This window comes from Undibacterium sp. FW305-107 (assembly GCF_058788535.1).
In genome coordinates, this window is sequence record NZ_JBYTAV010000006.1 from 113,953 (window position 1) to 341,779 (window position 227,827).

The following is a 227,827-nucleotide window of genomic DNA, read 5'->3' on the forward strand; positions in this document are numbered from 1 at the left end:
ACCGGTAAAGCCAAGGCAATACGCTTTGATACGCTGGAAAAAATTTGTGAGGTACTGGCATGTCAGCCTGGCGACATCCTTGCTTATACAGCCGACACAACTGATACAGAGACCTGAATCAATCTGACGCAGTGTCAGGGAATTTTCCAACATACCTGGCACGCGGACGTATGAGCTGGCCAGTTTCTACCTGCTCCATGGCATGAGCTATCCAGCCAGCTGTGCGACCCAGTGCAAACAGGATTTGCGCTGCACCAAGCGGCAATTGGCAGGCAATTTCCACGGCGACGAGACCGTAGTCTATGTTCAGTTTTTGACCTGTCAGGTCTTCTGCCATTTCTGCTATTGCAAACAATTTTGCATGTGTGCTTGTGTCCAGCATTTTCATTAACAGCGCACCACGCGGGTCACCTTCAGGATAGAGTGGATGACCAAAACCCGGCAGCCTCGGTGAAAAATGATGGCTGGCATCATGGCTTCGTAGCCGCTTTTCCAGAAAGCTGGCGATGTCATCGGATGGGTTGGCAATCGCGGCGCGCAGCATGCGGCTGACGCGCAGGCTTTCACCGCCATGCTTGGGGCCGGAGAGCGCAGCCAGCCCTGCCACCAAAGCCATGCCCATGTTCGCACCTGCAGAGGTAACGCAACGGACGGTAAATGTTGACACATTCAATTCATGATCAGCGCTGACAACCAGGGCTGCGCGCACCAGTTCTGTTTGTTCCTCATTCAACTGCCATGCTGCAGCAAGCTTTTGATGAAATGGGCGATAGTCGGGTGCTACACCCAATAGCGCCGCTGCCATCAGATGCATCCACAGCATCGCTCTTTGATGAGGATGGATGTCGGGTATTTGTTCAACGGATGTAGCCAGTGCGGGCAATATGCTGATGGCTCTTTCATACGGCGACAGATGTGCAGTCGGGTTCAGCAGTTTTGGCCATAGCGTAATCAATTCAGTCAGACAGGTTTGAGGAAGATCGGGACTTGCATTGCTATCCCACAAAATCCACGCAGCCTGTTCCAGCGTATGTGTGTCTGCCAGTTCAGCTACGGCATGTCCACGATAATACAGCTTGCCGTTTGTTACCTGGGTGATCCTGGATTCAAGTACCGGCACTCCCCAGTCTATCGCTGATTCAGCTGCTCCACCTGCCCGCTTGCTATCGGTATTGCGGGCCAGCAGGCGCAATACTTCTTCCTTTAAATAGCGTTTCGCTCTTTGTCCTTCGTATTGGTGCGATTGCAGCAAGCCACGACTGACGTAGGAATACAAGGTAGGCAGGCTGATGCCTAGCAACTCGGCAGCTTGTCTGGCAGTAAGAGTGTTATCCACGATTAATTTATATTGATAGGCAGAATCAAGATTGACCACAGGGTGATGCAGATTCTAGACTGCAAGCATACACATCAGACCAGATGTGCGCCAGTTTGATTTTACTTTGGAGAACATCATGTCGGCAGCAGCATTATTGGCATCCTTGTGGGAAATGGGCGGTGGCGAACCTGAGGCTTTGCAGCAGGTGACGTTCAGCGGTGATAGTGCGCAATTGCCATCGACATTCCCGGTTGGTGATGTGGCATCTGCCAGCATAGCCGTGCAAGCCCTGATGGCTGCACAACTATGGCAGGCACGCGGTGGCACCGTGCAAAAGGTCACGGTAGACAGACGCCATGCACTCGCCATGTTCAAGAGCGATCGTTACCTCAGCATCAATGGCAAACCTGCCGATGACCCATGGAGCAAGATAGCTGGTTATTACCAGGCGGGCGATGGCCGCTGGATACAATTGCATACCAATTTTCCGCATCATCGTGATGGTGTACTGGCGATCCTGGAATGTGCCGAAGACCGTGCCGCAGTCGCCAAAGCCATTGCTGGCTGGAAAGCGGCTGAGCTGGAACAGGTACTTGCTGATGCAGACATGTGTGCCGCCATGATACGCACAGAGCAGGAGTGGCAGGCTCATCCACAGGCAAAGGCTATTGCTGAATTGCCGCTATTTGAAGTCAGACGGATAGCAGATGGTCCCGTCATACCTATAGGTCAGCAAGGCGGGCAGCGTTCTCTGAATGGTGTGCGTGTACTGGATTTGTCGAGAGTGATTGCCGCTCCTGTAGGCGCACGCACACTGGCACAGCATGGTGCTGACGTATTGGCGATCAGCGCAGCACATCTGCCCAACATCATGCCGCTGGTGCTGGATACTGGCCGTGGTAAGCGTTCGGCACAACTGGATTTACGGAATGCTGATGGACGACAGCAATTGCATGAACTGATACGCGGTGCCGATGTCTTCTTGCAGGCATACCGACCTGGTTCGCTATCCCAATTAGGCTATTCTGCAGAAGACTTATGTGCATCGCAACCCGGCCTGATACACGTCAGCCTCTCGGCTTATGGTCATGTCGGCCCCTGGGCAAACCGGCGCGGTTTTGACAGCCTGGTGCAATCTGCCAGTGGCATTGCCGATGCAGAAGGACGGGCGGCTGGTGGTACTGCACCAGGCAAACTACCTTTCCAGGCACTCGATCATGCGACAGGTTATTTGCTGGCTTACGCGACCATGCTGGCTCTGCAAAAACGCGCTGTTGAAGGCGGCAGCTGGCAAGTCAGGGTGTCGCTGGCACAGACAGGGCGCTGGCTGCAAGCCATGCCGAGACGTGGTTTACATGAAGATGCGGCAGAGTTGCGTTCTGATGAAATCGCCAGTTTTTTGCAGGCATCAAAGTCAGGTTTTGGTGAGATGCAGGCGATTGCGCCAGTAGAAAAAATGAGTTTGACACCCGCACATTTTGCATTGCCAGCCCCGACACTTGGGCAACATGAACCAATTTGGTTATCAAGAGCCTGATCTTAAATTGCGCTCTGGTTCAGCCAGTCATTTAATGTGGCGATAAGGTCGGGTGCTTTTTCCAATGGCGACACATGACCGCAATCTTCGATGATATGCAGTCTGGCATGTGGTAATCCATGCGCCAGTTTCTCTGACTCTGCAAGGCTGCGCATCTGGTCATTTTTGCTGGCGACGACGAGGGAAGGACAAGCAATCTCAGCCAGTTCATGATGGCCATCGGCGCGCACGATGGACAGTTGCTGCAAGAAGACTTGCTTGCCCAGCGCCAGTGACATGGCCTGCAATTGTGCCAGCATGACAGCACCATCCTGACGCTCAGGATGCAGGGCGCGGCGCAGGGCTGTCATGGTCTGGCCCTTGTAGGGATAGTGTTCCAGCAGCTTGATTTGCTGGCGATTCTTGTTATCTTCATCTGCTGTGCTGGCGCGTGCTGAAGTGTTCAGCAAGACCAGGCCATTTATAGCTTTATCTCCCGTTTTGTTTTTTTGAAACGCGAGCCATGCCAGATGACGCGCCACATAACCACCCAGGGAGAAGCCGATGATGATGACATTCTCTGGCAATACTTGAAGCAGGCGTGCGGCCATATCCTCTATATTATTTCCCTGATTCAGATCGGCGAAATGCACCTGTCCCAGTTGCTCCAGTCCGGGCAGCATGAACTTCCATAAACTGGCATCACACATGAAGCCGGGGATGAGCAGGAACTGTCGTGCTGGTCTGGTATCAGCGAATGTGGATTCTGGCATGCGATTTAATGATGGGTGGTTTACTTCTTTTTGATGTTTTGCAAAAGACTGCTGACTTGCTGGCTCAGTGGGATGTCATGCTGGCGCAATAACTGCACATGCAGGACCAGGTTTTCCAGCACCAGCTTTGCTGCGACTGCCAGCAAGGTGACTTGTCTGTCTTCATTGCTGAAATTTTCCATTGCATCAGCCATGTCGCACAAATGCTGGGCAGTGATGGCGCGCAACTCATCTTCTTCGAAGGGCAGGTCAGCAAAATCTATCGGGTCTTCCTGCTCCACTTCCTTCATCAGTTCTTGCAGTTGTTCTGGTGTGATGGACATGTGCACCTCTGAAAATAGTGAACCTGACTTAATGCCATTTCCCTGTTCTCATTCTAGCCTGCTTTTGAGGTTGCTGAATACTGGCTTTATTTTTTGATCGAAAGACCAAAGACAACCAGTCCACCCAGTGCCAGCAATGCACCCAGCCAGCCGGTTGAAGTCCAGCCGTATCCCATCGTGATGACTGCGCCACCCAGCCAGGCACCGAGTGCATTGGCGACATTGAATGCAGAATGATTCAGGGCAGCAGCCAGGGTCTGTGCATCACCTGCCACATCCATTAAACGTATCTGTAAGGCAGGGCCTATGGCGACCAGGGTGCCTAGCAAAAATACCCAGACGATTGCTGATATTGTGTAGCTCATCGCGAAAGTAACACCACCTAAAACCACAGCATTCCACAGCAGCAGGACAGCAATAGAACGCAGCAGATTTTTGTCTGCCAGGCGCGCACCCAGCATGCTGCCGAACACCATGCCCACACCAAACAGTGACAGTATCAAAGGAATGACGCCAGCAGACATGTGGGTGACTTCAGTGAGTATGGGTTTGATGTAGCTGAACACGGCAAACATGCCACCAAATCCCACCGCACCTATGCCCAGTGTCAACCAGACCTGCTTGTTGGCCAGTGCATCCAGTTCACTTCTGGGGCTTGCGTTCTTATTTGCGTCTTTCATTGCGGGCACATCAGGCACAGCGAAATATACCGCCACGCCGCTGAGCATAGCCAGGGAGGCGACAAAAACATAAGCCGCCTGCCAGCCCCATGTTTGCCCCAGCCAGGTTGCGGCAGGTACGCCAAGCAGGGTAGAGCTGGTCAGGCCCAAAATGACTAGTCCCACCGCCGTGGCGCGTTTTTGTGGAGCCACCATATTGGCGGCGACCAGCGTGGCGACACCAAAGTAAGCACCGTGCGGCAGGCCAGCGATAAAGCGCACGATATTCAGCGACAGGAAGTCGGTAGTCAGCGTCCCGGCAAAATTTCCTGCTGCGAACAGCAATATGAGCGCGATCAGCAAAGTCCTGCGCGGCCAGCTGGCTGTCAACACGGTAAACATGGGGGCACCGATGACCACACCAAAGGCATAGGCGCTGACGACATGGCCAGCCTCTGGTATGGATACAGCAAGATCTTGTGCCACTTCTGGCAGCAAGCCCATCATGGCAAATTCACCTGTGCCTATCGCAAATGCACCGAGACCCAGCGCAGTGACGGCATATAAAAATTTGCGCTGGGTATTATCAGCAGCTTTGACATTTGCTGATGCTGTTGTGGTCGTCATTGCATTGGGCATGATGGGCAATCAGAGAGAAATTAATTGGCAACGGTAAAGCGCTTCTGGATATGCTTGGGCGTTTCCAGTTCATCTACGATAGCGACAGCCAGATCCTGCACAGAAATGCCCGCTGGTGCCTCACCAACGCCGGGCAGCAGATTGTCTGCACCAACCCGGTATTGGCCGCTGCGCTCACCAGGTGCCAGACCTATCGGTGGCGACAGGAAGCTCCATTCCAGTGTGTCTTCTTTCTTGATCAGATTCAGGGCTTCCCTGGCTGCCAGTGCGCCTTGTTTGTATTCGGCAGGGAATTCAGGTACATCCACCAGTTGCACGCCAGGTGCGACGAACAGGCTACCAGCACCACCAACCACCAGCAGACGTTTGACACCTGCCTGCTTGATGCCAGTAAAGATGGCTTGCGTACCCTGCAGGAACAGATCATGGATTTGCGCTTCGCCCCAGCCCGGGTTGTAGGCGCTGACCACGGCATCTTGTCCAGCCACGGCGTGTGCGACCTGTGCGGCATCCAGAACATCTGCCTTTACCACCGTAAGACCGGCTTGCGCTGCTACTTTGGATGGGTTACGTGCCAGCACGGTGACTTCATGTCCACGGCTTAGCAGTTCGGTCAATACGGGTGTGCCTACAAAACCGGTGCCGCCAATTAATGCGATTTTCATTTGAAACTCCTTTGTGAAGGTAATAGTGATTGTGCTTGGATTGTGAGATATAGTTTGAATGCTTAATGATTTCTTGAATAGACAGTAAAAATCACTAACACTGTGAAGCTGTACTAATAAATTGAAGGTTTATCTGGAGTGAAGATGGAACAGTACAAGCGCATGGCCTTATTCGCCGAGGTCGTCACGGCAGGCTCTCTGACAAGCGCTGCCCGCAAGCTGGGCATGACGCCATCTGCTGTCAGCCAGCATTTGCGGGCGCTGGAATCTGACCTTGGTTTATCCTTGTTGCATCGTTCAACGCGCAAACTGACGCTGACAGAAGCAGGTGCGCGTTATTTTGAGGGTTGTGCCGCCATGGTAGCTGCCGCCCGTTCTGCCGAGCAGGCGCTGGCCCGCCACAGGGATGAGCCGCAGGGTGAATTGCGCATCGCTGCACCCATAGGCTTTGGTGGCATGCTGGCGCAAGCCTTGGCGCCATTGCAAAAATATCCCAAGCTGAGTTTGTGCCTGCTGGTGGATGATGCCGTGGTTGACCTGATTGATGAGCGCATAGACATTGCGTTGCGGGTGGGTAATTTGCCTGACTCCAGCCTGGTGGCACGCAAACTGGGCAGTATGCCTGCCCAGCTATGTGCAGCACCGTCCTACCTGAATGAGCATGGCTGGCCGCAACATCCCCAGGATCTGGAGCACCATGTCTGGTTGGGTGGCGCTACTACGCGCGCCCTGCGCTTGACTGGGCCAGATAAGATCGTTACGGATGTGAAGGTGCCAGTCAGGGTAAGGGCAACTCAAGTCACGGCCCTGCATGCACTGTGTCTTGCAGGCTGGGGTATCAGTGTCGCGGTGAGTGAAGATGATCACAAAGCCCTGGCTAATGGCAACCTGGCTCCGGTCTTGCCTGACTGGAAGCTGCCAGATATGGTCTTGCATGCGATTACTCCGCGCCGTGACGAACAGCCGGCCAAGGTACGCCATGCTTTGGCTTTACTCGCAGATCATGTCGCCAATTATGTAGCCTGAAGAGTGCTGGGCTAAGTGATTCAGTGGAACGAAATGCGCTCCAGCAACTCAAAATCTGCACCAGCCTGATGTTCGACAAACAAGGAAATGCTGTTGATGATTAAGGGTTCTGATAAGTTGAAATACTGGATGGCGGCATCATGCAGGCTATCTGCAATTGCCCCTGCATCCAGTCTGTCAGTCAGCGTCATATGGAAGCGGAATTCTTCTGCTGTATAAGGGTAACCCCATTCCAGCAGCAAGTCGTTTTGGCGGGGGCTTAAGGGTACTTGCTGGCGACGTACCAGTTCAGCTTCACTCATGGCTGCGCGGAAATGATCAAAGTGGCTGACGCAGGCAAAGGCAAATTCGTTCAGTGCAGTCTGGTCACCAGTCGGGCGTAAGGCCAGGAATTTTCCCATCCATTGCACCTGTGGAGCCAGTATCTGGATATGGGTTTGCCGGGAGCAAAATTTTTGCAAGGCCAGACGCAAGTCAGCCTCAGTCTGGCCATCAACAAGCTGGAAAGGTGCTTTCAGGGTGGCATGAAAACCATAGCGGCGCGCATCGCTGGTCAGTTGCCCTTGCAAGCCTGCATCCAGCCCGGCAATGGCTGGCTGTGGCAGTAACTGGCCGCTGGCTGCATCGCGGCCAAGCCAGTTACTTCCTTGCTGCCACCATTCACCGTCAGGGGCGAAGTACAGGGCATATCTTGTCATGCCGATTTTTACCGCAGATTAGTCAGCAACCTGGTCCGTAGGGAAGCGCAAGGAATCCCTGAGCAAGAAGCCCATGGACATATTCATGTTGACGTTCTTTGGGGGTATTGGTTTGGTAAACCACTTTTCGTAAATACGGTAGATTTCATTCTCATGAATGAGCCTGAGCATCTCGTTATCGACGATTTTCTTGAAGCCGGGATCATCCTTGCGCATCATGATGGAGTAGGGCTCTATTGACAACGGGTCGCCGACGATGGCGAAAGATGCCGGTGACTTGGATTCTGCCCTCAGGCTGTACAGCAATACATCATCCATGGGGAAGGCATCTGCCTTGCCTTCTTCCACCATCTTGAATGAATCCTGGTCGCTGTTACCTTCTACCAGTTTGATGTTCAGTGAGCTGGTGTCATTCCTGTCATTGAGCAGTTTGACCGTAGTCGTGCTCTTGGTGGTGACAACAGTACGATTGCGCAGTTGTGGCCAGTTTTTGATACCGCTGTCTGCTTTGACCAGGGCGCGTACGCTGGAAAAGAAATGCGGGATGGTAAACGCAACTTTTTTGCGTCTTTCAGCATTATTGGTAGTGCTGCCGCATTCCAGGTCTATCTTGTCTTCCAGCAGGGCAGTGAAACGGGTGGTAGAGTCAACAGAATAAAACTGTATCTTCATGGCCGGCATCTTCAGTTCTTTTTTGATGGCATCTGCCACTTTCATACAGAGATCGACAGAGTAGCCGAGAGGCTGCTTGTTTTCGTCTGTGTAAGAAAATGGTGCAGTTTCACGGATACCTATCACCAGGGTCTGGGTTTTGCGTATTTTGCCTAAGGTATCGCCAGCTTGTGCCAGTAGAGGCAGGGCCAGGCACATCATGGCGGTCAAGCCACCAATTGCTTTTCGCATCATATTTTCCACCCGTTATTTTGTGATTAACATCGTGAGATCAGGCCTTTTTTACTAGTCGACTCTAACAGTCATGGTACAAGACAATGTATGAAATTGAAGCGCATCCGCTAAACAAGATTTAGTAAAAAAGGTAAAATTATATTGCGCAAATGTGATGTTTAAGCTAACAAGATATATTCTTGGCATGCGTTACTGGCAAGCTTGCCAGTATCTTTGCCTTGCTGGCTCATTGGCAAAATCATGCTAAGGTGGCGGTATCCACACAGCTTTTCATTGACATGAATTTCGCATCTGACTCCAGTTTAAATTCCAGGCCATTGTTAACAATACGCAACGTCCGCATTGTCAGCGCTGACAGTGTGTTTTCCGGTTCCATGGTCGTCACTCATGGCAAGATCAGCGACCTGGCTGATGGAGCAGCCGGGTTGGCAGGTGAAGACTGGCAGGGGGATTATTTACTGCCCGGCCTGGTTGAAGTGCATACCGATAATCTGGAAAAACACCTCATGCCGCGCCCCAAGGTGCACTGGCCAGTCATGCCAGCCATACTGGCACACGATGCGCAAATCGCTGCAGCTGGCATTACCACAGTGCTGGATGCGATAGCGGTGGGTGATATTGACCCTGATAGTGTGCGCATGCAAACCCTGAACCCTTGTGTCGCTGGCTTGCGCACTGCAGAACAGGCTGGTTTATTACGCGCCGAACATTTCCTGCATATGCGTCTGGAGTTGGCAGAGCCAGATCTGCTACACCTTTTCTCTCCCTTCCTGCAGGATGAGAGACTCAAGCTGGTATCGCTGATGGACCATACGCCTGGCCAGCGCCAGTGGACAGACCTGGCGCACTACCGCGTCTATGTCACAGGCAAGCGCGGCTGGAGTGAACAAAAAGTCGACAAGATGCTGGATATCTTGCTGGAACGCCAGCAACGTCATGTGGCGACAAACCGCCAGCTCGTCATACAACAATGCCAGCAACACGCGCATCCTATCCCGCTGGCTTCGCATGATGATACGACTGCAGAGCATGTGCATGAAGGCGTAGCTGATGGTGTCAGTATTTCTGAGTTTCCGACCAGCTTGCTGGCTGCGCAGATGGCGAGGCAGCAGGGTCTGGCCATCGTCATGGGCGCACCCAACCGCGTGCGCGGTGGCTCGCATTCTGGCAATGTCTCGGCCAGTGAACTGGCCAGGCATGATTTGCTGGACATCCTTTCTTCTGACTATGTGCCAGCGAGCCTGTTGCAGGCCGCCTTCATGTTGCAGGAAGATGGCTATGACTTGCCCAAGGCAATCGCCACCGTCAGCAAGGCACCGGCCCGGGCCTTGGGTTTGCATGACAGGGGTGAAATTGCAGTAGGCCTGAAGGCAGATTTTATCCGCGTGCGCATGCTCGACAAGTTGCCGGTAGTGATCGCAGCATGGCGCGATGGCAGGCAAATCGTCTGAGTTTATTTCTCCAGCACGGCCTGTATCGCACCAAGTGCCTCTAGTGCGCCCATGGCCAGCCCCACGTCCTGGGCATAGGGCACTTGCGGCTCACGCAGGTTGATGCGCAGCAGGTGACCACCGAAATGCGCATTCATGCGCTGGCTGAAATTGCGTACGCTGGGCACGGCAGTACCCGCTCCCAGTTCTATCACCAAAGGGCGGCGGACTTTGCTTAACCACTGCGCCTGACGTTCCGCCTGTTGCTGCTGTCTTTGAGAATTCCAGTCTGCATCATCAAACATCAGGATATTTGGCCTCGCCATGCCACCGCAATGCGGGCAGGTCGGCGCGCTATTCATGAGCTGGCAATTGATCTCATCGACTTCAGGCACGAAATGTTCTGCCTGCCAGATACTGTCACGACAAGGTAACAGGCACTGCAGATAATGGATGGAACCATGGCATTCATGGATCAGCGCAGGGTCTATACCCGCTTGCTGAAAATGCCCGTCTACATTGCTGGTATATACACTCAGGCCGTGGGTTTTGGATGTGCCCCATTGCCTGAGTATGTCAAAACCTGCATGTGGCTGGATTTTGCGGTAAAGCGCCAGCCTGTGCCCATAAAACCCCCATGCCTGCTTTGGGCGACGACGGAAAGCTGCCGGGTTGGCTATTTCATAAAATGGGATGGCTTCCTGCCCTAGCGCCGGATAGGCTTTCCAAAAGCCTTCGCTGCCACGAAAGTCAGGCAAACCAGAGTCCACGCCCATGCCTGCCCCAGCCGCAATCACCAGGCTGTCTGCCTGGTTGATGAGCTCTGCTGCCTGATGTATCAGATGGGCGGGATGCATGTTCAGCCCTTGGGGCGTCCTTAAATTAGTGGCAATGTTGTATGCGGGTCTGCATAACTGTGCCATTTATAATAATTTCAGGCAAGTCTGCTATAAAAATGTAAGTAAGCGTGAAAATCCCAGCCTGAACAGGCTAAGCTGATGCAAACTATTGCCAATAAATAATAATTTACATCCTGGAGACCAAGGTATGCGTACTATTTCTGCACTCATTGCCGGACTTTTTCTGACGCTGGCTTTACCCCTGACTTCCCATGCTGACGAAGCGCCTATACGCATAGGTATCATAGGTCCGTTTACCGGTAAGTCTTCCACCGATATGGGGGAGAGCATACGCGGGGGCGCCAGGGTATTTTTGCAAGACATCAACCAGATCGGTGGCGTCATGGGGCGGCGCATAGAACTGGTCGAACGTGACGACCAGGCCAAGCCCGAAGTCGGTGCAGCCATGGCAAAAGAACTGGTGGAAAAAGAAAAGGTCGTCGCTGTTATCGGCTTTGCCAATACCGGCGTGGTTTTGCAGGCCGCCAAGGTTTTCCAGGAAAGTAAAAAACCACTGATCATCAGTGCTGCCACCGGTGCTGCCGTGACCAAGCAATTCATGCCACCAGCTATCCCTGACAGTTATGTATTTCGTCTGGCCGGTAGCGATAATTTGCAGCCCTCAGTGATCCTGGCAGACGTCATCGACAAGCGCAAACTGACGCAAATCGCCATCCTGCATGATGAAAGTCCTTACGGCACTTATGGCAAGGAAAATTTGCTGGCTGAATTGCAGAACCGTAAACTCAATCCCGTCGCCGTCGAGAGTTTCAAAGTCGGCGATCAGGATATGACTGCGCAATTGAGCAAGGCCAAGCAGGCGGGTGCACAAGTGGTGATCCTGTATTGCCTGAGCTCAGAAGCCGCCATGGTTGCCAATGGCATGAGCAAGCTAAAATTCAATGTGCCACTGACAGGTTCCTGGACCTTGTCGCAACGCAGCTTTGCTGACCTCGCTGGTAATAATGCCGAAGGCGCGCGCATGCCTGTGACTTTCATAGAAAATGATGCAAGTAACCGCAGCAATGAATTCGTGCTCAACTACTTTCGCATAAATAATGTTAAATCCATTCCCTCGGCGGTGTCGGCAGCACAGACCTATGATGCCCTCAGAATGCTGACTTTGGCACTCATGCAGGCTAACACCACAGATGGTGAAAAGATCAAACTGGCGCTGGAAGACATGAAATATGACACCACATCCACCGTCATCTCACGCTATAAAAAACCCTTCTCAAAAACGGACCATGAGGCAGTAGCACGTAACATGCTTTTCATAGGAGAAATCAGGCGTGGCAAGGTCACTTATGCGTATAAGGAAGATGCCAATAACAGTCTGATCTTGCGCACCAAATAAGTCAGATTTCCTGTAATTTTTCTTCAAATATTGACTTCAAATTGATCTGTCTGTCCCACCCTTCATATGCAGGTGGGACGGATGGTTTTCAGCGCTGGGCTCCCCGTATTTTCTTTCTTCTTGGCAAGTAAAACGTAACCAAATTTAACTTCGATTTCATAGGCATTCAGCTATCCTGTTAACTTTAAGGCATGCTTGCGTGCGCTTGTTGAGGCCATGTTGTGGAGCGTTAGCCGCGGTTTTTTCCTCTGCACCCGGCATGCCATTCAAATGTATTTGCGACCTGTTTGCGAATTATTTTTGAATAAAAATTTGTCTGCCAAAAAAGATAAGAAAGGCCACTATGAGCAAAGAACAGATACGTCAGGTCCTGAAGGAGCATGGTAAATTTTCTGCCAACATTGATGTCCTGGCCGAAGATGCTGACTTGTATGAAGCTGGTATGACATCGCATGCGAGTGTCAATGTCATGCTGGCCCTGGAAGATGCTTTTGATCTGGAATTCCCAGACCGTATGCTGAAACGCAGCGTGTTTGAAAGCATCAATGCTATCCACGCAGCGATAGAAGAATTGACGGCATGATATGGATACCTCAGCTACTCCCTCTCCCATGATATTGGCAGCCAGCCTGGTTGCCAAAGAATTTGCCGCGCCCCATGCCAATGCAGTAGATCATGAAGCACGCTTCCCCATCGAAGCTGTGGCTGCGCTCAAGCGAGAGAAATTGCTGAGTGCCTATGTGCCTGTGGCGCTCGGTGGTGCCGGAGTGAGCCTGAGTGAACTGGTGGAAATCGTTGAAACACTGGCGCGTGAATGCGCATCAACAGCGATGATCTATGCCATGCACCAGATACAGGTGATCAGCATAGTCCGGCATGCCATGGATAATCCCTGGTATCAGAATTATTTGCGCGAACTGGTCGAACATCAATATCTGATTGCTTCGGTGACTTCTGAAGTTGGTGTCGGTGGTGAAATGCGCCGTAGTAATTGTGCAGTGGAAGTGAATGGACAGCGCTTCAAGCTGGTCAAGGATGCGACGACGATTTCTTATGGTGCACAGGCCGATGATTTACTGGTGACTGCCAGACGCAATCCCGATGCCGCGCACAGTGATCAGTCATTGATACTGGTGCGCAAGGCCGATTACACGCTGGAGCAAAAAGGTGGCTGGGACACCATGGGCATGCGTGGCACTTGCAGCCCTCCCTTCCTCATGACTTCTACTGGTGATGTGGCGCAGATCATTGATGTGCCATTTGGCGACATGTCGGCGCAAACCGTGGTGCCGGTATCGCATCTGCTCTGGGGTGGTTGCTGGATGGGATGTGCCGCAGCTGCTGTCAACAAAGCCAGGGCTTTTGTGCGTGGTCAGGCCCGTGCCAATCCAGGTGTTGTGCCACCAACAGCCCTGCGTCTGGCAGAACTGGTCAGCATGATGCAAAGCATGCGTACTTCGGTGCAAGCCTGCCTGACTGAATATGAAGCCTTGTCAGCAGCAGATGATGCTGCGGTCGGTACTCTGACTTCCATGGGCTATTCACTGAAGATGAATAACCTGAAGATAGATGCAACCCAGGCCCTGCCGCAAATCGTGACCAAGGCTTTATCCATCTGCGGCATCCTTGGCTATAAAAACGACAGCAAGTTCAGCATGAGCCGCCACCTTCGGGACGCACATTCAGCCGCCATCATGGTCGGCAATGACCGCATCCTGGCTACCAATGCCAATTTGCTGCTGGTACTTAAAGACGACTAGGAAGGACACCCATGTCTATCGATTTTTCTCCTGAGGGCCTGACCGACGATCTGGTCGCCGCCGGTCATATCATCCCCGTTGGCGTGCAGGGCATTTTTGGCCGTGGTCCGGTGTTTGAAGATGTGCTGCGTCGTTTTGATGACTATGTCAGCCGGGTGGCCGCCAATGATGGTGCGGTCAGAATGTCTTTCCCGCCTTGCCTGGACCGCAAGGTGCTGGAACGCAGCGAATACCTGGATTCTTTCCCGCAACTGGCCGGTACCATCTTCAGCTTCACTGGCAATGAAGCACAGCATAAAGAACTCATGGAAAACGTCCATGAAGGCCGCCCATGGACGCATCTGCAAACCATGACAGCAGTGTGTCTTACGCCTGCTGCCTGCTATCCGGTCTACCCCAGCTTCACTGGCACTGTTCCTGCCGAGGGACGTTTGGTGGATATGCAAAACTGGGTATTCAGGAATGAGCCTTCGCCAGAGCCTACCCGTATGCAATCTTTTCGCGTGCGTGAATTTGTCCGTGTCGGTACACCTGACATGGTAGTTGCCTGGCGCGATATCTGGTTACAGCGCGGCCTCGATATTTTAAAGTCCCTGGGTTTGCCTGCGCATTCAGACGTTGCTTCTGACCCTTTCTTTGGCCGCGGTGGCCGTATGCTGGCCGCCAACCAGCGTGAGCAGCAATTGAAGTTTGAAGTATTGGTGCCAGTGATATCCGAAGCCAAGCCGACGGCGGTTTGTTCCTTCAATTATCACCAGGATCATTTCGGCAAGCTGTTTGATATTTACCAGCAAAACGGTGAGCTGGCGCATACCGCCTGTCTGGGCTTTGGCCTGGAACGCATCGTCATGGCCTTGTTCAAGACGCATGGCATGCAGCCAGAGAACTGGCCTCAGACCACCCGCGACGTATTGTGGTCATGAGTCTGCACGCGTTAAAGCCGATTATTGCCAGCGACTATCTGCCGCATACCCTGCATGGCGCTGACCGCGCCTGGGCAGAAACCAATTGCTACATCGATGTCTGGATAGAAGTCTTGCATGCGCAAGGCTTGAACCCGCTGGCATGCCTGCCGATGGTCTTTGCCAATGATTTTGACGGTGACCAGTGGACTTTCTACAAGCCACCGCATGAAGACTTGTTTGTCCTGTATGGCATCGATGTGCAAGAACTTAATGTCTGGCGTGGCCTGCTCAGCAATGCCACAGTCCAGCTTGGGCGCGGCCGCCTGGTGCTGACCGAAACAGATTCATTTTACCTGCCCGATACGGCAGGCACAGACTACCGCACGAATCACGTCAAGACCACGATAGCCATACAGGAAATCGACCTTGAGCAGCGCAAGCTAGGTTACTTCCATAACAGCAGCTACCATGAATTGCGGGGCGAAGATTTTCTCGAGACCTTCAGGATAGGCAAGCCGCACGACCCTGGCTTCATGCCCCTGTTTGCCGAGTTCGTGCGCCTCGATCATGTGCAGAAAAAAACAGATGCAGAACTGGCGGCGATCTCTCTGCCGCTCTTGCGCAAATACCTGGACAGACGCCCGCGCAGTAATCCTGTCAGTCTGTTCCTGCCGGTATTTGTTCGCGATGTAGAGCAATTGAAAGAAGAGGGTATGGCGGCCTATCATGCCTATGCCTTTGCCTGCCTGCGTCAACTGGGCGCAGGCTTTAGCCTGGGTGCGCATTATCTGCGCTGGCTGCAACAGCATCAGGTCTTGCAGTTTGAGCAGGCAGCGGCAGAATTTGATGCTATTTCCGAAGTCACTAAAACCCTGTTGCTGAAAACCGCCAGAGCCGTCATGGGGAAAAAGCCTGTAGATCTGGCACCGCTGGTGGAACAACTGGCCAAGCACTGGCAGCAAGGCATGGCAGCGCTTGATAACAGCCTGGCTGGGCGGTGAGTGCATCCATGACAGACCGGATACTCATTCCTCTGACTGCTGATTGGCGAGCTGTACAAGTGGCTGGCGGCAGTGCGATTTTGCCTTCTGGCTTGTCCTCTGGATTACTCGCGCAAATTCCAGCGCAAGTGCCAGGCACCATCGCCAGCGCACTACGTGCGGCTGGGCAGTTTGAATATGGCAAAGACAATTTCGATGAGGCCGATGTCTGGTATTTCTGTGAACTGGATTTGCCTGACAATGCTGCCCGCCTTCATTTCGAAGGTCTGGCGACGCATGCTGAAGTTTACTGGAATGACAGCCTCATCTTGCGCAGCGAGAACATGTTTATCGCACACAGCCTTGACCTGGCTGCGCTTGCCATCAATGGCAAGGGACGCTTGAGCCTGCGCTTCCTGGCGATGAACACACAACTGGCGCAACGCCGCCCGCGCCCGCGCTGGAAAACCCGTCTGGTCGAGCAACAGCAATTGCGCTGGATGCGTACCAGTTTATTGGGCCGCATGCCGGGCTGGTCACCACCGGTAGCCCCGGTTGGGCCTTATAGACCCGTCATGCTGGAATTACAAAGCCAATTCCGCATCATCGCTAAAAACATCAGTGGCAAACTTGATGGTGCTGATGGCGTGCTGGAAGTTGAATTGACGATACAGAGCCTGCAAGCCATCTCTTCCTGTTCCATCAGAATTGGCGAGTACGATTTCGTACTGAATTGGCAAAGCCTGGGTGAAAACCAATACCGTGTTCTTGGCCTCTGCCGCATCGCAGAAGTCAAAAAATGGTGGCCGCATACGCATGGTGATGCAGCACTGTATATGCTGGAATTGCATATCGCGTCTGCCGGGCATACGCAGACTATTGATCTTGGTCATACTGGTTTCCGTCAGATACGGGTGGATCAGAGTGACGGCGATTTCAATTTGCATGTGAATGATGTTCCCGTATTCTGTCGTGGTGCCTGCTGGACGCCAGCGGATGCAATTTCATTGCAAAATGAAGCCGCCGACCTGCGCCAGATGCTGACACTGGCGCGCGATGCTGGCATGAACATGCTGCGTGTGATTGGCACCATGGTGTATGAGACCACGGAGTTTTATCAGCTATGTGATGAGCTTGGTATTCTGGTCTGGCAAGATTGCATGTTTGCAAATATGGATTACCCTGTGAATGATGGCGCATTTGCCGCCAGTATCACGACAGAAGTGCTGCAATTCTTGCAGCGTACACAGCACTCTCCGTGCATTGCCGTTGTTTGCGGCAATAGCGAAGTGGAACAACAGGCTGCCATGTTGGGTCAGCCGGCAGAACTCTGGCGTAATGATTTTTTTGGACATACCCTGCCCGGACTTTGCCAGCAATACAGACCTGACATACAGTATTGGCCCTCCAGCCCCAGCGGCGGCATCATGCCTTTCCAGCTCGATAATGGTGTTGCCCATTATTTTGGTGTCGGTGCTTATCTGCGACCACTCGACGATGCTCGCCGCAGCGCCATACGCTTTACCTCGGAATGTCTGGGTTTCTCGAATATGCCCGACGATGACCTTATCGACTGCATGCTCAAGAATGGCGAAACACCAGGCCCGCATCCAGCGTGGAAACTGGGCGTACCGCGTGACAATGGCACCGGCTGGGATTTTGAAGACGTGCGTGATCATTATATGACGGAGCTGTATAGAGTAAATCCTGCCAGCCTGCGTTATGCTGACCGTGAACATTACCTGTCACTGGCACGCACGACGACTGGTGAAGTCATGGCGAAAACGATCGCTGAATGGCGGCGTGCTGGCTCTGCCTGCCATGGTGCACTGATCTGGTTCTGGCGGGATCTGCGGCCAGGCGCAGGCTGGGGCATTCTTGACGCGCATGGCAAACCCAAGGCGGTCTATTATTATCTGAAGCGTACCATGGCGGCGCTGACCGTGTTCATCACCGACGAAGGCTTGAATGGCCTGGCTCTGCATGTCATCAATGACGGGCCACAGGCATTTGATGGTGAACTGGAACTGAATCTCTACCGTCATGCAGAAACCCGTGTTGCGCATGGCCGTATTGCCGTGCAAGTAGCCGCACACACGGCAATCAAAGTGCAGGACTATGCGCTTTTACCGCATTTCATTGATACCAGTTATGCCTATCGATTCGGGCCAGCCGGGCATGATGTAGTGCAGGCCGTTTTGTATAGTCCAGGGCAGGCACAGGTCATTGCCACAGATTTTCATTTCCCGCTTGGTCATCAATTTGATCAGCAGGCGGATGTGGGTTTGCGTGCACAGTGCAGCCAGGATGCTGATGGTAATCACCTGCTGCATCTGAGTACGCAAAAGCTGGCGCAGGCTGTTTCCATACAAATTCCCGGCCTGCTGCCTGAAGATAATTATTTTCATATGGCACCCGGCAGCAGCAGGCAAGTACGACTGTCCGTCATACATGAGAAGTCCATCAGATCTGGCCATGTGCAGGCACAAAATGCGCAGGGCAGTGTCAGGGCGACGGTGGAAAGCAGCACAGCAACTAGCGTAGTAACTAGCGTAGTAACTTAGCGGGGCAGATTTGGCAGCACAACAGTACCCAAGCAAAGATATTCTGTACACACCGCAAGCCTTCTGGTTTGGCGATACGGCCAGCCCCATGCTGGGCTGGTATCACCCTGCGCGCATCCGTGATGCCGGGGGCAGCCGTCGCTGCGGCGTGGTGCTCTGCCCACCCTTTGGCCATGAATACATGGTCTCGTATCTGGCCTATAAGCATCTGGCCACGTATCTGGCAAAAGCCGGCTTTGATGTCTGTTTTTTTGACTATAACAATACGGGTGATGCTGCCGATGTCACCGAAGTTGCCGGAACTGACAAGGACAGAGTCGCCCTGTGGCAAACAAATATACGTCAGGCTGCAACACAATTACGCCTGATGGCCGACGTAGAGCATATTGCCCTGTTCGGCTTGCGCCTGGGTGCTTTGCTGGCAGGCACAGTGGCAGCCAGCATTGATGCCAAAGCCCTCATGTTGATGGCACCTGTCATATCAGGGCGTGCCTATGCCCGTGAAATGCTGGTCTTGCGCAGTATGAGTTCCCTGCAAAAAGAAGTCGATCCTGATCAGACTATCGATCCCAATCATCAGGCGACCGATGACGAATTGACCGGTTATGAATTTACCGCTGCCACCCGTAGCAGTCTGGGCAAGCTGGATTTAAGCAAGCTACCTGCACCTGCCATGCCCGTCTTTTTGCAGCAGCGTGATGACATCACAGGGCAGGAAGCAAAGCTGGTGCAAGCCTGGCATCATCATGATCATGCGCTGCAATTATCAGACTTGCCCGGCTATGCCGCCATGATGCGTGAAGATGCACATGACACGCAGGTACCGACGGCAATCTGGCAAGAAATGCAGTCCTGGCTGGCGCGCTATTTCCCTTTGCGAGAAGTAAGCAGCAAGGATGTGCCGGTGACGAATGATATTGCCAGCCTGCGCATTGCCAATACGATAGTGGAAGAAGAATTGGTCGAATTTGAAGGCATGACAGGCATCGTCAGCCATCAGACCGGCGCAAATGTGTTTGCCTTGCCAACTGTGGTCTTGTGTAATATCGGCGCCAATCACAGGGTAGGTAATCATCGTTTATATGTAACACTGGCACGTAGCCTGGCCAGCCAGGGGTTTTATGTTTTGCGCTTTGATAAGTCGGGCATAGGCTATAGCAGGACGACACCAGAGGATAAAGAAAACGATGTACATGCGGCATCCAGCGTGGATGACCTGAGTAGCGCCATGTATTTCATGCAGGGTAAATACCATAGCCCCTCCTTTGTATTGACTGGTCTGTGTTCCGGTGCCTACATGGCATATTTAAGTGCGCTCAGGGATGAACGCGTCAGCGCCCTGGTCTTGATGAATCAGCTGACGTATCGCTGGCGGGCAGGCGATACCATAGAGGCCCGAAAAAAAGCCACGATCAAATCCACCCATTATTACGTGCATGCACTGACTAAAGGTGATACCTGGATGCGCGTGCTCAAGGGGCAGGTGGATTTTCGTCAGATAGGGGGCAATTTATTCCGCCGCATAGGCAAGCGCCTGCGCACGCAATGGCAATCGTTAAGCACCCACCTGATGCATAATAATTTTTTCCTCGGACAGGTGGCTCGTAATTTCAAGAACCTGGAAGCGCGTGGCACGGAACTGGTACTGATCTATGAAGCCAGTGATACAGCAGTTGATGTCATGACAGAACAATTTGGCAGGCATGCGAAATTGTTAGGGCAAAGCGAAAGGATATGCCTGAAATTCTTTAATGGAGCGGATCATACTTTTACGCCACGCTGGTCGCAGTTGGCGCTGGTAGATTTCATCGGCAAACATCTACTGCATCGCTTCAGCCATCGTCAGCCAGGGCAGATGCCTGTCATCACGGCACCTCTTGCCCATCTTCAGCATTTTGACGCCGTTGCTAATGCAGCTAGTGCAGTCAATGTAGCTAAGCCTGTTTCTGCAGACGTGGCAAAATAAAACGCCAGACCACGATCAGTTCAAATATTTCAACAACGATCAGGGCCAGGATCGCTCCCTGTGCCCCCATACGCGGGATGCTGAAAGCAGTAATCAGCAACACCATGCTGAGAGTCACGCTACCGAGGAAAAACATTTGTTTGTAAGCGCCACCACTGGATAACCAGGAGGTGCCTACCCAGCGGGCAGCATTGATGGCGAAATACGCCCCCCACATCATGACCAGGGGATCAAGCCCACTGTACTTGGCGCTGATGACATGGCTTTCCAGCCATGGCAGGGCAAGCAAGAGCAGGGCGACATAGGCCAGCACCACCAGTTCTATGCCAGCAATGGAAAACAGGGTCAGGCGCTTGAGCCCGTGCCAGTCTTTTTTTGCCATCAGGCGACTGGCTTCTGGCCTGGCCACCCTGGACCAGGCGGCCACTGCCAGCGGTATCGGCATGAGCATCAGGCGCGAGGCATTCAAATCGGCAATCGCTGCGACCCCCAGCCAGGCTCCGGACAGATACACATAGCTGTAGTTCGACAGCCAGCCGACGATCACCCCTGACACTGCCCAGCGCCCGTGACCGGCGATGGTTTCCTGATGGGCGTTGATGGCCTGGCGGATTTCTTCTTCAGCGTGGGCTTCAACGTCGGTGGAAGTATGTGTCAGAAAATGCTGGCGGCTGGCCAGTGTACACAGGAAGGAGGAGGCTGCCAGCAGCACAAATACAGTCACCAGATCGAAATGCTTGCTGAAATACAGGTAGGCCAGGCCGATGGCGACCAGGCTTACATATAAAATGTCTTGCCGCAGTACCGAAATGATGTCGGACTGGATGAAGCCGACGGTACGGCCATATTCGCGTATGCCATTGCCAAACAGATAGGTGGCAAAAACGGCACCCAGTATCCAGCTTTTGTTGCTGTAATGCGTCGCCGCTGGCACAAACTCTACAATCACGAAAGCCAGTGAGCCCATCGCCAGGGTCCAGACTACTTGCTTGTACCAGTAATGACGCAGCAGGGATTTGCGGGTATCTCCTTGTACTGAGGGGGCAACCGTAGTCAGTGGCCCGGCTATCCAGGAATCGACGATCAGGCCGACCAGCAGACCACCGGCGTACAATTGTCCATACAGGCCATAGTCATCTTTTGCCACCAGATTCATGAGCAAAATGCCAATGACAAAATTCAGGGCACTTAGCATGCCCTGGTCTATGACCGATAATATGGAAGAAGAAAGAAATTTTTTATAAAAACTCATGAGCTTGCACGAGATGGACCTGGCTTATGATGCGGGATTGCGAAGCAGAGACAAATCTTGTCCCAGCATATTTTGCTATAGAAACATAACATCAAGACTGACTGATACACAAAGTATTTCATTCTTTTACAATGGCTTTACCTTCATTTTCAATTATTTATGAATAATTTAACCACTAAAGACAGGGCACTGGTGCTTTTCAGCGGCGGTCAGGATTCTGCCACTTGTCTGGCCTGGGCGCTATCCCGTTATGCCCATGTAGAGACTATAGGCTTTGATTATGGTCAGCGCCATGCCATAGAACTCAGCGTCAGACCTGTGCTGATAGAAAAAATGCGCCAGTTCTCACCCGAATGGCAAACCCGCCTGGGTGAAGACCATATGATAGATCTGGGCTTGATTTCCCAGCTTTCACATACGGCGATGACAGAAGATATTGCCATAGAAATGCAAGAGAATGGCTTGCCGAATACTTTTGTCCCTGGCCGCAATCTGATGTTCATGATGACAGCAGCCACGCTGGCCTATCGCCGTGGTTTGAATGTGCTGGTTGGCGGCATGTGTGAAACCGACTTTTCCGGTTACCCCGATTGCCGCGATGACACCATGAAAGCCTTGCAGGTAGCGCTGAATCTGGGCATGAACACCCGCCTCAAGCTGGAAACTCCACTGATGTGGATCAACAAGGCGCAAACCTGGCAACTGGCAGAACAGCTGGGCGGCTCAGCCCTGGTTGATCTGATACGTGAAGACACGCACACCTGTTATCTGGGGCAGCGTGGTGACATGCATCCCTGGGGCCATGGCTGTGGTACTTGCCCGGCCTGTGCCTTGCGCGCGCGCGGTTATGAATATTACCGCAGCGGTAACTTTGACTTGTAAGCTTGCTGTTAACTTATGGGATTAGAATAGCAGCACACACCATGAATGAAGTTCATCAATGCTGATCGCCGTCATTACAGACTTACATGCCAATCGTGAAGCCCTTGAGGCTTGCCTGGCGCATGCAGAAAAGCATAACGTGACTCGTTATGCTTTTCTGGGCGACCTGGTTGGTTACGGTGCGGATCCCCGCTGGGTACTGGATAAAGTGATGGACTATGTCAGGCAGGGGGCCTGGGCCCTGATAGGCAACCATGACGCCGGTTTGTTGCAGGGAGATCGTCAGGGCATGAACCCGACTGCCAGAAAAGTGGTGGACTGGACGCGTGCCCAAATAACTGCAGAGCAACTCGACTTCATTGCCAAACTGCCTTACCGCATAGAGTGGGAAGACATGCTGTTCGTCCATGCCAATGCCTGGGCACCTGAGAAATGGGAATATATAGATGGCGTCATGGAAGCCACGCGCAGCATGCATGCGACCAAGGCCAATATTACCTTTTGCGGACATGTGCACATGCCGAGTTTGTTCCACATCAGCCTGACTGGCAAGACCGGTGAATTTACCCCGGCACCTGAGGAGGGCATACCGCTGAGCAGGCAAAGGCGCTGGCTGGTCATACCTGGCTCAGCCGGTCAGCCACGCGATGGCAATCCGGCTGCCTGTTATGCGACTTTTGATACCGAAGACCAGGAGCTGACTTACTACCGCGTTCCCTACGATACCGAAAAAGCCTGCCAGAAAATTATTGCTGCCGGCTTGCCGCCAGCTTTGGGACACAGGCTGCTACATGGGAATTAGCCAGGGATACAGATGAGTGGCCCCGGACATCACAAGCTGCAAAGCGGCATGGAATTCGACGGCTATCGCCTCGAAGAGAAATTGCATACCGGTGGCATGGCTGCCTTGTGGCACGTGACAGATTTGCGTGACCGTCACCCCCTCCATCTGTTAACCGATGATGGCAGCCCGCCCGCATTGATTATGAAAGTGCCGCTGCTGTATTCAACAGATGATCCTACCGCCATCGTTGCTTTTGAAGTCGAGCAAATGATCATGCCCAAGCTCAGGGGCAGGCATGTGCCACGTTACTTCGGCGCCGGTGATTTTGATGCCCAGCCGTATATCGTCATGGAGCAAATCGCTGGTGCATCCTTGCGCAGCCGTTTTGAAGAAGCGCCTTTGCCAGTGACAGAGGTGGTGGATATTGGTATCAAGGTGGCGCATGCCTTGCAGGACCTGCACAAGCAGCATGTCATCCATCTCGACCTCAAACCCAGCAATATCATGTTCCGCGCCGACGGTACGGCAGTACTGATTGATTTTGGTTTGTCGCGGCATGACAGATTGCCGGATTTGCTGGATGAAGAATTCCGCCTGCCCATGGGCACCGGCCCCTATATTTCACCCGAGCAGGTAATGGGTGTACGCAATGAACCGCGCAGTGATTTGTTTTCGCTGGGCGTATTGTTATATCACCTGGCCACCGGGCAGCGGCCTTTTGGTCACCCTACTTCAGTCGCTGGTTTAAAAAAACGACTATACCGTGACCCCATACCGCCGTGCAGCCATCGCAGTGATTTACCGACATGGTTGCAGGAGATTATCTTGCGTTGCCTGGAAGTCGAACCAAGGAACCGCTTTGATACTGCAGCACAACTGGCTTTTTTATTGCAACATCCCGATCAATTGCAATTGACGGCGCGGGCAGACAAGCAGGTGCAGGATGGCTATCTGTCCGTACTCAAACGTCGTTTCCAGATTAATGCTGCTGAACCAGCTTTATCACAGAGTCTCTCCGATAAATTGTCCAGAGCCCCGATCATCGTCGCTGCGCTGGATTTGAACGGTGGTTCAGAAGCGCTGGCAGAAAGCCTGCGCAATATCACCAGGCGCATGTTGCAGACCGAACCAGGTGCGCGCCTGGCTTGCCTGACCATACGCAAGGTCAGCCGCATAGGCATGGATGAGAGTCTGATACAGCAGGGTGAAAACATCCATGTCAAGCAACTGGTTGACCTCAAGCATTGGGCCAGGCCTTTGAACCTGAATCCCGACAAGATCACTTTCCATGTGCTGGAAGCATCCGACCCGGCTACTGCCATTATCGACTATGCCCACAATAATCGTGTAGATCACATCATCATCGGTTCGCGCGGCAGTTCAGCCTTGCGCCGCTATCTGGGCAGTGTGTCCGCACAAGTCGTGGCCGAGGCCGAATGTACGGTGACAGTCGTGAAAGCGCACGACAAGTAGTGGCCTAACTATGTTGTCATGTCTTATTTTTTCAGGCTTTCCAAAACCTGATCAACAAAATCACCATCGGCATCGCTGAACTTCAGGCGCACCGGATACCATTCCAGACCGGGGGCCAGCCATAAATCCAATTGCTGGTCCTTGGAGTCGGCTGGTGGTGCCTTGCTGACGTGGATGGCGACCATATCGCCCATGGGGGTCTTGATATTTTCCGGCCCCAGCACCTTGAATGTCCATGGGTCGGCATCCCTGCGGCCGGCGACCAGCATCTTCCATTCCGAACCAGCCTTGAAAGCTTCACCAGCGGCACGGGCGATGGCGATCAGCTGCCAGCTGGCGCTGGTCCTGTCCTGCTCGCCGCCTTTCAGTACATAGGTTTCAGTGGAAGCGCTGAAACGCAGAGTTTTGCTGTCACGCTCAAAGCTGGTCGTGGTAGCGGGTTTGCGAAAGCGTTTTTCGACAAATTTGTCGGGTGCCAGGCCATAGTCATCGATATTACCGTGGCTGCTGGCATCCAGGATTTTGCCCACCAGCATGGCATGGGTTTCTGTGATGATGCTGTATTTCTGGTCAGCAGTCTGCCATTTGACCGAGGCTGAACCACTCAGTGGCAAGCCGCTTTGTTTGGCCTTGATGCTGTATTGCAGCTCCACCGGTGGCGGCAGCCTGGTCGCATATTTGACCGCAGCTTCATGTCCTTGTGCCATGGTCTGAGCATTCAGGCCCAATGCCGATAGCATGAGGGCGAACACGGTAATAGACTTGCGCATGATTATCTTTCCATATTGGTGACACTGACGATTTTGGTGGCAGTCTGTGTGGTCACAGCACCATTACTTTCAGTATTGCGTATTTGTATCGGGTACCAGTACTGATCCGGTGCCAGCCAGATTTCGAGTTTGGAATTGTAAGAACCTGGCAGGGGTGGCCGCACTACATGCCAGGCCATGATCTTGCCCGCCTTGGTTTCCACTTCTTCGTAGGCAGTCACGATAAAAACAAAGGTGGAGACATCGCGCTCCTCTGCCACTTGCAGGCGGATTTCGCGTCCTGCCTGGAATTTTTCAGGATCAGCATAGCCTATACCAGCCAGTTGCATGATGAAGCTGGCCTTGTCCTGAACACCATCTTTCACTTCCGCCGTCTTGTTGGAAGAGGAAAAACTCACGGACTTATTGGCATGGTCAAAGTGCGTTGCGGTCTCGCTGCGGTTACGTCGCTTTTCTGAACTGGTCGCCGGTGTAATGCCATATACATCAATCAGGCCTTCGCTACGCATCTGATACAGGTTGACAGAAGTCAGTAACAAATCCAGGGATGCTTCCACACTCATCTTGTAGCGGCCAGTCTTGAATTCCCAGTTGATTTCGCCATCGCCGTAAACAGGGCTGCGGTTCGGTTCTGTGCGCACAATGCGCATGCTGATTTTGCCTGTCTGTGGCGCACGTACGGGGTAGGTTTGTGGCCCTTCAGTATTTGTGCTGTCTTTGTTGACCTGACCACTGGCGTCTTCTGCTTTGACTTCGGGCTTGGTCTCTGCTGGCAGGGCAGGCGTATTGTCCTTTACTTCCACGGGTGCGTCTGCGCTTGGTACGGGGGCAGGCTCAGGTTCCGCTGCTGGTAAAGGCGTTGCGGCTTTTTTTACTGTAGCAAGCGGTTCTGCTTCAGGTGCCGCTACCGGGCCAGGCCTGGCACTGCTGCTGGCGGTTGTTGGTTCGGCCTGGTCAGGGATGTCCTTGAATTGTACGGCAATAGGGTTTTCCTGCAGTCTTGGCTTGTCCGGCATGACATCCCCGCCCAGGCCATACAAGACGAACAGATGTAACAATACCGCCAGCGTCAAAAACAGCATATTCTGGCGTGTGATTAAATTGGTATCAAATTGAGGGGCAGTAGCGTTCATCCTGCTAGTGTAAACGCAGTCGATAAGTTTTGGATGACCAGACTGATTTTACCAGGGAGTAAAATAGCAATTTTTGCAGCAGCTTGCTGTTTGCAGGATGTAGTGGACATGACAGGATAGCTTTGATGCCGGCGACAATAACAAGATTCATGAAACGATATCTCCCCGTTTTGCTGGGACTATGCATGCTGGGCAGCACCCACGCGGCTTCACCTGGTAGCGCCGCAACGCCAATCCGCATAGGCATGATAGATGGGTTGAGCGGGGCTTTCAGCAATGCTGGCGAAGCGGTGCAGAGAAACCTGCAAATTGCCATAGAAAGGGTAAATGCCCGTGGTGGCGTGCGCCTGCCTGACAGCAGTCATCCCCTGCAATTAAGTAGTTTTGATAATAAACAGGGCGTGGAAGATTCCTTGATCGCGCTGAAGCACCTGACAGACCAGCATATTCCCTTTGTCGTACAAGGCAATAGCTCGGCCGTTGCCCTGGCACTGGTCGATGCCATCAACAAGCACAATCAACGCGCACCGGATAATCGCGTACTCTTCCTCAACTATTCCGCGGTTGACCCGGCACTGACCAATGAAAAATGCAGTTACTGGCATTTCCGTTTCGATGCCCATGCCGACATGCGCATGCATGCGCTGACCGAAGTCATCAGGGCGGACAGCCGCGCCAAAAAGATTTATCTGATAGGCCAGGACTATAGCTTTGGCCGCCAGGTCAATAAATCGGCGCGCACCATGCTAGCAGAAAAAAGACCGGATATCGCCATCGTCGGTGAAGACCTGCATCCCATAGGCAAGATCAAGGACTTTGCTCCTTATATGGCGAAGATCAAGGCCAGCGGTGCAGATGCAGTCATTACTGGCAACTGGGGTAACGATCTGAGCCTGCTGGTCAAGGCAGCCAAGGATGCTGGCATGACGACCAAGTTCTATACTTTCTATGGCAATGGCCTGGGGGCACCGGCGGCACTCGGTGATGCAGGCCTGGGCAGGGTACGCGCTGTGGCTGAGTGGCATCCCAATGCCGGTGGTGCTGACAGTGATGCGTTTTACCAGCAATTCCGTCAGCGTTATCCTGATCCGCGCGATGATTATGTGCATCTGCGCATGCAAATCATGGTGGAGATGCTGGTTACTGCCATAGAAAAAGCCAGAACCACCGAAGCCGCAGCAGTTGCCCGTGCGATGGAAGGTGCGCAATACAAGAATACCTTCCATGATGCCCTCATGCGGGCAGAAGACCATCAACTGATACAGCCGCTGTACGTTTCGGTCATGCAAAAGAAGGGCGAGAGTGGCGTGCGTTTTGATAACGAAGGTAGTGGCTATGGTTTTAAAACTGAGCGTTATTTCGATGCGCGATTGACGGCCTTGCCCGGCTCATGCAAGATGCTTAAATTGAAATAATCTGTAACCCTGAAAATACTAAGGAAGAATCGTATGAGTAATCCGTTTTCTGGTTCTGAGATCCCCGGCATGAATGCCATGGGCGATACCCTGTCTTTCGTCAAAAAACTCTGGGGCAATATGCAAGTGCCCGGCATGGTGGCACCGCCGATGTCGGTGGATGAGCTGGACAAGAAAATTCAGGATTTGAAGACGGTAGAATCCTGGTTGACCGTCAACATGAATATGCTGCGTGGAACCATACAGGCCCTGGAAGTGCAGCGTGCGACCCTGGCTGCCCTGCAATCCCTGGGTGAAAGTTTTGCCCAGCATGCGCAGCAGGCCGGTGCTATGGCAGAGCAGGCGGTTTCCGCTACAACTGCAGCTACAGCGGCAACCCAAGCCAGCAGTAATGCTGATTGGCCCATGCATCCAAATACAGCCAAGGCAAAGGTCGCCGAGCCCGATCCCGATGAGGAAGTTGATGAGGATAGTGCAGACATGCCACCGGAAGCAGGCGCACCTGTGACAGATGCTGAAGCTCAGGTAGAAGAGACAACTCAATCTGCTCAGTCTGCCGCTGCTTCATCCACTGCAGAAGCAACAGATACCAGTACGCCTTTTGTCAATCCTGCCGCCTGGTGGGGGCTGTTGCAGGAACAATTCAAGCAAGCTGTCAGCAAGGCCATGGAGGGTGAGCAAACAGGCGGCACCACGACAGAAGCAGCGCCTGCAAAGAAGGCTGGCAGTAAAAGCACGGCAGCCAAGACGGTGAAAGCCGCTTCAGGTACAAGTGCTAAAGCCAAACCTGCCAGCAAGGCAGGGGGGGCAAGTAAATCAGCTGCAAGGCCTACTGCAAAAGCAGCAGCAAAACCCAAAGCTGCTGCCAAGCCAGTAGCGAAGACCGGCAAAACGGCAAAAACCAGGTAAAGCCAAGATTGTCTGCAGAATTCTCTGGCCTGAAATATCATGCAGGAGAGGGGCTTGCAGATTCTTGATAGGAAAAAAAATGGCACCCGCAGGTGCCATTCATTTTTTTAGTATCCAGCCTGTGCGGTCGGACATTTAGCCTTGTTGGCCGGTTTTATCTCTACCGCCTGCAAGTTGTTATCCAGCATCCAGGCGCTACTGCGTTTGCGTGTCATGGGTTTGCCTTTAGGCTGGCTGGCAACATTGATGGCAATGACTTTGCTGGATTTGCCGTAGCTGCAATCCACCTCGAATTCCAGCCCTTCCTTGGCGCTGATTGCTGGCAGGGGGATGTTAACTAACTGCAATGGTGATTTGGCCTTTTCGACAGCAGAAATCGCCTGATAATCACTGGTAGTGTCTATCACAAATGCAGCATTGGAATAAGCTTCCAGTGTAGTGTCTGGCGAGGTGCCACCGATGGATTTGACCATGACCAGCACGCTTTTTCCGGCCACTTTGTCGGTAGCAATATTCGTCCATTTTTCCATCAATTCCTTGCGTGAGGGCAAGGCGCCACTTGTTAGGGCCGGTGCTGGCGCTGCTGCCATGGCGGTAGTGGGCGCAGCAGGCGCGGGTGTAACTGTTGCAGCGACAGGTGCTGCGGCTTTTGGTGCAGGCGCTGGTACAGGCTTGACGGGGGCAGCAGCAACTTCTTCGCCCTGGTATTTGTATTTGCCATCAAATGGCACGTCGCCCCAGGCGCTGGCGCAGGTTTCTACATGTAATTGCATGCCACCAGCAGCGCGCTTCAGGGTCATGTTGCAACGACCTTCGCTAAAACTCCATCCACCTGGCGCATCAGCAAGTTTTCCTTCACCTGCGCCGCTACGCAAATTACCGGGTTTGCCTTTCTCTGCCACTTCCAGCGTGAATTTACCGTCAGGCTTTACTGTCAACAGGCGTTCAAAGCCATTGTCGCTGGCGTCATACACGCCTGCTTTAGGATAGGGGCTGTAGTCGGCAGCCAGGGCAGGCGCTGCCAGGCATGCAAGGCTGACGGAAAGCAGGCTGAGAGTTTTGAAGGAGATTGAGCTTTTCATGTGGTCGCTGGGTGGAGGTTGTTGAGATTGATATGGCTGCGCCCCATGGTGCGGTACCAGATGCAGATCAGGGAGCATGATGCATTAAAGTAAATGGATGGTGCATGACAGGCGTAGTCGTGTCAATCAAGTAATTGTGTGTTTTATATTAAAGCGCAACAATGTGTAAGCAGATTTGCATAGCAGATAAGATTTTGGTATTAGCTTCTGTGAGAAAATGGGCTCAGTAGCTATGCCCTGAGCCCTGGACTTTTAGACCCCTTTATCAGGAGAACCAGTTTGTCTTTTATCTACGAGAGAATTCCCGAAGCCGATATCGTGGCTTATGATTTGCGCGAGATCGATAAGCAGTTTCCCATGGCGGTAGCGTCAAGATGGGTGATAGACCGCGAGCGCAATATCTATTTGCGCTATATGACGTATGACCGCGAGCAGCCTTCCCACAAGAATTTCAGCTTTTTCTGGAAGGGCATATTATTGCGTCTGCGTCTGAACAGTGAGGGACAAAGCCTGGATGGCGACAAGTGGCAAACTACCTGGGGCTGGCTCGGCATGCATGAGCTTGAGGCAGATGCCAGCCCCGAGTTTGAGGCACATCGTGCTGCCATCATTGCAGATCTGAAAGATGCCTTGCGGGCATACCGGGATGGCTCCTTGTCGCCAGCCTATTCTGCCCACATTGCGCAATTTACTTTTTAGGTGAGGTGCTCATGTCAGGTCTGAGTCATCAGCAAGCCATAGAATTGCTGCAAAATCACCCCGAAGACTACCGTACGCCAGATTCATTGAAGGATCTCGCCAATCAGGTTTCAGTTTTTTCTGACGGGCAAGTTACCTTACTGTATGGCGGCATGGTACACAAGGATATTTCCAGCAATGATCTGGTTGAACTCATGGTGGCAAATCATGAGGATATACGCGCCATCAACAAGACGCCAGTAGCGAGTTTTTTGCAATCTGAAGATTATCTGGAAGCGGTAGCCAGGGCACATCATTGCAAATCCATAGATGAAGTAACCAGCGATCGCAAGCATCCGGCGAATCAATTCATGTTTGCCGCAACCGATGGCCGCTGGGCTGACGCTTCTGCCCGGTTTGCTGCTGCCACCAAAGGCGAGGTCATGACACTCAGTGGCTATGCCGGGGCGGACCGCACCCTGGGGTTGGTAGAATTGCCCACGATCTTGAAAAACCCTGAGGTCACACATATCAATGGCAAACCCAAGGAAGTATTTCAGGCGATCTACGACGAGACGGGTTCACTGAATGAAGTATTCAAAGCCGTTTCAGCCTCATCTTATGAATTGATGCGCAACATGGAGATCAAGGCATCTACCCATGTCAATATAGATGGCAGCGAGAAAAAAATTGCAGAAAAAGTTGGCTCAAAAAGCTTGTTTGAAGGTTCTTCCCACAAAGGTACGAGTCTGAGCAAGGGGGAGGCAAATTTATCGATCGCCACCATACCCGACCCCAAATTCAAGGCCAATATTGAGGCTGGAAAATTGCATCTTGAAAGTGTGGAACTAAAGAGTCTGGCAGCGAAAAAAACGGGAGATGATACAGCGGGTTTGCTGCTGGTGACTGATACCCCTTCATCCAGACTGGTTGCACTTACTTCCAGCCCTGCGCTGAAGGCGGGATCAGCTTCGCACAAAATCTGAGTTGTTAGATGGGTAAAAAACTGGACTAAAAAATCTGGATTGAAAAATCAATGGGTGGTTTTAAAACCACCCATTGATACTAGTTCGTTTCAGCAAAATTAGCAGCAACAAACTCCCAATTCACCAGGCACCAGTAAGCGTCCATATAAGCGGCTCGCTGGTTGCGGTAGTCGATATAGTAGGCATGTTCCCAGACATCGCAGGTCAACAAAGGTTTGTCGACGCCTATCAAGGGTGTGGCGGCATTCGAGGTGTTGACTATGGCCAGCGTGCCGTCAAAGCGCTTCAGCAACCAGGTCCAGCCTGAGCCAAAATTACTGATGCAGGACTGGGTAAATTCTTGCTTGAATTTGTCAAATGTACCCCATTGTGTCGTGATCGCATCACCCAGTGCACCAGTGGCGACACCGCCACCGCTGGGTGTCAGGCTTTGCCAGTAAAAGTTGTGATTCCACACCTGCGCAGCATTATTGAATATGCTGCCGGTAGATTTCTTGATGATATTTTCCAGCGACTCTTCGGCAAATTCCGTGTCCTTGATCAGGGCATTCAGATTCGTCACATAGGTCTGATGATGTTTGCCGTAGTGATATTCCAGAGTTTCTTTGGAGATATGTGGTTGCAATGCGTCCATTGCATACGGCAGTTCGGGTAAAGTATGTAGCATGCCAGATTCCTTCAGTGAACAATTTTATGGTGTGGTATCTACACGTAGCGTCGCTTGCAATATTATTTCAGGAACACTGGCAAGCGCTTTTGACAGTGGGCAGTCACGTTTTGCTGCCGCTGCAATTTCCTGGAATTGCGCGTCGTCTATGCCTGCGACGGTCGCTTCCATCGTCAGCGCAATACGGTCAATCACGAAACCCTCACCCTGCTTAGATAATCTTACGCTGCCCTTGGTATCGACATCCGTGGTTTTAAACCCTGCTTTTTCACAGGCAAATGAAAACGCCATGGTGAAGCAGGCAGCGTGGGCAGCACCCAGTAATTCTTCAGGGTTGCTGCCGCGTCTGTCATCTTCAAAACGGCTGGCAAAGCCATAGGGATAATCTTTCAACGCCCCGGTTTCTGTGCTGATATTACCGACAGCAGTTTTACCTGAACCTTCCCAATGCACGCTAGCAGTTTTTTCAGTCATGGCCGCACCTTTTTTGTAAAGTAGGTAAATAGACTATGCCTTCCGCTCAAAGGCATCTGTACGCTGGCGCACAGAAGAAATAATGAGGGAGGCTGGGGTTGGTCAATCTGCTGGCCAGTCTGAATGTGCAGCAACGTACAGATAGCAGCCTGCACATCACTTAACCTGTCCATATCTATTCAGCACGGCTGTTCTCACACCTGACTGCGTTTGCACAAAGAGGGAGATTCATCATGATACAGATACGCATAGGCCAGGCAAAAACCCAGCTCAGTCGTGAAGAATTTGGTCAGCGTTATCGCGCCAGTTTTATTGATCCGGCTTTTCGGGTAGAAGAATCGGCAATAGCCCGGCTGGAAGAAATCGCCTGGCATGCTTATGACGAAGGACGCAAGGCCCCATTCACGCAAAAAGCGGGCGCTGGCTATGCAGACCCGGATTATGATTTGTCGGTTGAATGGCAAGCTACCAAAGATCGTCTGGATGCAGCGCAATCTCGCTGGAGCGATGCATCAACACCATCGCGTGTCTTGCTGATCTGTGGTTCGGCGCGCAATGACGGTACCTGTCCTGGTGAAATGTCCAAGAGTTTTCGCCTGTTGCAAATTGCCAGGGAAGAACTGGAACAAACGAATATCCAGCCTGATGTACTCGACCTGAGTTTGCTGACTTCAGAATATGGCCGCAATATTTTCCCTTGCAAGGGTTGCGCTTCAACAGCCATGCCCTTGTGCCACTGGCCCTGCAGCTGTTACCCCAATCATGCGCTGAATCAGACCAATGACTGGATGGCAGAAATTTATGAGCGTTGGACTGCTGCTCATGCCGTGATCATCATCACCCCTGTCTACTGGTACCAAGGCCCCAGTCCCTTGAAGTTGATGATAGACCGCCTGGTCTGTGCTGACGGTGGCAATCCCGATCCTACATCCACCTCAGGTAAAAAAGCCGCTAAAGCCAAGGAGCTGGAAATGGCGGGCTGGAATTACCCCCAGCATCTGGCTGGCCGGGCCTATGGTCTGATCGTGCATGGCGATGTGGCTGGCGTTGATGACTCGCGCCGCGCGCTATCGGACTGGCTGGACTGGATGGGTTTTATCGATGCCGGTACGCAGGCGCGATTGGGAAGGTACATAGGCTATTACGAACCCTACGCGAATAGCCATGAAACCCTGGATGCGGATGTCTCCATGCGGCAGGAGTCACGTAACGTGGCGATTGCGGTAGCCAAGGCAGTCACAGAATTGCGCGCAGGCCGTTTGCAGGCGGTGCAGGCAGACGTTAAGCGGCCACGCCCTAAATAGTAGGACTTATGCAAAATCGCCCCAGCTGCGTTGTAGCTCCTCTCCTGGGAGCCGCGTACTAAAGTACTGTCTTCGTCGCTACGGTCTAGTCGGGGTTTCAGACAACATGTTGACTGCCGACGTAACCAACATCCCTTACAAGGGATGTTTCTCACAGCGATAGCCTTGCTGGGACAATTTTGCATAAGTCCTGAAAGAGAAGGAAACTGCGTTCCTTCACTTCGCTTCTGCGCCATCCTTCAGGATACGCAGTGCCTCTTTGGTCCATTGAACGCGGCTTTCTTCAAAGGTGATGCCCGCCTTTAAAATCAGGTAACGCAATTGCTGTTCGTGTGACAGCTTTGCTGCGCAGAAATCGCGCTTTTCTATCTCTTTGTAAGTCTGCAGCTCTTGCTTATGCAATTGCAGACGGCGCTCAAATTCTTCTGTCAGGCCAAGCGGTCCTATTGCTGCATCGGCCCGCAGTTTGACCATCATGTCGTCGCGCAATCTCATCGGCGCACTGCTTTCGCTGGCCCAGCGCCGCAATTCATCCCGGCCTGCTGGCAGGATATCGATGAGTTTCTTACCTGCCCGCCCGCCTTCGACCTCGGTCGAGATGACCCAGCCCTGGCTTTCCATGCGCCCCAGTTCCCGGTAGATTTGCTGGTGTGTCGCATGCCAGAAATAGCCTATGGACTTGTCAAAACGCCGCGCCAGGTCATAGCCCGAGCATGGCTTTTCGGCGATGGAGGTTAGCAAGGCATGGGGCAGGGACATGTTTTAGAGTAAATAGTCGGTGTGGTTTCCATACATTTTATATGCAACTGGTTGCATAAATAAAGCAGTTTCGGTATTCTCTTATGCACTCAGTTGCATAACTGTGAGAACTTACGAAAAGCCGCCCCAGCTGCGTTGCAGCTCCTAGCCGTGCTAAAGCACTGTCTTCGTCGCTGGTGATGTAGTTGGTATTTCAGACAACATGTTGTCTGCCAACGAAACGAACATCTCTTGCAAGAGATGTTTCCCAAAAGCACCAGCCTTGCTGGAACGGCTTTGCGTAAGTCCTTTTTTGACGCCCCCTTCTTTAGGAATACGCCATGTCTTTTTATCCTCACCTGACAAAGCCACTCGATCTGGGTTTCACTACTTTACCCAATCGCCTCTTAATGGGTTCCATGCACGTGGGGCTGGAAGAAGTCGACAATGGCTTTGAGCGCATGGCGGCATTTTATGCAGAGCGCGCCCGTGGTGGCGTTGGCCTGATCGTGACTGGTGGCATTGCCCCGAATGAAAGAGCGCGTCCCATGCATGGCGGTGCCATGCTCACCACTGAAGCAGAAGCAGAACATCACAAGATAGTCACCAGGGCGGTACATGAGGCCGGTGGCAAGATTGCCATGCAGATTTTGCATTTTGGCCGTTATTCTTACCAGCCTACCCTGGTCGCACCGAGCGCCATCAAGGCACCGATCAATCCATTCAAGCCGCATGCATTGACGACAGAAGAAGTGGAAGAAACCATTTCTGATTTCGTCCGGTGTGCTGCACTGGCGCAGTCAGCAGGTTATGATGGTGTCGAAGTCATGGGTTCAGAAGGTTATCTGATCAATGAATTCATCGCCGCCTGCACCAACCAGCGTGACGATGAATGGGGCGGTGCTTATGAAAACCGCATCCGCTTCCCTATAGAAATCGTGCGCCGCATACGCGAAAAAGTGGGCACCAACTTCATTATCATTTACCGCCTCTCCATGCTGGATCTGGTTGACGGTGGTTCTACGCTGGAAGAAGTCACGCAACTGGCAAAAGCCATAGAAGCCGCAGGTGCGACAATCATCAATACCGGCATAGGCTGGCATGAAGCGCGTATCCCTACTATTGCCACCAAGGTGCCACGCGCTGCTTTTGCCTGGGTGACCAAGAAGCTCAAAGGCCAGGTGAATATCCCCCTGATCGCCACCAATCGTATCAACACGCCTGAAATTGCCGAGCAATTGCTGGCAGAAGACTATTGTGACATGGTGTCAATGGCACGCCCACTGCTGGCAGACCCGCTGTTCATGCGAAAAGCAGAAGAGGGCAGGGCGGATGAAATCAATACCTGCATAGGTTGCAATCAAGCCTGTCTGGATCATACTTTCGGTGGCAAGGTCACATCCTGCTTGGTCAATCCACGTGCCTGCCATGAGACTGAACTGGTCGATGCACCTCTGGGGAAAACCAAGCGCATTGCTGTAGTTGGTGCTGGCCCTGCCGGCCTGAGCTTTGCGACGACTGCTGCCAATCGCGGCCATGCTGTCACCCTGTTTGATGCCGGTTCTGAAATTGGCGGTCAGTTCAATATCGCCAAGCAAGTGCCTGGCAAGGAAGAGTTTTATGAAACCCTGCGCTATTTCGGCAAACAAATCGAACTGACCGGCGTTACGCTGAAACTCAATACCAAGGTCGACGCAACTGACCTGGCAGACTTTGATGAAGTCGTACTGGCAACGGGCATTACTCCGCGTGTCCCGCCTATCGAAGGTATAGAGCATGCCAAAGTCCTCAGTTATCTCGATGTCTTGCGTGACAAGAAAACGGTTGGCAAATCTGTTGCCATCATAGGCGCAGGCGGCATAGGTTTTGACGTTGCAGAATACCTGAGCCACAGCGGTACCAGCCCTAGTCTGGATCCGGAAAAATTCTATGCTGAATGGGGTATCGATACTGATTACAAAAATGTGGGAGGACTGCGTACTGCTGATGTGGAAAAACCTGCACGCCAGATTTTCCTGTTACAGCGCAAGACTTCCAAGGTAGGTGATGGCCTTGGTAAAACTACAGGCTGGATACACCGCACAGGTTTGAAAAACCGTGAAGTGCAAATGATAGCCGGTGTCAGCTATGACAAGATAGATGATGCGGGTTTGCATGTCACTATCGGTGGTGAGCAAAAATTGTTGCCAGTTGATAATGTGATTCTGTGTGCAGGGCAGGAACCAAGGCGTGACCTGCAAGCCATGCTGGAAGCCGCTGGCAAGCCAGTCCATCTGATCGGTGGTGCGGATGTAGCGGCAGAACTGGATGCCAAACGTGCTATCAACCAGGGCACACGTCTGGCGGCGACTATCTAATGCTGGAATGAAAACTGGCAGGTTTCCCTGCCAGTTTTTTGTAGATTTTCAGGCAAACAGCTTTTCGTATTCCTGACGATCCTGGTCTGAAATAAATGCATCCAGATACAATGACCATGAGTTCTGGTTACGGTCTGCCATGTTCTTGTTCAGGCCCGGTATCAGCGCCAGCTTGGACGGTGGCAAAGTACGTTTGCGAATTGCATCAAACACGATATCGCTAAAGTGTTCAGCAAAGCTGACCGGGCTACCGATTTCTTTCAGCAAGCGGTCTATGATGGCGATCTTATCGATACGTTGCGTATCTATGAAATAACGCACCATTTTTGACAGTGGTGATTGCAGGCTGTTTTTTTCCAGTCGCAATTGCTGCCTGAGGATGATCTTTTGCGTATCCGTATTCAGGCGGTTCTCTATCAATTCAAGCACGCCACCATTCGGTGCTGCCAGCGCCACTTCCAGCATGGTCCAGCGTTCATTTTCATTGACGGCATAATCAGCAATATTGTCATAGCTGATATTCCCTTTTAGTTCTTCATCTGATATCAGGCTACTGTCTTCTGTCATGACAAAGTGGGTTTTACCCAAGGTATCGTGCATGCTTTCGAGTAAAAGCACCGTGATGGGCAAATTACCAAAGAAAACTGAAAATCCCAGGATGTCTCCATACAACCTGATTTTTGACCGGTCTGAAATAGCAAATGCCCGCAAGAAATCATTGCTGTCACGGGGCAGGGCACAGCGGCTGAAATACTGGCGTGGGTAACCCTTGGCCAGATAGGTTTCCACGATACGCAAACCATTTTCTGCCTGCAGGCATTCTGCGACCGTAGGGACAACCCCATCATTGGCTTCAATGGCATAGCCATCAATAATAATTCGCGCGCAGTGCTTTTTTATTTCTGCTTCAGAAAAGATGCTGGCATTCAGATGTTCAGAAAGCACGAATAATGACCTTTGTAATTGAAATGTCTATCTGTTGATAATTTTTGATACGCAGAATAAATACAGGGTAAATACAGATAAGCTGTAAAAATGTATGTGCTTGGCGCAATATTAGCGGCTTGACTACCTTGCTTTTTCCTTGCCTGCTTTTACCTGCTCATCACGCCAGTCCAGATATTCAGGGAAAGTCATTTCCCGCAGTGCCACGCAATTGCGCAGACCCTGGGTGACCACCATGTCAAAGTTTTCAGGGTTGATCTTGGCTTGCGGATACACTTCACAGCGGTAAAGCATAGGCAAGCCATTTGGGCGTGGCTGGTTCGGTGCCAGCATTTCATTGCCTATCATATTGGCCAGCAAGGCGACAAGTATGGTGTTCATAATCCCGGATTCCCTGATGCAGTACTGTCTGGATTTCAAAAAAAAACCGGAAACTATGGTTTTTCGACCAGTTTTTGTCTGCTAATGATAACATTGGCTTCATCGTCAATGCTGATGAAATTTTACTTTCATTAGCTCATAACAGGAAAGAGAATTTCATGCGGCTGATTACCAAGTTTGTACTGGTTGCGGTATTTGTAGCGGGCATTGCCCTGCTTGTTATGATTTTTGGCAGCAAAAACGAGCTTGATGCGGTGGGGAATACACCTTTGAAAGAGAAACCGGAGTATGCAGCAATGGTGGAAAATGCCGAAAAATTGCCTGACCTGAAGATATTCCCGGGTACATTTATGAGTGTTGCGGAATCCCGGCAACAGGTACTGGAATACAAGATTACCCTGGCAGAGAATCGCAGCTTTCAATTCAGCGTTTCTTCCTATGCAGCAAAGAAAGATTGGGCAAATACCAAGCCTGAAGTCAGCAAGCAGTTAAGCGGTGTGTATAGAATCAAAGGCAATGTCATTTACTTCGAGAATTTGCAAGGACATACTGGATTGATGTCGGAAAAGGCGCGCAGCGTTATTGGAACATGGACACCGGATGGTATTGAATTCAAGAATGAAAACTCAGTCATGCGTCTGCGCATGCTTGCACCATCAACCGCTAATAAACAATAACAACACATAAAACCGGTATTGCGGGCAATGCCATACCGGGTTGCAAAAAATGAATACGCCTGCCAGTCAGCTTAACAAGGAAAATCAGGAAGGGCATCATCTCAGCAGCGGTTTGGCTGATGAATTGTTGTCTTTCCTGTTCTTATTAATACCATTTGCAATTACCAATGGGATTGTCATTGTCAAGGCAGCAGCACTGCCTTTATATGGTGGCAAGATCGTCTTGTTTGCTTTACCCATTTCCTTCCTGTTCTTCCAGTTATGGAAGCGTAGTCTGTTGGTCAAGATACTGACTGGCTTACTGGCTGCACTGGCTGGAGCCGAAGCTTATGTGGCCTATCAGTTTGGAGGTATATCCGGCTCCAGCCTGTTTTCAATTCTTGCTTCCAGTGATAGCAGTGAATCACTTAATTATTTGCTGGAACGTAGTCAGACTATAGTGCTGTGGTTATTATTGTGTGCAGTCAGTACGATGCTGGCATTGTATTTTTCTCGCCGCAGTCGTTTCAAGCCCGGTGGTTTTTTGATACTCTGTCTGCTCTGTGTCGCAGGCTATGGCTGGTATATCGGAGCCATGAGTGCCAGTAGCTATCTCAAAGAAAGGAATGCCAACCGTTTTCCTACAGTTAGTGAAAATGCCAGAGAAAAATTGTTTGGCGTCGACAATTTGCCCCCTTTGCTATCAACCGTGAAAGACACCTTCCCTTACGGTATGCCAATCAGGTTGTGGATGTTTTGGCAGGAAGAAAAATTCATGCATGGCATGGAGCAAAAACTGAGCAATTTTCGTTTTGGTGCAAAACTGACTGAACCTGCGGCAGCGCAAGAAACCTATGTACTGGTATTGGGCGAGACAGCCAGATTTGACCGTTGGACAGTGAACGGCTATATCCGGGATACTTCACCCAATTTGCTGAAAGCCAGACAAAACGGAGAGCTGGTCAGCATGCGGGATATGATTACCCCCAGGGCATTTACCATGGGATCCATCCCCATCTATTTAAGTGGGCGGGATATCATGCTGGAAGGGGCGACGCAAAAATCCCTGATTTCTGCTTTCAAGGAAGCAGGTTTCAAAACTTATTTTCTGTCTACCCAGGTCAAGAAAAGTTTCCTGAATAACGTTACTACCCTGTTCGCAGCAGAAGCGGACGTACAACAGTATTTTGAATCCGATGAAAGTCTTGGTTTCGTCTATGACGATGCCTTGCTTGCGCCACTCAAAAATATTTTGCAGGAAAAATCGCCAAAGAAACTGATTGTCCTGCATACCATGGGGAGTCACGCCATCTATGCGGCCAGATACCCTAAGGCATTTGAGAAATTTCCTGTCATTGGTGACGAAAGGGCTGCTGCTACAGGTGAACAATTCAATGACATGCAGTCAACGTCCAACGCCTACGACAATAGCATACGTTTTACCGATCATGTACTGGGAGAAATCATGCAGGCATTGACTGCCCTGCAAGGTAACACGGCCATGATTTATGGCTCCGATCACGGCGAAACATTGCCCACACCGCAGTGCAAATTCATAGGGCACGGCGCCATGAATGAAGAGAATTTACGCGTCCCTTATTTTGTGTGGGCCAATCAAGCCTATCGGGAAACGCATACTGCCAAATGGAATAAGCTACTGGAGAATCAAGGCAAGGCCACAATGACAAGCGCCAATTTCGCAACTTTGCTGGATATGGCAGGCATCAGTTTTACCAGCTTTCCTGCAGGGCATAGTCTGGCCAGTGAATACCAGGTCAAGCCTGCAAGAATAGTCCAGGATATGCAAAACGCCGATCTTGACTTCAATACCGCAAAAAAAGTGGATGCCACTTGCGGCAAGTTGCAAGCCAGGGACCAGGCCCCTGGGTCTAAGTAGTTAAATCCATACCTATCCTGGCCAGCTCTTTTGCTCGTGCAGACACAATCCATTCCTTCTGTGTCGCATCAAATTTTTCAAGGAAGTCTTCATCAGGCGTGTCGCCCGGTTTGGGAGTCAACTTGAGTATGACTTCTTTCAAAGCTGCGTTGCTCAGCAAATTTTCGTTTTCAGCTTGCACATGTTTTGCTTGCCGGCTTTGGAAATTGTGGGTCTCGGCAATCAGCTTTCCATGATCATACAATTTGACTTCATAGCGCAACTGCGATTTTGAGATATGCGCCATCAGTTTTGAGCGCAGTAAAAATCCTTGAGTATTCAGACTGGTAAAGCAACCATCGTTTAATTGGTATTGCGGGTGCCGCCACAATTCACCACCGTGATTGCGATTGGCGAATTCGATTTTGACGACATTTTGCATATCCAGGGACAGGGGCACAGTGCTTCTTGCTGTGGCATACAGCAGGGGTGTGCCATCGTCATCACGGCTCAGATAACCTTCGGGCAGCAGACTGAATTGTTCTGAATGCGCCATCCCGACAAGGTCAGGCAAGTCTGGATCGGTAAACCCTTCCTCCATACGGATGCGGAAATTGCAGTCGCGTACACTTTCGAGTTTGAGGATCAGATCATCAGGCATGGTCAGCGCATAGCGTGTTTTTAGCACTGATTTAATCCAGAGTTTTTCACCAGTTCCTGATTCTATTTGCTCAGGCTGTATCGATGCTATGGTGTGCAGAGGGCGAATAATGATTTCGCCTGCCTGTTTGCGTTGTATGGCGGCATCAATGTAAGGTTCGTAGACATTAAGCGCTTTTGCCACCATTTTTTCTTCAAAACCTGTCAGTTGCGGCCCGTCTGGCCGTTTTTCCAGAATTTTAACGAGTATGGCGCGTATTCTCTCACGCTCAGCAACAAGATCTGCAAGCACATAACTACCATAGCGGGGTAACTCGTTGAGAATGCTGTCTATTTTTGATTTGACCGTGTTCGGGGTATTCATTTTTTATTTTTCTGGCGCATATTGCATATCGCGTGTTGACCTGCTACTCAGGAAGCAAGGCATGATAATACATGTTGTCTCAGGCATTTGCTGCACGAGCTTGCGACAGCTGAACGCTATAGGTCTTATTTTCTTAATTGCAATACTGGCAAAGCTTCACCTTGGGGGATATTTGCCAGCCCATGCTTGCAGGCTTTGATCGCGCCATCCCTGAATTTATTCTCCCCATATTGGCGGAAAGTTTCTACCTGCTGCTGTATCACCGTTTGCTCAGCCAGGTATTGATCACTGACCGTTTGCATGTAAATACGCCGGGTTTGCAACCGTATGTCAGCAGGCAGCTCAGGGAAGCGGGTGTCAAAAGAGTCTGCAACTGAACGGGCAAAACTGCGGGTCTTATAGACATCGACATTCCTGAGACGATTTGACATGGATACCATGATGATGGACGCTACGTCTTCACAAGCCATTTCCAGTTGCAGCAGACTTAAAGGTACCTTCATATTCGGTGAGGCCACCCCTTCGCTAACTGCTGGCGTTGAGATTTTGCCGCAGGAACTCAGTAACATCGTGGCAGTCAATACACATATAAACTTCTTCATCAGGCTAGGCCACACAGTCTTGCATACGACATGCCCACTTCATGATGGGTTTTGAGATAGCGCATCCATTCATCTGTTTTGTGGACAACCTGCACACCGTTCACTTTTAGTGTGGCAGATAATTCCCGGCGTAACTCGGCAAGTTGCGCTGGGGAATTACTTTGAAAGCCCGGCAATTCAACTTTCCAGGCGATGGTCGGAACCAGTCTGTGATGAACTTGTTTTTTTTGCACATATTGGGTTTCCAGACGCAAAAAGATGGTTTTCACCGTGGGGTTCTTTGCCAAAGTCTGGAAAAACTCTTTTTTCCATGCGGGTAATACAGAATTTTTTGTTTCATTCTCGTATTTTTCCGCAATATTTGTTAAGCTCATCAAAATACCTTTATAAAAATGAAGGTAAAAAAACTTTTCTCATCGAATGCTAGCAATTGTGACTGAAAGTGTCAATTTTGATCGAGCTGTCAGAAGCTTAAAAATTACTGGAATACGATGAAAAACTATTGCTGGGTATGTATTTTTTAAAATTCGGTTAAGTCAATGAATAAACTCGCTCTGTTTTTGTTAGCAACTTTCGCATTTGGAAATGCTAGTAATATTGCCCATGCTCAAGATAAGAAAAAAAATCCAATTCCAGAGATCCGCGAGCCACTTGATGACAAACGTTCCCAACGCTTGATTGTACTCGCGACTGACCTGATGTTTGTCAGACATTTTGCCACTGACAGGCAAATCAAGCTAAGGGAACTGGAAATCAATGTCAGCCTGGAACCCTTCAATGAAAAGCAAAAAGAGCTTCTTGCCATCCGCAAGAAACAAATGGAAGAGTGTGGCAAAGATGCTGCCGTAGTACAGGGTAATTTTTTTACCGCTTATGATCAGTTAAACGCCGCCAAATACGAAGTGTCAGACTATAAAGCGATTTACACCTACGCCAAGAAAAATATTGCTGAATTTCAGCGCAAGGATTTGCTGCAACCCGCGGAATTGAAATCTTATGAAGATAGCCGGCCGCAGGGTTTTGCATTCCGCAGTGTTTGCATTGATGACGGCGTGGCGCCCAAGCTGAAAGAAAAGACAGAATTCATTTCTCCAAATGCGCTGCCTAAAAAATAATCCAGGTTTGACAGTAAACGCTATCTATCAAAAATGACTAAGCAAACCATGATGTATCAAGTTTTTTTGCGGAAAAAATTACGCCGCCTGTTAACAACCATGTTTTTTCTGGTCTTATGCGTGGTCAGCGCCATTGCGATTTTCGCGTTGTTGGTCACGGCCTTGAATGCGGCAGGTGCGGGTGTCATGGCGATACCTGGCGCTTTTATCTGCTTGATTCTTTATGAACTGGGGCGATATTTTTTTTACCGGAGTTTCTTCATGCAGCAACTTGCTCGCTTTGCGGCCTGGAAACAAGTACTTGATGAAAGTGAAGTATGACTACCATTACTGCTAATCCGTCGATGAGTAAGTTTTCTGCCTTGCCTGGCAGTGCCATGCAGCTGTTATTTGCCGTCAGCGCGGTGATTTTTCTGCTATTTGGCATTGGTCTTACACGCATACTCAGTATTCATTTTGAGCAGCGCGTATTCAGCCTGATTATTTTTTGTGCACTACAATTGTTGCCTTTGTATTTTGCCTTGCGCCTGCCTTCACTGACGGTAGCGCGACTGCATTTGCTTGGGGTAAGCACCTATTTTCTGATCGGCTTTCTGGCCAATTTGATGTTCCCGCAATTGAAGTCTTATCTGGCCTGGCTCTTCTACAGTTTTTGCATTATGGTATTTTTGCTTGCGCTGGTAACAGCTGGGCAGTCCATGCGCAACGGCATCGTTCGCCTGTTCAGGCGCGCTAAATAATTCCAGACAGAGGTAAGTTTTGTTGCACAAGCACATCTTCATTGGCATTTGCAGTTTCGCGCTGGTGCTGGCGGCACAGATTGCGCCGGTTGCCGCCGCAGATGCAAAGACATCTTTGGTCAAGCCCAAACATAGTTTGCCAGCGCAAATGCCGCAGCATCATAACGAGTATGAACTGACAATTTACCGTTTGCCAGCAGGAGCAGAAATAGCAAAGCTGATCTGCGGATCGGTACGTAAATGTGAAAAAAAAATAAGTGGTCCCTATTCTTTTTACGCGTTCTCATCGAAACTTGATGAATTGGATGGCGATTTCATCAGGATGAATGTGAGTCGTGCTCAGCAGTACGCAGTGTCGGCAAATTACGAGTTCACGCAAGGGAAGTACTTTTCTGTGGCATTCAAAAAAAGTGGGTCCATAGGCGAGAATGTACTTTTTGAAGATATCAGCTTTGTTGTCAGACCCGTACTTGTGGACGCAGGAAAAATGGATATAGATGTTTTTGGCCTTTTCAAGTATCACTTGTTGGGAGCGGGACAAAAAATTAATCCGTCCGGACGTAATATCAATTTCAAATCCTCCATCAGCCAGTCAAAAAACTTTGTCCTGATTGCTGAGGCGCAGGCGCAAAAGAATGAACCTGTTTATCTGGCAGTGATCAAGCAATGTGATGAAATCATCAATCCCTCCTATGAAGTAAAAATGCTGGAGAAGGGTCTATGAAAAGAATTTTCTTATTGATCTGCTCCGCCGCTACTGTGCAAATTTGCCTGGCGGGTGGGTCCCTGACTGAAGAATTGGCTGCTGAACGCGGCATCAAGGTGGTCAATATAGATTTGCTGGGAAAATCTAAATCAACCCCGGTCAAGCCGCAAATCATGAGTTGTGGTGGTACAACCATGGCCAGCAAAGCCGCGACCGGTGATGTGCTGCAAAATAAGGATGGGAAAATGACCATCGCTGCCAGTCAGCCTGCGGCTGCGCCAGAATTTGATGTAGAGAAAATGAAAGAGTCGCTGATGGACGTATCCAGGCAGGCATCGAGTAGCCGTTATCAGGCTGCCATGGCACAAGGTGGAAAAAAGAAATCCTGCAATTTGAATTTGACTGACTAAGTCAGGACATCCCCAACTTTTATAGCGGAAGAAATCATGCCTCTGATAGATCAACTAGTTGAAGCTCTGCACAATTTGCATAAACCTCATGTAGACCGGGCTTTGCAGTTATATCAGTCCATACCGGTGCCAGATGGATTGGCTGCAGAATATTTCCAGCATCTGCAGCACAATAGCCCGGCCATGGCGGCAGAATTGCCGGTTGACGGTGAAGCCAAGCTGGCTGCGGCGCTGGGCGCGTTATATGGTGTGATACAGGTATTAAATCGCTGCGCTACCAATTTTCCTTTCGGCCGGGCTTTGCCACTGTTGCCGTTTGTGGCTGAAGACAAGACTGTCAGGGCCGCACAAGAAACCTTGTTCGACAAAATGAAAGACGAATACTTTGCCCCATCTATCTCTGACGACGCCAACGGCGAGGCCGTGTATCTGAACCGGTTGGCGATGATCAGGGAAATGTTGCAGGAATAGTTGACCGCAAACGTATTCGAATGAATGCACCTGGTGACATTCCTATCTCGGCAGCACGGTTTTAGTCATCGCTGATTGTAAAAAATTTCTCTCGTGAAACTGCTGTTATTTCCTCTGGGCATCAGATAGACAACATTTGTTGTTATTGGTCTATGTTCATCTGCGACGAAATATTTCTCTCCATAAATGCCTTTCACAGGCGCAATAAGCCGTATTAAATTACCTTGATACAATCCAGATGTTTTTTACCATCATTGTCTTAATAAAATCTTTGCAAAGCTGGTAGAATTTGGAATAAATGTCGAAAAAACCTTATCTAGCCTTTGTTTTCATAAATTGACATGTTAAGATAATTGAAGAATTCTAAATTTTTCTATGAAAAAAGATCCAGCAATACCTGTTAAGCCTTCACTTTCGCCTGTGGTCAAAAAGACCAGGCGTTATGGCTTTGAGTTCTACCGGGATAACTTCCGTCGCATGACTGTGCTCGCTTTGGGTCTGGTTGGCGTGAATATCGTTCTGGTGGTTGCGATGTTTCTGGTGTACGGCAGTTTTCCTCAGAGGGATCTGTATGCAACCACGCGCAATGGTTTATTGGTGAAGTTGAGGCAGTTTGACAGTGTCGATCAGGTCAAGGCGACACAGGCGGTAAAAGCGTCAGTAAGCGCGACAGAAAAGGCAGCAGTAAATGCAGCGACAAATGCCGTATCGGCGTATCCATAACGTGTAAGAGGATCAAGATGTCTGGTTCCATAGCTCAACAAAAATTGCAGCCTCAGTCAGAAGTCAAGCAGTCGGCGCATGCAGTTGATTCATCCAATTCCGGTGGTAATGTCAAGGAAACCACTGGACAGCCTGAATTGAATATGGCGCGTGCCGAGTTTTATCTTGATCGCTATCGCTTCATCCAGAAAGTGGTGGCGGGCTTGCTGGTGCTGACGATCTTGATGGCATATGCCTTGTATGACGTATACCGCAATCCCCCAAAGCCCTTGTATATAGCCGCCGAAAATGACGGGCGCATTATTGAATTGCGCCCCATCAGCCGTCCTACCATATCCAAGAATGCGCTGCTAACCTGGGCTGCTGAATCGGTGACATCGATCTTCACTTATGACTATGTGAACTATCGCAAGCAGTTCCAGGGCAATATTGATTATTTCAGTGCTGATGGCTGGCAAGCTTATATGGAGCAACTGGATAAGTCCGGTACGCTGCAGACAGTCAAAGAAAAATCCATGTTGGTTTCTGCAGTCGTCACCAGTAGCCCTGTTATTACTGGCGATGGACAAGTGAATGGTGTCTATATGTGGAAAGTGGAAATGCCGATTGATGTGACCTATACGCCATTCGGACAGAGTCCAATCAAGCAAAAACTGATAATAAAAATGAACCTGCGCGCAATTTCTCCTCTGGAAAATCCGCGTGGCGTGGTGATCGATAGCTTTAGTACTTTCGAGCGGTGATTTGAGGTCGTTGATGATGAACAAGAACAAAAATATCCAGCTTGCCTGCGCACTACTCATAGGGCTGCTTGGCAGTGTTGCACATGCCAGGCAGGCTACGCCTGCCAAGCCCGGTGAAATGGCTTTGCCAAGTGCAGTGCCTGCGCCAGTTGATCCTGCCCAGCAAGCGGTGAGTCCTGCCAGTTCGGCCAAACTGACTGCATCAGAACTCAATGCGCGCTACAGTGATCCTGCCATGTTGCCATCGCCAGATGGTTATGCAAGGCCACGTACCAAGCTCAAGATGCCGCAATTCCGTGATCCCAAAGAGCAGGCTTTTGATGAGCTGCTTGATGAAACCGTGACATTTAACCGGGATGAGATTAATCGCTATTACGACCGTATTGATGATTTCAAGCGTTCAGTACGCACACCTGACGGGCAGATGCATAGAGCGGTAATTTCCTCTGTTATCGTGAATCTGCAGCCGGGCTCAGTGATACCGGTAATGCGTTTGAACGTCAATGAGAATTCATCTCTGTTATTCACAGATTCAACGGGTAATCCCTGGCCTGTCGTCAAATTTTCTGCGCCATCCAAATCCATGTTTGCGGTGGAATTTCATGCCAATAATAATCCGCATGAAATTGCTTTGGAGCCTATCAAGGATTATGCCTACGGTAATTTGAAAGTCTTTTTGGCTGGCATGAGTACGCCGGTTTTTGTGCGCCTGGTGACGGGACAAAAAGAAACCGATGTGCGCCTTGATGCCAGAATGCCGGTACGTGGCCCGAATGCGGCTGCACTGATAGAAAAGCAAATGCCACCAGAGGCTTCGTCTTCGATGTTTTCCATGCTCAATGGCGTAGTGCCAGAAAAAGCACAGGAACTCAAAGTTGAGGGGGCTGATGCCAGAGCCTGGATGCTGGATGGAAAAATGTATTTGCGCCTGACCAATAAGACTTCAGTGCGCTCACCATCATGGACGGGGACCATGTCCTCCATTGATGGCACCAATGTTTATGAGCTTCCTGCGCGCACACCGGTAATCTACGCAGCGCAAGAAGGTAAGAGTGTTGAATTACGCGTGTCGGGGTTTTAAATGGCAGAAAAGAAAACAGGCGGACCAGGATTTTTGACAAATCCAAAATCCCGCATGATGGTAATAGGTGTTGCTGTTGTTTTGATCGCAGGCGTCGCGCTGGCAGTCAATGGCATGCTTAAAAAAAGTGCTCTGGAAAAGGAACAGGGCGGGCCTACGAATACTGCAGCGTTACCCGCTGACGCGAATAAAAAGACTGTCATTGATCCCAAGAAAGTTGATGCGCAGCAGTCTGAATTACGCAAGGCTGCGAATGAAGATGCTGCCAAGCGTGCTGATTCAAGCGGGCAAACTTTTATCGCCACCATGCGACCTGACACTGCGCCGGCATCTGTCGCCACCACGGGCAATGCGATAGATCCTACTATGTACGCTGCACGTAATGCAGAAAATGGCTTTGGCAGGTATGCCGGTCCACGTGAGCCGACAGAGCAAGAGATACGCGATGCAGAAGCGGCGCAACAGAAAAAAGTCGATGACTGGAAGCGCAAACTGACAGCCGATAAAGCAAAGATTAATGAAGTATGGGAGCCAGGATCACGGGTTTTCTATACTGCCTATGTAGGCAGTGAGAATAATCAGGCTGACAAGAAGGAAAAAGAATCACAAGAACAGCCTGGAGCCAAAGCGGACCCGCAAAAGAAGGGGCAAGTGTTCGCAAGGGCAGGGGATATTTTTTACGGCAGCATCGATATAGGCATGAATACGGACGAGCCTAGTGCGGTCACAGCATATATCCTGAGTGGCCCGTTCAAGGGAGGGAAGCTGTTAGGTGCTCTGGCGGGGCAGACTGCGCCATACTCAGAAAAGGCAGTGATTCAATTTACTTCGCTGAATCATCCTAAGTTTGAACGTTCCATCCCCGTTAAAATTTTCGCTGTAGACCGTGATACCAAACGTGCTGCGGTGGCTGACAATGTTGACCGTCATTTGCTGACTAAATTCGGTTTGGCTGCCATCGTTGATTTTGCCCAGGGTTATGCTGAGGGCAAGGCACAGACGAATTCGACTGTTCTTTATGGACAGAATGGCTCGCCGACTGTTGTCACTCAGTCAGAACTCACTAACCAGCAATTGATTGCCCGTGGTGCAGCAAAGACCATGAACCGGGTCGCCAGTACGCTGGCACCTTATACGAACAGGCCAAATACCCTGGAAGTCTATTCGCAGACGGAGATAGGTTTGCTGGTGGCGGCAGACATCGTCTATGTCGAAGGGGTCAACGCAGACAATAGTGGTCCGGTGCAAGGAGTGGGCGCGGCTAATGGCGCAAGACGTGCATTGCCGCAACCTGCGATGGCGAATACTTATGCGCCAGCGCTTCCGGTTCAGCAAGGTCAGCAGGGTGTATATGGCCAGCAACCAGTTTATGCACCACAGCCTGCCTATGGCCAGCAGCCAGTGTACGCGCCCCAGCCAGCCTATGGTGGCCAGCCGGCATTGTATGGGCAAGTGCCTGTGTATGGCCAACGTTAAATCCGCTTGTTGAATGCAGCTTTATTTTTGACCGAAAAGCCAAAAATAAATTGAAGATAAGGAAAGAATGATGGGTATGAATGACTGGGATGGCCTTGCAGGTGATCAGGAAGAAAATGCAGATGCAGCTGCCTCGGCAACTGCAAAAAAAGAAGGTGAAAAGAAAGTAGTTCCCTTGCCTGCGGTAGCGGCAAAGAATAATAACAAGACCATGTTTTTGGCCATGGGTGGCCTGATGCTGTTTGTCATGGGCGTATTTGGATACACCAAGTACATGCAATTCCAGAACATGCAAAATGAAGAGCGCCAGCAGCAACAGCAGGCATTCAAGAATCAAAAGCAAGAGGCCGAGCGCAAGAAGAATGAGGCAGAAGCAAAAGACAAGGCAGCTGTTGTCGCTACCGCAGAAAAGCCTGCAGTGGAGTCGGCACCGGCATCCGCCAGCCAGCCTCAGAATGAGGATCTGGTAGCGTTGGCACAGCTTAAAAATCGTAATAACCCTAATGCGGCAACTCCTGCCGCTGCTCCAGTTGTAATACCGCCAGCAGCGATGCCCGTGCCGGCCAGGCCTGTTGTAGCGCAAACAGCACCAGTTGCGCAATCCTACGCACCTGCCCAGGATGCGCAGAAACGCGAGCAATATGTCAGCATGCTGGAAGGGCGTGTGAATGATCTGGGCCTGACTAAATTGCGACTGGAAGCCGAACTCTGCAAATATGAACCAAGACGTGCTTTCTGCGGCACATCCAATAAGCCAGCCGCAGCACAAGAATCACAACGTGAACCAGCACAGGCGAGTGCCAGACCAACTCAGCAGGTTCAGCAAGCCAGTGGGCGTGTCATGCTATTTGATACAGCCAAAGCAGGCAATGCGATTACACCAGAGTTATCTCGTACTGCTTCGAAAACAAATGGTGCGCAGACATTGAACTTGCCTTCGCGCGCGCAGACTGCGGATGCAGCACCCAAGGCATTGTCCCTGCAAGGTTTGACTATTTTGCGTGACCGTGTGCTGTACCGTGACCGTGATGGGCTGACCCATGAAGTTGAATTGGGTGGTGACATGGAAGGTCTGGGGCGTCTGGAAAGAATAGATTTTGAAAGAAAATCTTTCCAGGCTGGTGGGCGTACTTATAACTGATGACAGGTTTGGGGCCTTTGATGTCAATATCTCGCTTTCGATTTTCCCTCGGCATAGTTGCCAGTCTGCTGACAGCGCCAGCCTTTGCTGCTGGCCCGACAGCCATGACCATGCTGCTGACGTTTGGTGAGAGCATACCCGGACTGTGGAACTTTGTGCAGGCCATGTGTTTTGTGGTGGCAATGTTCCTGTTTGGCTTTTCCATGTTCAAGTTAAAGCGCATAGGTGAAAGAAAATCTGATGAAGGCGCTATGTCGGTGGTCATGACGCTGCTTGCAGCGACAGGCATGTTTTATCTTTCATCTTCAATCGACACCTTTCTGATTTCCACATTTGGCACCAGCACCGTCATGACCTATACCACTTCCACCATTCTGGACGCGGAAGGTATTAAGGCGGCACGGGTTGTCATCGGCTTTGTCAACCTGATTGGCCTGATCGCATTTGCCCGTGGCTGGTATGCACTCAAGATGCTGGGTTCTGGTGGCGGGCATAAAGAAGATACTGCCAAACGTGCCATCGTCTTGTTGGTAGGGGGGACTTTTTGCCTGAATATTGTCGGACTTTCAGAAGTTTTGCAGAAATCATTGGGTATCAGCAACATTATTCTCCCGTAGCGTGGCACTCTTTCGACGGATGTACGAAAAAGGTAAATATTTTTACTTTTGTTTGTATAAAAACTTGAAAGCATTTTTGGTCTAAGGTATTCTTATTGATGTTGTTACCGGATTTTGTTGCATCTATTTCTCAAGCTTAGGAGTGTTTCCATGAAAAAACTTAACAAGAGTATTAAAGGCAAGCTGGGTGTTGTGTTGGGCGTGGCTGCAGGCCTGGCAGTAGCGCTGGTTCCAGAACTGGCATTCGCGCAGGCTGGTACGTCGATTGGTGACGTGGCGATGAATGCATCCAAGAGTATTAACGGTGTACAGGTCATGATACAAGGTGCCTGTTACATGGCTGGTGTTGCATTGGCGGGTGGCTCGATGTTCAAATTCAAGGCACATAAAGATAATCCTCAACAAACGCCATTGTCCACACCTATCGTGATGTTGGCTGTTGCTGCTGGTTTGCTGTACTTGCCATCACTGATGACTACTGCCGGTCAGTCCTTGTGGGGTGGTACACAGAAGAGCGACAAGGTCTCTTATGATTACAGCAGCTTTGGAACTTAATATTACGGTATTCCGAGTTGTAAATGCTGCGAAACAAGGGTTGCGCAGCATGTTGGTGTGAGCAAGATTGCTGAAAATTGCTGTTGCAGCCATTTGCGCAATGGTAGAAATTTCTGAAAGCCCGCAAAAAGCCTCGCAGGCCTTGTCTGCGGGGTTTTTTTGTAAAAGCGTTTGCGGAAGCGCGATGTCAGGCATGTTTCTTATGCAGCGAAAAGTTTGCCTGTCTAAAAAATTAGTGCTGATCACTCATATGAAATGAATTCTATTTGATCGGGGAAAGTATGTCAGTTGTAAATTCTGTTCTTGAAGGTGTGGATGAATTCGTCTACTGGGCTGGTTCCATGTTCCGGAGTGCTGCTTCGGTATATTGCGAGCTGGAAACTACAGATGATGAGAGCACGCTGGTGGCCAAAGATGGATCCCTGATCAGTTTTATCCGGGTTGACGGCGCGAGATTTTTGGTCGGTACGGAAGAATTTGCGGTCATACACCGCTCACTGATGCAAGGTATTGAGGCTTTTTTTGGCACGGCCGGGCATCATATGCAAATCGTCTTTGGCTGTGATAAAGACTTTGTTGTGCGTGACATTCGTTATGCTTTGGAGGGCTCAAGGGAAACCGCCAGGAATTTGCAAATGGATGTGCAAGACATGTTCGATGCCAAAGTGGCTCATATGTCGCAGTACACTTCCCATGAGGAATGTTATCTGGTGGTGTGGACCCATGGTTCTTCCATGACCAAGGCAGAATCTGCCGCCGCTGCCAAAGAAAAAGTGCAGTTCAATAAAGAACACAGCATACCGGTTATGAAGCATAGCCAGTACCTGTTTGCTGCGATCCGCGAGTTGCGTGACAGGCATAGTTCTTTCAAGCGCTCAGTGAGGCTGGAACTGGAAACAGCAGGCCTGGATTGTGAAATCCTGGATGCGCACACGGCATTGCGAGTGGCGCGTATGTCCTACGATGCTGATTACACAGATGAATTGTGGAAACCCAGATTACTGGGCGACAAGATATCTCCACGTGCTTTTGAAAACCCACATCCACGTGATGTATCGGACATACTGTATCCACGCTTAGAACATCAGATCATGCCGCGTGATGCAGAAGAATTGAATGGCAAATGGTTGCGCATAGGTGACCGTATCATTGCGCCCGTCCACGTATATCTCTTCCCCAAAGATATCAACACCTTCCAAAGATTGTTTGCCCGCCTCCGCGAGGCAGATTTGCCATGGCGTTATTCCATGATGATGGAAGGCGGCGGTGTGCGCGGATTCGGCATGAAGTCAATGATCGCCGCCTTGATTTCCTTTGCCTCATCGAATAACAAGCTGGCCAATAATGCTGTGCAGGCATTGCAGAATTATCAGGACATGGAAGGCGGTACGGTCGTCAAGGTATCCATGTCGTTTGCCACCTGGGCTCCTGTTGGTGAGGAAAAACTGCTACGCAGCAGGGAGCAAAGGCTGGCACGTGCCATTGAAGGCTGGGGCGGTATAGAAGTATTCGACAAGAGTGGTGATCCCTTCGAAGGCGTTGCATCTACCCTGGTAGGATTTTCCACAAAGAATATGGGCACACCAGCCATTGCGCCTTTGCCTGACATCGTCTACATGATGCCTTTGCAGCGCCCGGCTTCTTCATGGAAAGAGGGTGCGGTATTATTCCGTTCGCCAGACGGCAAGCTCTGGCCTTATCAACCGGGCTCCAGTAAGCAGACTACCTGGATTGATATCATCTTTGCGAAACCGGGTTCAGGTAAGTCTGTCTTGTCGAACATGTTGAACTGGGCGATTTGCGTCATGCCTGGTTTGAAGCGCTTGCCCCGCATTTCCGTCATTGATATCGGCCCCTCATCGAGCGGTTTGATTTCTCTGGTCAAGGATGCCCTGCCACCCAATCTCAAGCATCTGGCCAATTATTTCCGTCTGCGCATGACGCCAGAATATGCGGTCAATCCTTTCGATACTCAGCTTGGTTATCATTATCCTATACCGCAAGAGCGTGCATTTCTGGTGAACTTGCTGACACTGTTGACCATGCCCATGGGTAAAACTGAGCCTTACGATGGTATGCCGGATATCTGCGGTATGGTCGTGGATGAGGCTTACCGCCTGTATTCGCCAGAGAAAAGTCCCAAACGTTATTCTGAACATCAGGATGAAAAAGTCGATGCAGCAGTCAGGTCATTGGGCTTGCATACTGACGAGATCACCACTTGGTGGGATATCACGGACGAATTGTTCAGGAACGGCATGGTGCATGAAGCCATCCTGGCACAGCGTTTCGCCGTACCGAACATGAATGACCTGACATCCGTAGTGCAAGATCAGTCTTTCAGGGACGTGTATACCAAACCAAAAACCGCAACTTCTGAAACCATCGTGGATGCATTTTCACGTATGATACAGTCGGTCTTGCGTGAATATCCGGTGCTGACATCGACGACTAAGTTTGATATTGGTGATACCCGCATCGTCGCGATTGATCTGGATGAAGTTGCTAAATCTGGTGGTGCTGCTGCTGACCGCCGTACCGGTATCATGTATATGTTGGGGCAATTCATAGGCACACGTAACTTCTTCTTCAATGAGGAAAATTTGCAGGAATGCCGTTCCTTGTACAAGGCTTATCACAAGGGACGTGTTGATGAGATCAAGGAAGATCCGAAACGCGTGGTCTTCGATGAATTCCACAGAACTGAAAACTCACCTGTGGTGCGTGACCAGGTCCTGGTATATATGCGTGAGGGTCGTAAATGGGGCGTACAGGTTTGCCTGTTGTCGCAATCCATGAATGACTTTGATAAAGAGATGGTGGAGTTTGCGACGTCCATTTTTGTCCTTGATGGTGGTGACGCTGCCCAGGTTAAGGAAATTGGTGACCGCTTTGGTTTATCCAAAACAGCACGTCATGCGCTGGAATCTGGCCGGGTGCATCCACCCCGTTCTGGTGGTTCGACTTTCCTGGCGATTTTCTCGACCAAGAAACACAGGAACGAGCAATTGCTGACCAACACTGTCGGTCCTATGGAGTTGTGGGCTTTCTCAACGACGCGCAAAGATACTATTCTCAGGGACAAGTTGTACCGTGCCATTGGTTCATCCAAGGCCAGAAGGGTCTTGGCGGAGAATTACCCGGACGGCTCTGCCATGGATGAAATCGAACGCCGTGAACTAGCCAAAAAATCTGCGACTGGCATGATAGGTGAAGACGACGACACCAATATCATTGAAGGCATGGCTGAGGAATTGCTGAAATATTCTCACAAGAAAGATCTTGAAGAGAAAAAGCGGGCTGCGGCGCTGGTATAGGGAAAGTGTATATCCCCAGATGCTGAACTGAAGACGGGTGGCAAACATTGTTACCCGTCTTTGAGTGGCGTCACTAACAATGTCGCTTCATTGGCTTCATGAATGACATGAAGTCGCGGATTGTTGATCATGTCCATATCTGGTTCTCTGCACATTCATAACACTGCTAAACCCCCGCACTTGCTGAATTTCTTGTGAATTTCCCCACAAGCAATTGTTTTGTGAGCTTAAAGACGCAGCTATCTTTATTCTGATGACGTTGTTTGTTGCAGGAAGTTCAAAATCCCAAGCCCTGATCAAAATACTCTATTTAGACGCCGTAATTTCAACAAATTTTGAAAATATTTTATGCTATCATTGTCTTAAAGTTTTCCTATTATTTTGATTTTCATTCGTAGAAATGGAAATAAATAAGAAATTCCATTCCATCCTTGACATGGATGGTAGTGAAATTTCTTGTATCGACAGGGCTTTAAACGATGCGCGTTCGCAACTCAGAGACTTCATCCATGAATCAGATCAAATTTGCTGTCAGCTTGTTAGTTGTTTCTGCAACCCTGGCTGGTTGCCAGACGAGAAATCCCAAAGTGGCGGAGGACCAGAAATCCCGTTTGTCCGAGACGGTGACCCTGCAGCAGCAATTGCTGTCAACCGCAGACTCGATAGAGCGCAACTCGCAATTGCTGGCAGAGGCAAGCAACACCCGTGCTGCGGTTGAAAAAGCTCAGTTATCGCCTGCGCAGCAGGTGAAAATGGACAAGGCGGCCAACACCAAAGAGCCTTATGGTATGACAGCAAAAATCAGCTTTGTCTGGGAAGCTGGTCCTATACAGGAAGTGGCGCGCCAAATGGCGATACGCTCGGGCTATGAGTACATGCAACCTGAAGGCAGCGTTCCTTCGATACCTGTCATGGTAAAAATCAATGCCAGGGAACAGTCCATCGCTTCCATCTTGCGCGATGCTGGCTTACAAGCTGGCTCACGTGCAGATATCGTGGTAGACGAAGCAAGAAGAAAAGTGCTGGTTCGCTTCTTTGACTAATTTTGATAACGGGTCTTGTATGTTCAAAGTAAGTCAAATCATTGCCGCATCCATGGCTGTGTTGTGCGCTTCTACTGCCTTTGCCTACGATAGCAAAGGCGAACCTGTCACTGTGAATGTCAGTGCGGAAAATACGGCAAGAGATACTGCGGCGCCTTCAATGAGCGATTTTTCTGCAGAGAATATTGCCAAGGCCAAACGTAGCGAAGATGATCCATTCAAGGGCAGTGACATACGCGACCTGCGCGTGGCTGCTGTGCGTGAAGCTGCCTATGGTCTGGGCATACGCAATGGCCTGGTCGCCAGATCTATCCTGATCAAGGAATTTTTGTACCGTCACCGGTCAGAAATGGACAGGATATTCAACTTTGCACCACTCATGCTGGATTGCGGTAAAGAAGAAAAAAACCGTTATTCGCAAAAGCTGATTGCTGAGCGACCAAATGAAAACTGCGTCATGCAGCCACCGGTTATTTTGGGAGCAAAAAATCTCCTGAGTGACAAAGATGGCCAGGGTGACGTATTACGTTATTCCAAAGCCAGCTTCCGTATTAAAAAGCAGGCTCGCCTGATCACTACGATCCCTATCTGGGAAAATTATCTGGTTTTTGATGCGGGTGTGCCAGGTAACGATGTGCATCCCAGCTTGTTCCCCAAAAATGATGAAGAAAAACGGGTCTGGAACCAGGCTCTGGCTGAGGGCTGGGACAAAGGTGTAGATCAGGCAAATGCGATTTATCGTCAAAACCTGGCCATGTTGAACGAGGATTTTTCTGGCATGCAACGCTATCAGTATCTGTTGTTGCAAAACCTGGTCACCAAACCTTTTGTTTCACGTAACCGCCTGGGTGTTACGGGCAATGGCAAGACGGGCATATCCATTGATGACATTACGCTGACGATTACTGAGCGCCCTGAATTCAATTTGAATTCTAACGACTGGATGTTGTTCCCCAGCTTTTGATTGTGAGTTAATTATGTCCGCGCTTGTACAGCCCATTTCGCTCGCTCCCAAGTCAGCAAAGAATCAAGATGTGACGTTTGACCGCGAAGCAGTCGAAGCACGCTATGCATTCAAGGATGTACCGAATACTTTTGAGCAAAATTCTTTTCGTCGCTTGTTGCAGCATTGCCTGGATATTGGTGTTTCAGATATTTATCTGAAGACCGGTGATCCAGTCAAAGTGAGGGTGGGCAAGCCCATCTTCAAACTGACCAAGAGAAGCCTGGAAACCAGCGAACTCAATACTATCGTCACTGAAGTGTATGGCACCAATGGCCCATCCAAACTTGGTGGTGGTGAGGCTATCGATTATGCCTACGAATTGAAACTGGAAGGGCAACGCGGCGTTTCCGTACGCTTTCGTATGAATGCTACCGGTTGCCTATCACCTTCAGGCCCGGGTGTAGAAATCGTCATGCGTCCCTTGCAGGAAAATCCGCCTGAGATATCGGCCATGAAATTGCCGGACGATTTGATGGAGCAATTGTTTCCTGAAATTGGCCTGGTGCTGGTGACTGGCGAAACAGGGTCAGGCAAGACTACGCTGCTGGCAGCGATTATCCGCTACATACTGGAACAGCCAGAATCAAATAAACGCATACTGACAGGCGAAGATCCCATCGAATTCGTGTTTGATAAATGCAAGCGTTATTCATCCATGGTAGCCCAGCATGAAATAGGCCGTCACTTGAAGTCATTTTCAGAATTTATCCGTAATGCGGTGCGGCGTGACCCGAATATTCTGATGGTGGGTGAAATGCGTGATCATGAAACCATCAATGCCGGCATCCAGGCAGCACAAGTGGGTAAAGCGGTGTATTCGACCCTGCACACCAACTCGGTAGGCCAGACCTGGAAGCGCATGGTCAACGTTTTCCCGCATGAAGAGCGGGTATCGAAGATGGTTGATCTGATTGATACTACCAAGGTCATCCTGACCCAGCGTCTGGTTGCGTCAACAGAAAAAAATGATGATGGTAACTTCAAGCGTATTGCCCTGCGTGAATTCCTGGTCTTCGATGATGAGGTGAAAACGCGTCTGATCGAGCAGGTTGGTGCCGATGTCAATATGCTGCCTTTCCTGACGCATTCCATCGTCAAGGAAAGAAAACAATTACTGGTGGATGAAGCCCGTCGTTACTACCGCGAAGGGATGATTTCTGAGATTGAATACAAAAAATATGAAGTCAGTGCCAGTCAGGCAGAACGCATGCTGGGCAGTGACGGACCTCAATAAGGAATCGGGATGGCAAACAATATAGATGACGGCACCGCGAAGGTAATCTGGCGCGATTCTGCCAGGGAGTTACGGTTTTTAGGCATTAACTACGTGGCAGTTTTCCCGCTGGTGTTTTGGCTATTGCACGCCAATATGTTCACCTTTGTTACAGCCATAACGGTGATTGTCGCACTGACGATACTGGAGCGTTTCAAGTATTCGCCCATGGTAGTGTTTCGCCTCGTTCGCTGTTTTATCGGTGGCAAAGTCCGGTATGCGAAAAACTGGAATGAGATGAAACGTTATCGTAGTTAGCAACTGCTTTGAGACTCATGCGCTATATCGCGCGCATCCCGGATGATGGTTGGGTTTCAGTATCAAATAAGAATTTAATTGTTGTAGCATTGAGCTATTGGAGTGATTACTGATGAAATATCAACGTAATTTATTGAGCATCCTTGTTTCCAGCATTTTTGCCACTGGGCTTGCTGCATATGCGCCTGGTGCAATGGCTGGGTTTGAAGTTGTCAGCAATCCCAACACACCTTATGTCTATCAGATATCAGGTGCGCAGAGGAAAGTCGTCGATGTCCGTGAAGAACGCGTAGTTGGCGCAACAGCCAATACGCTGCATCATGGCCGTATCGACATGGATATGGTAATGATACCGGTTGCGGCAAACAAGGGTGTGGACATGCTCACCGGCTTGCGCGGCATCGTACCGGAAAGCCAGGGCTGGCGCGTGTTTGCACTGAAAGGCGTGAATCTCAGGAATAAAATTGAGTGGAATAGTGCCCAGACTTGGGTCATCGCCCTGGATGGTATGCTGCTCAAAAACCGCTTGATTGCTGACATCAATTGGGAAAACCGGGAAATTACCCTGGCTCCCATGTCGAACCGGGCTTATGCATCTCAGTTGTTCAGTCAGGGCAAAGATAAAAGCATCCTGCGCCATGTTACGGTAAGACAGCAATATGAAACCCCGGAACCGCTGATTGCCTTGCGCTTGCAGCCTGCGCAAGCAGCCATCACTGAAGCGCGTTCAGTACCGATTGCCACTATTGACGTGCCAGTACGTGCCTTGGGTGAGGTTGGTGACAGCCGCGGCAGCACGAACGTCGGTGTCCGGGTACCTGATGGCGCGATAGACAGCATGATCAGCCAGCGTGTAGAGCAAGCGACCAAAGCAAAAATGGCACAATTGGAAGCATTGGAAGCACAGTATCGCGAAAAGCTGGAGCAATTGAATGCCCGCAGCAAGCAAGTCAAGCCTGAGCCGTCATCCATACCGCAAGATGCGACGACTGCCAAGCCAGTTGCGCAGCCTATCAGCTTTGATGATGCTGACAGCAAACCTGTGACTGCAGGAAAAATGGTAAGGGCCGATTACCGCCTGCCAATGCCTGCAGCTGGAGGCTATAGAATGAGCAAGATGGGTTTGTCCAATGCTGCGCTTGCAAGTGCGGATGAAGTTAAGCCCATAGTCAGAAAAGTCAAATTTGACGCCGCTGAAGCGCAAAGCACCTCATCTGTGATCGATAATAACGTCATCACTGAAGTGTCGACGACATCGGTCAACAATAATGTCGTTTCTTTCCCGGTACAGGCAAATGTCGAAGTAGTGGAAGCACCACGCACCAAATGGGAAATTTCACTGAATGATAAAACATTGCGCAATGCACTATTGCGTCTGGCTTCCAAGAATGGTTACTCACTGTCTTACCAGACCAAGGACCAGGATATAAAAATGGGCGGCACCTTCTTTGGTACTTTTGACGGCGCCCTGCGTGAAATTGAAATTGCAACAGGCAAGCGCATCCGCCAAATCGAATCCAGATTGTTGGGACGATTGATTATCGTCACCGATTAAGTGCCAGAAGAGTAAACAAAAAAAGGCACCGCATAATAAGCGGTGCCTTTTTCTTTGGCCTGATGATTCAAATCGCAGAGCGATGTGCAAAGGTACGCCACAAATTACTGCGTGAAGCTTCGATTTCTTTGCGTTCTTCATGCAATTGATAGACCAAGCTCCGTATGCCATTCAAGTCACTTAATGGCAACGATTGCTGGCGAATTTTCTGTACCAATTTCAGCGACTCCAGGGTATCGAGTTCCAGTCCGTCATGGACAAGTATACCCAATACTTTCGCCGCAAATTCATCTTCCCAGACTTCTGCCGCATTGCCTATGCGTTTGACGACAGTGGAAGTGACCGGGTCAAAAGACTCTTCTAGTCCGGCACTCATATGCTCAATAAAACATAATCTGTCCTTGACGCCATCTGATAGCGTGAACACGATTTTCTCATTGCCCTTATCTTTGATCAGGTAAAAGCACGCATTTTCAATTTCCATTTCTGATTCCTGTATTGGCTTGTTTTACTTCCTCTGCTTCCAGCTTCAAGTCATGATGGATAGGTGACAGGGCATTCAGTATTTCTCTGGCTTTTACGCCTATCTGCTGTATGTTTTTTTGCAAATGCTCTGAGCGTTCTTGTCTTGATATATCGAAAGCCAGTAAGCCAGCGATATTGATACTTAATTTTCTGAATGCTTCCAGTTCTTTGAGCAGTACCTGGTTTTCAGGCAATTGAAGAGACTCAGCTTTGATATTATTCGTATCAACACCTGTCAGTTTGGCTGCCATATCTACGCGGGCAGCCTGGGTATTCAGGCTGGTCAATTGTTTTTGTATTAAAAAGAGATTGCAACGTTCTACTGCACTGGCGTACTTGACGTCAAATGACTGTGGATTGCAGGCTGCATCTGAAGCAGAAAAATCAGGTTTACTGCCTGACTGTAAAAGTTGATTTAATTCTTCCAGTCTATTTTTTGCCATCACATCATCCTTCCTGATATCCAGGCCGCGGCCTTTGTTCAACATGGATGACAGATCATCCTGCGCTAATGCCCTGATGGCATCATCTCTGTAACAGCCTGCGTGGCCATCTTCATCGCGTCTTTGTTCCAGCGCGTGCAGAAAAAGTGTGTAGCTCAAGATGTCTTCCCTTCTTCCCTGGTCTGCAGAGATGCAGAGGGAGTAGCTAGCCATGCATCCAGGCTCAGCTCATATGCATGAAATAAATCAGCTTGTTGAATAATTTTAGATGACCATGCAGCTGGAAATACCAGCCATACGCCAAAGACCCGTAATAAACTCATGCATTGCAAGTCAACAAACCAGCCCGGCATATCTTGCAAGCTGGCACCATACACTTCATTGATCTGCGTACTCAGACGTAGATCAAGGCCGCCGCCGAGCATGAAGGCTCTGATGACAAAAGCGAAGAACAGTGAGACATAGAAACCGGCCAGCATTTCAAAACGGTATGGTATGTCTTTTACGATGAGTAAAAGTACCGGCAATGCCAGCAACAGTCCACCAATTAAAAGATAGCTCAGCAACACCAGGCTGACGCGAGTCTTGGATGTCATCAAATTCCCCAGTTAACCGCGATGGCCAGACAAATCAGAGCGCTGCAGGTGCAGAGTTTCACGCGCAAATTCCACACCACTTCGCGAAAACTTTTCTCCGGCCCTTGAGCTTTTACATAGACCCGGTAATGTTGTGTCACATGGGTGATGATATAGATCATCAGCGGGATGATGATGAGAGAGACCCTTCCCATTCTGCTGGCTTGTTCTATTAAATGGTAAGCCATGGCCAGGGCAAAGGTGGCACCGCTTAATCCCAGCAGGTAAGCCATCAAATGACGGTCATAGATACCGCCGGCCATCATGTAACTATGGTCTTCATTGGCAATGGTGGAAACTTCTAGCATGGAGGTCAGTCTTACTGCATACGCCATCACACCGAACATATACACCAGCAGAATCTGCGTTGCAAATAAAGGCAGCATGGTATCAAGCGTGCCTGCGACTGCTGGAATGAGGTAAAACAAAGGAAAGCTCAGGACATCCACCAGCCATACCTGACGCAATACCAGGCCGTATATCAGGGACAAGACTGCCATGGCAATCACGAACCAGCTACTATGTATGCCCTTTGTGTACAGGCTGGCCAGTACTGCTGCCGTGATAAACAGGACGACCGCCAAACTGGCAATAACTTTCCAGTCGAAGCGCCTGGCCAGATGTCTTTCGGTTTCAGACAACAGGCGTACATTCTTTTTCAGGCTGATGGCCGTAACCAATAATTCTGAAGCGATGCCAGCCAGCAGGAAAGGAAAAAAGAACCAGAAAGAAATGGCAAGGTAATTTGCATCAAACAGCTTTCTCGCATAAAAAATGCCCATCAAGGCAAAAAAACCTGAGGCCCAATGTGGCCACCGAGCCAGTTTCCAATACTCCATTCGCTACCTCATTTGTTCTTTTACATAGTTTCAGGTCAGCGGCTTGCCAGCATGATGAATATGCCAGGGACAGCCATGGTTCCGCGCATTCAGCTGGTATGCCTGTATGCAGAAAAAAATATTCCCGTTTGATTATTTTTATTTAACTACTAGAGTTTAACTCAATATAAATACAAAATAAATCGCTTATGGAAAAGAATAATTGACGGGAAAATGCATTACTATTTCATCTGATAAGCAAATTTGCATTGATATGCAATGCAATATTGAAACTACCTTGGGGTTTGAGCTAACAAATGCGAAACAATGATATGTGGAAGATTTTTCTGAAAATTTCTGGAATTTTTTTGGTGTCAAGCTTGTTGTTTGCCTGTACAGATACGGGAAAATCCAAAGAATTGATGCAGGCAGCCATTGCGGCGCAGCCAGAGGACAAGAAAATTCTCGAATTTTTCATGTATACCTGCCCGCACTGCCGTGCCGTTGAACCCAATATCACCAGTTGGCAGACCAAGCAATCTATCTTGTTTCAACAAGGGATATATGTGTTTGAGCAGATACCCGCAATCTTTTCTGCCAATTGGCGCAGTGACAGCAAGATAGGTGAAAGGGAAGCGGCCATCTACTATGCTTTGCGCAGGATGGGTTTGGAGCACCAGTTGCGCGCCAAGGTATTTGTCGCCATCCAGGACAAGAGCCTGAATGCAGGTGATCCTGACTCTATCAGAAGCTTTTTGCAAAAAGAAGCTGTTCCGGTAACGGAATTCATTACAACCATTAAAAGTGCGGAAGTAAAGGCCGATGTAAGCCGCGCTGAATTGCTGACCAAACAATATGGGATTTATTCCGTACCCGTTTTCATTTTGTTCAATCGCGCCATCATTTTGCCGCAAGAATATGCTGATAATCAGGCCGTCGAAGCTGCATTATTGAATCAGGTCAAAGAGTTCTACACAAAAAATGCCGGCAAGCCGACGGCATTTTAATCAGGTCTCAGGTCTGAATGATCGAAGTAATTTTGCGTCTGCTGCGCTCACGCAAAGAACATTCACGCAATTGATCGGCAAGTTTTTCCAGGTCGTCAATGCCGTAAACGCTGATTATTGGAGAGCTGGCATCGGATGACCTGAGTCTGATGCTGCTGTAGCCCGCCAGACGCATACCAAGCGGCTTGTAGACATCAAAATGCTCTATCGTGAATAATTCTACGCTTTCCATTAATTTCGACAGTACGCCATGTTCTATCTTGATGCGCTGAGTCGTGATGTGGTAAGTGACAGAGATGCTTTCCATCCAGTAATAAATAAATGCGATTCCCAAGGTGCAGATCACGGCCAGCCACTGCCATGCGCTGTAGATGGCGGCTGGGTGTCCCGAGTACAGCACACGCTCGGTTTCTGCCTCTTGTTCAACAGCAGCTGTTTTCAGATTGGAATTACAGAACCGGCATTTTAAGGCGCCGACTTTAATGGTTTCGCGGCATACCGGACATGGCATGCTCTGTTCGTTCAATTGCTCGCTCATTCATATCCTTTTTGTGTGCAGAAGAAGACCTGGTCAAACTGACCATGGCCTATCTTATTGGGTCATGCCGGGTCATAGGTTGAGATGAATGCAAGATTTCCGCGACTTAATCGCAATTTAATCTTCGTCTTCATATGGCGCAGGTATGCACGGATCCTTGTATTGTGCCGGAACAGGGATCGGCAGGGCAGGAATATTTGTGCTGGGAAGTAATTCAGGCAATGCCAGCACACAATTTTGCTCAGGATGCGTAACCTGTCCGTTTATCATGGTGTCGCCATGCTGCAGATGCCACAGCGCATGCAAACTCATTTCTTTGGTGTCGCGGCGGCCATCCGCATCCAGGTCAAGTATGCTGCCTGGCGTGATGTTGGGGTCTTTGAGATCGGGTGCACTGGCAGTATCACCTGGTTTGACCAAGCTCGTACTGGTATGCATATGAGTGGAATTTTTCATTTTTTCTGCGGACCTGCAGTTTTTTAGTAGCGCAGACTGCTTGTCATGCATTTGCGCAGCGTTTTCATTCATAAAACCCGATTTTTGCCATCAAAATGCTTAGACATAATTATCTTTTGGCAAGCCTTTACCTGGAAATTATTGACTATTATTTAGTAATACCTGGATTAGTTCAAGCTTGTTTTTGTATGCCATCATCCATTGTGATTACTTTTCACTCATCCTTTGCTATGCAAAGATGAATAAAAATTAGAGTTGTTAGTTAATATATTATTCTTGATTTTGTTACTTTTGTTTGTATAATCAATGACTTGATTTAATGAGATATTGAGGGATGGATATTGGAGCATATCTCACTTTTATTTGCGAAATGAGCTCGAATGCAAGCACAAGCTTCTTGAGTTCGATACATGCGCCTCCGTATGAGCATATATTTCTGAACTTGAAGCGCCTGGTTTTGACTGCAGTGTTTTCTAAATGACTGAAAAGGTGGGGATTAATGTGGCGGTATGAGCTTGATATGGTTTCTTCCCTTGCCTCTGAAAGTGCGATTGCAGCACTCAGTGATGTGGGAAAGATTATTTCAAATAATGCCGGGACGCCCGATCCATTGGTATATTCAGGTTTATCTTATGCGACAGATATGTTGCGGGTTGCAGGATTTGTGGCGCCAACTGTATTTGCTAAGGAAGTTCAGCGCGCATTTTCGCAAGCCATACTGGGGACGCGGGAAGTGCGGGCATTCAAGCGTGCACTGACGGTTTTGATCTCTTATTTAAGGGATGCTGTCCGCTTTGGTGCGGGGCCAACGCTATTTTTTTATGAAGAGGCTTTGCTGCTCTCTGATGTTTCAGGCCGTTTGCCTCCAGCTTGTGGCAATTTCTTTGCCCCGTATATGTTTTGGGACATTGAAGATGACCTGAATAAAAGCGTCCGGGATGCTGATAATGCGCTGTCGCGCGAAGCTTATCAGGCTGCTTTACTGACTTTTTTGCGTAACAAGGACGTTGCTAACCTGGAGATGTTTGTCCAAATGTTTGTGGCAATTGCGGTGTCGAATGAGCGTGCCTGCAGCTACTCCTTGTGTCGCGTACTGGCAGCATTTTTTGCAGTGGTTACCAGCCGGGACGCTTTTCTTAACCAGGATGAGATGCAATTGTTTTCTATGGTAGACGGAGTGTTTTTTAAGCAGGCAGACCAGGGACATCTTCCCGAGCCCGTTTTCATATCCCGTCTTTTACATGTGATTGCCAAATCAACGGCAGATTTATCCGCGGTACGCGAAACACAGACGCATTTCAATCTGGAGGGTTTGCTATATGGGGCAGCGCTCGGGAGGCGCGAATCTATCCGTGCATGAGATCATCTTGTCATGATCAATTTTTGTAGTGCTTAATTCAAGCATTTTTATCAGGAGGAAGTATGGCATTGCCAGTTCTGGCCGGTATGGCTGCAAAATACGTAGGTTCAAAAGTGATAGAGCATGGGGTTGAGAAACTTGCAGAATCCATCAAGTCTTCAGGTGCGCTCGACAAGGGGGGGAAAATGGATGTGCCATTTGGTCCGTCGAAAATGCTGATGTCTTCAGTTACTGAGCCACCAGTCAAGTCGCTGGCGAAAGACGCAGCATTATCTATGAAATAGGCCCGTCCTATTGTTGTGCAGGTCGTGTCGTTGGTGCAGTCAGGGCATTGCTCAGTAATACTTGTCATTGGAATAGGGAAAGCAGATAATCTGTTTGCCCTGCACTGTCTCGTGTGTATTTCCCATGGATAGCATCCGATACCGATTTTGCTAACATAGCCAACCAACCTCATGAAAATTTCAGATCTTGTTTTGTACGTCCGGATTTGGCTATTAATGGCGACGATTTGGTTTTTTGCTGCAGCGATAGAACGTTTCACCTATCCTTTTCGTTATGAGGGTGAGTTACTGGCTGCAGATGTGCCGCATCCGACCGGGGATTGCAAAGGTCTGACAGCAAAAACCATGATTGCCTGGCGACTGTCTGCGGATAAAAAAATTATTGAATATAAATGCCCTGCGTCACGTCCGTGGCCATTTTATGCAACCAGCTCCAGTACCGAGATCCCAAAGGTGGTGCTGCAAGTGATCGCTGATCGCAAGAAGGAGGCTGCAGTGAAGGGGGCTATAGCAAAGTAATGAGTAGCTGGACAGACTACATTTTTGGAACTGCTTTGGATGCGGCAGTTTGTTCAAGCTTTTGATTGATCAGATCAAACAATTCAGGCTCCACTTTTGTCCAGTTGTCGCCACTAAGGGCGTTGACAGGCGCGTGGTCCTTGTCGCTGGCGCTCTGATACGGGCCAATTACACTGAACTGAGAGTAGCCACCTGCTTCGCGGCGCAACGTGAAGAAATCGCCTTCCATATCCTTGTAGGTGCGCTCTGCGAACTTTTCGTCGCCATCGCTGCCGTAACCAAAGTCAATCACTTCCAGCTTGGCAGGCATGATGCCGCTATCGATATTGCGCTGATGTGTCGCTGTGTCTTCACGTTGTTCGATGAAGTTGACTTGGAAGCTGCCGCCCAGCATGGCGCGTTTGGAAATTTCTGATAAGGCATCTGTGATCAAAGAAGCAGCATTGACGTTTTCCAGTGCCACTTCATGGATGTCTACACTGATTTGATGTGCCGATTTTTCACCATCGACGCCTGGATTAATCGTGATGGCGACATTGCCGAATTTCTCCAGCTTTTCAACTTCTGCACGGATTTTATTGTAGCGCTCGAAAATATCTGTGCTGATCAGGCAGGCGCCGGTAACAGTGACAGCAAGTTCAGGCTTGACTTCAAGTATGCCCTTTTCGCGCAAAATGTTGGCGATTTCGACACGCGCATACATTTGAATTTGCTTGGGGTCTTCAAAGTAAAGTACCCCCGAAAGAACACGATCTTCTTCCGATTCAATATATTCGAAAATACGGTCTAGTTGTTCTGGAGAGACAAATTCAGGATCAACTCCATTACGGCGAAGTACATCAAGAATATCTTCCTCCGTAAGATCGATAGTTGAGCCACTCATCTTTGTCCTCTTGCTCTCTACAAGCAATTTTTATTTTTAGCACGCGAGATATTACGAAATTAAAGTAGGAAAGTCAAACTCGCACTTTCCTGCGGCAGGTAGTTCTGTATCTTGGTGGGTCTTGCTTCTTTCACTCATGTTGCCAGCCTCGCGCACTATATGCTGTGCATTAAGTTTTTTGAACTGACGTTTGTCATATCAAACGATATAAATACAAACGCATTTCTTTGGACATACCATACTCAAATTGGGGCACTTCTCAGATATTCAACAGCCCAGGAATGTAAGCATATTATTTCCAAGCCGACTTAAAAAGAGTGGGTGACTGGCAATCAAAATATCTTTGTGACTGGATTCGTTAACACTGTTATACGAATGAAGTTGACGCACAGTTTTCTCATTAAACGCATTGTCGGATATCTGCGCTGTCTTGGCATAAGGATGGTGACGGTCTTACAAAATGTAACACAATGACGTCTGATATTTGACTCAAAAGTCATAACATTGCCAAAAGTGAACGCGGTATTTCGTGTTTATCTACATGTGAAAGTCAAAAATACAGGCACCTGCTGCATGATTTCATATTTTTTAAAAAACATCAGTGTTGCATCTGTGTGCATCTGCATTGTTAAGTGCGTAAGTGAGCTGCAGGATGACAGTTAATTCAGAATATACTAACCAACCAACTCATTTTATTGAAATGGGTTTCAGTTTGTAATCACCGTTTTTGTTGAGGAAACCTGTAATTGAAATCAAGTAAACCTGTGCCTGAAAAAGTCACGAAAGTGACTGCGCGGCGTAAAACATCTGCCAAGGAAGCGGTCGTGGATGAAGTATTTCCTGAGCTGATGATAGTCGGGACTAATATCGCAAAAAATAAAAGTTACTACCTGGCACAAAAAGCGCTGATACAACGTGTGGCACACGGCGTATACATACCGACTGACAAAATGGCAGATGGCAAGGCCATTTTGATGCGGCATGCGATCCGGCTGGCCAGCCTGCATTTCAAAAATGCGACTGGACTATGCTACTCAAGTGCCTTCACGCTAGAAGCGATTACCCCTGAATCTGGCCCGCCCTTGGTCTTTGTTGCAGGTGAGTATTCGTACGGACTGGAATTGGGCGAGGGCGACATTAAATTGATGCTGGTGCAATCCCTGCATCCACCTTATGAAATGCTCAAGACCAATGAGGAATATGAATTTTACGAAGACAAAATATGCTCTGATCCCATAGGTGAATTTGTCGTCAAAGTGCCACGTCCTGAACTTCTGGTTTTGCATAATTTTGAACGTGTTAAAGAGTGGTCAGAAAAAAAGATTGCCAATGGGCATTTAAAGAAGTTCGTCAGCTGGATAGTTGATGCCCGGTACGGCGGGTCCATCCCGGCATTTTCAGCAAATTTTGCTGAGCTGGCGATTAAATGCAATCGTCTGGAAGAGCATGATCACGCCGTCACAGCCCTGCTTGCCGAGGGCTTTTCCATGTCCGAAAGGTACTTGCGGAAAATCGTTTGACTTTTGATTTTCATTCGCCTAAACTTTGCCTCATATATGGGGGTGGTGCTGCTGCCTGTGCCACAAAATGCGAAATAAAAGTTGATGATTTCTTTATCTTGCTTTTGCGTAGAGTTGCTATCGCGAAATGAATAGATGGCAATCAACTGGATAGGGATGTTAGCCGCATGATTGCCTGCCTTATTGGGTGGGCAATATCGATACATCTTGAGTCTGCATTTGTCCGGCTTGCCGCCAGTTTGATCTGGTTGTGCAAATCAAAGCTGGCGCATTCACCAATCACATATATGTATATTGAATAGTAGGGGCAGCCAATGGCTGCTTTTTTATTTACTTGCAAAGAGCGTTTGCTGTGAGCCAGGAACCTGATTTGTGTGCGCATGACATCACTGGGACTGTCCCGTCTGCAGAAAGGATTGCCCTGCAAAAGGCAGTGCAACTCTGCGTGCAATATCTGCTGGATGTGCAGATGGTGCTGGATGCTGATGTGATCGCACCATTTTGCTTCCACAACTGCATGATTTTTTTATCGAGACCTACCGGGCAGTTGCAGGTAGATATTGCGGTATCGGAAGCAGTAGTGCTGGACTACGACATCAAATCTCTGCACATGAATACACGCTATGTCATGAATGAAATGATTGCCCAGGCAGTCAGATTGTATGGCTCGGATGGGCATCAGGCATTTGCCATGTCCTTCCTGTTTCGCGATGGTTGTGGTTTGGTGAAGCTGGAGCAGGCTGGTGGCTACACGGTAAATTTAATAGAGCGTGTGCCGGTATCGCTGGATTATCAAGTCGGATTCGCTGTTTAGAGGAGTGACAGGTGAGAGTTTTTTCAATGGTAGTAGTGATGGCTGCGCTTACTGTATCTGGCTGCGCCACGCGACAAACGACGGCGCAGTATCGTGAAGTCATTCCGGAAAATAATTTCAAGGGCATTGTCGAAGTGCCAGCAAAGCAGCCTTCACTCTTTATGCGGGATATGAAGCTGGAACCGGCACAGTCTGCTGATCACGTCAAAACAGATCCGGCGACTATGAATTACACCTGGTTTTATGAGCGTGGTCAAACTTTGGGGCAGCATCTGGATACCTGGGCGCATCGCTACGCTTTCCGCTTTGAGTCGCGTATCCCACTGGGTTGGGACCCTTATGTGCAATCTGACGGCAGTTTTGTTGGTAATTTGTATTCTGCCATTGAAGACCTGGCTTATTTTTCTGATGAAGGGAAAAATAATTTCCATCAATATCATGACACCAAGCGGCTGCGTACAAAAAGTGTGCAGGTCACGATTTTTGAAAAAGAGCGCTATATCAGGATAGAGCTAAGAGATGCGATGGCCGAAGCTGCGGAGGCGCAACGCGATGAACAAGACCGCGTGGCAGCGGAAAAAGCAGCAGGAAAAACAGCCTTCGCTGATTACTTTCGTTCAGGTAAATAAAAGCTATGGTTTACGCCGCTTCGTCCTTCTTTATCCTTGGTTTGCTGCTGTTGGGTACACGTATATATGTACCTGCGGGTGCCAACAAGCATAATTTTTTGCAATATGCTGGCCTGGCAGCCTTGGTGATGATTTTGCTTTCTTGTGTTTTTGTGGCGTATGCAGGCATGTCTGGCAAGAATGAAGAATTGACCGTCCCGGTGTCAGGCGATTTTGGTCTATCTGGTAATGCACCCGGCAATGGTGGGTCAGTGACTTTGGATATGTCCAGGCCAGGCGGTAGTCAACAGGATTCACCAACAAGAACTCCTGCAACTGCTCCAGTTGCAAATACACAAAATCCTTTTGGTCAAAAAGATGCAGCCAGCGGTGTTCCATCTGTGTTTTCCATGGCACAGGCGAGCCAGATTTGCGCAGGTTTTTCTGATGTCGCAATGGGAGCGTTATTAGCAGGATCACGTGGCGAAGCTTTTCCGCCTTATGAAGAAAAGGCCAGGCAGTTGAGTGAGCAGGTCATGCGTCTACCCTTTGTGCGTGAAGCGGGAGCCAAACCCATGCAGTACATCAGCACCTTGTTCGCCACCCTGGTGGAAGACCAGTACTACATCTCTCCACAGAACCGTGCAGTGCAACTGGGCCTGATAGGCAAGGTCGACAAAAAACTGGCGCTGGATGCTATGAATCAAGTCTGCGAACTGAAAATTCTGGAGATACGTGCCAAATGAATGCACTAGCCAGTATGGATACTCTCCCTTTGTTGAGTCAGACCCTGGAATCTCTGCTCGCACCGCAATACATTTTCTTCGCCAACAATGCTGATGGTCGTGTTCATGACGGTATTGTTTATGGCAGTAGTGAAAATGATTGGGTCTATGGCGAAGATGGCTTGTTTCCTGCCATGCTGTATCTGGCCGAGCGGCATTATAAGGACACCTTTTTTGAGGGGGATTATGCAATCCCGCCCGAACAGGGCACGCTGGCGCAAGGTTTTGGTATTGACTGGATTCCCGATCCCAGTTTTCAAAGCCGGACTGGCTATCGTGCCCAGATTTCAGACGCCGGTCTGCAAGTTCCACTCTCCGTCGTCTTGCTGTTTGTGCATGACGCAATAGAGCGTATGCATCAATATAGCTATCGAAAAGTGAAAGACTGGCGTTTTGAGATAGACGATGGGCGATTGCTTGAAGAGCTGGAAGAAAAAAAGATAGTTAATGCCAACGGTTTGCTGGATTTGTTCCAGATGGTACTCGCCCCTATATCTGAGCCAGAACCTGAAAATACTTAATCGCACTTTCGTGTGGAGTTCCAATGACGGAAAAAAAAGAAGCATCACCGCTCAGGCGTAAACTTGTTCCTTCTGGTGATGCCCAGAAAGCTGCCGGTATTACGCGGAGTGCATTCAAGCGCCTGTTTACCAGCGTACGTTCAGAGCGGGAAGAAAGTTTTAATGAAGCTCAGGTACGCTTGAACTGGACTGAGGACGATATAGCAGGCTTCATATCCTACAGAAAAAAAGAGACCACCATTTATGCTCTGCTGACGGCTGTGGCTTTTTTATTCGCCTGTGGTGCACCGTATTCAGAAAACCCCTTGACGCACCTCGTCACTTCACTGGCTGTCATGCTGATGATAGGTACCAGATGGTTGGTGGCGCATTTTCGCCTGACTCAATTACGTCACAGGGCGCTGTTTTCATTTTCCGAATATCTGGGCATTCTGTTTCCCTTCCTTTCCGATAGTGTCAGGGAAATCAGTGCAGGGCTGAGTGAAAAATCAGCGGCAGATACCGGCAGGCGCGCAGACGAGTCCGCTAAGGTCGTCGACCTGAACAAGAACCACAATAATAATTGAGGACAGGTTTGTGGATGCCTACATTGCGCCAGTGGATACCATATCTGAACCAGCCTTCTATTCTTGCATTAAAGGCGCTTCTGAATATTACAAAGTGCCGTCAATGGCACTGCTGGCAATTTATGCGCAGGAACGGGGCTCCTCTGCACGCACTTCAAGCAATGCAAACCGTACGCAAGACTATGGCCGTTTTCAGATCAACGATGCAAGCTGGAAGCAGTATCTGGCGGAACATCGCATTCCTTTAAGCAGGGTGCTGAAAGATAACTGCCTGAATGCCTATGTGGGAGCGAATATTTTCAAACTCAGGTATCTCACCTGCAAGTCTGATGTGTGGTGTGCCATAGGTTTGTATCACTCGGCCAATGAACCCTATCGTTCTGCTTATGTGGGTAATGTCTATAAAAAGTATCAGGCAATTCAACGAGACGCAGAATTTCTGAATTGGTTCCGGTCGCTGGCTTTATACGATGCCAGCAAAGGTAAATGGGAATATTTAATCGCAGGAGCAGGGCATGCCGCCACCACAAACAGGTAATTCCGGTAACGACACTTCCAACGAAGGCCTGTGGGCCATGCTGTTATTTGTCGCAGGTGTGCTGATACTCTGGTTTATCGGCAAGGGCTTCATTGTCGGTGCAGTCTTCCTGTTCCGTTCTTATGTAACAGGGCCACTGATAGGTTTGTTTGATGCCGATGTGCGTGCAGCCGTTGATTGGATGGGTAGTGTGTCTTACGGCAATGTGGAATATAACGAATTTGCCGCCAACGGTGAGTTGATAGGGAAGTACACCAAGGTACCAGCGATGCTGTTATGTGTCGCCATGGGTGTCTATATCTTTTTCAAGCATCCTTCTCAAAAATTCAAGCGTCGCTGGGACATGTTCAGTCTGGCGAAAAAAGAAGCAATATTGTGGCCCTGCATTACGCCCGTGCTGGATGCCAATCTCTTGAAAGTACCGGTTGAGAGCGGCCGCTGGGCCTGGAGTACCACACCAAAAGAGTGGGTAGAAAAAAACCAGCTTTGGGAAATTTATCAGGAGACATCGCCTGTCAGTGGCTTGCCCGTCAATAAGCGTCGTCTGGATCGTGCCAGCACAGAAGTCGCATTGATCAAGCAATTAGGCCCCAAATTTGTGTCGTTCAATGATTTGCCTCCTTACCTTAAGGCATTGCTGGGGTCTTTCATGGCCAAGATCAGTGGCGACAAGAAAACTGCATTGAAGATTTTGAACCAATTGTCAGCGTCCAGCTCGGCTGTTGGTGTGGCCAGTAATGATCTGGCAGTCAAACTGGCTGTGGCGAAATTTGATACTGAGCTGGGCCTGGCCTGTTTCGAGAAATATAAAAATACGGATGCCATCGTAAAAATCCTCGCACGCCATGCCTATATGGCGACAGCCATGCTGGCCTTGCTGGACAAGGCGCGTACTAGCGGTGTGGTGGCTTCAGCTGAATTTTTGTGGCTTAAACCAGTGAACCGCACACTGTTCTATATGTTCAATGCTCTCGGACGCAGAACCTGCTGGATGGAATCAGCAGGAATATTCGCTCATTACCAGGCTGAACTGCAGTCTGGTACGAAAGTGATGCGCCCTTACGTCAAGACTGCACTGGATGGCCTGGAGTCTTATCTGGATGAATATCTTGATACCTACGGCAGCCAGGTGTGATGGCCTTTGAATTCAACATGATTTTATTTAGGAAAATGGAATGTTACAAAATCTGATCAATCGTTTTGAAAGCTATCAAGCCATACAGGTCAACAAGAATTTTAATTCTCATGAATTGACTGTGCTTGGCAAGATTTTGCTGGAGGGTGCCCGCGAAGTTGAAGTGGCCAACGTCATACGTTTTCCATCAATAGAACAAGGCTTTTCCATCTTTTCTATAGAAAGCGGCTCTACGCTGTCGGCACCGGCAAGCCCGGCTGTTGTCAATGAAGCGGATGCAAGCTCTGCAACGGCATCTTCACCTGTGGCTGTTGCTCAGCCCGACCGTATCTTGCCCAGACTTGCTACCGGTCTTGTCAATGATCTCAAGAATGATGCTTATCACCTCATCGTCAGGCAGGGGAATACGCTGGAGAATGGCATGGTGCTGGCATCTTTCACCAATATGCAAAGCGCCGGCATTGCTTTGCGCAAACTGGCAAAACTCAATGCCCGAAAAACCAGGGCATGGAAAATCGCAGGCTTCCTGATCGTTGTCTATCTGCTGCTGTCCATTCCCATGATGAAACGTCCCCCACAAAAATCCCTGGAGGAAATCACTACCAGCATGGAAATGCGCAATCCTGAAGTCGCGAGACAAATGGAAAACATCAACCGCAGCCGCACCGTCGGCAGCGAGCTCATGGCGCAACCAGCACCGCAAATGCAAGCGCAGCCAGATCCATCTTCCATGCTGGGTGGCCCAACCACAGCGATGGAACCAGCACCGGCACCGGCTGCTGCCAAGCCTGAGCAGAGCCAGGGGAATTTTGGTTTCTGATCGTCGCTATAGCGAATAGCGCATGGATGAAGCGGGCCGTTGATCTGGATACAGCCCGTGATGTTTTCGACATAATCGAGTATTGAGGGAAGTATGGCCCAACCACAACAGTCAGGTCTTGAGCCGGAAAATGAAGTCAAGGCCCATCATCGGCGTCGTGATACGCGTCCGCAGTTACAAAGAATAAAAGAAGATATTCTTTTCAAGCCGGAAGCCGCCAGCATACTGATGTTTGTGATTGGTGCGGCGGCCATGATTTCGCCTACCTGGCATGAATACATAGTCGTGTTCGGCATTTTGCTGTTCCTGTACATACGCTCCAGCTTTAAACACTATAGCCTGCCTTTTCGCATGCCCATGTCGACGGCTTATGATGCGTCTGCAAATGATGGCAAAGGGCGTTCAGGCATTATTGATCCGGAAGAAATCAATCCCGCAAACGATAAACCGACCTGGGCCAAGGGCATCTCGCATTTTGGTAACCGTAAAAAAGATGATGCCGAACTCTGGTTCAATAATGATGATCTGCGTACCCACATACTGATTTTTGGTTCTACTGGTAGTGGTAAAACCGTGGCGCTGGTGTCCATGGCATATAACGCCCTGATGCAGGGCTCGGGTTTTATCTTTGTTGATGGCAAGGGTGACGCCAGTCTGTTTGCCACCATTTTTTCCATGAGCCGTGCCATGGGCCGGGAAGATGATTTCCTCATCATCAATTTTGGTACAGGTTCCCGCGATATTGAAGGTCCGCAACTCACCAAATTATCCAATACCATCAACCCCTTTGCTTTCGGGGCATCAGATGCCTTGACACAATTGCTGGTTGGCCTGATGGGAGATTCTGGCGGCAGTGGCGATATGTGGAAAGGCCGTGCGATTTCCCTGCTGACCGGTTTGATGATCGCCCTGGTGTCCCTGCGCGATGCAGGCCGTATTCTGCTGGACGTAGAAGTCATACGTGACTTCATGCAATTGAAATACATCGTCGCCTTATCGAATGGCAAAAATCCTATCGATGGCACACCCATCAAATTGTCTGACCGTGCCCAGGCTGCTATCAAGGCATATCTGAGTTCTCTGCCTGGCTTTGTAGAAAAGAAAGGCGCTGACCAGTCAGCCACTACGCTGGAGCAGCATGGTTATCTGCAAATGCAGTTCACCCGCGTACTCGGTTCATTGTCAGATACGCTTGGTCATATTTTCAAAACCAATCTCGGTGAAGTTGATTTGTACGATGTTGTGGTCAACCGCCGCATCCTGGTCGTCTTGCTGCCAGCATTGGAGAAATCCCAGGATGAGCTGGCCAATTTGGGTAAAGTCGTCATCATGAGCCTGAAAAACATGATGGCAGCGACTCTGGGTGCACAGATGGAAGGCAGCAAAATGGAAGTGCTGGATAACCGGCCTACCAACGCACCATCTCCCTTCGTGACGATACTGGATGAATATGGTGCCTATGCTGTGCCTGGCGTTGCCGTCATGCCTGCGCAGGCACGCAGCCTTGGTTTCAGCATGGTATTCGCCAGCCAGGATATGCCGGGCTTTGAAAAAGCATCCAAGGAAGATGCTGCGTCCATCGCCGCCAACTGCAATATCAAGATCTTCATGAAGCTCGAAGATGCAGAGCGCACCTATGAGATTTTTGAAAAATCAGTAGGCATGGCCGACGTCATGGTTATGGGCGGTATGCAGGCCAGCACTAATGGCATGTCCACCAACTATATGGACAATATGAACGCCACTATGGAACAGCGTTCACGTGGCTCCCTGCAGGATTTGAAAGAACAAACGCCGGGTGAGGCACATATCCTGTTCAAGTCCAGAATTATCCGCGCCAGAATGTTTTCTTGCGGTATGGTGGATGAACGTAATCTGTTGAGCAAATACAGATTGAATCATTTCATCAAAGTCAAACCACCTGCTTATGGTGAAATGGCAGATTGGGATTTGTCGCCGGAAGCATTGAAAAAGAAAGCAGATGCTGCTGAGGCACAAGCCCAATCGGCGCAGAAAACAGTAGTTGCAGAAGCCATTGCTACCAGTGCCACGAGCGCAAGTGTTGCTCAGGCTGCTGAAAAAGTGGCAGTAGCAGCTCCAGTCGACAGCAAGCCGATATCAGCATCAACAATGCCTCAGGCTGCTCCAGAGAACGATGTCAAAGAACGTACTGCCCGAGCCCTGTTTGGCAAACGTTCAGGTCAGAAAAAAAATGCTGGACAAGAATTTGATGGTGCGGTCGTCAGTATTTTTGGTCGTAGCAATGACAGCCTGAATGATGCCAGCAAGGCAGTGGTCGCTCCCTGGGCAGCAGATGTGCAGACCGGGTTGCATGAACAACTGGCACCGACAAACGCTTATGAGATTGGCTGGCAAACGGCAACCACCCTGAGTGAGCTGTATGCCATGGAAGAAAAAAATGGCAAGGGCAAGCAGACGCAAATACTGATAGACCAGAAACATACCCATGCAGCTTTGGTCGCGATGGATATGCGTTTGGGTGTGGACGCATTGAAGGCTCAAAATGATGCCGCTCATGTGATCAATGCCATTGTTGCCAATGCCTCATATGCCTGCCAGCCGACACCAGCAAAACGTAGCGGCAAAAGCAGCTTGCTGGAAGCATTCAGCAAGAAATACGCTGCCAGGTAATTGTATAAATGAACAAGCTGCCCACTAATTTGGAAACTTGCACAGAGCAATCACCCAGACGTGATTTTCTGGCGAAATCCTTTGCCGTTGCGGCAGGCTTGATATTACCTGCTACAACGGGGGCTGCCGCTGCACAACTGTTCAGCCCTGATTACTACTACCCGGAAAAATCTGGTGAAGGACGCATACTGCGTCGCATTTACCTGACAAGGGAAGCTTCAAAGTGGCATGCAGCTGAGCGTGCTGATTTTATACTTTGGGGTAAAGATGGCCGCATCGATGCAGAAGGTTACAAGCGGCTATGCTGGTTTTTACGGGATGTCAGAAGTGCCAGAGTTGTTCAGGTAGATATGCGTCTGGCAGCCCTGATTACTGCCGTACAAAGTCATTTCTGGTTCAACCAGGGCATCCATGGTTATTACCACCTGACTTCTGGATATCGTTCCTGGGTCACCAATGATCAGACCGAAGGTGCAGCAGCAGATTCCGGTCATGTCTATGCCGGGGCTGCAGATGGCTGGATGGATGGTGTAGGTGTGGAAGATCTTGCTGGCGTTGCCCTCAGCCTTAAGGCTGGCGGCGTTGGCTTATATAAAAAACGTGGGTTTGTTCACACTGATGTAGTGGGAAAGCCGAATTTATGGAAGGCATGATGTAATGCAAAAGAACCGCATATTAAAAAGTATCCTCATGGCAATGGGGATATCGCTTTCTCTGTCTGCGATGGCAGCGACTGACTGGAAGAAGATAATGACGGCGCGTGGCAACAAAGTCGTTAAAGACTTTTCTTCTCCATCAGGTTTCCGTGGTCTGGTGGTAGAAGCAGGCGGTGCCGAGAAAACTTTCTATGTGACCGAAAATGGCGACTACCTTTTTTCTGGGGAATTATTCGGTGAAGATGGCCTGCCTATCTCTCAAAAGAGTGTAGCCCCCAAGTCTGCACCGGACTGGAATCGCATCATGCAGGGGAAAGGCAACAATGTCGTCAAGGAATTCCGCTCTTCTTCAGGATTCAAGGGCCTGGTGGTTGAGCGCAATGGCAGCAAAAAGATTTTCTACATCACTGCTAATGGCAAATTCCTTGCAGCGGGCGAGGTTTTTAATTCTGCCGGTGGCTCTATCACCAAAATTGAATTAGCTGAACAGGCAGGCATTGCTCAGGCGGCCCCTGCAGCACCAGCAGTGAGTGCAAGTGAAGTTGACAAGACCATTGCAGAGCAAAGCAAGATGCTTACCTCCATCCGTGAACTGGAGACCGTTCCTACTGAATTCAAAAACAAGGTTTTTGCCGCAGCAGAAAAATCTACTGCCTGGGTAGAAGAGGGCAGCGGCAATAACATCGTGTATGTGATTTTTGATCCTATCTGCCCACATTGCCATAAAACCTGGGAAATGCTGCGACCTTATGTACAGCGTGGACTCTTGCGTGTGCGCTGGATTCCTGTCATTTCACTCAGCGGTAATAATATGCAAAGCCCGTCAGCGCAAATGGCGGCATACTTTTTATTAAACCGTGGTGAAACCGATATCGTTGAAAAGATGTTCAAGAAAACTATCAAGTCTGTTGCTCCGGATGACAGGATGGCACGCTCCTTGTCACAAAACTTGTTGTTCTTACGCGATACTAAATTTAGAGGAACTCCTCTGCTGATTTATCAGCGCGGCGGAGAACGTAATGCATTCATTGTCCCAGAGCAACCTGAGGTGGAGCAGATTGAGCGCATGATCAGGAAAAATTGAAACCAAATGTTTCCTGACTCTGACTATTGCTGATATTTGAGGCAGGTATTTGCATACTTCGGTATGTATCTGGTCTTAAAGCAGGTAAAAACCAGACCAGCAAAGTTGCCTGAAACCAGGCATTTGGTGCCGCCTGAATTTCGCAGTTCCTGCGGGTCTGATGTCCACAGCTTCATAGGGAATAGTCTGCCACAAATGCCAGTATCAAATGAAGGTGTCATTCAATCAGAAAGTAGTCTATTGCGTTGTTAATTGACTATTTTCATTTTTGTCAAGGGCGCTTGCAAATAGAAACAAAAGCGAAACCACTTTGGATGCTGCGGTATAGGTTTGTTCACGACCTCTAGGTTAAGATATGTAACTTAAACGCTTGCCAAGATTCCGTATTAGTTATTATTATTCTACGGCAACTTCCGTCTTTTTAAGCCAAATTGGGATAAGAGAGTCAGCATTTTTCATCGTGCGGACATTTTTTCCTGTAACAATGAGGAGCGCATGAAAATGAGCACCTCAGTCAAAAAGACGGTGTGAGGTAGATATGTTTTACTTTTGGATTTTGGTAGTCGTATTGCTTTGTCTTGTTGTATATGGCTTTGATCAGCAATCTGAACTTGATCCTGAAACGGTCAGGCCGCGTAAGCTATTCATGCGTATGATTATCTGGTGTTTGCGTTCTGCGCGTCAGCTGGGCAGGAACATCTTGCATGGATTTAAGACGGATGTGTCGGGGCGGAGCGCAGATATGCAGTTAAAAAAACGTGCACAGCAAGACATGAAACAGGAAGATTGATAAAAGCGTTTTAGTTTGGAGCATTCAGTGAACGAAATCATGAATGAGGACTTGAAATCTTCAGAAACCGCAACTCAGCCACTGACCAAGTGGGCGGACCTGACGATGCACACCTTGCGTATGGTGGTTGCGTATGACCCTGATACTCAAAGTAAGCGCTTGTGTTTATTGGGACCTTTGTCGCTTGCCCAGCGCCGGGTATTGGTTCGTGAAGGCTTTTATGAAGAGCGAGGTATGCTTTTCAGGGATGAGCTGAACTTTGGCCTGACACAGTTGGCCAACATATTTCCCTATGTACGTGTGGTGAATAAACATACCAATGAAATCGGTGTGCTTGCCAGTGAATTACCAGCCTTGCAGCAAGAATTAAAAAAAATGGCGATCTTGCGTCCCACCATTGTCACCACTGCGCCAAGTGCTGAAAATCTGGTGCAAGTACCATTGAGTCGTCCCGTGCTTTCGATAGAGCCTGTCCCCTTTTCCAGCCGCTTTTCCAGCGTGCGCAGTTATCTCGGTCATGCCGACTTCAACAGGCTCAAAAAATCTGTTTTTGTACGAGCTGGTTATCGCTGCGAAATTTGTCTTGAAAATGGCTTTGAACAAGGTCATCAGCACCCGGTCGAATGTCATGAAGTGTTTGAATATGACGAAGCCAGAGGGGTGCAAAAAATCACTGCTCTGATGAGCTTGTGCCCGCGCTGCCATTCGGTTAAAAATATAGAGCTGAGCAGAGCGAAAAGTGATAATGAATTTGATGCCGCCATGGCGCAACTGGCAAAGATCAATGGCTGGAGCAAGGCTCAGGCATTGACCTATTACCAGCATGCCTTGCATGTCTGGAAAGAGCGATCTAAAAAGTCATGGGAATTGAATCTGGACATGTTGGATGGTATGGGCCTGCAGTTTCCCGGGGAGGGCAACCAGATTGTAAAGCGCCCAAAGCGGGGTCGTGAAGCTGGTTCCAAACTGCCTTTTCTATCCCAGCTTCCACTGAACAGCATGAAACTGTTTTCCATAGCAGGCGCCAAGACAGAGGGTTGAATTTTCCAGCTCACTGATCAAGTTGCAAAACACCGTATATATTCTTTTAGATATATACGGTGTTTTTGTTTTTGCCGACAGATTTAGACTGATGTGCTTTTACGAGCATGATTAGACCAACTGTTTTCGGTAAGAGCCCGCATACATTCACCAGGATGTGCCGCTATATACGGAAACGAGAGTGATACGCCACTCATGCAAGACTGCAGCATTACAGTTTGTATTGCTGCTGTTGGTACAAAACACCTTCATTCAATATGTCACCCATGCCTCTCATGCATTTTGCGGCAGGGATGACATCTTAAACTCTATGAAGCATCTACTGCGCAGTGGACACTACGCTGCCGCGCTTGGCAGCCATCTTGCCGCCGATCCCATTGACAACCTTGCCGACCCCGCCCGCTGCCTGTCCACCAGCGGCATCAGCGCCTTGGTGGATGTTGCTTGCTGTTGATTGTGCCTGAGTGCCAACGGAATCACTGCCACCTATCCAACGCATGATATTGTCTGGTCCGGTATTGATGACGCCAAATACTGTCGTAATCATTTTAGTAGTAATACCAGAGTACAGTATCAACGTACCCAATAAAGTCATGATGCCTACCATGGAGCCTTCAGTCATATTTGATATGGATTGAAAAAATCCCTGATTAACGAAATTCATGATGGGTTTTATCAACAGCATGGCAGCAAACAGGAAGATGACCATCAGTGCCGGACGTATCAGAATGGACAGGACAAACATGTATCCGGGTGAGCCGCGACCAGCAATGTCGTGTCCTTCTGGATGCATGTGTGCTATCGCCCAAATTGGTGCAGCAATGACAGCCTCAACAAATGAAATCAGCCACCAGGCAACGCCAGAAACCCAAAATACATAAGGAAGCATGGGTAGAATAATTCCAAGGAACATGCCCATACTCAACATGAGTCCGGTTAGTGCTGCCAATATAATTGACATGGTGCTGGTATCACCGGATTTTTTGCCAAATGGCAAAGCACCTGAGCCTTCTATTAGCATCGCCTCACCCGCTACAATGGCGGTATCGCCAATTGCTTTTAACTGAATTAGCGGGTCCATGCCATTTTTTCCGATTTCACCCACCATGGCAAATTTCAACATACCGGTTGAAATGCCATCAGTAATGCCATTCCAGGTTTTCCTGATATCAAAAATATCGAATTTCGCAGGGGTATTACTCTCTATCTTGTTAGCAAGGTCATTTGTTCCAATAATTGTTTGCTGTAAATTGTTCAGGAAGACCGAGAATGCTGAATTCTGGCTCTCATTCTGCATTCCAGAAATATTGGGAATAGTGTAGGCAGTAGAGACTGCGGCATTGATGACGTTTTGCGCGGCATTGTTTAAATTACCGATTTTCATGTAGAAAGAGCCGGCGTGCAACCAGCCGCCAGTTGCCATTTGTTGCGTCATTTTGTCCATCCATAACACCTCTGCCGACATCCCCTCAAAAAGTATGGATTTCATGTTATCGTGGATTTTCGTTATTAGCGCTTTCTCGTATTGAAGTTGAATCGCCGCCAGTGTATTTTCATATTTTCCTCCAGGAAGCATGGCGCGCTTGGATTCGTCGGTTGATAATAACAGGTCGTTGGCCATTTCTTGCAGTACGGTGCTGCTCAGCATATTGGTAATAATCTCTCCGTGCGCAAGGCGCATCGCCTCTTCAAACTGTTCCTTGCGTTCAGTTTTAAACAGTTCAACTCCATCTACGCCAGTGACATTGAACGATGAAAAAGGTTGTGCCGTTGTGTCTGCTAGCAATTGCTTGCAGCCTACGTCGTTAGATAGCCAATGATCGCAACCGATCAAATTGGTGGATGCATTTTTTAATTTGGTAAAAGTGCTGGACGCACTCCATTGAATAGCACCGCAAAACCCAGCACTGCCAGCATCTTGTGACCCTTTGGCTGCATAAATTATTTTTCCATCGGCTGAAATTGGAGTGACTTCCATGCCATACATATTACCGGCTTGCCTGCAAGCGACCATCAGGAATACTTGCTTCGCGGTCTTATTTGGTGCAAGAAACGGGGGGGTAACAAAAACTTGCTTGGCGATACTGGTATATGCTGTAGTCCAGATCGTACTACCCAGACCAACAGCCTGTATGCCGCACCAAATCAATACAACTTGCAAAAAAGAGTAGCCTGCAACTGTTGGTAATAACATTGCCATGCCACCCGCTGTTCGTAATGGAACCATCATGGTGTCCCACTTCTTGCCCAGCCATTCACCATCCTTAGCTGTGTGTACAGCTCCACCTATATAAGTGTAAGCCATGATGATCATGCCGACGACGAGAACGCCAGCATTCATCGTTGCAAGTAACTTTGAAAGTATGTTGTCGCCATTTGGACTTATTGTGCCTTCATAAATTTTCAAGACGACATCACCGAATACATATCTCAGTATTTGAATGGAGTAATCGGCTTGCTCTTTTTCGGGCACCCAAAAATTCCCTGCCTGTGCCCCAGTCGCCATCAAGGCAATTGCCAGTGTCAGCAAGATATAGATATTGAGTTTTTTGCTTGTACGCATGGTTATCTCTTTAATGGCTGAAAGCTGTTGGATAATGTCCGGCTTTTGCTATAACTGTGTTCTGGATCGAATTCAATTCGTTTATATCTGTTTTTAAATCGGTGTAACTCGTTTTCTCTTGCGTGTTGACGCTGTCGGCGTACCCGGTCGATCCAGGTGGGGGCTGATGGGCGGCGTCAAATCCATAGCCTGACTAAAGGCTCGCTCGTGATAGCGTTTTTCGGTTTCACTGACCACTTTTTCACTTGGTTTCTTGTTCAACTTCTTACCTGGATTCCGCGGATCGTCATTGGCATCCAGTACTAGTACGGGTTTTGCAGTTGGTACCCCATTCAATGTCAAATGAGGTTGGTTCAGTGGAATGGCATTTGCATTGTTCTTATTTGGCTGGCTGTACAACTCTGCTGCCATGTCAGCTGCATGCAGGGAGTGCGCAACCAGCATGCCACCAACCGGGCCCAGCATGACATCGGCAATATGGTGGGCAGCCTCAATCACTTTGTGTTTTTGCAAATGCTCGCCCAACTCATCATCAGCCCCTTCAGCTTCGGATGTTGTTGAATTTGCATTTCTTAATGTAGATTGATCGTTCAAATTCACCGCCATTAAGTTTTTTACTTTCACTTTTTCAATTATTAATGATAACCTGATGGTAAAAACTCGACAAGTAAAATAATTTTTTTAAAAAACTTATTACTTATAAAGGTTTTTTGAAATAAAGTAAAAAGTGCAAGGGTATTTTCTTTAAATAATTCTGTAGTTATAATGCGTCAGTATTGTATTTTTCTGGCATGGATAATATATGGTCGACTTAACAAGTAAAGGCTTGGAGACGTATTGGAGCGAGGTTTCGCCCGGTGCGCCATATATTATTGGCGCGATGGATGCGACTGAGGACTGGGCCATCGACAGCGATGTTTCTTTGGATGATGAGCTGGCCGTATTTCTGGCTGCGATGCCTGCCATGCTGGCACAGGCGGTAAGCTCAGGACAAAAGACAGCATTCATTAATGACTTGTTGGTCGTGCTCGCTTATCTGCATTCATCCAAGGCTTTGCGGCTGGTGTATTGGCTGGAAACCGGATTCCCGGAATTTGAATTTGATTTTTTACGTGAAGCGCACGAACTCTATGAGCAGGGTGGCGTAACCGCCGTCGACCGGGTTGCCTTCAAGCTCATGATGGACAGGTTACGCTTTGCCAGGAAGACAGCATTGTTGCAGACCGTATTCGCACCTGAGCGGTTGGCTGCAGTGCAAGCCGCCATTGAACAGAGTGCACGGATAGCATGATGAAATTAATTAATAACAAGCTGTTGCTGTCGGTCTGGCTTGCGTTTGCGACGCTGATGCCTGGCATATGTACCGCAGACAGTATGTCGGGAATTGGTGATCTGACTATCACCACGCTGGATGCCAGCGCTCAAAAAACTCTAGAGCTGAATGGAGTGGTGGGGGCGAATCAGACAGATAACGCGGTGATTGACGATTGTGCCAAAAAAGCAACAGAGACTGGTAAGAAAAAACGGGAAAACATGTCAGCTGCCATGACCCACAGTGATTCTGTAAAAAAACTCAATGACAGTGTGAATGCCTGCTTTGCAAACATACAGACGATTTCGGCAGCTCTGAGTTTGCCGACCAGTTTCAATTTTACTCAAATGTTTGAAACAATACTGAAACAGCTGATGCAAAAACTGGTTGATGAAGTCATCATGAAAATATGTGCAGCAGCAACAGGAGCGTGGAATTCGGCTGTAGGTAATGCGATAGACACACTCAATACGGGTATCAATCAATCAGGTATCAATACTTTTGGAAGTGTAGTCAATGTGGGGCCGCCGCCGATTAGCCCGGCACCTTTTGCACCGGTGCCTTCTAATCCACCTTCGGCCATACCGGGTTTGTAGTTTTTGAACTTGTAACCGGACTAATCCAAAAGTCAGGTGCAGTAAATAAAATGTGCGTGCGTGAGTGGCTCAGACAATGATATGAAAACAAGGAGCTTAGTGATGCGGGAAATTGTGAAAAATATGATGTGCCGATTCTTGATTATCTCTATCGGTATCATGCCAGTCATGGCTAGGGCCGACAGCGTATCGACTGTCGGTGCGGTAGGCTCAGTTGACTCAGGGCTGGTGATTCTGGATGCCAATACGCAAAAAAATATGCGTGCCACCAATGCGCTGGGTACTAACGAAACAAATGCGAGGACACAGAAAAATTGTGGCCCTCAGATGGATACTGCGATCAATAATTCTGCTAAAAACATGGCAACTGCGGCTGCGCCCGGGGACCCGGTCAAGCGCTTTAATGACTCCATCAATTCTTGCCTGCAAAATATCCAAATGATTTCAGTGGCATTCAATTTGCCAACCAGCTTCAGCTTTACTGCAGCTTTTGAAGCGATCCTGAATCAGCTGATAGATAAAATCGTCAATGACATCATCATGAAGATTTGTGCTGCGGCGACTGGTGCCTGGAACAGTGCGGTAAGTAATGCTGTCAATACCGTTAACTCCGGTATCAACCAGTCAGGGGTGAATACCTTCGGTAGCTTTGTCAATGTGGGACCTGCGCCGGTAAGCCCTCCTCCAGCATATTCGCCGGCACCGCCGCCAGCGGCGCCCGCCCAGTCACAATCGACTATCCCCGGCTTATGAGTGAAGGTTAAGCGATGAAAAATCTGAATAAAAAATTAGTGGCAGTTGCAGTTTCATGCGCCCTTGCTGTGCCTGTCGTTTTAATCCCCATGCGCGCTGAAGCTTGTTGTGGTGACGGTGCCGCCGCCGCTGCCGGCGCAATTTCTGCAGGTGGTGCGGTAGTTGCAGCGGTTGAGGCAGCAGCAGTCGCAGTTATTGCAGCCATGACTGAACTCGTAGAGCTGCAAATCTTACCGGAAATCTGGGGCGCTGGTGCCAAGGTCAAGGCTGCAGTTGAAATGAATGGCGCAAGGGCCAAGGTACTGGCAGAAGGCAAGATCGCTGTCGATGGCGATATCAAGATCAATGAAGCTGCCGCAATTGCTTTGCTGAATATCAAAGACCCGATGTTGAACGGTCAACGCAATTGTTATGATCTGGCATCGTCAACGACGCTGGGTTCGGCTGTTGGTGGTGTTTCGCCAGACTCTCAAAGCGTACAGGAAAAAGTTAATTATTTCCGCAATGGTGCGTCTGACATCCGTAAAGAGATGGCACAGCGCTATCAGGACGATATGATTTATATGGCTGCCAGTGCCGAAAATAAGCGCTATTATCAGGCACCCGTAAATGCATCCAAAACGGTCTTAGCCTCGGCAGACAAACCACTGGATGATGCAGGTCTGATTGCGGCCTCGCGCTTTGCCGTTAACGTGGTTGGTGAACCCCCGAATACACCAAATAATGTCGACGAAATTTCCAAGACGGCGGCAGGCAAGCAATGGCTTGCGGCCAACAATACCTACGCTGCTCGCGCATCTGTGCCATTGGCGACGATGGAAAATGGCGCTTTGATGCGTAAGGTTGATACTAGCCTGACACCAGAATCCATGGGCCTGGTTGCTCCCGGCCTTACGGCTTTGTCTCCCTTGCAGGCCATGAAACTCTTTGTTGAAAATCGTTTTGTAGATCAATCCTGGTATCTGACTTTATCTCAATACAATACCAATGGCCTGCTGCGTGAATTGAACAAGATGATGGCCTTCAAGAGCTGGATGGATTATCAATCCTATGTGCAGCAAGAGCGAGTTGAGCAAAATCTGGCGACACAAGTAGCTATCTTGAATGAAATTGCCGTGAGTATGAATCCGAATTACGCGAGAAATCGTGAAGCGGCTCTCCGTTCTATTGGCGCACCTCCTGTTACTCCTTAATCGCAGTCAAAGAGCGATAAAATTCATGGGAATTTATTTCAATAAGCAGAAATCGCAGAAACCTGCCGCAGCCAGGAGGAATGGTTGGCGGCGGTATGCCACGTTGTGCCTTAGTTTGCTGTTGTTGTCCCTGTTTTTCATTTCACAGTCGGCCAAGGCGGGTCCCTGCGTGTACTTGGGGGGCTACTGGTGCGAGATCTGGTCGCCGGAAATGTTGATTGAAATCTCGATTACAACATCAGCGATCGTCGCGACAATTTCTGCTGCCGCTTCTTCGATGACTTTAGCTGCCACTTCACTGGTCAATTATCAAGTGTTGCCGGAAACCTGGGGTGCCGGTGCAAAAGTGGCGGCTGCCTTTGAACTAGGTGGCGCGCGCAATAAAGTTGAGAACGATGGCGAAGCAGCGATGTTGCAAGGTAAATCTTTTTTGTATGGAACGCAGGTAGGCTTGCCAGGCAGTACGCCCCGTGGTCCCGAAGAAGCCGTTGCTGCAACCCTGATCAAGGAAACCGGAACCACCATGCCGACCAAGGTGTGCAATGAACTGGTATCACAAACGCAAGTAACGCCATTGATTTCTTCAGGTACTGCGATCGCCACCGATGCAATGAATACCCGCATGGTCAATAGCATGCGCACCTCCAGAATGGCGGATGCTGAAGCAAGTTATCTACGGCATTCCACCAGTTATTGCAGTATGTCCGATGTATTCAACGGGATTTGCGAAGCTGCGGCGGCTGATCATTTGCAAAATCTGGATGTCATGCCTCCTGGTTATACCAAGACCGGCGAAGCAAAAACCACGCAATTGTCGGAAGAAGAAAAACGTGCTGCGATGGTATGGTCCGAAAATGTCATGGGTATGGGAAATTATCCTGCTACTGATTACAGTGAAGACACCTATAACTCCGACGCCCGAAAGGCATTCTCTGGCAGTAATAGCGTCATGCAGGCGCGCATGAGTACGGTCGCACATTCTCTGAATTCACAAATTGCACGCCGCAGTAAAGTGGTGGTTGCCTTCAACGCCGATAATTCAGCACGTGCCGATGTGGCCAGTCAGATTGCTGATGCCAATCCTAATCTTGATCCATCTTCAACGACGACAGGTTCTGCCGAAACGCAGGCGCGCTGCGCTGCCAGTGCGGATTTTGCCAAGTATGAAAAAATGGGCAAGGCTGATGTGAATACTGCCATCAATAATTCCTTTGCGAATGGCGACTCTGGTGCGCCTTTGCTTAACTTTGGCATTTCGCGTTCTGCCTGGCATTACTATGCCTATGTAGAGTCAACCAAAAATCCGCGTGCCATAAGCCCAGCGAATTATTATGGTCTGTACCAGATGGGTGCCGGGGCATTGGCTGACGTTGGCATGAGTGGTTTGTTACCCGAGCAGGTTTTTGATCCTTACCAGAACGGCATCGCTGCAAAAAAATATGCGATTTCCAATATCGCTGCTTTCAGCAGCACTTTCCCGCAAGGTGTGAAGGGCGTACCGCCTGTGTTTGTGCTGTACGGCATGCATAATATGGGAGCTTCTGGCTTCAAACAGATTTACGACAATATTACGACAGGTGCCCCTTTATCTGCCGCAAGGAAAAAAGCGATACAAGGGAATATGAGCCCGCGAGTGCCTCTTGAACAAATCAATGGACAGATGTATTGGGAATTCTGGCGCAAGAAATTTGGCATCAATGCATGCTGATGCTGTTTTTGCATAAGAGAAATGAAGATCTGGTGATGTCATGAAAAAAAGCGTGCTTGCAATAATCATGTGTGCAGTGGCTGCGACTGGTCAGGCTGCGGATGCGGTCAAGCTGGGGCAGGAAGCAAAGACAGCAGCTGGCATTGAAAAAGTTATTGCCCTTGGTGGTAGCGGCAACGATCTGTATTGGGTATCTACTTTTATACGTGACGGTAATTGCCCAGAGAAATCTGGTAAATGTGCCAGTGATGCCATCAATGTACGAGGCCCTGGCGGTGTGCTCAATATTGCCATTGAAGACGCAAGCGGAGCGGGTGGATTTTTTTCCCAAAACAAAAATCCGGTAGCTGTGGTATTGCTCCCTGCGAACAAAGGTGGTTATCTGTATGCATCTGCCGATATATACATATTTGGCGCTGACAAGAAACCACAAAGTGTACTCAAGACGGCTGAAGTATTACTCAATAATCTGGAAGGTGCCGCATGCCAAGGCAAGAAACTGTGTGCGGATAGCAAACTGACGGCCAGTTTCCTTGCGTCGGCCTCGCCAGATTATCCAGACGTGGTTTTGCGGCAGTCAGGAATGGCTTTGAATCAGACCGGCACTGCTTTGGAAAAACTGGACAGGACCTTTTCTTTTACTTTTGATGCCGCAACAAAGCGGTATGTTGCAAAACGATGATGCGGGTGTTTTTCAATAACTTATTATTTATCGTGTTGGGACTTGTTGTTTCTGCCATGGCGCAGGCACAAACCAGTACGGGCAGTGAGCCAACAGAAGACAATCCCTGGTTTTCGTTTTATGTGATCGAAAAAGCGGCAAAGAATCAGGCTGAAGTTAACAAGAAGTTCCCCATGAAGGAACTGGATGCAGTAAAGAAAATCGATACTTCGTTAGCCTATGCCTATCCCAAGCTGGCTGTTCTGCGTCCCGGCGGTATTATCGCCACAGAACCGGATAAGCGTTATGCGATGATCTATAAGAAGATGGCGTGGTATGCAGCAAATGATCAGGTGGTATCAGCACAAATTTTGTTTTATAGCGCTGTACGCTTGAAACAGGCAGACCAGAACAAAGGTGTGGCACTCGATTTACCTTATCTGACTTTGCATCATTTTATTTATAACAGTATCTGTGTCGATACTTCGCATGACAGCGAATATGACCAGGCTGTATGCAAGACCGTGCAGGCAGCAGCGACACGGGCACAGGGCGAATTACGTAATGAGAAACTCAGGCAATACCTTAACTGGGCCGCATTGGGATTAGGGTTTGAAGACAAGATAGCCTATGAGGCTGGATTGTTTCTGATGGAGCGTGAAAATCCCACGCGAAGTGAAAAAGACACGATTAAGTCCATATTAAAACCATTGTTGAAAAAAAATGCAGGCTAAATTTACTCCTAGACCCTATCTGCTGGCAATTGCAGTATGCGCAAGCTTATTGACGCAAAATCTGGCGTCGGCAAGTACTTGCCTGCAAACGGTCATCAAATCCGGCTCTTTGGTTGTCAGCAGCCCGTTTGGCTGGCGCTTTGACGCAAATCCCAATGGCCGCGGTAAATGGCAATTTCACTATGGAACGGATTTTTCAAAAAAAGTATTGGCAGATCCCATGGTGGTGGCGCCTGTAGATGGTACGTACCGTTCTTTTGCTGGTACGGCAGGTTGCGGAAATATGGTGGTCATTTCACAGCCAGATGGTTTCGCAACCAAATTCTGTCACTTGAAAAGTTTTGAGCCCGATGCCAATGGCAAGGCGAGGCTGAACGGATCCGCAATCAGTGTGGGTGACAAGATAGGCGTGCCTTCGAATACCGGTATCCTTCCCAATCCTGAACATATCCATCTGGAAGTAATTACCAAAGGTGACGCTAGCCGCACGACGGCCTGGCGTATACCTCCGCCGTTTTGCGGTGGCGTGTCATTTACTTATCAGGCCGCTGTCGACAAGCCCGAAAGAAAACCTCCATTGAGTCTGGTGCGTCCGGCTGGCGTGACTGACAGGGATGTCTTTGGTGCTGCTGTACCGAATTTCGACAAAGAATTTTACGACAAATATCTGGCCCAGAATGCCACGACAGGAACAATACCGAGTTCATCTGTTGGCGTCGCCAATCCTGTCGCCAATGTGGATGCAGCCAAAATTGCCAAGTCAGGGGACAACGCTTCACAGCAACCGCCCTTGCCTGCACCTATTACTGGTGAGGAAATGTCATTTTCGGAAATGATCGTCGGCGAAGCAAAAAAACGCTTTGGTTCAGAACAATGGTATTCCGAACTCTCACTCAAGGGTGAGCTGCCTTTGTACTATGAATTAGCGGTCATGACTGCCTACCAGATCTATATGCAATACCAAAAGCAGGAAGTGGCTGAAAACATAGTCCAGTTATCTGCAACCAGGACGGCACTGCTGAATGAGGTAGCTGGTCAGATGAAAGTCAAGAAACTGCGTGAACCGGCATTGCGCGCTATTTCGCCTTAGCGCTTAATTATTTCTTATGAAATCAGCATCAATGGACATGAGTATGCGCCTTTATCAGCCAGAGCAAAGAAAGTGCAGTGCGCGCCACGCGGCCGCCTTGTCTTTGCTACTTGGTTTGTTATGGCCGGTGTATGTTCACGCGCAGCAAGTCAATGATCTGACTCAGATGGATAATGTGAATGCGGGGAAATTGTCTCCATCTCAGCAAAAGCCAGAGAGCAGCCCGCGCCCTGTACCAAAATTAAGAGCCGAAGACAACAAAAAGTATCAGGCCGTTATTACCGGCATGGAAGGAAAACATGGTGATGAAATCCTTAAAACCATGCAGGCAGACAATGCCGCCAAACTGGCGAAAATGTCCCCTGAAAGACGTAAGCAGGTTGAGGATTACCAAAAAAGATACCAGGCAGAATTGAAGGCCAGCGACGCCAATCCCCAATATAGGTCGCTTGATACCACCATGGAGAAGTTGCATTTGCATTTGCTGGGTCTGGATCGTGGTGACGGCAAGCAAATGACTGCACAACAAAAAGTATATTTTGAGCACAAAGAGGCTCAGATACGGCAGAAATACTTTGATCCGGCACGTCGTGAAAAAAATCGACGCATGCAGGATGAATCAAATGCTTACCTCAAAGCCAATCTGGACAGACAAGCAGATTACGCAAAAAACTTTGAATCTGCAGGAGTCAAAACAGACCAGACCAAGGCGGCTCCCTTACCAGACGCCTTAAAATCCAATTGGTTGGTTCGCAAGATGGCGACTGAAGATCCTGCCGCGCTGATGCCAAGAGCATCGACTTTAGCCCCGGTAAATCTAAAAATCGTCAGGGCGCAAATGGACGACTTGTCTTTGCAGTTGCGTTCAAATAAGAGTATGACAGTATCGGATCGTTATGGCCCGGATGCCCGTACTGTCAGCGAGGCTGAAGGAAAGAGGCTGCAAGAGTCTGCCCGTAATGGCAAGCCTGCGGCAAGTACCAGTAATGCTGCTGTAACCGGTACAGCAGGTGCGGGCAAAGTCCAGTCAGAAGAGCTTCCACGCAAAGCTTCCTCCATACCCGGCCTTTAATTCTTCCTGCTAGCATGGGCAGTGAAAGCCGGGGTCTTTTCATCCTGTGCTGGCTCGACCTTCTTCATCTTGTCGCGCCACTGATACGTGATTCCGCTCAGCCTGAGCGCTACTGCAGGATGGCTCCCTCATTTTCAGACCTCTACCGCTTGCTTTGACTTTCAATTTATGAAGGCATATTATAGCTTTTTAGAAAATCGGCAGTTTTTAGCTGTAACAAGAAAGCTTTAATAGAAATGACAAAACATGACATCGTCGAGCGTATTTACAGCAAATATCAGGGGACTTTGACCAGAAATGTAGTTAAAGACATCGTTACCTTCGTCTTTGATGAGATCGTTCGCGAAATGACAGAAGATGGCGAAGCCAAGATCAGTCGCTTCGGCACCTTCAAAGTGGCTGAAAGAAATGCCAAACAAGCCAGAAACCCTCGCACTGGTGAGCCAGTCATGATAGAGGATCGTAAAGTCCCCAAATTCAAGCCTAGTCGTTACCTGCAAAACAAAGTCAATAACCTGCCAGTTGATGACATGAAGGACGAAGACGATTAATCAAGGTAAAGCCAGTTTAAGCCGAGTTAGCTATGAACTGAGACTGCTTTGGTTCTTGCCTTAGTACAAAAATGGATGCCCTTGAGCATCCATTTTTGTTTTTCCCATCAATAGCTTTAAACCTGATTAATTGTGCATTCGATACGAAGTGGCTGCCATATCAAAATCCCGGTTGGTTTTTCAGCGTCATTAATTCCTAAATTGTTTTTTACTTTTGTTTGTATAAATATTTGTAAAATGAAAAACGTGGAAGTATAATTCCTGACACCAAGTCAGTTTTTAGCGTGCGTTCTTTGTGTCACAGCATGGTGTTCCACTACCAATCATATCCAAGCATGTCGGTCACGCATGATCAGGGGCTGATTCCAGATGTAGTCGCCAGCTTTGTTTTTCCTCGTCTGTTTGCAAATTGCACTGTGGCAGCTTGGATTATTTTTGAAATTCTGATAATAATTCGTGTGCAGTACATTTAATTAACATCATTCCGGAACGTATTTCACCCGAATCATGAAATGAGTTCTTTGCAAAAACGGGCAAAAAATGAAACTCTCGAAACGAAATTTTGCAGGATTTTTGATGGCAATCGCTTTACAAACACAACTGGGATCTAGCGCAATGGCAAACGAAGATTTTTTGAAATTCTCCAAACATGATCTGAACATACAGGCATATAGCGCCAGTGATGTTGAAGTGCTGTATGCAGGGACGCCGCACAAGCTGAGCGCAGGAAAGCTTTCGCCAGCAAAGACCGAGAAAGATCAAAACAAGTTTCCGAATTTTAAATCGGGCTCATACATCACTTTCGCCGGTCCGGTGGATGTTAAGTGGTCAGCCGCCGATGGCAGCAAGCTGTCTGCCAGTTTGAATCTCGATGAAATATTCAAGGACCGCAAAGTCTTGCATACAGATGATGTGAGCCGCCTGTACAAGGCCGACCCTGTCGCTGGTGGTCATCCGACCATCATCATTGAAGTCAACGACCGCACACTGAATGTGTACATGCTCGTCACGATACGTCTGGAGAAAGATGCATCGACGCGCGAGCATCATGACCACCGCACGCTGGCATATTCCAAAACCTATTAACGGTAATCACTATGACCGATCCTGTGAAATCTGATCCAGTTAAATCTGACGGTGTTGACGTTAAGCAGGCGACCCCTGCACAACTGGCAACTTATACCAAGGCAGAAACGGAAATCAATGCCTTCAAGGTGCCACAGTTATACGACAGCAAGGACCCCAACTCACGCGTTTTCGTCGCCTTGTTCGACGGCACAGGTAACGACGCGATTCACGATCCCAAACACATTACCAACGTGGGATTGTTGAAGGATCAGATTGAAGCAGCAGCGCAAACCAACCCGAATATCGGTGGTTATTATAAAGAAGGGCCTGGTACGCAGGGTGGTCTCAGGGGCGCTCTGGATGGCGCTACTGGTGGTACATATCAGGAGCGCCTGGAAGATATGTATGAACAGTTTGACCGTCAGGCAGCGGCGTGGCTGAAAGAAAATCCGGACGCCAAGATCAGTGTCGTTTCTGTCGGTTTCAGCCGGGGTGCTGAGCAGGCTGCAGGTTTTACAAGGCTGGTGGATGAACGAGGTATCCAGGACCCGAATGCCAGGAAGGTGGACACCTATCCTCTGGGACTCAAGGATGACAAGATTACTTATACGGCGCCGCCATTGCGTGAGCCTGGCGAGGTCGCCCAGGCACTGGCCATGTATGACCCAGTTGCTACCGGCGCACCAGAGCGCAAGGACAGGCGACCTGCCGATTCAGTACTCAGTGGCTTGCAGATCAAGGCTGGCGATGAGCATCGTTCTTTGTTCCCGGCAGATAACATCATTCCTCAAGGGTTGTCGGCTGATAAGCGTTTCCTGGGTGTGACAACGGCTGGCTGCCATAGTGATGTTGGTGGTGGCTATGAACTCAATGGCTTGTCCACGCGCAATTTCAACCTGATGAGCGGTTATCTGAATGCGACTCTGGGTTCAGCCATGATCTTGAAGCGCGAAGTGCCGGTGGAGCCAGAGAAAAGCGTTATCCACGATTCGACACAACATCAGTTCTTTTACCGCAGGGTAGAGGAGCGTGGTATCACGCCCAAGCAAGACCCACTGGGCAGAGCGGTAGAGCCAGTCGACAAGAAAGTGGCTGAGCCATTCAGCGATAGTATCAAAGCGGTTACCATCACCAGACCAGGGGCTGACCTGAATGTCCTGAGTGCGGACGACAGCCCTTCAAGCCGATTATTATCGCGTACCCCTGAGGCGGCGAAACCGGTACAGCCTAAGTTGTAAACAAGCTTCATTTTGGCAAAATTACATACAGGCAGGGTTTTGGTCTAAGATTGTCCTTTTCATATTGAGCCTGGCATGCCGGGCTTTTCAAAAAGAGGATGACGATGAAAAACCTGCCTGCAGCTGTTGCCGCTTCCCTGCAAACCTGGCATGAGATGATTGCCAGTAAAGATTTGAGTGCCCTGCCATCCATCGTGCATGCGGATGCAGTATTCCGCTCACCCATGGCACATCAGCCATATGCCAGCGCTCAGGCTGTCGTGCTGATTTTGGGTACGGTCGTCAAAGTGTTTGAAAATTTCACTTATCACCGTGAGCTGTCTTCTGACGATGGCTTGAATATCGTACTCGAATTCAGCGCCAATGTAGGCGACAAGCAGCTCAAGGGTATAGACATGATACGCTTTGATGCCGATGGCAAAATCGTCGATTTTGAAGTCATGGTCAGGCCCATGAGCGGCTTGCAAGCACTGGGGCAGGAAATGGGGGCGAGATTGGCGCAATATCTGCCAGCTTATAAAGCAGGCAAGTAATCTACTTGCGTGCCTGACTCTTCAAAAATCGCATGAAGCTGCCTAGCACGGGCAGCTTTTCATACAACTCTTCCGCCGCATCCCAGTAATCGCGATGAAAATTCACCCTGCCATCGTCAGCAAAGCGTATATGCGTGGCACCACGTATGCGTTGTGGTGCGGCATTGAAGTTTTTCATCGTGAATAAAAAATCCCAGACCAGAAAGGCGCTATCGTTTTGCAGCACCGATGAAGTAATGCGAAAGCGTGGCTCATGTACCTGCACGAACATGTGCTGAAATACCTGATTGATGGCAGCCAGTCCGTGTAGCTCGTTGAACGGGTCTTTAAAATAAGCATCCTCAGTATAGATGCCAGACAAATCCTGGCAGCTTGCCAGCGAAATGGATTCAAAGAAGGCGATGAGTTTGTCCAGGCTGACTTGATGATCAGGAAGGGGCAAATCAGTAGCAGGCATATCATTAATAGGCATTTATAAACCTGTGACTTTATGAACCAGATAAAAATAGCTGCGGTACGGGAGCAGGCGAGCCAGTCTTAGCCAGTTCGTAAAACGATGCGGGAAGTGAATATGGAAGTCGCCCTTTTCCATCCCCTTGACAATGGCCAATGCCGCTTCAGGCGCGCTCATCAGGGCTGGCATCTTGAAATCATTTCCGGCTGTCATCGGTGTTTCGACAAAACCAGGGTTAATCATATACACCGCAATATTTTTAGGGCTTAAATCCAGATACAGAGATTCACACAAATTGATAATCGCCGCCTTGGTCGGACCATACACCAGTGCCTTGGGCAAACCTGAGAGACCTGCCACCGAGCCAACGATACCTATGCCGCCGCTACCCTGTTTTAGCAGGGCAGGCAAAACCACATCCAGGCATTGGTAGACGCCGCGCAAATTAATGTCTATCAGGCTGTTGACTGCAGCGAGATCAAAACTGTCTGCCCGCATTTCATTGTAGCTGCCCGCGACGATAAGTACAAAGTCTATGCTGCCCCATTTTTCTATCAAGCCTGCATGGCAAGCCACTATGCTGGCGTGATCGCAGATATCTACTGCCATGGCCTCAGCCATGGGGTAGTCTGCTGCAATCTTTTCCAGTTGCGCCAGCTTGCGTGCGGACAAGGCAACTCTGGCTCCCCGCGTTAACAGTAGTCTGGCAGTTTCTTCACCTATGCCGCTGGAGGCACCTATGATCCAGATGCGTTTGCCCTGCCAGTCACGGATGGCGGGATTCATGGCGTGGTGTTACTACGCTTTGTGAAGGATAAAGTGACGCTGCCAAGTTCAACCCCAAACTTGCGCATGAGGGCGCGGTTCAGCATGACCTTGTCATCCATCAAGACCATTGTGTCGTCAAAATCCACGTTGTAGACGCTGCCATCGACCGGCAATGCCAGGACATAATTCCAGTGCAGGGTATTGCCTGATACTTGACCCCTGGCTTCGCCTATGACGTCAGCCGCAGTCCCGGTAAATTGATCATCCCCTACTTTCTTCAACGTCCAGATGCGTTTTTGCTTACTGCCATCTGAGTAAGTAAAGTCTTCATTGAGCGTACCAATGTCACCTGACCACTGGCAATCCATGACCACTGTAAAGCGTTTGACGATGGCACCTGACCTGTCCTGGAACATGCCCCAGGCATCAAGTTTGCCGTTGAAATAGTTTTGTATATCCAGCTTTGGTATCTCATTGCGGTAACGGCCAGGTTCGTATTGGCTGGCACAGGATGTCAGCAACAAGACCAGGCTGCAGAAAAATAAGCGGTAGGTGTGCTTCAACATATGCTTTCCTGATGTGAGTGTCCTCTTGAGGAGGCGCTTAATTGGCGGCGGCTTTGCTGCCCAGCAGCCTGGTGCGCAAATTTTGCGCTGAGGTTTTCTTGTCCAGCCATATGGCGAAGAAAGCATGAGCAAATTCTGCGTCGCGTATCTCACCCAGCAATTTCCCATTCAAATAAAACCTGGCCGCTTCATTCGGTATATAAATGCCGGTAATGTGCGTGCCCTGTTTTACATCGGGGAAAATTTTCTTCATCTGTGCCAGCCAGCGTTCCCGCTTTTCTGGTGTGCCCAGCTTGAGCTTTTCTATTTCGTCTATGCTGGCATCGGCGATCTTGCCACCATATAAAGTGCGGGCATACGCCAGGTCCAGCGCAAATTTTTGTGGCCGAGCGCTATCCGACTTGTCTCTATCCGGCTTATAGCCTTCAGGTGCAGACCACAAGCTTGCGTCATAAATATGCAGGCCAAACCAGCGAAAACTGCCTGTACCCTGCAAACTGGCTTGCGGAATTTCTTCACTGATGTGTGCTGGTGCAAGTGGCGGGTTTGCAGGAACATCCGCTGCGTGCGCAGATATTGCTGTCACTGAAACCAGTAAAGACAAACATAGTTTGCGCAAGGTGAGAGCGGAGTTCATTTTTTTCTCAAAGTGAATTGCGTGACATTGATACTTCCTGCACGGAAGCCTGCTTCACAATAGGCCAGGTAAAATTCCCAGGTGCGCAGGAATTCGTCGTCAAAACCCTGGGTCTTGACCTGCGCCAGTTTTTCCATGAATGCATGGCGCCAGTGCAGCAGGGTGCGCGCATAATCCAGGCCAAAGTTATACGTGTCCAATACTTCCATACCGTAAGCGGCAGCCATGGCATGGAACTTTTCTATCGATGGCAACATGCCACCGGGGAAAATGTATTGTTGTATAAAGTCCGTACCCTTGCGGTAGCGTTCGAATAATTCGTCCGCGATGACTATACTTTGTACGCAGGCACGGCCACCTTGTTTCAGGTTACGTTGCAGGCAATCAAAATAACCAGGCCAGTAAGCTTCACCTACGGCTTCAAACATTTCTATGGAAGCGATCGCGTCATAGCTACCATTTGCATCGCGATAATCTTCTATTTTTAAATCACTCTGTCCATGCAAGCCCGCATGGGCCAGGCGCTCTTGGGCATATTGCAATTGTTCGGTAGAGAGAGTCAGGCCAGTGACGTGGGCACCGGCATCACGTATTGCCATCTCGGCAAAGCCACCCCAGCCACAACCTATTTCCAGCAATCTGGCATTTTCTGGCAATGCCAGTTGCTGCAATATGCGCCGGTATTTTGCTTGCTGTGCTTCTTCCAGTGACTGTTCTTGTTCGTCAGAATAAATTGCGCTGGAATACGTCATCGATGGGTCCAGCCACAGCTTGTAGAATTCATTGCCTATGTCATAATGGGCATGAATATTTTTCTTGCTGCCTGTGCGAGAATTGCGGTTCAGCAGATGCTTGAGCCTATAGATAAGATTGCCCCACCAACTGCCATAGATAACGCTTTCCAGTTGTTGGCGATTATGCGAAATCAGTTCTATCAAACCAGTCAGGCTGCTGGTGGTCCAGTGGCCGGCGATATAACTTTCGGCAAAGCCTATATCACCAGACTTGAGTACCGCGCGACATAATTCCCAGTCTTTCAAATGCAGGCTCACATGCTGCCAGCCTTCATAGGCGCGGCCAAAGCTGGCAGTTTGCCCATCCGGGAATTGTATGGTCAGGCAGCCATGCTCAAGTTTGTTAAGCAGGCTCAGGACAAACCTGGCTTGCGCTGGAAAGTGTTTGCTATTCAGTTGTGCGTTTGCTGCGGCATTGTTACCAGCGCTTGCAGTGCCAGAGGCAAAGGTGGGATGTAGGCTGCTCATCGGCTTAACTCTTCAGTAGGAGGGACAGGTTTGGAAATAAAGGGCACACGCTTGATCCACAGACGCAGTGCTTGTATATGAATGCGCAGCACCACGCCCAGAGTCATGAAGGGGTAGCGCAACATGACCTGGACTAAGCGGGTATTACTCATGGTCTGTTCACGACCAGAAACGCTGGTGAGTAATAGCGGGCCTTCTGCATCGGCATAGTCAATGCGCGCCAGGTGTTTTTTCTGTGCATGTCCTGCGTCTTGCCCGACCATATCTTGCTGAGCTTGCATGAAGCGGAAGCGATAGCTGCCCTCCACCTTGCAGAAGGGCGAGACATGGAAGATTTTCCTGGCTTGTAATTCTTCGCCATTGGCCAGCTTGCCACCTTTTTCCAGCAGGTATAAATGCTTCTCGCCAAAGGTATTGCGTACTTCGCAAACGACGGCACGCAAGCTGCCATCCTGATGATGACAAAACCAGAAAGACACAGGATTAAACACATAACCAAACACGCGTGGAAAGCATTGCAGCCAGATATCACCAACGGCATCTGTAATGCCTTCGCTTTCCAGCAAACCATCTATCCATTGCACCAGTGGCTGGCGTGCATCTCCATGGTCACGTTCGTGGAAAGACAGGGCATTAAAGCGGTTCACAGAAAACAGTGTGGGCGTGCTTATGTGATTGATCTTGCGCACAGGCACCCGGATAAAAAATACGCCGTAGCGAAAGGCATTTTTTGTCGGGCGCAAGCGCTTGTGCATCACTTCGCCAGTGCACAAAATGACAGTTGATGTGGAGGTCGGCGTGCTCATGTTCAGGCTGCGTGTATCATTTTTTCGTAGACAGCTTCTGCGCGCGCGAGTATGCATTCCGCGACACGTAAGCCAGATTTCAAGCCATCTTCATGGAAGCCATAACCCGTCCAGGCACCGGTAAACCAGATATTTCTCCTGCCCTGAATATTCACCAGTTGGTTTTGTGCATTGATGGCCATCGCATCAAATACGGGGTGGGAATAATCAAAGCTGTTGATAATGCTGGCTGTCGCCGGTTCTTGAATCGGATTCAAGGTGACGATAACGGGTGTCTTGAAGGGCAGGGGTTGTAATTGATTGATCAGGTAGTGCACACAGACACGTGGCTCGTTGCCGCTTTCGCTTTGATAATTCCAGGCTGACCAGGCTTTTTTATTTTGCGGCAATACACTGGCATCGGTATGTAGTACAGCGCGATTAGGTTGGTATTTGACCGACGACAGAATCTGACGCTCCGCCAGGTCAGCATCAACCAGCATTTTCAGGCTTTGGTCACTGTGGCTGGCGATCACGACATGTTCAAATGTTTGCGTGCCATGTTCAGTCTGGACAGCAATTGCGCCCGGTGCTTTTTCGCGCACGTTTAATACCGGGGTTTGCAAATGCTTATGCGCAATTCTTGGCAGGATTTTTTCCACATACTGCCTTGCACCACCTTTGACGGTTTGCCATTGCGGCCTGTCATTCACTTGCAGCAAGCCGTGGTTATGGCAAAAATTCACGAAAGACGACAGCGGAAAAGCCATCATGGTTTCAGTAGGGCAGGACCAGATGCAGGCTGCTATTGGCAGCAGATACCAGGCACGGAATTCTTTGCTATAAGCATGCTGGTCGAGGAAGCTGCCCAGCGGCTGCTTGAAGTCTGGATGATCTTGCGTTGTTGCCAGCGCACTTGTTTGTTTGTTAAAGCGCAAGATATCGCGCAGCATGCGTATAAACGCTGGGCTCAACAGATTGCGGCGTTGGGCGAATACAGTGTCAAGATTCGCTCCTGCCCATTCCAGCAGGCGGCTGCCATTTTTACCCAAGGGCATCTTGACCGAGAAAGACATGTCGGTCGCAACAGTCGCGATGCCAAGTTCCTTAAACAGGTTGACCAGGTTAGGATAAGTCTTGTGATTGAATACCAGGAAGCCGGTATCTACTCCATAAGTCTGGCCTTCGAGACTGACATCGACCGTATGGGTATGTCCGCCAAAATAATCATTGGCTTCAAACAGGCTGATTTCATGCCCTGCTTTGGAAAGCTCGTATGCGCAGGAAAGGCCGGAGATGCCGGAACCAATGACAGCGATTTTCATAGTCTGACTTTGCCCAGGAAAGTAGTAAAAATATATTTATAGTGAAGCGATTACTTTGATCCGACCTGTAATTCACTGGCTGGACCGTGTTCATACATACGCAAGCTGCAGTTCTTTGGATTCAGGAGTTTTACCGTTGCCATGAACGATAATTTCTCCGATAAAGAAGCCACCTTGGGTTAGAATATGACCATGAATTTCATTTTGTGACTGATCAGTCACAAAATATACTACAAAGTTTTTATTTGCGCAGAAAAAATAATGGAAATCCGGATTCCCTTTAAAAAACAACAGTTTGATGCCCGTGAAGTAGCCATCATTGATGCCGTCAATCGCCTTTTGTCAGAAAAAGGCTATGACTTGATGACCATGGATGATGTCGCTGACGCGGTAGGGATTGCCAAGGGCAGTCTGTACAAGCATTTTTCGTCCAAGGAAAAGCTGGCAGGGGCAGCCATGACGCGGCTCCTGAAGGCGACCCAGGCGGAACTGGACACTTTGGCGGCGGAGATGCCAGCGATAGACAAGATCAGGCATATCCTGGCCTGGTCTTTGCGACTGCGCCTGCAAGGTGGGGTACCGCATCTGCCCTCAACCAGCCTGGCTTTGCAGCGCAGCCTGATGCTGAACCTGGAGTATGTGATGGTGGCCTTGCGTGTCAACAAGCGCTTCTATGCGCTCGTGGAGCAAGCCAGAGAGCAGGGTGCTTTGACACCGCTGGTGCCGGATGATGTCCTGGTCTACACCCTGTATTCACGCGCCTGTGATCCGACCATGGAGTTTTTATTGCGCGACAAGCGCCTGACGCATGAGCAAATTGTGGATGCCATGGTGCATGCGACCATCGGTGGTTTTTTGTCGAATGAAGCGCGGAAAAATTAAGGAGATTTAGTTGATTGATCTGATTCTTTGTTTTCTGCAGCAAGGCGCAGGGCGTCCTGCAAAACGCTGATGTCACCGATGTGATTTGCCAGCAGCAAGATCAGCCTGGCATTCAGGGCAGCGCTGGCTTCATCGCTGAGATCGCGATGACTGTCTATCAGTAGCTGATAAAAGTCATCGCCAGCACTGTAATCGCGTTGTGCTGATTTATCAGTGTAATGAAAATTTGCTTGCAGGTTCAAAGGCATCATGCCACTCCCGATGATTTGCCGCTGGCAGTTTGTACTGCCTGGCGTACCTGATTAAGTTCAAACTTTTGCCAGCGTGCGGTCAGGTGCTGATCAGGCCTGAGCAAATGATAGCTGCTCTTGCTTGCGCCATATCGCTGATGCAGCAGACCCTTGATGTCAGTCAAGACAAGATGGTCATTGAGTGAACTTTCCTGTTTGCTGATGATGAGCGTGGCTACTGGAATTGCATCTTGTTCCAAAGCCTTGATCGCAGCCAGATGTGTATCAGGAATGTCAGATACAGTATCGCAAAAATACAGGCCATGAAAAACTGGCTGCAAATAATCGATCAGGAAGCCTGATTTTTTTTGATCTGCAACAGGTCCGTCTTCAAACGGTGCACCAGTTTGCAGAGCTGTATCGAACTTGCTGTTATCAGGTGTATTCAAAGTCGAAACTGACAGGATGGCCGGCACCGACAAGCGCCCGGAATTGACCAGCTTGCGCGCAAATACATGTTCCTGCGCCAGGCTTAATACTGCATTGCGAAAGCATTTGCTGATGGCACTTTTAGGCGTGATGAAATCAGTAGAGCGTGTTGAATTCAACAAATTTTCATCAGCTGCAAATACGCGTTCATCCGAATATGTATCGAGCAGGCCGTCCGGCGCTTTGCCATCGACGACCAGCTTGAGTTTCCACACCAGATTATCTGCATCCTGTATGCCGGAATTTGCGCCGCGTGCCCCAAAGGGGGAAACCTGATGTGCCGCATCGCCAGCAAACAGCACCCTGCCATGGCGGAATTTTTCCATACGCCGGCACTGGAAGGTATACACGCTGACCCATTCGAGTTCGAACTCCCTGTCGTCCCCCAGCATGGCCTTGATGCGTGGTATCACGTTTTCGGGTTTGCGTTCTTCCACCGGATCGGCATCCCAGCCCAGTTGAAAGTCTATGCGCCAGACATTGTCGGCTTCACGGTGTAGCAGTACCGATTGATTAGGATGAAAAGGCGGGTCAAACCAGAACCAGCGCTCTGCCGGAAAATCAGCCTTCATGACGACATCGGCAATCAGGAACCTGTCCATGAAAACCTTGCCTTCAACTTCCAGTCCCAGCATCTGGCGCAGGGGGCTGCGCGCACCATCGCAGGCGATCAGCCAGTCGGCTTGCAGGCTGTAATCACCTTCAGGTGTGCTTATCTGCAAGGTGGAAAATTCTTCAGCTTGCTCAATCGCAGTGACGCGACTCTTCCAGCGCAACTCAATGCCGAGCTCCATCGCCCGCTGTACCAGGAATTCTTCCAGATAGTATTGCTGCAAATTCACCATGCCAGGGTGCTTGTGGTCAGGCGCAGGCAAGAGATTGAAATTGAATACCTCATCCTTGCGAAAGAAAGTGCGCCCTACATTCCACTCCACACCCTTGTCACGCACTGCCGTTGCCACCCCTAGCCTGTCGAGTATTTCCAGTGTGCGCTTGGCGTAGCATAAGCCGCGTGAACCTACCGACACCGTATCATCATCATCCAGCACCAGCACATCCAGCCCCTGCAATTTGCAATCTATCGCCGCCGCCAAACCAACGGGGCCAGCACCGACTATCACAACTTTACGGCGTGTGATTTCCTTCGTCTGTAATTCCGCTGGAGCCACGAAAGGGAATTTTTGATATTGATAAGTGCTGAGCAAGATACGCTTCCTCTTTGCTGTTCTCTGTCTGTGTTGAGAGGTCTTGAACTTAAAAACTATCCTTCCAAACTCTTCCACATCTCCACATCCCGTTCCGCCGTCCACACCCGTGGATCAACATGTCCCGAGGCTTCATCAAATGCCCGCGTCACATCAAACGGCAGGCAATGATCAAAGATCACCCAATGGCCATACTTGGGTTTCAAGGCGGCATAAGTATTCTTGTAGATGGTATTCAAGTCATGCTGCTGTTGCTGGCCTGCCTTGACGCTGGCAAACAAGTCGCTGATGAAAGAACGGGTTTCACTGAGACCTGCCGCCACCAGTTCTGGTGTCGTAAGGGCCGCACCTCGGCCAGGCACCAATTTTTCGGCTTTCATCGCTTCCAGATTACTCAATGTTTGCGGCCAGTCTGAATAATAGGCGTCGCCCGCATAGGGTGTCGCACCAAATTCAACCAGGTCACCAGAGAACAGGACTTTTTCCTGCGGCAGCCAGACGATGGTGTCACCCTTGGTATGACCACGACCTACCTGCATGAGCTTCACTTCGAGCTTGCCCAGCCAGATCGACATTGCACCTTTGAAGGTAATCGTCGGCCAGGTCAGGCCGGGTACGCTTTCAACATTACGGAACAGGCGCGGGAAGCGGCCTATTTCGCTCTTCATGTCAGCGTCGCCACGTTCGACGATAAGGTCATAAGTGTCGCGGCTGGCGATGATGTGCTCCAGCCCTTCCGCCACATAGCCGCTGGCACCGAGTACGCGCACCGCATGGTAATGTGACATCACCACATACTTGATGGGTTTGTCAGTGACTTCACGGATACGGCGCACCACATCCTGCGCCATGATGGGTGTAGCCTGGGTATCGATGACCATGACGGCATCGTCACCGATGATGATGCCGGTATTCGGGTCACCCTCAGCTGTGTAGGCGTAGGCATGTTCGGATAATTGCTGGAAGCTGACTTTCTTTTCTTCCAGGTCAGCGTGGGAGGCGAATTGTTTGGTGGTCATGACAACATCCTTTGATCGGTGCAAGGCATGCTTAAAAATGAAGCATGCGACAGAAAACAAGAATAAGCATTAATTCGTTATTTGTAAATGCATTTGTTAATAGTAAAATGAATTCAGATTAATCAAGAGGCAGCCATGGTAGAAAAAAGCAAGGAAAGACGCGGCATAGGCGCCATAGAAGTCGGCGGCCTGATCCTGAATGCCCTGGTCAGCTCTGGTCGTGCCATGTCCCTGGGTGATCTGGCGCGTGAGAGTGGCATGCCAGCTTCCAAGGCACATGCCTATCTGGTCAGCTTTGGTAAATTGGGGCTGGTGGAGCAGGATGCGGCCACTGGCGCTTACCAGCTTGGCCCCTTTGCACTGCAGATGGGCCTGGTCAGCCTGCAGCAAATGTCGCCAGTGAAGCTGGCGATACCTGAAATTACCCGTCTGGCAGCAACCACAGATCAAACCGTCGCACTGGCGGTGTGGGGCAGTCATGGCCCTACCGTGGTGTACATCGCAGAATCCAGCCGCCCCATCCATGTGAATATGCATGCGGGCTCGGTGATGTCCATGCTGGGTACTGCAACAGGTTTGGTGTTTTCTGCTTTCTTGCCGCAAGCTTTGGTCGACAAGGTGATTATCAGGGAACTTAAAGATGAGCTGGTGATAGGGCAGGCAGGTGTACAGATGACAACCCGGGATATTGCTGGCGTACTGGCAGAGGTACGTGAACAGGGGCTGGCAAGGGCACAGGGTTTACCCATACCCGGCATCAATGCCCTCAGCGCACCGGTCTTCAATCATGCCCAGACACTGAGCCTGGTGATTACCGCTACTGGCCCCAAGGGCAGTTTTGATACAGACTGGCATGGAGAGCTGGCACAGGCTTTGCGCGCCAGTGCCAGCTCCTTGTCACATCAGTTGGGCTATATGTCCAAATCTGCGCCTAAATAAGAGGGAGTTATTATTCTGCCAGTGCCTTTTCTACATCGGCGACCAGCTTTTTATCGTCTGGTGTAGTAACGCTGGAATAAGCGGCCACCACATTACCTTTGCGGTCTATCAGGTATTTGTAAAAATTCCATTTAGGTGTCGTCCCCGTCGCCTTGATCATTTGCGCATACATGGGATTGACATCTTTGCCCATCACTGCAGACTTGCTGAACATGGGAAATTTCACACCATAGGTATTAAAGCAAAAATCGGCAATTTGTTTGTCATTGCCCGGTTCCTGCTTGCCAAAATCATTGGATGGAAAGCCTAGTACCACCAGGCCCTTGTCGCTGTATTTCGCATACATGGCTTCCAGACCTTCATACTGCTTGGTGAAACCACAATAACTGGCAGTATTTACGACCAGTGCGACCTTGCCCTTGTACTGGCAAAGATCTTGCGGCGCTTCATCTTGCAGGCGCTTGAATTTATGGTTCAACACAGCCGGACAGGCATCCCCGGTATCTGCCCACGCTCCCAATGAGCAAGTGATCAAACCCAAAAAAACAGCAACTTGAATTGGTGTGCGTCGCAACATGGCTAACTCCTGAAGAAGAGGATGTCATCTTAGCTCAGTCTTGCGGAAATATGTAGGTTGAAGACCAAGTGTTTAAGATGATGAACAGACATCTTGCATCTGTTAATAAAGAGACAGGGCGATCAAACAGTATTATATTTATAACGGTTTTTCTGCATACCTCTGTGCCCCGTCTTTAGTGCTGCAGGGAATTCGGGCGGGATGCCCGCTCGCCTGTGTCACGAAGGCATCTTGCAAGATGCCTTTCCTTCCACTGTGGTGAGATTTTGGTTTTCGAACAGGCACTTTCGCATATGCCAAAAACGCATATAAAACATCGAAACACTTCGTTTTAATTTATATAGAGCCGTTTTATCCTGTACTCCTCATAAAAATTATTACTTCCCTGGACTTAGAAATGACGATCAAAAAAATAATCCTCGCAATAAGCATCGTAGCAAGCTTTGCTACCGCATTTTCATCTGCCGCAGTAGCGGCGGATATCAATCTGCTTAATGTTTCCTATGACCCAACCCGTGAGTTATATCAGGATGTGAACCAGGCTTTTGCCAAGCAATGGAAAGCCAAAACGGGTGACAATATCACCATCAAACAATCGCATGGCGGTTCTGGCAAGCAGGCACGTGCGGTGATTGATGGCCTCGATGCTGACGTGGTGACACTGGCACTGGCCTATGACACTGATGCGTTGGCGGAAAAAGGCTTGCTCGACAAAGCCTGGCAAAAGCGCTTGCCGCACAATGCCTCCCCTTATTCTTCTACCATCGTCTTCCTGGTGCGCAAGGGCAACCCCAAGGGTATCAAGGACTGGGCTGACATCGTCAAACCTGGCGTGGCCGTGATCACACCTAATCCAAAAACTTCAGGCGGTGCGCGCTGGAATCATCTGGCAGCCTGGGGTTATGCCCTGAAATTGCCGGGCGGTAGCGAAGCCACGGCAAAAGAGTTTTTGTCCAAACTGTATAAAAACGTACCGGTGCTGGACTCTGGTGCTCGCGGTGCCACCACGACTTTTGTTGAACGTGGCATAGGCGACGTCTTGCTGGCATGGGAAAACGAAGCCCTGTTGGCTATCAAGGAACTGGGCCCGGACAAGGTAGAGATTGTGGCGCCATCCACCAGTATCCTCGCCGAACCTTCGGTCGCTGTGGTCGATAAAGTTGCAGACCGCCGTGGCACCCGCAAAGTGGCAGAAGCTTATCTGAACTACCTGTACACCGATGAAGGTCAGGACACGATCGCTAAACATTACTATCGCCCGACGACAGAAAAAGCCTCGAAAAAATATGCAGCACAATTTCCGAAATTGAAATTGTTTACCATTGATGACACTTTCGGTGGCTGGACCAAGGCGCAAAAAGAGCATTTTGCTGACGGCGGAATTTTTGACCAGATTTATCAACCAGGCAAAAAATAAGCTTAGTATTTAGAAAACCGGAGGCAAGAAAATGCGCATCTTACTGCTGTCGGGAAGCCCCTCTTCCCCCTCACGTTCAGCACGTTTGCTGAATCATGTGGGTATCAAGCTCAATGAACAAGGGCAGCGTACCAGCAGTCTGCATGTCCGTGACTTGCCTGCCCAGGCTTTGATGCATGCTGATTTTTCTGATCCAGAATTATCGGCGGCAAAAAGCCTGTTGGCCAGGGCGGATGCGATAGTAATTGCGACGCCCATTTACAAAGCAGCATATAGCGGCTTGTTGAAAAGTTTTCTGGATATCCTGCCGCAGGATGGTCTCGCCGGGAAACTGGTCTTGCCGCTGGCAACCGGTGGCAGCCAGTCACATATGCTGGCGCTCGATTATGGGCTGCGCCCGGTGCTAGCCTCCTTATCGGCACGCCATATTTTGCCCAGTATTTATGCGACGGATGCACAAGTCAGCTGGTCTGAGTTGCATGGTTTGCAGCTTGATGCAGCAATACAAAACCGGGTGGAAGATGGCGTACAACTCTTGCTTGATAGCCTGAGTTTGTTACGCAGCCCGGTACAGGCGGTACCTGAAGCACTTCTGCCTTGTTGATGATCTTGATGATCTAAGTACAGATTTAAACCTCAAAAATACATTTCCTTTCATGCTGGCGAGCCTGGCAGGGGGAAGCCTTGTCAAAAAAATGAAAGTAGAAAATGAGCCGCAAATTTCAAGTCACCAGCAAAGCAAAACGTCTTACTCTGACCCGCCTGTCTGCCCTGACAGCCGCCGCCCTGAGTGTGGTCTTGCCAAAAGCCTTTGCCCAGAACAAGAGCAGTCTGCGCATAGGCTATCAGAAGTATGGAACACTGACTGTACTGAAAGGGACAGGGGCGCTGGATAAGCGTCTGGCTGGTCTGAGTGTCGATGTCAAGTGGACAGAGTTTCCAGCAGGCCCTCAATTGCTGGAAGGCTTGAATGTAGGCAGCATCGATTTTGGTACGACGGGTGAAGCACCACCGATTTTTGCCCAAGCTGCCGGTGCAGATTTATTGTATGTCGGTAATGAACCGCCAGCACCAGGTGGTGAAGCCATCATCGTCCCCAAGAATTCCAGCTTGAAATCAGTAGCAGAACTCAAGGGTAAAAAAGTCGTTTTGAACAAAGGTTCCAACGTCCATTACCTGCTGGTGAAGGTGCTGGAAAAAGCCGGGCTGAATTACAAGGATGTTGAAGTCATCTTCTTGCCGCCTGCCGATGCGCGTGCTGCGTTCGAGCGCGGCAGTGTCGATGCATGGGTGATCTGGGACCCGTTCCTGGCTGCCGCTGAAAAGCAACTGGGTGCCAGGGTACTGGCTGATGGTAAAGGCGTGGTCAGCAATCACCAGTTCTATCTGGCAGCGCGGCCTTATGCGCAAAAAAGTCCTGAAGTTTTGCGCATCGTTCTCGAAGAACTGGCCAAGGTCGATGAATGGGCTGCAAAAAATCATAAGGAAGTTGCCAGCATACTGGCTACGCAAACCGGGCTGGAAACCAGCATCGTGGAATTGTCGACTTCACGCTTTGGTTTTGGCGTCAAGCCGCTCACTGAGCAAGTCATCAAGGAACAACAAAGCATAGCTGACACCTTTGCAGATCTGAAGCTGATACCCAAGCGCATCAATATCCGTGATGCGGTATTTGCAGTCAAGACCTGAGGTGAATGATGAAATTGTCTGCCATCCGCCGCCTGTTATTGACTCTTGCTTTGAGCAGCATGCTGCCTGCAGCAGCCTTTGCCGCAGCAAATGATCTACCTAAAGAGTTACCTAAAGAGTTGCGCATAGGTTTTCAAAAAAGTTCAGTCAACCTGACTCTGCTGAAACACAGGCAAGCGCTGGAACAGCAATTGAAAGGTGTGAAAGTTACCTGGTTTGAATTTACAGCAGGCCCGCAAATGCTGGAAGCCCTGTCAGTTGGCAGTATAGACTTTGCCACTACCGGTGAACCGCCGCCTATCTTTGCCCAGTCTGCGGGCAGCAATCTGGTGTATGTCGGCGCTGAACCTGCCAAGCCAGGCGTCAGTGCGATCTTGGTGAAACCGGATTCGAGCATACGCACACTGGCAGATTTGAAGGGCAAGAAGATCGCCATTCAAAAAGGATCAAGCGCGCATTACCATGTTTTACGTGCCGTGCAACAGGCTGGTTTGCAGTGGTCAGACATTACTCCTGTCTACCTGGCGCCGGCTGATGCGCGTGCAGCTTTCGAGCGTGGCAGTGTTGATGTATGGGCTATCTGGGACCCGTACTGGGCAGCAATCGAACAAAGTGCCGCGCCAAGAATATTGGCGACTGGCAAGGGGCTGGTCAACAATCTGTCGCACTATTTGTCAGCACGCAGCTTTGCCGACAAATATCCCAAAGTCATACAAGTGCTGTTTGAAGAACTGACACGCAGCGACACTTTCGTGCAAAAGAATCGCGATGAGGCAGTGGCCATCATTGCCGCCAGCACTGGTCTGGATAAGCCAACCATCGCCAGTTTTCTGGAGCGCCGGCCACGTTCTCCAGTGGTGTATTTGACCCAAAATATAGTCGATGAACAGCAAAGAGTTGCTGACAATTTCTATCAACAAAAATTGATACCCAAAGCTGTCATTGTGCGTGATGCAGTATGGCTGCCACCGGGCACGAAATTATGAGAGGCTCTCGCAAAATTAATCTGGCGTTGTTGCGCCGTCTTGCCGGGGGCGCCTAGCCAGCTTAATTTTGCAAAAGCCTCTAACTATGACACTAGAAAAATACAGGAGCAAATAATGAGTTTGAATATATTCTGGTTCATCCCTACCCACGGCGATAGCCGCTATCTAGGAACTACGCAAGGCGCACGTCAGGTCAGCCATGACTACCTGAAACAGATTGCGGTTGCGGCAGATACCCAGGGTTACGATGGCGTGCTCTTGCCGACTGGCCGTTCTTGCGAAGATGCCTGGGTAGTCGCCTCCAGTTTGATAGGCGTGACCAGCAAGCTGAAATTTCTGGTGGCGATACGTCCGGGTTTGAGTAGCCCCGGCCTGGCTGTGCGCATGGCCGCTACCTTTGACCGTTTATCCAAAGGGCGTTTGTTGATCAATATCGTTACCGGTGGTGATCAGGGTGAGTTGGAAGCCGATGGCGTATTTGCCGATCATGAAAAACGCTATGAAATCACCGACGAATTCCTGCGCATCTGGCGCGCTTCGCTTTCCGGGGAGGGTGGGGATGCCGGTTATGATTTCGAAGGCAAGCATATTACGGTCAAGGGTGCCAAGACTTTGTACCCTGCTTTGCAAAAGCCTTATCCGCCCTTGTATTTTGGCGGTTCTTCTGAACCAGCGCATGAGCTGGCCGCAGAACAGGTGGATGTTTACCTGACCTGGGGTGAACCACCTGCAGCCGTGGCGGCCAAGATTGCTGACATGCGAGAACGCGCAGCCAGACATGGCAGGACCTTGCGCTTTGGCATACGCCTGCATGTCATCGTGCGTGAAACCAATGACGAAGCCTGGAAAGCCGCAGAAGACCTGATCCGTTATGTCGATGACGATGTCATCGCCCGTGCCCAGGCTGCATTCTCCAGGATGGATTCAGTCGGCCAGCAACGCATGATCGCCCTGCATGGTGGCAAGCGCGACAAGCTGGAGGTGTCGCCCAACTTGTGGGCTGGCGTAGGTCTGGTGCGCGGTGGCGCGGGAACTGCTTTGGTGGGCGACCCTGAAACTGTGGCGGCACGCATCAAGGAATATCAGGCACTGGGCATAGACACTTTTATTTTCTCAGGCTATCCACACCTGGAAGAATCTTACCGTTTCTCAGAACTGGTATTCCCTCTGATAGGCAAGGAAGTGCCCGGTGTTTCCAGCAGTCTGACTGGCCCGTTTGGTGAAGTCATGGCCAATGGCATCGTCCCCAAGGTATCACAAAGCTAGGGAGGTAATATGGGACCAATGATTACTGAAGTGAGCGAATTTGCTGCCACCTATGCGCAGGGTGGCTCCAGCCATGCAGCACAGTTCACGACAAAAAAGCCGGATGTCTTTCGCCAGGCCAGCGTGCGCCTGCTGAAGCGGGGTTTGCCGTGGCTGGTACCAGTAGCATTGATCCTGTTCTGGCAACTGGCGGCGCAGACTGGCTGGTTATCGAGCCGTATCTTGCCTGAACCGTTGGCGGTGATAAAAGCATTCTGGACACTGGCAGTCTCTGGTGAAATCTGGGTGCATGCCAAGACCAGTTTATGGCGCGCGATTTCCGGCTTTGCAGTAGGTGGCGGACTGGGTCTTTTGCTGGGTTTGCTGACAGGTAGTTTCCGCTTCGCAGAAACCTTGCTGGATACGACGCTGCAAATGGTCAGGAATATTCCCGCACTGGCCTTGATACCGCTGGTGATTTTGTGGTTTGGTATTGATGAGGCAGCCAAGCTGTTCCTGGTATCGGTGGGCGTATTTTTTCCCGTCTACCTGAACACCTTTCATGGCATACGGACCGTAGATAAAGGCTTGATAGAAATGGCACAAAGCTATGGGCTGTCTGGCTGGGCTTTATATCGCGATGTGATCTTGCCAGGCGCTTTGCCTTCAATATTGGTGGGTGTGCGTTTTTCCCTTGGTCTGGTGTGGGTCTTGCTGATCGTCGCAGAAACCATTTCTGCCCAGGCTGGCATAGGCTATATGACCATGAATGCACGTGAATTTTTACAGACCGATGTGGTGCTGGTTGGCATACTTTTATATGCCTTGCTGGGTAAGCTGGCCGATGTGTTGTCAAAGGCGGGGGAACAGTATTTCCTGCGCTGGCATCCGGGCTATCAGAGGAAGGCAGCATGATGCGTCAATTTCCAGAGTTTCCCATGAGTGCTGTTGCAGACATTGTAGCCTTGCGTGATGAGCTTGATGGTGGTTGGGAGCAGACAGCCAAAAGTGAATGGCTGCCCCTACCTGGCGATGTAGGGCGTACGACAGGCAGCACTGGTACTGAACTCAATCTGCGTCTCATACAAAAGTCGTATCAGGGCCGCCAGGTATTGAAGTCACTGAATTTGCACATAGAACCCGGCGAATTTGTCGCCGTCATAGGCCGCAGTGGTTGCGGCAAGAGTACTTTGTTGCGTTTGATTGCAGGTCTGGAACAGGCTGATAGCGGTAGTCTGGAATTTGGTACAGAGCAAACGCAAGATAAGCCAGATACCAGGGTGATGTTTCAGGATTCTCGCCTGTTACCTTGGAAGTCTGTGATCGCCAACGTAGCACTGGGTCTGGGCAGTGACAAGACCAGGGCCTGTCAGGCTCTGGAAAAGGTCGCGCTGGCAGAGCGCGCTGACGAGTGGCCATCGGTATTGTCCGGTGGCCAGCGTCAGCGTGTTGCGCTGGCAAGGGCCCTGGTGCATGAACCTGCCCTGTTATTACTTGATGAACCATTGGGGGCACTCGATGCACTGACCCGCATTGAAATGCAAAACCTGATTGAAAGCCTGTGGCAGCAGCGTGGCTTCACTGCTGTACTGGTGACCCACGATGTGCAGGAGGCCATTGCCCTGGCAGACCGTGTGATCCTGATAGAAGATGGTCAGATCACACTTGATACCAGAATCGACTTACCCCGCCCACGCGCGCGCGGCAATCCAAAATTTGCCGAACTGGAAGAACGTATCTTGCAGCGTGTATTGCAAAAACCGTCAGTAACACCTGACACTGAATTAGGCGACTTGTCCTTGCACAGGACTGTGCATCAGGTCGCCTGGGCTATTTAAACTTTTTTAGGATTTACCATGAGCATACAAGCTATCAACGTACGTAATCAATTTCGCGGCAAGATCAAGGCCATCATCGAAGGATCAGTTGTGTCCGAAGTCGATGTCGAGACGCCGGCAGGCATCGTCACTTCTGTCATTACTACACGCTCCATCAAGGACTTGAACCTGGTCATCGGTTCAGAAGTCGTGGCGTTGGTAAAAGCGACAGAAGTTTCTATCGCCAAGTTATAGATAGAATTTTTAAGCTGAGGCAGGCATGCATTCTCCCGCATTGCAAAACTATCTGAGTCGTCTGCAAAGTACGCTGGCCACCACCAACTTGTGGCTGGATGAACAAGGGCGTGCCCGCGGACGTTATTTTAATTCCACACTGACCAGCGCCTTCCAGGCCATACGTGCTGGTGATGATGGCCGTATTGTTGCCTATGAGGCGTACGCACGTAGTTATGCCAGTGATGACCAGGGTCTGAATATCTGGAAATTGCTGGAAAACGCCGCCAATGATGATGAGTCGGTAGAACTGGACCGTTTATGTCGGCTCTTGCATGCCCTGAATTTTTATCGGCAGCCAGAAAGTAGCAAGCTGGATTTATATCTGAGTGTGCATAGCCGCTTGCTGGCGGCAGTGGAGGGGAATCATGGCATGGCCTTCCGCCGCATCCTTGATGTGCTGGAATTGCCACACCCGGATATTGTCTTGCAATTGCCACAGATTACGCCCAGCCAGCGCTGGGTGTTGACCCATGTTGCAGAGAATTACCGGCGCAATGGTTTCCGCATAGGCTTGCACGCAGCAAGTCTTGAACAGGCAGCAGACTTGCTGGAACGCATACGGCCTGCTTCCATCAAGGTTGATATCAGTCTGGCCAATGATGCAGAGGCGCAGGTGCGTTTGCTGGAACAGGCTGACCGCGCGCAGTGCCACATCATCTTTCGCCGTATAGAAAACCAGAAACGCCTGCAGACATTGCGCGATGCCAACCAGACTGCCAGTCCTTATCTGTTGCAGGGGTTCTTGTTTGATTTGCCTAAAGCGGCTTTATTAAGCCGTGAAGAAAGCAAGCTGACTTTCCATTACGAAGAAGAATTCAAACTGGCCTGAGTTTTTCAATATCAAGCAAATAAGCGCAGGGATCACGAATGCAATGATTGCAGAGGTGGTCTCTGCTTTTTTGCGTTCTGCATATGTAAAGCGGGAAATGGGTAGTCCATCGCCAATCCAGTGTCTTATGAATAATGTTTTGGCATTTTCGCTTGTTAACGACTAATCTATATGCGAAAAACGCATTTAAGCATAAGAAAAAATTCGTTTTCTATATAACAAAATACTGGGAAGATTGCTCATCGATAGTCATATCTGTAATAAAGGCTAAGCATGGCGCAGTTTCCAGGATCAAATAAAAAGGCAAGGCGGGTGATACCCGGCTTCCACCTTTCTCTAGGGTTTACCCTGTTTTATCTGGGCTTGATCGTCCTGATACCGCTTTCTGCCGTGTTCCTGAAAACTTTCACCATGACCTGGGAAGCTTTCTGGAACACCGTCACTTCTGACCGTGTGATGGCTTCTTACCGCCTGACTTTTGGTGCTTCCCTGCTGGGTGCGCTGATCAATGTCTTCTTTGGCGGCATCGTTGCCTGGGTGCTGGTGCGTTACAAGTTTCCTGGCAAACGACTCATCGATGCGTTGGTTGACTTGCCATTTGCCCTGCCTACCGCTGTCGCAGGTATTACCCTGGCTACCCTGTATGCACCAAATGGCTGGATAGGCAAATTGCTGACACCACTTGGCATTAAGGTTGCCTACACGCCTCTGGGTATTTTGATTGCCCTGACTTTTATCGGCCTGCCTTTTGTGGTGCGCACAGTCCAGCCTGTACTGGAAGAAGCCGAAAAAGAACTGGAAGAAGCCGCCGTCAGCCTCGGGGCCAGCCACCTGCAAACCTTTTTACGCGTGATATTACCCAGCATTTTACCGGCCCTGCTGACAGGTTTTGCACTGGCCTTTGCCCGCGCCACTGGCGAATATGGTTCAGTGATTTTTATCGCTGGCAACATGCCCATGATTTCTGAAATTACGCCGCTATTCATGATTACCAAACTTGAACAATATGATTATGCCGGGGCGACGGCGATTGCCGTGGTCATGCTCTTACTGTCATTTAGCCTGCTGCTGACGATTAATGCGCTGCAAGCCTGGACGCGCAGCCGCCAAAATGCAGGGAGAGACTAATTATGACTAGCGCCACCATCACTACGCCGGTCAAGACGCCCGTCGCTACCCGCAGACATGAACCCGTGATTACGCCGGCAGCAACGCTGGAGCCGCTATGGGTACGCATCGTTTTGTCGGTTACCGCATTGCTTTTCCTGACACTGTTTTTGTTCATTCCACTGGCAGCCGTTTTTGCTGAAGCCTTGAAAAAGGGCTGGGAAGTTTATCTGGCAGCCATCATAGAACCAGATGCCTTGTCAGCGATCAAGCTGACTTTGATAGCCGCCAGCATAGCCGTGCCGCTGAACCTGGTATTTGGTGTGGCTGCAGCCTGGACTATCGCCAAATTTGAATTCCGTGGCAAGAATGTTTTGCTGACGCTGATCGATTTGCCGTTCTCAGTGTCACCGGTTATTTCTGGCCTGATCTATGTCTTGCTGTTTGGTGCCCAGGGCTGGTTTGGTGAATGGCTGCGTGAGCATGAGATCAAGATCTTGTTTGCGGTACCCGGCATTGTGCTGGCGACCATTTTCGTGACTTTTCCATTCGTTGCCCGTGAATTGATACCGTTGATGCAGGCGCAAGGCAGTGAAGAAGAAGAAGCTGCACTGGTGCTCGGCGCATCCGGCTGGAAGACTTTCTGGTACGTGACTTTGCCAAATATTAAATGGGGTTTGCTGTATGGCGTGATCCTGTGTAATGCCCGTGCCATGGGCGAGTTTGGTGCGGTATCGGTGGTGTCTGGCCATATCCGCGGCGAGACCAATACCATGCCGCTGCAAGTCGAGATTTTATATAACGAGTACAACTTCACTGCCGCCTTTGCTGTCGCTTCATTGCTGACCCTGCTGGCCTTGCTGACACTCGCTTTGAAAACATTAGTCGAATGGCGTACCAATGAAAACCGCCAAGTACCACAAGAATAAAGAGAGAAGGGGTTCACCGTGAGTATCGCTGTTAATCAATTACAAAAACGCTTTGGCAATTTCACTGCGCTGGATAATGTCTCGCTGGATTTTCCAAATGGGGAATTGACAGCTTTGCTGGGACCTTCAGGCTGTGGCAAGACCACTTTGCTGCGCATTATCGCTGGTCTGGAATATGCGGACAGTGGTCAGGTTTTGCTCGATGGGCAAGATGCCTCGGCCCAGCACGTGCGTGAACGCCAGGTTGGTTTTGTGTTCCAGCACTATGCCTTGTTCAAGCATATGACGATTTTTGAAAACATCGCTTTCGGTTTGCGCGTCAAACCACGTCATCTGCGTCCGTCAGAAAGCGAGATCAAGGAAAAAGTCACCAAGTTGCTGGAACTGGTGCAGCTCGACTGGCTGGCTGACCGCTATCCACCACAATTGTCTGGTGGCCAGCGTCAGCGCATCGCGCTGGCCCGTGCATTGGCAGTGGAACCGCGTGTGCTTTTGCTGGATGAGCCTTTTGGCGCACTCGATGCCAAGGTGCGCAAGGAATTGCGTCGCTGGCTGCGTCGCCTGCATGATGAATTACATGTCACCAGTATTTTTGTCACGCATGACCAGGAAGAAGCACTGGAAGTAGCTGACAAGATCGTGCTGATGAATCATGGCAAGGTTGAGCAGGTAGGTGCGCCAGCCGAGGTGTACCATCATCCGGCCACACCTTTTGTTTACGGCTTCCTGGGTAATGTGAACCTGTTCCGTGGCCGCATCCATGAAGGAATACTTGATGCCGGTGGCGTGCCTTTTGAAGCACCTGGCCATGCCGATACCCGTGATGCTTTTGGTACTGGTTATGTGCGCCCGCACGAGCTGGAAATAGACCGCTATTCCCCTGGTGCGGCAGGTCTCAATGTGCAACTGCGCCGGGTCCACAGCATAGGCCCGCTGGCCCAACTGGAACTGGAAAGAGATGATAACGGCGAACTGGTCGAAGCCATGATTTCTACAGAACGCTATGAACAACTGAAACTTAAAGTCGGTGAAGCCCTGGTAGTGCGACCCAAGCGTCTCCATGTCTTTGTTGACACCCAATAATAAAGAATAAGGTAAGCCATGAATTTCCAACAACTACGCTCCATCCGTGAAGCTTCACGCCGCGGTTATAACCTGACCGAAGTGGCCAATGTATTGTTCACTTCCCAGCCCGGCGTCAGCCGCCAGATCCGTGAACTCGAAGAAGAACTGGGCGTCGATATTTTCGAACGCAATGGCAAACGCCTGACTGGCCTGACTGAGCCAGGCAAGGATATTTTGCCCATCATAGAAAGACTGTTGCTGGAGGCAGAAAACCTGCGTCAGGCTGGTGAAGATTATTCTGACCAGTCCAAGGGTACGCTTACGATAGCGACTACCCATACCCAGGCGCGCTATGTCTTGCCCAAGGTAGTGCAAGGTTTCCGTCAGGCCTTCCCGGATGTGCGCATAGCCCTGCAGCAAAGCTCACCTGAGCATATTGCTGAATGGGTACTGTCCGGCAAGGCGGATATCGGTATCGCTACTGAAGGTCTGTCGCAATTCAAGGACCTGGCATCTTTCGCCTGCTATGAATGGAATCACGTCGTCGTCGTACCAGAAGGTCATCCACTTTTGAGCAAGGATGAACTGACACTGGAAGATCTGTCGAATTACCCATTGATTACCTATGATGTCGGCTTTACTGGCCGTGGTCATATTGACGATGCTTTCCGTCTGGCTGGCTTGCGTACCGATATCGTCCTGACTGCCATGGATTCTGACGTTATCCAGCAATATGTAGCACTGGGTCTGGGTGTGGGTCTGGTAGCATCGATGGCAATAGAAGTGCAGCGTGCACATGGTTTGAGAACTATTTCAGCCAGCCACTTGTTTGCATCAAATGTGACGCGTCTGGCGGTGCGCCGTGGTGCTTATCTGCGTGCTTATACCTATGAGTTCATACAGCAGTTCGCACCTAATCTGGACAGGGATGAAGTTAGGCAGGCCGTCAGCGAAAACGAATTAGCGTAGACTTGCGCAAAACCGCCCCAGCTGCGTTGCAGCGCCGGCAGTTGATAAATTCGGTACTAAAGTACTGTCTTCGTCGCTACGGTGCAATCGGGGTTTCGGACAATATGTTGTCCGCCGATGAAACGAAGCTCCCTTGCAAGGGAGCTTTCCCAGGCAAGGCCTTGCTGGGACAATTTTGCGCAAGTCTTATCTTTCTGTTGTGTTGCGGCCTAAATTTTAAGCAATTCAGGTGCTGTCGTGAAGGCGTCACATCTCTCTGGTAAAATTAGGCAAATCATTCTAATTTCCGCAATTTTTATCAGAGGTTGACCATGCTTTACCCTGAATTGTTTAAGTCTTTGGAGCAAGTACGCTGGAATATGGAGTCAGATATCCCCTGGGATAAATATGACGCCAGCAAATTGACACCTGAGCAGGCGCAAACCATCAAGATGAATGCCATCACCGAATGGTCTGCTCTGCCTGCTACGGAGATGTTCTTGCGTGATAATAGGGGGGACAGTGATTTTTGCGCCTTCATGTCCATCTGGTTTTTTGAAGAACAAAAACATTCCCTGGTCTTGATGGAATACCTGCGCCGCTTCCACCCTGAACTGGTGCCTACGGAAAAAGAACTCGACAATGTACGCTTTGAGTTTGATCCTGCTCCACCGCTGGAAACCTTGATGCTGCATTTTTGCGGCGAAATCCGCCTGAACCACTGGTATCGTTGTGCCTCTGACTGGCATACCGAGCCTGTCATCAAGCATATCTACAAAATCATCAGCCAGGATGAGGCACGCCATGGCGGTGCTTATCTGCGCTATATGAAAAAGTCCCTGGCAGAAATGGGTGATGTGGCACGCGCTGCGTTTTCAAAAATTGGTGTCCTGATGGCATCTGCCAGGCGTACTGAAAAACCTCTGCACCCAACCAACTTGCATGTCAATCAGGCATTGTTCCCTAACGACACCATACAGTCCCGCCTGCCTGATCCGGATTGGCTGGAACGCTGGCTCGATGGCCAGATCAAGTTCGATGGCGTATGGGAAAAGAAAGTCGTTGACCGCATTTTGCACAATATGTCGCTGCTGTTTGAGCGTACTTTCGAAACCGTGCAAGACTTGAACCGCTACCGCAAGGAAGTCGCACAAAGACTGGTTATTTTGCCTGGCAGCTTGCCTAGTGCAGCATAAATCTGGTTTGAGCCTGTACAATCGCCGCTATTCATTAGCGGCTTTTTTATTTGTACAATCAAGACCTCTCAACACGGAGGCACAGAGGAAAATCGCGTGGTTTTCCGTAAATTGGGCCGGGCCTCGCTAGGCTACGGTTTACCAGCCCAACACTGTGCCTTTGATAAACGAATACGTTATTTATACGCCGAGTGTTGGGCTGATGAAACGTAGCCCAACCTACAACAAATTACGATTTCGGTTTTCTCCATGCTTCTGTGGTGAGTGGTTTTTCAAAAAAATACTGAACTATTCCTATGCCAGAATTCGAAAAAAAACTCACCACACGCGAAGAATTATCCGAGCGTGTGCGTGCTTTACCAAAACCCGTGGTCATGACCAATGGCGTATTCGACATCCTGCATCGCGGCCATGTCAGCTATCTTGCTGACGCACGTGAATTTGGCGCTTCGCTGGTGGTCGCCGTGAATACCGATGCCTCGGTCAAGCGCCTGGGCAAAGGCGATGACCGGCCGGTGAATTCCTGTGAAGACCGCATGGCTGTATTGGCCGCACTGGAGGCAGTCAGCTTGGTGGTGGAGTTTGATGAAGATACTGCTTTGCAAGCAGTGCTGGCGGCACACCCTGATGTGTATGTCAAGGGGGGGGATTACGATATGACGGCGATACCTGAAGGCCAGGCCGTGCTGGCTTATGGTGGCACGGTAGCGGCGATTGATTTTGAGCATGACCGTTCGACCAGCAAATTGCTGGCCAAGGTCAGGTCAGCGACCTAGAGATTCTTGTTGCAGGAAGATTTCAAATTCTTCCGGCGGCAGCGGTTTGGCAAATAAATAACCCTGGGCGAAGTCGCAGCCCGCCTGCTTCAACAAGTCATGCTGCTGTTGCGTCTCCACTCCTTCGGCTATCACCTTCAAATCCAGCTTGTGCGCCATCATGATGATGGCTTCAGACAGAGCAATATCACTGGCATCTGTCGCCAGGTTGCGGATGAAGGATTGGTCTATCTTGAGGTAATCGATATCAAATTTCTTCAGGTAGGAAAGTGATGAATACCCGGTACCAAAATCATCCAGTGCAACCTGTATCCCTGCGTCACGGAATTGCAAAAGCTTGCTGGTGATTTTTTGGCTGGCATCGAGCAGTAATCCTTCGGTAATCTCCACTGTAATTGCCTGTCCTGGCAGGTTTTGCTGTGTCAGTTCATGTATCCAGTTTACATAGCGTTCCTGATCGCCCTGAAATTCCATAGGAGACTGGTTGATACTGATCTGGAAGTCTGGATGATACAGTTCGCGCCATTTCTTGACCCAGCGTACTGCTTCGTGGAAAACCAGATCGCCAATAGCGACTATCAGGCCACTAGTCTCTGCTATCGGTATGAACTCCATGGGACTGATGAAGCCCCGCTGTGCATGTGGCCAGCGCACCAGGGCTTCGGCTTTTTGTATTTTCCCTGTATGGATATCGACGATGGGCTGGAAATACACGCGCAAGCTATTGTCTGCAATTGCCGCACGCAAGTCATTGGTCATGCGCAGACGCGCCAGCGCTGCAGTTTGCAGGCCGGGTGTGAAATAGCTGAAACGATTCCTGCCCTGTGCCTTGGCAGCATACATGGCTTGATCGGCATGTTTGATCAGGTCATCCAGATTGTCAGCATCACGCGGGTAAATGGTGATACCCACGCTGGCAGATAAATAGATTTCTTCACCTGCAAGCTGAAAAGGTGTGGACATGCTGCGGATGATGTTTTGTGCAATGGTTTCGGCACGGTTCTGCTCATGCATTTCTGGCAGCGAGACGGTAAATTCATCACCACCCAGACGTGCCACAGTATCGCTTTCCCTGACGCAGTTGCGTAGCCGGTGTGCGGCTTCTATCAGCAAGGCATCACCAGTGGAGTGGCCCAGGGTATCGTTGACTTCCTTGAAGAAATCCAGGTCTATGAACAATACGGCCAGTGCCAGTTTATTGCGCTTGCTGAGCTTGATATCATGATCCAGCCTGTCATAAAACATGCGGCGGTTAGGCAAGCCAGTCAGGGTATCTATATTGGCTTGTTGCCAGATCAGGGCTTCGGTTTTTTTCTTTTCTGTGATGTCGAGAACAGTGCCCAGCATGCGCTGAGGGCGACCATCCCTGTCCCATTCAACGACGGCACCGACCGAGAGTATCCAGGCCCACTCGCCACTGGCTTTCTTTTGACGGAATTCAACACGGTATTCGTCACTCTTGCCTTCCAGATGCTCCCTGAAAGCGCGTGCTGCCAAAGGGAAATCTGCAGGATGTACTCTGGCTGCCCAATTTTTTCTGTTTTCCTGAAAGCGCTCATGCGCATAACCCAGCATGAGCGCATATTCCGGGTTGACGATGGCATCCCCGGTTTGCACATTCAAATCATACAGACCCTGATGCGTGGCAGACAGCGCCATGCGCAGGCGTTCTTCACTCTCGCGCAGGGCGACTTCAGCCTGTTTTCTTTCTGAAATATCGGTATGAGTGCCGACTACGCGTACCGGGCTGCCCTGTGCATCGCGCTGTATCACGGTACCGCGTGTCAGTATCCATTTCCAGCGACCATCCTTGCATTGCACACGGTGTTCATTGATATATATCGGCGTCTTGCCATCAAAGTGCGCCTGTCTGTCCAGGTACATTTGCTTCAGGTCGTCAGGATGAGTGCGTCTGTCCAGTTCTTCAGACAAGTCTGCTATCTCATCTTTTTCATAGCCATAGATTTCGCGCAGACGGTCAGACAATATCTCTATGCCAGTTTGTGGATACCAGTCCCAGACACCATCACCAGAACCTTCTAGCGCCAGTTGCCAGCGTTCTTCATGCAAATGTAATTGTTCCTCACTTTGCTTGCGCTGGCTGGTATCAATAATCATTGCGTAGCAGCCTTTGACTCTACCATTGTGGTCAAAGACTGGTAATAGCTGGGCAGAAATGTTGCGTGTCCCGCCATGCAGGTACGGAACTGTGGCTTCATACGCCAGGGATTTTCCACTTAATGCCTGGTCTACGTAGGAGCGCACATGCTGGAAAGCAGGTTCACCAATCACTTCGATCATGTGCTTATTGATAACGGCAGATCTGGGGACGCCAAACCAGTTGAGATACACCTGGTTAATAAATTGGTAGCGGTAAGTTACATCCACATAAGAGATGCAGACAGGCAACGCATCGATCAGATGCCGTAGCTGTTGAAGATTGTCTTCAAATTGCTCAATTCCCGAATTTTGCACGATCTTGTCCTGGCCTTGGTCTATGCCCTGAATACGGGGTCAAATTAAGGGGCCAAATTATAATTATCTGGAATCCGTTTCCCTGTAAGTATGCTAAAGGATTCTTGAGGAAATGCAGTAAATTTTCAAATACGCTGTGGTAATTTGGATAATTGACTTGCGGAAATAAAAATAATGATCGCCGGAGTTTAAGCACCGCCTGCAAAATCATTCTGACGCCAGGCTTCGTAGACGACGACAGCCACCGTATTCGACAAGTTCAAACTGCGGTTATCGGGCCTCATCGGCAGGCGTATGCGCTGGCTGGTGGGGAAGGATTCTCGCAATTCAGGGGCAAGGCCGCGAGTTTCGGCGCCAAATACAAAATAGTCGCCGGGCTGGAAAGCCATATTCGCAAAGGGTGTGGAACCATGTGTGGTCATGGCAAACATGCGCTCGTTATCTGGCTGCTCACTGGCGCAAAACTCTGCCCAGTTTTTATGCACCTTCATGGTCGCATAGTCATGGTAATCAAGACCGGCGCGCTTCATCTTGGAATCATCCAGAGGAAAACCCAGCGGTTCTATCAAATGCAGTTGTACACCTGTGTTGGCACACAGACGGATGATATTGCCAGTATTTGGCGGTATTTCTGGTTCAACCAGGACGACATGAAACAAGGCAATTCCTTAATGACTTAGTGATTCAGTGAATATGAGGGAGGGTGCGGGCAAAAACATAGGCAGTGACCTTGGCCGCACCGTAACGCTTCAGCATTGTAGCGATTTCATGCATGGTCATGCCAGTGGTCATGACGTCATCGACGATGCCCAGGTGCGCGCCGCGCAGGGTGTCCTGTTGATTTTCATCTATGCAAAATGCATGTTTGACATTGCGGGCACGGGCATCAATGGGCAGGCCGCTTTGCATGGCAGTTTCCCTGCTACGCTGCAGTATATGCATGTTGGCAGATATGCCAAGATGTTTAGCCAGGGGGCGAGTGATCTCCCAAGCCTGGTTAAAGCCACGGTCTGCCAATCTATCCCTGCCCAAAGGCACGGCGCATAGCAAATCAGGCAGTTCATTGCCTTGATGCTGCAAGATACTGTCCCTGAGCATGCGCGCAAACCAGGGGGCCAGGGCCAGTTGGTGGGCAAATTTCAGTGACAGTACCAGCTGATCTTGTGGGGCAGCATAGTCGCAAACGGTCAAGGTACTGTCAAAAGCTGGTGGATTGCTGAGGCAATCGCCACAGCGCGGACTGGCGCTACCAGGTGGCAAGGGCAGGCCGCATTGCTTGCATCGCACATGTCCGGTGTGGAAATAAGCCAGATGGCAGGCACTGCACACCACATCGTTGCTATCCAGGCGGCATAAGGCACAAGAATTTGGTATCAGGGCAGCAATACCATTTTGGCAGGCTAGTTTGAGTTTGTCTGTGAACATGTGAAAAGCGTGGGCACAAGCGGAGCTGCAAGCGTGTAAACTGCCAGCTTAACTTAAAAATGTAGTTTCTTTGAATTTTGCCTATGTTGAGCGCTCCTATTAATCTGCAACTGGTACGCCGCCTGTTTGCTGATGCAGCAAAAATCCGTGCTTCCGACTTCTTGCGTCGCGAAATAGCCACGCGCATGCGTGAAAAGCTGGAATTGGTCAAGATCCAGCCCGTCAGCTTCCTGGATGCCGGTTGTGGTGAGGCCGATGATATTGCTGAGTTGCAAAAATATTATCCAGCGGCCCAGGCTTATGGTGTTGATGCATCTTTGGCAATGCTGGAGGCGGGCAGAAATAAGCAGACAGCCGCCAAGAGTGCAGTCGGACGTTTATTGGCGAAATGGACGCCTGTTGCGCTGCGTCAGGATGGCGGTCAGCATTTGTTGTGTGCCGATTTTGCCCGCTTGCCGATAGCAAATGCAGCAGTTGACCTGATCTGGTCAAATCTGGCGCTGCACTGGCATCCCCAGCCTGACCTGGTATTTGCTGAATGGCGCAGGGTTTTACGGACTGAGGGTTTGCTGATGTTTTCCTGTTTTGGTCCGGATACCATGATGGAATTGCGCCAGGCCTTTGCCGAAGTCGATGATCTGCCTCACGCATTGCCCTTTGTTGACATGCATGATTTTGGCGATATGCTGGTGAATGCAGGATTCTCCACGCCGGTCATGGATATGGAGAAAATTACCCTGACCTATGGCAGCGCCGATAAATTATTGCAAGACGTGCGCGCCTTGGGGGGGAACCCGCTGATGACACGCAGGCAAGGTTTGCTGGGGCGTGCAGCGCACGCACGATTGCTGGCTGCTCTGGATAAGCGCAAAAACGTGGATGGCCGCATCACCCTGACGCTGGAAGTGGTGTATGGCCATGCTTTCCGTCCGGTGAACCGGAAAACTGCCGCTGGTGAATCCATAGTCCGTTTCGATTTACCTAAAAAGTCACCTTAATACACATCAAAACCAGATCAAAAAATACCGAAAAACTGTAAATTTACGCCATAAATCTTTGTGACATTTGAGCGGGATCATAGTTGTCGCTCGTGTATTCTGCTTGATATCACCCTGCTTTACGCCTTATACTCTCGCAGTTGTGGAAGTTGCCGGTACGCATTTGAAAAATTTTGAATCTGTGTCCCTGGCGCTCTGTTAAAAGAATTCTAATCGGGTTTTGGGGAAATTCATGAAACATGCTAAGCGATTAAAGTCGTTCATGCTGGGTGCCTCGCTCTTGGCTGCTAGTCTGCCAACGTGGGCGGTGGTCAATGGTCCGGCGGTAGATATGAAGGGCGGTCCGGCGATAAAGCAGTTAAATCTGCAACCACCTGTTACGCAAATTGCGGAGCAAATCTACTCCATCCATAACCTGATGTTGGTTATCTGTATGGTAATTTTTGTTGCAGTTTTTGGGGTGATGTTTTACTCCATACTGAAACATCGCAAATCAGTAGGTCACAAGGCTGCTACTTTCCATGAAAGTACCGCAGTTGAAATCGCCTGGACTATTGTTCCATTCATTATTGTTATCGTCATGGCCTTGCCTGCAACAAAAACTGTTGTTGCAATGAAGGACACGTCAAACGCTGACATCACCATTAAAGCCACAGGCATGCAATGGAAATGGGGCTATGACTATCTGAAGGGTGAGGGCGAAGGCATTTCCTTCTTGTCCACTTTGTCCACGCCACGTACACAAGTTGGTGCGCCTGGCGTAGAGCCAACTGAAAAACGCGGCGACAATTACCTGATCGAAGTTGACAATGAAGTTGTGGTTCCGGTTAACAAGAAAATCCGCGTGATCACTACTGCCAATGACGTTATCCATGGCTGGACTATTCCAGCTTTCGGTGTGAAACAGGATGCGATTCCTGGTTTTGTACGTGATACCTGGTTCAAGGCTGAGAAAATCGGTACTTACCGTGGTCAGTGCGTAGAGCTGTGCGGTAAAGAACATGCTTTCATGCCTATCGTCGTTACTGTCGTTTCCGATGAAGACTACAAAAAATGGGTTGATGGCAAGAAGAAGGAAATGGCTGCCAAGGCAGACGATCCTAGCAAAGTCTGGACTGTGGATGAGTTGAAACAACGTGGCGAAAAAGTCTATACGGCAAACTGCGTAGCCTGCCATCAGGCAACTGGTAAGGGTGTGCCAGGCGCATTCCCTGCACTGGATGGTTCTGCCATGGTAACTGGTCCAAAAGCTGCGCAAATCAATATCGTCATGAATGGTAAAGCGCCAGGCATGCCAGCATGGAAGGGTTCTTTGTCTGATACAGAAATTGCTGCTGTGATTACCTATACACGCAATAACTGGTCTAACAAGGCTGCTGAAAACATCGTTCAACCGGCTGAAGTTCTGGCTGCGCGCAAGTAATAAACAGGAAGAACAGGAGAAAAGATGAGCACTACTACAGCTGATCACGCTCACGATCACTCTCACGACCACGCGCATGACCATCCACACGGTTGGCAGCGCTGGTTGTTTGCAACCAACCATAAAGATATCGGTAGTCTGTATCTGTGGTTCGCCTTCACGATGTTGCTGGCCGGTGGCGTCATGGCCCTCGGTATCCGCAGTGAATTGTTCCAGCCTGGCCTGCAACTCATGCAACCGGAGTTCTTTAACCAGTTGACCACCATGCATGGTCTGGTCATGGTTTTTGGCGCAATCATGCCGGCTTTCGTTGGCTTTGCCAACTGGATGATCCCTCTGCAAATCGGTGCGTCCGATATGGCATTTGCCCGTATGAACAACTTCTCGTTCTGGCTCATGCCCCCGGCAGCTATCCTGCTGATGGGTTCTTTCTGGGTACCAGGTGGCGCGACTGCTGCTGGCTGGACTCTGTATGCACCATTGTCCACACAAATGGGACCAGGTATGGATATGGCGATTTTCGCCGTCCACATCATGGGTGCGTCTTCCATCATGGGTTCCATCAATATCATCACCACCATCCTGAACATGCGCGCTCCTGGCATGACCTTGATGAAGATGCCGATGTTCTGCTGGACCTGGTTGATTACTGCCTACCTGCTGATCGCTGTGATGCCAGTTCTGGCCGGTGCGATCACCATGACCCTGACTGACCGTCATTTTGGTACATCCTTCTTCAATGCTGCAGGCGGTGGTGATCCTGTCATGTACCAACACATTTTCTGGTTCTTCGGACATCCAGAGGTGTACATCATGATTTTGCCAGCCTTCGGTATCGTTTCCCAGATCGTTCCTGCCTTTGCCCGCAAGCCTTTGTTTGGCTATGCGTCGATGGTGTACGCAACGGCATCCATCGCTATCCTGTCCTTCATCGTTTGGGCACATCACATGTTTACAACCGGTATGCCAGTGACGGCACAGTTGTTCTTCATGTATGCGACCATGCTGATCTCGGTACCTACTGGCGTGAAAGTGTTTAACTGGGTAGCGACTATGTGGAAAGGCTCGATGACTTTCGAGACGCCTATGTTGTTTGCTGTCGGTTTTATCTTCGTGTTCACCATGGGTGGTTTCACAGGTTTGATCCTGGCGGTGACACCGATTGATATCCAGTTGCAGGATACTTACTACGTGGTTGCCCACTTCCACTATGTATTGGTGGCGGGTTCCCTGTTTGCCTTGTTCGCCGGTTATTACTACTGGGGTCCAAAGTGGACAGGTTTCATGTACAACGAAACACGTGGCAAGATCCACTTCTGGGGTTCGCTGATTTTGTTCAACGTGACCTTCTTCCCTATGCACTTCCTGGGTCTGGCCGGTATGCCACGTCGCTATGCCGACTACCCTGCACAGTTCACTGATTTCAATCAGCTGGCAACGATTGGTGCGTTTGGTTTTGGTTTGATGCAGGTGTACTTCATCCTGGCTGTGGTCATCCCGTCCATCAAAGGCGGTATACCAGCAGCAGCAAAACCATGGGATGGTGCTGAAGGTCTGGAATGGACAGTGCCTAGCCCTGCGCCTTTCCACACTTTTGAAGAACCGCCAGAATTCAAATAATGTAGTACGGCTTAGGCTTGCTCCGGTTTTTCCGGAGCAAGACAAAAAATGAGTAATCAAAAAAAACCGAATAACTTGCGAACAGCCATCATTCTGTTTTCTGTGGCGCTGGTGTTTTTTGCCGGTGTCTTCATCAAGCAAACCTGGTTACGCTGATAGGATAGCTTCATGTTGCAAGAGGAATCCGGCGTTGCTGGCAAGAACAAGCTGAATGCAAAGATGCTGGGCAAGTTGCTGGTGATTGCGGTTCTGATGTTTGGATTTGGTTACGCTTTGGTGCCCATCTACAAACAGATTTGTGAATTGACGGGAGTGAATATTTTGACGCCCAAGGATATTTCAGTAAAAGAAATATCCAATTCCCAAATCGACAGAAGCCGTGAAGTGACGGTTGAGTTTGATGCAAACACACAAGGCCCGTGGCGTTTTCGTCCTACTGTGGCGAGCATGAAAGTGCACCCCGGTGAAATGACACAGATCGTTTATGAAGTAGTTAACAAGCAGTCTTACAAAATGGATGCGCAGGCGATACCCAGCTACGCACCTCAACAGGCTGCCAATTACTTCAAAAAGATGGAATGCTTCTGTTTCAAGCAGCAGACCCTGGGCCCGAATGAAGCGCGGCAAATGCCAGTGGTGTTTTATCTGGACCCGGCCTTGCCAAAGGATGTCAAGACAATTACTTTGTCTTATACGTTTTTTGAAGTAGGCATGAAGCCGCAGGCAGGCGCTGCCCAGGTTGGAGAAGGACAGGGCAAGCTATGACGGATTTAAAAGAAGCAAGCAAGCGTAAGGCTTCGTTTGTGGCAACAATGAAAGCCGTATTCTGGTCGTTTTTGGGAATACGCAAGAAAAATGATTATGAGCAGGATGCAGCACAGTTGAATCCTGTTCACGTGATTATTGCCGGCATCATAGGTGCGCTGATCTTCATTGCAGTGCTGATAATGATAGTCAAACATGTAGTCGCGAAATAACAATTCAAGCAGTACATTAAATTGCATCGGGAGATGGAAATGAGTTCTCAACACGCTAATGCGCCATATTATTTTGTGCCTGGCCCATCCAAATGGCCAGTCCTCGGTGGCACCACCTTATTGTTGACCATGATAGGTGCTTCTGCCTGGGTGAATGGTCTGGCCTGGGGTTCTTACCTGAATTTTGCAGGTATCATCCTGACCCTGGTAGTTTTGTATAACTGGTTTGGTGAAGCGATTGCTGAATCCGAAGGTGGCAAATACAGTGCCCGTATCGACGTCTCCTTCCGCTGGAGCATGAGCTGGTTCATTTTCTCTGAAGTCATGTTCTTTGCAGCCTTCTTTGGCGCATTGTTCTATGCACGTACCATCAGTATGCCCTGGCTGGCTGATCTGGATCACAAAGTCTTGTGGCCTGATTTTGCTGCCAACTGGGGTAATGTAGGCCCGGCTGGTACAGTCGAAGCCTTCAAAACCATGGGACCTTTTCCTATCCCTACGATCAATACTGCCTTGTTGCTGACTTCCGGTGTGACGCTGACGATTGCTCACCACGCTTTGCGTGAAGGCCATCGTGCCAAGACAGCATTCTGGTTGTTTGCTACTGTATTGCTGGGTGCCGTGTTCATGGGCTTCCAGGCTTATGAATACATGCATGCCTATAGCGAACTGAACCTGAAACTGACTTCCGGTATCTATGGTTCCACTTTCTTCATGCTGACCGGTTTCCACGGTTTCCACGTGACCATGGGTGCGATCATGTTGTCCGTCGTTCTGTACCGTGTCATGAAAGGCCATTTCACACCTGAGCATCACTTCGCATTCGAAGGCGCTGCCTGGTACTGGCACTTTGTTGACGTGGTCTGGCTGGGTCTGTACGTTGTTGTCTACTGGCTGTAAGCAAGCTTCAGTAGCGTAAAAAAAGCCGCACAGTTAGTGCGGCTTTTTTACATATATGAAAGTGCTTGAGCAGCGAACGATACTGGCGCTTAAGCGACAGTAAACGCAAAATTACCTGATGCCGGTAGGCTGTATCAGGCCAAAGTGATTGGCCAGCAAGATCAGCAAAAACAGGGTGATGGAAAACCCGACCCGGAATGCCAGTGCTTTGACCGTGCGATTGCTTTTTCCCTTGTCTTTCATCAGATAAACCAGGGCTGATCCCAGGCTGAACAGGATGAGGAAAAAAGCGATGGCGACAAGAATTTTCATACTGAGCTATTGTTGGTGCTTTTGATTGATCGACTCCTGCATTGTAATACCTTAATACCTGAATGCCTATTTCCTTCCGCTTCCGCCTGATCCCGTTTATTGCCTGCCTGCTGCTGGTCAGCCTGGGTATCTCTCTGGCGCAATGGCAGACGCACAGGGCGCAAGAAAAAGAAAGCCTGGCGGCGCAAATGGCTGAACGCCAGCATTTGCCAGCCCTGGTATTGAATGAGAAGACGCCGCCTGATCAGTTGCAGGCATTTCGCAAGTTGCAAGTCAGCGGGCAATTCATACGTGAATGGCCCCTGTATTTGGATAATCGCCCCTTGCAGGGTAAAGCGGGTTTGTATGTGCTGATGCCCTTCAAGCTGGCTGATAGCAGCAAGTATATTTTGATCGCGCGTGGCTGGCATCCGCGTGATGCACGTGACCGTATGCATATGCCAGATGTACCGGCACCAGGTGGTCAAGTTGTGCTGGAAGGCATGCTCAGGGACAAGCTTGACCGCGTCATGCAACTCGGTCAGGCCGAAGCTGTCAAACCGGGCAGTCTCTTGCAGAACATTGATGTGGAAGCATTGGCAAAACAAACGCGCTGGGATTTTTATCCCTTTGTACTTGAGCAAACGCTGGAACAAACTTCCGCGCAGGGCGATGGTCTCTTGCGTGAATGGCCAATGCCCTCGGCTGGTGCCGACAAGCACAGAGGCTATGCCTTTCAATGGTATGCACTGGCCTTGATGGCCTTCTTATTTTTTGTTGTTACTGGATTTCGTCGTGGAAAAAACTGAAAAGCAAAAGTCGCGTGGTCGCTGGAAATTATTGATGGTGCTGGCTGTTTGTGCCGCCCCGATGATTTTTTCCTATCTGGCCTACTATGTCATCAAGCCCAGTGGCCGTACCAATTACGGCACTATTCTTGATCCACGCAATTACCCCATGCCTAAACTGGCTGGGCACTTGCTGGGTGCTGCAGCGACAGATCCTGTCATTGGCCTGGAAGCCTATGCAGGCAAGTGGCTGATGGTGCAGGTGGATAGCGGTGCTTGCGCCGATGCCTGCCAAAAAAGAATGTATGACATCCGCCAGTTACGTACTGCCCAGGGCAAGGAGATGGACAGGATAGAGCGCGTCTGGCTGATTACTGATGATGCACCTATCGATACCATGCTGATACGCCAGCATGACGGTGCGCGCATGCTCAAGGTCGATGCTGCCGCCCTCAAAGCCTGGTTGCCGACTGAAAGTGATACCCAGATCAGCGACCATATTTACCTGATAGATCCACGCGGTAATCTGATGATGCGTTATCAAAAAAATGCAGATCCCAACAAAATTAAAAAAGACCTCAGCAAGTTATTGCGTGCGTCAGCGATAGGTTAAAAAAGAATCATGTGGTTGCAGATTGCATTGACAGCTCTCATGGTCGCGGTGATCCCGGCGGCTATGGTTTTCTTATCCAAAGAAAAGAATAAATTCCGCAAGCTCATTGCGGTGACCGTGACGCTGACCTTTGAACTTATCATGTTCGGCGCATTCACTCGCCTGACAGATTCTGGCCTCGGCTGCCCGGACTGGCCGGGTTGCTATGGCCAGGCCAATCCCTTGCAATCCCATGCGGCTATCAAGGCGGCTGAAATTGCCATGCCTACCGGTCCTGTCACTTTGCAAAAAGCCTGGATAGAAATGGTGCACCGTTATCTGGCCATGAGTGTGGGCATACTGATCATTGCCCAGATGGGCATCGCCTGGGCGCGCCGTCGTCAACTCGAGTCCAGCCCCTGGCTGGCGACCTTCCTGCTGTTCTTTGTCTGCCTGCAAGGCGCTTTCGGTGCCTGGACGGTCACTCTGAAGCTGCAACCCATCATAGTGACCACTCACTTGATATTGGGCATGGGTTTGCTCGCGCTGCTCAGTGCCAGCCTGGAACAGCAAAGCTCTTCCCTTACTAGTATCAACATTGCCATCGCAGATGGCAGGCGCATGCTATGGCCTGCCAGCCTGGCCTTATTACTGGTGTTTGTACAAATCACCCTTGGTGGATGGGTGAGTACTAACTATGCTGCCCTGGCTTGCCATGATTACCCTATGTGCAATGGGCAAGCCATACCGGCAATGGACTTTGAGCATGGCTTCAGTCTCTGGCGTCAGCTAGGTCAGACCATGAGTGGTGATTACCTGCCCTTCAATGCCCTGGTTGCCATACACTGGGTACACAGGAATTTTGCCCTGCTGGTAGTTGCTGTCTGCCTCTGGACTGCTCTCAGGGCACGCAAGATTGCTGGACTGGAAAAGCTGGGGCGCAATCTCTTGCTCGCGATTCTTGCCCAATTCATCATCGGTGTTTCTACCGTATTCTTTTCCTGGCCTTTGCTGCTGGCAGTTTTGCATAATGGGATGGCCGCCATGCTCGTGCTCTTGCTGACCATGTTAAACTACCGCATAAGGCATGTGAGCCTTGCCGCTGCCAAAGATAGATCATGACCACTTTAAGTTTGCCCTCCAATCGCCTGGCTCAGTACTGGGCTTTGACCAAGCCCCGTGTTACCCAGCTTGCCGTATTTTGTGCCGTCATCGGCATGTTCCTGGCGACGCCAGACCTGCCTGACTGGCGTGTTGTTGTTGCTGCCACCATAGGTATCTGGCTGCTGGCTGGTGCCGCGTTTGCGGTAAACTGTCTGGTAGAAAAAGAAATTGATTCCCGCATGGCAAGAACTGCGCGCCGTGCAACGGCCCAGGGTGAAATCACCGTGCCACAGACTCTGGTTTTCTCAGGTGTCATTGGTGGCATGGGTATGTGGATCTTGTACACGATGGTCAATCCCCTGACCATGTGGCTGACTTTCATTACCTTTGTCGGTTATGCCGTTATTTACACCATCATCCTGAAACCGGCGACACCGCAAAACATCGTTATCGGTGGTTTGTCCGGTGCTATGCCGCCAGCCTTGGGTTGGGCAGCCGTGGCAAACGATGTACCGATGCAGGCCTGGTTGCTGGTGTTGATCATCTTCATCTGGACACCGCCGCATTTCTGGGCGCTGGCGATGTACAGGCGTGATGACTATGCGCGTTCTGGTTTGCCGATGTTGCCGATTACCCATGGTCTGGAATTTACCCGTTTCCACATCTGGCTATACACCATTGCCCTGTTTGCCACCAGCATGCTGCCTTATGCGGTGCATATGAGTGGCCTGATTTATCTGGTCAGCGCGATCATCCTTGGCCTGATTTTCCTCTGGTATGCATGGCGTATTTACAAGCATTATGATGACATACTGGCACGCAAGACTTTTGCCTATTCCATCATCTATCTGTCCCTGCTATTCGCAGCCTTGTTGATTGATCACTATATCAAGCTATGAAAATTCTGAAGCATGTGACCAGTATGCTGATGGCGCTGAGTTTGCTGACCCTGGTGGCTTGCAATCCCGCGCAGGAAAAATTCAATAACACGGATCTGACAGGTCTTGATTACGCCAAAGACTTTGCCCTGACAGATCACAATGGCAAGGCGCGCACCCTGGCAGACTTCAAGGGCAAGGCTGTCGTCATTTTTTTTGGCTATACCCAATGCCCGGATGTGTGTCCGACCACCATGGTGGAAATGGCCAATGTCATGAAGCTGCTTGGTGCTGATGCCGACAAGGTGCAGGTACTGTTCGTAACGCTTGATCCTGAGCGTGATACCCAGACTTTATTGGCCAGCTATGTACCCAATTTCGACAAGCGTTTCCTTGGTTTGTATGGCGATGCAGCGGCAACAGCCAGGGTCGCCAAAGAATTCAAGGTGTTTTATCAAAAGGTAGAGGGTAAAACCCCGGGTAGTTATACCGTAGACCATACTGCCGGCAGTTATGTATTTGATCCTCAGGGGCGCATACGCTTATTCTTGCGCCATGGTCAGGGGGCAGAACCTGTTGCGCATGATTTGAAGATATTATTGAAATAAGTTTGAGCAGCTTGCTCTGAACTACCGTATAAATCCGGCGTATAAAACAAAAGGCACTCTTGCGAGTGCCTTTTTCATTGCTAGTGCATGTCTGATCAAGCAAAACTGCTGAGGCTGCCCTTCATTTTCTTCAAGGCTGCGCTTTCGATCTGGCGTATGCGTTCGGCAGAGACACCGTATTCATCGGCCAGCTCGTGCAGGGTAGCACCTGTACCATCATCATTTTTCAACCAGCGTGATTCTATGATGTGGCGCGAACGTGCATCCAGCTTGGACAAGGCAGATTCCAGTCCTTCGCTTTGCAGACGGTCATACTGACGTGTTTCCAGAACACGGGTAGGCTCGTCGGATTCCGTTTTCAGATAGGCGATAGGGGCAAATTTCTCATCGTCATCATCCGTCGGCGCATCCAGGGCAATATCATGACCGGACAAACGCATTTCCATTTCGATGACTTCTTCGCGTTTGACATCCAGTGTTGATGCCAGGGCATCAATTTGCTTGGGTGTCATCGCGTCCAGACCTTCTTTATGGCTGCGCAGGTTAAAAAACAATTTGCGCTGGGCTTTGGTCGTTGCCACTTTAACCAGGCGCCAGTTTTTCAAAATGTATTCATGCATTTCAGCCTTGATCCAGTGCATGGCATAGGACACCAGACGCACGCCCTGGTCAGGGTCAAAACGTTTGACGGCTTTCATCAGGCCAATATTGCCTTCTTGAATCAAGTCAGCGTGTGGCAAGCCATAGCCGAGGTAACCACGGGCGATGGACACTACCAGACGCAGATGCGACATAACCAGTTGCTGCGCGGCAGCCAGGTCATTGTCATTACGTAATTTGTTTGCGAAGTCGATCTCTTCCTGATGCGTGAGCATGGGCAGGCGATTGACTGCAGAGATATAGGCATCAATATTACCCAGCGTACCACTGAAGCCCAGGGCCAATGCTGTGCTGTCAGTTGCAGGGATCAATTGTGTCGATGTAGTTGCCATTTTTCCTCCTTATTGCTGCCTTAAGAGTATCAATTACTCCTTTTGGCACTTTCAAGTTCCTATATTAGCACTCTCTTGAGAAGAGTGCTAATAATCAGATTCTATGAACTTCATCAAATAAATCTATTGAAAAACTAGCATTCATTTACAACATTTATATTGCTTAGATACGGCTCAGGCTTGAAAGTTGCAATCCTGTTGATGCAAATTGTAAGAGGCTGTTGCAAATCAAGGCGCCCGGCCAACTTCGTTGACGCAGGCAGCGCTAACATCATGTAGACGAAACAAAACCAGATTTATTTTGCAATGGCAGCTATTAATTTAACTTGCACGTGCCAGTTGTCTTCTTACTGACAGAAAAACGCCTACCAATCCTAGCAACATGCTAACAGCCAGGAGAATGGCGCTCTGTACGATACCCAACGGAGCAAGGTGGAATTCTGAGGCATATAATTTAGCAAATTCAGCAATAGCCTTGTTCAAAGGCTGCAGTGATGCAGCGATCAGGCCCAGTGCCAGGCCACCCGCCAATAAGCCAAGCAATGCGCCGGTATAGTAATAAGGTTTGTGGATAAAGCTATTGGTGGCCCCCAACAGGCGTGAGACGGCAATTTCAGCCCGGTGTGAAATGACTTGCAGACGGGTTGCATTAAACACCACGACCACCACCACCACACCCAGCGTGGCAGCCAGGAATAACAAACCCAGTTGCATGATCTGCACCAGTGCTGCCAGGCGCTTGACCCAGGCCGAGTCCAGTTGCACTACATCGACATCAGGCATTTGTTTGATTTCTTCTACCAGCGCCTCTATCTTGCCAGCCTCATTATTCGACATGGACAAGACATAGGCATCCGGCAAGGGATTGCCGCCCAGAGTGGATAAGACTTCGGCCAGATTGGATGACTGCTCCAGGCTGGCGAGTGCCTTGTCCTTGGGGATGAAGCTCAAGTTTGCCGTGATGTTTTTCTCTTTCAGCAATTTCTTCAAGGGTATCGACAAGGCAGTAGCAGTTGCCCTTGGCGTGTCCGGGCTGACGAAAATACTGATTTCAGGCTCTATTGATAGTTGCGAAGAGATCGGGCGTATATTCTCTATCAGGGTCAGGCCAGCGATGGGCAAGGCCAGTGCAATCGCAACAACCAGTACATTGAACAAGAAATTGCCAGGGCTGCCGCGTAAATGGGCAAACGCACTCTTGATGGCAAACAAATGCTGACGGAACCAGTTGGTCATGAATTCATCCTTATTATTCTGTCATGCAGGATCAGGCGGCGAGCGAGGATTTCCAGGTACTGACTACCTGACCCTGGCTGAGATAAATCACACGGCTGGCCTGATCGAGAAATTGTTCATCATGGCTGGAGATAATGCAGGTGACCCCCGCGCTCTGGAAAGCCTTGAGCGCACCCAATACCTTGTTGGCATTGTCGCGATCGAGAAAGGCGGTAGGTTCATCCGCCAGAATGATCTGTGGCCGGTTGACGATGGCACGGGCAATCGCCACGCGCTGTTGTTCTCCACCGGATAAAGCCAGCGGCAAAGAATAAGCTTTGTCAGGCAAGCCAACTTTTTCCAACGCTATGCGGGCGCGGGTTTCGGCTTCGCTATGGGAAGCACCGGTAACGATGATGGGTAGCATGACATTGGCCAGTACATGGCGGTCAGTCAATAGTTTTTGATCTTGCAAAATCAAGCCCAGCTTGCGGCGCAAATAAGGCAGGCTGCTGTTTTTCAGTTTGCCTATGTCCTGACCATTCACTTTGACTGTACCCGCTGTTGGCTTTTCTATGCCAGCGATCATCTTTAGCAAGGTGGACTTGCCAGCACCAGAGGGGCCAGCCAGAAAGATCAGTTCACCGGCGGCAATCGATAATGAAACATCCTTGAGCGCATAGACATCTTGCGAATATTGTTTGCTGACGTGTTCAAATTCAATCATGGTCGCGTATGGTCTTTTTGAGCTTCATCAATGGCTGTTGTGCTTGTTCTCAGTCACATTTAGCTGAACAGCGCGTCAACAAATTCCTGTGCATTAAACGGTTGCAAGTCTTCAATCTGTTCTCCTATGCCTATGAAATAGACGGGCACAGGGCGGTTCTTGGCAATCGCTGCCAGCACGCCACCTTTGGCAGTGCCATCAAGCTTGGTGATGACCAGACCAGTCAATTGCAGGGCATCATCAAAGGCTTTGACCTGGGCCAGGGCATTCTGACCAGTGTTACCGTCGATGATGAGCAAGACTTCTTGTGGCGCACCGTCCATGCCTTTGGCGATGACGCGTTTGATTTTCTTCAATTCTTCCATCAGATGTAGCTGGGTAGGCAGGCGGCCTGCAGTATCCACCATCACTACATCCGTACCACGGGCGCGGGCAGAGGCGACTGCATCAAAAGCCACTGCGGCAGGGTCGCCAGATTCCTGTGCGATGACGGTGACATTATTGCGTTCGCCCCAGATCGTCAGTTGCTCACGTGCTGCTGCGCGGAAGGTGTCGCCCGCCGCGAGTAAAACGGATTGCTGATGGCTTTGCATATGCTTGGCCAGCTTGCCTATCGTGGTGGTCTTGCCAGCACCATTCACACCAGTGATCATCATGACCAAGGGTTGATAACGGCCCAGTTCCAGTGGTTTTTGTAAAGGGGTCAGCAATTCCAGCAGTAACACTTTCAGGGCAGCCTTGACTTGCTCGGCATCCGTCAGCTTCTCTTCCTTGACCCTTTTCTTTAATCCATCCAGCAGGAATTGGGTAGCTTCCACACCTGCATCCGAGGTCAGCAGGGCAGCTTCCAGCTCTTCATACAAATCATCATCAATGCGGGCACCGATGAAGAGGGTGGTAAGATTCGAGGAAGTCTTAGCCAGCCCGGCTTTCAGGCGGCTTAACCATGAGCGTTTTTGCTCGGGTTCTGGTGCTTGAGGGGCTACAACATCTGCCAACGCTGGCTTAACTTCAGCCACAGGCGCAGGAGCGGTAACCGTGGTACCGATGGCAGGCGTAGCAACAGCAGGTGCAGGACTGGCTGGTGTTGTAACAACGGGTGCAGGATCAGCCACAACAACTGGCGCCTCTTCTTTGGGCTTCTTTTTGAAAAAACTAAACATCGGGATATTTGGGAGTGCGGGCGGCAAATAAGCCAGCCCTGATATTAGAATGCTGCCATTTTAACAGACAGCGCAACGTAAACTGATTTAGCCGTAGCAAGCATGCAATGAAAACAAATAGTAATAAAAAAACAAAAAACGCGACCGCAAAAACGTCGGTAGTAAAACGTCAAAACCATCAGGTCCGCATCATAGGCGGCGTGTGGAAACGCAGCCTGCTCAGCGTGGTTGATGCCGAGGGTTTGCGTCCTACGCCAGACCGCGTCAGAGAAACCCTGTTTAACTGGCTCAATCACTTGCTGCACAATAACTGGACAGGCGTGCATTGCCTGGATCTGTTCGCTGGCAGCGGTGCCCTGGGTTTTGAAGCTGCCAGTCGCGGTGCAGCTCAGGTCATCATGGTGGAGGCGCATACCCCTGCTTATAAGCAACTGGAGCAAGTCAGGGACAAACTGCAAGCCAGCCAATGCAAACTGATCAGGGCCGATGCTCTCAAGGCAGTTGAAAGTATGGCAAACCAGTCACAAAAAATGGATGTGATCTTCCTTGACCCTCCGTTTGAGCAGGATTGGCTGGGTCGTATCTTGCCAGCTTGCGCGCAATTGCTGAGCCCGAAAGGCTGTATTTATGTTGAATCCGAGTTTCCCCTGGCTGAAACTTCAGGCGATGCAGCGACAGAAGAAAAATTAGCTAAATTATTAAGTGGATGGCAACTTATCCGTGCCGATAAAGCCGGTAGTGTGTACTTCCATATACTGCAACGCAACATTTTGCCGCATGAGGCGCACGAAAATCAGGCATAATGCCTGCTCAACTTGGTGCATATCCTTATGCAGATTGCGAAAAAAGGGAGTGAAGATGGTCACAGCCGTTTATCCGGGAACATTCGATCCGCTGACACGCGGTCATGAAGATCTGGTGCGTCGCGCATCCGGTCTTTTTGATACTTTGGTGGTGGGTGTGGCGGATAGCAAAAGCAAGAATCCATTTTTCTCCCTGGATGAACGCCTGGAAATTGCCAATGAAGTGCTGGGACATTACCCGAATGTCAAAGTAGAGAGTTTCTCTGGTTTGCTAAAAGACTTTGTACGCAAAAATGATGCGCGTGTCATCGTGCGCGGCTTGCGTGCCGTGTCTGACTTTGAGTATGAATTCCAGATGGCGGGCATGAACCGTTATCTGCTGCCAGATGTAGAAACCCTGTTCCTGACACCTTCTGATCAATATCAGTTTATTTCAGGTACGATAGTGCGTGAGATCGCCATGTTTGGTGGCGATGTGTCAAAATTTGTTTTCCCTTCTGTCGATCGCTGGCTGAAGAAAAAGGTCGCTTTGCTGGCCGAGAACAAGTCTTAAAGTAAATATTAGCAGGTGCTGCCAGGCAGGTATAAGCTAAGCAGATATTGGCTGCGCAGCACATGAAAGTGAAGTGACAACATGGCCCTGATGATTACAGACGATTGCATCAATTGTGATGTCTGCGAACCCGAATGCCCCAACGACGCCATTTACATGGGGCCGGAAATTTATGAGATTGACCCGCATAAATGTACTGAATGTGTCGGTCATTACACTGAGCCGCAATGTCAGCAGGTGTGCCCGGTCAGTTGCATTCCTTTTAATCCTGAGTGGCGCGAAACCCCAGAACAGTTGAACGCGAAGTACGAGCAATTGCAGGCCGGCAAAAAGCCTGCGTAAGCATAAGCCCGGCCTAAAAACAACGCACCTGATTACGCCCGCCATTTTTTGCCTGATATAAGGCACGGTCAGCACGCAACACCAGATCACGGGCAATGCTGCTGGCATCGTCGTAATTGGTATTTTCATCAATGGTCGTCAGGCCTATCGATATCGTGGCCTGGCAAGTGCCAGCCTCACTCAATACAAAATCCTGGCCCTCGATACTCTTGCGTATACGCTCTGCTACTTGTATCGCATCATGCAAATTGGTGTTGACCAGCACCACCACAAATTCTTCACCACCAAAACGGCCCAGGGTGTCACTGAGACGTAATTCATCCTTGATGCGTTTTGCTACTTCTTTCAGCACATCATCACCGCCCTGATGGCCGTAACGGTCATTGATCTGCTTGAAAAAATCGATATCCAGATACATGCAGGCGATGCTGTATCTTTGTCTGCGTGCGCGGGCAATTTCTTCCAGCATGCGCTGTTCTACATAGCGGCGGTTGCTGACATTGGTCAAAGGGTCGGTCAGACCTATATAGGTCAGGCGCTCATTGTTGATGACGTTTTCCAGGCAGATCGCAATAATGGAGCCCAAGCGTTCAATAAAATCAGTCGCCATATTCGGCTGAAAACGGTCGGCCTTGAAGCTGCCCAGATTCAGGCAGCCTATCAGGCGGCCTTGCCTGCGCATGGGGATGATGGCGATACTTGCCGGTTTTTTATTGAAGCTGCTGAAGTAAGATGAATATGCCAGGCTCTGGTATAAACCTAACTGAGGTTTGCGCAGGGCAGTTTCCGGCTGGCTGAGTTCAACTTCATGTCGCAAAAAAATCAGATGCGGAAATTCATTCAAATCGATCTTGAGGTCGCACAGCATCTGCTGCAGATCGCCAAATTTGTCGAACAATACCAGCGACACGACATCGAGTTCCGAAGTGATTGCAAGAGCACTGAAAATATTCGTGATGAGTTCGCGAAAGCTGTTTGCGCCGATGATCTTTAAATCGAAACTCTGGTGACGCGCCATGATGCTTTGATTGCGATGGGCGAGTTCAAGCAAGCTGTCGAGCCGGGCACGCAGTGTCTGATTTTCATGCTGCAATTCCAGCAGCGCAGATGGAACTTCATCTGGCTCTATGTCGGTAGACGCTGGCATCATGCTTTCCATGTTGGCCCGTATTTAAAATGCGATATTCATATTGATGGAATCACCAACGCGCAGCAGTTGCCCAATACCCTGTTCGACGATGACATTCATGCCAAAGGTGATGCCGCCATCGACCAGGGGATTGGCCCGGTAGGTTTGCAGGATGTCCAGTGGGTCAGGACCAAATTCACCGGTACTCTGGTCTATTGATGGTATGGGGCAGCGCGGGCAGGGCTTCACCGGACGCAGTTGTATCAGGCTGCCAGCTTCAAAATTCTCGGCATAGTCTTCTTCAAAAGCTTCTATGCCATCCAGCACGATATTTGGACGAAAGCGGTTCATGGGTAGCGCGCTGCGGCCCTGTTTTTCCAGTCTCTGATTGAGGTCATCCAGTGAGGCAGATGCTGTCAGCAAGATAGGGTAGCCATCGGAAAAGCGGGTTGCTACCAGCTTGCTCCCCGTCCATTTCTGACTCGCATAGCGCTGCGTCTGTGGTGTGCTGCGTACCAGACGGCAAGGTGTATCCAGCGCCTTGCTGAACCAGTCTGCCATGGCCTGGCCGCAATCAAGGGCAGCGAAATTTTCTTCCCAGATAGTGACAGAGGTGGAGCGGGTATCTTCTTGCTGGTCCAGGGAAAGGACAGGCATGCCGGGGGCATGGATGTAAAGTCCGTCACTGTGAATTTCTGGCCGTATCAAAGCCATCTTTGGAAATTCTCTTTGCGTCAAAAACTGCCCTTGCTGGTTAACCAGCATCCATTCCCTGTCATGTATGCCCTCAAAACTGAGGCCGGTTTCGTTCAGCGTGGCTGCATTCAGCGCGATACCGGCGCAGGATTTGATGGGGTAAATGCTAAGGGACAGTATGTTGGGCATGATCTTGACGCAAATTAAGTAAGCCGGAATATATGTTCGTACTCATCTCTATTTATAAAATGAGTTCTGGCTATTTTAATGGCTAAGCTCTATTCATGCTGATGTTTCAGGCATATTCCATGCCAGTTCATTCATTGATGATGTGCAGCAATCATGCATTCCCCTGAAAAGCACGCCGGTAAGCAGAGGGGGAGATACTGAATTCGCGGGCGAAATAACGGCGCAGCAATAGTCCCGTACCAAAACCGGTATCGGCAGCAATATCATCAATCGCGCGTTTGCTGGTTTCCAGCTGGCGCTGGGCTTGCGCCAGCCTTTGATTCAATAACCATTTACCCACGGTCGTGCCGGTTTGCTGCTGGAAGTGACGGGTAAAGCTGCGTCTGCTCATCAAGGCTCTTTGTGCCAGCTGATCCAGTTGCTGTGGTTCGGCCAGATGGGCCAGCATCCATTCCAGCACTTTGGATAAACGGTCATCTGCTGCCAGTGCCGGTACAGGTTGCTCTATGTACTGGGCTTGTCCGCCCTGCCTGTGTGGTGCTACTACCAGCCGGCGGGCGACATGGGCTGCTACATCTGCACCGTATTCAGTGCGCAATACATGCAGGCAACAATCGATACCGGCAGCAGTACCTGCTGAGGTAATCACATCTCCATGATCCACATATAAGACATTTGGATCAAGGCTGATCTGTGGATAACGCTCCGAGAAAGATTTACACAGCGCCCAGTGGGTGGTAGCGCTGCGCTGATCCAGCAAGCCAGCTTCAGCCAACACAAAAGCACCAAGGCATAATCCGATGATGCGCGCACCACGCTGGTGAGCCTGGCGCAAGGCTTTCAATAAGGCTGGTGGAGCAGGGCGCAGGTCATCATGCCAGGATGGCACGATGACCATATCCGCCTTGAGCAGAGTAGACAGGCCATTCCGCACGCGTATCCCAAAACCGGCATTGGTGCGTACCTCAGGCTGCGTTTTTCCAGGCTGATCCAGGCAGACTTTGAGATCAAATACTGGCATCGCCAGCCCGCCATGATGTTCACCGAACACCATGCAGGGGACGGACAGGTGGAAGGGGCTGATGCCATCAAAGGCCAGCACGGCAATATTCACAGTATTGAGCGTATTCACGGGGTTTGATATCTGCATGGCCTGATTGTATCGAATATTGGCAATCGGGTCACTTATATTAAAGAGCGCCATGGCTGAGAATACAGTCCATGAACAGCGCTGCTGTTTGTTAAAACTACACTCTGTTAAAACCATCGCCGCCAAAGGATAATGTCATGACCACTACCACCAACGCCACTGTAAAACGCGCCCTGATCGTTATTGATGTGCAAAACGAGTACTTCACCGGCAATATGCAAATCAGCTACCCTGACCCGCAAGTATCCCTGCAAAACATAGGCCGGGCCATGGATGTGGCCAAGGCTGCGGGTATTCCTGTCCTGGTGGTTCAGCATTCTGCGCCAGAAAATTCACCTATTTTTGCCCGTGGTTCAAAAAGCTGGGAGTTGCATGACGTAGTTGCCAGCCGCCATGCTGATCACCGCATAGAAAAAAACATGGCCAGCGTATTCACAGGAACAGATGCCGCCGACTGGTTGAAAAAGAATGAGATCAATACCCTTAGCATCGTTGGCTACATGACGCATAACTGCAATGCCAGCACCATCTTTGAAGCAGCACATATGGGTTATCAGGTAGAAACCCTGAATGATGCAACAGGCTCTCTGCCTTATGAAAATGCTGCCGGTTATGCCACTGCAGAAGAAATCCACCGCGCCTTTAGTGTGGTCTTCCATTCCAATTTTGGTGCCGTCAGCAGCACCGATGCCTGGATTGCTGCCGTGGAAGCAGGGGTGCTGATGGATAGAGGTAATGTATACAGCTCGCATATGGCTGGCCGCCAACGTGCCGCAGGATAAAGCGCAGAAGCTCTTATCTTGTATGGAAAGCCCGGATTGCATCGCATCCGGGCTTTTTTGATTGGTGTAATTGGTGTAGATAGTACGAATGAAGAACGGTTTGATATAGGTAAGCAGAGTTTTCATTATTGATATTTTTGCCTCGCTGTCAGCGACAGGATTCAGCTTCACAGAAAAGCATTGACTTCTAAAAATGGTACCGCTACCATATTATGGTGATTTTATATGCTTCAGACATGATCGTAAAAAGTGAGACAGCAATCAAAAATTTAGTAAAGGACGTGAAATGCATCGTTTAATAGCATCACTGGGCAGTGTCATCTGCAGCACCATGCTTGCTGTGCTTGCCAGCCTGGCGACCGGTAGTACAGCACTTGCGCAAGCCAGGCCGCTTGCTGTTGCAGAGGTATCAGTTATCTCCTCATCACCGATACAAAACATCTATGGCCGTTCTCATACCAGCCTCAACGGACGCTGGAATTACATCATCGATCCCTATGAGATGGGTTATTACGATTACCGCCGCATGCCCTTTGATGAGTCAGCCACTGGCAAAGGCGGCTTTTATGATGACCGCGCACCCAAGGATAAAAACGACTGGGTCGAATACAATTTTGACCTGTCACCAACAATGAAAATACCGGGTGACTGGAATTCGCAGGCAGAAAAGCTGCAATTGTATGAAGGCACAATCTGGCTGCGTCAGGTATTTGATGTTGAGCCCAAAGCGGGCAAGAATTACTTTCTTTACTTCGGCGCAGTCAATTACGAGGCTCATGTCTATCTGAACGGTAAAAAACTGGGCAGCCATAAAGGTGGCTTCACACCATTTCAGTTTGATGTGACCGGCAAGCTCAACAAGGGCAGGAACTTTGTTGTCGTTAAGGCCGATAACACCCGGCATCAGCATGAAATACCTACCGTCAATACCGATTGGTGGAATTATGGCGGCATCACCCGCGATGTCTTGCTCGCAGAGCTGCCAGCTACCTATATCAATGATTATAAAATCCAGCTCGCCAAGGGCACTCTCAAACGCATAGAGGGTTTTGTGCAATTGGCTGGTGTGCGCAAGCCGGAAGATATCAGGATCAATATTGCCGAAGCAGGTATCAGCACTACCGTAAAAACTGATGCGAATGGCCGTGCGGCCATCAGCATCCCGGTGGAAAAAATGACGTACTGGTCGCCTGAAAATCCCAAGCTCTACAAAGTCGATATTGCCGCTGCCGGTGATACAGTCAGCGACCGCATAGGTTTTCGCACCATAGAAACACGAGGGCAGGACATACTGCTGAATGGCAAGTCGATATTCTTGCGTGGCATTTCCCTGCATGATGAAAATCCACTTATCGTTGGCCGTCTGCGTGGCCAGGCAGATATGCGCATGATGCTGCAATGGGCCAAGGAATTGAATTCAAATTATGTGCGCCTGGCACATTACCCGCACAGCGAAGAAATGCTGCGTCTGGCAGATGAAATGGGTTTGCTGGTCTGGGCTGAAGTGCCGGTGTATTGGACTATTTCCTGGACTAATCCTGACACTTACCAGAACGCCAGCCAGCAACTGACAGACCTGATGCTCAGGGATAAAAACCGCGCCAGCGTGATTATCTGGTCGATAGGCAATGAAACCCCGGTCAGTGAAGCCCGTAATGTATTCATGGGCAAACTGGCGAATACTGCGCGTGCCAATGATGATACCCGTCTGGTGGCTGCTGCACTCGAAGTGCACCGCGAAGGACATGAAGTCATCGTCGAAGACCCGCTGGCAGACAAACTGGATCTGGTCAGTTTCAATGAATATGCAGGCTGGTACTGGAGTAACACCAAAGAGATGCTGGATTATCGCTTCAAGATCAAATACAACAAGCCGGTAATCATTACAGAATTTGGCGCTGATGCCCTAGCTGGTTACCACGCCGATGCGGATACCCGCTGGAGTGAAGAATATCAGGAACTGCTATACCAGAACCAGTTCAAGATGCTGACCGCCATGCCCGGCCTACGCGGCATGACGCCATGGATATTGGTGGATTTCCGCTCACCACGGCGCCAGCATCCTTACTTTCAGGATTTCTGGAACCGCAAGGGATTGATCTCTGACAGCGGTAAAAAGAAGAAGGCATTTTTTACCTTAAAAAACTTCTATGACGGTGTGCAAAAGAAATATCAATAAATGAGCATGGTAAAGCACGATATGCATAATAATAAATCCAGAGCGTTGACAGCATTATTTGCTACCCTGATCCTGACGGCAAATGCGTCAGCACAAGACAGGCAGATACAGCAAAAAGTCGATGCACTGTTAAAACAGATGACGATGGAAGAAAAAGTCGGCCAATTACACCAGCTATCTGGGCGTGACTTGACTGGTCCTGCCAACAATAAAAATACCAACATCCTCGCAGAAATCCGCAAGGGGAAAATAGGCTCGATGCTAAATGTCAAAGGCGTCGCAGAAACCCGTGAAGTACAGGCGGCGGCCTTGCAATCACGGTTGAAGATACCTCTATTGTTCAGCCTTGATGTGATACATGGTTACAAGACCATCTTTCCCATCCCATTGGGTGAGGCAGCCTCCTGGGATTTGCAGGCCATAGAGCAATCTGCACACATCGCCGCCAAAGAAGCGGCAGCGTCCGGCATACACTGGACTTTTGCCCCCATGGTGGATATCAGCCGTGACCCGCGCTGGGGCAGGGTGATGGAAGGGGCGGGCGAAGATACCTATCTCGGCAGCCAGATTGCCAAAGCACGGGTACTTGGTTTTCAAGGAAAAAAACTCGGTGGTACTGATGCAGTCATGGCTACCGCCAAGCATTTCGCCGCCTATGGTGCTGCGACAGCCGGGCGTGATTACAATGCCGTGGATATGAGTGAGCATCAGTTGTGGGAAACCTATCTGCCACCATTCAAGGCGGCGGTAGATGCGGGCGTTGCTACTTTCATGAACTCCTTCAATACCCTGAATGGTATCCCTGCAACTGGCAGCAGTTATCTGCAGCGCGACCTACTCAAAGGCGCATGGAAGTACCACGGCTTCGTCGTTAGCGACTGGGCATCAATCGCTGAAATGGTCAAACATGGCTATGCCGCAGATATTCCTGACGCGGCGTTAAAAGCCATCAATGCAGGCAGCGATATGGATATGGAAGGCTTTGTCTATTCCAGCTCTCTGGCGCAACTGATCAAAAGCGGCAAAGTGAAAGAGGCTTTGCTCGACGATGCAGTCAGGCGCATCCTGTACAAGAAGTTTGAACTCGGTCTGTTCGATGACCCTTATCGTTTTTCAGATATAAAGCGAGAACAGGAGGTGATGAATGACCCCAGTCATCGATTGATAGCACGCGACATTGCGCGCAAGTCCCTGGTGCTGCTCAAGAACGACAAGCAGACCTTGCCCCTGAATAAAACCGCCAAATCCATCGCCGTGATAGGTCCATTGGCAGATGCGCGCCGTGACCTGGAAGGTGGCTGGATCGTTAAGTCAGATGCGGGCCAGGTGGCCAGTTTACTGGACGGCATACGCAGCCATGTAGAGAAAGACACGGAAGTGATTTTTGCGCCAGGCTGTGATATCGCCTGCTCTAAAACCGACGGCTTTTCTGCAGCACTGGCGGCAGTGGACAAGGCAGACACTGTCTTGCTGGTGCTGGGTGAAAGCTGGGACATGAGTGGTGAAGCGAAATCGCGTACCGAGCTGGGCTTGCCGGGTTTGCAGACGCAATTATTCGAGGCGCTGCAGGCAAAGGGTAAGCCAGTCACAGTAGTGATCATGGCTGGTCGGCCTCTGGTGTTCAATACTGTAGCTGATCATGCCGCCGCAATTTTGTACACATGGTTTGCCGGAAGTGAAGGTGGCAATGCGATTGCTGATGTACTGTTTGGTGATTACAGCCCTGCAGGAAAACTACCAATGACTTTTCCGCGCAGCGTAGGCCAGATTCCCATTTCATACGACCATTATGAAACCGGGCGACCTGTGCAAGACGTGAAAAATGTTGTCTATAAATCCGCCTATATTGATGCACCAAATACGCCGCGTTACGCCTTCGGGCATGGCTTGAGTTACACCGAATTCAGCTATAGCAATCTGAGTTTCAGTAATACAAGCATGTCGCCCGGCGCTACCGTGACTGTCTCATTTGAGTTGCACAATACTGGCAAACGGGATGGTGAGGAAGTGGTGCAATTATATTTACGAGACCCGGTTGCATCAGTAGTACGTCCCGTCAAACAACTGAAAGGTTTCCAGAAAATCAAACTGGCAGCAGGTGAGCAAAAGCGCGTGTCGTTCAGCATAGACCAGGCCATGCTGTCGTTTTATGACAGCAAATTGAAATGGGTAGCTGAACCAGGCAAATTTATCGTCATGCTGGGCAGTGCGTCGGACGATATCCGTTTGACTGGTGAACTGCAGTTTCTGGACAAGCTGAAGTAAGATTGGCAACAGAATTGTCAGCAGCGGCCTTGCCGTTGGCAAATGGCTATGGGCGAATTTGCAATGCTATAATTTATCGATGAAAAACAAGTCATCCTCTACAGCGACAGCCAAACCTGATATTGCAACTGAAGCACTCGCAACCGATGTGCTTGCGCCTGATCCTGTGCGCCGCAGCCGCCGCTCCAGCGGTGGCTTTACTTTGCGCGACGTGGCAAAGCTGGCCAATGTCGCGCCTATCACTGCATCGCGGGCATTGAATACCCCTGATGCAGTGTCTCCCGCCATCCTGGCGAGAGTAAAAGAAGCGGTAGAGCGCACTGGCTATGTGCCCAATTTGCTGGCAGGTGGCCTGGCTTCGAAAAAAAGCCGCCTGGTGGCTGCGGTGGTACCTACCATCACTGGTTCGGTATTTTTAGAGATGGTGCAATCCCTGACCAAGTCGTTGGCAGATGAAGGCTACCAATTGATGCTGGGCCAGGCTGGCTATGAAAACTCGCGTGAAGATGCTTTGCTGGAAGCCATCATAGGGCGCCGTCCAGATGGCGTTGTCCTGACCGGCATCATGCGTTCAGAGCTCGGTCGTAAGCGCCTGCTCGCCAGCGGTATCCCGGTAGTGGAAACCTGGGACCTGACACCTACCCCTATCGATATGCTGGTCGGTTTTTCTCATGAGAAAATCGGTGAGGCAGTCGTCAAATACCTACATGGTCGTGGGCGCAAGCGCGTAGCCACCATCAGCGCCAATGATGAGCGCGCAGCACGCCGCAACAAGGCATTCTCTGATGCAGCTCTGGCCCTGGGCATGGGGTCAGCAGGTGCGAATGAAGTTGCGACTTGCATAGTCAAGGCACCGACCACACTGGGCAGTGGCCGTAGTGGCTTGCGCACTTTACTGGAGAATGATCCTGCCATCGATGCCATCTTTTGCAGCTCAGACATGATGGCTCAGGGTGTCATCATAGAAGCGCAGGCAATGGGTATAGCCGTGCCAGCAAAGCTGGCAGTGATAGGTCTGGGCGACCAGGAATTTTCAAAAGACCTCAATCCCTCGCTGACCAGCGTGCGCATAGACGGTACCGCCATAGGCAGCCTGGCAGCGCGCTTCATTATTGATCGTGTTGATGGCAATCCTGTGACAGACAAAGTCAAGGATATAGGTTTTTCTATCGTCGAACGTGACAGTGCCTGATGTTGAATTTTGATTTTTAAGCGTATTCAGTTTCTCTGACCGGGCTTAGTATGTTTTTAACGCGCCTGGTCTATCATCTTTCCTGCCTTGATTCCTTGACTGCGATAGTTTGCATACTGCTTTACATAGCAAGTTGCATGTCTCGTTGTATTTTCGTTTTGATTTCGGCGCTACTTAACACGATTTTTCAATCTCCTACAATTCGCTCAAGAAATTGATTGACTTCCAAAAAAGGTACCGCTACCATAAATTCATTGTTTGGTAGCGGTACCATCAAAGATAAAATTAAAATGAAATCGGCTAACTTTAACAGTCTTGAATCAGCTTGTTCGCTATCACGGCGCACTGATGACGTAGGTCAGTAGTAAAGCCTTTGAAGAAATAATCCAGAACAAATTTATATAAAAACCATCTCTATTTTTTATGCAGACACCAGTGTTTCCCAATGTAAGCAACCCACGTCCTCAAGTGCATGTCACGCCTGTCGTGACCCGATTGCAAGTGATCCCTGTGGCTGGTTATGACAGCATGCTCCTCAATCTCAGTGGCGCACACAGCCCTTACTTCACCCGCAATATTGTGATCCTGACCGACAGTGCAGGCAATCAGGGGGTTGGCGAAGTACCTGGCGGCAGCGAAATTGAAAAAACCTTGAAAGACGCACGCCCTTTTATCATCGGTCAGCCTGTAGGCGCATTCAATAGCATGCTCAATCAAGTCCGCACGGTATTTGCCCAGCGTGATGCCAATGGTCGCGGACATCAGACTTTTGACTTGCGTATCACTGTGCATGCAGTTACTGCGCTGGAATCTGCTCTGCTGGATTTGCTGGGCAAATTTCTGGGCGTGTCAGTTGCCACCTTGCTCGGTGAAGGCCAGCAGCGCAGCCAGGTCGCCATGCTGGGATATCTGTTCTACATCGGCAACCGCCATGACACCAATCTGCCTTATCCTGATCCAGACACTGTAGCCGGGCCAGATGATGACTGGGCGCGCCTGCGCTGCCAGCCAGCACTTGATACCAGGGCTGTGATTGCATTGGCAAAAGCCGCGCATCAGCGCTATGGTTTTCGCGACTTTAAACTTAAAGGGGGCGTATTACGTGGCGAAGAAGAAATAGAAACCGTCACTGCTCTCGCTGAAGCATTTCCTGACGCTCGTATTACCCTCGACCCCAATGGCGCATGGTCCTTAAAAGATGCCATACGCTTGTGCCGTGATCGTGCTGATGTGCTGGCCTATGCCGAAGACCCTTGTGGTGCAGAAGATGGTTTTTCAGGCCGCGAAGTGATGGCAGAATTTCGCCGTGAAACTGGTTTGCCGACAGCCACCAATATGGTCGCAACCGACTGGCGTGAACTGGGACATGCCGTACAGCTGAGGGCAGTCGATATTCCTCTGGCTGATCCGCATTTCTGGACCATGCAAGGCTCAGTGCGTGTCGCACAGATGTGCAAGGAATGGGGGCTGACCTGGGGCTCGCATTCAAATAATCACTTTGATATTTCGCTGGCGATGTTCACTCATGTGGCCGCCGCCGCACCAGGGAAAATTACTGCTATCGATACGCACTGGATATGGCAGGACGGCCAACGCCTGACGCTTGCGCCACTGACAATCAATAATGGCATGGTCGATGTACCTGACAAGCCAGGCCTGGGTGTCGAGCTGGACATGGCAGCAGTAGAAGCGGCACATCAACTCTATCTGAATATGAGATTAGGTGCACGGGATGATGCAGTTGCCATGCAGTTTTTGATTTCGGGATGGACTTTTGATAACAAGAAACCTTGTCTGGTACGTTAGGGGAAAGCACAAAAAATTCAGTGTATCTATCAAAAAATAAGTAAGAGCAGTGCCGTAGTAATAAAACCATTATAAAAATTATTAAATCGCAAGGAGACGAAAATGTTCCGCAGTAATACCAATACCAAACATAGCAATCAACAAAAAAAGTATCGTCGTGACGTAACTCAACAGTATCAATTGACGCCAGTTACGGCTGCAGTGGCATTGGCAATGTTGAGTTTCATGAATACGGCCAATGCGCAGCAAGCTTCTGCTAATGTGCCGGCAGCTACAGCGAATAAAGCTGCGCCAGTGAATACAGAGGTGGATGAAAAAGGTCTGGCCAAAGTAGTCATCTCCGCCAACAAGCGCGTAGAGAAATTAGAAAATGTGCCAATGTCGATTTCCGTTATTGGCGAAGAGCAATTGCAGCGCAATAATGTGCGCGACCTTGACGACATCATAGACTTGTCACCAGCCTTGACCAAGACCCAGAGTGACAATCCCGCAAACACGGGTTTGAACATGCGCGGCATAGGCACCCAGTCAATAGGCATAGGGGTGGAGTCTGATGTCGCCGTGATCGTCGATGATATTCCTATCGGTATGCAGGTACAGGCTTTTCGTGATCTGGCAGATGTCTCCCGCGTAGAAATCCTGAAAGGCCCGCAGAGTACCCTGTTCGGAAAATCGGCCATTGCCGGTGCCATCAATATCGTCACCAAACCTATCTCCGGCCCCATCGTTTCGCGTGCCAGTGTATTGCTGTCCAGCGACAGGGAATGGCGTCTGGGTGCATCGGTGGGTGGTGAAGTGTCAGAAAAATTTGGCTTCCGCATCGCTGCCAGCAATAATGACTATCCCGGTAACGTGAATAACCTGACCACCGGTAAAATGACCAATGGCTCTGCCGGTAAAACCTTTTTGGGTAAATTCAACTGGCACTTGACAGATGATCTCGACATCGATTTTTCGCCGCGCTATAACTATACAAAAACCGATTGCTGCGCACTGGTCATCACCAGTCTGACTGGCACCAATATACAAAACGGCTTGCTGAATAATTCCCCAGCCATGCCTATCTCACAAGTGCTGGCGGGCATTACGCCTGGCCCGGACAACCGCACTATCCGCAATGACACATTCACAGGGCAGGAATCGACTACGCGTGGTTTTGGCCTGAGGGTGAATTACCAGTTGCCTAACGGCGCAACCCTGACTTCGATTACTTCGGGTGACCGCTATCACGCCTACGATTCGCGTGACCAGGATTTTACCGATGCACCGGTCATGCTGTACTACCCGGTGACAGGTTCGACCAAGTCATCAGGCCTGAACCAGGGAGCAGAGCAGCATGGCCGTTTTGATGTGATTTCACGCACGCAGGAGATACGCCTGGTGTCAGCGGATACTGGCAACTTTCGCTACGTCGCCGGTCTCTGGTATGGCAAGAATGAACTGGCGCGTTACTTCAAGCGCGGGGAAAACGGCCTGGTCGCGACCAGTCCTACCGAGTTTTATGGCGATACCTATAATATCAACAAGGCAGTATTTGGCCAGGCCAGTTGGGAATTCCTACCTACTTATACTTTGACTACAGGAGTACGATTTAACAGGCAAGAATCCGGTTATCATTTTTCCGGAACTGGAAACCCTTCCAAATTGGCGTTGGGCAGCCCCTATGTCGCCGTCAATAACTTCTCCAGCGTTGGCAATGTAGAAAACGCCACCACTGGCAAGCTGAGCTTGCAAAAACAATTCACGCCTACCTTGATGGGCTATATCTCTGCATCTACCGGCTATAAGGGTCAGGCTTACGATATCACCAGCAGCCTGTCTGCCTTGACCGCATCGCAGCAACCCGTCAAATCAGAGACGGCCAAGAGTTTTGAAATCGGCATGAAGGGTAACTTCCTGGATAACCGCCTGACCGTGGCAGCAACTCTGTTCAACAGCAAGTTCAAAGACTATCAGCAAAATTCAGGCAGCTATATTCCAGATACCCTGATTTATCAGACCCGCCTGAATAGTCTGGAAGGCGTGCAGACACGCGGGGCAGAACTGGACATCAATGCACTGGCAAGCAAAGATTTGCTGATCAATGCCAATTTCGCTTATACCGATGCCACCATTACCTCTTTCAAGAACTCTACCTGTTATCAGGTGACTGGCAGCCCTAACGGTGGTTTCAACGACACCTGTATCTTGAAAAACCCTTTGTATGGCGATCAAAATACCAATGACGTATCTGGTGGGCGCATGCCATTCTCACCAAAGCGCAAAGCCAGCGCAGGTTTCAAATATGATCTGAAATTGCCTGAGATGAGTTTTGATGCCTACGTCACCGGGAATGTGGTGTATGCGAGCGACATGATTTCCAATCTTGACCAAAACCCGCTTAACTTTGTGCCGGCAACTACCTATGTGCATGGCGGTTTTGGTTTCCGTGAAAAGTCTGGCCGCGCTACCTTGAGTTTCAGGATCAATAATCTGTTTGACCGTCAATACCGCGCCAACCGCTCTTTCCCATTGGCCAGCTTCAATGCCACAGGAACCAATCCACCAGCCAATATCACGACCACGACATGGACGCCGACACGGAATGCATTCCGTTATGTATCCGTACGCCTCGATGTGAAGTTTTAAGTACTGACTTGTGCCCCGGTTGCTGCTGGCAACCGGGGCATTAACCCGAAATTATTGACAGTGGTGTGACAGTCATGGAACAAGCGAAATTCAAACTATTGTGGCGGGCTACCTGCTGAGTGCAAAGTGATGCAGTTGCGACCCGCATTTTTTGCGCGGTACAGTGCCTGATCTGCAGCGTCCACCAAGGTAACGAGATCCATGCCATTGCTCAAGGAATCTGCAATGCCGGCACTCAGGGTACTTTGCAGTATCTCGTTTTTCCAGGCGATTTGTAATTCGGCATACAACAGGCGCACACGTTCGGCCAACTGAGCTGCACCTTGTTCGCCAGTACCCATGAGTAAGACACAAAACTCTTCCCCGCCATAGCGTGCCAGGCAATCTTCACTGCGGACTATGGACTGCAGCAATGCTGCCAGACGGCGCAATACTTCATCGCCCGCCTGATGGCCATGCATGTCATTGATACGCTTGAAGTAATCCACGTCAATCATGATGACAGCCAGGGTTTCGCCAGTCCGCACAGCGCGCGCCAGCAAACGCCGGGATTCGTCCTCGAAGCTACGGCGGTTCAGCAGACCTGTCAGGCTGTCATGCGAGGCTTGCTCGCGCAGATCACTGACCAGGCGGAAGGTAATCAGCAATACCAGCGATAGCGAAATGGATAGTTGTGACAAACCGCCCAGCACCAGAAAGACAGGATTGATATCTCCCTGAGCAAACAGTTTTACCTGCTCGCCAGGCATACGTAAAAGATTCAGCGCCCTGAGCAGGCTCATCAAAGCGATAAATGAAAAAGAACCAGCCGCCAGCAGGTAGGCGGTTCTGAGTGGTTGTGCAGTTTTTACCATCAGGCTCAGGGCACATGCAAAAAACACTGTGCTGGCCACCAGGGAATTGGCAATCAGAAGCATCCTGAAGTCACCCTGTACCATACCTAGCCACAGACTTTGTATTGTCATTTGCAACCCTACCCAGGCAGGTATCCAGTATTGGCAGCGCTTGCCTTTGAATGCTTCTATGCCATTATAGAGAAGACCAAAACCGGAGCCTGCGAGAAATGGTGCGGCACCTATCGCCCAGAGTGGCCATTCCGGTGACATCTGGGTAGATGAAAAAATACCCAGGCACATGCAGAGATGCCCGACAGCCCACTGGCGCGCGCCCTTGATATTCGCAGCATGAAAGCTAATGAGTGCCATCATCCCGGCACCCAGCAGATTAATCCCGCTCCACATGAGCATGATGGTTCTGACATCAAGTTTCATGTCTGTGCCGCATCAGTGAAACGGCAATGATTCTTGTCAGGCAAATTCTCTCCGTGATATGAATAAGTAAGGCTGGGATGGTGAATGCTTAAAATATTACATCTCAGGCACAAGGGCAATGAAGGAAGCAAAAAAGCCGCGAATGTCGCGGCTTTTTGTGGGATTTTCTGACGTTGGACAGATTCTTCTGGATCTTGTTTACACGTTAAACAAGAAATTCAGCACATCCCCATCCTTGACCACGTATTCTTTGCCCTCAGCGCGCATCTTGCCTGCTTCCTTGGCACCGGATTCACCCTTGTATGTGATGTAGTCATCAAAGGCTATGGTTTGAGCGCGAATGAAGCCGCGTTCGAAGTCGGTGTGGATGACACCGGCTGCCTGCGGGGCTGTATCGCCAACGTGGATAGTCCAGGCGCGTACTTCCTTGACGCCGGCGGTGAAGTAGGTTTGCAGGCCCAGCAATTTGAAACCGGCGCGTATCAGGCGGTCGAGGCCAGGTTCTTGCATGCCCATGTCGGCCAGGAAGTCGGCTTTGTCGGCATCGTCGAGGTCGGCGATTTCAGATTCTATGGAAGCGCAAATTGCCACGATAGGGGCATTTTGTGAATTTGCATAGGCTGTCAGTTGATCCAGCAATGGGTTGTTGGTGAAGCCGCTGTCTGAGACGTTGGCAACATACATGGCTGGCTTGGCAGTGATCAGGCACAGTGGTTTGATGAGCAGCATTTCTTCTGCATCCAGACCCAGTGCACGCACAGGTTTGGCATCGTTCAGGGCAGGCATGATGCGTTCCAGCACGGTAACCAGTTTCAGTGCGTCTTTGTCGCCAGAACGGGCTTTCTTGTTTTCGCGATGAATGGCTTTTTCTACCGTGCCCATATCGGCCAGGGCCAGTTCTGTCTGAATAACTTCGATATCGTCCAGAGGGCTGACTTTGCCAGCCACATGGATCACGTTGTCATCTTCAAAGCAGCGCACGACGTTGACGATGGCGTCAGTTTCGCGGATGTGCGCGAGGAACTGGTTACCCAGGCCTTCACCTTTGGATGCACCAGCCACCAGGCCAGCGATATCAACAAACTCAACGATGGCGTTCTGGATACGCTCAGGCTTGACGATGTCAGCCAGTTGTTTCAGGCGTGGATCAGGTACCTCAACGACGCCCACGTTCGGCTCTATCGTGCAGAAAGGATAATTTTCTGCCGGTATGCCTGCTTTGGTCAGCGCATTGAACAGTGTGGATTTGCCGACGTTAGGCAGGCCGACGATGCCGCATTTGAGACTCATGATGTTTTGCCAGTTGGATTTGATTAACCCGCTATTTTACCGGAAAGCATGGCCTTCAGACTGATTCTGGCTACGATACTGGGAATAAAACCGGGAAATCTTGCTAATAATTCAGGCAGCGCGACAGAAGTGCGCAGTGTTCAAATCATTCATTAAATGATGTTCGCCTTATTTTGGGGCAGTTTTCTTTAAAAATACAGGTATGAAGTTTGCTTTGTGAATATTAATCCCAACAATTATTCAGGAGCAAGACATGGACAGACGTGGATTTATTGGCAGGGCAGTATTGACGGTGGGTAATCTTGCTGTGCTTTCCTATGCGATTGCGCAAGTCATCAGCTTGAATGAAGCGATCAATAAATCCGGTCGTCAGCGCATGTTGTCACAGCGTCTGGCCAAGGCTTATCTGCAACTGGGGCAGGGGATAGAGGTTGAGCAGTCGCGCAAGATACTAGATACCTCACTGGCGAGTTTTGACAGGCAACTGGCCGAACTGAAAACTTTTGCACCTACCAATGACAATAAGCAGTTGCTGTCTGAAATGGAAAAGAACTGGCTGGGATATAAAAAAGTCTTGCTGGAAAAACAGCCCAATCAGCAAGATGCCCGCCTCATCATGGTGCTCAATGAAGATGTCTTGAGCATCGCCCACAGGGCCACGGTGCAACTGGAAACCTATTCAGGCACGGCCATGGGCCAATTGGTGAATATCTCAGGCAGGCAGCGCATGCTCTCGCAAAGAATGGCCAAGTTTTACCAGGCCCAGCAATGGGGCGTGGCACCGCCGGATGTGATGCTCAAGCTGGAAGCCGCGCGTAAGGACTTTGTCGCCGGCATGACAACGTTGCAGGCAGCGCCATCGAATACCGTGCGCATACGCGAAGAACTGGCGCTGGCGCAACAACAATGGATGTTTTTTGATGATGCCTTGCGCAAGATCAGCGAACCCAAAAATGCCCGTCAATATGCCACCAATGTTGCCACTACCAGCGAGCGCATACTCAGTACCATGGATGGTATTACCGGCTTGTACCAGCAGCTTGCATGATCCTGCGCTGACTGAGTTTATGCAATAAGCCGGTCAGCATGATACCTGCAATAGTCAGGCCGAGTACCAGACCTATCCAGAAACCGCGCGCTGCCATAGGCTGTTCAGGGTGCCATGGCAGCCATGCCGGTGCCAGCCCCAGCAGGCAACCTATAGGCAGGGCAAAGCCATAGAACGCCATCAGATGGATCAACATCGGTGTGCGAGTGACTTTGTAGCCGCGTATGGCACAAGATGCGGTGACCTGCGCCGCATCAGATAACTGGAAGATAGCAGCATACAGCAGCAATTCAGATGCCATGGCCTGTACTGCCGGGTCAGAGGTATAGGCCGCCGCCACCAGGTCGCGGAAGATCATGATGCCCAGAGCCGATATGATGGCAAAGCTGGTTGACAATGCATAGCCTGTCCATGAGATAAAGCGCGCCCGTTCCGGGTCGCCTTCACCCAGGGTTTGCCCGACCCGCGTAGTCAGCGCTATCCCCAGGCTGAGTGGCACCATGAACACCAGTGATGAAAAATTCAGGGCGATCTGGTTGGCCGACACCGGCACCACACCAAAGCGGGCAATCAGCAAACCGACAGCACCAAAGGCGGAGACTTCAGCAAAATACGTGACACCTATCGGCAAGCCCAGGCGCAGGGTAGAGCGTATCTCTGCCCAGTTCGGTGCTTCGTAATGGCTGAAAGGAAAAGTCTCTTTGTAGGCTTCAGCACGTCGCATCCAGAATATCATTGCCCCAAGCATCAGCCACAGGCCCATGCCGGTGGCCATGGCACAGCCGGTAGAGCCCAGTTTGGGGAAACCCAGATGGCCATAAATAAACAGCCAGTTGATGATGATATTAAAAGCCAGTCCGCCCAGTGCAATCACCATCACAGGCTTGGTCTGGTTCAGGCTGGTGGTGTACCCGTACAAGGCGCGGTACATGGCAAAGGCTGGCATGCCCAGGCTGATGACATGTACAAACTCTGAAGCCTTGGCATTGATGGCAGGCTCCAGTTGCAGGTAATTGAAAACCAGCGTAGCGACATTCAACAACAGACAGCCAACCAGACCCACGCCCAGACCCAGCCATAAAGCCTGACGCACCATATGCGGCACGCGCGCATGATTTTCTGCACCGACTTCATGGGCAATCACGGTATTTACCGCCATCATGATACCCATCACGCTGACCAGGATAATCACCCAGACATTGGCCCCCAATGAAACTGCGGCAAGATCGTTTGCACTGAGGTGGCCGGTCATGGCAACGTCGGCCACACTCATGCCTACGGTGGCAAGTTGTCCTATCAAGACAGGCCAGGCAATGGTCCAGAGGGCGGCGGCTTCGGTACGGATACGGGTTTTCATGCAGGGCAAACAAAGAGGGATTGGATCAGCATCTTACCGTAGAATGCAATTTCCTTGCTTTTGTGCAGGTTCTAGTGCCTTAGCCACATTTCATTGAACGATACAAAACCAAATGGCGTCATCCTCACTCCTGCTACGTGCGGGGCAATACTGACTTGCTGGTTTTCATGCGACACCGGTATCAGCCAACCTTCCTTAACCAGGCGTTTCCCTATGCGTGCATAAGCCAGCATGCGGCGTTTGCTGTCGGCCAGTTCCTTGATTTTCATTAAGTCAGCGTCCATGGGTTTCAGTGCACTGGCAGGCATCCAGCGGCGGAAGACGCTGTCAGCAGCAAACCATTCATAGCAACCAAAATCCTGATCGTCATGCATGACTTCACGGGTCACGACCAGGTCGGTGTCTTTCATCCAGTCGCGTGCCAGTAATTGATCAAAGGGCAGACTGGTCCAGGTGACGATGAAGCCGCCTGCCTCCAGCCTTTGCTTGACGGCTTGCGCCAGGCTCAGCATTTCCTTGGTCTGGCCACTGACCATGCGTAATTTGCAGCCAGCTTTGAAAATGCTGCATTTTGGTTTTTTAGCGACGCGGTGCTTCCAGATGACCAGCAAGCCTGATGCCGGTTTTCTGCTGCGTTCATCAGGATCAAACAGGGTTTCCGGTGCCAGCCAGTCTGCCAGCGCCAGCCTTTGCTCTGCAGTTTTAAACAGGCTGCGTGCAGGATTGCAGATGATATAGGTGCAGCCTGATTCTGCGCCGATGATGGTTTGTTTTTTTGTGCAGTCTTCATTGGCGTGGCCAAACTGCAAATCAAATCCTGATGGGCCGGATGGTGGTGGCAACATCCACAAATCGATTTCATCGAGCAATGGGCGCTCACGATAATAATCCTTGAAGGCCTGCAAGGTCAGCTGATAGGTATTGTTGCGTATGATGCGGAAGGCACCACTGCCTATCGGGAAGCGTTCAAAGTCGGCAGCCCGCTGGCGTGGCACGATCGATGAATTGGCCGTGGCCAGGCAATGCGGCCACAAATGATCGGGGTGCTCCAGATAAAAGCTCACGCGCTGACTAGGGCCAGTTTCTATATGCTGCAAGTGACGATACAGGCGTTGGTAAATTGCCGACTCATCGCGCAGACGTAAAAAACTGGCTTTCACATCTTCCACACCCAGTTCAGCGCCATCATGAAAACTCAGGCCGGGGCGCAACCAGAAGTGCCAGACCGTGCAGTTTTTCTCGCTTTCCCAATGGTGGGCGATAGCCGGACGCAAGGCTTTTTGCTCATGATCAAAGGTCGTCAGGCGTGAAAAAATCTGGCGCACCAGATGTGCTTCCAGACGGCCATGAACCTTTAAAGGGTCCAGGCTTTCTACGCTGCGAAACAGGGGCATGCGCAAGCTGCGGCAGGCACTGTCCGGCATGCCGAGATAATCAGGCAGGCGCGTTGCCAGTTGCTGGCGCTGGTGGTCATCCAGACTGGCAAAAGCCTGCTCCAGATCACCGCGTGCGAGAAATTGCGAGAGGTGATCAAGCGCCAGACTATCCGGGGTTTGCAAAAGCTCAAGCTGCGAATGATTGCCTCGTCCGCGTCCGGCTTGCCAGTCCAGCCAGCCACGTTGCTGCATTTTCGCCAACAGGTTGCGCATATTGCGTTCACTGCAATGCATGGCCAATGCAAGAGCTGGCAAGCCTGGCTGTTGCTCATGATGCTGGAGGAAGGCGTGCAGTTTGCGGTATTGATCGAGCAGTTTCATGGTGGATAGTCTATGCGCTTATCGAGACGATAAAAGAGGAAAAATTTTTTTAAATTATATCCATTTTTCCTTTCTGCTTTTTTTACCATACTGTCAGACATCAGCCCCCGCCCGTTTTTGAATGTACAAAAAAGGAAGATGATGTCCCGCTTTCCCGTTACCGTGATACGGCTTTTATTCAGTTCCTTTGTCTTTGTCATGGGGCGTGCTGTCGCCCTGCCTTTCATGGCACTGTATCTGCATGAGCACCTCGGCATTAACCAGCAAACCATAGGCTGGGTTCTGGGAGGCAGCATTTTCTCTTCTACCCTGTTCAGTCTGTATGCAGGCTACCTTGCAGATCGCCTCAGCAAGAATTTTCTGATGAAACTGGCGGGTGTGGTGGTTGCTGTTTGTACTGCTTCATTGACGATAGCGCCAAATGCCTGGACAGCTTTGCTGGCCCTGATGTGCATAGAGTCAGCGCTGACCTTGCGCGGCATTTCGCTGAAGGCAACGCTGGCAGATTTATTGCCACCTGAGCAAAGACCAAAAGCATTCTCTCTCAACTATACGCTGATCAATGTGGCGTTTGCCCTTGGTCCGGTTCTGGGAGCATGGTTGTTTGCCATCAAGGTCTCTGGCCCATTGTGGCTGGCTGCAGGTTTCTCGTTGTTGGCATCGCAGGTGCTGGGAAAACCTGCCACTGCAGTCAAAGCGACTTCAGAAACCAAATCCAGTCCTGCCGGTTTCAATGCAACCATGCGTGTACTCAGAAGCGACCGCCGCCTGATTTTGTTCACCATGGGCAGTGTGTTGACTTCTTTCGTGTTTGGCCGTTTTGTTTCCGGCTATTTGTCGCAATACCTGATGATCAGTCAGGGTACGCAGGCGACTGCGCAATTGCTGCCATTCATTCTCATCACCAATGCGGTGATCGTAGTGGTCTTGCAATATCCTGTTGGCAAACTCATGCAGCAGAAATACCTGTTCCGCTGGGTCAGTCTGGGTGCCACTTTGTATGCTGTGGGTTTGCTGGGCTTCATGCATGCCAGCAGCGCGATGAGCTGGGTGCTGGCAACCCTGGTCTTCACAGTAGGAGAGGTCATAGTCATTCCCTGTGAATACATGTTCATCGATATGATCGCACCTGCAGACAAGCGTGGCAGTTATTATGGGGCGCAGAGCCTGGCCATGTTTGGTGCTGCACTTAATCCCGTGATCTGTGGTTTCCTGCTGGCGCATTTCCAGAGTGATGTCATGTTCTTGGTATTGATCTCGGCAGCCATGCTGGGCGTACTCCTGTATTTTGCCGGTAGTCGCAGCAAGCCTGCAGAGGAGTGTATGCAAGTACCTGAACCCTTGGAAACTTGCAAGCCACAGACCTGCCTTTCGGTGTTGGCTGCGAGCAAAAAGCTTGCTGGTAACCGTGTGAAGAATTTGTTTCCTCTATCTTGAATTCCTTCTTCGAATTCCTGCATTGAACTCTTGCCCTGACACTATTCTGAACTTCAGCATATCTAAAGAAGGCTGCCCATAGAGGGTAGCCTTTTTGTCATTCCTGTGCTGTTTCGGCACATCTGCATTGATTTTTAATCTCCCTTGACATTTTCATGCATGCGCACTAAAGTGATATCACTTTGATTTCAAAGTGCCATCTATCAGGAGAAAGTATGAGTACTACCTCAGTGTCAGCGACTGGTAAAAAATTAATACAAGAACGTTCACTTACGTCGCTGGACGGTTATTTCATGATTGTTGTGGGTTTGCTGTTTGTCGCAGGCGGTGCCTATAGTTTTATTGACCTGGTCGGTGCAGGTCAGCCAAGTGTGCCAGCGGTATTGGCGCGTCTGGCGATTGTTGTTGTGGGTATTTTCATACTCACCGGCTTGTATATGCTGCAGCCGAATGAAGCTGCTTTATTGTCGCTGTTTGGGCAATACAAGGGTACAGACCGCAGCGAAGGCTTGCGTTGGGTGAATCCTTTTTATTCCAAACGCAAGCTTAGCCTGCGTGCCCGCACTTTGAACACGGCACCGCTGAAAGTGAATGACAAGCGTGGTAATCCTGTAGAAATTGGTGCCGCCATCATCTGGCGTGTGCAGGATACGGCACTGGCGATTTACAATGTCGATGATTTTGAACGGTTTGTGAATATTCAGTCTGAAGCAGCGATACGCCACCTGGCAACACAGTATGCCTATGACGATGGCGAGGACCTGGCTGAAGGCGAGACAACCCTGCGGGCAGGCATGGATGTGGTGGCCGGTGCCATGCGTGACGAATTGCACAAGCGCTTTACGGCTGCCGGTATTGATGTAGAAGACGCCAAGCTCACGCACCTGGCCTATGCAGCAGAAATTGCCCAGGTCATGTTGCGCCGTCAACAGGCAGAAGCTATTATCAGCGCCCGCAAGAAAATCGTGCACGGTGCGGTCAGCATGGTGGAAGCGGCTTTGCAAGGCTTGTCAGAGCGCAAGATATGCGAACTTGATGATGAAAGAAAGGCTGCCATGGTCAGTAATTTGCTGGTGGTGCTGTGTTCAGATAAGGAAACCCAGCCCGTCATCAATACCGGCACTTTGTACAATTGATTACGTAGCGAGATAAGACGATGGAACATCCAGTCTATGTGGAAAAACAGTGGTTCAGATTCTTGTGGATATTCATGCCGTTGTTGACATTGTTTTCCATGGGCACGCAGATCATGGCTGGCCTGCCACTGGCTACCTGGGCCATGCTGGGTGCCCCCATTATCAATGCTCTGGTATTGCTGATGCTGGGTTGCCTGACCATACGCATAGATGCCAGCCATCTGACCTGGAGTTTTGGCTGGCTGGGATGGCCAGTCTGGAAAGTGGCGCTGGCTGATATCCAGTTTGCAGAACGCACAAATACTGCTTTTCTTGAGGGGCTGGGTATTAAAAAAACATCGCAAGGCATGTTGTATAACGCCACTGGTAATCTGGCAGTACGCCTGGGCCTGCGCAATGGGAAGACCCTGCGCCTGGGTACGCAAGATCCACAGCGCCTGCTCAGTTATATCACTCCACGTTTGAATGCCAGATAATGGCCAGTCCAGGAAAAAAATCCTTCCCTCTGCGTATCGATCCCCTGTTGTGGAACGAGATCGAACGCATGGCCGCGCAAGAGCTGCGCAGTGCCAATGCCCAGGTTGAATACTTGCTCAGGCAGGCATTGAAGCAGCAAGGGCGGCATGTGCCTTCATCCAAAACAATGGCAGATGCTGCAAACGAAGACGACAGTCAGGCTGACGATTGATTTGACTGAACTCATTTGACTGATTTGTAGCGCAGCAGCAGCCAGGCAAAAAGCCCGCTATACTGGCTTCACTTATGAATTACCTCGCCCACATTTACCTGGCCCAGCATAGTGATCACGCCATGCTGGGGGCTCTGCTCGGTGACTTTGTCAAACTGAAAGACACCGTACTTTATCACCCTGACATCCAGGCAGATATCCAGATACACAGGCTGGTGGATAGTTATACCGATAGCCACCCTGTCGTTTTACAGGCGAAAGCTTTATTCCAGGATAAGCACCGCCGTTATTCGGGCATTTTGCTGGATATTTTTTATGATCATGTTCTGAGTCAGCATTGGCCGCGGCATAGTCCGGCTCCTCGCCAGGAATTGATAGCGCGTTTTTATACAGCCCTGCAAGAACAATCAAAAATAGTCTTGCCAGAAAACCTGCAGGCAGCCTTGCCGCGCATGGTCAGCCAGGACTGGCTGGGGTCTTATCATGAATTTGATGGCGTAAGAATTGCAGTAGAACGCACTTCGCAAAGGCTTTCAAAAAATGGTGATTTGTTACGCGCAGGCCTGGATGATCTGCAAAGTAATTATGCGGCTTTATCAGAGGGATTTCAGGAGTTCTTTCCAGAACTCATACAGTATGTTGCTGAACAACGCAGGCAAATATCAAGCTAGCCAACTCAAAAATTCAGAGCCTGCACCAGATCAAGATTTGGCTTATCGACAAACGTCGCAAAGTCGTCACGCATGCGTCCGCTTTCGCTGATTGCCAGCTTCCAGTTCTGGATACGGAAATCATGGTTCGTGCCGTAATAAAAAAAATCTTTTCTATCCGGCAGTTTGCCGCGTGTCAGCGTCTTCAGGAAAGACGGTGAGGGTGACACCATGATCACATTGTCCAGCCATTGACGATTGGTTCCCATGCCTGCCCTGCGCCATGGCAGGGGCTTATCCAGCCAGCCAGGCACGATATGGTCGGTAAAGTGCGGGTACAGCACCAGGTCGCCATCCTTGCTGCCTGCCACGCGTGAATAGGGCAGGGCCAGGTGGTAATCGATGATGCCGCCATCCCAGTAAGTGCCCGCCGGCGTATGCGGGATATGCGAGACTGGTTCCATGATCAGCGGCAGGGTGCCGGAAGCCAGCAGAGACCAGCCCAGGTTATCTGTTTGCAGCGGGCAAAAGTGGGTATCAAAACCATCGAATTTGGCTTTCAGCCAGAACAGTGGATCACGCGTATCGCCGACAATCACACGGTCCATATGTCTGGCCAGACGCGAGCGCGAAGCCAGGTTGGCAAACGTCGCTGCCACAAAACCGACCTTGGCCTTGTGCACAGATTTAGGCGCTGCCAACAAGCCACGCCCGCGTACTGCCAGCAAATGCAGTCTGTGCAGAGGCTGGTTGACGACTTCTGCTTCATGTCCACCGATGAAATCATGCAAGAGATTCTGTATCTCCCGCGTTACATATTGAGCAGAAGGTTTTTCAGGGTAACGCTGTTCGCAATACAAATCACCCAGGCGCTGGAAAGCCGCCACCGGGTCAGCGTGGCTGGCTGCCGCCATGCGCCAGGCACCGATAGAGGCACCGATCAGCGTGCGTTCACGCGGTGCAGTTGGCAGCCATTCACCAAATATCCATTGATCCAAAGCCTGCAATATCAAACCCTTGGGGCCGCCTGCCGCTGCCGGGATGATGGCCACATCCTGCGCACGCAAACCATGTTCCCGCAGATGGGCGTAAGCTTTGCGACCGGCATGGATTTGTATGGCTGAACTCATTTTGTCGTATGTAGTTGCATCATCGCTTCAGGGAATTTACCTTCAACCAATAAGGGTAGCACAGCCAGGCTATTGGCGATGGCTTCGTCTATCGGCCCCTGTTCTTCCTTGCGTGGCCTGTGCAAGACAAAGTCCGCTACGCCCTGTGTCAAATTCAGGCTGCGCGGGTGGCCTATGCCTATGCGCAAACGCCAGTAATCCTGGGTACCCAGCGCAGCGGTAATATCTTTGAGACCATTGTGTCCGCCAGATGATCCACCCAGTTTGAGCTTGGCAATGCCAGGCATGATATCCAGTTCATCATGCACGACCAGCACCTGGTCAGGCGTGATCTTGTAGAAGCGGCAGATTGCTCCAACCGATTGCCCGGACCGGTTCATGAAGGTTTGCGGCTCCAACAGCCATACTTCCTGATTGGCGATGCGGGTCTTGCCCACCAACGCATTAAAATTCTTGTCCCTTTGCAGGCTGACTGGTAATTGATCTACCAGCCAGAAACCGGCATTGTGGCGTGTTTGTTCATATTCAGGGCCGGGGTTACCCAGGCCGACGATCAGGCGTATGGTCATTGCTAAGCTGGTATCTTGTTGTTATTGCAGGACTGATGTCCTGTGGAATGGGGGTTATTATAACTAAGCTGAATGTGCTAAGGCGAAAGCGGGGTTGTGACAATAGGTTTTGATGGGGTTTTACAGATATGTCAGACGCTCAATCCCGAGCAATCTCATTAGCGTCATTCCACCGGGCTGGCGCTCCAGCGGTGTGCGTGGCATATCGTAAAGCGTATTAACTTCAGATTCTTATTGTTTTACGTACCTGTTTTTCAAATACGCTTACACGTCATTTAGGATTGCCGGTCGGGGTAGCCAGACAGCAGCATCCCTTTTTGTTTCGCCAAAAAGGGATGCCAAAAAGGCGACCCAGGCGTCGTCGCCCCCTGAAGGGGGTACCCGTTTATGCAGTATAAAAAATGGGAAAGTCCGAAAACTCGCCTGCGGCCTTGCTTTAGGAACATGCGCTTGCAAGCGCATGTCGTTACGCAGGCATGCGTACATGCACCATGAAACCCCTGCTACACCTCAAGCATCGGCCTTTCTTTTTCCATTTTCTGTAATGCACAAACGGCGTCGACACATGGGAACTGCAGAAAGTCAAAAGCAAAAACAAAAACAAAAACAAAAACAAAAACAAAAACAAAAACAAAAACAAAAACAAAAACAAAAACAAAAACAAAAACAACGTCACTACGACCTGTACTCATGCTTCTTAAAGCTGGGGTGATTTACTTTTCTGAATGATGCTTTCATTTTAAAAAACTCCCGTGCCAGCATATTCAAAAAACATGCAGTTTATGACGCACGGGAGAAGAGGTTCAGGCCAACTGTTCTGCTGAATTCCCGGAAACAGATCTGGGAATTCACAGGCTTTACTCAGGCATGCAGGGAAAGGGCAAGACGTTGACGAGTGGCTTTTCTGGCTTGCAGGGTGACAGCAATGAAGGCGATGGCGCAGGACCATAGCAGTGAAAACACCAGCGTCCACCAGACGATGGGTGCGCGTTCTACATAGCTTGCCAGATAGCGTTCTATCGTGATGGCCGCAACGGGCAGGGCGATGGCGGCTGATAGCAAGGTCAGCAAGCCTAATTCTTTCATCACCAGCCTGGTGATATGGCGTTTGCCTGCGCCGTAGAGTTTGCGCAGGGCGATTTCTTTTTCGCGTCTTTGTACCGTATAGGCAGACAAGGCATAGGTGCCGAATGCCGCGATGGCCAGGGCGATGATGCTTGAGATGACGAGCAATCTTGCCAGGCGCTGGTCTTCTTCATAATGCGCGTCAAGGATTTGCCGGGCACTGTGCATCTCCAGTAACTTGTCAGGGAAGTAGACGGGCCAAAGGTTTTGCAAGGTGCTGGCAGTCGCCGCAACAGACGTACTACTGCGTATGCTGAGTACGGTTCCTGCCACCCAGAGTTCATAGGCGATGGCGCGTGGTGCTTCGCGAAGGGAATGGAAGCGCAGTTCAGGGGCAATGCCTATGATGCGTTTAATCGCTTGCTTGCCGTCGAATTGCTTGTACACCAGAATTTTTCCGACAGCGGCTTCCGGTGTGGCAAAACCCAGCTGGCGTACTGCAATGGTATTCAATATGATGGGTTCAGCATCGCCTTCCTTGTCCAGCCTAGCATCAAACAAGCGTCCGGCGACAGGTTTGATCTGGTAAGTAGCAAAGAAATTGGCACTGACGGATTTCATGTCGGGTGCAATCGCAGTACCGTCCGGCAGTTTGACATCCATCAGCCACGGGTTGATATAACGGCCTATGGCATCTGTTGACGCAGCCATGCTGGCGACATCCGGCTTCTGTGACAAGGCTGCGATCAGGCCCTGGGCATTCTTGCTTTCACTGACAGGTTCGGGCAAATCCACGATCAGGATAGGAGCAGGATCAAAACCCGGCGATGCCTTGATAGCAAAGTCTGCCTGCCAGGCGATTGCCAGCGTCACGCTGGCCAGACCCATGGCAGTGGCAATCTGCAAGACTGTCATCAGCCTGCGCAATTGCCTGCCTTGTGTGGACTCACTGTCAGGTCGCCCTGCCAATATCTGGGTAGGACGGGTACGGATGGCAATCCAGGCCGGGTAGATGGCAGTCAGCACACCCAGCAGCATGCCAATGATGAGAGCGGCAGCGAGATTGCCGCCGGAGACTATGCTGTCGAGCTTGCGGTTCATGAGTTCTGCAAACAGCGGCAGCGCGAGGTAAGCCAGCAGCAGGCCCAGCCCAGTTGCCAGCATGGATACCAGCAAGGATTCCGCCAGGAATTGCAAAATGATTTGAGGGATGCTCGCTCCCAGCACCTTGCGCATGCCTATCTCACGCTGCCTGCGCAGTGTGCGCACCGTCGCCAGATTGACATAATTGATGGCTGCCAGCACCAGGATCAGGACGGCGATGGCAGTCAGCCCTTTGATCACCGCAGGGTCGCCCCGGTCACCCGGCACAGTGATAGGATTTTTTGCAATTTCCTGATCAAAATAGGCGTCCCGCAAAGGCACGAGGCTAAGGTCCATCGCCTTGCGTGTACCCAGTCTGGCTTTGGCATCTGGCAACATATTGTTTTGCACACTGCTTGCATGATCGACGATATCTTGCAGCTTTTCGGTAATCGCCTTGAGTGAACTGCCAGCTTGTATACGTATGAAGAGTTTGGCATTTGAAGCGTGCGCACCTGTCAGCGCTTCAGCCCGTTCTTCGGCGGAAAACAGGGAGGATTTCTCTCCGACGACAGCAGAATAAGGTATCGTCGTATTGGCAGCCGCATCGCGCAAGATAGCAGCCACGCGCAGGGTCTTGTCATTGATCTGTATGGATTGAGACAGGGCCGGTGAAGGGCCAAATATCTTCCTGGCGGCGCTTTCGGTAATGGCTATATTTTCTGGTTTTTCCAGTGCGGCTTTCAAGTCTCCCGCTACTGCCTGTAAGCCCAGCATTTCTGCAAACCCTGGCAAGGCGGGAAGAATTTTCAGTTTGCTGAGATTTTCGCCCACGCGGACCGTGGCATCAGGTTGCAAAATATAACCACTGATATCAAGAACCCCAGGGATATTCTTGCCCGGTATACGAAGCAGGGCGGGGGCCTGGTCAAACCGTGCTTCTGCCGGGTCAACATTGTATTTATGCTTGATGACATACACTTCATCGACGTGCGGTATCTGGCTATCGTATTCAAAAGCAAAGCGTACAAAACCCAGCATCAACAGACATATCGCCATGCCTAAGCTGAGTATGCATATGCTGATGCCTGAATAGCCAGGTTCTTGTGCCAGTACGCGCCAGCCTATGCGGAAATCTCTTAATTTCATCTCAGGTTCTGCCTCATGCTGCCTGCAAGGCATCGACGACGATACGGCCATCAAGCAAATGCAGGGTGCGTGAAGCCTGCGCTGCGTGTGATGGTGAGTGGGTGACCATGACCACAGTCGTGCCTTCTGCATTGATGGTGCGCAGCAAGCGCATGACTTCATCACCATGCGCACTATCGAGGTTGCCAGTAGGTTCATCAGCCAGCAAGACCGCCGGATTGGCAATCAGGGCGCGGGCAATCGCCACGCGCTGCTGCTGGCCGCCAGACAATTGTGAAGGCCTGTGCTTTGCCCTGTGGCTGATACCCAGTTTCTCCAGCATGGCAGCAACGCGTTCACGTCTTTCTTTGGCTGGCGTGGCAGTATATTCCAGTGCCAGTTCCACATTCTCTGCGACGGATAATTCTTCTATCAGATTAAAGCTCTGAAAAATAAAACCTATACGGCCACGACGCAGTTGATTGAGTTTATTTTCACTCCACGTCGAGATGTCCTGACCTTCAAACTCATAGCTCCCCTGCGTAGGCACATCCAGCAGACCGAGCAAGCCCAGCAAGGTCGATTTACCACAGCCAGAAGGCCCGGTGATGGCGATATACTCGCCTGCATCAATATCGAGGTCTATCTGGTCCAGTGCCGTGGTTTGTATTTCGCCGGTGATATGGATTTTGCTGACAGCTCTTAGTTTGATCATGATAAGTTTCCTGATTTTTATTTACTGATTTGCAAGCGTTCTGCATTAGTAAAATTGGCATAGCCCGATACGATCACTTTGTCTCCTTTTGCCAGACCTGACAAGACTTCTATCTGGCGATTATTGCGCCTACCGGTTTTTATTTCACGCCTTACGGCTTGTGTCCCATCGGGTTTAAGAGCAAACACCCAGTTGCCACCTGTATCCGTGACATAGCTCGCATTGGGCAATAATAAAGCCTGGCCCGGTTCACCCAGCGTGATATTGACTTCCAGGCTTTGACCTGGGCTGATCGCATAATCCTGCTCTTGCGCAAACTCCAGTTCCACCTTAAAGCGGCCATCCTTGATTTGCGGGAAGATATTACGTACCACGACGGCCAGGGTTTTATCCCCCAGATGTACTATGCCATTGCGCCCGCTGGCAATTCGGTTCAAATAATATTCATCTATTTGTGCCACCAGTTTTACCAGCCTTGGGTCATCGATGCGGCCTATGCGTTTTCCCGTCGTCATGGTTTCGCCAACTTGCAAATGAAAGTCAGTCAGCCTGCCTGCGACCGGGGCGCGCACTACCAGTGCAGTGACCGTGGCATTCACCAGTTGCAAACCTGACTGCAAGTCCCGGATGCCATTTTCCATTTGCAATTGCGCATCACGCTTCACTTTCAACTCTGCATCGCGGCTGGTTTTTTCTTCATCGACGGCAAATTGTGCACGTGCCAGTTTATCTGCCGATTCTTCCAGCGCCACTAAAGAGATAAAACTTTGTTCTGCCAGCTTTTCATTTCTGGCATGTTGTTTCTTTGTTTGAGCCAGTTCAAATTCCAGTGCTGATAAACGGCGCTGGTGATCTGTATTACCCAACTGGAAATTCACACGCAAATTGGCCAGATTGGAAATCTGCTGCGTATGTTCCGCCTGCCGTGCCAGCAATTCCATGTTGCGCTGGGGATTGGATAGCCGGAACAATAATTGCCCCTGTTTGACCATGCTTCCATCCTGGGCAAATACTTCTTCCACGCGGCCGGATTCAACAGCATCAAGCACTACTGAATTGAGTGGCTCTGCGGTGGCGCGCAACATCAGGTCATCCAGATAGAGCCCTTGTTCAACGCTGGCAATACGCAGCTCATTTGCTTTTACCAGTAAGCCTTGCGGCATCATATACCAGGCCAGGCTGGCTAAACCGCCAAGCAGCACCAGCGCAAAGCAGGTCCGCAGCCAGCGCTGCTTACGCTTTCCGGGTATCACTTTGTCCATCGCTACGCCGGTAATGGCGGGGAGTGCGTTTGGCTGCGTCATCTCTTGATTTGTCTGCTGTCTCAGTATGCCTATTGCAAAGCCTGTGCCAGGCATGTCCTGCCCTTAAAACCAGTATCTGTGTCATATTTCTTGCGAAACTGTCCGGAAATGGACAAGTCAGCGACAAGTTTGCTTGTTCATATACGGACACAGCCAGCCAATAAAAAAGCACCGCTCCCATGACGGGAACGGTGCTTCAATGAATCTCAAAAACTTACTTGGGTTTTTTTAACAGCGGCAACAAATATTTGCCCGTCACACTCTCAGGGTTGGCAGCCACTTCTTCCGGTGTACCTGTCGCAATAATCTTGCCGCCACCAGCACCACCTTCAGGGCCAAGATCGATGAGCCAGTCAGCTGTCTTGATGACATCCAGATTATGCTCGATGATGACCACCGTATTACCCTGGTCACGCAGCCTGTGTATTACCTTCAACAGCAGGGCGATATCATGGAAGTGCAAGCCAGTGGTAGGTTCATCCAGGATGTACAGGGTGCGGCCGGTATCGCGCTTGGATAGTTCCAGCGACAGCTTGACGCGCTGCGCTTCACCACCCGACAGGGTAGTGGCGCTCTGTCCCAGCCGTATATAGCCCAGGCCCACATCCAGCAGGGTCTGCAATTTGCGCGCAATGATAGGGACCACCTTGAAGAATTCATGCGCATCTTCTACCGTCATGCCCAGCACTTCATTGATGTTCTTGCCCTTGTAATGCACTTCCAGGGTTTCACGGTTATAACGCTTGCCGTGGCAGACATCGCAAGGCACATACACGTCAGGCAAGAAATGCATCTCTACCTTGATCACGCCATCGCCCTGGCAGGCTTCACAACGACCACCCTTGACGTTGAAAGAGAAGCGGCCAGCGCTATAGCCACGCTCTTTTGCCGTCGGCACAGTCGCGAACAGGTCACGGATAGGTGTGAACAAGCCAGTATAAGTGGCAGGGTTGGAACGTGGTGTACGACCTATCGGTGCCTGATCGACAGAAATGACTTTGTCAAAATGTTCAAGACCGCTGACATGGTCAAATGTTGCCGGTTCAGTTTGCGAACCATACAAGTGACGCGCAGCGACGTGATAAAGCGTGTCATTCACCAGCGTTGATTTGCCTGAGCCAGAAACACCGGTAACGCATGTCAGCAAGCCCACTGGCAATTTCATCGACACTTTTTTCAGGTTATTGCCACGCGCACCGGCAATCAGCAATTGCTTGGCAGGGTCTGCCTTGGTACGCTTTTTAGGTACTGCAATTTCCAGCGCGCCACTCAGGTATTGCGCAGTCAGTGAACGCTTGTTGCCCATGATATCTGCCAGCGTACCCTGGGCGATAATTTCACCGCCATGTACACCTGCACCCAGACCCATGTCGACCACAAAATCGGCGCAGCGTATCGCATCTTCATCATGCTCAACCACCAGCACGCTATTGCCAATATCACGCAAGTGCTTGAGCGTATCAATGAGCCTGTCATTGTCGCGCTGATGCAAGCCGATAGATGGTTCATCGAGTACATACATGACGCCAGTCAGGCCAGAACCAATTTGCGATGCCAGACGTATGCGCTGGGCTTCACCACCAGAGAGGGTATCGGCACTGCGTTCCAGCGACAGATAATCGAGACCGACGTTATTCAGGAAAGTCAGGCGTGCCGTGATTTCCTTGATGATGCGGTCAGCGATATCGCGCTTGGAGCCAGTTAATTTCAAATGTTCAAAGAAATGCAGGGTTTCGCGCAAAGGCATGGCGCTGATATCGTAAATCGCCTTCTCTTGTTTGCCTGTCCCCACCTTGACATAACGTGCTTCTATGCGCAGGCGTGCACCATCGCAAGACGGGCATTGTTTTTCATTGATGAACTTGGCCAGTTCTTCCTTGACGGCCATGGAATCGGTTTCGCGATAACGGCGTTGCAAGTTCGTGACCACGCCTTCAAAGCTATGCTCCTTGATGACGGTACGGCCTTTTTCATTGATATAGGTAAACGGTATCTGTTGTTTGCCTGAACCATACAATATTGTCTGCTGTGCAGATTCCGGCAATTGCTCGTAAGGCGTATCAATATCAAATTCGTAGTAAGCCGCCAGGTTGGACAGCATCTGGAAATAGAATTGATTACGCCTGTCCCAGCCCTTGACTGCACCACTGGCCAATGACAAATTAGGGAAGGCGACGATACGTTTAGGATCAAAAAATTCTATATGCCCCAGACCATCACATTCAGGGCAGGCACCCATGGGATTATTGAAAGAGAACAGGCGCGGCTCCAGCTCCTGCAATGAATAACCGCAAATAGGGCAGGCAAATTTGTTTGAGAATAATTGCTCATGATTGCTGTCCATATCCACAATCAGGGCGCGGCCATTTGCCAGGCGCAAGCAAGTCTCGAAAGATTCTGCCAGACGCTGCTTGATATCCGCCTTGACCTTGACGCGGTCTATGACCACATCTATCGTATGTTTCTCGGTCTTCTTCAATTTCGGCAGGTTATCGACTTCATAAATCTTCGCCTCATGTGTGCCGCTCTGTACGCGAAAACGTATAAAGCCCTGTGCCTGCATCTGCTCAAACAAATCCATGTGCTCACCCTTGCGGTTGGCGACCACAGGCGCGAGTATCATGAGCTTGGTATCTTCCGGCATGGCCAGCACGGCATCCACCATTTGCGACACTGACTGCGCAGCCAGCGGGTTTTCAGGGTGATCCGGGCAATACGGTGTACCTACGCGCGCATACAGCAGGCGCAGGTAATCATGGATCTCGGTGACCGTGCCAACAGTAGAACGCGGATTATGCGACGTGGCTTTTTGTTCGATGGAGATAGCCGGTGACAAGCCCTCAATCAAGTCCACATCCGGTTTTTCCATCAACTGCAAAAACTGACGCGCATAGGCTGACAGCGATTCGACATAGCGGCGTTGGCCCTCTGCGTACAGGGTATCAAAAGCCAGTGAAGACTTGCCTGAACCAGACAGGCCAGTGATGACCACCAGCTTATTGCGCGGCAAGTCTATGCTGATATTTTTCAGGTTATGGGTGCGTGCACCGCGTACGCGTATCAATTCACGTTTTTGTGCCAATTGAACATCACTGGCATCAAAGTCAATTTCTGCCGGTTTGGGCGCTTTTACTGCTTTTGTGCGTGTCGTCATAATCTCTGTGCTGAATTTGGGCCGAATTGGAGGAAGTAGGCGTGCAACCTGATACTATAACGGGTTTTGAAAATTAACGCGGGCTCGTCTTTGCTTTGCGCAAACTAAACTGATTTGGCGAGCTTTTTTGAATATGACTATTGCAACATCTTCCGACGCATCCGCACTGAGTGAGCAAGAACCTGCCGGCATGAGCCGTGAGGAAATCAGCTCCAGTGCTTCCCTCGCTTCCATCTTTGCCTTGCGCATGCTGGGTCTGTTTCTCATCCTGCCGGTATTTGCAATTCATGCCAAAACCCTGCCTGATGGTGACAATGCCAGCCTGGTTGGCCTCGCCATGGGCATGTATGGCCTGAGCCAGGCGTTCGGGCAAATTCCCTTTGGCATAGCCTCGGACAAGTTTGGCCGCAAGCGCATCATCGTCATCGGCCTGTTGCTATTTGCCATTGGCGCTTTTGTTGCAGCATCTGCAACCACAGTCGTAGGTGTCATCATCGGTCGTGGCATACAGGGTGCAGGCGCGATCTCCGCCGCCATCACCGCCCTGATTGCCGATACCACCAGAGAAGAACACCGCACCAAGGCCATGGCCATGGTGGGCGGCTCCATAGGCCTGACCTTTGCATTTTCACTAGTGGCCGCACCCTTGCTGTACCAAAGCATAGGCATGAGCGGCATCTTTGCCATGACTGGTGTCTTGTCACTGGTGGGCATCGCTGTTGTTGTATTCATCACGCCAGAAGCACCAGCCATACGCCATAAACCTGTACCCCTGTCCGTAGTCTTGAAGAATACCGAACTCATGCGCCTCAATTACGGCGTGTTTGCCCTGCACCTGACACAGATGGCCATGTTCGTCGTGGTGCCAGCGGCACTGGTGCAATATGCTGACCTTCCCGTTGCTGCGCACTGGAAAGTTTATCTGCCCGTGATGTTCGCCTCTTTCATCGCCATGTTGCCAGCGATTTTCATCGGTGAGAAATTTGGCAAGATGAAACAGGTCTTTGTTGCCGCCATTACCCTCTTGCTGGTGGTGGAGCTTGGTCTGTGGCAATACTTGCAATCCCCAGCCATGCTGGTAGGCTTGCTGTTTGCATTTTTTATCGCCTTCAACATCCTGGAGGCATGCCAGCCATCTCTGGTATCGCGCATCGCCCCGCCAGCCGCCAAAGGTGCTGCGCTGGGTGTGTATAACACCCTGCAGGCCCTGGGCCTGTTCTGCGGCGGTTTGTTGGGCGGCTGGATTAAACAAAGTTTCAACCCGTCATCAGTTTTTATTGTTAGTTCTGTGCTTACAGCCGCGTGGCTTATAATCGCTATCAATATGCCCAACATACCCAAACGCAGCAAAACTGCTGTTGCGGTCAAGGCATAAATTAATTTGTATCAGGAAAAATTAGGAGAAATACATGGCATCAGTGAACAAGGTCATTATCGTCGGCAACCTTGGGAGAGACCCGGAAACCCGTTACATGCCATCAGGCGATGCAATGACCAGCATCACCGTGGCAACCACCGATAGCTGGAAAGACAAATCCAGCGGTGAAAAGAAAGAACAGACAGAATGGCACCGCATCACCTTTTTCGGCAAACTGGCAGAAATCGCCGGTCAATACCTGAAAAAAGGTTCGCAAGTCTACGTTGAAGGCAGCCTGCGCACCCGCAAGTACACTGACAAAGACGGCGTAGAAAAATACGCAACCGACATCAAGGCAGACAGCATGCAAATGCTGGGCAGCCGCCAGGGCATGGGCGGCGGCGCACCGATGGACGACAGCGGCTACGGCGGTGGCGGCGGAGCACCAGCCCCACGCCTACAGGCAGCCCCACAGCAACGCCAGGCCCCAGCCTCACGCCCGGCACCGAATTTCTCGGATATGGATGATGATATTCCGTTTTAACCCCGAACTTTTTAAAATGTAAACAAGAGCCCACTTCCACTATGAGGAGTGGGTTTTTTGTTGACAGTGAAGATGATGCTGGGATCAAATCACTGTTTGCTGCGCTTAGCAACGGTGGCGAGATGCAGGCACCATTGGCAAAAGCCTTTTTGAAATTCATTTCTGACCAGATCTGGCCAGACGAGTCGTATGAGCCTCTGGCCTTGGTCTTAGCTCGCATTGAATTGGTGACAAAAACTGCGCGTATGTTCTGGGGAAAACGGCGGACAGGTTTGCGCGAACTGTCTTGCTGCTATTTTGCTTTTGTAGCTTCAGGAGTTTTTGTGGAGGTCTGCGCATTGAGCGCTGCAAGCGCTTCATCGCACCAATCAACATAGGCTAGTTCGTAACGAACCCCACAACGGATAACCAGGTAATCCGCCAGCGCAGTTGGCGACAGGGTATCTGCATCTGGAAAATCACGCGCAATCACTGATTGATAAAATTCTTGCTTATCAAGATGGATCTGTCGATGTCGCTTTATTTCCTCTATCAATACACGGCGGTCAACCAGAGATTCTGCCCGCAGCTTAATCAACAGATCCTCACGCATGGCTGATACGCCAATTGGCTCGGCTATCCACGTTGCCAGTACCTGTCTCCCTTGATCGGTAATGGAATAGCATTTGCTGTTGGGGCGGTCTCGTTGCTCGACCAATTCAGCCGTGACCAAACCATTCCGCTCCATCATCGCAAGTTCTCGGTAAATCTGCTGGTGTGTCGCATTCCAGAAGTGACTGACGACGCGATCGAATTCCTTCGCCAGTTCATAACCGCTACGAGGATGCTTCAGGATAGAGGACAAGATTGCGTGCGCGAGAGCCATCATTGAAGGATATCATAGCTTTGCAACTTATTGCATAGCTAAAATTGGCGTGATAATATTCATATGCAACAAATTGCATATGAATATTAAAAAAGGGAATCATATGAACAAACTTGTTTTTTCAAGAATATTTTCAGTTGTTACCTTGCTTGCTGCTTCATATGTGCTTTTTTTTCCGTCAACATCGAGGGCGAGAACGCCAGGGGATACGATCATGCATACAGAAGTGCCTGCTGCATCCAGTGCCAATAGCCATGAAAATATGGTCCGGAACTATTATCAGACAGCCGAAATGCGGCCATACAGCGAAGAAGCCATATCCAGCTTCTTTGATGATAGTTACCAAAGTTATCCACCTCGCAAGAACGCACCTGGTATTAGCGGCAAGCAAAGTGCATTGAACCTCCTGAAAAATCTCTCAGTTGGTTTTCCGGATGGCAAGCGCAGTTTTGTCATGATGGAGTCTTTGAGTGAAGATAGGGTACTGGTTTACTTTACGTTCACTGGCACGCATTCGGGCCCATTCTTTTCATACCTTCCAACCGATAATCAAGTGTCCTTTGTGGGTGTCGATATTTTTACAATCAAGGACCATAAATTCGTAGCGAATCATCACGTTGAAGATGTGAGTGCACTTCTCGAGCAACTGAAGAGTAAATAATCACGATGCCCGATAAACGAAACCATTGACTGGGCTTTGCTGCTTGCGTTAATGCTGAGAGGTTTTATAGCAACGAAGGGATGCTTGGAAAAAGTACCCGGCTAACTCTATGTACTTAGAACGCATTTCATAAATACGGTGAGATGCGTTTGCCTCTTAACATGGGGTGGCCAAGGGTAAAACTATGGACAAGGCAGTCAATAGCGGTGCTATTGATCACGAGTCGAATTGTCAAAACCTGCAGTCCGGCGTGCGTTGCGAGGCAAACCCTCTTAGTGAACTGACGATTTGGGCGCATTGCAGCGCGTAGTGTGTCACCCCTCCCTCGCTAAGGCATCAGCCTTAGCTTCACAGGGTACACACCTTAGGCCTTGGACTGCATCTCAAATCGTCTTGTTCGCACTCGCGCCTATTTATGAAAGGAGTTCTAATATCAGCTAGAGAACCACAGACATGCCTGGCAGCAGTTTATCCAGTGTAATTTTTTCTCACAGAGAATTTTCTATGGGAGCTGAAGAGTTGAAGATGCCATTGCTTTAACAGGTTTAATAAAACCTAAGTCCATGGAACAAACCTGTGTGCTTCCAAAATTCTGTTGCTTAATTCCTGTCGGCAATCTGCTTGCGCAAACGGTCATCCTGTTCACGTAATTCCGGGGTGAGTATTTCGCCAAAATCTTCATTCTCAAATATTGGTCTTATCTCAATTTCTGATTCGCCCGGCATGGGATTGGGGCAGCGTTTTACCCAGTCTATCGCCTCCGCAAGCGATTTAACTTGCCAAATCCAGAAGCCAGCCACCAGTTCACTGGTTTCTGCAAACGGGCCTTCTATCACTTTGCGGTCAGTTCCTGAGAATCTGACCCGTGCGCCTTTTGATGATGGATGCAGGCCTTCCCCTGCCAGCATGATGCCGGCATTCACGAGTTCTTCATTGTATTTTCCCATTTCTGTCAGCATTTTTTCGCTTGGCATTACGCCAGCCTCGGAATCTTGCGTCGCCTTGACGATAACCAGAACTTTCATTGTTTGCCTCCGTCTTGTGTGGGGAAGAGCTGATTTGTTTTTATGGGGATGATCTCTATGTCTTTGGATAACTGAGTTTAGGATACCAGTCAGCCCCACGTCCTTCGGGAGTGCTGTCGAGTATGGTCCAGAGTGGCATGAGGTCGGGTGCGCCACGTGGATCCTGACCGGGATCTGCGCTGTCGGCCCCCATTTCGCCGCTCCAGAAATGCCGGATAGTGCCATCGCGCCGGGTAAACACATTGAAAGCGGGAATGTCGGCATCGTCTGCGCTGACGTAATCGCGGGTGTAGTCGCCACTGACATCGGAATACAGTCTGAGATGCTGCCAGCCACGTTCTTTTTTAAAAGAGATCAGGCGCTCAATTGATGAACGGGCGATGACCACCAAAGAGATGCGTTGTGCAACATCTGTTGCTTCGCCATCCCAGGCGGACAGCAAAGAGGTGCACATGGGGCATGGCCGTTCTCGTTTCGGGCCAAACATGTAACTGTAAATCGCCAGGGTCTGCTTGTCGCCAAACAGGCTGGCGAAGTCGGCAGGGCCATCTTCGCCTTCGAAGTGATATTGCTTGGCTACTTCACCTCCTGGTGGCAGGGCGCGCCGCTGTTCTGCTACGCGTTCTATCTGCCGCCGGAGCTCAATTTCCTCCGCGAGTAAAGCATTCCGGGCAAGTCTGTATTCTTTACTTTCGTTAGGGAAATGCACAGTGTTCTTGCTTGCCAATTCGATTGCTGACTTGAGTTGTGGTGTACCCATGTGAAAATCTCCTGAGCATGAATGACATGTATATTTGGGGTCTGGTATCAGTTTTCCTGCTCAGCCACGTTGACCATCCATGACACGCCAAAACGGTCGATGACCATGCCAGACAGGGATGTCCAGAACACCTTTGCCAAAGGCATCTGCACCTTACCGCCATCGCTGAGTGCAGCAAATAATTTTTGCGCCTCGGCATCGTCTTTGGCTTCCAGATTCAGTGTGACACCTTTGATGTCCGGGTGGGCCAGGGTCTCGACGCCATCGCTTGCCATCAGCGTGGTATTGCCTATGCGAAATGATGCATGCATGATTTTGTCAGGATCTGGTGAAACCGCGCGCAACGCCGGGTCAGGGCTGTCTTTCCAGCGCATCATGACGATTACCTCTGCCCCCAGCGCCTCTTGATAAAACTGAATAGCTGCTTCGCTGTGGCCACCAAAGGCCAGGATAGTTTCAACTTGCATGGTATTTCCTTGGAGTATAAATAGCTTGCCAATCACTTTAACCCGCAGCTTACGCCAGTCGCAATTGGCGGACTGTTCGTCAGCTCACATAAAGAATCCAGGTTACAGCACCAATTCCATAAACCGCCAGCGTGGATGCAAGACAGATGGCACTTCCGCACCTTCATAAGGTGGGCAGTCCTTGAAGCCGGCAGTGTCATACAGTCTATGGGCTGCATGCATGAAGGGTGCGCTGTCCAGGCGCACACGTTGATAGCCCAGGCTGCGGACATCGTTGAGCAAGTGCTGTAAAAGTGTGTCGCCCAGATGCAGTCCGCGAAAAGCCGGTAATACGTACAAGCGTTTTATCTCGGCAATGCCAGTTTGTATGCCGCGCCTGCCACCCATGGCGGCAAACTGACCATCTACTTCGACCAGATAAAACATGCTATCGAGTGCATCTGCACCACAAATTTTATCCAGCGCGCCAGGCACATATTCAGCCAGTGACATACCAAGTAAAGCTTCAGTAGTAATACCAAAATCTTGCGCTATGTTCGCTGCCACCCAGCCCATATATTCCATATTCATGGTGATGAGGACATCTTTGTGTTGCGCAATATCAGCCTTGATGAAAGTAATTGTTGTCAAAATGCTGACTCCTTAAATGAGTAATCGCAGATATTGCAGGGGTTGACATCTGCAGGTGTATGGCAGTTTTGCACTACAATGCGCATTGATAGGGATTAAAGCACTGGCGCAATCTATACCTTGATGCGCATTAATATCAATAGTGTAACGCTCAATCAAAAATTTCTCTTCTTCCTCTTAGACTTTACCCATGACTTTTGAATCCCTAGGCCTGATCCCGGAACTCTTGCAAGCGGTCGCCGCACGCCAGTATGAAACACCTACTGCGGTGCAGGCGGAAGCTATTCCGGCAATACTGGCTGGCGAGGATGTGATGGCACTGGCACAGACCGGTTCTGGCAAGACGGCTGCCTTTGCTTTGCCATTGTTGCAGCGCACGCAGAAGGACATGGAAGAAAGCAGCAAACAGCGTAAAGTCAAAGTCCTGATACTGGTACCTACCCGTGAATTATCCGGGCAGGTAGGCCAAACAATTGAGGCTTTGGCAGAGCATTTGCCAAAGAAGCTGAAGGTAGCTGTTATCTATGGCGGTGCTTCCATCAACCCGCAGATGATGCATTTACGTGGCGGTGCCGATGTCGTCATCAGTACACCAGGCCGCTTGCTGGATTTGCTGGATAGCAATGCCCTGTCTTTAAAGGACGTGGCAACGTTGGTACTGGATGAAGCAGACCGCTTGCTGGATCTGGGCTTTGCCGATGAAATCAAACGCATACTTGAGCAGTTACCTGCCAAGCGTCAAAACCTGTTTTTCTCAGCCACTTTCTCACCCGCAGTCAAAAAACTGGCACTGGCTTTGTTACATGAGCCCAGACGTATTGCAATTGCCGACCTGCGTGAAAACCTGCCAGACATCGAGCAAAGAGCGATTACGGTGGATAGTGACAAGCGTACCCGCCTGCTGGTACACCTGATCAAAGAGCAGCAATGGGAACGCGTACTGGTCTTTGTCGCCACCAAATATGCGAGCGACACCGTCAGCAATAAATTGAAAAAAGCAGGTATCAAGGCAGAAGCATTTAACGGCGATGCCAGCCAGGGGGCACGCCAGCATATGTTGACTGACTTCAAGGCCAACCGCATACAGGTGCTGGTTGCTACTGACCTGGCGGCCCGTGGTATTGACGTGGCTGGCCTGCCTGCTGTCGTCAATTATGATTTGCCCCGCTCGGCTGACGACTACATCCACCGCATAGGCCGCACTGGCCGTGCCGGTGCGAGCGGCACGGCGATCAGCTTTATCCTGGCTGAACATGAAATGCATTTCCGCCTCATAGAAAAACGTCAGGACAAACGTGTGCCACGCGAGACCTTGCCCGGTTTTGAGCCTGTGGCAATTGCAGCAAACAAGGCAGACTCTGAGGATAGCCCCGATGCGCCCACCGGTGGCATCAAGGGCAAGCGTAAAAGCAAGAAAGACAAGCTGCGTGAGTTGGCCGAAAACAATAAATAAATGCGCGAAAATATTTCTGGACAGCCAGCTTTTGCGAGTGCTGCGTCTCAAACCATGTTGCCATTTGAGATTCATCTGACGGTAGCAAATGTACAGGAAGCAGATATTCCGGGATTCATTGAGTTCTGCGGGGAGATCAAGGCAAAACCGCTCCTGATAGAATTATCAAGAGGTACGCATTATCAGCAACTGATGTTGAGCAAACTTCTGATGGCGGATCGACTGGATGCCGTATTGGAGGTAGCAAAAAACTATGGCTGCATATTGAACCAGCGAGCTTACAAAACAAGCCGCCTGAAAATAGAGATACCCCTGCAATACGCAGAAGAGTATAAAAAAAATGTAGCCATGTCATCAGATGTTTACTATGAATGGCACGGTAAAATCAATTTCTCCAGGTCCGAAGATTTGCTGCGGTTTTGTGAAAATCATGAAGTGCATCTATCCAGAAATTCCCTCAGAAATGAACCTGGAATGCGTTTTGTGACTTTGCGCGAATCGGGTAGCAAGGCTGTTTTTTTGCGCAGGGTTGAAGCTTTGCAAAAAGGTCTGAAGGACAGTGTCTGGACCATTATGCACGAGCGTTTCGAATACTGCATCTTTGATGATAACTGTGCGCTGGATCACGGTTGGCTGTATCAGTCTCTTTAATGGAAAATCAGGAACTCTTTGATGTCATCTTCTAACTTACCAGCATGTGATGTTTCCCCCGCTTTCCTGGCCGGTGAGGCTTTCATACGTCGTGCCGCAAGTCTGGATTTACCTTTCATGCTGAAAGGCAGTTTCTTGACACGGCAATATTTTCAAGACCCGGCTCAACGCATTCCTGCTGATCTTGATTGGGTATGCACGCAGGGAGTCGTTGATGCCGCGGGCGCGCGCACTATTCTTGACCCATGGGCAGTGGCAGTCACTGAAACTGTGGCAGAAGATGGCATACATTTTCGCAGCTTTAGAGAAAATGCTTTTTGGCGAATGATAGATTACGCCATGGCAGAAGATTTTCCTACGGTGAATACTGATCTGGCTTACTGCGTGGGAGATGCACCATACAATGAAATTAGTATGGATGTGTCTCTGAATCTGGATCTGGCACAGGGGCCTGTGCCTTTGCTCTACAGGCCGGTTGTGGGCGACGCTTTTTTGATTAAAAATACGGTTCCACTGTCCTTGCAAATCGCATGGAAAATTCATCAGACCCTGGTCAGGCCACGTTTCAAGGATTTATTTGACCTGGGGCACTTGTTACAGCATCCAGACTTTGATGAGGGAGCTCGCACTCAGATGCAGCAGGCACTTGAACGCGAATGCCAGGCTGGCAAAGTCGATATGCGGACACTGACATATTTTTTGAGTGGAGATATTGCCAGGCTTTTTCCAAATAATTCCATAGAAAAGAACTGGAATCTGTTTCGGCATGATCAAACGCCACCTTATCATTCCTACACAGACATACTTGCGTTTGACCGGGCAGATCGAATTACGGATGCCGGTAAGTTGCCGCGCGATTTATCTGATTTCCTTGAGCAATTTCATGTAATCCTCATGCGGGCAGGTTTGGTTGAGGGGGTTGCAGGATGCACGCCAGTAACATCCAATGCACAAATCGTCACGTTCTTTATGCCGCCAAACCGCCTTGTTCCTGAGATAGTGAAGTCTGCACCTGAACAAGACAATAAACCAGTTGATGGTGACGAAGGTCATGCTAAAAAAAGCAGCGAGTCGGACGCTGTTATTCAATCTCCTATGCAGTCTCGCGAAGCTAAGTCACTTCCAGAAAAAACGTCGATTCTGGGAAATTGGATAAAGAAGATCAAGGCCTTGTTTTAGCAGGCCTTGATTTGAATTTGGACAAGGCCTGGCTTTAGTTTGTGCAATGAGTAAGCGCAACGTTCGCCACGCCTGAACTGGTATTCGTTACCGAGTTATTGTCACAGACGATATTGCCAGTCAGGCCCGACTGCATATTGATGCCATAGCCCTTGGTATTGAGATTAAAACGGTTGCTGCTGAATTTATTGTTCTTGCCCCAGCCGGTATAAGCCTGATGGACTTGAAAGCCATCAAGCAGGTTCTTGTCGCTGGAGGTGGGGTGGTTATTGACGGTATTGCCGGTGATTGCGTAATTATTGCCTTTGACATCAATCACACTGTCGGCATAATTTTCTCCACTGATGCCGCTGCCGTCAAAGATATTACCCTGTATCAAACCATCAGACGAGCCTTCCTTGATGTCTATACCCTCGGCATTCACATTCGGGCCTATGCTGTTGGTCAGTACCTTGTTGCGGTCACTCTTGTCCGGGTTGCATGAAGTGTAGGTGCACCAGTTGGAATTGGCTGATCCTATATACACACCTTCACCAAATCCAGCCTGCTTCTTGCCAGTGTTGTAGATGTGGCTGTTTTTCAATACATTGTCGGTGCTGAAGGCGCGAAAGTGTATGCCTTCATCATCGACATCATGCACCGTAAGGTTTTGCAATACGTTGTTGGTGGAGGTATCAAGGATGATGCCCTTACCTGAATTATTGACTGTGATGCCATCAATGATCCAGTAGTTCGCATGATCGAGATACAGACCATAACCGCCGCTGTTCGCCAGCACTGCGGCAGATGATCCGGCAGGGCCTGTCAGTTGTATGGGCTGGTCGGCCTTGCCATTTTTGTTCTTGATGACGAACTTGTCTTTGTAGGTGCCTGCCGCTAGTTGTATCACATCACCTGCTTTTACCTTGCTGATGGCGTCTTGTAATTCCTTGGCGGTTTTTACCTTGTACGTCGTCGCCATTGCAGGCAATGCTGCTACTGACAGGGCGCAAGTGATGAATGCCAAAGCCGGTTTCAGGAAAACTGTTTTGCTATTTGGTTTTGCAGATAACATGATGTACTCCTTGCTTGTTTGGATGGAATTAACTTCTCGTTATAAAAAACAGACGGCAGAAAACCATCCGGCAGAAGTGCCGGAATTTGAAAAAGGGGGGAATGCTTGATCTTCAAAGTCGTGATGAACGGTACAGATTGTTCATCACGAGCTTCATTTTTGACTAAAGACGCTTAGAATTTGGCATCCAGCCTGACACCGAAATAGCGGAATGCGTCACGCGCAGGTGTCCAGGTAGTGTTGGTCACTGTCAGCACAGGATTTGGTGCTTTTGAACTCCAGCTACCTACGCCAGTGAAACCAGTATTGGCATAGTGGCGGTCAAACAGGTTGTTAACAAAGAAGCTCAGTTTGTACTTGTTCATCTTGTCCCTGATGCCAAAACCGATATTCGTCACGCTGATGGCAGACACCGCCAGTGTAGGGTCCTGGTTCAGGTTGGTGATGACATCGCTTTGATAACGCACACTGCCTGTGATGAAAGCATCGAAAGGCAGGTTGCTGAAGCGCAGGTCATATTGTCCACCAATATTGGCCTTGATCTTTGGTGCATTTGGCATCCTGGCCCCTGCCAGGTCTTGCACGTTCTGCCCGCCATACTGTGCAGACTTTAACTGGCATTCTGCATTGAAACCACCATTCGGACTGCCAGCAACATTATAGCAAGGGGCATTCGGGAACTCTGTAATGGTGGCATCGGTGTAGGCTATGCTGCCATTCAGTATCAAATCCCTGGTTACCAGTGCCGATACATCCATTTCCACGCCACGCGTCTGCACACCACCTACACTATTGAGGCGGGTCACATAAGTTGTCGTACCAGGCAGATAGCCACCAGAATTTTGCTGGTAATCGCTGAACTTGCTGTTGAAGGCAGCGATATTCAGCGTCAAACGGTTATCCAGGAAATTACCTTTGAGGCCGATTTCAAAGGTCTTGGCAGTTTCTGATTTAACTGGTTGCTGGGCAGCAGTGGCTGCATTCAAGCCGCTGGTCAGGTCATAGGCAAGACCTTTATAACCGGTAGAGCCCATGGCATATACCATCAGGTTGTTGCTGACCTGATGCTGCAGGCTGAGTTTGCCGGTGGTGGAGTTTTCGGTATTGTCGAGGCTGGAAAAATAGTCTGTCTGTACATAAGCACCGGGTGGTGGTGCGCCGACAGAGAAACGGTAACCCGAGGTTTCACGGTTATAGCGCAGGCCTGCGAGCAGGCTGAAGTTCTTGGCAAAGTCCCAGGTCGCCTGGCCAAACACGGCGCTGTTGACATTGTAAGTATCGGTAAAATATTGCACAGGCGTGGTCAGTGTAATGCCGTTGTAGCCGCGCACGAAATGGCGCTCTATGGAATTTTTTCCATACCAGTAACCGAGCACATAACGCACGGCATTCTTGTCATTAGAGGTGAAGCGCAATTCCTGTGTTTGCGATTTGACGTCGAAGGTGCCGTACTGGGTATAACCTGCATTAATACCGGCAGGCTTGCCGTTCGTCAGCGGGTAATACAGCAGGGTAGGCACATCGACAAAGTCCTGGTCGCGTGAGTCATTGGCATAGTAACGGTCGACTGAAGAAATCGAGGTCAGCGAAGAGCCATCGGCAAAGTTGTAAGTGAATTTCAAGCCCGCGCCACGGCTGGTCGAGGTCTGGCCAGTCATGGCGTCATTGCGCACATCGGTATTGTCCGGGCCTATACGTATGCCATTCAATAAAGTCGTTGCAGGCAGTTGCGCAATATTCGACAACAGACCGCCTTGTGCCGGTGTCAGGCTGGTCAGCGCCAGCACGCAGCAGGATGTCACCGTACTGTTATAACGTGGCGAGAAATCGACATCGATATTATCGGTAGGGTGCCAGCTCAGTTTGGCCATAAAGGTCTTGCCGCCAGAGCCGTTGACCTTGCTGCCATCAGTCAGGTTATTCACATTGCCGGGGAAGCGGTTATCGCTGGCACTGACACGAAAACCAAATTTCTCTGATACCTCACCGCCGTAGCTGAGTCCAAAGCGCCATTCACCATCACTTGTGTATAAAGTGCTGGCGCTTCCTGCCAGCGGGCCGGAGATGGGTTTGGTGACGATATTGACCGCACCGGCAATCGCGCTTTTACCAAACAGTGTGCTTTGCGGACCTTTTAAAATTTCTATGCGTGAGATGTCAGTCAGATCCTGGAAGGCCTTGACCTGCATGCCCATGGGAATATCATCGATGATGACTGCCACATCAGCTTCCACACCTATGCCTATCGATGTGGTACCTATACCGCGCATATTGATGCCATTATTGGCTGGTGTCGAACCATAGGTAATCGACAATGCGGGTGACAGATTGATGACGTCAGCGATTTCCCTGACATTATTACGCTGCAAGGTGGCATCACCCAGGACTGAAATCGCCATCGGCACATGGTCAAGTTTTTCTATGCGCTTGTTGGCCGACACGACGACTTCATTGAGTTTGCCGTCGGATGTTTCTGCAGTAGTAGCCTGTTGTGCCTGCGCTGCCTGTGTCAGGGCCAGCATGGCCAGGCTGATGGCGAAGCTCAGGGGTTTGAGTTGCATGGGGTGTTGTTTGCTGCTGAATTGTGCTGACATTCTTGTCTCCGGATATTGTAGTTTTATACTATTTTTTACTGCTGATTTTTTGATGAATTTTCGTTACTAAATTCTCGCTGTTCAATTCTATTGATACCGTATCGTCCATTTGATTTTCAGTGGCTGACCAGGCTTTAGCTGTTGCGTGTTGCAACTGATATGGTTGATGAAGGGTCCAGTCGGGGTCTGGAAGTAGGCGTCACCAACTACCCGTTTAACCGCGCATTTTTCCAGACCTTCCACGACGAATTCCGTCACACCGCCTTTACTGAAATAAATGTGATTTCCATCCTGCCTGACCGCATCAGAAAAGCTGCTGAACTCCAGACTGGCTTCTTGCATCTGCGTGCTGCCGGTCGCTGTAAATTCATCTGTCCTGCTGATGTTGCCGGATTCAAACTGGTAGCGGCTATTGAGTTTTACCCGGTCATCTTTTTGTGGTGGCTTGCCTTCGCCTGTCATGCGTGTCAGCCCGCTTTGCTGATAGCTGATGAATGCAGATTTTTCTGTTTTGCCAGTCTGGATATTGCTCATGAAAGCGGTGGCCAGCAGTTTGCTGCCATCTGTCAGCGTCAGACTGGGGACAAGCTGCGGATGGGCAAAGCCGCTGTCTGGTATGCCGACGATGAGATCATTTGAAAACGGCAGTGGGTAATAGGGGCTGTTCGCATGCTGGCCAGCACCACCATTGGCCAGTAACAGGCTGAACACATGCTGGCGGTCGCGGTAGATCGCCAATGCCCTGTCATACTCACCGCGGGCAAACCAGTTGAAGCTGAAACGTGGCTGGGTTTTATCTGCCCATGCTTGCAGGTCGGCCAGCGGTATGCGCTGGTCATAACCGAGTTTGTGCCAGATGGCATTGGTGGTCAGCAATTGATGCAGGAGTGAGAAATTTTCACCCAGAACCCTGTGCGCACCACGGTAGGCATCGGTCTTCCTGCCCTTGCCCCACAAATCGACTGAATGCAATTGCGGGTCATACCAGAAGCTTAAAAACTTGTTGAATACATGGGTAGAGTAGGCATAGGCATAATCTCTTTCCACAGGCGTCAAGACATCCAGATAAGCAGATGCCGACAGGATTTCGAGTATCGCGGTATCACCGTAAGCGCCTATGCTGCGGCCAAAGCTGAAGCCATCGCCCTTGTCATTTGCCATATTCAGGGCGATGTCTGCGGCTTTCCTGAGTTTCAGTTTCAAGTCAGGTCGCACTTCCTTGCCGGTTTCTATGAGCCTGTGGCAAATCTCGGCAATCAGTAAAATGCTGTAGCGGTCAAAGCGACCTTCACCATCGGTTTCATCAGAAAAACCATATTCGCCAGAATGTGCATCGTAGTGCGCCAGCAGGGTATTCAAGAGTTTTTCACTGCCACTGGCATCTTCCCAACCGAGCAACATGCGCAGGCGTGCTACGCCAAATGCCACGCCGTAATAATTGGTGGGCAGGTTGATGAGTTTCAGGTCCGCTTCATTGACAAAGCTGCGCCAGTCCAGTTGCTTCTTGAGTTTGGCCAAAGTGGCAGGGCTGACGGCCTGCTCCAGCAAGCCCGCTTGCTGTATCTGTTGCAGTGCCAGCAAATAATAATAAATGCCCCAGGTATGGTTTTCCATATCGACCGTCATGTCGGCACTGGTACGAAAATTTTCTGCTGCCTTTCGCCTGGCTTCTGGTGTCAGGGCAGGGTTCAGCATTAAATGGGCGAGGCCGGTAGCGATTTTCCCTGGCAGGAATTTATCCTTGCCATTGAAGGCAGGGTAACCCGCCAGCGTGGTTTGCAATCTCTCGACCAGCAGTTTTTGTGACAGGTAATCTAGCTGGGGGTAAAGCGATTCTTGCACCAGCGTGTTCATGGGGGCCTGCACTTGCGCCACAGATGCAGTGAGTTCAGCATGGGCTGAAGCGCTAATGTTCAGTGACAGTGCTGACGCTGCGATGCAAAGCTTGTGCAGATTGTTGAGGAAGGGCTTGCGGTAAGACATACATCTCCTGATTTTGTTATGTTTCCCTTGGTATGCGGTTTCAAATTTGCATTTGAAAGTATTTTGGGAAAACGTTTAACTAAATAGTAGATGAATTCAAATTGAAGGTAAACCTGATTTTAGATTTTTTTATTAGCCTATCAAAATTGAGATGCAAGAGTAGAGTTGAATTGACAAGGCAGTGCGTTTTCTGCGCGCAGAGATACGGCTGGGCAGCGCATTAAAGAAAACGTTTTCTCAAATTGTCGTTTTTTTGCACAAATACGATTTGTTTCGTGCGTAATTTTCAGGAATTGGCCGGGCTTCTTCTGTTCATGACTGAGGAGCGCAAAATCAGTTGCGGTTCTATCGTGGTCAGGCCACGGGCAGTTTCGCCATTGATCATGCTGATCAGCGTGCGCATGGCAGCGACGCCCATTTCTTCACTTTGCAGATCGACTGAGGTCAGTGCGGGCGAGGTATAGCGGCCATACTGGATATTGTCGAAGCCAGCAATGGAGACATCTCTGGGAATATCAAAACCCAGGTTTTGTGCTTCTTTCATGAAGCCAAGTGCCATTAAATCGTTATAGCAAACCACGGCATCAGGATGTTGTTTACCGAGCATGATGGAGGAACAAAGGCGCTCGCCTTCTTGTGCAGATGGTGAGTTGACGTTGTAGATTTCTGCTGTCAGTTGATGCTCACTCAGGCATTCCTGCAGGCCACCAAAACGTTCTTCATCACGGCGGGACTTGTTGAAACCCATATAGGCAATGCGCTTATGCCCCAGGGTCAGCAAGTGCTGCGCCAGCATGTAGGCACCCTTGTGGTCATCACTGCTGACACAGGGGGAGCTGAGCTGGCTCAGGCGGCCAAAGAATACCAGTGGTTTTTCCAGTTGCTCGGTCCAGCTCAGGTCGGCTTCACTCATGCGTGAAAAAAGTATCATGCCATCGACACGGCGGCTTAATGCTTCTATCAAGGGTTTTTCACGACCCAGGTTTTCTTCGGTATCGACCAGCAGCAAGGTATAACCATGTTCTATGGCGATGCGGTTGGCTCCTTTGACGATGCTGGTGAAATGGGGATTGCTGACATCCAGTATCGACAGGCCTATGGACTTGGTGCGCCCGGTGATCATGGATTGGGCCAGCGGGTTGGAGCGGTAGCCCAGGCTGTCAATGACAGCCGTGATCCTGGCTTCTACGGTAGAAGAAAAACGCTGGGTACCATTGATGAATTTGGAGATGGTGGCAGTAGAGACGCCTGCTTCAGCGGCGACATCACGTATGGTCGGTGGTTTTTTCTTCATCGCGTATAAAAAAGTATTCCAGACAAGCTATGGCTGTAAGCGTTTAACTGCCAAGCTGATTCAGGATGCATCTTACCGTACAAACTACAAGACATGTATCAATGTCATCTTTCATGCGCACCTCGGAAGATCGCATCCTCCGGGAGCACGGTATGAGTTTACTTTGAGTGCAAGGAAATATTTGACCACGGCAGAAATTTCTATATACTTAGTTAAACGTTTAACTAATAAATTGATTTGCCAGGTTTACTTCAACAGGGCAAATCAGGGCCTACACCAACCTGAAATCAAAAATGATGATGACTGAACAATTTAGTGAGCAATCCAGTGAAAAGCCTTTTAATCGCCTGCTCTTGACGGGTGCAGCCGGTGGCCTGGGGCGGGTTTTGCGTGAGCGCCTGAAGCCATGGACGAAAATACTCAGGCTCAGCGATATCGTCGATATAGAAAACCTGGTGCCTGGCGAAGAGGCGCAGACCTGCGACCTGGCTGACAGGGCAGGAGTATTTGAATTACTGAAAGATGTCGATGCCGTGCTGCACTTTGGTGGCATCTCTGTCGAGGACAAGTTTGAACCCATCATGCAGGCCAATATTTTGGGCATGTATCATTTGTATGAAGCGGTACACAAGCTGGGTATCAAACGCGTTATTTATGCCAGCTCCAGCCATGTCGTTGGTTTTTATCCGACGACAGAGAAAGTGAATGCGGACAGCCCGCTGCGGCCAGATGGTTTTTATGGTCTTAGCAAATCTTATGGCGAAGCGCTGTCGCGTTATTACTATGACCGTTTTGGCATAGAGACGGTGTGCCTGCGCATAGGCTCGTCCTTTCCTGAACCCCGTAATACCCGCATGATGGTGACTTATCTTAGTTACGATGATTTGCTGCTGTTGATCAAGACGGCATTGTTCACGCCCAAGGTGGGGCATAGCATCGTCTTTGGCGTATCGGACAATCCGGCGAAATGGTGGGACAACAGCAAGGCAGCCCACCTCGGGTTTACACCCAAGGATAGCTCAAGCGAGTTTGCCGGACGCTTCCCGCTGACTGCGAGCTGGCCCGATGCTGACGACATGACCAGCACCTATCAGGGTGGGCCGTTTGTTGTGGCCGGGCCGCAATACCAGGACTGAGGCAGTTTCATGTATTTACTTATCTTGTCTGGCAGCTTGCTTGCCAGTTTTACCTTGGTTTCTATTAGCGCTTTTGCCGCTGATGCGACTTCCGGCGTGACGGGTAATACCTTGTGTCTGAATGCGCAAAAACCGGGTAGCACAGATACTTATGCGCGTATAGAAAATGTTTTTGGCAAGGGTGCAGTAGAGGCCCCGAGTGATACGCACTACGCGCCAGTCAGGCCGCATATTATTGAAGCGAGTGATGATATGGTGCCAGCCTATTTTGCAGTGCTGGCGATAGACCCGACAGATGTCAACCTGGATGGCAAGACCATGGCTGAAGGTAGCGACCGATCCCGCACCGAGATCAAGATTGCGCCCAGCCTGATGGGTATGCACCAGGCCTTCAAGGCACGTGAAAATAACAGCTTTGTGTATAGCTGGCGTTTCAAGATTGATGCAGGCATGAAGTTTTCGCCCTCATTTACGCATATCCACCAGATCAAGGCCTATGGTGGCCGTTATGCTGAGCCGCCGCTGATCACTTTTACACCATTGTCCAGTGGACGTATGGAAGTGCGGCAAATTGATGATTTGAAAAACGACGGTGGTGCTTATCATGTACTCGGCACAGTGGCCCTGTCGCAGATACAGGGGCAATGGATAGACGTGCGTGAGCAGATCACATTCTCAAATTCTGCAGGTCGCTATCAATTGACCATGCGCGGTCAGGACGATCAGCCTGTATTGGAAATCGACAGTGCAGGTCTGCAATTGTGGCGCACAGGGGCAGATCACATGCGCCCGAAATGGGGGATCTACCGCAAGCACCATGCTATGCTGAATCAGGACAAGGATGATTACGTCTATTTTGCCAATCTTGGTATTACGCGCGGTGGCCAGCCGGATTCCAGTTGCCGTTAGTTCGCTAGTAAAGCTTGTCATTCTGGCGTGTATGGCGTGTATTAATACGGCCGTACTCGCAGCCCACCGTCAAGATAGTGACTGGGGCAAGACAGCTACTGGTCAGGTGGTGCAGGAACATTGCCTGCAGAATGATACACAGATGCGGGTTTGCTATCTGGATTATGGCGCGACAATAACCACTGTCGAAGTGCCAGACCGCGATGGCAGGCTAGCCAATATTATGCTCAGGCTTCCCGATCTGCCAGCTTATTTAATTACCAGGCACAGGCATGCGTCCATCATAGGGCGCTATGCTGGGCGTATAGGCAAAGCTGAATTTGCATTGAACGGACAAACTTATCGGTTGCCTGCCAATGAAAAAGGCGTCGCCCTGCATGGTGACCCGCAAGGCTTTGACAAGCGGGTGTGGTCACGCCAGGATTTTGAGGAGAACGACAGCCTGGGCACGCATTTTAATTTGCTCAGCCCCGACGGTGACCAGGGCTTTCCCGGTGAAATGCAGGTGACTGTCACTTACCGCTTGTACAGGGCGCACAATGAATTCAATATTGAATATCGTGCCGTCAGTGATAAAGCTACGGTCATCAACCTGACCAATCACGCCTACTTCAATCTGGCTGGAGCAGGCAGCAGAGGTTTGAGTACGCACCTGTTTCAAATCCATGCCGATCGTTATACTGAGACCGACAATAAACGCATACCCACAGGACGTATTTTACCGGTGGATGGCAGCGTGCTGGATATGCGAAAGTCCTCCGCCATCACACGCCGTCTTGAACAAGGTGACGCCTTGCTGGGGCAGCCAACTGCTTATGATCACAGCCTGCTGTTTGCCAATTGGGATCAGTCCTTGCGGGCCGTTGCACGTATCACTGAAACTGTATCTGGCCGGCAAATGCATATCTACACCACAGAGCCCTCAGTACAGTTCAATAGTGGTAATGGTTTTGATGGCAGTGAAGCCTCAGGCTATCAGCGTCATGACGGCTTTGCCTTTGAAACCCAGCACTTGCCCGACAGCCCGAATCACGCGAATTTCCCCTCGACTGTGCTTAACCCCGGGCAAGTGTTTAACTCTGTTACCAGTTTCCGTTTTTCTGTCACACCACCCCGAAACGTGAACAGGTGATAGTGAGTAAAGCGCATGGCGTACTAACCGAATTCCATAGCCAAGTGTCTGGTGAATTAACTCTAAAACATTTCTTGCTTTAGGGGAATTGGTTGCTCAAATTCATCTAATGCTATAATAGCAGGCAATTGATGCACATAAATTAATCATTGTGTCTCCAATCACCATCTCCAATTCCTGTCCCAAAGTACGTCTCTGACGTCACTTGTTTGTCTGCTACCGCATACATGTTTGACCGGTCACAAGCACTGCTGTGCTTTGGGTATTTGTATTTTCTATTGAGGTTTTATGTTTAAGAAAAGTTTCACTTTGATACTGCTGATCAGCAGTATGTTCATGTCCCTTGCACAAGCTGCAGAAAAGCTCACCGTGGGCCTGATCGCTACCACCAGCATAGAAGATACACGCAAGCGCTGGCAGCCTTTGCTTGATGATCTGGCAAAAAGCACAGGTACAGAAGTGACTGCTGCCATTTCTTCCAATTACAGCGATATCGTTGCTGGTTTGAAAGAGAACAAGATACAAATCGCCTGGCTGAGCAGCAAGGTCGCCCTTGATGCGGTTGAAGACGGCAAAGCCACAGTGTTTGCACAAATGGTGAAAAGCGATGGCTCACGCGGTTATAACTCCGTTCTCATCGCCTCCAGCAAGAGTGCTTTGACCAGCTTTGACCAGGTTTCTGCCAAGCCTGGCGTGTATATTTTCTCTGATGGCGATAAAAAATCGACTTCTGGCTATCTGGTTCCTGCTTATTACCTGTTTTCCAAGAACAAGATAGATCCGGCAAAACTGTTCAAGAAAGTCATCGTTGGTAATCATCAGACGAATTTCTCTGCCATTTTGCGCGGTGAGGCCGATGTAGCTACTTTTAACAGTGAAGAAATGGACAGACTGAAGAAAGAAGCGCCAGACCAGGTCAGCAAAGTGCGCGTTATCTGGACTTCGCCTTTGATACCGAATGATCCTATTTTGTATCGCAAGGATATGTCACCAGCGTTGAAAACCCGGGTGGAAGATTTCTTTATCAATTATGGCAAGCAAAAGCAGGCGCAAGTCGTCTTGAAAGATATCCTGAATCTTTCCGGTTTCCAGCGTTCTACCGATGCTCAATTGAAACCTATCGCCGATTTAACATTGTTTAGCCTTTTGCGCGATAATTTGAACAACCCAAGCCTGACGGATGTGGAAAAACAAAAGAAATTTGATGAAGTCAGTGCCCGTTTTGGCAAATTGAGCTTTGTGCTGGAAGCATCCCGCATCAAATAACTCTAAAAAGTTCCAAGTAATTTGTAAAAAAGCTGAAATAAATACAATAAATCGAGGGGTTTTGCGCTAATTCTTCCTAATTTATTGTTTTTTTATAAAATATTTAAAAAAATTTCTGACTTTTGTAACTTATCATGTCAACTGAATCGCGAACCGGTGCGTTTTCGGACTAAAGAATCTTTGCTGACACCTTCCTTTAAGCAAAGTTTCCCTTTAAGGAGTCAGAAAATGATTTACGAAATACTGGTTCGCCCTTCGGACAACAGCAAGAAAATGACTTCCGATCATTTGATCTGGATAGAAAGCAACATGACTACTCGTTCTTTCGAGAACTGGCTGCGTGAAAAATCCTTGCTGGACGGTAGTGGTCATGCGCCTGTAGCGCGTTGGAGCATTGTGCAGACTCAGCGTCCTGCACATTTCAATCTGGCAACACAGGCAAAAGCCTTGAAGAGCCGTATTTCTGAATTGATGACTGGTACTCCAGAAATCGTTGCAGTGCCGGATGCATCCCGCGCACTCAAAGCCTTCCGCTTGAAAAGCCCGGCTCAAGAACTCATCGCAGCCTGAGCGCTATGTGATTGCCAGCGTTCCGGCCAGGCCGGAAAGCTGGCGGCGGCAAAAGCTCCCTTAACAGTTCATTGCTGACCCATGCCCCGCAACGCGGGCATGGTGGTAGTGCTCATGGTGAGAGCTATGCTTGCATCATTCGCTGTTGCCAGTGTGTCGCTGCACAGTCGTGTATGTGCTGGCAGATAAGTTTTGACAAGACAGACTGATGCCAAGCACAATCCAGACTCTTTTGGATTGCCCGCACAGACATGGCCAGACTAGCCCGACTCGTTATTCCGCATCAGCAACATCATGTTATCCAGCGTGGCAATGCTGGTGCCGTGATTTTTCAGGATGCCGAGGATTACAGCAGCTTTCTGGACTGGCTCAAGCAAGCTGCAAAGCTGTTTGATGTTGCCATCCATGCCTATGTACTGATGCCAGATCATCTGCATTTGTTACTGACGCCTGGTGACGAGCCAGGCCTGGGCAAGATGATGCAATGGCTGGGGCGCCACTATGTCCCTTATTTTAATCGCAAATATCAACGCATGGGCACCCTCTGGCAGGGACGTTACCGTGCAACCGTTATTGAATCCGCCAGTTACTTCATCCCTTGCAGTATTTATATGGAAAGCAATCCCCTGCGTGCCGGTCTGGTGCAGGATTTGCTCGATTACACCTGGTCCAGTTACCGGCATCATGTAGGCCTGCATATTGATCCCTTGATCACCGATCATAGCTGTTATTGGGCACTTGGCAATACACCTTTCCAGCGTGAGGCTGCCTATAAACAAAGCCTGGAACAGGGTTTGTCAAACACGCAAATCAGTGAAATTACCCAGGCCACCACCAAGGCCTGGATGCTGGGCTCCGCCAGATTCAAGATAGAAATGAGCAAGCTCACCGAGAGGCGGGTAGAGCCAGTCAAGCGTGGCCGCCCCCGCAAAACCCAGGAAAGCGCCTGAGTTTTTCGTTTGCATGAACTGATCTGCAGCCTGCTTCAGTACCTGAAAATCATGCACCGAGCACTGAAAACCCAGTAAACACGCTGCTTTTTACTATGTCCCTATTTAAATATTAAAGAAAATTGGCTTATTTAAAATTGACACTGACCCTAATTAAACCAGTTGCGTAATATTTTGCAGTGCACTATTCTCTGTCTTGTCCTGACAGGATTTACGCCAAACTGTCGTGCCAGCGCATTAACAACCAACGAATGCCTGGCACATTTGTCCAGCGTAGCGCCATGCCCTTACCCGGAAGCCTGGCCAATAAAGTTTGATCACCCTTCAAGCTAACGTCATCAAGCTGCCATCCGCAGCCAGCAAAATTGCTGAATAGCCAAGCCAGCTATTCATGCCGACAGCTGTTTCACGTAAGTCCTGATATTGAAATTGTCCTCCGGAGATCCACTATGCACGCTCAAGGTTTATACGACCCATCCAATGAACATGACGCCTGTGGCGTAGGTTTTGTTGCCCATATTAAAGGCAAGAAGACGCATGCCATCGTCGATCAGGGTTTGTTGATTTTGAAAAATCTTGACCACAGGGGCGCGGTCGGTGCTGATGCCTTGATGGGTGATGGTGCCGGTATCCTGATCCAGATTCCTGACCAGTATTACCGTGAAGAGATGGCCAAGCAGGGCATAGCCTTGCCACCGCCAGGTGAATACGGAGTCGGCATGATCTTCCTGCCCAAGGAACATGCATCCCGCCTCGCTTGCGAACAAGAGATAGAACGTGCCGTGCGTGCCGAAGGCCAGGTCGTACTGGGCTGGCGTGACGTGCCGGTAGACCGTGACATGCCCATGTCGCCTACCGTGCGTGAAAAAGAGCCGGTCATCCGTCAGATTTTCATCGGTCGCGGCCCTGACATCATGGTGACTGATGCACTGGAACGCAAACTTTATGTGATACGCAAATCGGCAGTGCATGCGATTGAAGCCTTGAAGCTCTTGCATGGTAAGGAATATTTCGTACCATCCATGTCTGCCCGTACCATCGTCTACAAAGGTTTGCTGCTGGCTGACCAGGTCGGTGTCTACTATAAAGATTTGCAGGATGAGCGTTGTGTCTCTGCGCTAGCCCTGGTGCATCAGCGTTTCTCGACCAATACCTTCCCGGAATGGCCACTGGCCCACCCTTATCGCATGATTGCGCATAATGGTGAGATCAACACCGTCAAAGGCAATTTCAACTGGATGCGCGCTCGTGAAGGCGTCATGAAATCTGCCGTGCTCGGCGACGATCTGCAAAAACTGTATCCGTTGATATTTGAAGGCCAGTCTGATACCGCAAGCTTCGACAATGCGCTGGAATTGCTGGTGATGGCTGGTTATCCAATTGCACAAGCCATGATGATGATGATCCCGGAAGCCTGGGAAAACCACACCATGATGGATGAAAACCGCCGCGCCTTCTATGAATACCACGCTGCCATGATGGAACCATGGGACGGCCCTGCCGCCATGGCCTTTACTGATGGCCGCCAGATTGGTGGTACGCTGGACCGCAATGGCCTGCGTCCTGCACGTTACATCGTTACCGATGATGACCTGGTCGTCATGGCATCTGAATCCGGCGTCTTGCCTATCCCAGAATCCAAGATCATCAAGAAATGGCGTTTGCAACCAGGCAAGATGTTCCTTATTGACCTGGAAGCCGGCCGCATCATCGATGACAAGGAAATCAAGGATACCTACGCCAATGCCAAGCCTTACAAGCAATGGATTAAATCGGTACGCATCAAGCTCAATGAGTTGAAGGCAGCAGAAGACAAGACCGTCTACTCAGCCACCTTGCTGGACAGACAGCAAGCCTTTGGCTACACCCAGGAAGATTTGAAGTTCCTGATGGCGCCGATGGCACTGGCAGGTGAAGAAGCAATCGGCTCCATGGGCAATGATTCTTCCCTGGCTGTGATGTCGAACAAGCTCAAGCCTTTGTATAACTACTTCAAGCAATTGTTTGCGCAGGTGACCAACCCGCCTATCGATCCTATCCGTGAAGCGATGGTGATGTCGCTGGTATCTTTCATCGGTCCAAAACCGAATTTGCTTGATACCAATAACATCAACCCACCCATGCGTCTGGAAGTAGCGCAACCGATACTGGATTTTGCTGATATCGCCAAACTGCGCAATATCAGCGCCAATACCGGCGGCAAGTTCAAGTCTTACGAGCTGGATATCTGCTACCCCATCGCCTGGGGCAAGGATGGTATCGAAGCGCGTCTGGCATCCATCTGTGCTGAAGTCGTCGATGCGGTCAAGTCTGGCCACAACATCATGATCATCACGGACCGCAAGATGGATGAGTACTATGTGGCGATCCCGGCTTTGCTGGCAACATCTACCGTGCATCAGCATCTGGTCAGCAAGGGTTTGCGTACCACCACTGGCCTGGTAGTCGAGACTGGCTCTGCCCGCGAAACCCATCATTTTGCCCTGCTGGCAGGTTATGGTGCCGAAGCTGTCCATCCTTACCTGGCAATGCAGACACTGGCCGATATGGCTAAGGATTTGTCGGGTGAGTTGTCGGCAGAAAAAGCCGTCTATAACTACACCAAGGCAATTGGCAAGGGCTTGATGAAAGTCATGTCCAAGATGGGTATCTCTACCTATATGTCTTACTGCGGTGCGCAGATTTTTGAAGCCGTAGGCTTGAACAAATCCCTGGTCGACAAATACTTCAAGGGCACGGCATCGAATGTAGAAGGCATAGGCGTATTTGAAGTTGCAGAAGAAGCCCTGCGCTTGCACAAGGCAGCTTTCGGCCAGGACCCGGTACTGGAAAATGCGCTGGATGCAGGTGGTGAATATGCCTTCCGTGTGCGTGGTGAAGACCATATGTGGACACCGGATGCAATCGCCAAGCTGCAACATTCCACTCGTGCCAACAACTACAATTCTTATAAAGAATACGCACAGATCATCAATGACCAAAGCAAGCGTCATATGACTTTGCGTGGTCTGTTTGAATTCAAGATCGATCCTACCAAGGCAATATCTCTGGACCAGGTAGAACCTGCGAAGGAAATCGTCAAGCGTTTCGCGACTGGCGCGATGTCGCTGGGTTCCATCAGTACAGAAGCACATGCGACACTGGCAGTGGCCATGAACCGCATAGGTGGAAAATCCAATACCGGTGAAGGTGGTGAAGATCCTGCGCGTTACCAGCAAGAGCTGAAAGGCATCCCTATCAAGCAGGGTGCGACACTGGCTTCCGTCATCGGCAAAGACCAGATAGAAGTGGATATTCCTTTGCAGGATGGTGATTCGCTGCGCTCGAAAATCAAGCAAGTCGCCTCTGGCCGTTTTGGTGTTACCGCTGAATACCTGAGTTCTGCTGACCAGATACAAATCAAGATGGCGCAAGGTGCCAAGCCGGGTGAGGGTGGTCAGTTGCCAGGCCATAAAGTATCTGAATACATCGCCAAACTGCGTTTCTCTGTACCTGGCGTGGGCTTGATTTCTCCGCCACCGCATCATGATATTTATTCGATTGAAGATCTGGCGCAGTTGATTCATGACTTGAAAAACGCCAATCCAAAAGCATCGATCTCAGTCAAGCTGGTGTCTGAAGTGGGCGTTGGTACAGTAGCTGCCGGTGTGTCCAAAGCCAAGGCGGATCACGTCGTCATCGCCGGTCATGACGGTGGCACTGGTGCTTCACCTTTGTCTTCCATCAAACATGCTGGTACACCGTGGGAGCTGGGCTTGTCTGAAACCCAGCAGACCCTGGTCTTGAATGGCTTGCGTGGCCGTGTCCGTGTGCAGGCTGATGGCCAGATGAAGACTGGCCGTGACGTCGCGATTGCCGCCATGCTGGGTGCCGATGAAATCGGTTTTGCGACAGCACCGCTGGTGGTTGAAGGCTGCATCATGATGCGCAAATGCCATCTGAACACTTGCCCGGTAGGCGTGGCTACGCAAGACCCGGTCTTGCGTGCCAAATTCTCTGGTAAGCCTGAATATGTCGTCAATTACTTCTTCTTTGTGGCAGAAGAATTGCGTCAGATCATGGCGCAACTTGGTATACGCACTTATGACGATTTGATAGGCCGTGTTGACCTGCTGGATAAATCCAAGGCGGTATCGCACTGGAAAGCCAAAGGGCTGGATTTCAGCCGCATTTTCTATCAGCCAGAACTGGCTGAAGGTGCAGCGATACGCCATGTTGATGTGCAAGATCATGGTCTGGAAAAAGCGCTCGACAATAAACTGATCGCCCAGGCAAAAATCGCCCTGGAAACAGGTGAAAAAGTATCCTTCATCTCGCCTATCAAAAACCTGAACCGCACTGTGGGCACGATGCTGTCTGGCGAAGTGGCGAAAAAATATGGTCACGCCGGTTTGCCGGATGACACTATCCACATCCAATTGCAAGGTACGGCTGGCCAGTCTGCTGGTGCTTTCCTGGCGCATGGCGTGACGCTGGATCTGGTGGGTGAAGGGAATGATTACGTAGGTAAAGGTTTGTCCGGTGGCCGTATCATCATCCGCCCGAATACAGAATTCCGTGGCTGGGCAGTGGACAACATCATCTGCGGTAACACGGTACTGTACGGTGCCATCTCTGGTGAAGCCTTTATCAATGGTGTTGCTGGTGAACGTTTCGCAGTGCGTAATTCTGGCGCAGTCACCGTGGTTGAAGGTACTGGCGACCATGGCTGTGAATACATGACAGGCGGCACCGTTATCGTTCTCGGTAATACTGGCCGTAACTTTGCTGCTGGTATGTCGGGTGGTATCGCGTATGTGTATGACCCGGAAGGTGAATTCGAAGCCAAGTGCAATATGTCCATGGTGACACTGGAGCCAGTCCTGGCTGGTGACGTACAAGTGGCGACCCTGGATAAGTCGATCTGGCATAGCCGTCTGCGTGGCGGTGATGGCGAGACGGATGAAGCCATCTTGCGCAATCTGATAGAGCGTCATTTCAAGCACACAGGCAGTACCCGCGCCCGCAATTTGCTGGATGACTGGGCCCGCAGCCGTGCCAAGTTCGTCAAGGTATTCCCTACCGAATACAAGCGTGCTTTGGGTGAAATGTATGCAGCAAAACAGCTCGCAGTGAAAAAGGAAAAAGTCCCGGCATAGTCGAGTGAGCGTGGCCGCAGCAGTCTGCGGTCACGTCCTCCTGTGTTCTCCAGACTATTTAGCTTATTTCAGTTTATTTCAGATTAAGACAGGGCAGATGCCCGCAACAAAATTGAGGTTAGAAAATGGGTAAAGTTACCGGCTTCATGGAATACCAGCGTTTGCAGGAAGCAAGCGAAGCTCCACAGTCACGCAAAAAGCATTACAAGGAATTTTTGGTGCATCTCGATGATGGCCAGGCCAAGGTGCAGGCCGCACGCTGCATGGACTGTGGCATTCCTTTCTGTAATAACGGCTGCCCCGTCAACAACATCATCCCTGACTGGAATGACCTGGTGTTCAACGGCAATTACAAACTGGCGCTCGACACCCTGCATTCCACCAATAACTTCCCGGAGTTCACAGGCCGTATTTGCCCTGCGCCTTGTGAGTCTGCCTGTACCCTGGGTATCAATAGCGATGCCGTCGGCATCAAGTCGATAGAACATTTCATCATCGACAAAGGCTGGGAAAATGGCTGGGTCCTGCCGCAAGTGCCATCGATCAAGACCGGCAAGAAAATCGCCGTGGTTGGTTCTGGTCCTGCGGGCCTGGCAGCCGCCCAGCAACTGGCGCGTGTCGGCCATGATGTGACTGTATTTGAAAAAAATGACCGTGTCGGTGGCTTGCTGCGTTATGGCATCCCTGATTTCAAGATGGAAAAATCCCATATCGACCGTCGTGTCGATCAGATGGTGGCAGAGGGTGTGACTTTCCGCACCAGCGTATTCGTCGGCAAGGACTTTCCCGCAACAGTGACCAACTGGGCCAAGGAAACCATTTCGCCTGAGCAGCTGCAAAAAGACTTTGATGCCGTCATCATCGCCGGTGGTGCAGAAACGCCGCGTGACTTGCCTGTACCTGGCCGTGAACTCAAAGGCGTACATTTCGCCATGGACTTCTTGCCCCTGCAAAACAAGGTCAATGCCGGTGACAAGGTCAAGGACCAGATCATGGCCAGTGGCAAACATGTTGTCGTCATTGGTGGTGGCGATACTGGTTCTGACTGCGTTGGTACATCCAACCGCCATGGTGCCAAATCTGTAGCCCAGTTTGAACTCATGCCGCAACCACCAGAGCAAGAAAACAAACCCATGGTCTGGCCTTACTGGCCAACCAAGTTGCGCACCTCTTCTTCGCATGAAGAAGGTTGCGATCGTGACTGGGCAGTAGCGACCAAGCGTCTGGAAGGCAAGGCAGGTAAGGTAGAGAAGCTGATCGCCTGCCGCGTTGAGTGGAAAGACGGCAAAATGCAGGAAGTGCCAGACTCTGAATTTGAAATGAAGGCCGACCTGGTTTTGCTGGCCATGGGCTTTGTCTCGCCAGTACAACAAGTGTTGGATGCCTTTGGTGTTGATAAGGATGCACGCGGCAATGCAAGGGCGACGACAGATGGCGCTGGCTGTTACAAGACCAATGTCGACAAGGTGTATGCCGCAGGTGACATGCGCCGTGGTCAGTCGCTGGTAGTGTGGGCGATACGCGAAGGGCGTCAATGTGCGCGTGAAGTGGATGCCTTCTTGATGGGCGATTCTGTTTTGCCTCGCTAATCCTGGTTGAAAACCGTGTCCGTCACCAATATTTCTCGGTGGTGACGCTCACACGGTCTTGATTTGCCTCCCTAAATCAGAGGCAAGTCCGCTGCGGCAAGTTGGTATTTGCGGGAGTTTTGCAAATAACTGACTTGCCGTTCATTAAAAAAATTTATTTTCATCCCCCTCATTTGAATTAAATTTGGAAAAATGCGCATTTATCGCGTTTTGCTTGAAATAGCGCCAATATTCTGAATATTCGTCAATTAGTTGTTTTTATGTCATAGTTGTCTGTACAACCCTCTTTGCCTTTCTGCATTACAATCTAGTTTTTATAAAACTATCTCCCCATTGCTGTGCCAAATCTTGTAGAAATTCGCGATATCCAGTTTGGGTATGGAGACCGGACTATCCTGTCTGAACTCCGTATGGATTTCCCACGCGGTAAACTGATTGCCGTCATGGGTGGTTCAGGTTCCGGCAAGACCACGATCTTGCGTCTGATAGGTGGCCAGATCCGTGCTCAGCGTGGCAGTATCAAGGTCAACGGACAGGAAATCGGTGAGCTTGATACCCAGGGCTTGTACACCATACGCAGGAAAATGGGCATGCTGTTCCAGCATGGCGCATTGTTCACGGACTTGAATGTCTTTGATAACGTCGCCTTCCCCATGCGTGAACATACTGACCTCAGCGAGGCCATGATACGTGACCTGGTGCTGCTGAAATTACAGGCGGTTGGTCTGCGCAATGCAGCGGGCCTCATGCCAGCGGAAATTTCTGGCGGCATGGCCAGGCGCGTAGCACTGGCCCGTGCAGTGGCGCTGGACCCTGAATTGATCATGTATGACGAGCCCTTTGCCGGGCTGGATCCTATTTCCATGGGTGTTGCTGCCAATCTGATACGGAACTTGAACGACGCTTTGGGGTCTACATCCATCCTGGTGTCACATGATGTGCATGAGACCTTTGCCATTGCCGACTATGTCTACTTCCTGTCCAAGGGCAAGATCGTCGCGCAGGGTACGCCAGAAGAAATGCGGGTGTCTGAAGACCCGTATGTAAAACAGTTTGTGCATGCAGAGGCAGATGGACCCGTGCCTTTCCATTATCCCGGTGCATCCCTGCAGGCGGACCTGGGTTTGGAGAAGTGCGCATGATCATAGAAAAAATTGGTGGTTTTGTCAGATCGGTTATGGCTGATCTGGGTTATGCGGCTCGCAGTTTTTTTTCCATCCTGGCAAATTGCCTGGGTTTGTGGCGCAGGCCGCGTCTGGTAACAGACCAGATCCATTTCATCGGCAATTATTCCATGGTGATTATTGCCGTATCGGGATTATTTGTCGGTTTCGTGCTGGCCTATCAGGGTTATTACACCCTGAACCGTTATGGCTCTGAAGAGGCGCTGGGTTTGCTGGTGGCATTGTCGTTGACCCGCGAACTCGGGCCAGTTGTGACTGCTTTGCTGTTCGCCGGACGTGCCGGTACTTCGTTGACGGCAGAAATAGGCTTGATGAAGGCTGGTGAGCAACTGGCTGCGATGGAGATGATGGCAGTTAACCCTATACAAAGGGTGCTGGCACCGCGTTTTCTGGCAGGCATCATCGCCATGCCAATACTGACTTCCATCTTTAATGCCATGGGCATTATTGGTGGTTATGTCGTTGGTGTGAAATTGATAGGTGTTGATAACGGCGCGTTCTGGTCGCAGATGCAGGCAGGCGTAGAAGTATTTCAGGATATAGGTAATGGTGTTGTCAAAAGCATAGTTTTTGGTTTTGCAGTAAGCTTTGTTGCATTATTCCAGGGTTATGAAGCGCAGCCTACTCCTGAAGGTGTAGCGCGTGCCACCACCAGAACGGTGGTCATATCCTCTTTGCTGGTGTTGTGGCTGGATTTCCTGTTGACAGCATGGATGTTTCAATAGACCAGGCCTGACCAGTACTTTGGGCTGTGCGGGCAGTGCATTTGGCATTGCAGCTGAATTATTTGTTAAGACCTGCAACGAGGCAGGGTGTTTGGCAAAATCGCAAGAAATCGTAAGAATTGGTGGAAAAGAAAAATGCAAAAAAAATCTCTCGACTTTTGGGTAGGCCTGTTTGTGTTGCTGGGTGCGGCTGCACTGTTGTTTCTGGCACTCAAGGCGGGCAATTTAAGCTCTCTGTCCTTTGAGCAGACGTATACTGTCACAGGGCGCTTCGACAATATAGGCGGCCTCAAGCCAAGAGCCGCAGTGAAAAGCGCAGGTGTGGTGGTAGGGCGCATCAGTGAAATCAAATTTGACGATAAAACTTACCAGGCGACTGTCGTCATGGAGTTGGAAAAGCGTTACAAATTCCCAAAAAATTCATCCATCAAGATACTGACCGCAGGCTTGCTTGGTGAGCAATATATAGGTTTGACAGCAGGCAGTGATGAAAAATTGCTGGTTGCTGGCGACAGAATTACATTTACCCAGGATGCCATCGTGCTGGAAAGCCTGATCAGTCAGTTCCTGTTCAGCAAAGCAGCAGACGGCAATACGGAAGAGAAAAAATGACAAGAACAGATAAGTTTCCTGCAAGTAGCAGGATGTTAGCCATGTTGCTACTGCTGGCCAGCGTTTTGCTGACTGGTTGCAGCACGGTGTCAGTAGAAAAAATCAAGGACAAGGCTGACCAGACTCTTGATGTATTAAGCACCAAGACCAATATAGGCAAAAACCCACGTGATCCACTGGAGGGGTTTAACCGTGCCATGTTCAGCTTTAACGACACTGTGGATACAGCAGTAGTCAAGCCGGTCGCACAGGCTTACCGTGCTGCTACGCCCAGCTTTGTGCAAACTGGTATAGGTAACTTTTTCAGCAATATTGGTGATGTCTGGAATGCAGTCAACAATTTGCTGCAGGGCCGGGTCAATGACAGTGCCACTGACGTCATGCGGTTTGCCGTGAATACCACCATAGGTATAGGTGGTTTGATTGACATAGGTTCGGCTGCTGGCATGCCCAAACATAATGAAGATTTTGGGCAGACACTGGGGCGCTGGGGTGTCAAGTCTGGCCCTTACCTGGTCTTGCCGGTATTGGGGCCATCGACAGTACGTGATGCCCTGGCTACGCCAGTCGATATGCGTGGTGATCTGTGGTACTACAAGCGCCCTATGTATATCAAGAACATAGGCTCGGTAGTGCGTCTGGTTGACAAGCGTGCATCGGTATTGGATGCCGGTAGCTTGCTGGAAGAAGCAGCACTTGATAAATATGTATTTTTCCGCGATGCCTATCTGCAACGCCGTGCGGGTCAGGTAAGTCCTGACGCTGATTAAATAGCTGCTTTGAAATTGTAAGAATTGGTGTAGGTGTGGTGAACTGGGTCAACCGCCGAGGCTGCTGACAAGTTAACTGCTCATGTGCGGTGTTTGCCGCAAAATCAGGAACAGGAATAATAAAATGAAACGAACTCTGACAAAATTTTTTAACTTTGTATTTGCCAGCCTGCTTATCACTGGCCTGGCCGGCGGTGCAGCACAAGCACAGGAAGCGCCAGATGCACTGATCAAACGCCTGAGCCAGGAAATCCTGGATACGGCAAAAAATGACAAGGATATCCAGGCCGGAAATCAAAAGAAAGTCTATGACATGGTGGAAAGCAAGATACTGCCATTCATCGATTTCCCGCGCATGACTTCCCTGGCTGCCGGTAAAAGCTGGAAAGAAGCGACGCCTGAACAGCAAAAGCAGCTGACCAATGAATTCCGCACTTTGCTGGTATTCACGTATTCTGGTGCGATTTCCCAGATCAAGGATCAACGCGTCGAATTCAAGCCTATGCGTGCTGATCCAACTGATACTGAAGTTGAGGTACGTACCCAGGTTATACAGTCACGTGGTGAGCCTATCGTCTTGAACTATCGCCTGGAAAAATTGGCAACTGGCTGGAAGATTTTTGACATCAATGTACTCGGTGCCTGGTTGGTGGAAACGTACAAAGGCAGTTTCTCTGCTGAAATCACCAAATCTGGTATTGATGGCCTGATCAAGACCCTGGCTGAGAAGAACAAGAAACTGGCTGCTGCCAGTGCGGCAAAAAACGCAGCGAAATAAAACGCAAGATATAACGCAAAATCAGTCCGGGAACGCATTGTGTATACAGTAACAGGTGAGCTTAGCCATGATAATGCCAATGCAGTTGTTACTGCAGGCTTGTCTGCCATAGCTGCAGGCCAGTCAGAGTTCGACTTGTCGGCGCTGACGAAAATTGATTCCAGTGCAGTCGCCGTCTTGATAGCCTGGCAACGTCAGGCTATAGAGCGTGGCGTGCAATTGCAATTTAGCGGGTATTCTGCCAACCTGCTGAGCTTGCTCACCCTGTACGGTCTCAACGAGCAATTCCAGCTTCATCCATCAGAGCGACATTGATCGCTTTCTGAATCTATTTCCTGAAAAGCATGCCTGTAAGAATACAGGCATGCCATTTCAGATCAAATCCCGAAAATCCCCTATAATCAAAGGTTTCGTCGCTTTAGCGACCAGAAACCGGGTTTTCCGGTTCTTAATTCCCTGATGAGCACTTAGTGCAAACACGCCAGATGGCAGCCATACAAATTAGCAACATACAAAAACGCTACCAGTCGCTACAAGCACTGGGTGGTGTTTCACTCACGATAGAAGAGGGTGAATTTTTCGGTTTGCTGGGGCCAAATGGTGCAGGCAAGACTACCCTGATATCCATACTGGCAGGCCTTAACCGTGCCGATGCCGGTAATATCGCCGTGCAAGGCCATGATGTGGTCACGGATTACCGCAATGCCCGCAAGAAGCTGGGCGTGGTGCCGCAAGAGCTGGTATTCGATCCCTTCTTCACCGTGCGTGAAACCCTGCGCATGCAGTCCGGCTATTTTGGTCTGAAGAATAATGATAAATGGATAGACGAGGTCATGGAAAACCTCGACCTGACCAATAAGGCTGACGTCAATATGCGCGCCTTGTCAGGCGGCATGAAGCGTCGTGTGCTGGTCGCGCAGGCGCTTGTGCATAAGCCGCCCGTTATTGTGCTGGATGAACCGACTGCCGGTGTCGATGTGGAACTGCGCCAGACACTGTGGCAATTCATTGCCCGCCTGAACCGGGAAGGCCATACTGTCGTCCTGACCACACATTACCTGGAAGAAGCGCAAGCCTTGTGTAACCGCATCGCCATGCTGAAACTGGGCAAGGTCGTGGCCCTGGATAGCACGGCAAATCTGATCAAGCGCATATCGGGCTCACAATTGCGCATCACCCTGGCGGCAAACGGTGTAGTGACTTTGCCTGCCAGCTTGCGCGACAAAGTAATTACCCATGAAACCCCATCAGATCCACGTCAGTTTGCCCTGCGCGTGACTGACTACAACCAGGTAGAAAGCATGCTGGCTGCTTTCCGTGCAGATGGTTGTGTTATCGAAGATATGCATTTATTGCAAGCTGATCTGGAAGATGTCTTCCTGCAAATCATGGAGGGCAGCAAATGAGTAGCTTGACCGGTTTTAATACCCTGTTCTACAAAGAAGTTTTGCGCTTCTGGAAAGTGGCAACACAAACCATCACTGCGCCTATCATGACTGCCATCCTGTACTTGCTGATTTTCGGCCATGTGCTGGAAGAGCATGTACAGGTTTATCCTGGCGTCAAATACACGGCCTTCCTGGTGCCTGGCCTGGTCATGATGAGTGTCTTGCAAAATGCGTTTGCGAATTCTTCTTCTTCACTGATCCAATCCAAGATCACCGGTAACCTGGTGTTCATCCTCTTGCCACCACTGTCGCATTGGGAAATTTTCAGTGCCTATGTACTGGCAGCGATCTTGCGCGGTGTTGCAGTAGGTGCTGGTGTCTTTATCGTCACTGCCTGGTTTGCTGACCTGCATTTTGTTGCACCATGGTGGATAGCGATTTTCGCTTTTCTTGGTGCTGCGATGCTGGGCACCATGGGTTTGATTGCCGGTATCTGGGCAGAGAAATTTGACCAGCTTGCGGCCTTCCAGAACTTTTTGATCATGCCTGCCACCTTCCTGTCTGGCGTGTTTTATTCCATCCATTCCCTGCCTGGCGTGTGGCAAAGTATTTCGCGCTTCAATCCATTTTTCTACATGATTGATGGCTTCCGCTTTGGCTTCTTCGGCAAATCCGATGTTGATCCTTTGCATAGCCTGATGATTGTTTCCGTGTTTTCATTATTGCTGGCGACGATTGCCATTCAGATGTTGAAACGTGGATATAAGTTAAGACACTGAGTACGACACTGAATAAGTATCAAGTAAAAAACAATACGCAGTAAAACAATTGCTTCACCATTTTGATCAAGAGAGTTAGCCGTGTTTCCTACGCCCGAACAAATTAAAAATTACATTGCAGCCGGTCTGGAATGTACGCACCTGGAAGTCGAAGGCGACGGCCAGCATTTCACAGCAGTCATCGTGTCTACAGCCTTTGCTGGCAAGCGCCCGATACAGCGCCACCAGATCGTCTATGCCGTGCTGGGTGACCGCATGCGTGAAGAAATACATGCCCTTTCCATGAAAACCCTGACGCCAGAAGAGTACGCTGCATAATGGATAAATTATTGATTACAGGCGGCAATCGCCTGAATGGTGACATCACGATTTCCGGCGCAAAAAATGCTGCACTGCCTATCCTGTGCGCAGGTTTGCTGACCTCGGGTAACGTTGAATTGCATAACGTACCTTCGCTGCAAGATGTCAGCACCATGCTGAAATTGCTCCGTCAAATGGGTTTGCAAGTCACGCAGGAAAATGGTGTGACCACACTCAATGGCGCAGCCATAGACAAGCTCGAAGCACCCTATGACCTGGTGAAAACCATGCGCGCATCGATACTGGTGCTCGGCCCCTTGCTGGCACGTTTTGGTGAAGCGAAAGTATCTTTGCCAGGCGGTTGCGCGATAGGTTCGCGCCCGGTCGATCAGCACATCAAAGGCTTGCAAGCCATGGGTGCCGAGATCAATATTGAAGCAGGTTACATCCACGCCAAGGCCAAGAAACTCAAGGGTGCACGCATAGTCACCGACATGATTACCGTGACAGGCACAGAGAATTTGCTGATGGCCGCGACGCTCGCCGAAGGTGAAACCGTGCTGGAAAATGCAGCACGCGAACCTGAAGTCACTGACCTGGCCAACTTGCTGGTTGCCATGGGTGCCAAGATAGAAGGCATAGGCACAGACCGCCTCGTCATCCAGGGTGTAGACAGCCTGCACGGTGCTGCCCATACCGTGATCGCTGACCGTATAGAAACCGCAACCTTCCTTTGTGCAGTAGCTGCCACTGGTGGTGACATCACTTTGAAAAACACGCGCAGTGACATCCTCGATGTCGCACTCGACAAATTGCGTGAAGCTGGCGTGATACTGACGACAGGCCCGGACTGGATACGTGCGCAAATGAGTGGTCGCCCCAAGGCGGTTGGTTTCCGCACGACTGAATATCCTGGTTTTCCGACCGACATGCAGGCGCAATTCATGGCACTGGACTGTATCGCCCAAGGTACCAGTATCGTCACTGAAACGATATTTGAAAATCGTTTCATGCATGTGCAAGAAATGAACCGCCTGGGTGCGAAGATAGAAATTGATGGCCACACTGCCATCGTGAACGGTGTTGATAAACTCATCGGTGCGCCTGTCATGGCAACTGATTTGCGCGCATCCGCCTCACTGGTGATCGCCGCCATGGTAGCCGAGGGTGAAACCCTGATCGACCGTATCTACCATCTGGATCGCGGCTATGACCGCATGGAAGTCAAACTCTCCGCAGTCGGTGCACAGATACAGCGAGTCAAATAAATGTCTTCACCCACCACTCCACAATTGACACTGGCCTTGTCCAAAGGTCGCATCTTTGAAGAAACCCTGCCTTTGCTGGAAGCGGCAGGCATACGCGTCACCGAAGATCCAGAAAAATCGCGCAAGTTAATACTGGCGACCAATGATCCTGACGTGCGCGTCATCATCGTGCGCGCATCTGACGTGCCTACTTATGTGCAATATGGCGCGGCTGATTTTGGCGTGGCAGGCAAGGATGTCTTGCATGAGCATGGTGGTGCTGGCCTGTACCAGCCTATCGATTTGAACATCGCCAAATGCCGCATGTCGGTTGCCGTATCTGTGGGCTTTGATTATGAAAATGCTGTGCGCCAGGGTGCGCGCCTGCGGGTTGCGACCAAGTACACAGAAACTGCGCGCCAGCATTTTGCTGCCAAGGGTGTGCACGTCGATCTGATCAAGCTGTATGGTTCGATGGAACTGGCACCACTGGTTGGTTTGTCAGATGCGATCGTCGATCTGGTCAGTACTGGCAGCACCCTGCGAGCGAATAATTTGGTGGAAGTGGAGCACATCATGGAAATTTCTTCGCGTCTGGTGGTTAACCAGGCCGCGCTGAAGTTGAAACGTGAGCGCCTGCAACCGATACTGGAAGCATTTGATCGTGCCTCCAAAGCCAACGCATAATTGATGAAGAGAAAAGCATGGCATCCCTGATTACCCGGCTTGATACAACAGATGCAGATTTTTCCAGGAAACTGACTTCACTGCTGGCTTTTGAAGCGAGTGAAGATGAAGCGATAGACCGCGCCGCTGCGCAGATTTTGGCCAGCGTCAAAGCCAGTGGCGACACTGCCGTGCTGGAAGCGACCAATCGTTTTGACCGCCTGAATGCCAGCAGCGTTGCCGCGCTGGAATTGACGCAGGAAGAAATGCAGGCAGCACTGGCATCCCTGAATATAGAACGCCGCACTGCGCTGGAAACCGCGGCAGCACGCGTACGCGCCTATCACGAAATTCAAAAGACAGAATGTGGCTCTGCCGGTTTCAGCTATACCGAAGCTGATGGCACCGTACTCGGCCAAAAAGTCACGCCACTGGACCGCGTGGGTATTTACGTACCTGGCGGCAAGGCAGCTTATCCTTCATCCGTATTGATGAATGCGATACCCGCTAAAGTAGCTGGCGTCAAACAGATCATCATGGTGGTGCCTACGCCAGACGGTGTAAAAAATCCCCTGGTCTTGGCGGCTGCTGCCATTGCTGGTGTTGACCGTGTCTTCACCATCGGTGGTGCACAGGCTGTTGGCGCCCTGGCCTACGGCACGGCAAGCATACCGCCAGTTGATAAAATCGTTGGTCCAGGCAATGCCTATGTGGCCGCCGCCAAGCGCCGTGTGTTTGGTGTGGTCGGCATAGACATGATCGCCGGTCCATCCGAGATTCTGATCTTGTGCGATGGCACGACAGACCCTGACTGGGTCGCCATGGATTTGTTCTCACAGGCTGAACATGACGAACTGGCGCAATCCATTTTGTTGTGCCCGGACGAAGCTTATATCGAAGCCGTGCAAGCCAGCATCATCAAGCTGCTGCCGGACATGCCCAGGCATGAAGTGATACGTACTTCCCTGGCCAATCGCGGTGCGCTGATCAAGGTGCGCGATATGGATGAAGCCTGCGAAATTGCCAACAGCATCGCAGCTGAACACCTAGAGATTTCTGCAGAAAATCCTCAGCAATGGGCAGACAAGATACGTCATGCCGGTGCCATGTTCCTCGGTCGCTATTCGTCTGAATCCCTGGGCGATTATTGCGCTGGCCCTAACCATGTCTTACCGACTTCACGCACGGCGCGTTTCTCTTCACCGCTGGGCGTGTATGACTTCCAAAAGCGTTCATCGATGATTTTTGTCAGTGAGCAGGGCGCGCAGACGTTGGGCAAAGTAGCCGCAGAGCTGGCCTATGGCGAAGGCTTGCAGGCCCATGCGCGCAGCGCAGAATTGCGGCTCAAGCCATGAAAGCAAAATTGCTGGCTGCTATGAATACCTGCATATGATGGCCGAATGGCGTAACCAGGTTTTTTGTGAAGATGCGCTGCAAGGTCTGGCGCGTCTGCCTGATGCCAGCATAGACTTATTGCTGGCCGACCCACCGTATGGTCTGGGTAAGGATTATGGCAATGAGTCTGACAAGATGGAGTCGGCTGCTTATCTGAAATGGATGGCGCAGTGGATAGATCTGGCCCTGCCCAAGCTGAAGGCCAATGGCAGCTTGTATATCTTCCTGACCTGGCGTTATTCGCCTGAAGTCTTTGTCATGCTCAAGCAACGTATGAGCATGATGAATGAAATTATCTGGGACAGACGGGTGCCATCCATGGGTGGTACCGTACGGAAGTATTCGTCGGTGCATGACACCATAGGGTTTTTTGTCAAAGCCAAGGATTATTATTTTGACCTGGATGCGATACGCATCCCGTATGATGCAGCCACCAAGAAAGCCCGCAGCCGCAAGATTTTTGAGGGTGCGAAGTGGCTGGAAATGGGATTCAATCCCAAGGATGTCTGGAGTGTTTCGCGCCTGCACAGAGAGCATGCCGAACGTGAAGAACATCCCACCCAAAAACCGCTCGAAATCATCGAGCGCATGATCAAGGCTTCCTGCCCACCCGGCGGTGTTGTTCTCGATCCCTTCATGGGCAGCGGCACCACCGCCGTAGCTGCCAAACGTTGCGGGCGTGATTTTGTCGGATTTGAATTAAATCCCGACTATTGCGCAATGATAGAAAATCGCCTGGCCTCCATCGACACGGAAGAACTTTCTGCCTGATTTGTGTTGAACAGTGTTGAGCAGAGGTCTGCGTGATTTTCAATGTACTAGCTGAACATGGAGCAAGAATTGAGCATCACCAAACTGATACGCCCTGAAATCGCCAGTCTGTCTGCATATCACGTGCCGGACGCCAGCGGTTTTGTGAAGCTGGATGCAATGGAAAACCCGTACCTGTTGCCACCTGACATGCAGCAGGAACTGGCCACTCATCTGGCAGGCGTGGTACTGAACCGTTATCCACAACCTGCCTATGCCAGCCTCAAGCAATTGATTGCCGACAAACTCGGTGTGCCTGCGGGCCATGACATCGTCCTCGGCAATGGCTCGGATGAACTTATCAGCATGGTCTCCATCGCCTGTGCCAAACCGGGGGCCAAGGTGCTCGCACCTGTGCCCGGCTTTGTCATGTACGCCATGTCTGCCCTGTTTGCCGGGCTGGAATTTGTCGGTGTGGACCTGAACCCTGATTTCACGCTGAACAAGGCAGCCATGCTGGCGGCTATTGCTGAGCATCAACCAGTCATCACTTACCTTGCTTATCCCAATAATCCCACCGGCACGCTGTATGACGCGGATGACATGTTCGCTATTTTGCACGCGGTAGGCGATAAAGGCATCGTCATCGTCGATGAAGCCTATCAGCCGTTTGCCCAGGCCAGCTTCATGTCACGCCTGGCGGAGTTTGATAATCTGGTCGTCATGCGCACGGTCTCCAAGCTGGGCCTGGCAGGTATACGTCTGGGTTATATGGCTGGCAATAATGCCCTGATGCATGAATTTGAAAAAGTGCGCCCGCCTTACAACATCAATGTACTGACGCAGGCAGCGGCAGAATTTGTGCTGAGCAGGGTAGAGGTACTGGATGCTCAGGCAGCAGAATTGCGCCAGCAACGCACGGAACTAATGGCTGCTCTGGCAAGCTTGCCAGAGGTGCAAGTCTTTCCTTCTTCTGCCAATTTTGTGCTGATACGTGTTGCGAATGCCGAACAAGTCTTTGTGAAATTACGCGAACAAAAAATTTTAGTCAAAAATGTAGGTAAAATGCATAATCTGCTGGGTAACTGTCTGCGTATTACAGTCAGCACCCGTGAAGAGAATGCTCTTTTTCTTGCTGCCCTGGCAGCATCTTTATCATCAAAATGAATAAGCCCATAGAACGCATTGCGGCGGTTACCCGCAATACCAATGAAACACAAATCCGTGTTGCCATCAATCTTGATGGCACAGGCCAGCAAAAACTCAATACCGGCGTCCCTTTTCTGGACCATATGCTGGACCAGATTGCCCGTCATGGCCTGATTGATCTGGACATAGAAGCCGTAGGCGACCTGCATATTGATGCTCATCATACGGTAGAAGACGTTGGTATTACCCTGGGCCAGGCATTTGCCAAGGCGATTGGTGATAAAAAAGGCATACGCCGCTATGGCCATGCTTATGTGCCTCTGGACGAGGCATTGTCGCGCGTGGTCATTGATTTTTCTGGCCGTCCAGGCCTGGAATACCATATCCCCTTTACCCGCGCCATGATAGGCAATTTTGATGTCGATCTGACCCGTGAGTTTTTCCAGGGCTTCGTCAATCATGCTTTAGTCAGCTTGCATATCGATAACTTGCGCGGCGACAACTCGCATCATCAATGCGAAACTGTGTTCAAAGCCTTTGGCCGTGCCCTGCGCATGGCAACTGAGCTGGATGCGCGTGCGGCAGGAATCATCCCCTCGACCAAAGGCAGCCTTTGATCGTAATGCCAATACAGATAGCAGACACGAGATACCAGCTTGCTGGTGATTCATTATGAATAAAATTGTAGTAGTAGATTATGGTATGGGTAATTTGCGCTCGGTAGCGCAAGCCCTGCGTGCGGTAGCACCGGAAGCGAATGTGCTGATTTCTGGCGAAGTTGCCGATATCCGTAGTGCAGACCGCATTGTTTTACCAGGGCAGGGTGCCATGCCGGACTGCATGAGCTGCCTGCGCGAATCGGGCCTGCAAGACGCCTTGCTGGAAGCTGCACGCAGCAAACCCCTGTTTGGTGTTTGTGTGGGTGAGCAGATGTTGTTTGATGTCAGCGAAGAGGGTAATACCCCTGGCCTGGGTCTCTTGCCCGGTAAAGTGGTACGCTTTGAACTGGATGGGCAATTGCAGGCAGATGGCTCGCGTTACAAAGTGCCACAAATGGGCTGGAACCGTGTGCATCAATCGCAGTCTCATGTCTTGTGGCAAGATATTGCTGATGATGCCTATTTTTATTTTGTGCACAGCTATTATGCCCAACCTGCAAATACGCAACATGCGGTGGGCTTGACGGATTACGGCAGCCTCTTTGCCTGTGCAGTAGCACGTGACAATATCTTTGCTACCCAGTTCCACCCTGAAAAGAGCGCCACAGCTGGCTTGCAACTGTATAAGAATTTTGTACACTGGAAACCATAAGTGGCTCTGCAGTGTCTGATGTAAATTGTTTACCCTGATTTTTAACTGGTATTGTCTTTTTTTATTGTCTCATTGACGTTCCTACTTTTTCTCATATCATGCTGCTCATCCCTGCTATAGACCTGAAAGATGGCCACTGCGTACGCCTTAAACAAGGTGACATGGACCAGGCCACCGTATTTTCTGAAGACCCTGCCGAAATGGCGCGCCATTGGCTGCGTCAGGGCGCGCGTCGTCTGCATCTGGTGGATTTGAACGGCGCGTTTGCCGGCAAGCCCAAGAACGAGGCGGCCGTCAAAGCCATCATCCAAGCGGTGCGTGATTACGCAGAAGAAACCGATACTGAAGAAATCCCGGTGCAGCTGGGTGGCGGCATCCGTGATCTCGATACCATAGAACGTTATCTTGACGATGGCTTGTCCTACATCATCATAGGTACGGCTGCGGTCAAAAACCCCGGTTTCCTGGCGGATGCCTGCAGTGCCTTCCCTGGCCAGATCATCGTCGGCATAGATGCCAAGGATGGCAAGGTAGCTACCGATGGCTGGAGCAAATTGTCTGGCCATGAAGTCATCGACCTTGCCAAGAAATTTGAAGGCTATGGCGTTGAAGCCATTGTCTATACCGACATAGGCCGTGACGGCATGATGGGTGGCGTGAATATTGAAGCCACCGTCAAGCTGGCGCAGGCTGTCAGCATCCCCGTTATCGCTTCTGGCGGCGTGCATGTACTGGCCGACGTTGAAGCCCTGTGCGCTGTGCAGGACGAGGGCATAGAAGGTGTGATCTGTGGCCGTTCGATTTACGAAGGCACCCTGGATTTGTTGTCTGCACAAGACCGTGCTGACGAGCTCAGCGGTGAATTCGATGATGAAGAAGAGACTGAATGAGCTTAGCCAAACGTATTATCCCTTGTCTTGATGTGACCGCTGGCCGCGTCGTCAAGGGCATTAATTTCCAGGAACTGCGCGATGCCGGTGACCCGGTAGAAATCGCCCGCCGCTATGACGGGCAGGGCGCAGATGAAATTACTTTTCTCGATATCACGGCTTCTTCTGATGGCCGCGACCTGATACTGCCGATTATTGAAGCCGTCGCTTCACAAGTGTTCATCCCGCTGACGGTTGGTGGCGGTGTGCGCACCGTGGCTGATGTACGCCGCTTGCTTAATGCCGGTGCTGACAAGGTAGGCATCAATACTTCTGCCGTGACCAATCCGCAACTGGTAGCAGATGCGGCACATAAGTACGGCTCTCAATGCATAGTCGTGGCCATTGATGCCAAAAATGTGGGGCCAGGCAAGTGGGAAGTATTCACTCATGGTGGCCGCAATGCCACTGGCCTGGATGCGGTTGAATGGGCGCAGCATATGGCCAAGCTGGGTGCAGGCGAAATCCTGCTGACCAGCATGGACAAGGACGGTACCCGTTCCGGTTTTGATCTGGGCCTGACACGTGCAGTGTCAGATGCCGTATCGATACCCGTCATTGCCTCAGGTGGTGTCGGTGGTTTGCAGGACCTGGCCGATGGCATCAAAGTGGGTGGGGCAGATGCGGTACTGGCTGCCAGCATTTTTCATTATGGACAACATACAGTAGGCGAAGCCAAGCAATTTATGGCTGCACAACATATACCGATGAGGTTGTCATGAGCGCGGCAAAATGGTTGAACAAGGTCAAGTGGGATGAAAACGGCCTGGTGCCTGTCATCGCGCAAGAGGCCAGCAGCAACGACATTCTGATGTTTGCCTGGATGAACCGCGATGCACTGACTAAAACCGTGGAACTGGGTGAAGCTGTTTACTGGAGCCGTTCGCGCAAGAAACTCTGGCATAAAGGTGAAGAGTCAGGCCACATCCAGAAGGTCAAGGAAATCCGTATCGATTGTGACGAAGACGTGGTCTTGCTGAAGATAGAACAGACTGACAGCATCGCCTGCCACACTGGCCGCCATTCCTGCTTCTTCCAGAAGTTTGAGGGCAGCCTCAATGATGGTGACTGGCTGGCGGTTGATCCGGTCTTGAAAGATCCGGAAAGTATCTATAAATGAGTATCGTGCAATGAGCAATACACAAGAGCAGACCTTGCAGCGTCTGGCAGAGATCATAGAAAGCCGCAAGCTGGTGAATGGTGGCGATCCGGATAAGTCCTATGTCGCCCGCCTGTTTTCCAAGGGTGACGACGCTATCTTGAAAAAGATAGGCGAAGAAGCAACAGAAACCGTGATGGCTGCCAAGGATGCCCGGGTGTCCGGTGATGCGTCCAAGCTTTTATATGAGTGCGCCGACCTCTGGTTTCATTCGCTTGTCATGTTGGCCCAGTATGATCTCAGCCCTCAACAGGTGCTTGATGAGCTGGCCAGGCGTGAAGGTATTTCGGGTATTGAAGAAAAGGCGGCACGCAAGGATGCGTGAGCATAAGTATACGTCTTGTTGAGAAACGGATAAAACGTGGATAACTGCATTTTTTGTAAGATTGCTGCAAAACAAATTCCTTCTGCCAGTGTTTATGAAGATGACGAATTGCTGGTCTTTAAAGATATCAACCCGGCTGCCCCTGTGCACCTGTTGATCATTCCTAAAGTTCATATCGATACTTTGTCTTCGATACAGCCAGAACATACTGGCTTGTTGGGTAAAATGCTGGCGCTGGCGCCAAAACTGGCGCAAGAGCAGGGTTGTGCTCCGGTACAGCAGCCCGATGGCAGTTTGTCAGGTGGTTATAAAACCCTGATCAACACCGGGCCAGATGGTGGGCAGGAGGTGTATCATTTGCACATGCATGTGATAGGTGGTCCCAAGCCTTGGCGTGGGCAGCGCTGATAGCGGGTTTTTATTGACCCGGCACTGGCACCAGCTTTCGCTGGCGGTGACAATTACAGGTTTTTATCATATTTTTCGAGAGCAAGACTCTCACTGGGAGTAAGTAATGGGTTCATTAAGTATTTGGCACTGGCTGATCGTTCTGGTTGTCATCGTGCTGGTGTTTGGCACGAAGAAGCTGGGCAATGTCGGTTCCGACCTGGGTAAGGCCGTCAAGGGCTTCAAGGACGGCGTCAAAGGTGAAGAGGAAAAACCGGGATCGTCACAGCAGGTTGCTGACAAAAGCACCATAGACGTAGAAGCAAAAGACAAATCCAAGCTGTGATGCATTTTCCTTGCGCTGATGTGCAACCCTTGCCGGGGTTGCCAGCATGATAGACCTTGGTATCAGCAAGCTTGCATTGATAGGCGTGGTTGCATTGATTGTTATCGGTCCTGAAAAATTGCCCAAGGTGGCAAGGATGGCTGGCACCCTGCTGGGTCGTGCGCAGCGCTATATCAATGAAGTCAAATCCGAAGTCAGCCGTGAAATTGAGCTGGAAGAATTGCGCAAGATGCAAAAAGATGTACAGGATGCCGCTCACAATGTAGAGCAATCCATACATCAGACCTGGTCAGAAACCGAGCAGGAATTGCGCAACCTGGATCAGGAAACCGATACGGCCCTGTTGCATACAGCAACACCTGAGCAATTGGCGGTCAAGGTAAAAAGCTTCCGTCGTAAAAAACTTGCCCGCACTTCCGCATTGCCCGCCTGGTATAAAAACCGCCACGGTCAGCGCCAGCATATTATCTCTGGATCGGCAAGAATGGCGCGCCACCGTGCCTATCCCCGTTCTGGCGGCAGTTTCTTTTAATTTTCGCTTATGTCTTTGCGTTTTTATAATTTGGCGGTATTCGCATGAGCGATCAAACGGAACACAGTCCTGAAGAGAGCTTTATCTCGCATCTTGTCGAACTGCGCGACAGGCTGGTCAAGATACTTGGCGGCGTACTTGTCGCCTGTGCAGTCTTGATGATATGGCCAGGGCCATCAGCGATTTATGATTTTCTGGCGCAACCCATGCTGGCATCCCTGCCAGCCGGATCGAAAATGATCGCGACGGGTGTTATTTCGCCGTTCCTGGTGCCTATGAAAGTGACCTTGCTGCTGGCTTTCATGGTGGCCTTGCCATGGGTCTTGTATCAGGTCTGGGCTTTCGTTGCGCCCGGTCTGTATGCCCACGAAAAGCGTCTGGTAGCACCACTGGTTATTTCTTCATCCCTGCTGTTTCTTAGCGGCGTAGCGTTTTGTTATTTCCTGGTGTTTGGCCGTGTCTTTAAATTCATCAATGAATTTGCACCTGCCTCCATCAGTGTCGCGCCTGATATAGAAAATTACCTGGATTTTATTATTTCCATGTGCCTGGCTTTTGGCGTGACCTTTGAAGTACCGGTCGTAGTCGTGGTCCTGGTGCGCATGGGTCTGGTATCGCTGGAAAAACTCAAGGCCATACGGCCTTATGTCATCGTCGGTGCCTTTGTGATTGCCGCGATCGTAACGCCACCCGATATTGTCAGCCAGTTCTCACTGGCGATACCGATGATTTTATTGTTTGAATTGGGCTTGCTGATTGCCCCGCTATTCGTCAGGGCAACCCAGGCGCCACCAGAAGCTGGCGAATCAAACAGCCAGTAAGTTTCAGGCCGACCTTAACCAGCTTACCAGCGGCATGGCACTGCGGTAAGCTGTCAGCAGGGTGGATTTCAATTCATCCGTATCCATGCCCTTGAGCGGGCATTCTGTCCATACCATGAAATTCTTCAGCTTGATCTGTTCTATATGTGGCAGGTCGGCATCAAAGCCTTTGGGCGGGCGCTGCAGCTTGCCTTCATCTTGCAGCGTACCAAACTGTGCTTTCAGCTTCTTGTCTTTCAATACCTTGGCAAAACCATCCGGGTCAGCGACGATGTGATTGCGTATCGCCTTCAAACGGTCTGAGGGGGGCATGTATTCACCGACCGCATAGAACAGGCGGCCAGTACCATCCATCTGGAAATAATACGCAGGCCCGCCGCCTTCACTAGGCTTCTTGCGTCCGCTCGGGACTATAGAGGAAGAGAAGGTGGTTTTATACGGTGATTTGTCATGCGCAAAACGCACGTCGCGGTTAATGCGGAACAGTGCTTTTTTCGGCTCCAGTCCTATGATGGCGGGATCAAATTTGCTGATCTCAGTGATCATTTCGGTGACCAGTTGCAAAAATTCTGCCCGTAAAATGTCATAGCGCGGTTTGTTCATGACGAACCAGGCGCGGTTATTGTTGTCGCCCAGCTCGGACAAGTAAGCTTGCAAGTCGATCAAATGCATGGATTTCTATTCCCGGTTTTCTTCTTTGCGTGCTGACGGGCGTTTGCCTATCAGGATTTCCAGTGTAGGTTCCTTGGTATCGCGCAAGACCGTGATCTTGGCTTTGTTACCAGGTTTCAGTTGTGCCACCAGATTCAGCATCTGGGTGGTGTCGCCAACGGGTTTACCTTCGATGGCGATCAGGATGTCGCCTGGTTTCATGCCAGCCTTATCAGCCGGGCCACCGCGTATCACGCCGGCGATGATTGCTCCGGATTTTTGCTTCAGACCAAAACTGTCTGCCAGTTCTGGCGTAATGTCTTGTGGTTCCACACCTATCCAGCCGCGCACCACATGGCCATTGGTGATGATGGATTCCATGACCTGCTTGACGGTGGTTGCCGGGATGGCAAAACCTATGCCTACCGAGCCTCCCGTTTGTGAATAAATTGCCGTATTAACACCCAGCAGATTGCCATTGACATCCACCAGAGCGCCGCCAGAGTTGCCGGGGTTGACTGCTGCATCCGTCTGGATAAAGTTTTCAAAGGCATTTTCTGTCAGGTTATTGCGTCCCAGCGCAGAGATAATGCCCATGGTGACGGTCTGGCCTACGCCAAAGGGATTGCCGATAGCCAGGACGACATCGCCGACACTGGCCGTATCGGAGCGCCCCAGGGTGATTGCAGGCAAATCTGGCAAATTGATTTTGATGACTGCCAGATCGGTTTCCGGGTCAGTACCCACTATCTTGGCGCTGGTCTTGCGGCCGTCAGCCAAAGCAACTTCGATATCGTCAGCAGTTTCAACTACATGGTTGTTGGTCAGGATATAGCCTTCTGAACTGACGATCACGCCAGAGCCCAGGCTGGACAAACGCTCGGCTTGCGGGTTTTGCTGATCACCAAAAAAGCGTCTGAGGAAGGGGTCATTCAATAAGGGATTGCGACGCTGGCGCACTTCTTTTGAAGTGAAAATATTCACCACCGATGGCATGGCCCGCTTTGCCGCCGCGCCATAAGAACTTTGCGCGGGTACGCTATTGGCAGGTGCTTCCTTGACGATGGCGCCAGCATTCAAAATCTGGGTTTGCCTGGTGTTATACCCCCCTTTTACCCAATCAGGTTTCAAGGTGGTTACAATAAACCAGATCGCCAGACCGACAGTGACAGTTTGGGCAAACAATAACCAAAGACGACGCATAGAAAGAATCAGTATGAAATCAGTGAATCGGGACGAATTAGCGCAATTCCTGGCAAAAGAACTGCAAGTAAATTACTTTCGTGATTATTGCCCAAACGGCGTACAGGTGGAAGGGCGCAGCACGATTAAACATATCGTCAGTGGCGTGACTGCCAGTTTAGCATTATTGGAAAAAGCCGTGGAAATGCAGGCCGACGCCATCCTCGTGCATCACGGTTACTTCTGGCGAGGCGAGGATATGCGCGTCATAGGACAAAAGCAGCGCCGTCTGAAACTCTTGCTGGAGAATGATATTTCCCTGTTTGCCTACCATCTGCCGCTGGATAATCATGCAGAACTGGGCAATAACATAGGCCTGGCCCGCCGCCTGGGCCTGACGGCAGACGGTCGCTTTGGTGAAAATGATCTCGCCTGGCTGGGTACTTTGGATGATAGTGCGGTCGCTACCCTGGCCGATCTGGCCCTGCATATAGAGTTAAAACTGGGTCGCAAGCCCTTGTTGATCGGTGATCCGGTAGCGCCAGTAGGTCGCGTTGCCTGGTGCACTGGTGCTGCCCAGAATATGCTGGACCTGGCGATTGCAGCAGGTGCCTCGGTTTATCTGAGTGGTGAAATTTCTGAGCCCACGGTGCATCTGGCGCGTGAATCAGGCGTGGCTTATATCGCTTGCGGTCATCATGCGACCGAGCGTTTCGGGGTACAGAGTTTGGGGCAGTTTATTGCTGACACGTTCGGGGTGCAGCATAGTTTTGTGGATATTGATAATCCGGTGTGATTAGCGATGATGTTAAGCCCCTCACTTGGAAAGAGAGGGGACTTTGAAATTGTTTTTTTGAATTGGTTTTTTGAAAAATAAAAGTTTTTCTCTTACTTCTTCAAGGCGTCTCTGATCTCACGCAACAGCAATACATCTTCAGGGGTGACCTCTGGCGCAGGTTCCGGTGCTGGCTCTGCCTTTTTGAGCGCATTGACCAGTTTCACCATCTGGAAAATCACAAAAGCCAGGATAACGAAACCGACGCTGACAGTCACAAAATTACCATAAGCGATAACACCACCCGCTTTTTTTGCTTCTGCCAGCACCAGATGCGTGCCCTGACCATTCAGCGGGATGTAGTAGTTGGAAAAATCAAGGCCACCGACGATGCGCCCGATCACGGGCATGACGATATCGCCAACCAGAGAATCAACGATCTTGCCAAAAGCAGCGCCAATGATGACGCCAACTGCCAGGTCAACGACATTGCCCCGGCTGATAAATGTTTTAAATTCTTGCAACATACCCATGGGAATTCTCCTTTGAGAGACTGATAAAGGGGTGGTAAAGAGCGAATTCTGGTGCAAAATAAACTACAAAAATGCATGTCCAAAATTCAAGTAGCAAGATTCTAATGCGCAAAGTATATGAAAAGCCCGCAGTTTTTTGTCAATTTTCTTTTCTCTTAATGCCGAAATACTTATTATTGCCCGTGATTTTGTGCTCAAAGTACAAATCCAGCCAGCCCGAACATGCGATTCGGGCTTGAATTGTTGAAAAATGCCAGCAAGTTGGCGTTTCGGATATCTTTTTCTTTAAAACCATATCCGGGTCATTTATAATTTAAGGTTGCTAGAAGCTGGGTTTTTGCTTCATCAAGTTTTGATTATTGACAGATTGGGGTTGGTATGAGTATCGAAAAGCAGGTCGATTCCGGCCGTCGCGGTTTACTCGTCGCCACTTGCGCGGCGGGTGGTGTGGCAGGCTTGGCAACGGCAGGTGCGCTGGTAAGCACTTTCCAGCCATCCGAGCGCGCCAAGGCGGCAGGTGCGCCGGTGGAAGTGGACATTTCGTCCTTGAAGCCGGGCGAAATGCAAACGACAGAATGGCGTGGTAAGCCAGTGTGGATTTTGAAACGCACTCAAGAAATGATGGACAGTCTGAAAAAGACTGAAGACAAGGTTGCCGATCCAAAATCGGAAAAACCTTACACCATGGCGATGCCTGAGTACTGCGACAAGCAGACCCGTTCACGCAAAGAGCATAGCGACAT

The 227,827-nt window shown here is 50.2% G+C and carries 229 protein-coding genes (2 of these 229 running past the window's edge); 156 read left to right on the forward strand and 73 right to left on the reverse strand.

All coding sequences use genetic code 11. The features are described 5' to 3' along the window. Nucleotides 1-117, forward strand: the 3' portion of a protein-coding gene (locus tag AC3WQT_RS14605) for a helix-turn-helix domain-containing protein (protein ID WP_492704683.1). It extends 108 nt beyond the left edge of the window; 117 of the gene's 225 nt are visible here — the last part of the coding sequence; the start codon falls outside the window, past its left edge; its stop codon occupies nt 115-117. 1 nt (nt 118) lies between these two features. Here the strand turns inward: AC3WQT_RS14605 and AC3WQT_RS14610 are convergent, their stop codons facing one another. After that, nucleotides 119-1,336 carry a citrate synthase family protein gene (locus AC3WQT_RS14610; RefSeq protein WP_492704684.1) on the reverse strand — a complete coding sequence of 406 codons (1,218 nt, stop codon included), beginning with the start codon at nt 1,334-1,336 and terminating at the stop codon, nt 119-121. A gap of 118 nt (nt 1,337-1,454) precedes the next feature. Here AC3WQT_RS14610 and AC3WQT_RS14615 point away from each other — a divergent pair, with 118 nt between their 5' ends. Beyond that, nucleotides 1,455-2,855 (forward strand): CoA transferase, encoded by a 1,401-nt coding sequence (locus tag AC3WQT_RS14615; protein WP_492704685.1) that lies wholly within the window; start codon nt 1,455-1,457, stop codon nt 2,853-2,855. A 2-nt stretch (nt 2,856-2,857) separates the two neighbouring features. Here the strand turns inward: AC3WQT_RS14615 and AC3WQT_RS14620 are convergent, their stop codons facing one another. From AC3WQT_RS14620 to AC3WQT_RS14635, 4 genes are all read right to left on the reverse strand, one after another. Then, entirely contained in the window at nt 2,858-3,607 is a 750-nt protein-coding gene (locus tag AC3WQT_RS14620; protein ID WP_492704686.1) for an alpha/beta fold hydrolase, read from the reverse strand. A 20-nt stretch (nt 3,608-3,627) separates the two neighbouring features. After that, nucleotides 3,628-3,930, reverse strand: a complete 303-nt coding sequence (locus tag AC3WQT_RS14625) for a hypothetical protein (RefSeq protein WP_492704687.1) — start codon at nt 3,928-3,930, stop codon at nt 3,628-3,630. An 86-nt stretch (nt 3,931-4,016) separates the two neighbouring features. After that, on the reverse strand, nt 4,017-5,216 hold the full coding sequence (locus tag AC3WQT_RS14630) for an MFS transporter (protein WP_492704688.1): 1,200 nt from the start codon (nt 5,214-5,216) through the stop codon (nt 4,017-4,019). Between the two features lie 32 nt (nt 5,217-5,248). Next, nucleotides 5,249-5,893: an NAD(P)-dependent oxidoreductase gene (locus AC3WQT_RS14635; RefSeq protein WP_492704689.1), complete on the reverse strand. Its 645-nt coding sequence runs from the start codon at nt 5,891-5,893 to the stop codon at nt 5,249-5,251. Nucleotides 5,894-6,037: 144 nt separating this feature from the next. Here AC3WQT_RS14635 and AC3WQT_RS14640 point away from each other — a divergent pair, with 144 nt between their 5' ends. Beyond that, a complete protein-coding gene (locus AC3WQT_RS14640; protein ID WP_492704690.1) occupies nt 6,038-6,919 on the forward strand; it encodes a LysR family transcriptional regulator in 882 nt (293 codons plus the stop codon). A 20-nt stretch (nt 6,920-6,939) separates the two neighbouring features. On the opposite strand, the gene AC3WQT_RS14645 is transcribed toward AC3WQT_RS14640, so the two are convergent. Both AC3WQT_RS14645 and AC3WQT_RS14650 read right to left on the reverse strand, forming a co-directional pair. After that, nucleotides 6,940-7,617, reverse strand: a complete 678-nt coding sequence (locus AC3WQT_RS14645; RefSeq protein ID WP_492704691.1) for a DUF1045 domain-containing protein — start codon at nt 7,615-7,617, stop codon at nt 6,940-6,942. 18 nt (nt 7,618-7,635) lie between these two features. Then, nucleotides 7,636-8,523: an amino acid ABC transporter substrate-binding protein gene (locus AC3WQT_RS14650; protein ID WP_492704692.1), complete on the reverse strand. Its 888-nt coding sequence runs from the start codon at nt 8,521-8,523 to the stop codon at nt 7,636-7,638. 278 nt (nt 8,524-8,801) lie between these two features. Between AC3WQT_RS14650 and AC3WQT_RS14655 the strand changes: the two genes are divergently transcribed. After that, entirely contained in the window at nt 8,802-9,974 is a 1,173-nt protein-coding gene (locus AC3WQT_RS14655; protein ID WP_492704693.1) for an alpha-D-ribose 1-methylphosphonate 5-triphosphate diphosphatase, read from the forward strand. Between the two features lie 2 nt (nt 9,975-9,976). Here AC3WQT_RS14655 and AC3WQT_RS14660 read toward each other — a convergent pair whose 3' ends face one another. Next, entirely contained in the window at nt 9,977-10,810 is an 834-nt protein-coding gene (locus AC3WQT_RS14660; protein ID WP_492704694.1) for an SIR2 family NAD-dependent protein deacylase, read from the reverse strand. 190 nt (nt 10,811-11,000) lie between these two features. On the opposite strand from AC3WQT_RS14660, the gene AC3WQT_RS14665 reads away from it, so the two are divergent. The 7 genes from AC3WQT_RS14665 (at nt 11,001) to AC3WQT_RS14695 (ending at nt 20,384) form a co-directional block, all read left to right on the forward strand. Further along, nucleotides 11,001-12,209 carry an ABC transporter substrate-binding protein gene (locus tag AC3WQT_RS14665; protein WP_492704695.1) on the forward strand — a complete coding sequence of 403 codons (1,209 nt, stop codon included), beginning with the start codon at nt 11,001-11,003 and terminating at the stop codon, nt 12,207-12,209. A gap of 343 nt (nt 12,210-12,552) precedes the next feature. Beyond that, complete coding sequence (locus AC3WQT_RS14670) at nt 12,553-12,792, forward strand: acyl carrier protein (protein WP_492704696.1); 240 nt, start codon at nt 12,553-12,555, stop codon at nt 12,790-12,792. 1 nt (nt 12,793) lies between these two features. Next, nucleotides 12,794-13,969: an acyl-CoA dehydrogenase family protein gene (locus AC3WQT_RS14675; protein ID WP_492704697.1), complete on the forward strand. Its 1,176-nt coding sequence runs from the start codon at nt 12,794-12,796 to the stop codon at nt 13,967-13,969. 11 nt (nt 13,970-13,980) lie between these two features. Next, a complete protein-coding gene (locus tag AC3WQT_RS14680) occupies nt 13,981-14,892 on the forward strand; it encodes an amino acid--[acyl-carrier-protein] ligase (protein ID WP_492704698.1) in 912 nt (303 codons plus the stop codon). Further along, on the forward strand, nt 14,889-15,875 hold the full coding sequence (locus AC3WQT_RS14685; protein WP_492704699.1) for a DUF1839 family protein: 987 nt from the start codon (nt 14,889-14,891) through the stop codon (nt 15,873-15,875). The genes AC3WQT_RS14680 and AC3WQT_RS14685 overlap by 4 nt, the downstream gene beginning before the upstream one ends. An 8-nt stretch (nt 15,876-15,883) precedes the next feature. After that, nucleotides 15,884-18,418 carry a glycoside hydrolase family 2 protein gene (locus AC3WQT_RS14690; protein WP_492704700.1) on the forward strand — a complete coding sequence of 845 codons (2,535 nt, stop codon included), beginning with the start codon at nt 15,884-15,886 and terminating at the stop codon, nt 18,416-18,418. A gap of 10 nt (nt 18,419-18,428) precedes the next feature. Further along, the gene (locus AC3WQT_RS14695; RefSeq protein WP_492704701.1) at nt 18,429-20,384 is read left to right on the forward strand and encodes an alpha/beta fold hydrolase; all 1,956 of its coding nucleotides are present in this window, start codon (nt 18,429-18,431) and stop codon (nt 20,382-20,384) included. On the opposite strand, the gene AC3WQT_RS14700 is transcribed toward AC3WQT_RS14695, so the two are convergent. Then, nucleotides 20,353-21,636 carry a lipopolysaccharide biosynthesis protein gene (locus AC3WQT_RS14700; protein ID WP_492704702.1) on the reverse strand — a complete coding sequence of 428 codons (1,284 nt, stop codon included), beginning with the start codon at nt 21,634-21,636 and terminating at the stop codon, nt 20,353-20,355. The two genes, AC3WQT_RS14695 and AC3WQT_RS14700, sit on opposite strands and share 32 nt — an antisense overlap. A gap of 159 nt (nt 21,637-21,795) precedes the next feature. On the opposite strand from AC3WQT_RS14700, the gene queC reads away from it, so the two are divergent. Genes queC through AC3WQT_RS14715 form a run of 3 tightly spaced genes read left to right on the forward strand, consistent with a single transcriptional unit; the run spans nt 21,796 to nt 24,775 of the window. After that, nucleotides 21,796-22,518, forward strand: coding sequence for a 7-cyano-7-deazaguanine synthase QueC (gene queC / locus AC3WQT_RS14705; protein ID WP_492704703.1), 723 nt, complete (start codon nt 21,796-21,798; stop codon nt 22,516-22,518). A gap of 58 nt (nt 22,519-22,576) precedes the next feature. Then, nucleotides 22,577-23,320 (forward strand): metallophosphoesterase family protein, encoded by a 744-nt coding sequence (locus AC3WQT_RS14710; RefSeq protein ID WP_492704704.1) that lies wholly within the window; start codon nt 22,577-22,579, stop codon nt 23,318-23,320. Nucleotides 23,321-23,332: 12 nt separating this feature from the next. Beyond that, the gene (locus AC3WQT_RS14715) at nt 23,333-24,775 is read left to right on the forward strand and encodes a protein kinase domain-containing protein (RefSeq protein ID WP_492704705.1); all 1,443 of its coding nucleotides are present in this window, start codon (nt 23,333-23,335) and stop codon (nt 24,773-24,775) included. Nucleotides 24,776-24,798: 23 nt separating this feature from the next. Here AC3WQT_RS14715 and AC3WQT_RS14720 read toward each other — a convergent pair whose 3' ends face one another. Next, the gene (locus tag AC3WQT_RS14720; RefSeq protein WP_492704706.1) at nt 24,799-25,545 is read right to left on the reverse strand and encodes a DUF3108 domain-containing protein; all 747 of its coding nucleotides are present in this window, start codon (nt 25,543-25,545) and stop codon (nt 24,799-24,801) included. 2 nt (nt 25,546-25,547) lie between these two features. Next, the gene (locus tag AC3WQT_RS14725) at nt 25,548-26,678 is read right to left on the reverse strand and encodes a DUF3108 domain-containing protein (RefSeq protein ID WP_492704707.1); all 1,131 of its coding nucleotides are present in this window, start codon (nt 26,676-26,678) and stop codon (nt 25,548-25,550) included. Between the two features lie 185 nt (nt 26,679-26,863). Between AC3WQT_RS14725 and AC3WQT_RS14730 the strand changes: the two genes are divergently transcribed. After that, nucleotides 26,864-28,093, forward strand: coding sequence for a branched-chain amino acid ABC transporter substrate-binding protein (locus AC3WQT_RS14730; protein WP_492705044.1), 1,230 nt, complete (start codon nt 26,864-26,866; stop codon nt 28,091-28,093). A 33-nt stretch (nt 28,094-28,126) separates the two neighbouring features. After that, nucleotides 28,127-29,002, forward strand: coding sequence for a PhaM family polyhydroxyalkanoate granule multifunctional regulatory protein (locus AC3WQT_RS14735; RefSeq protein ID WP_492704708.1), 876 nt, complete (start codon nt 28,127-28,129; stop codon nt 29,000-29,002). 107 nt (nt 29,003-29,109) lie between these two features. Here the strand turns inward: AC3WQT_RS14735 and AC3WQT_RS14740 are convergent, their stop codons facing one another. Further along, nucleotides 29,110-30,084: a hypothetical protein gene (locus AC3WQT_RS14740; RefSeq protein ID WP_492704709.1), complete on the reverse strand. Its 975-nt coding sequence runs from the start codon at nt 30,082-30,084 to the stop codon at nt 29,110-29,112. Nucleotides 30,085-30,363: 279 nt separating this feature from the next. Here AC3WQT_RS14740 and AC3WQT_RS14745 point away from each other — a divergent pair, with 279 nt between their 5' ends. Both AC3WQT_RS14745 and AC3WQT_RS14750 read left to right on the forward strand, forming a co-directional pair. Next, nucleotides 30,364-30,783: a hypothetical protein gene (locus AC3WQT_RS14745; RefSeq protein ID WP_492704710.1), complete on the forward strand. Its 420-nt coding sequence runs from the start codon at nt 30,364-30,366 to the stop codon at nt 30,781-30,783. A gap of 11 nt (nt 30,784-30,794) precedes the next feature. Then, nucleotides 30,795-31,748, forward strand: a complete 954-nt coding sequence (locus AC3WQT_RS14750) for a hypothetical protein (RefSeq protein ID WP_492704711.1) — start codon at nt 30,795-30,797, stop codon at nt 31,746-31,748. A gap of 79 nt (nt 31,749-31,827) precedes the next feature. On the opposite strand, the gene AC3WQT_RS14755 is transcribed toward AC3WQT_RS14750, so the two are convergent. Together AC3WQT_RS14755 and AC3WQT_RS14760 are read right to left on the reverse strand one after the other, a co-directional pair. After that, the gene (locus AC3WQT_RS14755; protein WP_492704712.1) at nt 31,828-32,415 is read right to left on the reverse strand and encodes a superoxide dismutase; all 588 of its coding nucleotides are present in this window, start codon (nt 32,413-32,415) and stop codon (nt 31,828-31,830) included. A gap of 24 nt (nt 32,416-32,439) precedes the next feature. Beyond that, nucleotides 32,440-32,889, reverse strand: a complete 450-nt coding sequence (locus AC3WQT_RS14760; RefSeq protein ID WP_492704713.1) for an OsmC family protein — start codon at nt 32,887-32,889, stop codon at nt 32,440-32,442. A gap of 233 nt (nt 32,890-33,122) precedes the next feature. Here AC3WQT_RS14760 and AC3WQT_RS14765 point away from each other — a divergent pair, with 233 nt between their 5' ends. Next, the gene (locus tag AC3WQT_RS14765; protein ID WP_492704714.1) at nt 33,123-34,193 is read left to right on the forward strand and encodes a flavodoxin family protein; all 1,071 of its coding nucleotides are present in this window, start codon (nt 33,123-33,125) and stop codon (nt 34,191-34,193) included. Nucleotides 34,194-34,409: 216 nt separating this feature from the next. Here the strand turns inward: AC3WQT_RS14765 and AC3WQT_RS14770 are convergent, their stop codons facing one another. After that, complete coding sequence (locus AC3WQT_RS14770) at nt 34,410-34,952, reverse strand: PadR family transcriptional regulator (RefSeq protein WP_492704715.1); 543 nt, start codon at nt 34,950-34,952, stop codon at nt 34,410-34,412. Between the two features lie 320 nt (nt 34,953-35,272). On the opposite strand from AC3WQT_RS14770, the gene AC3WQT_RS14775 reads away from it, so the two are divergent. Beyond that, nucleotides 35,273-37,288, forward strand: coding sequence for an oxidoreductase (locus AC3WQT_RS14775; RefSeq protein WP_492704716.1), 2,016 nt, complete (start codon nt 35,273-35,275; stop codon nt 37,286-37,288). 48 nt (nt 37,289-37,336) lie between these two features. Here AC3WQT_RS14775 and AC3WQT_RS14780 read toward each other — a convergent pair whose 3' ends face one another. Next, on the reverse strand, nt 37,337-38,233 hold the full coding sequence (locus AC3WQT_RS14780) for a hypothetical protein (protein WP_492704717.1): 897 nt from the start codon (nt 38,231-38,233) through the stop codon (nt 37,337-37,339). 123 nt (nt 38,234-38,356) lie between these two features. After that, on the reverse strand, nt 38,357-38,614 hold the full coding sequence (locus tag AC3WQT_RS14785; protein WP_492704718.1) for a hypothetical protein: 258 nt from the start codon (nt 38,612-38,614) through the stop codon (nt 38,357-38,359). Between the two features lie 158 nt (nt 38,615-38,772). Here AC3WQT_RS14785 and AC3WQT_RS14790 point away from each other — a divergent pair, with 158 nt between their 5' ends. Both AC3WQT_RS14790 and AC3WQT_RS14795 read left to right on the forward strand, forming a co-directional pair. Then, a complete protein-coding gene (locus tag AC3WQT_RS14790; RefSeq protein WP_492704719.1) occupies nt 38,773-39,291 on the forward strand; it encodes a hypothetical protein in 519 nt (172 codons plus the stop codon). A gap of 49 nt (nt 39,292-39,340) precedes the next feature. Next, nucleotides 39,341-41,167 (forward strand): phosphoethanolamine transferase, encoded by a 1,827-nt coding sequence (locus AC3WQT_RS14795; protein WP_492704720.1) that lies wholly within the window; start codon nt 39,341-39,343, stop codon nt 41,165-41,167. Here the strand turns inward: AC3WQT_RS14795 and AC3WQT_RS14800 are convergent. The 3 genes from AC3WQT_RS14800 to AC3WQT_RS14810 form a co-directional block, all read right to left on the reverse strand. Beyond that, nucleotides 41,160-42,170: a hypothetical protein gene (locus tag AC3WQT_RS14800; RefSeq protein WP_492704721.1), complete on the reverse strand. Its 1,011-nt coding sequence runs from the start codon at nt 42,168-42,170 to the stop codon at nt 41,160-41,162. The genes AC3WQT_RS14795 and AC3WQT_RS14800 overlap by 8 nt on opposite strands. Nucleotides 42,171-42,295: 125 nt before the next feature. Then, nucleotides 42,296-42,772 carry a hypothetical protein gene (locus AC3WQT_RS14805; protein ID WP_492704722.1) on the reverse strand — a complete coding sequence of 159 codons (477 nt, stop codon included), beginning with the start codon at nt 42,770-42,772 and terminating at the stop codon, nt 42,296-42,298. Continuing rightward, nucleotides 42,772-43,146, reverse strand: coding sequence for a hypothetical protein (locus AC3WQT_RS14810; protein ID WP_492704723.1), 375 nt, complete (start codon nt 43,144-43,146; stop codon nt 42,772-42,774). Before AC3WQT_RS14810 ends, AC3WQT_RS14805 begins: the two co-directional genes overlap by 1 nt. Nucleotides 43,147-43,311: 165 nt before the next feature. Here AC3WQT_RS14810 and AC3WQT_RS14815 point away from each other — a divergent pair, with 165 nt between their 5' ends. From AC3WQT_RS14815 to AC3WQT_RS14905, 19 genes are all read left to right on the forward strand, one after another. Further along, nucleotides 43,312-43,887: a hypothetical protein gene (locus AC3WQT_RS14815; RefSeq protein WP_492704724.1), complete on the forward strand. Its 576-nt coding sequence runs from the start codon at nt 43,312-43,314 to the stop codon at nt 43,885-43,887. Between the two features lie 120 nt (nt 43,888-44,007). Further along, nucleotides 44,008-44,208, forward strand: a complete 201-nt coding sequence (locus AC3WQT_RS14820; RefSeq protein WP_492704725.1) for a hypothetical protein — start codon at nt 44,008-44,010, stop codon at nt 44,206-44,208. Beyond that, complete coding sequence (locus AC3WQT_RS14825; protein ID WP_492704726.1) at nt 44,205-44,627, forward strand: hypothetical protein; 423 nt, start codon at nt 44,205-44,207, stop codon at nt 44,625-44,627. Before AC3WQT_RS14820 ends, AC3WQT_RS14825 begins: the two co-directional genes overlap by 4 nt. 22 nt (nt 44,628-44,649) lie before the next feature. Further along, on the forward strand, nt 44,650-45,351 hold the full coding sequence (locus AC3WQT_RS14830) for a hypothetical protein (RefSeq protein ID WP_492704727.1): 702 nt from the start codon (nt 44,650-44,652) through the stop codon (nt 45,349-45,351). After that, the gene (locus AC3WQT_RS14835) at nt 45,348-45,743 is read left to right on the forward strand and encodes a hypothetical protein (protein ID WP_492704728.1); all 396 of its coding nucleotides are present in this window, start codon (nt 45,348-45,350) and stop codon (nt 45,741-45,743) included. The genes AC3WQT_RS14830 and AC3WQT_RS14835 overlap by 4 nt, the downstream gene beginning before the upstream one ends. Before the next feature lie 36 nt (nt 45,744-45,779). Next, the gene (locus AC3WQT_RS14840) at nt 45,780-46,214 is read left to right on the forward strand and encodes a hypothetical protein (RefSeq protein WP_492704729.1); all 435 of its coding nucleotides are present in this window, start codon (nt 45,780-45,782) and stop codon (nt 46,212-46,214) included. Between the two features lie 375 nt (nt 46,215-46,589). Further along, nucleotides 46,590-46,937, forward strand: coding sequence for a hypothetical protein (locus AC3WQT_RS14845; protein ID WP_492704730.1), 348 nt, complete (start codon nt 46,590-46,592; stop codon nt 46,935-46,937). A 17-nt stretch (nt 46,938-46,954) separates the two neighbouring features. Next, the gene (locus AC3WQT_RS14850) at nt 46,955-47,680 is read left to right on the forward strand and encodes a DotI/IcmL/TraM family protein (protein ID WP_492704731.1); all 726 of its coding nucleotides are present in this window, start codon (nt 46,955-46,957) and stop codon (nt 47,678-47,680) included. 13 nt (nt 47,681-47,693) lie between these two features. Continuing rightward, nucleotides 47,694-48,761: a DotH/IcmK family type IV secretion protein gene (locus tag AC3WQT_RS14855; protein ID WP_492704732.1), complete on the forward strand. Its 1,068-nt coding sequence runs from the start codon at nt 47,694-47,696 to the stop codon at nt 48,759-48,761. Next, complete coding sequence (locus AC3WQT_RS14860) at nt 48,762-50,237, forward strand: DotG/IcmE/VirB10 family type IV secretion system protein (RefSeq protein WP_492704733.1); 1,476 nt, start codon at nt 48,762-48,764, stop codon at nt 50,235-50,237. It abuts the gene before it with no gap. Nucleotides 50,238-50,304: 67 nt separating this feature from the next. Then, nucleotides 50,305-51,378, forward strand: coding sequence for a hypothetical protein (locus AC3WQT_RS14865; RefSeq protein ID WP_492704734.1), 1,074 nt, complete (start codon nt 50,305-50,307; stop codon nt 51,376-51,378). Between the two features lie 20 nt (nt 51,379-51,398). Further along, a complete protein-coding gene (locus tag AC3WQT_RS14870; protein WP_492704735.1) occupies nt 51,399-51,995 on the forward strand; it encodes a hypothetical protein in 597 nt (198 codons plus the stop codon). Between the two features lie 150 nt (nt 51,996-52,145). Further along, nucleotides 52,146-52,550, forward strand: coding sequence for a hypothetical protein (locus AC3WQT_RS14875; protein ID WP_492704736.1), 405 nt, complete (start codon nt 52,146-52,148; stop codon nt 52,548-52,550). Nucleotides 52,551-52,831: 281 nt separating this feature from the next. Further along, complete coding sequence (locus tag AC3WQT_RS14880) at nt 52,832-55,867, forward strand: putative type IV secretion/conjugal transfer ATPase (protein ID WP_492704737.1); 3,036 nt, start codon at nt 52,832-52,834, stop codon at nt 55,865-55,867. A gap of 509 nt (nt 55,868-56,376) precedes the next feature. After that, nucleotides 56,377-56,910 carry a DotD/TraH family lipoprotein gene (locus AC3WQT_RS14885; RefSeq protein ID WP_492704738.1) on the forward strand — a complete coding sequence of 178 codons (534 nt, stop codon included), beginning with the start codon at nt 56,377-56,379 and terminating at the stop codon, nt 56,908-56,910. Between the two features lie 19 nt (nt 56,911-56,929). Next, nucleotides 56,930-57,874, forward strand: a complete 945-nt coding sequence (locus tag AC3WQT_RS14890) for a type IV secretory system conjugative DNA transfer family protein (RefSeq protein ID WP_492704739.1) — start codon at nt 56,930-56,932, stop codon at nt 57,872-57,874. A 13-nt stretch (nt 57,875-57,887) separates the two neighbouring features. Further along, nucleotides 57,888-59,150, forward strand: a complete 1,263-nt coding sequence (locus tag AC3WQT_RS14895) for a type IV pilus twitching motility protein PilT (protein WP_492704740.1) — start codon at nt 57,888-57,890, stop codon at nt 59,148-59,150. Between the two features lie 9 nt (nt 59,151-59,159). Further along, complete coding sequence (icmT, locus tag AC3WQT_RS14900) at nt 59,160-59,447, forward strand: IcmT/TraK family protein (RefSeq protein WP_492704741.1); 288 nt, start codon at nt 59,160-59,162, stop codon at nt 59,445-59,447. Nucleotides 59,448-59,559: 112 nt separating this feature from the next. Next, complete coding sequence (locus AC3WQT_RS14905; protein WP_492704742.1) at nt 59,560-61,002, forward strand: hypothetical protein; 1,443 nt, start codon at nt 59,560-59,562, stop codon at nt 61,000-61,002. 67 nt (nt 61,003-61,069) lie between these two features. Here AC3WQT_RS14905 and AC3WQT_RS14910 read toward each other — a convergent pair whose 3' ends face one another. The 4 genes from AC3WQT_RS14910 to AC3WQT_RS14925 are packed head-to-tail and all read right to left on the reverse strand — an operon-like array spanning nt 61,070 to nt 63,390. Next, nucleotides 61,070-61,486 carry a hypothetical protein gene (locus tag AC3WQT_RS14910; RefSeq protein WP_492704743.1) on the reverse strand — a complete coding sequence of 139 codons (417 nt, stop codon included), beginning with the start codon at nt 61,484-61,486 and terminating at the stop codon, nt 61,070-61,072. After that, entirely contained in the window at nt 61,476-62,129 is a 654-nt protein-coding gene (locus AC3WQT_RS14915) for a hypothetical protein (protein WP_492704744.1), read from the reverse strand. Before AC3WQT_RS14915 ends, AC3WQT_RS14910 begins: the two co-directional genes overlap by 11 nt. Then, nucleotides 62,126-62,566: a hypothetical protein gene (locus AC3WQT_RS14920; RefSeq protein WP_492704745.1), complete on the reverse strand. Its 441-nt coding sequence runs from the start codon at nt 62,564-62,566 to the stop codon at nt 62,126-62,128. Before AC3WQT_RS14920 ends, AC3WQT_RS14915 begins: the two co-directional genes overlap by 4 nt. Next, nucleotides 62,566-63,390 carry a hypothetical protein gene (locus AC3WQT_RS14925; RefSeq protein WP_492704746.1) on the reverse strand — a complete coding sequence of 275 codons (825 nt, stop codon included), beginning with the start codon at nt 63,388-63,390 and terminating at the stop codon, nt 62,566-62,568. Before AC3WQT_RS14925 ends, AC3WQT_RS14920 begins: the two co-directional genes overlap by 1 nt. Nucleotides 63,391-63,794: 404 nt before the next feature. Here AC3WQT_RS14925 and AC3WQT_RS14930 point away from each other — a divergent pair, with 404 nt between their 5' ends. Further along, nucleotides 63,795-64,430, forward strand: a complete 636-nt coding sequence (locus tag AC3WQT_RS14930; RefSeq protein WP_492704747.1) for a DsbA family protein — start codon at nt 63,795-63,797, stop codon at nt 64,428-64,430. 7 nt (nt 64,431-64,437) lie between these two features. On the opposite strand, the gene AC3WQT_RS14935 is transcribed toward AC3WQT_RS14930, so the two are convergent. Further along, nucleotides 64,438-64,968 (reverse strand): PH domain-containing protein, encoded by a 531-nt coding sequence (locus AC3WQT_RS14935; protein WP_492704748.1) that lies wholly within the window; start codon nt 64,966-64,968, stop codon nt 64,438-64,440. A 117-nt stretch (nt 64,969-65,085) separates the two neighbouring features. Beyond that, nucleotides 65,086-65,424, reverse strand: a complete 339-nt coding sequence (locus AC3WQT_RS14940; protein ID WP_492704749.1) for a hypothetical protein — start codon at nt 65,422-65,424, stop codon at nt 65,086-65,088. 520 nt (nt 65,425-65,944) lie between these two features. Between AC3WQT_RS14940 and AC3WQT_RS14945 the strand changes: the two genes are divergently transcribed. The 3 genes from AC3WQT_RS14945 to AC3WQT_RS14955 all read left to right on the forward strand — a co-directional run bounded on the left by AC3WQT_RS14945 (nt 65,945) and on the right by AC3WQT_RS14955 (nt 67,587). After that, nucleotides 65,945-66,784 carry a FimL-related protein gene (locus tag AC3WQT_RS14945; RefSeq protein ID WP_492704750.1) on the forward strand — a complete coding sequence of 280 codons (840 nt, stop codon included), beginning with the start codon at nt 65,945-65,947 and terminating at the stop codon, nt 66,782-66,784. A 62-nt stretch (nt 66,785-66,846) separates the two neighbouring features. Continuing rightward, the gene (locus tag AC3WQT_RS14950) at nt 66,847-67,068 is read left to right on the forward strand and encodes a hypothetical protein (protein ID WP_492704751.1); all 222 of its coding nucleotides are present in this window, start codon (nt 66,847-66,849) and stop codon (nt 67,066-67,068) included. 171 nt (nt 67,069-67,239) lie between these two features. Further along, on the forward strand, nt 67,240-67,587 hold the full coding sequence (locus AC3WQT_RS14955) for a hypothetical protein (protein ID WP_492704752.1): 348 nt from the start codon (nt 67,240-67,242) through the stop codon (nt 67,585-67,587). Between the two features lie 16 nt (nt 67,588-67,603). Here the strand turns inward: AC3WQT_RS14955 and AC3WQT_RS14960 are convergent, their stop codons facing one another. After that, nucleotides 67,604-68,470 (reverse strand): hypothetical protein, encoded by an 867-nt coding sequence (locus AC3WQT_RS14960; RefSeq protein ID WP_492704753.1) that lies wholly within the window; start codon nt 68,468-68,470, stop codon nt 67,604-67,606. A gap of 746 nt (nt 68,471-69,216) precedes the next feature. On the opposite strand from AC3WQT_RS14960, the gene AC3WQT_RS14965 reads away from it, so the two are divergent. From AC3WQT_RS14965 to AC3WQT_RS15025, 13 genes are all read left to right on the forward strand, one after another. After that, the gene (locus AC3WQT_RS14965; RefSeq protein WP_492704754.1) at nt 69,217-69,990 is read left to right on the forward strand and encodes a hypothetical protein; all 774 of its coding nucleotides are present in this window, start codon (nt 69,217-69,219) and stop codon (nt 69,988-69,990) included. A 352-nt stretch (nt 69,991-70,342) separates the two neighbouring features. Continuing rightward, entirely contained in the window at nt 70,343-70,804 is a 462-nt protein-coding gene (locus AC3WQT_RS14970; RefSeq protein WP_492704755.1) for a hypothetical protein, read from the forward strand. 11 nt (nt 70,805-70,815) lie between these two features. Then, nucleotides 70,816-71,433, forward strand: a complete 618-nt coding sequence (locus tag AC3WQT_RS14975; RefSeq protein ID WP_492704756.1) for a hypothetical protein — start codon at nt 70,816-70,818, stop codon at nt 71,431-71,433. A gap of 5 nt (nt 71,434-71,438) precedes the next feature. After that, nucleotides 71,439-72,158, forward strand: coding sequence for a hypothetical protein (locus tag AC3WQT_RS14980; protein WP_492704757.1), 720 nt, complete (start codon nt 71,439-71,441; stop codon nt 72,156-72,158). Further along, complete coding sequence (locus tag AC3WQT_RS14985) at nt 72,155-72,718, forward strand: hypothetical protein (RefSeq protein WP_492704758.1); 564 nt, start codon at nt 72,155-72,157, stop codon at nt 72,716-72,718. Before AC3WQT_RS14980 ends, AC3WQT_RS14985 begins: the two co-directional genes overlap by 4 nt. Nucleotides 72,719-72,741: 23 nt before the next feature. After that, the gene (locus tag AC3WQT_RS14990; protein WP_492704759.1) at nt 72,742-73,284 is read left to right on the forward strand and encodes a hypothetical protein; all 543 of its coding nucleotides are present in this window, start codon (nt 72,742-72,744) and stop codon (nt 73,282-73,284) included. A gap of 10 nt (nt 73,285-73,294) precedes the next feature. Continuing rightward, nucleotides 73,295-73,822: a lytic transglycosylase domain-containing protein gene (locus AC3WQT_RS14995; RefSeq protein ID WP_492704760.1), complete on the forward strand. Its 528-nt coding sequence runs from the start codon at nt 73,295-73,297 to the stop codon at nt 73,820-73,822. Continuing rightward, nucleotides 73,800-74,957 carry a type IVB secretion system coupling complex protein DotM/IcmP gene (gene icmP / locus AC3WQT_RS15000; protein ID WP_492704761.1) on the forward strand — a complete coding sequence of 386 codons (1,158 nt, stop codon included), beginning with the start codon at nt 73,800-73,802 and terminating at the stop codon, nt 74,955-74,957. The genes AC3WQT_RS14995 and icmP overlap by 23 nt, the downstream gene beginning before the upstream one ends. A gap of 40 nt (nt 74,958-74,997) precedes the next feature. After that, a complete protein-coding gene (locus tag AC3WQT_RS15005; RefSeq protein WP_492704762.1) occupies nt 74,998-75,777 on the forward strand; it encodes a hypothetical protein in 780 nt (259 codons plus the stop codon). Nucleotides 75,778-75,870: 93 nt separating this feature from the next. Beyond that, the gene (locus AC3WQT_RS15010; RefSeq protein ID WP_492704763.1) at nt 75,871-78,429 is read left to right on the forward strand and encodes a type IV secretory system conjugative DNA transfer family protein; all 2,559 of its coding nucleotides are present in this window, start codon (nt 75,871-75,873) and stop codon (nt 78,427-78,429) included. Between the two features lie 8 nt (nt 78,430-78,437). Then, the gene (locus AC3WQT_RS15015) at nt 78,438-79,082 is read left to right on the forward strand and encodes a YcbK family protein (protein ID WP_492704764.1); all 645 of its coding nucleotides are present in this window, start codon (nt 78,438-78,440) and stop codon (nt 79,080-79,082) included. A gap of 4 nt (nt 79,083-79,086) precedes the next feature. Then, on the forward strand, nt 79,087-80,169 hold the full coding sequence (locus AC3WQT_RS15020; protein ID WP_492704765.1) for a hypothetical protein: 1,083 nt from the start codon (nt 79,087-79,089) through the stop codon (nt 80,167-80,169). Nucleotides 80,170-80,986: 817 nt separating this feature from the next. Then, entirely contained in the window at nt 80,987-82,000 is a 1,014-nt protein-coding gene (locus AC3WQT_RS15025) for a hypothetical protein (protein ID WP_492704766.1), read from the forward strand. 319 nt (nt 82,001-82,319) lie between these two features. Here AC3WQT_RS15025 and AC3WQT_RS15030 read toward each other — a convergent pair whose 3' ends face one another. Both AC3WQT_RS15030 and AC3WQT_RS15035 read right to left on the reverse strand, forming a co-directional pair. Next, on the reverse strand, nt 82,320-84,563 hold the full coding sequence (locus AC3WQT_RS15030; RefSeq protein ID WP_492704767.1) for a DotA/TraY family protein: 2,244 nt from the start codon (nt 84,561-84,563) through the stop codon (nt 82,320-82,322). A gap of 93 nt (nt 84,564-84,656) precedes the next feature. Beyond that, nucleotides 84,657-85,187 carry a hypothetical protein gene (locus AC3WQT_RS15035; RefSeq protein WP_492704768.1) on the reverse strand — a complete coding sequence of 177 codons (531 nt, stop codon included), beginning with the start codon at nt 85,185-85,187 and terminating at the stop codon, nt 84,657-84,659. Between the two features lie 178 nt (nt 85,188-85,365). On the opposite strand from AC3WQT_RS15035, the gene AC3WQT_RS15040 reads away from it, so the two are divergent. The 13 genes from AC3WQT_RS15040 (at nt 85,366) to AC3WQT_RS15100 (ending at nt 97,072) form a co-directional block, all read left to right on the forward strand. Further along, the gene (locus AC3WQT_RS15040; RefSeq protein WP_492704769.1) at nt 85,366-85,854 is read left to right on the forward strand and encodes a type IVB secretion system protein IcmW; all 489 of its coding nucleotides are present in this window, start codon (nt 85,366-85,368) and stop codon (nt 85,852-85,854) included. Beyond that, nucleotides 85,851-86,471 carry a hypothetical protein gene (locus AC3WQT_RS15045; protein WP_492704770.1) on the forward strand — a complete coding sequence of 207 codons (621 nt, stop codon included), beginning with the start codon at nt 85,851-85,853 and terminating at the stop codon, nt 86,469-86,471. Before AC3WQT_RS15040 ends, AC3WQT_RS15045 begins: the two co-directional genes overlap by 4 nt. Before the next feature lie 123 nt (nt 86,472-86,594). After that, on the forward strand, nt 86,595-87,224 hold the full coding sequence (locus AC3WQT_RS15050; RefSeq protein WP_492704771.1) for a hypothetical protein: 630 nt from the start codon (nt 86,595-86,597) through the stop codon (nt 87,222-87,224). A 14-nt stretch (nt 87,225-87,238) separates the two neighbouring features. Beyond that, on the forward strand, nt 87,239-88,417 hold the full coding sequence (locus AC3WQT_RS15055; RefSeq protein ID WP_492704772.1) for a hypothetical protein: 1,179 nt from the start codon (nt 87,239-87,241) through the stop codon (nt 88,415-88,417). Between the two features lie 211 nt (nt 88,418-88,628). Next, nucleotides 88,629-90,125, forward strand: coding sequence for a transglycosylase SLT domain-containing protein (locus AC3WQT_RS15060; RefSeq protein ID WP_492704773.1), 1,497 nt, complete (start codon nt 88,629-88,631; stop codon nt 90,123-90,125). A 40-nt stretch (nt 90,126-90,165) separates the two neighbouring features. Next, a complete protein-coding gene (locus tag AC3WQT_RS15065) occupies nt 90,166-90,807 on the forward strand; it encodes a hypothetical protein (protein WP_492704774.1) in 642 nt (213 codons plus the stop codon). A 32-nt stretch (nt 90,808-90,839) separates the two neighbouring features. After that, nucleotides 90,840-91,520: a hypothetical protein gene (locus tag AC3WQT_RS15070; RefSeq protein WP_492704775.1), complete on the forward strand. Its 681-nt coding sequence runs from the start codon at nt 90,840-90,842 to the stop codon at nt 91,518-91,520. Beyond that, on the forward strand, nt 91,510-92,610 hold the full coding sequence (locus AC3WQT_RS15075; protein WP_492704776.1) for a M23 family metallopeptidase: 1,101 nt from the start codon (nt 91,510-91,512) through the stop codon (nt 92,608-92,610). Before AC3WQT_RS15070 ends, AC3WQT_RS15075 begins: the two co-directional genes overlap by 11 nt. A 37-nt stretch (nt 92,611-92,647) precedes the next feature. Beyond that, nucleotides 92,648-93,682, forward strand: a complete 1,035-nt coding sequence (locus AC3WQT_RS15080; protein WP_492704777.1) for a hypothetical protein — start codon at nt 92,648-92,650, stop codon at nt 93,680-93,682. Between the two features lie 236 nt (nt 93,683-93,918). After that, on the forward strand, nt 93,919-94,233 hold the full coding sequence (locus tag AC3WQT_RS15085) for an HU family DNA-binding protein (RefSeq protein WP_492704778.1): 315 nt from the start codon (nt 93,919-93,921) through the stop codon (nt 94,231-94,233). Nucleotides 94,234-94,809: 576 nt separating this feature from the next. Then, entirely contained in the window at nt 94,810-95,319 is a 510-nt protein-coding gene (locus tag AC3WQT_RS15090) for a hypothetical protein (protein WP_492704779.1), read from the forward strand. 11 nt (nt 95,320-95,330) lie between these two features. Further along, on the forward strand, nt 95,331-96,539 hold the full coding sequence (locus tag AC3WQT_RS15095) for a phospholipase effector Tle1 domain-containing protein (RefSeq protein ID WP_492704780.1): 1,209 nt from the start codon (nt 95,331-95,333) through the stop codon (nt 96,537-96,539). 104 nt (nt 96,540-96,643) lie between these two features. Next, entirely contained in the window at nt 96,644-97,072 is a 429-nt protein-coding gene (locus tag AC3WQT_RS15100; RefSeq protein ID WP_492704781.1) for a nuclear transport factor 2 family protein, read from the forward strand. Between the two features lies 1 nt (nt 97,073). Here the strand turns inward: AC3WQT_RS15100 and AC3WQT_RS15105 are convergent, their stop codons facing one another. The 7 genes from AC3WQT_RS15105 to AC3WQT_RS15135 are packed head-to-tail and all read right to left on the reverse strand — an operon-like array spanning nt 97,074 to nt 102,869. Next, a complete protein-coding gene (locus tag AC3WQT_RS15105; RefSeq protein ID WP_492704782.1) occupies nt 97,074-97,544 on the reverse strand; it encodes a nuclear transport factor 2 family protein in 471 nt (156 codons plus the stop codon). Continuing rightward, nucleotides 97,545-98,312 (reverse strand): SDR family NAD(P)-dependent oxidoreductase, encoded by a 768-nt coding sequence (locus AC3WQT_RS15110; protein ID WP_492704784.1) that lies wholly within the window; start codon nt 98,310-98,312, stop codon nt 97,545-97,547. After that, nucleotides 98,309-98,860, reverse strand: coding sequence for a DUF3833 domain-containing protein (locus AC3WQT_RS15115; protein ID WP_492704786.1), 552 nt, complete (start codon nt 98,858-98,860; stop codon nt 98,309-98,311). Before AC3WQT_RS15115 ends, AC3WQT_RS15110 begins: the two co-directional genes overlap by 4 nt. A gap of 37 nt (nt 98,861-98,897) precedes the next feature. Beyond that, on the reverse strand, nt 98,898-99,497 hold the full coding sequence (locus AC3WQT_RS15120) for a chalcone isomerase family protein (protein ID WP_492704787.1): 600 nt from the start codon (nt 99,495-99,497) through the stop codon (nt 98,898-98,900). Next, nucleotides 99,494-100,759, reverse strand: a complete 1,266-nt coding sequence (locus AC3WQT_RS15125; RefSeq protein WP_492704789.1) for a class I SAM-dependent methyltransferase — start codon at nt 100,757-100,759, stop codon at nt 99,494-99,496. The genes AC3WQT_RS15120 and AC3WQT_RS15125 overlap by 4 nt, the downstream gene beginning before the upstream one ends. Next, entirely contained in the window at nt 100,756-101,565 is an 810-nt protein-coding gene (locus tag AC3WQT_RS15130; protein WP_492704791.1) for a DUF1365 domain-containing protein, read from the reverse strand. The genes AC3WQT_RS15125 and AC3WQT_RS15130 overlap by 4 nt, the downstream gene beginning before the upstream one ends. Nucleotides 101,566-101,567: 2 nt before the next feature. Continuing rightward, nucleotides 101,568-102,869: an NAD(P)/FAD-dependent oxidoreductase gene (locus tag AC3WQT_RS15135; protein WP_492704793.1), complete on the reverse strand. Its 1,302-nt coding sequence runs from the start codon at nt 102,867-102,869 to the stop codon at nt 101,568-101,570. Between the two features lie 261 nt (nt 102,870-103,130). On the opposite strand from AC3WQT_RS15135, the gene AC3WQT_RS15140 reads away from it, so the two are divergent. Continuing rightward, nucleotides 103,131-103,751, forward strand: coding sequence for a TetR/AcrR family transcriptional regulator (locus tag AC3WQT_RS15140; protein WP_492704795.1), 621 nt, complete (start codon nt 103,131-103,133; stop codon nt 103,749-103,751). Here AC3WQT_RS15140 and AC3WQT_RS15145 read toward each other — a convergent pair. Genes AC3WQT_RS15145 through AC3WQT_RS15155 form a run of 3 tightly spaced genes read right to left on the reverse strand, consistent with a single transcriptional unit; the run spans nt 103,748 to nt 106,694 of the window. Continuing rightward, entirely contained in the window at nt 103,748-103,999 is a 252-nt protein-coding gene (locus AC3WQT_RS15145) for a DUF2783 domain-containing protein (RefSeq protein WP_492705046.1), read from the reverse strand. The two genes, AC3WQT_RS15140 and AC3WQT_RS15145, sit on opposite strands and share 4 nt — an antisense overlap. Then, nucleotides 103,999-105,675 (reverse strand): FAD-dependent oxidoreductase, encoded by a 1,677-nt coding sequence (locus tag AC3WQT_RS15150; RefSeq protein ID WP_492704797.1) that lies wholly within the window; start codon nt 105,673-105,675, stop codon nt 103,999-104,001. The genes AC3WQT_RS15145 and AC3WQT_RS15150 overlap by 1 nt, the downstream gene beginning before the upstream one ends. 56 nt (nt 105,676-105,731) lie before the next feature. After that, nucleotides 105,732-106,694 (reverse strand): MBL fold metallo-hydrolase, encoded by a 963-nt coding sequence (locus AC3WQT_RS15155; protein WP_492704798.1) that lies wholly within the window; start codon nt 106,692-106,694, stop codon nt 105,732-105,734. 135 nt (nt 106,695-106,829) lie between these two features. Between AC3WQT_RS15155 and AC3WQT_RS15160 the strand changes: the two genes are divergently transcribed. Beyond that, nucleotides 106,830-107,633, forward strand: a complete 804-nt coding sequence (locus AC3WQT_RS15160; protein WP_492704800.1) for an IclR family transcriptional regulator — start codon at nt 106,830-106,832, stop codon at nt 107,631-107,633. A 10-nt stretch (nt 107,634-107,643) separates the two neighbouring features. Here the strand turns inward: AC3WQT_RS15160 and AC3WQT_RS15165 are convergent, their stop codons facing one another. Then, nucleotides 107,644-108,210: a glutathione peroxidase gene (locus AC3WQT_RS15165; RefSeq protein WP_492704802.1), complete on the reverse strand. Its 567-nt coding sequence runs from the start codon at nt 108,208-108,210 to the stop codon at nt 107,644-107,646. 397 nt (nt 108,211-108,607) lie between these two features. Between AC3WQT_RS15165 and AC3WQT_RS15170 the strand changes: the two genes are divergently transcribed. The 15 genes from AC3WQT_RS15170 (at nt 108,608) to rfaE2 (ending at nt 122,511) form a co-directional block, all read left to right on the forward strand. After that, nucleotides 108,608-109,627, forward strand: a complete 1,020-nt coding sequence (locus AC3WQT_RS15170) for a sulfate ABC transporter substrate-binding protein (protein WP_492704804.1) — start codon at nt 108,608-108,610, stop codon at nt 109,625-109,627. 31 nt (nt 109,628-109,658) lie between these two features. Next, nucleotides 109,659-110,231: an NADPH-dependent FMN reductase gene (ssuE, locus tag AC3WQT_RS15175; RefSeq protein ID WP_492704806.1), complete on the forward strand. Its 573-nt coding sequence runs from the start codon at nt 109,659-109,661 to the stop codon at nt 110,229-110,231. Nucleotides 110,232-110,335: 104 nt separating this feature from the next. After that, nucleotides 110,336-111,316 (forward strand): sulfonate ABC transporter substrate-binding protein, encoded by a 981-nt coding sequence (locus tag AC3WQT_RS15180; RefSeq protein WP_492704807.1) that lies wholly within the window; start codon nt 110,336-110,338, stop codon nt 111,314-111,316. Between the two features lie 5 nt (nt 111,317-111,321). Then, nucleotides 111,322-112,302: a sulfonate ABC transporter substrate-binding protein gene (locus tag AC3WQT_RS15185; RefSeq protein WP_492704809.1), complete on the forward strand. Its 981-nt coding sequence runs from the start codon at nt 111,322-111,324 to the stop codon at nt 112,300-112,302. A 120-nt stretch (nt 112,303-112,422) separates the two neighbouring features. Then, the gene (gene ssuD / locus AC3WQT_RS15190; RefSeq protein ID WP_492705048.1) at nt 112,423-113,568 is read left to right on the forward strand and encodes an FMNH2-dependent alkanesulfonate monooxygenase; all 1,146 of its coding nucleotides are present in this window, start codon (nt 112,423-112,425) and stop codon (nt 113,566-113,568) included. A 9-nt stretch (nt 113,569-113,577) separates the two neighbouring features. Continuing rightward, nucleotides 113,578-114,462 carry an aliphatic sulfonate ABC transporter permease SsuC gene (gene ssuC / locus AC3WQT_RS15195; RefSeq protein WP_492704811.1) on the forward strand — a complete coding sequence of 295 codons (885 nt, stop codon included), beginning with the start codon at nt 113,578-113,580 and terminating at the stop codon, nt 114,460-114,462. Further along, a complete protein-coding gene (locus tag AC3WQT_RS15200) occupies nt 114,462-115,385 on the forward strand; it encodes an ATP-binding cassette domain-containing protein (protein WP_492705050.1) in 924 nt (307 codons plus the stop codon). Before ssuC ends, AC3WQT_RS15200 begins: the two co-directional genes overlap by 1 nt. An 18-nt stretch (nt 115,386-115,403) precedes the next feature. Further along, nucleotides 115,404-115,619 (forward strand): TOBE domain-containing protein, encoded by a 216-nt coding sequence (locus AC3WQT_RS15205; RefSeq protein ID WP_110256421.1) that lies wholly within the window; start codon nt 115,404-115,406, stop codon nt 115,617-115,619. A 25-nt stretch (nt 115,620-115,644) separates the two neighbouring features. Next, nucleotides 115,645-116,490, forward strand: coding sequence for an EAL domain-containing protein (locus tag AC3WQT_RS15210; protein ID WP_492704813.1), 846 nt, complete (start codon nt 115,645-115,647; stop codon nt 116,488-116,490). Nucleotides 116,491-116,763: 273 nt separating this feature from the next. Then, on the forward strand, nt 116,764-117,618 hold the full coding sequence (gene cysT / locus AC3WQT_RS15215) for a sulfate ABC transporter permease subunit CysT (RefSeq protein ID WP_492704815.1): 855 nt from the start codon (nt 116,764-116,766) through the stop codon (nt 117,616-117,618). 2 nt (nt 117,619-117,620) lie between these two features. Further along, nucleotides 117,621-118,526 (forward strand): sulfate ABC transporter permease subunit CysW, encoded by a 906-nt coding sequence (gene cysW / locus AC3WQT_RS15220; RefSeq protein ID WP_492704817.1) that lies wholly within the window; start codon nt 117,621-117,623, stop codon nt 118,524-118,526. Between the two features lie 18 nt (nt 118,527-118,544). Beyond that, complete coding sequence (locus AC3WQT_RS15225) at nt 118,545-119,609, forward strand: sulfate/molybdate ABC transporter ATP-binding protein (RefSeq protein ID WP_492704819.1); 1,065 nt, start codon at nt 118,545-118,547, stop codon at nt 119,607-119,609. 18 nt (nt 119,610-119,627) lie between these two features. After that, nucleotides 119,628-120,560, forward strand: a complete 933-nt coding sequence (locus AC3WQT_RS15230; protein ID WP_492704821.1) for a CysB family HTH-type transcriptional regulator — start codon at nt 119,628-119,630, stop codon at nt 120,558-120,560. 311 nt (nt 120,561-120,871) lie between these two features. Continuing rightward, nucleotides 120,872-121,735, forward strand: a complete 864-nt coding sequence (locus AC3WQT_RS15235) for a ferritin-like domain-containing protein (RefSeq protein WP_492704822.1) — start codon at nt 120,872-120,874, stop codon at nt 121,733-121,735. A gap of 296 nt (nt 121,736-122,031) precedes the next feature. Continuing rightward, nucleotides 122,032-122,511, forward strand: a complete 480-nt coding sequence (rfaE2, locus tag AC3WQT_RS15240) for a D-glycero-beta-D-manno-heptose 1-phosphate adenylyltransferase (protein ID WP_492704824.1) — start codon at nt 122,032-122,034, stop codon at nt 122,509-122,511. Here the strand turns inward: rfaE2 and AC3WQT_RS15245 are convergent. The 3 genes from AC3WQT_RS15245 to AC3WQT_RS15255 all read right to left on the reverse strand — a co-directional run bounded on the left by AC3WQT_RS15245 (nt 122,500) and on the right by AC3WQT_RS15255 (nt 126,411). Then, nucleotides 122,500-124,986, reverse strand: a complete 2,487-nt coding sequence (locus AC3WQT_RS15245; protein ID WP_492704825.1) for a sensor domain-containing protein — start codon at nt 124,984-124,986, stop codon at nt 122,500-122,502. The two genes, rfaE2 and AC3WQT_RS15245, sit on opposite strands and share 12 nt — an antisense overlap. A gap of 188 nt (nt 124,987-125,174) precedes the next feature. Further along, complete coding sequence (trmL, locus tag AC3WQT_RS15250) at nt 125,175-125,645, reverse strand: tRNA (uridine(34)/cytosine(34)/5-carboxymethylaminomethyluridine(34)-2'-O)-methyltransferase TrmL (protein ID WP_492704827.1); 471 nt, start codon at nt 125,643-125,645, stop codon at nt 125,175-125,177. A 25-nt stretch (nt 125,646-125,670) separates the two neighbouring features. Further along, on the reverse strand, nt 125,671-126,411 hold the full coding sequence (locus AC3WQT_RS15255; protein ID WP_492704829.1) for a phosphoribosyltransferase family protein: 741 nt from the start codon (nt 126,409-126,411) through the stop codon (nt 125,671-125,673). A gap of 83 nt (nt 126,412-126,494) precedes the next feature. Between AC3WQT_RS15255 and AC3WQT_RS15260 the strand changes: the two genes are divergently transcribed. The 7 genes from AC3WQT_RS15260 to AC3WQT_RS15290 all read left to right on the forward strand — a co-directional run bounded on the left by AC3WQT_RS15260 (nt 126,495) and on the right by AC3WQT_RS15290 (nt 132,329). Then, complete coding sequence (locus AC3WQT_RS15260; protein WP_492704831.1) at nt 126,495-127,409, forward strand: methyltransferase domain-containing protein; 915 nt, start codon at nt 126,495-126,497, stop codon at nt 127,407-127,409. A 232-nt stretch (nt 127,410-127,641) separates the two neighbouring features. Next, nucleotides 127,642-128,832 (forward strand): cytochrome c oxidase subunit II, encoded by a 1,191-nt coding sequence (gene coxB / locus AC3WQT_RS15265; RefSeq protein WP_492704833.1) that lies wholly within the window; start codon nt 127,642-127,644, stop codon nt 128,830-128,832. A gap of 24 nt (nt 128,833-128,856) precedes the next feature. Beyond that, nucleotides 128,857-130,452 (forward strand): cytochrome c oxidase subunit I, encoded by a 1,596-nt coding sequence (gene ctaD, locus AC3WQT_RS15270; RefSeq protein WP_492704835.1) that lies wholly within the window; start codon nt 128,857-128,859, stop codon nt 130,450-130,452. 48 nt (nt 130,453-130,500) lie between these two features. Continuing rightward, on the forward strand, nt 130,501-130,608 hold the full coding sequence (locus tag AC3WQT_RS15275) for a cytochrome oxidase small assembly protein (RefSeq protein WP_492704837.1): 108 nt from the start codon (nt 130,501-130,503) through the stop codon (nt 130,606-130,608). A 12-nt stretch (nt 130,609-130,620) separates the two neighbouring features. Next, a complete protein-coding gene (locus AC3WQT_RS15280; RefSeq protein WP_492704838.1) occupies nt 130,621-131,217 on the forward strand; it encodes a cytochrome c oxidase assembly protein in 597 nt (198 codons plus the stop codon). Continuing rightward, a complete protein-coding gene (locus AC3WQT_RS15285) occupies nt 131,214-131,429 on the forward strand; it encodes a DUF2970 domain-containing protein (protein ID WP_423005363.1) in 216 nt (71 codons plus the stop codon). Before AC3WQT_RS15280 ends, AC3WQT_RS15285 begins: the two co-directional genes overlap by 4 nt. Before the next feature lie 39 nt (nt 131,430-131,468). Further along, nucleotides 131,469-132,329, forward strand: a complete 861-nt coding sequence (locus tag AC3WQT_RS15290; RefSeq protein WP_492704840.1) for a cytochrome c oxidase subunit 3 — start codon at nt 131,469-131,471, stop codon at nt 132,327-132,329. A 111-nt stretch (nt 132,330-132,440) separates the two neighbouring features. On the opposite strand, the gene AC3WQT_RS15295 is transcribed toward AC3WQT_RS15290, so the two are convergent. Then, nucleotides 132,441-132,641, reverse strand: a complete 201-nt coding sequence (locus AC3WQT_RS15295) for a twin transmembrane helix small protein (RefSeq protein ID WP_110256438.1) — start codon at nt 132,639-132,641, stop codon at nt 132,441-132,443. A gap of 62 nt (nt 132,642-132,703) precedes the next feature. Here AC3WQT_RS15295 and AC3WQT_RS15300 point away from each other — a divergent pair, with 62 nt between their 5' ends. From AC3WQT_RS15300 to AC3WQT_RS15320, 5 genes are read left to right on the forward strand one after another with little or no spacing between them, the layout of a single operon-like run. Next, a complete protein-coding gene (locus AC3WQT_RS15300; RefSeq protein WP_492704841.1) occupies nt 132,704-133,429 on the forward strand; it encodes an SURF1 family protein in 726 nt (241 codons plus the stop codon). Continuing rightward, nucleotides 133,416-134,021: an SCO family protein gene (locus tag AC3WQT_RS15305; protein WP_492704842.1), complete on the forward strand. Its 606-nt coding sequence runs from the start codon at nt 133,416-133,418 to the stop codon at nt 134,019-134,021. The genes AC3WQT_RS15300 and AC3WQT_RS15305 overlap by 14 nt, the downstream gene beginning before the upstream one ends. Nucleotides 134,022-134,030: 9 nt before the next feature. After that, a complete protein-coding gene (locus tag AC3WQT_RS15310; RefSeq protein ID WP_492704843.1) occupies nt 134,031-135,122 on the forward strand; it encodes a COX15/CtaA family protein in 1,092 nt (363 codons plus the stop codon). Next, nucleotides 135,119-136,003 (forward strand): heme o synthase, encoded by an 885-nt coding sequence (cyoE, locus tag AC3WQT_RS15315; RefSeq protein ID WP_492704844.1) that lies wholly within the window; start codon nt 135,119-135,121, stop codon nt 136,001-136,003. The genes AC3WQT_RS15310 and cyoE overlap by 4 nt, the downstream gene beginning before the upstream one ends. Nucleotides 136,004-136,026: 23 nt before the next feature. Further along, nucleotides 136,027-136,590 (forward strand): SCO family protein, encoded by a 564-nt coding sequence (locus tag AC3WQT_RS15320; protein ID WP_492705051.1) that lies wholly within the window; start codon nt 136,027-136,029, stop codon nt 136,588-136,590. A 95-nt stretch (nt 136,591-136,685) separates the two neighbouring features. Here AC3WQT_RS15320 and rpoH read toward each other — a convergent pair whose 3' ends face one another. The 4 genes from rpoH to ftsY form a co-directional block, all read right to left on the reverse strand. Beyond that, nucleotides 136,686-137,582: an RNA polymerase sigma factor RpoH gene (gene rpoH, locus AC3WQT_RS15325; RefSeq protein ID WP_110256444.1), complete on the reverse strand. Its 897-nt coding sequence runs from the start codon at nt 137,580-137,582 to the stop codon at nt 136,686-136,688. Nucleotides 137,583-137,903: 321 nt separating this feature from the next. Continuing rightward, nucleotides 137,904-138,818, reverse strand: coding sequence for a cell division protein FtsX (locus AC3WQT_RS15330; RefSeq protein ID WP_492704846.1), 915 nt, complete (start codon nt 138,816-138,818; stop codon nt 137,904-137,906). 31 nt (nt 138,819-138,849) lie between these two features. Next, nucleotides 138,850-139,524: a cell division ATP-binding protein FtsE gene (locus AC3WQT_RS15335; RefSeq protein WP_492704848.1), complete on the reverse strand. Its 675-nt coding sequence runs from the start codon at nt 139,522-139,524 to the stop codon at nt 138,850-138,852. 59 nt (nt 139,525-139,583) lie between these two features. Then, entirely contained in the window at nt 139,584-140,687 is a 1,104-nt protein-coding gene (gene ftsY, locus AC3WQT_RS15340) for a signal recognition particle-docking protein FtsY (protein WP_492704850.1), read from the reverse strand. Between the two features lie 107 nt (nt 140,688-140,794). Between ftsY and rsmD the strand changes: the two genes are divergently transcribed. From rsmD to AC3WQT_RS15355, 3 genes are all read left to right on the forward strand, one after another. Continuing rightward, entirely contained in the window at nt 140,795-141,490 is a 696-nt protein-coding gene (gene rsmD / locus AC3WQT_RS15345; protein WP_492704852.1) for a 16S rRNA (guanine(966)-N(2))-methyltransferase RsmD, read from the forward strand. Between the two features lie 55 nt (nt 141,491-141,545). Then, the gene (coaD, locus tag AC3WQT_RS15350) at nt 141,546-142,043 is read left to right on the forward strand and encodes a pantetheine-phosphate adenylyltransferase (protein ID WP_110256449.1); all 498 of its coding nucleotides are present in this window, start codon (nt 141,546-141,548) and stop codon (nt 142,041-142,043) included. Between the two features lie 81 nt (nt 142,044-142,124). Beyond that, nucleotides 142,125-142,385, forward strand: coding sequence for a YfhL family 4Fe-4S dicluster ferredoxin (locus tag AC3WQT_RS15355; RefSeq protein ID WP_492704854.1), 261 nt, complete (start codon nt 142,125-142,127; stop codon nt 142,383-142,385). 13 nt (nt 142,386-142,398) lie between these two features. Here the strand turns inward: AC3WQT_RS15355 and AC3WQT_RS15360 are convergent, their stop codons facing one another. From AC3WQT_RS15360 to AC3WQT_RS15370, 3 genes are all read right to left on the reverse strand, one after another. Then, entirely contained in the window at nt 142,399-143,535 is a 1,137-nt protein-coding gene (locus AC3WQT_RS15360; RefSeq protein WP_492704855.1) for a DUF484 family protein, read from the reverse strand. 21 nt (nt 143,536-143,556) lie between these two features. Continuing rightward, nucleotides 143,557-144,399 carry an MOSC domain-containing protein gene (locus AC3WQT_RS15365; RefSeq protein WP_492704857.1) on the reverse strand — a complete coding sequence of 281 codons (843 nt, stop codon included), beginning with the start codon at nt 144,397-144,399 and terminating at the stop codon, nt 143,557-143,559. Nucleotides 144,400-144,550: 151 nt separating this feature from the next. Continuing rightward, nucleotides 144,551-145,549, reverse strand: a complete 999-nt coding sequence (locus tag AC3WQT_RS15370) for a GlxA family transcriptional regulator (RefSeq protein ID WP_492704859.1) — start codon at nt 145,547-145,549, stop codon at nt 144,551-144,553. A gap of 137 nt (nt 145,550-145,686) precedes the next feature. Between AC3WQT_RS15370 and AC3WQT_RS15375 the strand changes: the two genes are divergently transcribed. From AC3WQT_RS15375 to AC3WQT_RS15400, 6 genes are all read left to right on the forward strand, one after another. Further along, the gene (locus AC3WQT_RS15375) at nt 145,687-146,331 is read left to right on the forward strand and encodes a cysteine hydrolase family protein (protein ID WP_492704861.1); all 645 of its coding nucleotides are present in this window, start codon (nt 145,687-145,689) and stop codon (nt 146,329-146,331) included. A gap of 286 nt (nt 146,332-146,617) precedes the next feature. Further along, nucleotides 146,618-148,510: a glycoside hydrolase family 2 protein gene (locus AC3WQT_RS15380; protein WP_492704863.1), complete on the forward strand. Its 1,893-nt coding sequence runs from the start codon at nt 146,618-146,620 to the stop codon at nt 148,508-148,510. A 21-nt stretch (nt 148,511-148,531) separates the two neighbouring features. Beyond that, nucleotides 148,532-150,775 (forward strand): beta-glucosidase BglX, encoded by a 2,244-nt coding sequence (gene bglX, locus AC3WQT_RS15385; protein ID WP_492704865.1) that lies wholly within the window; start codon nt 148,532-148,534, stop codon nt 150,773-150,775. Between the two features lie 79 nt (nt 150,776-150,854). Beyond that, nucleotides 150,855-151,967, forward strand: coding sequence for a LacI family DNA-binding transcriptional regulator (locus AC3WQT_RS15390; RefSeq protein ID WP_492704867.1), 1,113 nt, complete (start codon nt 150,855-150,857; stop codon nt 151,965-151,967). Nucleotides 151,968-152,402: 435 nt separating this feature from the next. Then, nucleotides 152,403-153,773, forward strand: a complete 1,371-nt coding sequence (locus AC3WQT_RS15395) for an enolase C-terminal domain-like protein (RefSeq protein ID WP_492704869.1) — start codon at nt 152,403-152,405, stop codon at nt 153,771-153,773. A 102-nt stretch (nt 153,774-153,875) separates the two neighbouring features. Then, nucleotides 153,876-156,401: a TonB-dependent receptor gene (locus tag AC3WQT_RS15400; RefSeq protein WP_492704871.1), complete on the forward strand. Its 2,526-nt coding sequence runs from the start codon at nt 153,876-153,878 to the stop codon at nt 156,399-156,401. A 95-nt stretch (nt 156,402-156,496) separates the two neighbouring features. Here the strand turns inward: AC3WQT_RS15400 and AC3WQT_RS15405 are convergent, their stop codons facing one another. Beyond that, nucleotides 156,497-157,672: a GGDEF domain-containing protein gene (locus AC3WQT_RS15405; protein WP_492704873.1), complete on the reverse strand. Its 1,176-nt coding sequence runs from the start codon at nt 157,670-157,672 to the stop codon at nt 156,497-156,499. Nucleotides 157,673-157,870: 198 nt separating this feature from the next. Further along, nucleotides 157,871-158,962, reverse strand: a complete 1,092-nt coding sequence (ychF, locus tag AC3WQT_RS15410) for a redox-regulated ATPase YchF (RefSeq protein ID WP_492704875.1) — start codon at nt 158,960-158,962, stop codon at nt 157,871-157,873. 253 nt (nt 158,963-159,215) lie between these two features. Here ychF and AC3WQT_RS15415 point away from each other — a divergent pair, with 253 nt between their 5' ends. Further along, on the forward strand, nt 159,216-160,010 hold the full coding sequence (locus AC3WQT_RS15415) for a type IV pili methyl-accepting chemotaxis transducer N-terminal domain-containing protein (RefSeq protein WP_492704877.1): 795 nt from the start codon (nt 159,216-159,218) through the stop codon (nt 160,008-160,010). Here the strand turns inward: AC3WQT_RS15415 and AC3WQT_RS15420 are convergent. Together AC3WQT_RS15420 and AC3WQT_RS15425 are read right to left on the reverse strand one after the other, a co-directional pair. After that, nucleotides 159,982-161,367: an MATE family efflux transporter gene (locus AC3WQT_RS15420; RefSeq protein WP_492704879.1), complete on the reverse strand. Its 1,386-nt coding sequence runs from the start codon at nt 161,365-161,367 to the stop codon at nt 159,982-159,984. The genes AC3WQT_RS15415 and AC3WQT_RS15420 overlap by 29 nt on opposite strands. A 71-nt stretch (nt 161,368-161,438) precedes the next feature. Then, nucleotides 161,439-163,124 (reverse strand): SgrR family transcriptional regulator, encoded by a 1,686-nt coding sequence (locus AC3WQT_RS15425; protein ID WP_492704881.1) that lies wholly within the window; start codon nt 163,122-163,124, stop codon nt 161,439-161,441. 138 nt (nt 163,125-163,262) lie between these two features. Here AC3WQT_RS15425 and AC3WQT_RS15430 point away from each other — a divergent pair, with 138 nt between their 5' ends. The 5 genes from AC3WQT_RS15430 (at nt 163,263) to AC3WQT_RS15450 (ending at nt 167,056) form a co-directional block, all read left to right on the forward strand. After that, a complete protein-coding gene (locus AC3WQT_RS15430; RefSeq protein WP_492704883.1) occupies nt 163,263-164,561 on the forward strand; it encodes an MFS transporter in 1,299 nt (432 codons plus the stop codon). Nucleotides 164,562-164,776: 215 nt separating this feature from the next. Further along, complete coding sequence (locus AC3WQT_RS15435; RefSeq protein ID WP_492704885.1) at nt 164,777-165,697, forward strand: SPFH domain-containing protein; 921 nt, start codon at nt 164,777-164,779, stop codon at nt 165,695-165,697. Nucleotides 165,698-165,717: 20 nt separating this feature from the next. Beyond that, complete coding sequence (locus tag AC3WQT_RS15440; protein WP_492704887.1) at nt 165,718-166,173, forward strand: hypothetical protein; 456 nt, start codon at nt 165,718-165,720, stop codon at nt 166,171-166,173. Beyond that, nucleotides 166,173-166,385, forward strand: coding sequence for a type II toxin-antitoxin system antitoxin (locus tag AC3WQT_RS15445; RefSeq protein ID WP_492704889.1), 213 nt, complete (start codon nt 166,173-166,175; stop codon nt 166,383-166,385). The genes AC3WQT_RS15440 and AC3WQT_RS15445 overlap by 1 nt, the downstream gene beginning before the upstream one ends. A 74-nt stretch (nt 166,386-166,459) precedes the next feature. Then, entirely contained in the window at nt 166,460-167,056 is a 597-nt protein-coding gene (locus tag AC3WQT_RS15450; protein ID WP_492704891.1) for an acyl carrier protein phosphodiesterase, read from the forward strand. A gap of 5 nt (nt 167,057-167,061) precedes the next feature. On the opposite strand, the gene AC3WQT_RS15455 is transcribed toward AC3WQT_RS15450, so the two are convergent. Together AC3WQT_RS15455 and pth are read right to left on the reverse strand one after the other, a co-directional pair. Further along, nucleotides 167,062-168,165, reverse strand: a complete 1,104-nt coding sequence (locus AC3WQT_RS15455) for a patatin-like phospholipase family protein (RefSeq protein WP_492704893.1) — start codon at nt 168,163-168,165, stop codon at nt 167,062-167,064. Next, complete coding sequence (pth, locus tag AC3WQT_RS15460; protein ID WP_492704895.1) at nt 168,162-168,734, reverse strand: aminoacyl-tRNA hydrolase; 573 nt, start codon at nt 168,732-168,734, stop codon at nt 168,162-168,164. Before pth ends, AC3WQT_RS15455 begins: the two co-directional genes overlap by 4 nt. A gap of 484 nt (nt 168,735-169,218) precedes the next feature. Here pth and AC3WQT_RS15465 point away from each other — a divergent pair, with 484 nt between their 5' ends. Continuing rightward, the gene (locus AC3WQT_RS15465) at nt 169,219-169,446 is read left to right on the forward strand and encodes a hypothetical protein (protein WP_492704897.1); all 228 of its coding nucleotides are present in this window, start codon (nt 169,219-169,221) and stop codon (nt 169,444-169,446) included. Between the two features lie 149 nt (nt 169,447-169,595). Here the strand turns inward: AC3WQT_RS15465 and AC3WQT_RS15470 are convergent, their stop codons facing one another. The 4 genes from AC3WQT_RS15470 to uvrA all read right to left on the reverse strand — a co-directional run bounded on the left by AC3WQT_RS15470 (nt 169,596) and on the right by uvrA (nt 177,183). Continuing rightward, nucleotides 169,596-172,031, reverse strand: a complete 2,436-nt coding sequence (locus tag AC3WQT_RS15470) for an FtsX-like permease family protein (protein ID WP_492704899.1) — start codon at nt 172,029-172,031, stop codon at nt 169,596-169,598. A gap of 13 nt (nt 172,032-172,044) precedes the next feature. After that, complete coding sequence (locus AC3WQT_RS15475) at nt 172,045-172,725, reverse strand: ABC transporter ATP-binding protein (RefSeq protein ID WP_492704901.1); 681 nt, start codon at nt 172,723-172,725, stop codon at nt 172,045-172,047. Between the two features lie 17 nt (nt 172,726-172,742). Beyond that, on the reverse strand, nt 172,743-174,029 hold the full coding sequence (locus AC3WQT_RS15480) for an efflux RND transporter periplasmic adaptor subunit (protein WP_492704903.1): 1,287 nt from the start codon (nt 174,027-174,029) through the stop codon (nt 172,743-172,745). Nucleotides 174,030-174,243: 214 nt separating this feature from the next. Next, complete coding sequence (gene uvrA, locus AC3WQT_RS15485; protein ID WP_492704905.1) at nt 174,244-177,183, reverse strand: excinuclease ABC subunit UvrA; 2,940 nt, start codon at nt 177,181-177,183, stop codon at nt 174,244-174,246. A gap of 190 nt (nt 177,184-177,373) precedes the next feature. Here uvrA and AC3WQT_RS15490 point away from each other — a divergent pair, with 190 nt between their 5' ends. Beyond that, nucleotides 177,374-178,558, forward strand: coding sequence for an MFS transporter (locus AC3WQT_RS15490; RefSeq protein ID WP_492705052.1), 1,185 nt, complete (start codon nt 177,374-177,376; stop codon nt 178,556-178,558). Between the two features lie 34 nt (nt 178,559-178,592). Further along, nucleotides 178,593-179,084: a single-stranded DNA-binding protein gene (ssb, locus tag AC3WQT_RS15495; RefSeq protein WP_492704907.1), complete on the forward strand. Its 492-nt coding sequence runs from the start codon at nt 178,593-178,595 to the stop codon at nt 179,082-179,084. A gap of 292 nt (nt 179,085-179,376) precedes the next feature. Here the strand turns inward: ssb and AC3WQT_RS15500 are convergent, their stop codons facing one another. After that, nucleotides 179,377-179,952: a PadR family transcriptional regulator gene (locus AC3WQT_RS15500; RefSeq protein WP_492704908.1), complete on the reverse strand. Its 576-nt coding sequence runs from the start codon at nt 179,950-179,952 to the stop codon at nt 179,377-179,379. Between the two features lie 100 nt (nt 179,953-180,052). On the opposite strand from AC3WQT_RS15500, the gene AC3WQT_RS15505 reads away from it, so the two are divergent. Beyond that, nucleotides 180,053-180,610 (forward strand): ester cyclase, encoded by a 558-nt coding sequence (locus tag AC3WQT_RS15505; protein WP_492704910.1) that lies wholly within the window; start codon nt 180,053-180,055, stop codon nt 180,608-180,610. Nucleotides 180,611-181,209: 599 nt separating this feature from the next. On the opposite strand, the gene AC3WQT_RS15510 is transcribed toward AC3WQT_RS15505, so the two are convergent. From AC3WQT_RS15510 to AC3WQT_RS15525, 4 genes are all read right to left on the reverse strand, one after another. Beyond that, a complete protein-coding gene (locus tag AC3WQT_RS15510; RefSeq protein ID WP_492704912.1) occupies nt 181,210-181,635 on the reverse strand; it encodes a YciI family protein in 426 nt (141 codons plus the stop codon). Nucleotides 181,636-181,690: 55 nt separating this feature from the next. After that, the gene (locus tag AC3WQT_RS15515; protein ID WP_492704914.1) at nt 181,691-182,395 is read right to left on the reverse strand and encodes a DUF899 family protein; all 705 of its coding nucleotides are present in this window, start codon (nt 182,393-182,395) and stop codon (nt 181,691-181,693) included. Nucleotides 182,396-182,442: 47 nt separating this feature from the next. Continuing rightward, the gene (locus AC3WQT_RS15520; protein WP_492704916.1) at nt 182,443-182,862 is read right to left on the reverse strand and encodes a VOC family protein; all 420 of its coding nucleotides are present in this window, start codon (nt 182,860-182,862) and stop codon (nt 182,443-182,445) included. Nucleotides 182,863-182,964: 102 nt separating this feature from the next. Further along, the gene (locus AC3WQT_RS15525) at nt 182,965-183,492 is read right to left on the reverse strand and encodes a GNAT family N-acetyltransferase (RefSeq protein WP_492704918.1); all 528 of its coding nucleotides are present in this window, start codon (nt 183,490-183,492) and stop codon (nt 182,965-182,967) included. Nucleotides 183,493-183,682: 190 nt separating this feature from the next. Between AC3WQT_RS15525 and AC3WQT_RS15530 the strand changes: the two genes are divergently transcribed. From AC3WQT_RS15530 to AC3WQT_RS15540, 3 genes are read left to right on the forward strand one after another with little or no spacing between them, the layout of a single operon-like run. Further along, entirely contained in the window at nt 183,683-184,945 is a 1,263-nt protein-coding gene (locus AC3WQT_RS15530) for a DEAD/DEAH box helicase (protein WP_492704920.1), read from the forward strand. Next, nucleotides 184,946-185,596 carry a hypothetical protein gene (locus AC3WQT_RS15535; protein ID WP_492704922.1) on the forward strand — a complete coding sequence of 217 codons (651 nt, stop codon included), beginning with the start codon at nt 184,946-184,948 and terminating at the stop codon, nt 185,594-185,596. It begins immediately after the preceding gene. 21 nt (nt 185,597-185,617) lie between these two features. Continuing rightward, nucleotides 185,618-186,775 (forward strand): nucleotidyl transferase AbiEii/AbiGii toxin family protein, encoded by a 1,158-nt coding sequence (locus tag AC3WQT_RS15540; RefSeq protein ID WP_492705054.1) that lies wholly within the window; start codon nt 185,618-185,620, stop codon nt 186,773-186,775. Nucleotides 186,776-186,809: 34 nt separating this feature from the next. On the opposite strand, the gene AC3WQT_RS15545 is transcribed toward AC3WQT_RS15540, so the two are convergent. The 4 genes from AC3WQT_RS15545 to AC3WQT_RS15560 all read right to left on the reverse strand — a co-directional run bounded on the left by AC3WQT_RS15545 (nt 186,810) and on the right by AC3WQT_RS15560 (nt 193,700). Continuing rightward, the gene (locus AC3WQT_RS15545; RefSeq protein WP_492704923.1) at nt 186,810-187,829 is read right to left on the reverse strand and encodes a right-handed parallel beta-helix repeat-containing protein; all 1,020 of its coding nucleotides are present in this window, start codon (nt 187,827-187,829) and stop codon (nt 186,810-186,812) included. A gap of 173 nt (nt 187,830-188,002) precedes the next feature. After that, entirely contained in the window at nt 188,003-190,423 is a 2,421-nt protein-coding gene (locus tag AC3WQT_RS15550; RefSeq protein ID WP_492704924.1) for a TonB-dependent receptor, read from the reverse strand. Between the two features lie 87 nt (nt 190,424-190,510). Next, nucleotides 190,511-192,406 (reverse strand): hypothetical protein, encoded by a 1,896-nt coding sequence (locus AC3WQT_RS15555; RefSeq protein ID WP_492704926.1) that lies wholly within the window; start codon nt 192,404-192,406, stop codon nt 190,511-190,513. Between the two features lie 286 nt (nt 192,407-192,692). After that, nucleotides 192,693-193,700 carry a LacI family DNA-binding transcriptional regulator gene (locus AC3WQT_RS15560; protein ID WP_492704927.1) on the reverse strand — a complete coding sequence of 336 codons (1,008 nt, stop codon included), beginning with the start codon at nt 193,698-193,700 and terminating at the stop codon, nt 192,693-192,695. Between the two features lie 296 nt (nt 193,701-193,996). Between AC3WQT_RS15560 and AC3WQT_RS15565 the strand changes: the two genes are divergently transcribed. The 32 genes from AC3WQT_RS15565 to tatC all read left to right on the forward strand — a co-directional run bounded on the left by AC3WQT_RS15565 (nt 193,997) and on the right by tatC (nt 223,943). Further along, entirely contained in the window at nt 193,997-194,836 is an 840-nt protein-coding gene (locus AC3WQT_RS15565) for an NAD-dependent epimerase/dehydratase family protein (protein WP_492705056.1), read from the forward strand. A 9-nt stretch (nt 194,837-194,845) separates the two neighbouring features. After that, nucleotides 194,846-195,745, forward strand: coding sequence for a heparin lyase I family protein (locus tag AC3WQT_RS15570; RefSeq protein ID WP_492704929.1), 900 nt, complete (start codon nt 194,846-194,848; stop codon nt 195,743-195,745). A gap of 31 nt (nt 195,746-195,776) precedes the next feature. Beyond that, the gene (locus AC3WQT_RS15575) at nt 195,777-196,877 is read left to right on the forward strand and encodes an aldose epimerase family protein (protein WP_492704931.1); all 1,101 of its coding nucleotides are present in this window, start codon (nt 195,777-195,779) and stop codon (nt 196,875-196,877) included. Nucleotides 196,878-197,165: 288 nt separating this feature from the next. Continuing rightward, entirely contained in the window at nt 197,166-198,143 is a 978-nt protein-coding gene (gene phnD / locus AC3WQT_RS15580) for a phosphate/phosphite/phosphonate ABC transporter substrate-binding protein (RefSeq protein ID WP_492704933.1), read from the forward strand. A gap of 228 nt (nt 198,144-198,371) precedes the next feature. Next, nucleotides 198,372-198,713 carry a hypothetical protein gene (locus AC3WQT_RS15585; protein ID WP_162043511.1) on the forward strand — a complete coding sequence of 114 codons (342 nt, stop codon included), beginning with the start codon at nt 198,372-198,374 and terminating at the stop codon, nt 198,711-198,713. A gap of 251 nt (nt 198,714-198,964) precedes the next feature. Continuing rightward, a complete protein-coding gene (locus AC3WQT_RS15590; protein WP_492704935.1) occupies nt 198,965-199,663 on the forward strand; it encodes a transposase in 699 nt (232 codons plus the stop codon). Between the two features lie 449 nt (nt 199,664-200,112). After that, a complete protein-coding gene (locus AC3WQT_RS15595) occupies nt 200,113-204,801 on the forward strand; it encodes a glutamate synthase-related protein (RefSeq protein WP_492704937.1) in 4,689 nt (1,562 codons plus the stop codon). Nucleotides 204,802-204,926: 125 nt separating this feature from the next. Then, on the forward strand, nt 204,927-206,390 hold the full coding sequence (locus AC3WQT_RS15600; RefSeq protein ID WP_423013743.1) for a glutamate synthase subunit beta: 1,464 nt from the start codon (nt 204,927-204,929) through the stop codon (nt 206,388-206,390). A 338-nt stretch (nt 206,391-206,728) separates the two neighbouring features. After that, nucleotides 206,729-207,532 (forward strand): ABC transporter ATP-binding protein, encoded by an 804-nt coding sequence (locus AC3WQT_RS15605; RefSeq protein WP_492704939.1) that lies wholly within the window; start codon nt 206,729-206,731, stop codon nt 207,530-207,532. After that, nucleotides 207,529-208,299 carry a lipid asymmetry maintenance ABC transporter permease subunit MlaE gene (mlaE, locus tag AC3WQT_RS15610; RefSeq protein WP_492704941.1) on the forward strand — a complete coding sequence of 257 codons (771 nt, stop codon included), beginning with the start codon at nt 207,529-207,531 and terminating at the stop codon, nt 208,297-208,299. The genes AC3WQT_RS15605 and mlaE overlap by 4 nt, the downstream gene beginning before the upstream one ends. A gap of 135 nt (nt 208,300-208,434) precedes the next feature. After that, on the forward strand, nt 208,435-208,911 hold the full coding sequence (mlaD, locus tag AC3WQT_RS15615) for an outer membrane lipid asymmetry maintenance protein MlaD (RefSeq protein ID WP_423005172.1): 477 nt from the start codon (nt 208,435-208,437) through the stop codon (nt 208,909-208,911). Nucleotides 208,912-208,952: 41 nt separating this feature from the next. Next, nucleotides 208,953-209,681: an MlaA family lipoprotein gene (locus AC3WQT_RS15620; protein WP_492704943.1), complete on the forward strand. Its 729-nt coding sequence runs from the start codon at nt 208,953-208,955 to the stop codon at nt 209,679-209,681. 124 nt (nt 209,682-209,805) lie between these two features. After that, nucleotides 209,806-210,459, forward strand: a complete 654-nt coding sequence (locus AC3WQT_RS15625; protein ID WP_492704945.1) for an MlaC/ttg2D family ABC transporter substrate-binding protein — start codon at nt 209,806-209,808, stop codon at nt 210,457-210,459. 36 nt (nt 210,460-210,495) lie between these two features. Beyond that, nucleotides 210,496-210,774 carry an STAS domain-containing protein gene (locus AC3WQT_RS15630; RefSeq protein WP_492705058.1) on the forward strand — a complete coding sequence of 93 codons (279 nt, stop codon included), beginning with the start codon at nt 210,496-210,498 and terminating at the stop codon, nt 210,772-210,774. A 170-nt stretch (nt 210,775-210,944) separates the two neighbouring features. Then, nucleotides 210,945-211,865: an ABC transporter ATP-binding protein gene (locus tag AC3WQT_RS15635; RefSeq protein WP_492705060.1), complete on the forward strand. Its 921-nt coding sequence runs from the start codon at nt 210,945-210,947 to the stop codon at nt 211,863-211,865. A gap of 5 nt (nt 211,866-211,870) precedes the next feature. Then, nucleotides 211,871-212,626, forward strand: a complete 756-nt coding sequence (locus tag AC3WQT_RS15640; protein WP_492705062.1) for an ABC transporter permease — start codon at nt 211,871-211,873, stop codon at nt 212,624-212,626. Between the two features lie 81 nt (nt 212,627-212,707). Continuing rightward, nucleotides 212,708-212,944 (forward strand): BolA family protein, encoded by a 237-nt coding sequence (locus AC3WQT_RS15645; RefSeq protein WP_492704947.1) that lies wholly within the window; start codon nt 212,708-212,710, stop codon nt 212,942-212,944. Then, nucleotides 212,944-214,194 carry a UDP-N-acetylglucosamine 1-carboxyvinyltransferase gene (murA, locus tag AC3WQT_RS15650; protein WP_492704949.1) on the forward strand — a complete coding sequence of 417 codons (1,251 nt, stop codon included), beginning with the start codon at nt 212,944-212,946 and terminating at the stop codon, nt 214,192-214,194. The genes AC3WQT_RS15645 and murA overlap by 1 nt, the downstream gene beginning before the upstream one ends. Continuing rightward, a complete protein-coding gene (gene hisG, locus AC3WQT_RS15655; RefSeq protein ID WP_492704951.1) occupies nt 214,195-214,860 on the forward strand; it encodes an ATP phosphoribosyltransferase in 666 nt (221 codons plus the stop codon). 17 nt (nt 214,861-214,877) lie between these two features. After that, complete coding sequence (gene hisD, locus AC3WQT_RS15660; RefSeq protein ID WP_492704953.1) at nt 214,878-216,194, forward strand: histidinol dehydrogenase; 1,317 nt, start codon at nt 214,878-214,880, stop codon at nt 216,192-216,194. Between the two features lie 37 nt (nt 216,195-216,231). Beyond that, complete coding sequence (locus tag AC3WQT_RS15665; RefSeq protein WP_492705064.1) at nt 216,232-217,005, forward strand: DNA-methyltransferase; 774 nt, start codon at nt 216,232-216,234, stop codon at nt 217,003-217,005. Between the two features lie 57 nt (nt 217,006-217,062). Next, nucleotides 217,063-218,151 (forward strand): histidinol-phosphate transaminase, encoded by a 1,089-nt coding sequence (gene hisC / locus AC3WQT_RS15670; protein WP_492704954.1) that lies wholly within the window; start codon nt 217,063-217,065, stop codon nt 218,149-218,151. Then, nucleotides 218,148-218,750: an imidazoleglycerol-phosphate dehydratase HisB gene (gene hisB / locus AC3WQT_RS15675; RefSeq protein WP_492704956.1), complete on the forward strand. Its 603-nt coding sequence runs from the start codon at nt 218,148-218,150 to the stop codon at nt 218,748-218,750. The genes hisC and hisB overlap by 4 nt, the downstream gene beginning before the upstream one ends. A gap of 55 nt (nt 218,751-218,805) precedes the next feature. Then, on the forward strand, nt 218,806-219,444 hold the full coding sequence (gene hisH, locus AC3WQT_RS15680; RefSeq protein ID WP_492704957.1) for an imidazole glycerol phosphate synthase subunit HisH: 639 nt from the start codon (nt 218,806-218,808) through the stop codon (nt 219,442-219,444). Between the two features lie 98 nt (nt 219,445-219,542). After that, nucleotides 219,543-220,334 (forward strand): 1-(5-phosphoribosyl)-5-[(5-phosphoribosylamino)methylideneamino]imidazole-4-carboxamide isomerase, encoded by a 792-nt coding sequence (gene hisA / locus AC3WQT_RS15685; protein ID WP_110256502.1) that lies wholly within the window; start codon nt 219,543-219,545, stop codon nt 220,332-220,334. Then, a complete protein-coding gene (gene hisF, locus AC3WQT_RS15690; RefSeq protein WP_110256503.1) occupies nt 220,331-221,095 on the forward strand; it encodes an imidazole glycerol phosphate synthase subunit HisF in 765 nt (254 codons plus the stop codon). Before hisA ends, hisF begins: the two co-directional genes overlap by 4 nt. Further along, complete coding sequence (gene hisI / locus AC3WQT_RS15695) at nt 221,092-221,493, forward strand: phosphoribosyl-AMP cyclohydrolase (protein ID WP_423005153.1); 402 nt, start codon at nt 221,092-221,094, stop codon at nt 221,491-221,493. Before hisF ends, hisI begins: the two co-directional genes overlap by 4 nt. 10 nt (nt 221,494-221,503) lie before the next feature. Then, nucleotides 221,504-221,857 (forward strand): phosphoribosyl-ATP diphosphatase, encoded by a 354-nt coding sequence (locus AC3WQT_RS15700; protein WP_492704959.1) that lies wholly within the window; start codon nt 221,504-221,506, stop codon nt 221,855-221,857. 36 nt (nt 221,858-221,893) lie between these two features. Further along, nucleotides 221,894-222,265, forward strand: a complete 372-nt coding sequence (locus AC3WQT_RS15705) for a histidine triad nucleotide-binding protein (protein ID WP_492704960.1) — start codon at nt 221,894-221,896, stop codon at nt 222,263-222,265. A gap of 106 nt (nt 222,266-222,371) precedes the next feature. After that, on the forward strand, nt 222,372-222,590 hold the full coding sequence (gene tatA, locus AC3WQT_RS15710; protein ID WP_492704961.1) for a Sec-independent protein translocase subunit TatA: 219 nt from the start codon (nt 222,372-222,374) through the stop codon (nt 222,588-222,590). A gap of 46 nt (nt 222,591-222,636) precedes the next feature. Further along, nucleotides 222,637-223,122, forward strand: coding sequence for a Sec-independent protein translocase protein TatB (tatB, locus tag AC3WQT_RS15715; protein WP_492704963.1), 486 nt, complete (start codon nt 222,637-222,639; stop codon nt 223,120-223,122). Between the two features lie 44 nt (nt 223,123-223,166). Next, nucleotides 223,167-223,943: a twin-arginine translocase subunit TatC gene (gene tatC / locus AC3WQT_RS15720; RefSeq protein WP_492704964.1), complete on the forward strand. Its 777-nt coding sequence runs from the start codon at nt 223,167-223,169 to the stop codon at nt 223,941-223,943. A gap of 3 nt (nt 223,944-223,946) precedes the next feature. Here tatC and AC3WQT_RS15725 read toward each other — a convergent pair whose 3' ends face one another. Continuing rightward, a complete protein-coding gene (locus tag AC3WQT_RS15725; RefSeq protein WP_492704965.1) occupies nt 223,947-224,615 on the reverse strand; it encodes a DUF2461 domain-containing protein in 669 nt (222 codons plus the stop codon). A 6-nt stretch (nt 224,616-224,621) separates the two neighbouring features. Next, nucleotides 224,622-225,797 (reverse strand): Do family serine endopeptidase, encoded by a 1,176-nt coding sequence (locus AC3WQT_RS15730; protein ID WP_492704967.1) that lies wholly within the window; start codon nt 225,795-225,797, stop codon nt 224,622-224,624. Nucleotides 225,798-225,810: 13 nt separating this feature from the next. Here AC3WQT_RS15730 and AC3WQT_RS15735 point away from each other — a divergent pair, with 13 nt between their 5' ends. Beyond that, a complete protein-coding gene (locus tag AC3WQT_RS15735) occupies nt 225,811-226,572 on the forward strand; it encodes a Nif3-like dinuclear metal center hexameric protein (protein ID WP_492704969.1) in 762 nt (253 codons plus the stop codon). A 92-nt stretch (nt 226,573-226,664) separates the two neighbouring features. Here AC3WQT_RS15735 and mscL read toward each other — a convergent pair whose 3' ends face one another. Continuing rightward, a complete protein-coding gene (gene mscL, locus AC3WQT_RS15740; protein ID WP_492704971.1) occupies nt 226,665-227,084 on the reverse strand; it encodes a large conductance mechanosensitive channel protein MscL in 420 nt (139 codons plus the stop codon). A gap of 378 nt (nt 227,085-227,462) precedes the next feature. On the opposite strand from mscL, the gene petA reads away from it, so the two are divergent. Beyond that, nucleotides 227,463-227,827, forward strand: the 5' portion of a protein-coding gene (petA, locus tag AC3WQT_RS15745; RefSeq protein WP_492704972.1) for a ubiquinol-cytochrome c reductase iron-sulfur subunit. The gene runs 250 nt beyond the window's last position; 365 of the gene's 615 nt are visible here — the first part of the coding sequence; it begins with the start codon at nt 227,463-227,465; its stop codon lies beyond the right edge, outside the window.

Bases quoted from the DNA above. Each gene is read 5' to 3' on its own strand.
- AC3WQT_RS14640 (WP_492704690.1), top strand. From the start codon at position 6,038: ATGGAACAGTACAAGCGCATGGCCTTATTCGCCGAGGTCGTCACGGCA.
- AC3WQT_RS15735 (WP_492704969.1), top strand. From the start codon at position 225,811: ATGAAATCAGTGAATCGGGACGAATTAGCGCAATTCCTGGCAAAAGAA.
- AC3WQT_RS15185 (WP_492704809.1), top strand. From the start codon at position 111,322: ATGATGAAATTGTCTGCCATCCGCCGCCTGTTATTGACTCTTGCTTTG.
- AC3WQT_RS14945 (WP_492704750.1), top strand. From the start codon at position 65,945: ATGGTTTCTTCCCTTGCCTCTGAAAGTGCGATTGCAGCACTCAGTGAT.
- AC3WQT_RS14850 (WP_492704731.1), top strand. From the start codon at position 46,955: ATGTCTGGTTCCATAGCTCAACAAAAATTGCAGCCTCAGTCAGAAGTC.
- AC3WQT_RS15320 (WP_492705051.1), top strand. From the start codon at position 136,027: ATGCTGATGGCGCTGAGTTTGCTGACCCTGGTGGCTTGCAATCCCGCG.
- AC3WQT_RS15090 (WP_492704779.1), top strand. From the start codon at position 94,810: ATGGCAATCGCTTTACAAACACAACTGGGATCTAGCGCAATGGCAAAC.
- hisG (WP_492704951.1), top strand. From the start codon at position 214,195: ATGTCTTCACCCACCACTCCACAATTGACACTGGCCTTGTCCAAAGGT.
- pth (WP_492704895.1), bottom strand. From the start codon at position 168,734: ATGACCATACGCCTGATCGTCGGCCTGGGTAACCCCGGCCCTGAATAT.
- mscL (WP_492704971.1), bottom strand. From the start codon at position 227,084: ATGGGTATGTTGCAAGAATTTAAAACATTTATCAGCCGGGGCAATGTC.
- AC3WQT_RS15120 (WP_492704787.1), bottom strand. From the start codon at position 99,497: ATGAACTCCGCTCTCACCTTGCGCAAACTATGTTTGTCTTTACTGGTT.
- AC3WQT_RS15235 (WP_492704822.1), top strand. From the start codon at position 120,872: ATGCTTTACCCTGAATTGTTTAAGTCTTTGGAGCAAGTACGCTGGAAT.
- AC3WQT_RS15125 (WP_492704789.1), bottom strand. From the start codon at position 100,759: ATGAGCAGCCTACATCCCACCTTTGCCTCTGGCACTGCAAGCGCTGGT.
- tatA (WP_492704961.1), top strand. From the start codon at position 222,372: ATGGGTTCATTAAGTATTTGGCACTGGCTGATCGTTCTGGTTGTCATC.
- AC3WQT_RS14890 (WP_492704739.1), top strand. From the start codon at position 56,930: ATGTTCAAAGTAAGTCAAATCATTGCCGCATCCATGGCTGTGTTGTGC.
- AC3WQT_RS15550 (WP_492704924.1), bottom strand. From the start codon at position 190,423: ATGTCAGCACAATTCAGCAGCAAACAACACCCCATGCAACTCAAACCC.
- AC3WQT_RS14660 (WP_492704694.1), bottom strand. From the start codon at position 10,810: ATGCATCCCGCCCATCTGATACATCAGGCAGCAGAGCTCATCAACCAG.
- rpoH (WP_110256444.1), bottom strand. From the start codon at position 137,582: ATGGCAACTACATCGACACAATTGATCCCTGCAACTGACAGCACAGCA.
- AC3WQT_RS14910 (WP_492704743.1), bottom strand. From the start codon at position 61,486: ATGGAAATTGAAAATGCGTGCTTTTACCTGATCAAAGATAAGGGCAAT.
- coxB (WP_492704833.1), top strand. From the start codon at position 127,642: ATGAAACATGCTAAGCGATTAAAGTCGTTCATGCTGGGTGCCTCGCTC.
- AC3WQT_RS14755 (WP_492704712.1), bottom strand. From the start codon at position 32,415: ATGCTACATACTTTACCCGAACTGCCGTATGCAATGGACGCATTGCAA.
- AC3WQT_RS15570 (WP_492704929.1), top strand. From the start codon at position 194,846: ATGTATTTACTTATCTTGTCTGGCAGCTTGCTTGCCAGTTTTACCTTG.
- AC3WQT_RS15425 (WP_492704881.1), bottom strand. From the start codon at position 163,124: ATGAAACTGCTCGATCAATACCGCAAACTGCACGCCTTCCTCCAGCAT.
- AC3WQT_RS15010 (WP_492704763.1), top strand. From the start codon at position 75,871: ATGGCCCAACCACAACAGTCAGGTCTTGAGCCGGAAAATGAAGTCAAG.
- hisD (WP_492704953.1), top strand. From the start codon at position 214,878: ATGGCATCCCTGATTACCCGGCTTGATACAACAGATGCAGATTTTTCC.
- ftsY (WP_492704850.1), bottom strand. From the start codon at position 140,687: ATGTTTAGTTTTTTCAAAAAGAAGCCCAAAGAAGAGGCGCCAGTTGTT.
- AC3WQT_RS14635 (WP_492704689.1), bottom strand. From the start codon at position 5,893: ATGAAAATCGCATTAATTGGCGGCACCGGTTTTGTAGGCACACCCGTA.
- AC3WQT_RS15065 (WP_492704774.1), top strand. From the start codon at position 90,166: ATGAAAAAAAGCGTGCTTGCAATAATCATGTGTGCAGTGGCTGCGACT.
- AC3WQT_RS14750 (WP_492704711.1), top strand. From the start codon at position 30,795: ATGTCAGGTCTGAGTCATCAGCAAGCCATAGAATTGCTGCAAAATCAC.
- AC3WQT_RS15165 (WP_492704802.1), bottom strand. From the start codon at position 108,210: ATGTTGCGACGCACACCAATTCAAGTTGCTGTTTTTTTGGGTTTGATC.
- AC3WQT_RS15415 (WP_492704877.1), top strand. From the start codon at position 159,216: ATGGACAGACGTGGATTTATTGGCAGGGCAGTATTGACGGTGGGTAAT.
- AC3WQT_RS14875 (WP_492704736.1), top strand. From the start codon at position 52,146: ATGAAAAAACTTAACAAGAGTATTAAAGGCAAGCTGGGTGTTGTGTTG.
- AC3WQT_RS14720 (WP_492704706.1), bottom strand. From the start codon at position 25,545: ATGCGCAAGTCTATTACCGTGTTCGCCCTCATGCTATCGGCATTGGGC.
- AC3WQT_RS15140 (WP_492704795.1), top strand. From the start codon at position 103,131: ATGGAAATCCGGATTCCCTTTAAAAAACAACAGTTTGATGCCCGTGAA.
- AC3WQT_RS14880 (WP_492704737.1), top strand. From the start codon at position 52,832: ATGTCAGTTGTAAATTCTGTTCTTGAAGGTGTGGATGAATTCGTCTAC.
- AC3WQT_RS15380 (WP_492704863.1), top strand. From the start codon at position 146,618: ATGCATCGTTTAATAGCATCACTGGGCAGTGTCATCTGCAGCACCATG.
- AC3WQT_RS15405 (WP_492704873.1), bottom strand. From the start codon at position 157,672: ATGAAACTTGATGTCAGAACCATCATGCTCATGTGGAGCGGGATTAAT.
- mlaE (WP_492704941.1), top strand. From the start codon at position 207,529: ATGATCATAGAAAAAATTGGTGGTTTTGTCAGATCGGTTATGGCTGAT.
- AC3WQT_RS14950 (WP_492704751.1), top strand. From the start codon at position 66,847: ATGGCATTGCCAGTTCTGGCCGGTATGGCTGCAAAATACGTAGGTTCA.
- AC3WQT_RS15160 (WP_492704800.1), top strand. From the start codon at position 106,830: ATGGTAGAAAAAAGCAAGGAAAGACGCGGCATAGGCGCCATAGAAGTC.
- AC3WQT_RS15730 (WP_492704967.1), bottom strand. From the start codon at position 225,797: ATGCGTCGTCTTTGGTTATTGTTTGCCCAAACTGTCACTGTCGGTCTG.
- AC3WQT_RS15095 (WP_492704780.1), top strand. From the start codon at position 95,331: ATGACCGATCCTGTGAAATCTGATCCAGTTAAATCTGACGGTGTTGAC.
- ssuC (WP_492704811.1), top strand. From the start codon at position 113,578: ATGGGACCAATGATTACTGAAGTGAGCGAATTTGCTGCCACCTATGCG.
- AC3WQT_RS15290 (WP_492704840.1), top strand. From the start codon at position 131,469: ATGAGTTCTCAACACGCTAATGCGCCATATTATTTTGTGCCTGGCCCA.
- queC (WP_492704703.1), top strand. From the start codon at position 21,796: ATGAATAATTTAACCACTAAAGACAGGGCACTGGTGCTTTTCAGCGGC.
- AC3WQT_RS15480 (WP_492704903.1), bottom strand. From the start codon at position 174,029: ATGACGCAGCCAAACGCACTCCCCGCCATTACCGGCGTAGCGATGGAC.
- AC3WQT_RS15435 (WP_492704885.1), top strand. From the start codon at position 164,777: ATGAGTACTACCTCAGTGTCAGCGACTGGTAAAAAATTAATACAAGAA.
- AC3WQT_RS15180 (WP_492704807.1), top strand. From the start codon at position 110,336: ATGAGCCGCAAATTTCAAGTCACCAGCAAAGCAAAACGTCTTACTCTG.
- AC3WQT_RS15665 (WP_492705064.1), top strand. From the start codon at position 216,232: ATGGCCGAATGGCGTAACCAGGTTTTTTGTGAAGATGCGCTGCAAGGT.
- mlaD (WP_423005172.1), top strand. From the start codon at position 208,435: ATGCAAAAAAAATCTCTCGACTTTTGGGTAGGCCTGTTTGTGTTGCTG.
- cysT (WP_492704815.1), top strand. From the start codon at position 116,764: ATGGCGCAGTTTCCAGGATCAAATAAAAAGGCAAGGCGGGTGATACCC.
- AC3WQT_RS15555 (WP_492704926.1), bottom strand. From the start codon at position 192,406: ATGTCTTACCGCAAGCCCTTCCTCAACAATCTGCACAAGCTTTGCATC.
- AC3WQT_RS15455 (WP_492704893.1), bottom strand. From the start codon at position 168,165: ATGAGTTCAGCCATACAAATCCATGCCGGTCGCAAAGCTTACGCCCAT.
- AC3WQT_RS14740 (WP_492704709.1), bottom strand. From the start codon at position 30,084: ATGAAAAGCTCAATCTCCTTCAAAACTCTCAGCCTGCTTTCCGTCAGC.
- AC3WQT_RS15500 (WP_492704908.1), bottom strand. From the start codon at position 179,952: ATGATGGCTCTCGCGCACGCAATCTTGTCCTCTATCCTGAAGCATCCT.
- AC3WQT_RS15375 (WP_492704861.1), top strand. From the start codon at position 145,687: ATGACCACTACCACCAACGCCACTGTAAAACGCGCCCTGATCGTTATT.
- AC3WQT_RS15540 (WP_492705054.1), top strand. From the start codon at position 185,618: ATGTCATCTTCTAACTTACCAGCATGTGATGTTTCCCCCGCTTTCCTG.
- bglX (WP_492704865.1), top strand. From the start codon at position 148,532: ATGCATAATAATAAATCCAGAGCGTTGACAGCATTATTTGCTACCCTG.
- AC3WQT_RS14805 (WP_492704722.1), bottom strand. From the start codon at position 42,772: ATGAAGAAGTTTATATGTGTATTGACTGCCACGATGTTACTGAGTTCC.
- AC3WQT_RS15205 (WP_110256421.1), top strand. From the start codon at position 115,404: ATGAGCATACAAGCTATCAACGTACGTAATCAATTTCGCGGCAAGATC.
- hisH (WP_492704957.1), top strand. From the start codon at position 218,806: ATGAATAAAATTGTAGTAGTAGATTATGGTATGGGTAATTTGCGCTCG.
- AC3WQT_RS14870 (WP_492704735.1), top strand. From the start codon at position 51,399: ATGTCAATATCTCGCTTTCGATTTTCCCTCGGCATAGTTGCCAGTCTG.
- AC3WQT_RS15365 (WP_492704857.1), bottom strand. From the start codon at position 144,399: ATGCCCAACATACTGTCCCTTAGCATTTACCCCATCAAATCCTGCGCC.
- ychF (WP_492704875.1), bottom strand. From the start codon at position 158,962: ATGAGTCTCAAATGCGGCATCGTCGGCCTGCCTAACGTCGGCAAATCC.
- AC3WQT_RS14885 (WP_492704738.1), top strand. From the start codon at position 56,377: ATGAATCAGATCAAATTTGCTGTCAGCTTGTTAGTTGTTTCTGCAACC.
- AC3WQT_RS15520 (WP_492704916.1), bottom strand. From the start codon at position 182,862: ATGCAAGTTGAAACTATCCTGGCCTTTGGTGGCCACAGCGAAGCAGCT.
- cyoE (WP_492704844.1), top strand. From the start codon at position 135,119: ATGACCACTTTAAGTTTGCCCTCCAATCGCCTGGCTCAGTACTGGGCT.
- AC3WQT_RS14860 (WP_492704733.1), top strand. From the start codon at position 48,762: ATGGCAGAAAAGAAAACAGGCGGACCAGGATTTTTGACAAATCCAAAA.
- AC3WQT_RS14990 (WP_492704759.1), top strand. From the start codon at position 72,742: ATGACGGAAAAAAAAGAAGCATCACCGCTCAGGCGTAAACTTGTTCCT.
- AC3WQT_RS15005 (WP_492704762.1), top strand. From the start codon at position 74,998: ATGTTACAAAATCTGATCAATCGTTTTGAAAGCTATCAAGCCATACAG.
- AC3WQT_RS14800 (WP_492704721.1), bottom strand. From the start codon at position 42,170: ATGAATACCCCGAACACGGTCAAATCAAAAATAGACAGCATTCTCAAC.
- AC3WQT_RS15045 (WP_492704770.1), top strand. From the start codon at position 85,851: ATGATGAAATTAATTAATAACAAGCTGTTGCTGTCGGTCTGGCTTGCG.
- AC3WQT_RS14625 (WP_492704687.1), bottom strand. From the start codon at position 3,930: ATGTCCATCACACCAGAACAACTGCAAGAACTGATGAAGGAAGTGGAG.
- AC3WQT_RS15360 (WP_492704855.1), bottom strand. From the start codon at position 143,535: ATGATGCCAGCGTCTACCGACATAGAGCCAGATGAAGTTCCATCTGCG.
- AC3WQT_RS15450 (WP_492704891.1), top strand. From the start codon at position 166,460: ATGAATTACCTCGCCCACATTTACCTGGCCCAGCATAGTGATCACGCC.
- AC3WQT_RS15490 (WP_492705052.1), top strand. From the start codon at position 177,374: ATGAGCCGTGAGGAAATCAGCTCCAGTGCTTCCCTCGCTTCCATCTTT.
- AC3WQT_RS15700 (WP_492704959.1), top strand. From the start codon at position 221,504: ATGAGCAATACACAAGAGCAGACCTTGCAGCGTCTGGCAGAGATCATA.
- AC3WQT_RS15440 (WP_492704887.1), top strand. From the start codon at position 165,718: ATGGAACATCCAGTCTATGTGGAAAAACAGTGGTTCAGATTCTTGTGG.
- AC3WQT_RS15355 (WP_492704854.1), top strand. From the start codon at position 142,125: ATGGCCCTGATGATTACAGACGATTGCATCAATTGTGATGTCTGCGAA.
- AC3WQT_RS14685 (WP_492704699.1), top strand. From the start codon at position 14,889: ATGAGTCTGCACGCGTTAAAGCCGATTATTGCCAGCGACTATCTGCCG.
- AC3WQT_RS14655 (WP_492704693.1), top strand. From the start codon at position 8,802: ATGAATTTCGCATCTGACTCCAGTTTAAATTCCAGGCCATTGTTAACA.
- AC3WQT_RS15620 (WP_492704943.1), top strand. From the start codon at position 208,953: ATGTTGCTACTGCTGGCCAGCGTTTTGCTGACTGGTTGCAGCACGGTG.
- AC3WQT_RS15330 (WP_492704846.1), bottom strand. From the start codon at position 138,818: ATGACCAACTGGTTCCGTCAGCATTTGTTTGCCATCAAGAGTGCGTTT.
- AC3WQT_RS15725 (WP_492704965.1), bottom strand. From the start codon at position 224,615: ATGCATTTGATCGACTTGCAAGCTTACTTGTCCGAGCTGGGCGACAAC.
- coaD (WP_110256449.1), top strand. From the start codon at position 141,546: ATGGTCACAGCCGTTTATCCGGGAACATTCGATCCGCTGACACGCGGT.
- AC3WQT_RS15085 (WP_492704778.1), top strand. From the start codon at position 93,919: ATGACAAAACATGACATCGTCGAGCGTATTTACAGCAAATATCAGGGG.
- AC3WQT_RS14810 (WP_492704723.1), bottom strand. From the start codon at position 43,146: ATGAGCTTAACAAATATTGCGGAAAAATACGAGAATGAAACAAAAAAT.
- hisF (WP_110256503.1), top strand. From the start codon at position 220,331: ATGAGCTTAGCCAAACGTATTATCCCTTGTCTTGATGTGACCGCTGGC.
- AC3WQT_RS15565 (WP_492705056.1), top strand. From the start codon at position 193,997: ATGATGACTGAACAATTTAGTGAGCAATCCAGTGAAAAGCCTTTTAAT.
- AC3WQT_RS14920 (WP_492704745.1), bottom strand. From the start codon at position 62,566: ATGACATCCAAGACTCGCGTCAGCCTGGTGTTGCTGAGCTATCTTTTA.
- AC3WQT_RS14785 (WP_492704718.1), bottom strand. From the start codon at position 38,614: ATGAACACCATACTTGTCGCCTTGCTGGCCAATATGATAGGCAATGAA.
- AC3WQT_RS15475 (WP_492704901.1), bottom strand. From the start codon at position 172,725: ATGATCAAACTAAGAGCTGTCAGCAAAATCCATATCACCGGCGAAATA.
- AC3WQT_RS15430 (WP_492704883.1), top strand. From the start codon at position 163,263: ATGATGTCCCGCTTTCCCGTTACCGTGATACGGCTTTTATTCAGTTCC.
- ssuE (WP_492704806.1), top strand. From the start codon at position 109,659: ATGCGCATCTTACTGCTGTCGGGAAGCCCCTCTTCCCCCTCACGTTCA.
- rsmD (WP_492704852.1), top strand. From the start codon at position 140,795: ATGAAAACAAATAGTAATAAAAAAACAAAAAACGCGACCGCAAAAACG.
- AC3WQT_RS15420 (WP_492704879.1), bottom strand. From the start codon at position 161,367: ATGAAAACCCGTATCCGTACCGAAGCCGCCGCCCTCTGGACCATTGCC.
- AC3WQT_RS14715 (WP_492704705.1), top strand. From the start codon at position 23,333: ATGAGTGGCCCCGGACATCACAAGCTGCAAAGCGGCATGGAATTCGAC.
- hisA (WP_110256502.1), top strand. From the start codon at position 219,543: ATGCTGCTCATCCCTGCTATAGACCTGAAAGATGGCCACTGCGTACGC.
- AC3WQT_RS14730 (WP_492705044.1), top strand. From the start codon at position 26,864: ATGCTGGGCAGCACCCACGCGGCTTCACCTGGTAGCGCCGCAACGCCA.
- AC3WQT_RS14825 (WP_492704726.1), top strand. From the start codon at position 44,205: ATGACTACCATTACTGCTAATCCGTCGATGAGTAAGTTTTCTGCCTTG.
- tatB (WP_492704963.1), top strand. From the start codon at position 222,637: ATGATAGACCTTGGTATCAGCAAGCTTGCATTGATAGGCGTGGTTGCA.
- AC3WQT_RS14670 (WP_492704696.1), top strand. From the start codon at position 12,553: ATGAGCAAAGAACAGATACGTCAGGTCCTGAAGGAGCATGGTAAATTT.
- AC3WQT_RS14760 (WP_492704713.1), bottom strand. From the start codon at position 32,889: ATGACTGAAAAAACTGCTAGCGTGCATTGGGAAGGTTCAGGTAAAACT.
- phnD (WP_492704933.1), top strand. From the start codon at position 197,166: ATGTTTAAGAAAAGTTTCACTTTGATACTGCTGATCAGCAGTATGTTC.
- uvrA (WP_492704905.1), bottom strand. From the start codon at position 177,183: ATGACGACACGCACAAAAGCAGTAAAAGCGCCCAAACCGGCAGAAATT.
- AC3WQT_RS15515 (WP_492704914.1), bottom strand. From the start codon at position 182,395: ATGGGTACACCACAACTCAAGTCAGCAATCGAATTGGCAAGCAAGAAC.
- AC3WQT_RS15335 (WP_492704848.1), bottom strand. From the start codon at position 139,524: ATGATTGAATTTGAACACGTCAGCAAACAATATTCGCAAGATGTCTAT.
- AC3WQT_RS15020 (WP_492704765.1), top strand. From the start codon at position 79,087: ATGCAAAAGAACCGCATATTAAAAAGTATCCTCATGGCAATGGGGATA.
- AC3WQT_RS15040 (WP_492704769.1), top strand. From the start codon at position 85,366: ATGGTCGACTTAACAAGTAAAGGCTTGGAGACGTATTGGAGCGAGGTT.
- AC3WQT_RS15130 (WP_492704791.1), bottom strand. From the start codon at position 101,565: ATGAGCACGCCGACCTCCACATCAACTGTCATTTTGTGCACTGGCGAA.
- AC3WQT_RS15635 (WP_492705060.1), top strand. From the start codon at position 210,945: ATGGCAGCCATACAAATTAGCAACATACAAAAACGCTACCAGTCGCTA.
- cysW (WP_492704817.1), top strand. From the start codon at position 117,621: ATGACTAGCGCCACCATCACTACGCCGGTCAAGACGCCCGTCGCTACC.
- AC3WQT_RS15590 (WP_492704935.1), top strand. From the start codon at position 198,965: ATGGCCAGACTAGCCCGACTCGTTATTCCGCATCAGCAACATCATGTT.
- AC3WQT_RS14630 (WP_492704688.1), bottom strand. From the start codon at position 5,216: ATGACGACCACAACAGCATCAGCAAATGTCAAAGCTGCTGATAATACC.
- hisB (WP_492704956.1), top strand. From the start codon at position 218,148: ATGAATAAGCCCATAGAACGCATTGCGGCGGTTACCCGCAATACCAAT.
- rfaE2 (WP_492704824.1), top strand. From the start codon at position 122,032: ATGCCAGAATTCGAAAAAAAACTCACCACACGCGAAGAATTATCCGAG.
- AC3WQT_RS15585 (WP_162043511.1), top strand. From the start codon at position 198,372: ATGATTTACGAAATACTGGTTCGCCCTTCGGACAACAGCAAGAAAATG.
- AC3WQT_RS14665 (WP_492704695.1), top strand. From the start codon at position 11,001: ATGCGTACTATTTCTGCACTCATTGCCGGACTTTTTCTGACGCTGGCT.
- AC3WQT_RS15055 (WP_492704772.1), top strand. From the start codon at position 87,239: ATGAAAAATCTGAATAAAAAATTAGTGGCAGTTGCAGTTTCATGCGCC.
- AC3WQT_RS14935 (WP_492704748.1), bottom strand. From the start codon at position 64,968: ATGAGCGAGCAATTGAACGAACAGAGCATGCCATGTCCGGTATGCCGC.
- AC3WQT_RS15465 (WP_492704897.1), top strand. From the start codon at position 169,219: ATGCACCATGAAACCCCTGCTACACCTCAAGCATCGGCCTTTCTTTTT.
- AC3WQT_RS14735 (WP_492704708.1), top strand. From the start codon at position 28,127: ATGAGTAATCCGTTTTCTGGTTCTGAGATCCCCGGCATGAATGCCATG.
- AC3WQT_RS15505 (WP_492704910.1), top strand. From the start codon at position 180,053: ATGAACAAACTTGTTTTTTCAAGAATATTTTCAGTTGTTACCTTGCTT.
- AC3WQT_RS15545 (WP_492704923.1), bottom strand. From the start codon at position 187,829: ATGTTATCTGCAAAACCAAATAGCAAAACAGTTTTCCTGAAACCGGCT.
- AC3WQT_RS14725 (WP_492704707.1), bottom strand. From the start codon at position 26,678: ATGAACGCTACTGCCCCTCAATTTGATACCAATTTAATCACACGCCAG.
- AC3WQT_RS15030 (WP_492704767.1), bottom strand. From the start codon at position 84,563: ATGCGTACAAGCAAAAAACTCAATATCTATATCTTGCTGACACTGGCA.
- icmP (WP_492704761.1), top strand. From the start codon at position 73,800: ATGCCGCCACCACAAACAGGTAATTCCGGTAACGACACTTCCAACGAA.
- AC3WQT_RS14680 (WP_492704698.1), top strand. From the start codon at position 13,981: ATGTCTATCGATTTTTCTCCTGAGGGCCTGACCGACGATCTGGTCGCC.
- ctaD (WP_492704835.1), top strand. From the start codon at position 128,857: ATGAGCACTACTACAGCTGATCACGCTCACGATCACTCTCACGACCAC.
- AC3WQT_RS14620 (WP_492704686.1), bottom strand. From the start codon at position 3,607: ATGCCAGAATCCACATTCGCTGATACCAGACCAGCACGACAGTTCCTG.
- AC3WQT_RS15310 (WP_492704843.1), top strand. From the start codon at position 134,031: ATGTGGTTGCAGATTGCATTGACAGCTCTCATGGTCGCGGTGATCCCG.
- AC3WQT_RS15100 (WP_492704781.1), top strand. From the start codon at position 96,644: ATGAAAAACCTGCCTGCAGCTGTTGCCGCTTCCCTGCAAACCTGGCAT.
- hisI (WP_423005153.1), top strand. From the start codon at position 221,092: ATGAGCGCGGCAAAATGGTTGAACAAGGTCAAGTGGGATGAAAACGGC.
- AC3WQT_RS15255 (WP_492704829.1), bottom strand. From the start codon at position 126,411: ATGTTCACAGACAAACTCAAACTAGCCTGCCAAAATGGTATTGCTGCC.
- AC3WQT_RS15600 (WP_423013743.1), top strand. From the start codon at position 204,927: ATGGGTAAAGTTACCGGCTTCATGGAATACCAGCGTTTGCAGGAAGCA.
- AC3WQT_RS15230 (WP_492704821.1), top strand. From the start codon at position 119,628: ATGAATTTCCAACAACTACGCTCCATCCGTGAAGCTTCACGCCGCGGT.
- AC3WQT_RS14710 (WP_492704704.1), top strand. From the start codon at position 22,577: ATGCTGATCGCCGTCATTACAGACTTACATGCCAATCGTGAAGCCCTT.
- AC3WQT_RS14955 (WP_492704752.1), top strand. From the start codon at position 67,240: ATGAAAATTTCAGATCTTGTTTTGTACGTCCGGATTTGGCTATTAATG.
- AC3WQT_RS15625 (WP_492704945.1), top strand. From the start codon at position 209,806: ATGAAACGAACTCTGACAAAATTTTTTAACTTTGTATTTGCCAGCCTG.
- AC3WQT_RS15370 (WP_492704859.1), bottom strand. From the start codon at position 145,549: ATGCAGATATCAAACCCCGTGAATACGCTCAATACTGTGAATATTGCC.
- AC3WQT_RS15145 (WP_492705046.1), bottom strand. From the start codon at position 103,999: ATGCCTTTGAACCTGCAAGCAAATTTTCATTACACTGATAAATCAGCA.
- AC3WQT_RS14940 (WP_492704749.1), bottom strand. From the start codon at position 65,424: ATGAAAAATTCCACTCATATGCATACCAGTACGAGCTTGGTCAAACCA.
- AC3WQT_RS15015 (WP_492704764.1), top strand. From the start codon at position 78,438: ATGAACAAGCTGCCCACTAATTTGGAAACTTGCACAGAGCAATCACCC.
- AC3WQT_RS14775 (WP_492704716.1), top strand. From the start codon at position 35,273: ATGTCTTTTTATCCTCACCTGACAAAGCCACTCGATCTGGGTTTCACT.
- AC3WQT_RS14905 (WP_492704742.1), top strand. From the start codon at position 59,560: ATGAAATATCAACGTAATTTATTGAGCATCCTTGTTTCCAGCATTTTT.
- AC3WQT_RS14895 (WP_492704740.1), top strand. From the start codon at position 57,888: ATGTCCGCGCTTGTACAGCCCATTTCGCTCGCTCCCAAGTCAGCAAAG.
- AC3WQT_RS15280 (WP_492704838.1), top strand. From the start codon at position 130,621: ATGTTGCAAGAGGAATCCGGCGTTGCTGGCAAGAACAAGCTGAATGCA.
- AC3WQT_RS15110 (WP_492704784.1), bottom strand. From the start codon at position 98,312: ATGAATCCCGCCATCCGTGACTGGCAGGGCAAACGCATCTGGATCATA.
- AC3WQT_RS14675 (WP_492704697.1), top strand. From the start codon at position 12,794: ATGGATACCTCAGCTACTCCCTCTCCCATGATATTGGCAGCCAGCCTG.
- AC3WQT_RS15445 (WP_492704889.1), top strand. From the start codon at position 166,173: ATGGCCAGTCCAGGAAAAAAATCCTTCCCTCTGCGTATCGATCCCCTG.
- AC3WQT_RS15075 (WP_492704776.1), top strand. From the start codon at position 91,510: ATGCAGGCTAAATTTACTCCTAGACCCTATCTGCTGGCAATTGCAGTA.
- AC3WQT_RS14840 (WP_492704729.1), top strand. From the start codon at position 45,780: ATGCCTCTGATAGATCAACTAGTTGAAGCTCTGCACAATTTGCATAAA.
- AC3WQT_RS15275 (WP_492704837.1), top strand. From the start codon at position 130,501: ATGAGTAATCAAAAAAAACCGAATAACTTGCGAACAGCCATCATTCTG.
- AC3WQT_RS14845 (WP_492704730.1), top strand. From the start codon at position 46,590: ATGAAAAAAGATCCAGCAATACCTGTTAAGCCTTCACTTTCGCCTGTG.
- AC3WQT_RS14650 (WP_492704692.1), bottom strand. From the start codon at position 8,523: ATGATGCGAAAAGCAATTGGTGGCTTGACCGCCATGATGTGCCTGGCC.
- AC3WQT_RS15200 (WP_492705050.1), top strand. From the start codon at position 114,462: ATGCGTCAATTTCCAGAGTTTCCCATGAGTGCTGTTGCAGACATTGTA.
- AC3WQT_RS15105 (WP_492704782.1), bottom strand. From the start codon at position 97,544: ATGCCTATTAATGATATGCCTGCTACTGATTTGCCCCTTCCTGATCAT.
- AC3WQT_RS15260 (WP_492704831.1), top strand. From the start codon at position 126,495: ATGTTGAGCGCTCCTATTAATCTGCAACTGGTACGCCGCCTGTTTGCT.
- AC3WQT_RS14765 (WP_492704714.1), top strand. From the start codon at position 33,123: ATGATACAGATACGCATAGGCCAGGCAAAAACCCAGCTCAGTCGTGAA.
- AC3WQT_RS14790 (WP_492704719.1), top strand. From the start codon at position 38,773: ATGCGGCTGATTACCAAGTTTGTACTGGTTGCGGTATTTGTAGCGGGC.
- AC3WQT_RS15390 (WP_492704867.1), top strand. From the start codon at position 150,855: ATGAAAAACAAGTCATCCTCTACAGCGACAGCCAAACCTGATATTGCA.
- AC3WQT_RS15400 (WP_492704871.1), top strand. From the start codon at position 153,876: ATGTTCCGCAGTAATACCAATACCAAACATAGCAATCAACAAAAAAAG.
- AC3WQT_RS14645 (WP_492704691.1), bottom strand. From the start codon at position 7,617: ATGACAAGATATGCCCTGTACTTCGCCCCTGACGGTGAATGGTGGCAG.
- AC3WQT_RS14865 (WP_492704734.1), top strand. From the start codon at position 50,305: ATGATGGGTATGAATGACTGGGATGGCCTTGCAGGTGATCAGGAAGAA.
- tatC (WP_492704964.1), top strand. From the start codon at position 223,167: ATGAGCGATCAAACGGAACACAGTCCTGAAGAGAGCTTTATCTCGCAT.
- murA (WP_492704949.1), top strand. From the start codon at position 212,944: ATGGATAAATTATTGATTACAGGCGGCAATCGCCTGAATGGTGACATC.
- AC3WQT_RS15510 (WP_492704912.1), bottom strand. From the start codon at position 181,635: ATGAAAGTTCTGGTTATCGTCAAGGCGACGCAAGATTCCGAGGCTGGC.
- AC3WQT_RS14855 (WP_492704732.1), top strand. From the start codon at position 47,694: ATGATGAACAAGAACAAAAATATCCAGCTTGCCTGCGCACTACTCATA.
- AC3WQT_RS14815 (WP_492704724.1), top strand. From the start codon at position 43,312: ATGAATAAACTCGCTCTGTTTTTGTTAGCAACTTTCGCATTTGGAAAT.
- AC3WQT_RS15560 (WP_492704927.1), bottom strand. From the start codon at position 193,700: ATGAAGAAAAAACCACCGACCATACGTGATGTCGCCGCTGAAGCAGGC.
- AC3WQT_RS15595 (WP_492704937.1), top strand. From the start codon at position 200,113: ATGCACGCTCAAGGTTTATACGACCCATCCAATGAACATGACGCCTGT.
- AC3WQT_RS15295 (WP_110256438.1), bottom strand. From the start codon at position 132,641: ATGAAAATTCTTGTCGCCATCGCTTTTTTCCTCATCCTGTTCAGCCTG.
- AC3WQT_RS15285 (WP_423005363.1), top strand. From the start codon at position 131,214: ATGACGGATTTAAAAGAAGCAAGCAAGCGTAAGGCTTCGTTTGTGGCA.
- AC3WQT_RS15535 (WP_492704922.1), top strand. From the start codon at position 184,946: ATGCGCGAAAATATTTCTGGACAGCCAGCTTTTGCGAGTGCTGCGTCT.
- AC3WQT_RS15155 (WP_492704798.1), bottom strand. From the start codon at position 106,694: ATGACCACCAAACAATTCGCCTCCCACGCTGACCTGGAAGAAAAGAAA.
- ssb (WP_492704907.1), top strand. From the start codon at position 178,593: ATGGCATCAGTGAACAAGGTCATTATCGTCGGCAACCTTGGGAGAGAC.
- AC3WQT_RS14770 (WP_492704715.1), bottom strand. From the start codon at position 34,952: ATGTCCCTGCCCCATGCCTTGCTAACCTCCATCGCCGAAAAGCCATGC.
- AC3WQT_RS14795 (WP_492704720.1), top strand. From the start codon at position 39,341: ATGAATACGCCTGCCAGTCAGCTTAACAAGGAAAATCAGGAAGGGCAT.
- AC3WQT_RS15210 (WP_492704813.1), top strand. From the start codon at position 115,645: ATGCATTCTCCCGCATTGCAAAACTATCTGAGTCGTCTGCAAAGTACG.
- AC3WQT_RS14960 (WP_492704753.1), bottom strand. From the start codon at position 68,470: ATGAGTGGCTCAACTATCGATCTTACGGAGGAAGATATTCTTGATGTA.
- hisC (WP_492704954.1), top strand. From the start codon at position 217,063: ATGGAGCAAGAATTGAGCATCACCAAACTGATACGCCCTGAAATCGCC.
- AC3WQT_RS15170 (WP_492704804.1), top strand. From the start codon at position 108,608: ATGACGATCAAAAAAATAATCCTCGCAATAAGCATCGTAGCAAGCTTT.
- AC3WQT_RS14985 (WP_492704758.1), top strand. From the start codon at position 72,155: ATGAATGCACTAGCCAGTATGGATACTCTCCCTTTGTTGAGTCAGACC.
- AC3WQT_RS15300 (WP_492704841.1), top strand. From the start codon at position 132,704: ATGCCTATTTCCTTCCGCTTCCGCCTGATCCCGTTTATTGCCTGCCTG.
- AC3WQT_RS15060 (WP_492704773.1), top strand. From the start codon at position 88,629: ATGTTGATTGAAATCTCGATTACAACATCAGCGATCGTCGCGACAATT.
- AC3WQT_RS15530 (WP_492704920.1), top strand. From the start codon at position 183,683: ATGACTTTTGAATCCCTAGGCCTGATCCCGGAACTCTTGCAAGCGGTC.
- AC3WQT_RS15080 (WP_492704777.1), top strand. From the start codon at position 92,648: ATGAGTATGCGCCTTTATCAGCCAGAGCAAAGAAAGTGCAGTGCGCGC.
- AC3WQT_RS14690 (WP_492704700.1), top strand. From the start codon at position 15,884: ATGACAGACCGGATACTCATTCCTCTGACTGCTGATTGGCGAGCTGTA.
- AC3WQT_RS14700 (WP_492704702.1), bottom strand. From the start codon at position 21,636: ATGAGTTTTTATAAAAAATTTCTTTCTTCTTCCATATTATCGGTCATA.
- AC3WQT_RS15050 (WP_492704771.1), top strand. From the start codon at position 86,595: ATGATGTGCCGATTCTTGATTATCTCTATCGGTATCATGCCAGTCATG.
- AC3WQT_RS14980 (WP_492704757.1), top strand. From the start codon at position 71,439: ATGGTTTACGCCGCTTCGTCCTTCTTTATCCTTGGTTTGCTGCTGTTG.
- icmT (WP_492704741.1), top strand. From the start codon at position 59,160: ATGGCAAACAATATAGATGACGGCACCGCGAAGGTAATCTGGCGCGAT.
- AC3WQT_RS14835 (WP_492704728.1), top strand. From the start codon at position 45,348: ATGAAAAGAATTTTCTTATTGATCTGCTCCGCCGCTACTGTGCAAATT.
- AC3WQT_RS15135 (WP_492704793.1), bottom strand. From the start codon at position 102,869: ATGAAAATCGCTGTCATTGGTTCCGGCATCTCCGGCCTTTCCTGCGCA.
- AC3WQT_RS15470 (WP_492704899.1), bottom strand. From the start codon at position 172,031: ATGAAATTAAGAGATTTCCGCATAGGCTGGCGCGTACTGGCACAAGAA.
- AC3WQT_RS15575 (WP_492704931.1), top strand. From the start codon at position 195,777: ATGGCGTGTATTAATACGGCCGTACTCGCAGCCCACCGTCAAGATAGT.
- AC3WQT_RS15115 (WP_492704786.1), bottom strand. From the start codon at position 98,860: ATGTTGAAGCACACCTACCGCTTATTTTTCTGCAGCCTGGTCTTGTTG.
- AC3WQT_RS14615 (WP_492704685.1), top strand. From the start codon at position 1,455: ATGTCGGCAGCAGCATTATTGGCATCCTTGTGGGAAATGGGCGGTGGC.